The 207,250-nt window shown below is 51.9% G+C and carries 199 protein-coding genes and 2 tRNA genes; 61 read left to right on the top strand and 140 right to left on the bottom strand.

What is annotated here, in order from left to right; genetic code table 11:
* The first annotated feature begins 268 nt into the window (after nt 1-268).
* Entirely contained in the window at nt 269-403 is a 135-nt protein-coding gene (locus tag B4N58_RS01005; protein ID WP_291745019.1) for a hypothetical protein, read from the top strand.
* Nucleotides 404-506: 103 nt separating this feature from the next.
* The gene (locus tag B4N58_RS01000) at nt 507-2,132 is read left to right on the top strand and encodes a methyl-accepting chemotaxis protein (RefSeq protein WP_008249186.1); all 1,626 of its coding nucleotides are present in this window, start codon (nt 507-509) and stop codon (nt 2,130-2,132) included.
* 45 nt (nt 2,133-2,177) lie between these two features.
* Here B4N58_RS01000 and B4N58_RS00995 read toward each other — a convergent pair whose 3' ends face one another.
* From B4N58_RS00995 to mltG, 6 genes are read right to left on the bottom strand one after another with little or no spacing between them, the layout of a single operon-like run.
* Complete coding sequence (locus tag B4N58_RS00995) at nt 2,178-2,852, bottom strand: ankyrin repeat domain-containing protein (protein ID WP_291745017.1); 675 nt, start codon at nt 2,850-2,852, stop codon at nt 2,178-2,180.
* Entirely contained in the window at nt 2,849-3,634 is a 786-nt protein-coding gene (locus tag B4N58_RS00990) for a TatD family hydrolase (protein WP_291745015.1), read from the bottom strand. Before B4N58_RS00990 ends, B4N58_RS00995 begins: the two co-directional genes overlap by 4 nt.
* On the bottom strand, nt 3,634-4,017 hold the full coding sequence (locus B4N58_RS00985; protein ID WP_008249165.1) for a PilZ domain-containing protein: 384 nt from the start codon (nt 4,015-4,017) through the stop codon (nt 3,634-3,636). The genes B4N58_RS00990 and B4N58_RS00985 overlap by 1 nt, the downstream gene beginning before the upstream one ends.
* Nucleotides 4,018-4,053: 36 nt before the next feature.
* Nucleotides 4,054-5,049, bottom strand: a complete 996-nt coding sequence (locus tag B4N58_RS00980) for a hypothetical protein (protein WP_291745011.1) — start codon at nt 5,047-5,049, stop codon at nt 4,054-4,056.
* Complete coding sequence (gene tmk, locus B4N58_RS00975; protein ID WP_291745009.1) at nt 5,046-5,696, bottom strand: dTMP kinase; 651 nt, start codon at nt 5,694-5,696, stop codon at nt 5,046-5,048. Before tmk ends, B4N58_RS00980 begins: the two co-directional genes overlap by 4 nt.
* Before the next feature lie 7 nt (nt 5,697-5,703).
* The gene (gene mltG / locus B4N58_RS00970; protein WP_291745007.1) at nt 5,704-6,717 is read right to left on the bottom strand and encodes an endolytic transglycosylase MltG; all 1,014 of its coding nucleotides are present in this window, start codon (nt 6,715-6,717) and stop codon (nt 5,704-5,706) included.
* 172 nt (nt 6,718-6,889) lie between these two features.
* Between mltG and B4N58_RS00965 the strand changes: the two genes are divergently transcribed.
* The 3 genes from B4N58_RS00965 to B4N58_RS00955 are packed head-to-tail and all read left to right on the top strand — an operon-like array spanning nt 6,890 to nt 8,927.
* Complete coding sequence (locus B4N58_RS00965) at nt 6,890-7,792, top strand: YgfZ/GcvT domain-containing protein (RefSeq protein ID WP_291745005.1); 903 nt, start codon at nt 6,890-6,892, stop codon at nt 7,790-7,792.
* Nucleotides 7,789-8,118, top strand: coding sequence for a DUF4936 family protein (locus tag B4N58_RS00960; protein ID WP_291745004.1), 330 nt, complete (start codon nt 7,789-7,791; stop codon nt 8,116-8,118). The genes B4N58_RS00965 and B4N58_RS00960 overlap by 4 nt, the downstream gene beginning before the upstream one ends.
* A complete protein-coding gene (locus B4N58_RS00955; RefSeq protein ID WP_291745003.1) occupies nt 8,118-8,927 on the top strand; it encodes an NRDE family protein in 810 nt (269 codons plus the stop codon). Before B4N58_RS00960 ends, B4N58_RS00955 begins: the two co-directional genes overlap by 1 nt.
* Nucleotides 8,928-8,939: 12 nt before the next feature.
* Here B4N58_RS00955 and B4N58_RS00950 read toward each other — a convergent pair whose 3' ends face one another.
* Entirely contained in the window at nt 8,940-9,242 is a 303-nt protein-coding gene (locus B4N58_RS00950; RefSeq protein ID WP_291745001.1) for a Dabb family protein, read from the bottom strand.
* A 27-nt stretch (nt 9,243-9,269) separates the two neighbouring features.
* A complete protein-coding gene (locus B4N58_RS00945; protein ID WP_291744999.1) occupies nt 9,270-10,907 on the bottom strand; it encodes a 3-(methylthio)propionyl-CoA ligase in 1,638 nt (545 codons plus the stop codon).
* Nucleotides 10,908-11,002: 95 nt separating this feature from the next.
* Here B4N58_RS00945 and B4N58_RS00940 point away from each other — a divergent pair, with 95 nt between their 5' ends.
* The 5 genes from B4N58_RS00940 to B4N58_RS00920 are packed head-to-tail and all read left to right on the top strand — an operon-like array spanning nt 11,003 to nt 14,728.
* Entirely contained in the window at nt 11,003-12,529 is a 1,527-nt protein-coding gene (locus B4N58_RS00940; RefSeq protein ID WP_291744997.1) for a protein adenylyltransferase SelO, read from the top strand.
* 18 nt (nt 12,530-12,547) lie between these two features.
* Nucleotides 12,548-12,961 carry a peptide-methionine (R)-S-oxide reductase MsrB gene (gene msrB, locus B4N58_RS00935; RefSeq protein WP_291744995.1) on the top strand — a complete coding sequence of 138 codons (414 nt, stop codon included), beginning with the start codon at nt 12,548-12,550 and terminating at the stop codon, nt 12,959-12,961.
* Nucleotides 12,962-12,979: 18 nt separating this feature from the next.
* Nucleotides 12,980-13,615 (top strand): septation protein A, encoded by a 636-nt coding sequence (locus B4N58_RS00930; RefSeq protein WP_291744993.1) that lies wholly within the window; start codon nt 12,980-12,982, stop codon nt 13,613-13,615.
* A 3-nt stretch (nt 13,616-13,618) separates the two neighbouring features.
* Nucleotides 13,619-13,888: a BolA family protein gene (locus B4N58_RS00925; RefSeq protein WP_008249152.1), complete on the top strand. Its 270-nt coding sequence runs from the start codon at nt 13,619-13,621 to the stop codon at nt 13,886-13,888.
* 57 nt (nt 13,889-13,945) lie between these two features.
* The gene (locus B4N58_RS00920) at nt 13,946-14,728 is read left to right on the top strand and encodes a peptidylprolyl isomerase (RefSeq protein ID WP_291744991.1); all 783 of its coding nucleotides are present in this window, start codon (nt 13,946-13,948) and stop codon (nt 14,726-14,728) included.
* A gap of 71 nt (nt 14,729-14,799) precedes the next feature.
* Here the strand turns inward: B4N58_RS00920 and nagZ are convergent, their stop codons facing one another.
* The 21 genes from nagZ to B4N58_RS00815 all read right to left on the bottom strand — a co-directional run bounded on the left by nagZ (nt 14,800) and on the right by B4N58_RS00815 (nt 32,629).
* A complete protein-coding gene (gene nagZ, locus B4N58_RS00915; protein WP_291744988.1) occupies nt 14,800-15,822 on the bottom strand; it encodes a beta-N-acetylhexosaminidase in 1,023 nt (340 codons plus the stop codon).
* Between the two features lie 24 nt (nt 15,823-15,846).
* Nucleotides 15,847-16,251, bottom strand: coding sequence for a holo-ACP synthase (gene acpS, locus B4N58_RS00910; RefSeq protein WP_291744986.1), 405 nt, complete (start codon nt 16,249-16,251; stop codon nt 15,847-15,849).
* 24 nt (nt 16,252-16,275) lie between these two features.
* Nucleotides 16,276-17,016, bottom strand: coding sequence for a pyridoxine 5'-phosphate synthase (locus tag B4N58_RS00905; protein WP_008249144.1), 741 nt, complete (start codon nt 17,014-17,016; stop codon nt 16,276-16,278).
* On the bottom strand, nt 17,013-17,747 hold the full coding sequence (gene recO, locus B4N58_RS00900) for a DNA repair protein RecO (RefSeq protein ID WP_291744983.1): 735 nt from the start codon (nt 17,745-17,747) through the stop codon (nt 17,013-17,015). The genes B4N58_RS00905 and recO overlap by 4 nt, the downstream gene beginning before the upstream one ends.
* Nucleotides 17,740-18,636 carry a GTPase Era gene (gene era / locus B4N58_RS00895; RefSeq protein ID WP_008249141.1) on the bottom strand — a complete coding sequence of 299 codons (897 nt, stop codon included), beginning with the start codon at nt 18,634-18,636 and terminating at the stop codon, nt 17,740-17,742. Before era ends, recO begins: the two co-directional genes overlap by 8 nt.
* A gap of 1 nt (nt 18,637) precedes the next feature.
* A complete protein-coding gene (rnc, locus tag B4N58_RS00890) occupies nt 18,638-19,354 on the bottom strand; it encodes a ribonuclease III (protein ID WP_291744980.1) in 717 nt (238 codons plus the stop codon).
* A 20-nt stretch (nt 19,355-19,374) separates the two neighbouring features.
* Nucleotides 19,375-20,241, bottom strand: coding sequence for a signal peptidase I (gene lepB / locus B4N58_RS00885; protein ID WP_291744979.1), 867 nt, complete (start codon nt 20,239-20,241; stop codon nt 19,375-19,377).
* Between the two features lie 2 nt (nt 20,242-20,243).
* A complete protein-coding gene (lepA, locus tag B4N58_RS00880) occupies nt 20,244-22,037 on the bottom strand; it encodes a translation elongation factor 4 (RefSeq protein WP_291745029.1) in 1,794 nt (597 codons plus the stop codon).
* A gap of 124 nt (nt 22,038-22,161) precedes the next feature.
* The gene (locus B4N58_RS00875; protein WP_291744977.1) at nt 22,162-23,637 is read right to left on the bottom strand and encodes a DegQ family serine endoprotease; all 1,476 of its coding nucleotides are present in this window, start codon (nt 23,635-23,637) and stop codon (nt 22,162-22,164) included.
* 15 nt (nt 23,638-23,652) lie between these two features.
* Entirely contained in the window at nt 23,653-24,633 is a 981-nt protein-coding gene (locus B4N58_RS00870) for a MucB/RseB C-terminal domain-containing protein (protein ID WP_008249135.1), read from the bottom strand.
* 14 nt (nt 24,634-24,647) lie between these two features.
* Complete coding sequence (locus tag B4N58_RS00865) at nt 24,648-25,298, bottom strand: sigma-E factor negative regulatory protein (protein ID WP_291744974.1); 651 nt, start codon at nt 25,296-25,298, stop codon at nt 24,648-24,650.
* A 16-nt stretch (nt 25,299-25,314) separates the two neighbouring features.
* Nucleotides 25,315-25,917 (bottom strand): RNA polymerase sigma factor RpoE, encoded by a 603-nt coding sequence (gene rpoE, locus B4N58_RS00860; RefSeq protein ID WP_008249133.1) that lies wholly within the window; start codon nt 25,915-25,917, stop codon nt 25,315-25,317.
* Nucleotides 25,904-26,278, bottom strand: coding sequence for a hypothetical protein (locus B4N58_RS00855; RefSeq protein ID WP_291744972.1), 375 nt, complete (start codon nt 26,276-26,278; stop codon nt 25,904-25,906). The genes rpoE and B4N58_RS00855 overlap by 14 nt, the downstream gene beginning before the upstream one ends.
* A gap of 35 nt (nt 26,279-26,313) precedes the next feature.
* A complete protein-coding gene (gene fabF / locus B4N58_RS00850) occupies nt 26,314-27,552 on the bottom strand; it encodes a beta-ketoacyl-ACP synthase II (protein WP_008249132.1) in 1,239 nt (412 codons plus the stop codon).
* A gap of 84 nt (nt 27,553-27,636) precedes the next feature.
* Nucleotides 27,637-27,876: an acyl carrier protein gene (gene acpP / locus B4N58_RS00845; RefSeq protein WP_008249131.1), complete on the bottom strand. Its 240-nt coding sequence runs from the start codon at nt 27,874-27,876 to the stop codon at nt 27,637-27,639.
* An 82-nt stretch (nt 27,877-27,958) separates the two neighbouring features.
* The gene (gene fabG / locus B4N58_RS00840; RefSeq protein WP_291744968.1) at nt 27,959-28,711 is read right to left on the bottom strand and encodes a 3-oxoacyl-ACP reductase FabG; all 753 of its coding nucleotides are present in this window, start codon (nt 28,709-28,711) and stop codon (nt 27,959-27,961) included.
* A gap of 13 nt (nt 28,712-28,724) precedes the next feature.
* Nucleotides 28,725-29,669, bottom strand: a complete 945-nt coding sequence (fabD, locus tag B4N58_RS00835) for an ACP S-malonyltransferase (RefSeq protein WP_008249127.1) — start codon at nt 29,667-29,669, stop codon at nt 28,725-28,727.
* Between the two features lie 37 nt (nt 29,670-29,706).
* On the bottom strand, nt 29,707-30,684 hold the full coding sequence (locus B4N58_RS00830; RefSeq protein ID WP_291744965.1) for a beta-ketoacyl-ACP synthase III: 978 nt from the start codon (nt 30,682-30,684) through the stop codon (nt 29,707-29,709).
* Nucleotides 30,684-31,766: a phosphate acyltransferase PlsX gene (gene plsX, locus B4N58_RS00825; protein WP_083797109.1), complete on the bottom strand. Its 1,083-nt coding sequence runs from the start codon at nt 31,764-31,766 to the stop codon at nt 30,684-30,686. The genes B4N58_RS00830 and plsX overlap by 1 nt, the downstream gene beginning before the upstream one ends.
* A 65-nt stretch (nt 31,767-31,831) precedes the next feature.
* Nucleotides 31,832-32,014, bottom strand: coding sequence for a 50S ribosomal protein L32 (gene rpmF, locus B4N58_RS00820; protein WP_008249122.1), 183 nt, complete (start codon nt 32,012-32,014; stop codon nt 31,832-31,834).
* A gap of 24 nt (nt 32,015-32,038) precedes the next feature.
* Entirely contained in the window at nt 32,039-32,629 is a 591-nt protein-coding gene (locus B4N58_RS00815) for a YceD family protein (RefSeq protein WP_291744960.1), read from the bottom strand.
* 74 nt (nt 32,630-32,703) lie between these two features.
* On the opposite strand from B4N58_RS00815, the gene B4N58_RS00810 reads away from it, so the two are divergent.
* Both B4N58_RS00810 and B4N58_RS00805 read left to right on the top strand, forming a co-directional pair.
* The gene (locus B4N58_RS00810; protein ID WP_291744959.1) at nt 32,704-33,285 is read left to right on the top strand and encodes a Maf family protein; all 582 of its coding nucleotides are present in this window, start codon (nt 32,704-32,706) and stop codon (nt 33,283-33,285) included.
* Nucleotide 33,286: 1 nt separating this feature from the next.
* Nucleotides 33,287-33,982, top strand: a complete 696-nt coding sequence (locus B4N58_RS00805) for an SAM-dependent methyltransferase (RefSeq protein WP_040512433.1) — start codon at nt 33,287-33,289, stop codon at nt 33,980-33,982.
* 16 nt (nt 33,983-33,998) lie between these two features.
* Here B4N58_RS00805 and B4N58_RS00800 read toward each other — a convergent pair whose 3' ends face one another.
* From B4N58_RS00800 to B4N58_RS00785, 4 genes are read right to left on the bottom strand one after another with little or no spacing between them, the layout of a single operon-like run.
* Nucleotides 33,999-34,955 carry a S49 family peptidase gene (locus tag B4N58_RS00800; RefSeq protein ID WP_008249111.1) on the bottom strand — a complete coding sequence of 319 codons (957 nt, stop codon included), beginning with the start codon at nt 34,953-34,955 and terminating at the stop codon, nt 33,999-34,001.
* Between the two features lie 2 nt (nt 34,956-34,957).
* Entirely contained in the window at nt 34,958-35,335 is a 378-nt protein-coding gene (locus B4N58_RS00795) for a Rieske (2Fe-2S) protein (protein WP_008249110.1), read from the bottom strand.
* 6 nt (nt 35,336-35,341) lie between these two features.
* Complete coding sequence (locus B4N58_RS00790; RefSeq protein ID WP_008249108.1) at nt 35,342-36,001, bottom strand: HAD-IIIA family hydrolase; 660 nt, start codon at nt 35,999-36,001, stop codon at nt 35,342-35,344.
* Nucleotides 35,998-37,005 carry an RluA family pseudouridine synthase gene (locus B4N58_RS00785; protein WP_291744953.1) on the bottom strand — a complete coding sequence of 336 codons (1,008 nt, stop codon included), beginning with the start codon at nt 37,003-37,005 and terminating at the stop codon, nt 35,998-36,000. The genes B4N58_RS00790 and B4N58_RS00785 overlap by 4 nt, the downstream gene beginning before the upstream one ends.
* Nucleotides 37,006-37,425: 420 nt before the next feature.
* Here B4N58_RS00785 and B4N58_RS00780 point away from each other — a divergent pair, with 420 nt between their 5' ends.
* Entirely contained in the window at nt 37,426-40,344 is a 2,919-nt protein-coding gene (locus tag B4N58_RS00780; protein WP_291744951.1) for an Rne/Rng family ribonuclease, read from the top strand.
* A gap of 235 nt (nt 40,345-40,579) precedes the next feature.
* On the opposite strand, the gene B4N58_RS00775 is transcribed toward B4N58_RS00780, so the two are convergent.
* The 9 genes from B4N58_RS00775 to B4N58_RS00735 all read right to left on the bottom strand — a co-directional run bounded on the left by B4N58_RS00775 (nt 40,580) and on the right by B4N58_RS00735 (nt 49,819).
* Entirely contained in the window at nt 40,580-41,656 is a 1,077-nt protein-coding gene (locus tag B4N58_RS00775; RefSeq protein ID WP_291744948.1) for a formate dehydrogenase subunit gamma, read from the bottom strand.
* 13 nt (nt 41,657-41,669) lie between these two features.
* The gene (locus B4N58_RS00770; RefSeq protein ID WP_008249082.1) at nt 41,670-41,933 is read right to left on the bottom strand and encodes a hypothetical protein; all 264 of its coding nucleotides are present in this window, start codon (nt 41,931-41,933) and stop codon (nt 41,670-41,672) included.
* A 1-nt stretch (nt 41,934) separates the two neighbouring features.
* A complete protein-coding gene (gene fdh3B, locus B4N58_RS00765; RefSeq protein WP_008249081.1) occupies nt 41,935-42,537 on the bottom strand; it encodes a formate dehydrogenase FDH3 subunit beta in 603 nt (200 codons plus the stop codon).
* A 25-nt stretch (nt 42,538-42,562) separates the two neighbouring features.
* Nucleotides 42,563-45,502 (bottom strand): molybdopterin-dependent oxidoreductase, encoded by a 2,940-nt coding sequence (locus B4N58_RS00760; protein ID WP_040512432.1) that lies wholly within the window; start codon nt 45,500-45,502, stop codon nt 42,563-42,565.
* A 15-nt stretch (nt 45,503-45,517) separates the two neighbouring features.
* Nucleotides 45,518-45,736, bottom strand: a complete 219-nt coding sequence (locus tag B4N58_RS00755; protein ID WP_008249079.1) for a twin-arginine translocation signal domain-containing protein — start codon at nt 45,734-45,736, stop codon at nt 45,518-45,520.
* Nucleotides 45,737-45,750: 14 nt separating this feature from the next.
* Complete coding sequence (locus B4N58_RS00750; RefSeq protein ID WP_008249078.1) at nt 45,751-46,377, bottom strand: TorD/DmsD family molecular chaperone; 627 nt, start codon at nt 46,375-46,377, stop codon at nt 45,751-45,753.
* Nucleotides 46,374-48,488: a 4Fe-4S binding protein gene (locus tag B4N58_RS00745; protein ID WP_291744943.1), complete on the bottom strand. Its 2,115-nt coding sequence runs from the start codon at nt 48,486-48,488 to the stop codon at nt 46,374-46,376. Before B4N58_RS00745 ends, B4N58_RS00750 begins: the two co-directional genes overlap by 4 nt.
* Nucleotides 48,489-48,717: 229 nt before the next feature.
* Nucleotides 48,718-49,347 (bottom strand): DUF3306 domain-containing protein, encoded by a 630-nt coding sequence (locus B4N58_RS00740; RefSeq protein ID WP_291744941.1) that lies wholly within the window; start codon nt 49,345-49,347, stop codon nt 48,718-48,720.
* A gap of 4 nt (nt 49,348-49,351) precedes the next feature.
* A complete protein-coding gene (locus B4N58_RS00735) occupies nt 49,352-49,819 on the bottom strand; it encodes a DUF3305 domain-containing protein (RefSeq protein ID WP_291744939.1) in 468 nt (155 codons plus the stop codon).
* Between the two features lie 120 nt (nt 49,820-49,939).
* Here B4N58_RS00735 and moaA point away from each other — a divergent pair, with 120 nt between their 5' ends.
* The 8 genes from moaA (at nt 49,940) to B4N58_RS00695 (ending at nt 60,678) form a co-directional block, all read left to right on the top strand.
* Nucleotides 49,940-51,058 (top strand): GTP 3',8-cyclase MoaA, encoded by a 1,119-nt coding sequence (moaA, locus tag B4N58_RS00730; RefSeq protein WP_291744937.1) that lies wholly within the window; start codon nt 49,940-49,942, stop codon nt 51,056-51,058.
* 9 nt (nt 51,059-51,067) lie between these two features.
* Nucleotides 51,068-51,937 carry a formate dehydrogenase accessory sulfurtransferase FdhD gene (locus tag B4N58_RS00725; protein ID WP_291744935.1) on the top strand — a complete coding sequence of 290 codons (870 nt, stop codon included), beginning with the start codon at nt 51,068-51,070 and terminating at the stop codon, nt 51,935-51,937.
* The gene (mobA, locus tag B4N58_RS00720; RefSeq protein WP_008249072.1) at nt 51,934-52,527 is read left to right on the top strand and encodes a molybdenum cofactor guanylyltransferase MobA; all 594 of its coding nucleotides are present in this window, start codon (nt 51,934-51,936) and stop codon (nt 52,525-52,527) included. The genes B4N58_RS00725 and mobA overlap by 4 nt, the downstream gene beginning before the upstream one ends.
* A gap of 15 nt (nt 52,528-52,542) precedes the next feature.
* Nucleotides 52,543-53,787 (top strand): gephyrin-like molybdotransferase Glp, encoded by a 1,245-nt coding sequence (gene glp, locus B4N58_RS00715; RefSeq protein ID WP_291744932.1) that lies wholly within the window; start codon nt 52,543-52,545, stop codon nt 53,785-53,787.
* Between the two features lie 100 nt (nt 53,788-53,887).
* Entirely contained in the window at nt 53,888-56,011 is a 2,124-nt protein-coding gene (locus B4N58_RS00710) for an ATP-binding cassette domain-containing protein (RefSeq protein WP_291744929.1), read from the top strand.
* 62 nt (nt 56,012-56,073) lie between these two features.
* The gene (locus B4N58_RS00705; RefSeq protein ID WP_291744927.1) at nt 56,074-57,366 is read left to right on the top strand and encodes an HlyD family type I secretion periplasmic adaptor subunit; all 1,293 of its coding nucleotides are present in this window, start codon (nt 56,074-56,076) and stop codon (nt 57,364-57,366) included.
* 139 nt (nt 57,367-57,505) lie between these two features.
* Nucleotides 57,506-58,660, top strand: coding sequence for an Ig-like domain-containing protein (locus B4N58_RS00700; protein WP_291744925.1), 1,155 nt, complete (start codon nt 57,506-57,508; stop codon nt 58,658-58,660).
* 23 nt (nt 58,661-58,683) lie between these two features.
* Nucleotides 58,684-60,678 (top strand): TolC family protein, encoded by a 1,995-nt coding sequence (locus B4N58_RS00695; protein ID WP_040512430.1) that lies wholly within the window; start codon nt 58,684-58,686, stop codon nt 60,676-60,678.
* An 8-nt stretch (nt 60,679-60,686) separates the two neighbouring features.
* On the opposite strand, the gene B4N58_RS00690 is transcribed toward B4N58_RS00695, so the two are convergent.
* From B4N58_RS00690 to B4N58_RS00675, 4 genes are all read right to left on the bottom strand, one after another.
* A complete protein-coding gene (locus B4N58_RS00690; RefSeq protein WP_291744923.1) occupies nt 60,687-61,769 on the bottom strand; it encodes an asparaginase in 1,083 nt (360 codons plus the stop codon).
* On the bottom strand, nt 61,741-63,159 hold the full coding sequence (locus B4N58_RS00685; RefSeq protein WP_291744921.1) for a DNA recombination protein RmuC: 1,419 nt from the start codon (nt 63,157-63,159) through the stop codon (nt 61,741-61,743). Before B4N58_RS00685 ends, B4N58_RS00690 begins: the two co-directional genes overlap by 29 nt.
* 4 nt (nt 63,160-63,163) lie before the next feature.
* Nucleotides 63,164-63,646: a group II truncated hemoglobin gene (locus B4N58_RS00680; RefSeq protein ID WP_008249056.1), complete on the bottom strand. Its 483-nt coding sequence runs from the start codon at nt 63,644-63,646 to the stop codon at nt 63,164-63,166.
* 63 nt (nt 63,647-63,709) lie between these two features.
* Entirely contained in the window at nt 63,710-66,211 is a 2,502-nt protein-coding gene (locus B4N58_RS00675; RefSeq protein ID WP_291744918.1) for an ABC transporter permease, read from the bottom strand.
* Between the two features lie 218 nt (nt 66,212-66,429).
* On the opposite strand from B4N58_RS00675, the gene B4N58_RS00670 reads away from it, so the two are divergent.
* From B4N58_RS00670 to B4N58_RS00655, 4 genes are read left to right on the top strand one after another with little or no spacing between them, the layout of a single operon-like run.
* Nucleotides 66,430-68,466, top strand: coding sequence for an NADPH-dependent 2,4-dienoyl-CoA reductase (locus B4N58_RS00670; RefSeq protein ID WP_291744916.1), 2,037 nt, complete (start codon nt 66,430-66,432; stop codon nt 68,464-68,466).
* A gap of 14 nt (nt 68,467-68,480) precedes the next feature.
* Entirely contained in the window at nt 68,481-68,975 is a 495-nt protein-coding gene (locus tag B4N58_RS00665; protein WP_008249053.1) for a DUF4442 domain-containing protein, read from the top strand.
* Nucleotides 68,976-69,005: 30 nt separating this feature from the next.
* A complete protein-coding gene (locus B4N58_RS00660) occupies nt 69,006-70,178 on the top strand; it encodes an iron-containing alcohol dehydrogenase (protein ID WP_291744913.1) in 1,173 nt (390 codons plus the stop codon).
* A gap of 18 nt (nt 70,179-70,196) precedes the next feature.
* Nucleotides 70,197-70,613, top strand: a complete 417-nt coding sequence (locus B4N58_RS00655; RefSeq protein ID WP_008249051.1) for an acyl-CoA thioesterase — start codon at nt 70,197-70,199, stop codon at nt 70,611-70,613.
* On the opposite strand, the gene mnmH is transcribed toward B4N58_RS00655, so the two are convergent.
* The 3 genes from mnmH to B4N58_RS00640 all read right to left on the bottom strand — a co-directional run bounded on the left by mnmH (nt 70,614) and on the right by B4N58_RS00640 (nt 74,405).
* Nucleotides 70,614-71,642 carry a tRNA 2-selenouridine(34) synthase MnmH gene (gene mnmH, locus B4N58_RS00650; protein WP_291744910.1) on the bottom strand — a complete coding sequence of 343 codons (1,029 nt, stop codon included), beginning with the start codon at nt 71,640-71,642 and terminating at the stop codon, nt 70,614-70,616.
* A gap of 70 nt (nt 71,643-71,712) precedes the next feature.
* Entirely contained in the window at nt 71,713-72,447 is a 735-nt protein-coding gene (locus tag B4N58_RS00645; protein ID WP_291744908.1) for a 3'-5' exonuclease, read from the bottom strand.
* Nucleotides 72,444-74,405 carry a DUF294 nucleotidyltransferase-like domain-containing protein gene (locus B4N58_RS00640; RefSeq protein ID WP_291744906.1) on the bottom strand — a complete coding sequence of 654 codons (1,962 nt, stop codon included), beginning with the start codon at nt 74,403-74,405 and terminating at the stop codon, nt 72,444-72,446. Before B4N58_RS00640 ends, B4N58_RS00645 begins: the two co-directional genes overlap by 4 nt.
* Before the next feature lie 180 nt (nt 74,406-74,585).
* On the opposite strand from B4N58_RS00640, the gene B4N58_RS00635 reads away from it, so the two are divergent.
* On the top strand, nt 74,586-75,029 hold the full coding sequence (locus tag B4N58_RS00635; RefSeq protein WP_291744903.1) for a YkgJ family cysteine cluster protein: 444 nt from the start codon (nt 74,586-74,588) through the stop codon (nt 75,027-75,029).
* Here the strand turns inward: B4N58_RS00635 and B4N58_RS00630 are convergent, their stop codons facing one another.
* From B4N58_RS00630 to B4N58_RS00610, 5 genes are all read right to left on the bottom strand, one after another.
* Nucleotides 75,030-75,815: a LamB/YcsF family protein gene (locus B4N58_RS00630; protein ID WP_291744901.1), complete on the bottom strand. Its 786-nt coding sequence runs from the start codon at nt 75,813-75,815 to the stop codon at nt 75,030-75,032. It abuts the gene before it with no gap.
* Nucleotides 75,754-76,728: a biotin-dependent carboxyltransferase family protein gene (locus tag B4N58_RS00625; protein ID WP_008249027.1), complete on the bottom strand. Its 975-nt coding sequence runs from the start codon at nt 76,726-76,728 to the stop codon at nt 75,754-75,756. The genes B4N58_RS00630 and B4N58_RS00625 overlap by 62 nt, the downstream gene beginning before the upstream one ends.
* Nucleotides 76,721-77,401: a 5-oxoprolinase subunit PxpB gene (gene pxpB, locus B4N58_RS00620; RefSeq protein ID WP_291744898.1), complete on the bottom strand. Its 681-nt coding sequence runs from the start codon at nt 77,399-77,401 to the stop codon at nt 76,721-76,723. The genes B4N58_RS00625 and pxpB overlap by 8 nt, the downstream gene beginning before the upstream one ends.
* A 98-nt stretch (nt 77,402-77,499) precedes the next feature.
* Nucleotides 77,500-77,991, bottom strand: coding sequence for an Hsp20 family protein (locus B4N58_RS00615; protein WP_291744896.1), 492 nt, complete (start codon nt 77,989-77,991; stop codon nt 77,500-77,502).
* Between the two features lie 126 nt (nt 77,992-78,117).
* Complete coding sequence (locus tag B4N58_RS00610) at nt 78,118-78,555, bottom strand: YchJ family protein (protein WP_291744894.1); 438 nt, start codon at nt 78,553-78,555, stop codon at nt 78,118-78,120.
* Nucleotides 78,556-78,610: 55 nt separating this feature from the next.
* On the opposite strand from B4N58_RS00610, the gene B4N58_RS00605 reads away from it, so the two are divergent.
* Nucleotides 78,611-80,038: an amidase gene (locus B4N58_RS00605; protein WP_291744892.1), complete on the top strand. Its 1,428-nt coding sequence runs from the start codon at nt 78,611-78,613 to the stop codon at nt 80,036-80,038.
* Here the strand turns inward: B4N58_RS00605 and B4N58_RS00600 are convergent.
* Nucleotides 80,022-80,900 carry an alpha/beta fold hydrolase gene (locus tag B4N58_RS00600; protein WP_291744891.1) on the bottom strand — a complete coding sequence of 293 codons (879 nt, stop codon included), beginning with the start codon at nt 80,898-80,900 and terminating at the stop codon, nt 80,022-80,024. The two genes, B4N58_RS00605 and B4N58_RS00600, sit on opposite strands and share 17 nt — an antisense overlap.
* 194 nt (nt 80,901-81,094) lie before the next feature.
* Here B4N58_RS00600 and flhD point away from each other — a divergent pair, with 194 nt between their 5' ends.
* The gene (gene flhD / locus B4N58_RS00595) at nt 81,095-81,412 is read left to right on the top strand and encodes a flagellar transcriptional regulator FlhD (RefSeq protein ID WP_040512480.1); all 318 of its coding nucleotides are present in this window, start codon (nt 81,095-81,097) and stop codon (nt 81,410-81,412) included.
* Nucleotides 81,413-81,467: 55 nt separating this feature from the next.
* Complete coding sequence (flhC, locus tag B4N58_RS00590) at nt 81,468-82,034, top strand: flagellar transcriptional regulator FlhC (protein ID WP_040512425.1); 567 nt, start codon at nt 81,468-81,470, stop codon at nt 82,032-82,034.
* Nucleotides 82,035-82,150: 116 nt separating this feature from the next.
* On the opposite strand, the gene B4N58_RS00585 is transcribed toward flhC, so the two are convergent.
* Both B4N58_RS00585 and B4N58_RS00580 read right to left on the bottom strand, forming a co-directional pair.
* A complete protein-coding gene (locus B4N58_RS00585) occupies nt 82,151-82,618 on the bottom strand; it encodes a DUF1854 domain-containing protein (protein ID WP_291744887.1) in 468 nt (155 codons plus the stop codon).
* Nucleotides 82,611-84,734 carry an ABC transporter ATP-binding protein gene (locus tag B4N58_RS00580; RefSeq protein WP_291745027.1) on the bottom strand — a complete coding sequence of 708 codons (2,124 nt, stop codon included), beginning with the start codon at nt 84,732-84,734 and terminating at the stop codon, nt 82,611-82,613. The genes B4N58_RS00585 and B4N58_RS00580 overlap by 8 nt, the downstream gene beginning before the upstream one ends.
* Nucleotides 84,735-84,902: 168 nt before the next feature.
* Between B4N58_RS00580 and B4N58_RS00575 the strand changes: the two genes are divergently transcribed.
* Both B4N58_RS00575 and cphA read left to right on the top strand, forming a co-directional pair.
* On the top strand, nt 84,903-87,095 hold the full coding sequence (locus B4N58_RS00575; protein ID WP_291744885.1) for a cyanophycin synthetase family protein: 2,193 nt from the start codon (nt 84,903-84,905) through the stop codon (nt 87,093-87,095).
* Nucleotides 87,096-87,130: 35 nt separating this feature from the next.
* Complete coding sequence (gene cphA / locus B4N58_RS00570; protein WP_291744883.1) at nt 87,131-89,743, top strand: cyanophycin synthetase; 2,613 nt, start codon at nt 87,131-87,133, stop codon at nt 89,741-89,743.
* Here cphA and norR read toward each other — a convergent pair.
* A complete protein-coding gene (gene norR, locus B4N58_RS00565; RefSeq protein WP_291745025.1) occupies nt 89,740-91,308 on the bottom strand; it encodes a nitric oxide reductase transcriptional regulator NorR in 1,569 nt (522 codons plus the stop codon). The genes cphA and norR overlap by 4 nt on opposite strands.
* 226 nt (nt 91,309-91,534) lie before the next feature.
* Here norR and hmpA point away from each other — a divergent pair, with 226 nt between their 5' ends.
* The gene (gene hmpA, locus B4N58_RS00560) at nt 91,535-92,677 is read left to right on the top strand and encodes an NO-inducible flavohemoprotein (RefSeq protein WP_291744881.1); all 1,143 of its coding nucleotides are present in this window, start codon (nt 91,535-91,537) and stop codon (nt 92,675-92,677) included.
* A gap of 13 nt (nt 92,678-92,690) precedes the next feature.
* Here hmpA and B4N58_RS00555 read toward each other — a convergent pair whose 3' ends face one another.
* Together B4N58_RS00555 and B4N58_RS00550 are read right to left on the bottom strand one after the other, a co-directional pair.
* The gene (locus tag B4N58_RS00555) at nt 92,691-93,122 is read right to left on the bottom strand and encodes a response regulator (protein WP_291744880.1); all 432 of its coding nucleotides are present in this window, start codon (nt 93,120-93,122) and stop codon (nt 92,691-92,693) included.
* 86 nt (nt 93,123-93,208) lie between these two features.
* Nucleotides 93,209-93,541 carry a BON domain-containing protein gene (locus B4N58_RS00550; RefSeq protein ID WP_008249002.1) on the bottom strand — a complete coding sequence of 111 codons (333 nt, stop codon included), beginning with the start codon at nt 93,539-93,541 and terminating at the stop codon, nt 93,209-93,211.
* A 185-nt stretch (nt 93,542-93,726) separates the two neighbouring features.
* Between B4N58_RS00550 and B4N58_RS00545 the strand changes: the two genes are divergently transcribed.
* The gene (locus B4N58_RS00545; RefSeq protein WP_291744877.1) at nt 93,727-94,362 is read left to right on the top strand and encodes a response regulator; all 636 of its coding nucleotides are present in this window, start codon (nt 93,727-93,729) and stop codon (nt 94,360-94,362) included.
* Between the two features lie 15 nt (nt 94,363-94,377).
* Here B4N58_RS00545 and B4N58_RS00540 read toward each other — a convergent pair whose 3' ends face one another.
* Nucleotides 94,378-95,703: a histidine kinase gene (locus B4N58_RS00540; protein WP_291744875.1), complete on the bottom strand. Its 1,326-nt coding sequence runs from the start codon at nt 95,701-95,703 to the stop codon at nt 94,378-94,380.
* Nucleotides 95,704-95,971: 268 nt separating this feature from the next.
* Here B4N58_RS00540 and B4N58_RS00535 point away from each other — a divergent pair, with 268 nt between their 5' ends.
* Nucleotides 95,972-97,387, top strand: coding sequence for an HD domain-containing phosphohydrolase (locus tag B4N58_RS00535; protein WP_291744873.1), 1,416 nt, complete (start codon nt 95,972-95,974; stop codon nt 97,385-97,387).
* Between the two features lie 20 nt (nt 97,388-97,407).
* A complete protein-coding gene (locus tag B4N58_RS00530; protein WP_008248994.1) occupies nt 97,408-98,796 on the top strand; it encodes an HD domain-containing phosphohydrolase in 1,389 nt (462 codons plus the stop codon).
* Nucleotides 98,797-98,809: 13 nt separating this feature from the next.
* Here the strand turns inward: B4N58_RS00530 and B4N58_RS00525 are convergent, their stop codons facing one another.
* Nucleotides 98,810-99,247, bottom strand: a complete 438-nt coding sequence (locus tag B4N58_RS00525; protein WP_291744872.1) for a response regulator — start codon at nt 99,245-99,247, stop codon at nt 98,810-98,812.
* Nucleotides 99,248-99,632: 385 nt separating this feature from the next.
* Here B4N58_RS00525 and B4N58_RS00520 point away from each other — a divergent pair, with 385 nt between their 5' ends.
* Both B4N58_RS00520 and B4N58_RS00515 read left to right on the top strand, forming a co-directional pair.
* Nucleotides 99,633-101,867 carry a PAS domain-containing protein gene (locus B4N58_RS00520; RefSeq protein ID WP_198006798.1) on the top strand — a complete coding sequence of 745 codons (2,235 nt, stop codon included), beginning with the start codon at nt 99,633-99,635 and terminating at the stop codon, nt 101,865-101,867.
* Nucleotides 101,868-101,950: 83 nt separating this feature from the next.
* Complete coding sequence (locus tag B4N58_RS00515; RefSeq protein ID WP_291744868.1) at nt 101,951-102,883, top strand: diacylglycerol/lipid kinase family protein; 933 nt, start codon at nt 101,951-101,953, stop codon at nt 102,881-102,883.
* Between the two features lie 35 nt (nt 102,884-102,918).
* Here the strand turns inward: B4N58_RS00515 and B4N58_RS00510 are convergent.
* The 22 genes from B4N58_RS00510 to B4N58_RS00405 form a co-directional block, all read right to left on the bottom strand.
* A tRNA-Ser gene (locus B4N58_RS00510) sits at nt 102,919-103,009 on the bottom strand.
* A 112-nt stretch (nt 103,010-103,121) separates the two neighbouring features.
* Nucleotides 103,122-104,378: an aspartate kinase gene (locus tag B4N58_RS00505; RefSeq protein WP_008248985.1), complete on the bottom strand. Its 1,257-nt coding sequence runs from the start codon at nt 104,376-104,378 to the stop codon at nt 103,122-103,124.
* 91 nt (nt 104,379-104,469) lie between these two features.
* On the bottom strand, nt 104,470-105,984 hold the full coding sequence (gene purF, locus B4N58_RS00500; RefSeq protein WP_008248982.1) for an amidophosphoribosyltransferase: 1,515 nt from the start codon (nt 105,982-105,984) through the stop codon (nt 104,470-104,472).
* A gap of 9 nt (nt 105,985-105,993) precedes the next feature.
* The gene (locus tag B4N58_RS00495; protein WP_008248980.1) at nt 105,994-106,485 is read right to left on the bottom strand and encodes a CvpA family protein; all 492 of its coding nucleotides are present in this window, start codon (nt 106,483-106,485) and stop codon (nt 105,994-105,996) included.
* Nucleotides 106,482-107,159, bottom strand: coding sequence for an SPOR domain-containing protein (locus B4N58_RS00490; RefSeq protein WP_291744864.1), 678 nt, complete (start codon nt 107,157-107,159; stop codon nt 106,482-106,484). The genes B4N58_RS00495 and B4N58_RS00490 overlap by 4 nt, the downstream gene beginning before the upstream one ends.
* 17 nt (nt 107,160-107,176) lie before the next feature.
* A complete protein-coding gene (gene folC, locus B4N58_RS00485) occupies nt 107,177-108,583 on the bottom strand; it encodes a bifunctional tetrahydrofolate synthase/dihydrofolate synthase (RefSeq protein ID WP_291744863.1) in 1,407 nt (468 codons plus the stop codon).
* A gap of 6 nt (nt 108,584-108,589) precedes the next feature.
* Nucleotides 108,590-109,468, bottom strand: a complete 879-nt coding sequence (gene accD / locus B4N58_RS00480) for an acetyl-CoA carboxylase, carboxyltransferase subunit beta (protein ID WP_008248976.1) — start codon at nt 109,466-109,468, stop codon at nt 108,590-108,592.
* A gap of 24 nt (nt 109,469-109,492) precedes the next feature.
* Entirely contained in the window at nt 109,493-110,305 is an 813-nt protein-coding gene (gene trpA / locus B4N58_RS00475; protein ID WP_008248975.1) for a tryptophan synthase subunit alpha, read from the bottom strand.
* 15 nt (nt 110,306-110,320) lie between these two features.
* Entirely contained in the window at nt 110,321-111,574 is a 1,254-nt protein-coding gene (gene trpB, locus B4N58_RS00470; RefSeq protein ID WP_008248974.1) for a tryptophan synthase subunit beta, read from the bottom strand.
* 23 nt (nt 111,575-111,597) lie between these two features.
* A complete protein-coding gene (locus tag B4N58_RS00465; protein ID WP_008248973.1) occupies nt 111,598-112,233 on the bottom strand; it encodes a phosphoribosylanthranilate isomerase in 636 nt (211 codons plus the stop codon).
* Nucleotides 112,230-112,994 (bottom strand): tRNA pseudouridine(38-40) synthase TruA, encoded by a 765-nt coding sequence (gene truA, locus B4N58_RS00460; RefSeq protein ID WP_291744856.1) that lies wholly within the window; start codon nt 112,992-112,994, stop codon nt 112,230-112,232. Before truA ends, B4N58_RS00465 begins: the two co-directional genes overlap by 4 nt.
* Complete coding sequence (locus B4N58_RS00455) at nt 112,995-115,160, bottom strand: FimV/HubP family polar landmark protein (protein ID WP_291744854.1); 2,166 nt, start codon at nt 115,158-115,160, stop codon at nt 112,995-112,997.
* A gap of 64 nt (nt 115,161-115,224) precedes the next feature.
* A complete protein-coding gene (gene asd, locus B4N58_RS00450) occupies nt 115,225-116,346 on the bottom strand; it encodes an aspartate-semialdehyde dehydrogenase (RefSeq protein WP_040512466.1) in 1,122 nt (373 codons plus the stop codon).
* A 47-nt stretch (nt 116,347-116,393) separates the two neighbouring features.
* On the bottom strand, nt 116,394-117,488 hold the full coding sequence (leuB, locus tag B4N58_RS00445; protein ID WP_008248969.1) for a 3-isopropylmalate dehydrogenase: 1,095 nt from the start codon (nt 117,486-117,488) through the stop codon (nt 116,394-116,396).
* A gap of 23 nt (nt 117,489-117,511) precedes the next feature.
* Complete coding sequence (gene leuD, locus B4N58_RS00440) at nt 117,512-118,153, bottom strand: 3-isopropylmalate dehydratase small subunit (protein WP_008248968.1); 642 nt, start codon at nt 118,151-118,153, stop codon at nt 117,512-117,514.
* An 82-nt stretch (nt 118,154-118,235) separates the two neighbouring features.
* Nucleotides 118,236-118,373 carry an entericidin A/B family lipoprotein gene (locus tag B4N58_RS00435; RefSeq protein ID WP_008248967.1) on the bottom strand — a complete coding sequence of 46 codons (138 nt, stop codon included), beginning with the start codon at nt 118,371-118,373 and terminating at the stop codon, nt 118,236-118,238.
* Nucleotides 118,374-118,391: 18 nt separating this feature from the next.
* Nucleotides 118,392-119,792 carry a 3-isopropylmalate dehydratase large subunit gene (leuC, locus tag B4N58_RS00430; protein WP_291744851.1) on the bottom strand — a complete coding sequence of 467 codons (1,401 nt, stop codon included), beginning with the start codon at nt 119,790-119,792 and terminating at the stop codon, nt 118,392-118,394.
* 160 nt (nt 119,793-119,952) lie between these two features.
* Entirely contained in the window at nt 119,953-120,786 is an 834-nt protein-coding gene (locus B4N58_RS00425) for a M48 family metallopeptidase (RefSeq protein WP_291744848.1), read from the bottom strand.
* A 90-nt stretch (nt 120,787-120,876) separates the two neighbouring features.
* On the bottom strand, nt 120,877-122,058 hold the full coding sequence (locus B4N58_RS00420) for an MFS transporter (protein WP_291744846.1): 1,182 nt from the start codon (nt 122,056-122,058) through the stop codon (nt 120,877-120,879).
* 27 nt (nt 122,059-122,085) lie between these two features.
* A complete protein-coding gene (gene aroC, locus B4N58_RS00415) occupies nt 122,086-123,192 on the bottom strand; it encodes a chorismate synthase (RefSeq protein WP_291744845.1) in 1,107 nt (368 codons plus the stop codon).
* Nucleotides 123,193-123,311: 119 nt separating this feature from the next.
* The gene (locus B4N58_RS00410) at nt 123,312-124,340 is read right to left on the bottom strand and encodes an NAD(P)/FAD-dependent oxidoreductase (protein WP_291744842.1); all 1,029 of its coding nucleotides are present in this window, start codon (nt 124,338-124,340) and stop codon (nt 123,312-123,314) included.
* Nucleotides 124,341-124,373: 33 nt separating this feature from the next.
* Nucleotides 124,374-124,847 (bottom strand): CBS domain-containing protein, encoded by a 474-nt coding sequence (locus tag B4N58_RS00405; protein ID WP_008248960.1) that lies wholly within the window; start codon nt 124,845-124,847, stop codon nt 124,374-124,376.
* A gap of 145 nt (nt 124,848-124,992) precedes the next feature.
* Between B4N58_RS00405 and B4N58_RS00400 the strand changes: the two genes are divergently transcribed.
* Nucleotides 124,993-125,313, top strand: a complete 321-nt coding sequence (locus B4N58_RS00400; protein WP_138518501.1) for an Mpo1-like protein — start codon at nt 124,993-124,995, stop codon at nt 125,311-125,313.
* Between the two features lie 21 nt (nt 125,314-125,334).
* On the opposite strand, the gene der is transcribed toward B4N58_RS00400, so the two are convergent.
* From der to ndk, 8 genes are all read right to left on the bottom strand, one after another.
* On the bottom strand, nt 125,335-126,660 hold the full coding sequence (gene der / locus B4N58_RS00395) for a ribosome biogenesis GTPase Der (protein ID WP_291744839.1): 1,326 nt from the start codon (nt 126,658-126,660) through the stop codon (nt 125,335-125,337).
* Nucleotides 126,661-126,668: 8 nt separating this feature from the next.
* On the bottom strand, nt 126,669-127,835 hold the full coding sequence (bamB, locus tag B4N58_RS00390; protein ID WP_291744837.1) for an outer membrane protein assembly factor BamB: 1,167 nt from the start codon (nt 127,833-127,835) through the stop codon (nt 126,669-126,671).
* Nucleotides 127,836-127,843: 8 nt separating this feature from the next.
* Nucleotides 127,844-128,488: a YfgM family protein gene (locus B4N58_RS00385; RefSeq protein WP_008248949.1), complete on the bottom strand. Its 645-nt coding sequence runs from the start codon at nt 128,486-128,488 to the stop codon at nt 127,844-127,846.
* Entirely contained in the window at nt 128,485-129,810 is a 1,326-nt protein-coding gene (gene hisS, locus B4N58_RS00380) for a histidine--tRNA ligase (protein ID WP_008248948.1), read from the bottom strand. The genes B4N58_RS00385 and hisS overlap by 4 nt, the downstream gene beginning before the upstream one ends.
* A gap of 50 nt (nt 129,811-129,860) precedes the next feature.
* Complete coding sequence (gene ispG, locus B4N58_RS00375) at nt 129,861-131,108, bottom strand: flavodoxin-dependent (E)-4-hydroxy-3-methylbut-2-enyl-diphosphate synthase (protein WP_291744835.1); 1,248 nt, start codon at nt 131,106-131,108, stop codon at nt 129,861-129,863.
* A gap of 67 nt (nt 131,109-131,175) precedes the next feature.
* Nucleotides 131,176-132,279: a helix-turn-helix domain-containing protein gene (locus tag B4N58_RS00370; protein ID WP_008248945.1), complete on the bottom strand. Its 1,104-nt coding sequence runs from the start codon at nt 132,277-132,279 to the stop codon at nt 131,176-131,178.
* Between the two features lie 265 nt (nt 132,280-132,544).
* On the bottom strand, nt 132,545-133,684 hold the full coding sequence (rlmN, locus tag B4N58_RS00365) for a 23S rRNA (adenine(2503)-C(2))-methyltransferase RlmN (RefSeq protein ID WP_291744832.1): 1,140 nt from the start codon (nt 133,682-133,684) through the stop codon (nt 132,545-132,547).
* Between the two features lie 66 nt (nt 133,685-133,750).
* On the bottom strand, nt 133,751-134,176 hold the full coding sequence (gene ndk, locus B4N58_RS00360; RefSeq protein WP_008248935.1) for a nucleoside-diphosphate kinase: 426 nt from the start codon (nt 134,174-134,176) through the stop codon (nt 133,751-133,753).
* Between the two features lie 172 nt (nt 134,177-134,348).
* Here ndk and B4N58_RS00355 point away from each other — a divergent pair, with 172 nt between their 5' ends.
* On the top strand, nt 134,349-135,053 hold the full coding sequence (locus B4N58_RS00355; protein WP_008248933.1) for a Bax inhibitor-1/YccA family protein: 705 nt from the start codon (nt 134,349-134,351) through the stop codon (nt 135,051-135,053).
* 233 nt (nt 135,054-135,286) lie between these two features.
* Here B4N58_RS00355 and rlmD read toward each other — a convergent pair whose 3' ends face one another.
* From rlmD to yaaA, 5 genes are read right to left on the bottom strand one after another with little or no spacing between them, the layout of a single operon-like run.
* Nucleotides 135,287-136,663, bottom strand: a complete 1,377-nt coding sequence (rlmD, locus tag B4N58_RS00350; RefSeq protein ID WP_291744828.1) for a 23S rRNA (uracil(1939)-C(5))-methyltransferase RlmD — start codon at nt 136,661-136,663, stop codon at nt 135,287-135,289.
* 18 nt (nt 136,664-136,681) lie between these two features.
* Entirely contained in the window at nt 136,682-137,503 is an 822-nt protein-coding gene (locus B4N58_RS00345; protein ID WP_291744826.1) for a peptidoglycan DD-metalloendopeptidase family protein, read from the bottom strand.
* On the bottom strand, nt 137,500-138,240 hold the full coding sequence (locus tag B4N58_RS00340; protein ID WP_008250109.1) for a protein-L-isoaspartate(D-aspartate) O-methyltransferase: 741 nt from the start codon (nt 138,238-138,240) through the stop codon (nt 137,500-137,502). The genes B4N58_RS00345 and B4N58_RS00340 overlap by 4 nt, the downstream gene beginning before the upstream one ends.
* A 9-nt stretch (nt 138,241-138,249) precedes the next feature.
* On the bottom strand, nt 138,250-139,011 hold the full coding sequence (surE, locus tag B4N58_RS00335; protein ID WP_008250108.1) for a 5'/3'-nucleotidase SurE: 762 nt from the start codon (nt 139,009-139,011) through the stop codon (nt 138,250-138,252).
* A 2-nt stretch (nt 139,012-139,013) separates the two neighbouring features.
* Nucleotides 139,014-139,784, bottom strand: coding sequence for a peroxide stress protein YaaA (gene yaaA / locus B4N58_RS00330; protein ID WP_291744823.1), 771 nt, complete (start codon nt 139,782-139,784; stop codon nt 139,014-139,016).
* A gap of 299 nt (nt 139,785-140,083) precedes the next feature.
* Between yaaA and lexA the strand changes: the two genes are divergently transcribed.
* The 4 genes from lexA to B4N58_RS00310 are packed head-to-tail and all read left to right on the top strand — an operon-like array spanning nt 140,084 to nt 145,977.
* Nucleotides 140,084-140,746 carry a transcriptional repressor LexA gene (gene lexA / locus B4N58_RS00325; RefSeq protein ID WP_008250105.1) on the top strand — a complete coding sequence of 221 codons (663 nt, stop codon included), beginning with the start codon at nt 140,084-140,086 and terminating at the stop codon, nt 140,744-140,746.
* Nucleotides 140,747-140,789: 43 nt separating this feature from the next.
* Complete coding sequence (imuA, locus tag B4N58_RS00320) at nt 140,790-141,527, top strand: translesion DNA synthesis-associated protein ImuA (RefSeq protein ID WP_008250104.1); 738 nt, start codon at nt 140,790-140,792, stop codon at nt 141,525-141,527.
* Complete coding sequence (locus B4N58_RS00315) at nt 141,463-142,824, top strand: hypothetical protein (RefSeq protein WP_291744821.1); 1,362 nt, start codon at nt 141,463-141,465, stop codon at nt 142,822-142,824. Before imuA ends, B4N58_RS00315 begins: the two co-directional genes overlap by 65 nt.
* A gap of 12 nt (nt 142,825-142,836) precedes the next feature.
* Nucleotides 142,837-145,977 carry an error-prone DNA polymerase gene (locus B4N58_RS00310; RefSeq protein ID WP_291744820.1) on the top strand — a complete coding sequence of 1,047 codons (3,141 nt, stop codon included), beginning with the start codon at nt 142,837-142,839 and terminating at the stop codon, nt 145,975-145,977.
* A gap of 12 nt (nt 145,978-145,989) precedes the next feature.
* Here the strand turns inward: B4N58_RS00310 and B4N58_RS00305 are convergent, their stop codons facing one another.
* A complete protein-coding gene (locus B4N58_RS00305; RefSeq protein WP_291744818.1) occupies nt 145,990-147,951 on the bottom strand; it encodes a DNA topoisomerase IV subunit B in 1,962 nt (653 codons plus the stop codon).
* Nucleotides 147,952-148,239: 288 nt separating this feature from the next.
* On the opposite strand from B4N58_RS00305, the gene B4N58_RS00300 reads away from it, so the two are divergent.
* Nucleotides 148,240-148,815 (top strand): RNA polymerase sigma factor, encoded by a 576-nt coding sequence (locus B4N58_RS00300; RefSeq protein WP_008250092.1) that lies wholly within the window; start codon nt 148,240-148,242, stop codon nt 148,813-148,815.
* Nucleotides 148,816-148,874: 59 nt separating this feature from the next.
* Nucleotides 148,875-149,246 carry a hypothetical protein gene (locus tag B4N58_RS00295; RefSeq protein WP_291744814.1) on the top strand — a complete coding sequence of 124 codons (372 nt, stop codon included), beginning with the start codon at nt 148,875-148,877 and terminating at the stop codon, nt 149,244-149,246.
* Nucleotides 149,247-149,605: 359 nt separating this feature from the next.
* Here the strand turns inward: B4N58_RS00295 and B4N58_RS00290 are convergent, their stop codons facing one another.
* From B4N58_RS00290 to B4N58_RS00280, 3 genes are all read right to left on the bottom strand, one after another.
* Nucleotides 149,606-149,824: a hypothetical protein gene (locus B4N58_RS00290; RefSeq protein ID WP_156799595.1), complete on the bottom strand. Its 219-nt coding sequence runs from the start codon at nt 149,822-149,824 to the stop codon at nt 149,606-149,608.
* Between the two features lie 38 nt (nt 149,825-149,862).
* Nucleotides 149,863-151,194: a sigma 54-interacting transcriptional regulator gene (locus B4N58_RS00285; RefSeq protein WP_291744812.1), complete on the bottom strand. Its 1,332-nt coding sequence runs from the start codon at nt 151,192-151,194 to the stop codon at nt 149,863-149,865.
* A gap of 79 nt (nt 151,195-151,273) precedes the next feature.
* The gene (locus B4N58_RS00280; protein WP_291744810.1) at nt 151,274-151,879 is read right to left on the bottom strand and encodes an RNA polymerase sigma factor; all 606 of its coding nucleotides are present in this window, start codon (nt 151,877-151,879) and stop codon (nt 151,274-151,276) included.
* A 220-nt stretch (nt 151,880-152,099) separates the two neighbouring features.
* Between B4N58_RS00280 and B4N58_RS00275 the strand changes: the two genes are divergently transcribed.
* Nucleotides 152,100-152,174: transfer RNA gene (locus tag B4N58_RS00275), tRNA-Arg, on the top strand.
* Between the two features lie 56 nt (nt 152,175-152,230).
* On the opposite strand, the gene B4N58_RS00270 is transcribed toward B4N58_RS00275, so the two are convergent.
* From B4N58_RS00270 to B4N58_RS00260, 3 genes are all read right to left on the bottom strand, one after another.
* Entirely contained in the window at nt 152,231-154,930 is a 2,700-nt protein-coding gene (locus tag B4N58_RS00270) for a TRAP transporter large permease subunit (protein WP_291744807.1), read from the bottom strand.
* A gap of 130 nt (nt 154,931-155,060) precedes the next feature.
* Nucleotides 155,061-156,101, bottom strand: coding sequence for a putative solute-binding protein (locus tag B4N58_RS00265; protein WP_198006820.1), 1,041 nt, complete (start codon nt 156,099-156,101; stop codon nt 155,061-155,063).
* Nucleotides 156,102-156,180: 79 nt separating this feature from the next.
* The gene (locus B4N58_RS00260; protein WP_291744804.1) at nt 156,181-157,209 is read right to left on the bottom strand and encodes a hypothetical protein; all 1,029 of its coding nucleotides are present in this window, start codon (nt 157,207-157,209) and stop codon (nt 156,181-156,183) included.
* 259 nt (nt 157,210-157,468) lie between these two features.
* Here B4N58_RS00260 and B4N58_RS00255 point away from each other — a divergent pair, with 259 nt between their 5' ends.
* The gene (locus tag B4N58_RS00255) at nt 157,469-158,866 is read left to right on the top strand and encodes a response regulator (protein ID WP_291744802.1); all 1,398 of its coding nucleotides are present in this window, start codon (nt 157,469-157,471) and stop codon (nt 158,864-158,866) included.
* A 12-nt stretch (nt 158,867-158,878) separates the two neighbouring features.
* Here B4N58_RS00255 and B4N58_RS00250 read toward each other — a convergent pair whose 3' ends face one another.
* The 9 genes from B4N58_RS00250 to B4N58_RS00210 form a co-directional block, all read right to left on the bottom strand.
* Nucleotides 158,879-159,322, bottom strand: coding sequence for a thioredoxin family protein (locus B4N58_RS00250; RefSeq protein WP_291744800.1), 444 nt, complete (start codon nt 159,320-159,322; stop codon nt 158,879-158,881).
* A 5-nt stretch (nt 159,323-159,327) separates the two neighbouring features.
* Nucleotides 159,328-161,055, bottom strand: coding sequence for a thiosulfohydrolase SoxB (gene soxB / locus B4N58_RS00245; protein WP_291744798.1), 1,728 nt, complete (start codon nt 161,053-161,055; stop codon nt 159,328-159,330).
* 69 nt (nt 161,056-161,124) lie between these two features.
* Nucleotides 161,125-161,766: a sulfur oxidation c-type cytochrome SoxX gene (gene soxX, locus B4N58_RS00240; protein WP_291744795.1), complete on the bottom strand. Its 642-nt coding sequence runs from the start codon at nt 161,764-161,766 to the stop codon at nt 161,125-161,127.
* A 17-nt stretch (nt 161,767-161,783) separates the two neighbouring features.
* A complete protein-coding gene (gene soxA / locus B4N58_RS00235; protein WP_008250054.1) occupies nt 161,784-162,620 on the bottom strand; it encodes a sulfur oxidation c-type cytochrome SoxA in 837 nt (278 codons plus the stop codon).
* A gap of 37 nt (nt 162,621-162,657) precedes the next feature.
* Nucleotides 162,658-162,969 carry a thiosulfate oxidation carrier complex protein SoxZ gene (gene soxZ / locus B4N58_RS00230; protein ID WP_008250053.1) on the bottom strand — a complete coding sequence of 104 codons (312 nt, stop codon included), beginning with the start codon at nt 162,967-162,969 and terminating at the stop codon, nt 162,658-162,660.
* Between the two features lie 21 nt (nt 162,970-162,990).
* On the bottom strand, nt 162,991-163,464 hold the full coding sequence (gene soxY, locus B4N58_RS00225; RefSeq protein WP_008250052.1) for a thiosulfate oxidation carrier protein SoxY: 474 nt from the start codon (nt 163,462-163,464) through the stop codon (nt 162,991-162,993).
* A 30-nt stretch (nt 163,465-163,494) separates the two neighbouring features.
* Nucleotides 163,495-164,553, bottom strand: a complete 1,059-nt coding sequence (locus B4N58_RS00220) for a c-type cytochrome (RefSeq protein WP_414673832.1) — start codon at nt 164,551-164,553, stop codon at nt 163,495-163,497.
* A gap of 2 nt (nt 164,554-164,555) precedes the next feature.
* Nucleotides 164,556-165,932 carry a sulfite dehydrogenase gene (soxC, locus tag B4N58_RS00215; RefSeq protein WP_291744791.1) on the bottom strand — a complete coding sequence of 459 codons (1,377 nt, stop codon included), beginning with the start codon at nt 165,930-165,932 and terminating at the stop codon, nt 164,556-164,558.
* Between the two features lie 107 nt (nt 165,933-166,039).
* Complete coding sequence (locus B4N58_RS00210) at nt 166,040-166,405, bottom strand: hypothetical protein (protein ID WP_156799594.1); 366 nt, start codon at nt 166,403-166,405, stop codon at nt 166,040-166,042.
* Nucleotides 166,406-166,527: 122 nt separating this feature from the next.
* On the opposite strand from B4N58_RS00210, the gene B4N58_RS00205 reads away from it, so the two are divergent.
* Entirely contained in the window at nt 166,528-167,004 is a 477-nt protein-coding gene (locus tag B4N58_RS00205) for a DUF1178 family protein (RefSeq protein ID WP_040512899.1), read from the top strand.
* 22 nt (nt 167,005-167,026) lie between these two features.
* Here the strand turns inward: B4N58_RS00205 and B4N58_RS00200 are convergent, their stop codons facing one another.
* Genes B4N58_RS00200 through cyoA form a run of 7 tightly spaced genes read right to left on the bottom strand, consistent with a single transcriptional unit; the run spans nt 167,027 to nt 173,792 of the window.
* Complete coding sequence (locus B4N58_RS00200) at nt 167,027-167,575, bottom strand: response regulator transcription factor (protein ID WP_008250047.1); 549 nt, start codon at nt 167,573-167,575, stop codon at nt 167,027-167,029.
* A gap of 2 nt (nt 167,576-167,577) precedes the next feature.
* Nucleotides 167,578-168,909, bottom strand: coding sequence for an ATP-binding protein (locus B4N58_RS00195; RefSeq protein ID WP_291744785.1), 1,332 nt, complete (start codon nt 168,907-168,909; stop codon nt 167,578-167,580).
* Nucleotides 168,910-168,948: 39 nt separating this feature from the next.
* On the bottom strand, nt 168,949-169,719 hold the full coding sequence (locus tag B4N58_RS00190) for an SURF1 family protein (protein WP_008250045.1): 771 nt from the start codon (nt 169,717-169,719) through the stop codon (nt 168,949-168,951).
* Nucleotides 169,720-169,735: 16 nt separating this feature from the next.
* Entirely contained in the window at nt 169,736-170,137 is a 402-nt protein-coding gene (gene cyoD, locus B4N58_RS00185; protein ID WP_291744783.1) for a cytochrome o ubiquinol oxidase subunit IV, read from the bottom strand.
* The gene (gene cyoC, locus B4N58_RS00180; RefSeq protein ID WP_291745021.1) at nt 170,134-170,754 is read right to left on the bottom strand and encodes a cytochrome o ubiquinol oxidase subunit III; all 621 of its coding nucleotides are present in this window, start codon (nt 170,752-170,754) and stop codon (nt 170,134-170,136) included. The genes cyoD and cyoC overlap by 4 nt, the downstream gene beginning before the upstream one ends.
* Before the next feature lie 19 nt (nt 170,755-170,773).
* The gene (gene cyoB / locus B4N58_RS00175) at nt 170,774-172,777 is read right to left on the bottom strand and encodes a cytochrome o ubiquinol oxidase subunit I (RefSeq protein ID WP_291744782.1); all 2,004 of its coding nucleotides are present in this window, start codon (nt 172,775-172,777) and stop codon (nt 170,774-170,776) included.
* Nucleotides 172,758-173,792 carry a ubiquinol oxidase subunit II gene (cyoA, locus tag B4N58_RS00170; RefSeq protein WP_291744779.1) on the bottom strand — a complete coding sequence of 345 codons (1,035 nt, stop codon included), beginning with the start codon at nt 173,790-173,792 and terminating at the stop codon, nt 172,758-172,760. The genes cyoB and cyoA overlap by 20 nt, the downstream gene beginning before the upstream one ends.
* 156 nt (nt 173,793-173,948) lie before the next feature.
* Here cyoA and B4N58_RS00165 point away from each other — a divergent pair, with 156 nt between their 5' ends.
* The 5 genes from B4N58_RS00165 (at nt 173,949) to B4N58_RS00145 (ending at nt 179,355) form a co-directional block, all read left to right on the top strand.
* Complete coding sequence (locus B4N58_RS00165; protein WP_040512897.1) at nt 173,949-175,268, top strand: MFS transporter; 1,320 nt, start codon at nt 173,949-173,951, stop codon at nt 175,266-175,268.
* 8 nt (nt 175,269-175,276) lie between these two features.
* Nucleotides 175,277-176,323 carry an NAD(P)H-dependent flavin oxidoreductase gene (locus B4N58_RS00160; protein ID WP_291744775.1) on the top strand — a complete coding sequence of 349 codons (1,047 nt, stop codon included), beginning with the start codon at nt 175,277-175,279 and terminating at the stop codon, nt 176,321-176,323.
* A 162-nt stretch (nt 176,324-176,485) separates the two neighbouring features.
* Nucleotides 176,486-177,070 (top strand): DUF305 domain-containing protein, encoded by a 585-nt coding sequence (locus tag B4N58_RS00155; protein WP_291744773.1) that lies wholly within the window; start codon nt 176,486-176,488, stop codon nt 177,068-177,070.
* 19 nt (nt 177,071-177,089) lie between these two features.
* Complete coding sequence (locus B4N58_RS00150) at nt 177,090-178,559, top strand: LVIVD repeat-containing protein (protein WP_291744771.1); 1,470 nt, start codon at nt 177,090-177,092, stop codon at nt 178,557-178,559.
* Between the two features lie 22 nt (nt 178,560-178,581).
* Complete coding sequence (locus B4N58_RS00145) at nt 178,582-179,355, top strand: enoyl-CoA hydratase/isomerase family protein (protein ID WP_040512895.1); 774 nt, start codon at nt 178,582-178,584, stop codon at nt 179,353-179,355.
* 7 nt (nt 179,356-179,362) lie between these two features.
* On the opposite strand, the gene B4N58_RS00140 is transcribed toward B4N58_RS00145, so the two are convergent.
* The 3 genes from B4N58_RS00140 to B4N58_RS00130 all read right to left on the bottom strand — a co-directional run bounded on the left by B4N58_RS00140 (nt 179,363) and on the right by B4N58_RS00130 (nt 182,469).
* On the bottom strand, nt 179,363-180,178 hold the full coding sequence (locus tag B4N58_RS00140) for an MBL fold metallo-hydrolase (protein WP_291744767.1): 816 nt from the start codon (nt 180,176-180,178) through the stop codon (nt 179,363-179,365).
* A 29-nt stretch (nt 180,179-180,207) separates the two neighbouring features.
* A complete protein-coding gene (locus B4N58_RS00135) occupies nt 180,208-181,530 on the bottom strand; it encodes a GDSL-type esterase/lipase family protein (protein ID WP_291744765.1) in 1,323 nt (440 codons plus the stop codon).
* 87 nt (nt 181,531-181,617) lie between these two features.
* The gene (locus tag B4N58_RS00130; RefSeq protein WP_291744763.1) at nt 181,618-182,469 is read right to left on the bottom strand and encodes a LysR substrate-binding domain-containing protein; all 852 of its coding nucleotides are present in this window, start codon (nt 182,467-182,469) and stop codon (nt 181,618-181,620) included.
* A gap of 104 nt (nt 182,470-182,573) precedes the next feature.
* Here B4N58_RS00130 and B4N58_RS00125 point away from each other — a divergent pair, with 104 nt between their 5' ends.
* From B4N58_RS00125 to B4N58_RS00115, 3 genes are all read left to right on the top strand, one after another.
* The gene (locus B4N58_RS00125; RefSeq protein ID WP_291744761.1) at nt 182,574-183,209 is read left to right on the top strand and encodes a LysE family translocator; all 636 of its coding nucleotides are present in this window, start codon (nt 182,574-182,576) and stop codon (nt 183,207-183,209) included.
* Between the two features lie 43 nt (nt 183,210-183,252).
* Entirely contained in the window at nt 183,253-183,876 is a 624-nt protein-coding gene (locus B4N58_RS00120) for an LON peptidase substrate-binding domain-containing protein (protein ID WP_008250031.1), read from the top strand.
* Nucleotides 183,877-184,095: 219 nt separating this feature from the next.
* On the top strand, nt 184,096-184,494 hold the full coding sequence (locus B4N58_RS00115; RefSeq protein ID WP_291744757.1) for a GreA/GreB family elongation factor: 399 nt from the start codon (nt 184,096-184,098) through the stop codon (nt 184,492-184,494).
* Between the two features lie 4 nt (nt 184,495-184,498).
* On the opposite strand, the gene B4N58_RS00110 is transcribed toward B4N58_RS00115, so the two are convergent.
* Nucleotides 184,499-185,479 carry an NADPH:quinone oxidoreductase family protein gene (locus tag B4N58_RS00110; RefSeq protein ID WP_291744755.1) on the bottom strand — a complete coding sequence of 327 codons (981 nt, stop codon included), beginning with the start codon at nt 185,477-185,479 and terminating at the stop codon, nt 184,499-184,501.
* A gap of 14 nt (nt 185,480-185,493) precedes the next feature.
* The gene (locus tag B4N58_RS00105) at nt 185,494-186,333 is read right to left on the bottom strand and encodes an SDR family NAD(P)-dependent oxidoreductase (protein ID WP_291744753.1); all 840 of its coding nucleotides are present in this window, start codon (nt 186,331-186,333) and stop codon (nt 185,494-185,496) included.
* A gap of 123 nt (nt 186,334-186,456) precedes the next feature.
* On the opposite strand from B4N58_RS00105, the gene B4N58_RS00100 reads away from it, so the two are divergent.
* Nucleotides 186,457-187,158 carry a class I SAM-dependent methyltransferase gene (locus B4N58_RS00100; RefSeq protein ID WP_291744751.1) on the top strand — a complete coding sequence of 234 codons (702 nt, stop codon included), beginning with the start codon at nt 186,457-186,459 and terminating at the stop codon, nt 187,156-187,158.
* Here B4N58_RS00100 and B4N58_RS00095 read toward each other — a convergent pair.
* From B4N58_RS00095 to B4N58_RS00065, 7 genes are all read right to left on the bottom strand, one after another.
* Entirely contained in the window at nt 187,148-188,398 is a 1,251-nt protein-coding gene (locus tag B4N58_RS00095) for a TIGR03862 family flavoprotein (RefSeq protein ID WP_291744749.1), read from the bottom strand. The genes B4N58_RS00100 and B4N58_RS00095 overlap by 11 nt on opposite strands.
* 12 nt (nt 188,399-188,410) lie before the next feature.
* Complete coding sequence (locus B4N58_RS00090; RefSeq protein WP_008250023.1) at nt 188,411-188,632, bottom strand: DUF3820 family protein; 222 nt, start codon at nt 188,630-188,632, stop codon at nt 188,411-188,413.
* 49 nt (nt 188,633-188,681) lie between these two features.
* Nucleotides 188,682-190,571: a potassium transporter Kup gene (locus B4N58_RS00085; RefSeq protein ID WP_291744746.1), complete on the bottom strand. Its 1,890-nt coding sequence runs from the start codon at nt 190,569-190,571 to the stop codon at nt 188,682-188,684.
* Between the two features lie 85 nt (nt 190,572-190,656).
* Nucleotides 190,657-191,358, bottom strand: coding sequence for a response regulator (locus B4N58_RS00080; protein ID WP_291744744.1), 702 nt, complete (start codon nt 191,356-191,358; stop codon nt 190,657-190,659).
* Nucleotides 191,355-192,806, bottom strand: coding sequence for a sensor histidine kinase (locus B4N58_RS00075; protein ID WP_291744742.1), 1,452 nt, complete (start codon nt 192,804-192,806; stop codon nt 191,355-191,357). Before B4N58_RS00075 ends, B4N58_RS00080 begins: the two co-directional genes overlap by 4 nt.
* Nucleotides 192,807-192,906: 100 nt before the next feature.
* On the bottom strand, nt 192,907-195,213 hold the full coding sequence (locus B4N58_RS00070; protein WP_291744740.1) for a TIM-barrel domain-containing protein: 2,307 nt from the start codon (nt 195,211-195,213) through the stop codon (nt 192,907-192,909).
* Nucleotides 195,210-196,568 (bottom strand): GDSL-type esterase/lipase family protein, encoded by a 1,359-nt coding sequence (locus tag B4N58_RS00065; protein ID WP_291744738.1) that lies wholly within the window; start codon nt 196,566-196,568, stop codon nt 195,210-195,212. The genes B4N58_RS00070 and B4N58_RS00065 overlap by 4 nt, the downstream gene beginning before the upstream one ends.
* Nucleotides 196,569-196,684: 116 nt before the next feature.
* Between B4N58_RS00065 and B4N58_RS00060 the strand changes: the two genes are divergently transcribed.
* From B4N58_RS00060 to B4N58_RS00050, 3 genes are all read left to right on the top strand, one after another.
* Nucleotides 196,685-197,353, top strand: a complete 669-nt coding sequence (locus B4N58_RS00060; RefSeq protein WP_291744736.1) for a TetR/AcrR family transcriptional regulator — start codon at nt 196,685-196,687, stop codon at nt 197,351-197,353.
* Between the two features lie 89 nt (nt 197,354-197,442).
* Entirely contained in the window at nt 197,443-198,216 is a 774-nt protein-coding gene (locus tag B4N58_RS00055; RefSeq protein WP_291744734.1) for an SDR family NAD(P)-dependent oxidoreductase, read from the top strand.
* 42 nt (nt 198,217-198,258) lie between these two features.
* Nucleotides 198,259-198,831 (top strand): exopolysaccharide biosynthesis protein, encoded by a 573-nt coding sequence (locus B4N58_RS00050; RefSeq protein ID WP_291744732.1) that lies wholly within the window; start codon nt 198,259-198,261, stop codon nt 198,829-198,831.
* A gap of 306 nt (nt 198,832-199,137) precedes the next feature.
* Here B4N58_RS00050 and B4N58_RS00045 read toward each other — a convergent pair whose 3' ends face one another.
* From B4N58_RS00045 to B4N58_RS00015, 7 genes are all read right to left on the bottom strand, one after another.
* The gene (locus B4N58_RS00045) at nt 199,138-199,560 is read right to left on the bottom strand and encodes a hypothetical protein (RefSeq protein ID WP_008249985.1); all 423 of its coding nucleotides are present in this window, start codon (nt 199,558-199,560) and stop codon (nt 199,138-199,140) included.
* Nucleotides 199,561-199,636: 76 nt separating this feature from the next.
* Nucleotides 199,637-200,086 carry a hypothetical protein gene (locus tag B4N58_RS00040; protein ID WP_008249983.1) on the bottom strand — a complete coding sequence of 150 codons (450 nt, stop codon included), beginning with the start codon at nt 200,084-200,086 and terminating at the stop codon, nt 199,637-199,639.
* 110 nt (nt 200,087-200,196) lie between these two features.
* On the bottom strand, nt 200,197-201,309 hold the full coding sequence (locus B4N58_RS00035; RefSeq protein ID WP_291744729.1) for a hypothetical protein: 1,113 nt from the start codon (nt 201,307-201,309) through the stop codon (nt 200,197-200,199).
* A gap of 116 nt (nt 201,310-201,425) precedes the next feature.
* On the bottom strand, nt 201,426-201,887 hold the full coding sequence (locus B4N58_RS00030; protein ID WP_291744727.1) for a formyltetrahydrofolate deformylase: 462 nt from the start codon (nt 201,885-201,887) through the stop codon (nt 201,426-201,428).
* Between the two features lie 311 nt (nt 201,888-202,198).
* Nucleotides 202,199-202,699 carry a hypothetical protein gene (locus B4N58_RS00025; protein WP_291744725.1) on the bottom strand — a complete coding sequence of 167 codons (501 nt, stop codon included), beginning with the start codon at nt 202,697-202,699 and terminating at the stop codon, nt 202,199-202,201.
* Complete coding sequence (locus B4N58_RS00020; RefSeq protein ID WP_291744723.1) at nt 202,696-203,202, bottom strand: hypothetical protein; 507 nt, start codon at nt 203,200-203,202, stop codon at nt 202,696-202,698. The genes B4N58_RS00025 and B4N58_RS00020 overlap by 4 nt, the downstream gene beginning before the upstream one ends.
* 85 nt (nt 203,203-203,287) lie before the next feature.
* On the bottom strand, nt 203,288-204,991 hold the full coding sequence (locus B4N58_RS00015) for a GMC family oxidoreductase (RefSeq protein WP_291744721.1): 1,704 nt from the start codon (nt 204,989-204,991) through the stop codon (nt 203,288-203,290).
* Nucleotides 204,992-205,077: 86 nt separating this feature from the next.
* Between B4N58_RS00015 and B4N58_RS00010 the strand changes: the two genes are divergently transcribed.
* Nucleotides 205,078-205,767, top strand: a complete 690-nt coding sequence (locus B4N58_RS00010; RefSeq protein ID WP_291744719.1) for a VIT1/CCC1 transporter family protein — start codon at nt 205,078-205,080, stop codon at nt 205,765-205,767.
* A gap of 179 nt (nt 205,768-205,946) precedes the next feature.
* Here B4N58_RS00010 and B4N58_RS00005 read toward each other — a convergent pair whose 3' ends face one another.
* Nucleotides 205,947-206,606 carry a hypothetical protein gene (locus B4N58_RS00005; protein WP_291744716.1) on the bottom strand — a complete coding sequence of 220 codons (660 nt, stop codon included), beginning with the start codon at nt 206,604-206,606 and terminating at the stop codon, nt 205,947-205,949.
* Between the last annotated feature and the right edge of the window lie 644 nt (nt 206,607-207,250).

Raw genomic sequence — 207,250 nt, 5'->3', positions numbered from 1 at the left:
TCCAATTTGGCCAGAATAGGCAAAAAAGCAACTTCACTTTACAAATTTATGCAAAAAATCATTACAACTGTGTGCAAATAGTCGGATTTGCTTCTGTGCGAAAATTTACCAATATCCATTAGTTAACATAATACAAATTATACGACAATTATATCCGATGTTAAAAAGGGTTACCCAGAGTGACCCCCACCAATACTGGCGATGCTCTCCGGTCGGGAATCACCGAAAAAGTACATAGGTTGGTTCACTTTTATCCGAGGCTATTCTTATGTACAAATTCATGCTCTTCGCTTTTGTGGTTTGCGCCGTGTATCCCGACTGGCCCATAGAGGCTGTTGCTGCTGGCCAAGACATTATTCAGGGCTTTCAATCCAAAGTAATTGTAGTGGGCCAAAACATGTAAAGCACAAAATTGAGGCCGATTTGGGCCTCTGTTGCGGGCCTTCATCAAGCCCGCATATTCGTATGATGTGAAGGTAAATCGACCCCTATGGTATGGAACCTTCATGTCTACAACTGCCCAAAATGAGCTCAAAGGCCGCAATGCCAGAATGGCCGCTTCTACAACCGCTGTAGAGCGCCTGCTGGACCCCCGAATTCCAATTGTCACCAAAACCGATCTGAAAGGTCGAATTACCTACGCCAATCCGGCCTTTGTCGAAATTTCCGGTTTTACACTTGAAGAACTGCTGGGCCAGCCCCACAACGTAGTTCGCCACCCGGACATGCCTCGCGACGCATTTAAAGACTTGTGGGACACAGCACGCCGGGACGAACCCTGGAAAGGCCTGGTCAAAAACCGTTGCAAGGACGGCGGCTACTATTGGGTCGATGCTTACGTTACACCGCTGACACAAAACGGCGAAAAAATTGGTTATATGTCGGTACGATCAAAGCCCAGCGACACGCAAAAAGCGGAAGCCGAGGCCTTGTACAAGGCAATCAATGCGGGCAGCGCCAGCTTTCCGTTCACAAAGCCTGCAAAAGGGCGCCCATTTGTTGTTGATTTGGCAATCGTCGGTTTTTTGCCGGTCATCATCGCCCTGCTTTCCATGTTTAACATCCCTGCCCTCAGCTATGGAAGCGCTGCAGCGTCATTTGTAGCTGCGGCCCTGGGGTTGATGTGGTTGAAAGGTCGTGTTGAACACACCAACAACTCGATGCTGCAGGCGATGCGTGCCTTGGCAGAAGGTAATTTCAAACATGAAATTCCAGAGTCCAGTACGCGTGAATTCAATAAGGTACACACTGCTTTCAAAAGCATGCAAGTCAACTTGAGGGCCATTATTGCTGACGTTATTTCCAGCTCATCGGAAGTGAAAAACAACGCTGAACACCTCAGCCAATTGGCAATCAACTTAATGACTCGATCACAGCAACAATCCGATGGCATCAACGGCGTCGCAGCGGCGCTGGAGGAACTGTCAGTGTCAGTCTCTGAAATTTCAGAAGCAACCGGCAAAAGTTCGGCACATGCCAAGAACGCCATGGATGTCGTGGACACGGGTGCGCAAAGCATGGACAAGTCCACCCAGGCGACTCAGAAGGTGGCGCAGGTTGTTCAGGATGCAAAACAGAATATTGAAGAATTGAACCGTGCCGTGGTGAAAATCAGCAACGTAACCCGAACCATTACCGAGATTGCCGAGAAAACCAACTTGCTGGCTTTGAATGCTGCCATTGAGGCAGCCAGAGCCGGTGAATCAGGTCGGGGTTTTGCGGTTGTGGCCGACGAAGTACGCAAACTTGCGGAAATGACACGACAGTCCACCACGGAAATTTCGGCCACGGTGCAGGAAGTTCAAAGCGGTACCAACAAAGGCCTTGAAACCATGGGCCGTGCAGTTGACGAAGTCAATATTGGCACCACCCTGATTCTGGAGGCGGGCGAAAGTCTGCAAGCAATCAAGGTGGCCAGTCGCGGTGTTGCGCAATCTGCGAAGGATATTTCAGCGATGCTGGAACAACAGTCCCAGGCTTCACTAGAGGTAGCCAACAGCATGGAGCGAATGAGTGCCCTGACCGAGAGCAACGTTGCTGCAATCAATGACCTGGACAGCGCAGCAAAACAACTGGCCTCAACTTCGGGCGATTTGCGCACCCTCGTTAAACATTTTGAGGCAAGCCTTTAGGCACTACCCAACCGTTCACTTTCACCCGTCAATCAGGCGAATGCATTAGTTCGTCTTGTTAGGCTTCAAGGGCGCTGTTCTCAGCGCCCTTTCTTTCTTCATGATCTCAAACGCCAATTCTTTCCGGTTCGCTTTTATCGCATACCCTGCAGCGTTGTATCCCGCCTGATTTTTCAAGCCCGGGTTGGCGCCTAACTTTAAAAGCATACGCGTGGCCGCTTCCCTGCCCTCGCGTGCAGCCATCATCAGGGGAGTGGTGTCGTTGGGGGACAGTACATCGATTCTCGCACCCGACTTCACCAACAGTTCGATGGATTCACTTGATCCAGAGGCTGCAGCATTGTGCAAGGCTGTCCATTGCCCGTCTTCGCCAACTTGGGCTCCTTTGGCCAACAAAGCGGCAACCCACTCGGGCTTGTTCAGTGTGCAAGCCACCATCAGTGGGGTTTCACCACGTCGATCGGCTTGGTCGGGGTTCAGCTTGCCGGAGGACAATAAAACCCGCACGGCACTGGGTGATTCTTGCATCATGCCAAAAGTGATGGCGGGAAAGCCCTGCTCATTCACCGTGTTAGGGTCCATCCCTCTCAGCAAAAGAGATTTCAGACGGTACTCGTCATCAAACTTGATTGCGACGAAAAAGTCTTCGAAGGCACCTGCAATGGCCACACCCGGCATGGCCAATAAAAACACGCTGCTTACAAAGGCACGGCGCCTCAAACTGCAGCCACTCCAGCGTTTGAAAACCCAAACAAACGATCAAAATTGGCAGATGTTTGAACACCAATTTCCTCTGCCGAAACGCCCTTCTCTTGCGCAATTACCTTGGCCACATGCGGAACAAAACTAGGCTCGTTGGTTTTGCCACGGTGCGGAACAGGCGCAAGATAGGGAGAATCGGTTTCAATGAGAATTCGATCCATGGGCGCAAACTTGGCCACCTCGCGAAGGTCGGCCGCGTTCTTGAAACTGACGATGCCCGAGAATGACAAATACATGCCCAAATCCAGAGCCTTTCGAGCAAAATCAAGGGACTCTGTGAAGCAGTGAATAATGCCACCACAGCCTTGCACATTTTCTTCGGCAAGAATTTTCAAGGTGTCGTCACCGGCTGCGCGGGTGTGAACGATCACTGGTTTTTTACACACATTGGCTGCGCGCAAGTGCACCCTGAAACGTTCACGTTGCCATTGCAGGTCGCCTTTCAAGCGAAAGTAATCCAAACCCGTTTCGCCGATACCAATCACCTTGGGGTGATCGGCGAGCTCAAGCAGTTTTTCAACTGTGGGTTCGGTAATGTCTTCGTAATCAGGATGCACGCCGGCAGTAGCCCACAATTGGTGGTGGTTTTCAGCCAGCGCCAGTACGTTGGGAAAATCTTCAAGCTGAACAGAAATGCACAAGGCGCGGTTAACCTGCGCTGCCTGCATTCGACTCAGAATATCTGGGAGCTGCTCGACCAGACCGGGGAAATCAAGATGGCAATGTGAATCAGTAAACACTACAAGGTTGCTGTTTTTTTCATGGAATTTTGCATTTTACCAATCATTTGCTCAATTGCCACCCGCACACCCTCCCCACTGTCGTCTTTCGGGAACTGCACGCCAATGCCCTGTGCCTTGTCTCCACGCGCATTCGCACCACAAATCCACACTACCTTGCCGTTGATGGGAAATTTTTTTGCTTCCTCGCCCACGGTCAGCAATACGAACACTGGATCGCCCAAATTGTATGTTTTGTCACTTTCCACGAATACACCACCGCCCTTGATAAAAGGCATATACAGGTTGGCCGCCGTGTTCTTGTCACCCAGGGTTAAGGAGAGCATCCACGGACGATTGGCCTCTTTGTTACTGCGTGGGTTATTCATCAAGTTACTGGTCATGGCGTGTGTTGTCCGGAAAGGGAATTTTTCAATGAATTACTTCGTCAAATTTTGCCACTGTTGCCCTACATACTCTAGCGCCAAACGGGGGTTAATAGGATGATTCGCCAGACGAAATTCCTTCTGCAAATTTTGATACAACTGGCTGAAGCGCTCCACACCAATCGATTTCGCCCACATTAGTTTGGGTGCAAGCCAGGGAAAGTTATTGCCTTTCAAGCCATGGGCCTGCGCAACACAATCGCTACACAAGCGCATGGCCAGTTCAAGCACTACCGGCAAACCTACTTTTTCGAGCCCTGCTGGCGGGTTGGCATGCTGGTCGGGATTGGCAAGCCACTCCAGAAACTTTTTGCGCAAATCAAGCTGGTCCGCTGATGTTTGTGCCAGGCCGAGCGCCTCAAAAGGATCATTCATGGCAACACCCAAGGCCACATCTGGCTGTTGTACACCTTGCGCCTCCAGCCAAGCCAAACATTCGGCAATTGCCGGCATAGGCATGGTCAATTCTTGACATCGTGAACGAATGGTCGGCAACAGCTTGTCGACACGGCTGCCCACCAACACAAACCGCAAACCATTGGCTGGCTCCTCAAGCGTTTTCAGAAGCGCATTCGCAGTGTTTGCATTCATGTTGTCAAAGGGATAAACCACCACATAACGGGAGGCTCCGCGGCTGGAGGCTGTATTGAAATAGTTTTGAAGATCCCGCACGTCATCGATCCGAATATCCTGACTCGGTTTGACACCGGTTTTTACTTCAACATTAAAACCGAGTTCAAGCCCGACAGCCTGTGGCATCAAGTAGCGTAAGTCAGGATGATTGCCGGCCAAACGCATGTGGCAACCAGGACATTGCAGGCAAGGTTTTTTGCCCGCAGGTGTCTCGCAAAGCAATTCGGCAAGGTGCTGCCCCACCAACTCATAAAGCCCTTTGGGTTGATGGCCATGCACCAGTATTGGTGCCGTAGTGGCTTGCATCAAATTGCCCAACTGCGTCTTGGCGCGCAACAACCAGCTTGCAGTGGTCATGCCAGGCCCAGGTTCAAATGTGTTCGCATGAACTTGTCGAGTTCAGCCAGCACGGTTTCTCCCACTTCTGATTCAGAAGGCTGAGCGTCGATCAAGCGGATGCGGCGAGGGTTCAACTGCGAGCGTTTGATAAAACCGGCGCGCACTGCCTCAAAATAACCTGTCGGCTTTTCCTCAAATTTGTCGCTAGCACCCGCCCTGCCCTGTATGCGACTTTGCGAAACAGCAATCGGCAAATCGAACAGAAATGTCAATGTGGGCTCGAATCCCTTCAAGGCCCACTTGCTCAATTGCTGACAGTCCTCCCAGCTGGCACCGCCTGCGCCAGCCTGATAGGCAAAGCTGCTGTCCTCAAAACGGTCCGTAATTACCCACACGCCGCGATCCAGTGCGGGCTGAATGGTTTCAACCATGTGTTGTCTGCGTGCCGCATACATGAGCAGTAACTCAGTATTCACATCCATGTCGTGGTGTAACACCAACTCCCGAATGGCTTCACCCACGGGTGTACCCCCGGGTTCACGGGTTTGCAGGCATTCAAAACCCAATTCTTCAAGGCGCGCTTTGACTCGCGCAATGTGCGATGATTTTCCTGCACCGTCTACGCCTTCAAAACTGATCAGATAACCCTGTTTTTGCTTTTTCATGAGGCAGTCACCGCCCGAGTTGATATTTGCGCACAGCATTGTTGTGCTCATTCAGATTCTTGCTGAAATAACTGCCCCCGTCACCCTTGGCTACAAAATAAAAGTAAGGAGTTTTGTCCGGATTCACCGCTGCGTACAAAGCAGCCTTGCCAGGGTTTGAAATAGGTGTTGGAGGCAAACCGGCCCGGGTATAACTGTTGTAGGGCGTATCAGTTTGAAGGTGTTTGCGGGTTAAATTGCCATCGAAAGCCTCGCCCAAACCGTAGATTACCGTCGGGTCGGTTTGCAGCAACATACCCACACGCAAGCGATTCACAAATACGCTTGCCACTTTGCCACGATCGCTGGCCAAACCAGTTTCTTTCTCGACAATCGAGGCCATTTTCAGGGCGTCATAAGGAGTTTTTAACGGTGTTTGGGGATCCCTTTGCGCCCAGGCCTTCTCAAGTTCTACCTGCTGCAGGCGCACTGCCCTGCCCAATAGCTCAGACAACTTCGAGCCTGGCGAATATTTGTAGGTATCCGGATAAATCCAGCCCTCAAGGCTGTTACCCTGCAAGCCTAACTTTGTAGCAATCGCCCGATGATCCATGCCAGGCAAATCATCGATCAAATCAGGCTGTGCACGCAATTTTGCCAACAAAGCCCGAGCGGTTTGCCCTTCCACCAAGGCTACACTGCTCAACACCCCCTGCCCTTTGCTCAAGTAATCCACCAGACCCAAAGTACTGATTCCCTCGGGAAGATCATATCGACCGGCTTTCAACTGGCCGGCGCTACCAGTTAACCGTGCTGCCAATACAAACAGATTTGGGCTCACACCCAACCCCTGCTGATTCAACTCATTGGCAATAGCCCGTGCACCCAGTCCCGAGCTAACATGCGCATCTACGCGGGGCTGACTGCGGTTTATCGGCACATTCAAAACAAGGTAAACAGCCACAATAATTGTGGACAGTGCGACAACACTGGCAATCAAAATTCGTTTGAACCATTGCCAGCCAGACGCAGTTTTTTTCATTGCTTTCTTTGTTTTTTTAGCTTTGCGCACGACTTTGCTTCACCTTGGGTTGTTGGAAGGCGAGACCTTACCAGAAGCCACTACAATGTGGAGATTGCCATTCATGATAGCGGGAAAGTTTTTCCATGGCTTATCGGCATTGTTTGTTTTGTTTGTTACTAAGGATTTGAGCATGTCTGCACAGTTTTTATCGCGTTGGGGTGTCATTGGCGTGGACGGAGACGACGCTGTGACCTTTCTTCAATCACAACTCAGCAACGACGTGGCCGGCATGGCTGAAAGTCAACTGCGCATGGCGGGCCTGTGTACTGCAAAAGGCCGCTTGCTGGGTAGCTTTTTCGTATTGCGCCACGGCAAGCAGGTGTTTTTGGTTTGCCGCCAAGAAACAGTTACAGCCTTGGTTAAACGCCTGAGCATGTTTGTGTTGCGCAGCAAATGCAAAGTACGCGACTGCACGGCAGATTATCAACTTGCTTTTGTGCCTGACTCGGGGCCAACCTCACCCATGCGGGTTCAGTGGGATGAACAGGGCACCGCCACCGCCAGCCTGCGCGCATTGAACGGCTCAACGCCTGGTTTTCAGCTTGTAGTGGGCAACGGACAAACTGAAAAATCCAGCGCCGCCGATGATCAATTCGAGTTTGCCCTGCAGCAACTTGGCATTGCTTATGTGTCACAACCCACTGTTGAAATGTTTATTCCACAAGCCATTAATTTCGACTTGGTGGGTGGTGTCAGTTTTAGCAAAGGCTGTTACCCCGGCCAGGAAATTGTGGCCAGAAGCCACTACCTGGGCAAGGTGAAGCGGCGCGTGTTTCAAGCCACGGCAACAGGCTCTTTAACCGTTACCGCAGGGCAGGATGTTTGGCTTGCCGGAAAAGAAAACGAACCAGCAGGTGCTGTAGCCACTGCGGTGAACTTCAATGGTCAGCAGTATTTGCTGGTTGAACTGCCAGTAGACGATGCCGAACAAAGCGGTGCTATTTTCACTGTCAAAAATGACGCTGGCGCCATTGCGTTGAACGTTCAGCCACCTCCCTACGATGTGCATCAAAAAGGCAGCGTATTTGAATGACGCGCAAGCTTTTCATTTACTACCGCATATCCAAAGCCGACATTGCTTTGGGTTTGCAGTGCGCCGAACGCATGGCCGCACGTTTGAAACAACAAGGCTTGGGCCACAGCCAGCTTTTTCAACGTGAAGAAGTAGACAAACCTTACTTCACCTTGATGGAAGTAATTCACCCCGCACATGAACATTCCGCTTGCGAGGCTGCATTCATCGAGACACTGGCGCAACTGGCCAACATTTGTTTTGCTGACTTTCCAGTCGTGCCCAGTCGGCACGTAGAGGTGTTCACCCAGGTGGATAATGAGGTGGGTAATGAGGTGAAACAGTAATGTGCCTGGCCGTGCTTGCCATTAACGCGCACCCCGGCTATCCCTTTATTTGCCTGGCCAACCGGGATGAATTTCACGATCGCCCCACCGCTCCATTACAGGTTTGGTCAACAGTTTATGGCTCGCTTTGGGCTGGTAAAGACCTGCAATCCGGCGGCACCTGGCTTGGTATTGGCAGCAATGCCGAGTTTGCCCTTTTGACCAATGTCAGAAACAGCACATTGAACATGCCTGGCACGGCCCCATCGCGCGGCCAGTTGGTACTCGATGCAATTCAAACCAGAGCAACACCCGAAGAGAAGGCCTCCCTTCAGTACGCGGGTTTTAATTTGATTCATGGCAACCTGCAATCGCTGAACCTACTCTGCACCAGCAACCAAAGCCTGAAACTTTGCAATGGGCTCGATTACTCAGTCGCCTTGCAAAATGGCCTACACAGCCTGTCCAATGGCTACCTGAATGCGCCCTGGCCAAAATCACGTCTGTTGAAAACAGGACTGCAACAAGAAATTGAGGCGAATTGCTCAAACCACACTTCACTGGCTGCCTTTGAGCAAACCCTGCTGGGCTTACTCACCAATACGAGGCTTGCTGAAGATGCAGAGTTGCCCAGCACCGGTGTGCCTTATGAATGGGAGAAAATGCTGTCTGCCGTAAAAATTGTGTCACCCTTGTACGGCACCCGCTCAAGCGCGGTAGTTCTACTAGACCGCAGCAACACCGTTCACTTCACCGAAATTACATTCAACCCAGCCGGAAATGAAATTGGGCGACAAAGGTTTGAAATACCCCTGTCGCCCAAGCTTTAGTCGAAGCTGTTTTTAGACTTCGTAATCCATGCACTGTCGAGCTGTGCGCACTTCACCAATAAAGCTTTTGATGGCTTCGTGAGTGGGGTGCACCGCGTAGGCATCCAGCGCGGCTTTGTTCTCGAAAGTCGAGTACAACACCACGTCATAAGTGCATTCAAGGCTGGTACCACCCAAGCCCACTTCAAAGTCCACAATGCCGGGCACGATGTTGGCGCAAGCCATCAACTTTTCCTTCACCAGTTCCATGTTGCGGGCCTTGTTGTTGCCAAGGGCTTCGTCTTTCAACTGCCAGAATACGATGTGCTTGATCATTGAACTTCTCTAAATTTAGTTGGGTACTTAGTTGGGTAGCTTGTAGTCTTTGAACTGCTCACGCAACTTCAATTTCTGTATTTTACCAGTCGCGGTGTGCGGCAATTCATCTACAAACGCCACATCGTTGGGCAAACAATACTTCGCTACCTTGCCTTCATAGAAGTTCAGCAGTTCTTCCCTGCTAACCTCCACACCTGGCTTGCGCACTACCACCAGCAGTGGGCGTTCATCCCATTTCGGATGGTAAACAGAAATCACGGCCGCCTCATGCACCGCAGGGTGCGCCATGGCCACGTTTTCAAGGTCGATTGAGCTAATCCATTCACCGCCTGACTTGATCACGTCTTTGCTGCGATCCGTAATCTGCATGAAGCCTTCGCGATTGATCTTCGAAACATCACCGGTGGCAAACCACTTCTTGCCATCCTTGTCGGTTGTGAATGCCTTTGCACCTTCTCCGCCGTAGTAGCTGTCAATTACCCAATGCCCGCGAACCAGCAAATCACCAAAGGCCTCGCCATCCCAAGGCAATTCCTCACCATCGTCGCTGACAATTTTCATGTCCACACCGAAAATTGCGGTGCCCTGCTTTTGCATGATGTTTTGCTTTTCTTCCAGCGACAACTCCATGTGCTGAGCCTTCAAGCGGCATACGGTGCCCAGGGGCGAAAGTTCAGTCATGCCCCAGGCATGAATAACCTCAACACCCAAACTGTTCAGCGTTTTAATCATCGCTGCTGGCGCGGCAGAGCCACCAATCACGGTGCGGTTAAAGTAGGTAAACTTCAACCCGTTTTGCTGTACATGGTTCAACAAACCCAACCACACGGTGGGTACGCCGGCCGAGAAATTCACCTTCTCGCTTTCCAGCAGTTCGTAAATGGAAGCACCATCCAAAGCCCCGCCAGGCATCACCATTTTTGCACCTGTCATCAAGGCAATGTAGGGGATACCCCAAGCGTTGACGTGGAACATGGGCACCACGGGCAAAATGGTGTCGCGGCTGCTCAAGCCCAATGCATCGGGTGTGCAGGCCGCCATTGCATGAAGTACGGTAGACCTGTGTGAATACAAAGCCCCCTTGGGGTTGCCAGTTGTACCGGATGTGTAACACAAACCTGAAGCTGCGTTTTCATCCAGTTGCGGCCACACATAGTGGTCGGAAGCGTCTTTAATCAAGGCTTCGTAGTTCAGGCAGCCCGCCACTGCCAGCTCAGCAGGCATGGCAGCTTCATCGCACATTTGCACCCAGCGCTTCACGGTTGGGCATGCTGGCGCAATTGCTTTGATCAATGGCGCAAAGGTGCTGTCGAAAAACACCATGGTGTCTTTCGCATGGTTGATGATGTAAACCAGTTGCTCGGGAAACAGGCGTGGATTCAAGGTGTGCACCACTGCACCCATGCCTGACACCGCATAGTAAATTTCCACATGGCGATAGCCGTTCCAGGCCAAAGTGGCAATGTTTTCACCTTGTTGAACACCCAGGCTGGTCAGGGTATTGGCCAGTTTCTTGGTGCGTTTGGCCACTTCGCCGTAGGTGGTCCGATGAATATCGCCTTCCGTGCGGCGTGACACAACTTCAACATGTGGGTGGTGCCGCTCTGCGTGTTCCATCACCGATGAAATCAACAGGGGCATGTTCATCATCAAACCTTGCATTTGCGCTCTCTCCTCCAGGTATTACGTTTGTTCTGCGGCCTTCCCCGACTACAATGGTGGGGTTGTTTAACGAAACTATACTTCAGGACCGCCCTTTGTTTCATAATCACGATTCTATTTTGGTTCAAGAATACGCAAGTTTAGGTGCGCCATATCTTGCCGAAGTGCCCGCCACGCCCCTTCGCACAGAAGTCAGCCTGGTTCACCTGAATACGGCCTTGGCCAATGAGGTGGGGTTAAATGCGGAAGAATTAAACCAGGCACAGGGTATTGATGTTCTTTCTGGCAACACGCCGTTTCCCGGTTATCAAAGCCGAGCCAGCGTGTATTGCGGCCACCAGTTCGGCCAGTTTGTGCCACAACTTGGCGACGGCCGTGCACTGCTGATTGCAGAAATTCGCAAGGGCAAACAATACCGCCAGCTACAGCTTAAAGGTGCCGGCCCCACGCCCTACTCCCGCCACGCCGATGGCCGGGCGGTTCTTCGTTCTTCTATTCGTGAATATTTGGCGTCTGAAGCCATGCATGCGCTTGGCATACCCACCACACGTGCGCTCAGCTTGACCGCCAGCGTTGACCCCGTGTTTCGGGAAACAACCGAAACTGCCGCGGTGGTTTGCCGCGTCAGCGAGAGTTTCATGCGGTTTGGTCATGTGGAATTCTTTTGCTACACCAATCAGCTGGATGCTTTGCGCAACCTGTTGATCTGGCACATTGAACAACATCACCCCGACATTGACCTGGGCGACACTGAAACCAGTTTCCACGCTGGCTTGCTACAGTGGCTGGGCATGGTGATAACGCGTACAGCACGCATGGCGGCCCAGTGGCAGGCAGTGGGGTTTTGTCATGGGGTCATGAACACCGACAACATGAGCTTGCTGGGTTTAACCATCGACTATGGTCCCTATGGCTTCATGGACGGTTTCGACATTGACCACATTTGCAACCATTCCGATCACCAAGGGCGATACAGCTACCACAACCAACCCAGAATTGCCCACTGGAACTTGTATGCCTTGGCCCAGGCCCTGAGCCCACTGATCCCTGACAGCAAAGAGACGCTTCAAAACCTGCTGGATGGCTTTGCAGATGTTTTCCATGCAGAGCACAGCACCCTGTTTGCACGCAAATTGGGCTTGGCCCATGAGCAAGGCGATGCCGTAGACACCCTGATTGAAAACACCCTGAAATTCATGCACGAACACACGCTGGATTTCACCCGGTTTTTTAGATCAATTTCTGCACTGAACCCGACAGCCACTTTGGAAGAAAACTTCGCCAGCTGGCAGCAAAGCCCCTTTTTCCCGCTGGCTTTGGGCGATGAAGCGCAGCTGAACAACTCAAAGCTGTGGCTGAACGAATGGCTAAAAGCAACAAGCCAGCCGACTTCCAGCGTGGAAGCCTGGCGAATAAATCTGGATCAGACCAACCCGGCGTTCGTGCTGCGCAACCACCTGCTACAGCACGTGATTGAGCAAGCGCAAAAAGGTGATTTTGCTGAGGTGAACCGATTGTTTGCGGCGTTGTCTGACCCTTACAATGCGGCGTCACTGCCAGGCGACTACACGGCACAGCCACCCGACTGGGCCAAATCGCTGGTGCTGAGCTGTTCGTCATGAATTACGGAGACCAAGACCATGACAGAAAAAATAGTGAAAACAGAGGCCCAATGGCGGGAAGAGCTCACGCCCACGAGCTTTGAAGTCACCCGAAAAAAAGGCACCGAGCGCGCCTTCACCGGACAATACTGGGATCATCACGAACCCGGCATATACCGCTGCATTTGCTGTTCCACACCTTTGTTTGCGTCCGACACAAAATTTGACTCTGGCTGTGGGTGGCCCAGCTACTTTGCACCGTTGAACCCTGACAACATTGAAGAACACACAGACCGCAGCTACGGCATGGTTCGCACCGAGGTGACCTGTAAGATATGCGATTCCCATTTGGGGCACGTGTTCGAAGATGGGCCCGCACCCACTGGCCTGCGGTACTGCATCAACTCGGTCAGCTTGGCGTTTGAACCCTTTGCATCAGACTCATCGGCTTAACTACACTACAACTACAACATGAAACTGTTACTCGATTTTCTACCGATTGTTCTGTTTTTCGTCAGCTTCAAATGGGCTGGCAGCAACCCCGAACAGGCTCAAGCCATGCTGGAGCCCATTCTGGGCAGTATTTCCAATGCAGAAGTACAAACAGCACAATTGCCAATTTTGCTCGCCACAGTGGTCGCCATTCTGGCCACAGTGCTGCAAATTATTTACCAGAAAGCCACCGGCAAAAAGGTAGAGAACATGCAGTGGATCGGCCTGATCCTGATCGCCGTGTTTGGCGGGGCCACATTGATTTTGCAGAATGAAACCTTCATCAAGTGGAAACCCACCGTTCTTTACCTGGCCATGGCAGCAGGTTTCCTGATTGCATATGCCTTCAAGCGAAATCCGATTGAATTGATGATGAAAGGCCAGGTTGAGCTGCCGCCCCATGCATGGGTGAATTTATTGTGGGCCTGGGTCAGCTTTTTTGTCGTGATGGCCGTTTTGAACATTGCGGTTGCCTACTCCTTCTCGACTGAGGTGTGGGTGGACTTCAAATTATTCGGCTCTTTGGGGGCCACCCTGATCTTCGTGTTTGGGCAAGGCTTTTACATGTCGAAACACATGAAACAACCCAATGAACAAAACAGCGAGGCCAAGTAATCCATGGTCACTAGTGAAGACATCAAACAGCGCCTTGAAACTGCACTCGATGCCGAAGTGGAAGTCATTGATGAATCTCACCTACATGCGGGGCATGAAGGTGCCAAGTCTGGCGGGCGGCATTACCGGGTCAAACTGAAGTCTGCACGCTTCAATGGGCTGAGAACATTAGCGCGCCATCGTCTCGTGTATGATGCTTTGGCAGAATGGATGAAAAAAGAAATCCACGCCTTGGCTATTGATTCCACTGAGGACTCCACCGAAGACGCATGAATGAATGGCAGCCAAAGTCATCCGTATTAACTCTCTGAGACACAAGGTTATTTTGTTATGTTGAAAACCACCCTGAAAGCAACTTGCCTGGCCGCCGTAATGGTTCTGGGCACCCCCGTGCATGCTCAAAACGCCGCTGTGGTGAATGGTCAGTCCATTCCAAGCGCGCTGGTTGACTTCATCATGGCCGAGCAGGAAAAGCGCGGCCAGGCTGCCTCACCGGAAATGCGCGCCACCATTCGTCAAGAACTGATCAATCAGGAAGTGATGAAGCAGGAAGCCGTGAAGAAAGGCTTGGGAAGCAGCCCTGAAGTGAAATATCAGGTGCAAATGATGAATCAGGCCATTTTGGCCAATGCATTGCGTGAAGACTTTTACAAGAACACCAAGCTGACCGACAAAGAAGTCGAAACCGCATATGCTGAAATTGCCAAAATGATGGGCGGCAGCGAGTTCCGCGCCAGCCACATTCTGGTTGAGCAAGAAGCCGAAGCCAAAGCAATTATCGACCAGTTGGGCAAAGGCGGAAAATTCGCAGACATCGCTAAGGCGAAGTCCAAAGATCCCGGTTCAGCACCCAATGGTGGTGACCTTGATTGGGCCAACCCCAACAGCTTTGTGCCCGAGTTTTCTCAAGCCATGGTCGGCCTGAAGAAAGGCGAATACACCAAGACCCCAGTGAAGAGCCAGTTTGGTTACCACGTCATTCTATTGGCCGATACCCGTCAGGCCACCCCACCCAAGCTTGAGGAAATTCGCCCGCAGCTTGAGCAGAAAATGATCAACGACAAGTGGGAAGAGTACCAGGGCAAACTGTTGTCAGGTGCCAAGGTCAAGTAAACACTTTCAGTGTCCTGAATTAAAAAAGCCGCCAGTCAAAACACTGGCGGCTTTTTTTAACGAATAGTGATTCAGGCATTGCTTATTCTGTCAATTGCGGCCTGGTACACATAACTCTGACGCAGATCGTCCCAATTCACCGATTGCCCGGATAGCAAACGACTCAGGCGACGGCTTCTTACTTCCCTGTTTTCATAAACTTCGGGCACTGGTTTATTAACCAAAGTGTCAATGTCATCGAAGTTGTTGCAAGCCAGTACGGCATCACAACCCGCCTGCAAAGCAGCGCTTGCTCGGGCACGAATATCCCCCACTCCATGCGCCCCCACCATGTCCAGGTCATCACTGATCACTGCACCGTCAAAGCTGAACTTCACCCTCAACACCTCCTGAATCCAGAAGCTGGAGAAACACGCTGGCATAGGGTCCACTTCGGAATACACCACGTGAGCCGGCATGATGCTGGCCATGTTCAGGGTCGAATTCAATTGGTAGGGCAGCGCGTCCACCTTCAAAATTTCATTCAAAGGGCGATTGTCGTGAGGCAAAGCCAAATGGCTGTCCAGACTCACCCAACCATGACCGGGAAAATGTTTTCCACAGGCCTGCATGCCAGCCAAAGCCATACCATTCATCAAAGCCGAGGATAGGCGGGAAACCATTCTGGCGTCTTTGCCAAACGAGCGATCACCAATAATTTCACTATTGCCCCAATCCAGGTCCAGTACGGGCGCAAAACTCATGTCAATGCCACAGGCGCGCAATTCGGCGGCCATGACAAAGCCTGCCTCACGGGCCAAAAGCACTGCATCATCAAAATCAGTTTCGGCACGCTGTCCAATTTGGCGCATCGACGGAATTGCAGTAAAACCGTTCCGAAAACGCTGTACTCTGCCGCCCTCGTGATCCACGAAAACAGGTTTGCTCAAACCGCCGTTTGAGCGAATAGATTCTACCAAATCAATGAGTTGCGCTTTGCTTTCAAAGTTCCGCGTGAAAAGAATAAGTCCGCCAACGGCCGGGTTTTGAATACGTGCAATGTCCTCTTTGGACAAAGTCAAACCCGTCAAACCAATGATGAATGGACCTAGCATATTGAATGAATTCCTTAATGTAATTTATTGTTTTGAATATAAAATTACCGTTGCCATCACGTAATTTTGTTCATCACTGATTGAAATTTTTGCCTGAGCCCTGCGGGACTGTAACCAATTCTCGAGACGTTCGGAATAGACCAAAACGGGTGCCCCGGAATCGCTATTCAACACTGACAAATCCTGGAACGAAAAATGGGCACCCACTCCTGTGTCCATGGCCTTGGAAAAAGCTTCTTTGGCGCAATAGCGTGTTGCAACAAACAAGGTTCCTCGAATGGCTGATTTGTCGGATCGGCGTTCGTATTCATCAATCTCTGCTGTAGTCAGCACGCGTTTGATAAACACATCCCTGCCCTTGCGCAACAAACCCTCAAGCCGATCCACCTCAAGAATGTCACAACCCAAACCAAGAATGTCATCTATCATCGAGGCAATTAAACCTATTTTCGTCTATCGGGGCCGAATTGCATCCAATTTTGCTGAAATCATAAGCTCTTTCATTTTCTTGATTGCGCCTTCCCAACCCATGAACACCGCATTGGCAACAATGCTATGACCAATGTTCAACTCTGAAATGGTTTCAATCGCGGCCACTGGTTGCACATTGTCGTAATTCAAGCCGTGCCCTGCATTCACTCGTAGGCCCTCGGCCACCCCAAAATTGGCCGACTTCCGAATTCTGGACAGCTCGAGCTCAACCGCAGATCCCAGCGCGTGGGCATATCGCCCAGTGTGCAACTCAATCGCGTCCGCGCCGCATTTCAAGGCTGCCTCGATTTGATCCAAGTCTGGGTCAATGAACAGCGAAATTCTCATTCCTTGGTCTTTCAAACGTGCCACAGCAGGCGCGATCAGGTGAAAACCACCAATCACATCCAGGCCGCCCTCGGTCGTCACTTCTTCCCGGCGTTCAGGCACAAAGCACACGTCCTGAGGCTTTACATCCTCGACCAGGCGAATCATTTCCTCAACCACCGCACACTCAAAATTCATACGCGTACTGATCAAAGGCCGAATTCTTCGCACATCGTCATCCTGCATGTGGCGCCTGTCTTCACGAACATGCACGGTGATGGCATCCGCGCCATATTCTTCAGCCAGCAGAGCAGCCCGCAATGGATCGGGCTCATGCCCCCTGCGGGCTTGGCGGATCGTGGCCACGTGATCAATGTTTACACCGAGTTCAATCATGCTCTTAACAAATGCTCCATCCAGACTCTAGACATCAAACCGTTGGGCGCGATGTGCGTCATCAACAGTTTGCGGGTAATCGGTTTTAAGGCACTCGCAGCAGACTTTGACCAAATGCCATTCTGAATTTCAGCAATCCACAATCCCTGGACCATCTGCTCAACGCTGCTACTCGTCGAATTGTTTACATTTCCCCCGTCTGAGGGAGACCAACCCTCCTGGTCTTGCCACACGTAGTGACGCTCAGGATCAATTGCTACGCCAGTCCTGTCCTGCTGCCAATCAAGGCCGTATCCCAAGGATTGAAGCAAGCCCACCTCAAACTGGCGAATACACACATTCATGTCATCGCCACCAGCCAAACCCAATAAGGTGTTTTGATACAACTCGAACAAATCTGGGTGCGTGTCCTCGCGGCTCAAACCGCGCATCAGTAATTCATTCAGATAATAAGCAGCAAACAAAGCTTTGCCATCTGGCGACATCAAACCACCCAGCCACTCGGCTTGCATCAGGGTTTTGACTTCTGACTTGCCGGTAAAACGAACTGAAAGTGGCTGAAAGCTAACCAACACCGCTCGCAAACCTGAATGCGGCCTTTTGGCGCCCTTCGCCACCACTGGCAAACGCCCGTGCTCCTTACAAAATAGCTCAACAATCAAACTGGTTTCCTTGTACGGCACACTGTGCAGTACATAGGCAAAATCAGTGGTAGATCGAGTGTTATTCATACCCCAGACTTTGAAGCAGGCTTGCATTGTCCGCCCAACCGCTGCGCACTTTCACCCAGGTTTCAAGATGCACGCTGCCACCAAACAAACGTTCCATGTCCTGCCGTGCTTCCGAACCAATTCGTTTCAGTTTCTCGCCACCTTTGCCAATAATCATGGCTTTGTGGGAAGAGCGATCTACCAGGATCGAGGCATAGATAACCCTTCGACCTTCCTCAATTTCGAATTTATCGATCACCACCGTGCAGGTGTACGGCAACTCATCACCCACCAAACGAAACAGCTTCTCCCGAATACGCTCTGCCGCAAGAAACTTTTCCGGACGATCGGTCAGCGTGTCTTCGTCGTAAAAGAAAGGTTGCTCGGGCAACAAGGCTGACACTGCTTCTTTTAGCGCATCCAGATTTTTAATGGCCTGCGCACTCAAAGGCACAATTGCATCAAAATTACGTTGCCCACTTACCTTTTGAAGAAAAGGCAGCATCTCGGCTTTCTTTTCCAGTAAATCGACCTTGTTCACAACGGCCACAAGCGGCACGCCCTTGGGGCAAAGCTCCAGTACCTTCATGTCGGCCGGGGTCAACTTGCCCTGCTCAATCACCCACAAAATTACATTCACGTCAGCCAATGCAGTCAGCACGGCTCGGTTCATGGTTTTGTTCAAGGCGTTGGAATGCTTGGTTTGAAATCCAGGCGTGTCCACAAAAATAAACTGGGTGGGCACATCTTTAATGGTCTCAGTCATTACACCGAGCACCCGGTGACGGGTGGTTTGCGGTTTGCTGGAGGTGATCGACAAATGCTCGCCGATCATTCCATTCATGAGGGTGGACTTGCCCACATTGGGGCGCCCCACCACGGCAATCACGCCGCATTTTGATTCGGCCATGTCATTGCCTCCTGCTGGCTTGATTGGGGTCAGAATACTCCCGTTCAAGCAATTCGATAAGCACCGCTTGCGCGGCGTGCTGCTCAGCCACCCGGCGAGAATGCCCTTGCCCAACCTTGGTAATTTCAAGGTCTTCAACTGCGCATTCCACACTGAACTCGGGACTGGCTGAGGTTCCACCCTCTACCAACACACGGTATATTGGCAGTTTCATGCGCTTGCCCTGCAGCAGTTCCTGCAGGCGGGTTTTGGGGTCTTTGCCCATGGACTCGATTGGAGTTTCTAGCATCACCGGCTTGAGCAAACGCACCACGCAATCGCGTGCGGCCTCAAAGCCTGAATCCAGAAGAATGGCACCAAAAAGGGCCTCAAGTGCATCGGCAACAATGCTGTCCTTGATGGTTTTCGCACTGCGAAGCTCGCCCGCCCCCAGAAACAAATACTGATCGAGCAACAGATTGCGACCCACCATGGCCAAGCAGTCTTGTTTAACCAGATGCGACCGCACACGCGACATTTTGCCCTCATCCATGTCGGGATGCGTTTCAAACAACAAAATGGAAGCGGCGCAGTTCAGTACACTGTCACCCAGAAATTCCAGACGCTCGTTGTGATGGCTGCTGTAGCTGCGATGTGTTAAGGCAAGGTGAAGCAAGGCCTGGTCTTTGAACGAGTACCCCAATGCAGCTTCAAGACTTGAATACTTTGAACTATCCACTCAATACCTCCAGGCTGGCTTTAATGAAACAAGCCAATTCGGGAAAAGTCATTGAAGTTCATCCACACCAAAAATGCCTTACCAACCACTTGCTCATCCGAGACGAAGCCCCAGATGCGACTGTCGCTTGAGTTGTCCCGGTTGTCGCCCATCATGAAATAATGCCCCTGCGGTACCACACAGCGAAAGCCTGTGACATCGTATTTGCAGTTGTCCCGATTCTTGAACGACTGCGCACCAATCACGTAGGGCGGCGCATCTTCATCGTTCAATACCAGGTGTTTTTTACCGCCCAGGGTTTCCTGAAATTGCAGTGAATAAGAAAAATTATTGGGGTCGTAGTACTTGTCCAGTTCTTTCACTGGTAGCACCTGACCATTAATAGACAGCTTCTTGTTTCGATATTCCACCACGTCACCACCCACGCCCACCACGCGCTTGATGTAATCAAGGGAGGGGTCAAGCGGGTAACGAAACACCATGACATCGCCACGCTGAGGATCGTTAATTGGAATGATTTTTTTATCGACGATTGGCAAGCGAATACCGTAGGTGAATTTGTTCACCAGAATAAGGTCGCCAATCAGCAAAGTTGGAATCATCGAGCCCGATGGAATTTTGAACGGCTCCACCACAAACGAACGCAACACAAACACAAACAAAATAACTGGAAAAAAGCTTGCGCTGTATTCCAGCCACAATGGCTGCTTCATGTACTGCTGACGAATTCGCCTTTCAGCATCACCGTTCAGGTTGGCATTGCCCCCCGCACCAGCCAAGGCTTGCTCTGCAGCTATTTTTCGTTTTGGCTTGAACACAAACACATCAAGCACATAGAAAAAGCCGGTGAACAACACCAGCAAAAACAAAATAAGGGAAAAATTCATTGTTATTTGTCTTCCACTTGGAGAATAGCCAAAAACGCTTCTTGCGGAATTTCCACGTTACCGACCTGCTTCATGCGTTTCTTGCCTGCCTTTTGCTTTTCCAACAGTTTTTTCTTGCGTGAAATATCACCCCCGTAGCACTTGGCCAATACGTTTTTACGCAGGGCTTTTACAGTTTCACGGGCAATAATGTTGGCGCCAATTGCCGCCTGAATGGCCACATCAAACATTTGACGGGAAATGATTTCCCGCATTTTGCCCGCCACTGCTCGGCCTCGGTAAACCGCATTGCTTCGGTGAACCATGATCGACAAGGCATCCACTTTCTCACCGTTAATCAGCATGTCTACTTTCACAATGTCTGCTGGCCTGTATTCCTTGAATGCATAGTCCATAGATGCATAACCACGCGAGGTCGACTTCAACTTGTCAAAAAAGTCGAGAACGATCTCGGCCATGGGCATCTCAAATGTAATGCGCACCTGCCGCCCGTGGTAAACCATATTGGTTTGCGTACCACGCCGCCCAGTACACAGCGTCATCACCGATCCCACATACTCTTGGGGCATCAACAAATTCACAATCACAATCGGTTCACGAATTTCATCGACGCGGCTCAGATCAGGCATTTTCGAAGGATTGTCTACGCGAAGTATGGTGCCATCGCGCTGCTTGATTTCATACACCACCGTGGGGGCAGTCGTAATCAAGTCCATGTCAAATTCGCGTTCCAGGCGCTCCTGCACAATGTCCATGTGCAACATGCCCAGAAACCCGCAACGGAAACCAAAGCCCAAAGCCTGAGACACTTCAGGCTCGTAATTCAGGGCGGCATCGTTCAAACGCAGTTTGTCCAAGGCCTCACGCAAGGCCTCGTATTGATTTGATTCCACAGGGAACAAACCAGCAAAAACCTGCGACTGCACTTCCTTGAAACCTGGCAGGGGTTTATCAGCAGGCTTGCCAGCCAAGGTCACTGTGTCGCCCACCTTGGCGCTTTCAAGTAATTTGATACCCGCGTTGATGTACCCCACTTCGCCAGCAGACAGCGATTCACGCGCAACCGACTTGGGCGTAAACACACCCACGTCGTCGGCAATGTAAGTGTCGCCTGTGGCCATCAGCTTGATCTTGTCTTTGCGGTTGAGTACACCATTGATCACGCGAACCAACATCACCACACCCACATAGTTATCAAACCAGCTGTCGATAATCAAGGCTTGCAAAGGTGCATCGCGACTGCCGCGAGCAGGTGGCACCTTGTTGACGATCAGCTCCAGCACATCGTCCACGCCGAGACCGGTTTTTGCGGAAATGGCAATGGCCTCCGAAGCATCAATACCAATCACATCTTCAATTTCTGATTTGGCATTTTCAGGGTCGGCTTGTGGCAAATCAATTTTATTCAAGACGGGCAATACTTCAACACCCAGGTCCAGGGCTGTGTAGCAATTGGCCACGGTTTGGGCCTCTACGCCCTGCGAGGCGTCAACAACCAGCAAAGCGCCCTCACAGGCTGACAATGACCGGCTTACCTCGTAAGAAAAATCAACGTGCCCCGGAGTGTCAATCAAATTGAGCAAATAGGTGTTGCCGTCTTTGGCTTTGTACGTGAGCGCTGCGGTCTGCGCTTTGATCGTGATGCCACGCTCTCGCTCAATGTCCATCGAATCAAGCACTTGAGAATCCATTTCCCGGTCGCTCAAACCACCACATTTTTGAATCAAGCGGTCGGCAAGCGTGGATTTCCCGTGATCAATGTGGGCGATGATCGAAAAATTGCGTATGTGCTGCATTTGCATCATTAAAAAGGGGGCTGCTTGGCCCCCTGAGAATTTCGGTAACGTCTCATTTTACCCGATCAGGCCTTGCTTTACAGCATATTTCGCTAGGCCTATCGAGTTGTTCAGAACTAAAGGCTCAGGGTGTCAGTACCACGAAGAAAGAGTTCTCTCCACGCCGCACCAACATTGGGGCTGCCTGTCCTTTTGGAATCGCCTTCACCAGATCGGCAAACTGCTTGGCCGAGGTGATGTCGGTTCGACCCACTCGCAGAATTACGTCACCCGCCGTAATGCCCGCCGCTGCGGCCATACCGACAGCATTGCGCACCACCACACCGCCAGCCAGGTTCAAAGTCGACTTTTCCTGAGCGGTTGGATCGGTCACGGTCAAGCCAAGTTTGTCAGCCTCAACTGGTTTTGGTTTTTCAGCAGGTGCCGCCGCTGGCTTTGCAGCCTCAGTTTCAAATTCTGCCACTGTAATTGACACAGTTTTCTCAGCACCTTTGCGCCACAAAACCATATTAACTTTGCTACCCGGCTTGGTTTCACCCACTATTCGTGGCAAATCCGAGGCCTTCTCCACTTTCTTGCCATCAAAGCGCAAAATAATGTCACCAGCGATTACACCCGCTTTGTCGGCTGGGCTGTCTTTGCCAACAGACCCCACCAAGGCACCCACAGCGGAATCTAGTCCCAAAGCCTTGGCCACGTCTTTGTCCACCTCTCCGATTCCAACGCCGATACGCCCGCGACTTACTTTGCCGTTCTCACGCAATTGCTTGGCCACACGCATGGCTTCATCAATTGGAATGGCAAAAGAAATACCCATGAAACCGCCAGTGCGGCTGTAAATCTGGGAGTTGATGCCAATCACTTCGCCATCAAGATTCAACAGTGGGCCACCAGAGTTGCCGGGATTGACAGCCACGTCAGTTTGAATAAACGGCAAATACTCACCCGTATCGCGGCCTTTGGCACTCACAATACCCGCGGTCACTGAATTCTCGAGACCAAAAGGTGAACCGATCGCAACCACCCATTGACCTACCTTGGTGTTGTTCACGTTGCCAATTTTCAGAAATGGAAGGTTCTTGCCTTCAATTTTCACCAAAGCAACATCAGTGCGCTGGTCTGAACCAATCACCTTGCCCTTGAATTCACGCTTATCAGGGAAAGTCACAATAATTGATTCAGCACCATCTACCACATGGTGATTGGTCAGCAAGTAGCCGTCTGAATCGATTACAAAACCTGAGCCTACACCACTCGGTACTTCACGTTCCGGGGCCTGCTGGCCTCCACGAGGTGCTTGGCCCGGCTGTCCTGGCATCGGCGTGCCTGGAGGCATGAAGCGGCGAAAAAACTCGAAAAACGGATCATTGGGATCCATACCCGGAAAACCGGGGAAGCCCTGAGGGTTCTGGCTTACTTTTTGGGTGGTGCGAATATTGACCACAGCGGGACCAACGCGATCCACCAAATCGGAAAAGTCGGGCAAGCCGCGTGAGTTGGCTTGGGCATGGGCTGGAATCGAGCCTGCAAAAAGCAATGTGGCCAGCAAAAAAAAGGCCATCCATACAAAATTTCGGGAATTCAACACTTCAGATCTCATTTAAAAATTTCCTTGTTATTGAGACTTCCAACGAACGGACTTTAAAAAAAGTCCCAAGGTCTTCTCGGGCACTTCACCCAGCACTGTTACTAGGTGCTGGCCCTGAGTTTCAGACTTCGACATCACTGCACCGTGGCTCATAGGCACTTGCGGCATTGAGTGACTGGCTTGTATTTTCTGAACAAACACTGACAATGTAGACAAACCATCCGAATAAACGGTTTGATGAATCTGATCGTCCTTGGATTTCACCCTGCAAACCGTGTCAGCCTTCTTGAATCCAAATGCGATGTCTGGAAGATCATAGGTCAGTTCGCTGGGGGTCAGTGTACGCACCTCTGTGCTACTGGTTCGCCACCCAGGCCCTGCCTTGGCCAACGAGGGATTTTCTATCAGTGCCGGTTCAAATGATATTTCCTTAAACCCCACGTTTTCAAGCACCTCACCCTGCGGAGAATACAGCTCCGAGCGCATTAAAAGCTTGTTTTCGCGATCGACGTAAAGCCTATATTCGTAACGCAAATCATCTTTCGGGGTCAACTTCAATACACGCACCGCACGGCCCGCAACACGGCGACCTGGCATTTCACTGATTGTGTATAGCTTTTCAAGGGAATTGGAACCGTCCGCCCCGGCCAGCACTCTGGGAAATGCAATCGAGGTATGGCGACGCTCAGTCAGGATCATTTTACGATCGGGGATCACACATTGAATTTGATCGTTGTGCCGAATCCACTTTGCAGGCTGACCGTCGAGTCGTTCAAGCACCTCGAACTCACCACCTGCAGTTGCCTGATGCAAAAGCTTGCTGGTTTGAGAGTGTTTGCCAGATTCGGTGATCAGCAACCCCGAATAGCTCAAGGATTTGGCTTGATCGTGGCTAGCCCACACCAAACTCCACAGGCTTTGATCCGCGTGCGCAGCGAAAGCGACCGAAGCCAACAAAACGCCGGTTGCAACATGTTTGGCAAAGTGAAACGGGCGGTACATCTTCATAGTTTCAATGTCACTTAGCGGCGGGATGAAACATAATTGAACTCAACACTGGGATCGGTGCTATAAGGGGAAGGTTCCCACACATTCATCCATTCACCAGCGCCAGAGTTGTTCACGATAATGGTTTCGGTGTTATCCAGCATCGGACGGTCTGCTTCTACCCTGGCTATTGGCGACACACCCGACAATCCGCCTCGAATGCTGTTCTGTTGATGAGCCATGAAATATTCTTGCCAAAGTGCCAACTCTTCATCGGTAAATGTATTTTCGACAGCCTGTGTCCGAACCATTTGTACCTGGCTATCCAAGGGTGGGATGGCTTGGTTCAATGCGAAACTGAAAAATCCCACGGCAGCCACCGAAGCCAGCAAACGACGCGAACGCCCAGCGGCAAATACGCGCTGCAGTGCAGTTTGACGGCCCATTTGAGCAGCCAGAACTGGCGCAACCACTGTGGGCTCGTTTTCCAGACTTGCCGAAATGCGCCCCACCAAATCTGGCGAGTGAAATGCGATCATCTCGCTTGAACGAATCAAGTCGCCCACCGCGCAATAACCCTGCCAGGTCTGGGCCTCTTCGGCACCCATGGCGCCAAGCAAGCGTTTAAGCTCAGCTTCATCAAGCTCGCCGTCCAACATCGCGGAAATTTGTTCGTTTCTGTTCATTTCTACACTCACCGGTTTACCAACGCTTACTGCCTTTGGGTTCCAACAAAGGTTTGATTTTTGCCGCAATGGATTCTCGCGCACGGAAGATTCGGGATCGAACCGTGCCGATTGGGCAATCCATTGCCGCGGCAATCTCTTCGTAACTCAGGCCATCAATCTCGCGCATGACAATTGCAGATCGCAACTCTTCGGGTAACGCCGCCATGGCCTCATTGACCGCTTCACCGATCTGCTTGGTTTGGTAGAGCGATTCCGGCGTATCAATGTTACTAAGAGCAGCATTGTCTTCAAAAGTTTCACTGTCCCCGTCATTTGATTCTTTCAGGGTAGAAGGACGCCGTCCCTGCGTCACCAACAAATTCTTGGCGGTATTAATGGCAATGCGGTAGATCCAGGTGTAAAAGGCGCTGTCACCCCGGAAATTACCGATGGCCCTGTAAGCCTTGATGAATGTTTCCTGAACCACATCCTCAATGTCTTCCTGATTGCGAACCATGCGCGTGAGCAAGCGGGCCACTCGCCTGTGGTATTTGTTCACCAACAAGTTGAATGCGAGTTTGTCACCCGCCTGAACGCGCTGAACGATCAACAGATCATCGTCTTTATCGGAGGACATTCATCCTCCAAAAATAACTGGAAAGTGAAGGGTTTTCGGCGTTTTCATGCGACTGTAGCCGACACGCCAAAACACGCAGCTTACGAAACGCCGGTGAAGAAGCAGGTACAAACAGCACCCTGGCTTTCAAAAATGCAGATTGTTGTGAAAACAGGAATATGCCGAACGGCAAAACCCAAGCCCGATAAAAAGAAACCAGATGGTGCTCCTGTCCGTTTGATATTGCGCGGATCAGAAAGAACCGGGGATCAAACTTAACGTATGTGTCTGAATCGCATTCCGAGGTGAAGTTGAACACAAGCTTTTCGGGTTTGCGCGAGGCAGATACAACACGGGCAGCGAATGTAAATTCATTCAACATGCTGCCCGACCGAATGTTTGACAAGGAGCGCCCCGTTACACCCGTGCAATGGCCAAGGTACCGTTGGTACCGCCAAAGCCAAAGGAATTAGACAAGGCCAGTTTGATGTTCATCTCGCGGGCCGTGTTGGCGCAGTAATCGAGATCGCAACCTTCGCCAGCCTCAATCAAGTTGATTGTGGGTGGCGAAACCTGGTGATGAACGGCCAGTGCAGTGAATACGGCTTCAATGCCACCCGCAGCACCCAGCAGATGACCTGTCATGCTTTTGGTTGAATTCACCACAGTTTTGTAAGCGTGATCACCCAGTGCACGCTTGACTGCCATGGTTTCGGCTACATCCCCCAAGGGAGTCGAAGTACCATGTGCATTCACGTAGTTCACATCATCGGCGTTCATACCGGCATTGCGCAAAGCGGCTTTCATGCAGCGCGCTGCACCATCACCATCCGCACACGGGGCTGTCATGTGGCTCGCGTCGGCACTCATGCCGTAACCCACCACTTCCCCATAAATTTTTGCGCCACGTTTTTTGGCATGCTCGTATTCTTCAAGCACCAGAACACCGGCGCCCTCGCCCAAAACAAAACCATCACGGTCTTTGTCCCAGGGGCGACTTGCAGCTGTTGGGTCATCATTGCGGGTAGACAAGGCACGCATGGCAGCAAAACCACCGATGCCCAGTGGTGAAACAGTGGATTCAGCGCCACCGGCAATCATGACATCGGCATCACCGTACTCAATAATTCGCGCAGCCTCACCAATTGAATGCGTTCCCGTTGTACACGCAGTCACCATGGCAATATTAGGACCTTTCAGGCCGTACATAATGGACATGTGGCCGGAGATCATGTTGATGATGCTACCTGGTACAAAAAATGGGGAAATACGGCGGTACCCTTTGTTGATCAAATCAGTGTGCGTGTCTTCAATCATCGGCAAACCACCGATACCGGAACCAATGCTTACGCCAATTCTTTCAGAATTTTGTTCGGTCACTTCAAGACCAGAGTCTTTGAATGCCTGAATGCCTGCAGCCAGCCCATAATGGATGAATGTATCCATTCGAGCAGCTTCTTTCCCGGGAATATATTCAGCCACGTCGAAGCCTTTGACTTCGCCGGCAATTTTTGCTGTCAGGGCTTCCGTTTCGAACCGGGTAATGGTCGAAATGCCAGATTTGCCTTGGGTCAGGCTTGTCCAAGCCTCGCTTACAGAATTACCCACAGGGCTAATGATGCCCAAACCGGTAATAACAACTCGTCTACGGCTCACAAGCCCTCCCTATATCCAATGTTTGCTTGAACAGGCAGGGGCCGAGGAAGGCAGGCTTCCTCCGCACCCCTTCAAATTCAGCCATTAAGACTTAGAGTTTGTCTTAACGTAATCAATCGCTTGTTGAACTGTGGTGATCTTTTCAGCTTCTTCGTCAGGAATTTCTGTTTCAAATTCTTCTTCCAAAGCCATGACCAATTCCACTGTGTCCAAGGAATCAGCGCCCAGATCATCTACGAAAGAAGATTCGTTCTTGATTTCCTCTTCTTTTACGCCGAGTTGCTCGGCCACAATCTTTTTAACGCGCTGTTCAATGTTTTCCATTACGGAGCCTCCGTGGGTTTTTAATAAAATCGAGTGAGAATAGCAAAGCGATATGACAGATCATATTCTAAATGCCTTGCTATTAGCCCATCCACATTCCACCATTCACGTGTAATGTGGTTCCAGTTACATACCCCGCCTGATCGCTGGCCAGGTATAGCACTGCCGCAGCAATGTCGCCTACCTGCCCCATACGACCCAACGGGATTTGTTGCTTCAACTGATCCACTTGCGTTTCGTTCAGTGCATCAGTCATGTCAGTTTGGATGAATCCGGGCGCCACACAGTTTACCGTGATATTGCGACTTCCCAGTTCACGCGCCAGCGCTTTTGTCATTCCCGCCACGCCAGCTTTGGCCGCAGCATAATTGGCCTGCCCGGCGTTGCCGCTTGTGCCCACCACTGAAGTGATGTTGATCATACGACCAGTACGTGCCTTCATCATCGGTTTCATGGCCAGCTTGGACAACTTGAACACGGCAGACAGGTTGGTGGCGATCACCGCATCCCAATCTTCGTCTTTCATGCGCATGGAGAGCTGGTCACGGGTAATTCCGGCATTATTGACCAAAATCGCCAAGGGCCCTAATTCTTCAGCAATTCTTGAAAACAAGGGTTCAAGATTTGCCGTATCGGTCACATTAAGTACCGCACCAAAACCTTTTACGCCTGCGGCCTTTAAACCTTCAGAAATGTCAGCTGCACCCGCCTCAGAGGTGGCTGTGCCTACCACGGTAGCCCCTGCTCGGCCCAAGGTTACGGCGATTTCACGGCCTATGCCACGACTGGCACCCGTTACCAAGGCTACTTTTCCGGTCAAATCAAACATGGTCATTCGGCTAATCCTTTTATTCGGCGCCAAGCGCCGCATGAATGCTGTCCGGATCAAAAATATTGACCACAGGTACATCGCTGATTCGCTTCACCAAACCCGCCAACACCTTGCCTGGACCACATTCCACAAACAGTGTTGTGCCGGCAGTGGTCATGGCTTGAATGGTTTCAACCCACCGAACCGGGCCATAGGCCTGACGCACCAGCGCATCACGAATTCTTGCGGGATCGGATTCTACAGCCACATCAATGTTGTTGTACACAGGCATTGATGGAGTACTGAAATTTGTGTTGCTCAAAGCAGCCGCCAATTTGACGGAAGCTGGCTTCATCAGGCTGGAATGGAAAGGCGCGGACACAGGCAACTCAAGGGCACGTTTGGCGCCCAATGCCTTGGCGGCCTCGCAAGCCGTTTTCACCCCTTGGGCGCTACCGGCAATCACCACCTGGCTAGGTGCGTTGAAGTTCACGGCTTCAGCCACTTCACCATTCACGCAAGCCTGCTGACAAGCCTGCTTAACCTGCTCATCGGTCAAGCCTAGAATGGCGGCCATGCCACCCTGCCCCACAGGAACAGCCTCTTGCATGGCTTGGGCACGAATACGAACCAGCCCCAAACCCTCGGAGAGACTGAAAACACCCGCTGCAACCAGCGCTGCGTATTCACCCAAAGAGTGCCCTGCGACCAAATTGGGCATGGCACCGCCAGCAGCAAGCCAGGCGCGCAGAACCAGCACATCGGCCATCAACATGGCTGGCTGTGTGTTGGTAGTCAAGTTGAGTGATTCAGCCGGCCCTTGTTCAATCAATGCTGCAAGGTCTTGCCCCAGTGCCTGCTCGGCCTCCAGTGCTGCTGTGGCGTAAACGCTGGCCGTGAATTGATTGCTTTTGAATGCATTCAGCATACCCACGGCTTGCGAACCCTGCCCAGGAAACAGAAAGGCGATTTTTTTTGTCATTTTCGAGGAATTCATCTAATTTGCAATTTGCGCTATTTTACATGCGAACGAGCACACTGCCCCACGTAAAACCGCCCCCGACACCTTGTAACAACACGTTATCGCCTTTTTTAATTTGTTTTTGCTCTACGGCGTGGTTCAAAGCCAAGGGAACAGACGCCGCCGACGTGTTGCCATGCATGCCAACTGTGATCACTACCCTTTCTTCAGGAAGCTTCAGTTTTTTGGCAACCGAATGCAAAATTCGAACATTGGCTTGATGTGGCACCAAGAAATCCAGGTCTTCAAGCTTGAAATTCAGGCTTTCAAACAACTCAAGCGCATTGCTGCCCAACACCGACACAGCCTGACGAAACACCGCTTGCCCATCCATGCGCAAAAAAGGATCACCCACAATTTTCCCGCCGTCGATGCGACCAGTGGTGTTCAAAATACAGCCCAGAGTGCCGTCGGAGTGCAACTTGCAGCCCAAAATACCCGGCTCGTCACTGGCTTGTAAAAATACAGCACCAGCACCATCTCCAAACAGCACACAAGTGGTGCGGTCACTCCAATCCATCAGGCGGCTAAATACCTCAGAACCAATAACCAACGCATTCCTGACCTGACCAGAACGAATCATGGAATCAGCGACAGTCAGCGCATAGACAAAGCCGCTGCAAACGGCTTGAATATCAAAAGCCATTGCTTTTTTAGCGCCAATTTCAGCTTGAACTGCACACGCGGTAGATGGGAAAACCTGGTCGGGAGTTGAGGTCGCCAAAACGATCAAGTCAACCTGATCGGGAAACACCCCTGCAGCATTCAAGGCTTGCAAAGCGGCCTTACTGGCCATTTGACAGTTGGTTTCATCGGCTTCGCAAAGGTATCTTTGCTTGATTCCGGTGCGCGTTTCAATCCATTCTGCACTGGTTTCCACGCCTTTGTTGGCAAGAAACTCGGTCAACTCTTGGTTTGAAACCGCACGCCTTGGCAGGCTTGCGCCGGTGCCAAGGATTGCACTGTATTGAGACATCAAATCACTTGGTCTGGTTTTGCCTCGGGTGGTAGCGCTGCAGCTTCTTGCGTGCTGTTAGACGCCGGAGCGGCCAATGGCACGTAGTGCGACATGGTGAGCCTGATACTGTCCAGCAAATTGCCGTTTGCTGCATCGTAAGCACGCTTGATCGCATAGAAGAAGGCATAGGCGTCTGCCGAGCCGTGGCTTTTGATCACAATCCCTTTAAGCCCAAGCAACGCTGCTCCGTTGTAGCGGCGGTGGTCCACCCTTTTTTTGAATCGAAGCAACACTGGTGCTGCAAAAACAGCAGCAACTTTGGGCCAAAGGCCTCTCTTGAACTCTGTCTTGATAATGTCACCCAGCATTTGAGCCAGGCCCTCAGAGGTTTTCAGGGCTACATTGCCCACAAAACCATCACACACCACTACGTCGGTGGTGCCTTTGTAAATATCATTTCCTTCCACGTTGCCATAGAAGTTTAGCTCGCTCGCGCGCAACAACTCAGAAGCTTTTTTGACTACATCATTGCCCTTGATGACTTCCTCACCAATGTTCAGCAAACCCACCGTGGGTTTTTCAATTCCCTCGGTGCCTTTTACGAACGCCGATCCCATGACCGCAAACTGGAACAGGTGGGCCGGCTCACAATCCACATTAGCACCAAGGTCGAGCATCAGGGTGCCTTTGCCTTTCATATTGGGCAAGGCCGATGCAATTGCCGGGCGATCGATACTGTCGAGGGTTTTGAGCACGAAACGGGAAATAGCCATCAGTGCTCCGGTATTGCCCGCACTGACGAACGCAGACGCCAACCCGTCTTTCACCAGGTTGGCACACACTCGAATGGATGAGTCTTTTTTATTGCGCAAGGCTTGCGCTGGCGGCTCGTCCATTTCAACCACTTCACTGGCGTGACGAATGGTGATTTGGGGATGCTCCAACGCTTTTTTCTTGGCCAAAGCTGCTTCAATTTCAGCCTGCTTTCCGACGAGCACTAGCTGAACATCGGGGTGCTGCTTGAGAAAGCGCAAACAGGCCGGGATGGTGACCGATAAACCGTGGTCTCCACCCATGCAATCAATCGCTATGCGAACCATCCGTTCTTAGACCTTTTGGTTTTCATGGCAACATGACTGCAGTTGCCTTTTTGATTTGTAAATAATTACTCGTCGGCTTTGGTTTTTACTACTTTCTTGCCACGGTACATGCCGTTGGGGCTGATGTGGTGACGCAGGTGTGTTTCACCGGAAGAAGAATCAGCGGACAAGGTTGGCGCTGTCAGGTTCTGGTGTGAGCGGTGCATGCCACGCTTCGAAGGTGATTTTTTGTTCTGTTGAACGGCCATTTTAAAGCTCCATGTATAAAAGTGTTACTTCTTGCTGCCCTTGAGCAAATCGCTCAGGTTGGCAAAAGGACGCTGTACTTCCTGTGTTGGGCCATCAGCAGTGTCATCCTGATGGTCGTCAGTATCTTCAAGGTCGGCACCCTCTTCTCGCCAGCTTCGCCCCGCTTCTTCAGCGCAGGCGTCATGCTTGGGGAACATGGGGCATGCCAACAAAATTTCGTCTTCCAGCCAATCTCGCAAGTTTATCGCACCCGGGCATGCAACAACGTCGGTGTCTTCATCTAGTGTGTCTTCATCGTAGCCATCAGCTTGAGCTTCGGAAGTCATTAAAATCAAATGACGATCAAAGTCGATGGCGTGCTGCACACCTGAATCACACACTACACAAGAAAGCTCTGCGGTAAACCGGCCTTTGAACCGGATAACGCTTTCAGACTTGGCGTTGATTCGCCCGGACACTTCCCAACTTTCGACATGACTGGTCAGAATGTTCTCATCGCTCGCCAATCTTGGGAAATCAAACTTTACATCTTCACTGCGGATGCTTTCACCCAAGCGAGAAAACGACCACGCGTCGAATTCATCAAACTGTTTTAATGGGCCTTTTTGGCGCATGCCGATAAGAAAAGCAGGAAACGCGCGATAATACTCTGCCTAACGTAATCTGTCAAAGCCAGCGCGCTATTCAAATGACCCGTTCACTGTATCTAGCTTCCAGTTCCAAGTACCGCCGCGAGTTGCTGACCCGCCTGCAAATCAACTTCAGGTGCGAATCGCCGCAAATTGACGAATCACCTGAACCCAATGAATCTCCGCTGGATACTTGCCAACGTCTGGCCAGGGAAAAAGCCATGGCAGTTGCCGCCGAACACCCCGCCGCCATTGTCATTGGATCAGACCAGGTGGCAGACGTGGATGGCGTGGCGATTAGCAAGCCAGGCACCCATGACAGGGCTCGGGCACAGTTACGCAGCATGAGTGGAAAAACAATTGTGTTCCACACCGCGGTTTGTATTTGCTGCAAGGAAACGTCTCAATCCATTGAATTTACGGTACCCACCTCTGTGGAGTTTCGGGCGTTGAACGCGGCTGAAATTGAACGTTATTTAATTGCGGAGGAGCCCTACGACTGCGCAGGTTCTGCAAAAAGCGAAGGATTGGGCATTTCGCTACTCAAAAGGATCGAATCGAGTGACCCGACGGCGCTGATAGGACTACCCCTGATCGAAGTGGCAAACGCGCTTCGACAATTCGAACTGACCCTACCCTGACATGCTTTATTTAGTCCCAAGCCCACTAAGCCAGAAAACACCAAAACAGCCTTTGCTAGAGGCAGATCTGGCATTGGTGCGGCAATGCAACACCTGGTTGGTGGAAAACGCAAAACCAGCCAGGGCTGCGCTGGGACTATTCAATATGCCAGTAGCCATTCGAGACCTTCAAATACTTGAAATTGCGCAATTGAATCCACAGCAACGCCATGATGTTATTCAGCGATGCAAGGCTGGAGACCCCATCGCGGTGATGAGTGACGCAGGCTGCCCTGGCGTGGCCGACCCCGGAGCAGAAATTGTTGCGTTGGCGCATCGACTGGAATGCCCAGTCCATCCTTTGGTTGGGCCAAGCTCTATTTTGTTGGCATTGATGGCAAGCGGCTTGAATGGTCAAAACTTCCGCTTTTACGGATATCCCCCCCTTGACCCCGGGCAGCGCGATGCGTGGATCAAGCAAAGCGAACGGGAGTCGAAGACCCAACAGTGCACTCAAATCGTCATTGAAACGCCTTTCAGAAACGAAAAACTGATAGACGCGCTGCTGAAACAACTTTCAGACTCGACATTGCTATGTATAGGCTGGGATTTGACTGGCGACGAGCAACAAATCCACACGAAGACGGTGGGACACTGGAAAAAGAGAGTGCCCAGCCCAGGCAAGTCACCTTGCCTGTTTTTGTGGCTGTCAGCCTGAGCTGTTTAAAACCGAATTATTGAAAACCCAGGGTTTGGCGTGCACCAAACTCTGGAAATACACTGCGAACACCTTGGCCAAACACCACGCCTACTCGCTCAGCAAAACGCTCTGCAAACGAATCCTGCTCGGTGTAGTCCAGAATATCCTCCGCCTTCAACACATCACGCGCGACAGTGTCGATTGAACCCAGCTCATCGGCCAAGCCCAGTTCGACACTCTTGGCGCCAGTCCAGACCAAACCACTGAATAACTCAGGGTTTTGGGCCAGTTTTTCACCCCGGCCTTCTTTCACGACCTGAATAAATTGCTGATGAATTTCCTCTGCCATTTGCTTTGCAAACTCAGTCTGGTAAGGGTCTGCTTCACTGAAGGGATCCAGGAAACCCTTGTTTTCACCTGCGGTAATCAAACGGCGTTCGACACCGAGTTTTTCCATGGTCCCTGTGAAGCCGAAACCGTTCATCACCACACCGATAGAACCAACCAAGCTGGCCTTGTCGACGTAAATTTTATCGGCTGCCGCGGCAACATAGTACCCACCGGATGCACACACCTCTTCCACCACCGCATAAAAAGGCTTTTCCGGATATTTAGCGCGCAGGCGCTTGATTTCATCGTTGATCAGGCCTGCCTGAACGGGACTCCCACCCGGGCTATTGATGCGAAGAATGACGCCAACTGAACCTTCACTTTCAAATGCTGTGCGAAGGCTGGAGTTGATTCGGTCGGCGCTGGCCAGGCTATCGCTGGCGATGACGCCATCGAGATCCACCAAAGCGGTATGGCGGCTGACCTCAAGACTGGGAGTGGCTGTAAGCCCCAATACAGAGGCAATCAAAATGCCCACGTACACCAAACCGATCAACTTGAAAAAAATACCCCAGCGACGCTTTCTTCGTTGCTCAACCAGCGCTTCAGAGGCCAGTTTTTCAAGGAGCTTGCGCTCCCATTGATTGTTTTCATCACTCATATTCAGTCCTCGATACCATCGGCTGGTACTGTAATCAAGTCGGTCGGGGTCCAGTACACTGCACCGTCTTTTTCTTCGACATTCAATCGCACCAACGGGTTACCGTCGCATGGACCGCCCAAGCAATTGCCATTGGTGGCATCGTAACTGGCCCCGTGCGTTGCACAGACTACAATTCGACCCGAATCATCGAGAAACTCGCCATAGTTCCAGTCAAGCTCAACAGGCACATGCGAACAGCGATTCAAAAAACACCTGACTTCGTCATCAACCCGCACGATGAATGCGGTGGTTTCCTCGCTGTTGTACAGCACCCTGAAGCGGTAACCCGTACCGCCCTCTTCAAGATCACTTGATTGACATACTTGAATTTGCTGCATAGTAAATTAGCGTGATGAGATGGTTTGAATTAGCCATGGGGCCAATTCATTGATAGAACGAAAAGACTGCAAATGAGGCACCTGGTTCAAAAGTTTGGGGGGATGTGCCCCGGTTTGAACGGAAAGCGCATGCACACCAGCCGCATTGGCCATATTCAAATCGTGTGTGGTATCGCCGATCATGACCACGTGAGCCGGGTCTGTGTCGAATTCTTCCATCAACTCCAGAATCATCTGGGGGTGAGGTTTACTGTGGCATTCGTCGGCACATCGCGAGCTCATAAAGTAACGGGCCGTATCGGAATTGGCCATGGCACGGTTCAGGCCCTGCCTGCTTTTGCCGGTGGCTACAGTGCAGATAACCCCCATTTCATTCAGTTCTTTCAGAAGGGGGACGGCGCCGGTAAACAGCTCCAGCTCGTGATCTTTACTGAGATAATGCTTGCGATAACTTTCAACCAGTAAGGCGATCTGGGCCTCGTTGGCCCCAGGGGCGGCATGACGCAAGGCGTCGCTCAAGCCTAGCCCGATCACATAAGAGGCAATTTCTTCGCCAGGGTCGGGCAACCCTGCATCAAGACAGGCTCGCTGAATGGAACGGGTAATTGCACCGGTTGAGTCGAGTATGGTGCCATCCCAGTCAAACACCACCATTTTGTAGGTCATCTGCTTTGTACTGCCTGTAACGATTTTAAAAAGCCATCTAATTCTGGAGCCAGAGGCGCCTCCAGTACTATAGTTTCATTTGTGGCGGGATGAACAAGTTGCAAGCGAGCTGCATGCAAAAACATGCGTTTCAAGCCCTGCCTGGCCAGCTGCTTGTTCATTTCAAAATTGCCATAGCGATCGTCGCCAGCAATTGGAAACTTGTTGGCACTGGTGTGCACTCTGATTTGGTGAGTTCGACCGGTCAAAATTTGAGCCTGAATTAAGGTAAAGCTTGAATAAGATGATTTATAACACTGAATTACCTTAAACTTTGTGCAGGCTTTATCACCAGATTCATCCACAAAAACCCTGGCCTCTTTCTCGCCCGACTGTGTTTTCAACAATGGAAGATCGACTTGCCGGAGAGCTTCTGGCCAATGACCCAACACCAAGGTTTTGTAGTATTTTTTCCAGGACCTGGCTCTAAGTTGTTCTTGTAACTTTCTGAGTGCACTGCGTTTTTTGGAAATAATCAATATTCCGGAAGTTTCGCGATCAATTCGGTGAACAAGCTCCAAATCTTGATGAGTTTCCGCCCTAAGTGCACGAATACATTCAATTAATCCAAAACTTGAACCCGAGCCGCCATGAACCGCCATGCCAGACGGCTTGTTCACCACCAACAGATGCTCGTCTTCAAACAGTATCGGTAGGTCAGCAGCAGCTTTTAAAAGCTGAGTTTTATTTAAACCAGCACTTAAAGAAAGTGAATCAAGATTTTGTTTTTCAACAACCTTAATTGGCGGTACGCGCACCACATCACCAACACACAGCTTGGTTTTTGCTTCAGCGCGCTTTCGGTTAATGCGAACTTCCCCGGACCGAATAATTCTAAACACATGGCTTTTGGGCACACCTTTGCACACGTTGCACAAAAAGTTGTCCAATCGCTGGTCTTGATGTTTTTCGTCAATTTCGAGCAAAACAGCCCTGTCGGGATTGGGTTTTTCCTGTGTTTTCAATTCTTTGTTTTACCAATTGGGCGGGTTCAGCATATAATCGGATTATCGCTTGGGAAGCGTCCGAAATCACTTCTGGATACGCCCCACCGCGATTTTATTTAGTGGGTGTGCCGCCTACCCTGGATGGTGGCAATGATGGCTGAAAAAGAGGCGCGCGGCTGAATGCCCGCCTTAAGCTGGAAACAAAGAATTTTACGCACCAGCGCGCACAAGAAGCGCTGGGTACTAACAAAAACGACGCAGGCCCACCTTACGCAGGTGAAATTTGAACCAATATTTATTATTAAATATCAATGCCTTAGTTTAATCGCCGCTCTTGGTTAAAGCCGAGCGGCGCTTTGTTGTATTCGTTTTTGCATCTCTTTGTTCCTTCCGCTTTTTCAGCATCTCTTTTCGCACTGCGGTGCCATTGGAGTGTGCATGAAGCGCATGTTATTTAACGCAACTCATTCAGAAGAGTTGCGGGTCGCAATTGTCGACGGCCAGAAACTCATCGACATTGACATTGAAACAGCGGGCCGTGAACAACGGAAAAGCAACATTTACAAGGGCATTATTACCCGCGTAGAACCTAGTCTTGAAGCTTGTTTCGTCAACTATGGTGAGGACCGACACGGTTTTCTGCCATTCAAGGAAATTTCCCGTCAGTATTTCAAGGAAGGCGTTGAAGCCGGCAAAGCCCGCATTCAAGACGTCGTCAAAGAAGGTCAGGAACTGTTTGTTCAAGTTGAAAAAGAAGAACGTGGCAACAAGGGCGCTGCCCTGACCACCTTCATTTCGCTGGCAGGCCGTTATTTGGTGCTGATGCCCAACAACCCTCGAGGCGGCGGTGTTTCGCGTCGTATTGAAGGCGAAGAGCGCCAGGAATTGCGAGAAGCACTCGACAAGCTTGAGTACCCAAAGGGCATGAGCATCATTGCCCGTACCGCGGGTATTGGGCGCTCAGTTGAAGAACTGCAGTGGGACCTGAACTATCTGTTGCAGCTGTGGACTGCGATTGATGGTGCGGGCAAATCAGCCAATGGCGCATTCCTGATTTACCAGGAAAGCAGCTTGGTGATTCGAGCCATCCGCGATTACTTCAGCCCGGATATCGGTGAAGTACTCATTGATACTGATGAAATTTACGATCAAGCCAAACAATTCATGCAGCATGTGATGCCTGACATGATGAATTTGGTGAAACGCTACCGCGACGACATTCCGTTGTTCAGCCGTTTCCAGATTGAACACCAAATTGAAACCGCCTACAGCCGTATGGTTCCCCTGCCCTCGGGTGGTGCGATTGTGATCGACCACACTGAAGCACTGGTGTCGATCGACGTAAACTCGGCTCGCTCAACACGCGGCACTGACATTGAAGACACCGCCTTGCGCACCAACCTGGAAGCTGCTGAAGAAGTGGCCCGACAGTTGCGCCTGCGTGACCTGGGCGGCTTGATCGTGATCGACTTTATCGACATGGAGAAAGCCAGCAACCAGAAGGAAGTGGAAAATCGGGTTAAAGACAGCCTTCACTTTGACCGTGCACGCGTACAAATGGGCAAAATCAGCCGATTTGGCCTGATGGAACTGAGCCGTCAGCGTATTCGTCCCGCGCTGAATGAAGGTTCACATACCACTTGTCCACGCTGCAATGGCACTGGTGTAATTCGCGACACGGAAAGCACTGCCTTGCATGTGCTGCGTATTCTGCAAGAAGAGGCCATGAAGGAAGGCACTGCAAGCGTGCATGTGCAGGTTCCGGTGGATGTGGCTACATTCCTGCTGAACGAGAAACGTTCAGAGATTTACAAACTGGAGGCACGCCTGAAGGTCAATGTGCTTCTGATTCCAAACAAAAATTTGGAAACGCCGCATTACGAAATTACTCGCCTGCGCCATGACGATGAACGCCTGGAAGACCCGCGCCAAAGTTTCGAACTAGCCACATCGAAAGACGAGCAAAGCTATTACGATAAAAAAACGGAAGGTGAAGCGGTAAAACGTCAGGAAGCGGTGATCAAAGGCGTTATTCCGACCCAGCCTGCGCCTCCCCATCAGGAGCGCAAGCCCAAAACCGAATTGGCTGTTGCGGCAGCTATACCTGCAGGCCCTTCATTGATTCAGCGAATCATCAGCTGGTTCAAGCGAGACACCACAGCGGAAGCACCAGCAGTGGTTATCGAACAAAAGCCCAATGACCGTGGTGGCCGTGGGCAGAACCGTTCGCAAGGTGATCGCAACGATCAACGCAATGGTCGCGGAGGTAGAAATCGCCGACGCGGTGGCCGTGGTCGCGAAGATGAGGCCACTGGCGCATCAACTGGCGACGAGACAAAAGCCGCCGACGCCCAACAAACACGTTCTGGTCAACAAAATCGTGGTGGCCGAGGCAAACCACGTGATGATCGTGCAGCGGGCGCCGAAGTACTGGAAGTGAAACCTTTGGCCGCAGTAGAAGCCGTTGCCGCCGATGCTGCCGAAACTTCCGCTGAACAAAGCGAACGTAATGGCGGTCGCCGCCGTCGCCGTCGTGGTCGCGGAGGCCGTGGTGCCGGTGAAGGTGAAGCTGGTGCAGCTGTTGACCAGGCTGCGATGCAATCGGAAGACACCTTCCAGGCCGCTGACGCAGCAGATGATGAAGACCTCGCCAACAAGATTGCTGAAACCATGTCGTATGGCAGTGACGAAGAAGCGGGTGGCGATGAGCCACGTCGCCGTCGCCGTCGCCGCGGTCGTGGTGGCAATCGTGATGGTGCTGCACGTGACAATGCTGAAACTGGACAACAGTATTCAGAAACTTCGGCAGACAAGCCAAATGAAGTTTCCGAGGAAAGTACTGAACAGCCGATTGCAGCCACTGGCATGAATGTCTCTGAAATGGGCTTGCCTGCAGAGCCTACTCAAATGGGCTCCACCGAAAACAATCCCGATGAATCCAACGTTGCTGTCGCGGAAGTGCAGGCAGTACAGTCGGTGATTGCGGCAGTAACCCAAGTTCAAGAGACGAGCTCAGCACCTGTGGCAGAAACCATAGAAGCGCCTGTTGAAGCGGCAGTAGAAACCACCGTGGAAGCAGCACCCCTTGTTGTTGACACAGTGGAGGCTGCTGAAGCTGAACAACCTGCCAAGCAGGCTGCAAAGCTGAATAAGGCTGAACTGGAACAAATGTTGAGTAGTGCAGGTATGTTGTGGGTAGAAACCGACCATGAAAAATGGTCTGTGGTTCAATCCAGTTTGGCGGCGGTACCTAAACCAGTGCGTGTTCCTCGTGAACGCAAACCAGTTGTTCAAATTGCGACAGAAAACCTTGTTTTGGTTGAAACCAAACCTGAATTCAGAAGCGGTTCAAACTAAGAAGGCAAATAAAGCAGCAGGAAACTATATCCCTCAGCCACTGAATTGACGCTACACCGGTTCAATAGAAGTGGTTGAATACAGGTAGTTAGCAGCCTGCAGCTCAACTAAGCATTAACAAAAGCCCAATGAAAGTTATTCTTTCATTGGGCTTTTTGTTGAGCCATAAAAAAACCCACTCATCGCTGAGTGGGTTATATTTTGCCTAAGTTTTCTTCAAGTGTGATGGCGCCTTTTATCGGGCCATTACTTGAGAACCCATGGCTGTTGCACCTTCTTTGGAGCGTACTGGCGAAATTTTGCCAGCTTTGATGTCATCGTACCAAGCATCGTGGTGAGCTTTGGCCCATGTTTCATCCACATAGCCGTCACGCATTGCCTCAAGTGCACCTTCCATACCAATCGAACCAATGTAAATATGGCCCATGGACATGATGATGAACAAAAGCGCAGCACTGGCATGAATTACATGTGACTGTTGCATGAGCAAGCGGTCTTGGTCAAAGTTCGGAAAATCGAGGATAAGCCCAGTTGCAGACACTACGATACCAAGCACCGTAACGCCACCCCAGAACCAGATTTTCTCGCCCATATTGAAGCGACCGGCTGGCGCATGTCCAAACAGACCACCACCCTTCTTGAGCCATTCAATGTCGTTTTTCTCTGGCAGATTGTCTTTCACGTACATGATGAAAAACACAATGATACTGACTGCAAACAACGGACCCACAAAGTTGTGAATCACGATGCTGATTGACGCAAGCCATGAGTTGAGCGTTAAACCCATCCATGGAGCCAGCACATACTTGCCAAACATCAACAACAAACCGGTAAGCGCCAACGCCACAAAACTAAATGCCATGGTCCAGTGGGCCACACGCTCTGCGGAAGTAAAACGCTCAATCAACTTGCCGGTGCGTGGCTCGGGCAACTTTACAGGGCCCTTCACCAAGTGAGCACCCACAATTACCAGAAATACCAACGCAACGGCCCAGCCGCCATAGTAGGAAATCCAGTCATTGCGCATTTGGCGCCAAGTTTCACCGCTTTTGTTGATCAACACACCAGTTTCACGGCCTTTGGTTACGGTGGTGAACGATTCACCAGACGCAACGCCTTCCCAAACTGGCGAATTGTTGAGGGGTTGCGTTTGTTGCTTTTGAACTTGCGCTTGTGAGCGTTCAGAAGCATCTTGCGCCATGGCCCCCATTGACCAAAGTGAGCACACCGCAAAAACCAGGGCGGTGAACAAGGCCAACAAAGCCTTGCCCAAGCCTGGCTGCGCGGCAGCCCGAATGGTTGAATGTGTCATGATCGACTTCTCCTTATTGGGCCTTTGCCGAATCGCCAGTACGAACATATTCGTTCTGGGCTTTGGCTCGGACGTTCAGGGTTTCTTCCCAGCTTTCCTTGTCACCTGCTTTGAAACCGCCAGCGGTGTACTGACCGCCGCCCGTTTCAAATGCAGGAGTGTCAGCCTTGCCTGCATACCCCTTGCCGTTGTTGGCGTCTTCCAGGGGTGAACAGCCAGTGGCCAAAATGAGGCCCGCGAAGGCCCCGGAAAGAATCAACTTGCCGCGAAGCGCCATATTACGCGCCCTCCTTGGCAGGTTGACCATAGGCTGAACTCCAGCCCCACACTTCGGCACCCTTGCCGCGAACAACCACGCGATTGCGGAAGATGTCGGACACTACGTCGCCGTCACCAGCCAACAATGCCTTGGTTGAACACATTTCGGCGCACAGAGGCAATTTGCCCTCGGCCAAACGGTTGCGACCATACTTCTCAAACTCGGCTTCAGAAGCGTCTTCTTCTGGACCACCGGCACAGAATGTGCACTTGTCCATCTTGCCACGCTGACCAAATGCACCTTCCTGCGGGAATTGTGGTGCGCCGAAAGGACAAGCGTAGAAGCAGTAACCGCAACCGATACACAAGTCCTTGTCGTGCAATACAACACCTTCATCGGTTTTGTAGAAGCAGTTCACGGGACAAACGGCCTGGCAAGGCGCGTCTGAACAGTGCATACAGGCCACGGAAATTGAACGCTCTCCGGGTTCGCCGTCGTTGATGGTTACCACGCGGCGGCGGTTAATACCCCACTCTACCTCGTGCTCGTTTTTACATGCGGTGACGCAGCCATTGCACTCAATGCAACGCTCGGCATCACATAGAAACTTCATACGTGCCATTTTCTTATCTCCTTTGCATTAGTGCTTAAACCAGCTTTTCAATCTGGCATACGGTGGTCTTCGTTTCCTGCATCATCGTCACGCTGTCATAGCCGTAAGTAGTTGCAGTGTTCACTGCTTCACCACGTACAACAGGTGCCGCACCTTCTGGGTAATACTGAAGAAGGTCTTTGCCTTCCCAATGCCCAGAGAAATGGAATGGCAAGAAGACTGTATCTTCACCAACACGACGAGTGACCAAGGCTTGTACCTGAATCTTCGCGCCGGTTGGCGTCATTACACGAACCTGATCACCGTGTTTGATGCCGCGGTCGTTCGCCGCCTTGGGGTTGATTTCAACAAACATGTTTTGCTGAAGTTCAGCCAACCATGGGTTGGACCGGGTCTCTTCACCACCACCTTCGTATTCCACCAGTCGGCCTGAAGTCATGATCAATGGGAAGGACTTGCCGATGTCGGCGTTCTTCTCTTGAATTGACTTGTACAACGTTGGCAAGCGCCAGAAGCCGGCCTTGTCATCGTGAGTTGGGTACTTGGCCACCAAATCTGGCTTGGTCGAGTACAGCGGTTCACGGTGCTTGGGCACTGGATCCGGGAAGTTCCACACCACAGCGCGCGCCTTGGCGTTACCGAATGGGTGGCAACCGTGCTTCATGGCTACGCGCTGGATGCCGCCGGAAAGGTCGGTTTTCCAGTTCTTGCCCTCGGCTTCGACTTTCTCAGCCTCAGTAAGGTCGTCCCACCAGCCCAACTGTTTGAGCATGTCTGCGGTGAATTCAGGGTGACCAGTAGTAATCTCGGCACCCACTGGGTGTGAGCCAGCTTCGGCCAACAAATTAACACCGTCTTTCTCAACACCGAAGTTGGCGCGGAAGTTACCACCACCGTCCATCACTGATTTCTCGGTTGAGTACAGATTGGGCGAGCCAGGGTGCTTTATATCGGCTGTGCCGTAGCAAGGCCATGGCAAACCGAAGTAGTCACCATCACAAGGACCGCCTTCAGCTTTCAATGTACGAACGTTGAAGGTGTGCATGTTCTTCATGTGCAGCTTCAAGCGCTCTGGGCTTTGACCGGTGTAACCGATGGTCCAGGTGCCTTTGTTGATTTCCTTCAAGACGGATTCCATTTCTGGTTCCATCATGCCGCCCTTGCCTTTAACCAAGGTATGTGAGCGGCTGAATTCGTCTGCAAAGCCCAGCTTCTCAGCCAGCTGATACATGATCATGTGGTCGGTGCGGCTATCGAACATGGGTTCGATCACTTTTTCACGCCACTGCAGCGAACGGTTGGAAGCAGTGCAAGAGCCGGAACACTCGAACTGAGTTGCCGCAGGCAACAGGTACACCTCGCGGTTTGGATTCAAACCTGCGGGGTCACCTGGCATTGCCGCCATTGAGGCAGTGGCTGAAGGATAGGGATCAATCACCACTAGCAGGTCAAGCTTGTCCATGGCTTTCTTCATGTCCAAACCACGGGTTTGAGAGTTGGGTGCATGGCCCCAGAAGAACAGGCCACGCAAGTTACCGGCTTTCTGGTCGATTAGTTCCGGGTTTTCAAGTACACCATCAACCCAACGTGACACTGTCATACCCGCTTTGGTTGACATGCCTTCGGCATAGCGACTCTTGATCCATTCGTAATCCACACCCCAAACTCGGCACCAGTGCTTCCAGGAGCCTTCTGCAACGCCGTAGTAACCGGGCAATGAATCCGGGTTTGGACCCACGTCGGTGGCACCCTGGACGTTGTCGTGTCCGCGGAAAATGTTTGCACCGCCGCCAGACACACCGATGTTACCCAATGCCAACTGCACGATACAGGAGGCACGAACCATGGCGTTACCGATGGAGTGTTGGGTTTGCCCCATACACCAAACCAATGTGCTGGGACGGTTCTTAGCCATCATTTCAGCCACTTTGTACATCTGCGCTTCGTTCACGCCACAAGCTTCTTCCACCTTGTCGGGAGTCCAGTTGGCCATTACGTCGGCCTTGATCTGGTCCATACCGTACACACGGTCGTTGATGTACTTTTTGTCTTCCCAGCCGTTCTTGAAAATGTGGTACAGCATACCGAACAGGAATGGAATGTCTGAACCAGAGCGAATGCGAACATACTCATCTGCACGGGCAGCCGTGCGAGTGAAACGTGGATCAACCACGATCATTTTCGCACCGGTTTCCTTGGCGTGCAGCATGTGCAATACAGACACAGGGTGAGCTTCAGCAGCGTTCGAACCAATGTACAACGCACACTTTGTATTTTGCATGTCGTTGTAGGAGTTGGTCATTGCACCGTAACCCCAGGTATTTGCAACGCCAGCCACTGTGGTGGAGTGGCAAATACGAGCTTGGTGATCGGTGTTGTTGGTGCCCCACATGGACACCCACTTGCGCAGCAAGTAAGACTGCTCGTTGTTATGCTTGGACGAACCGATAAAAAACACGGAGTCTGGTCCATTTTCTTCACGGAGAGCCAGCATTTTTTTGGTGATGGCGTCCAGTGCTTCGTCCCAGCTAATTTTCTGGTACTTGCCATCCACCAATTTCATGGGGTACTTCAGGCGATACTCGCCGTGGCCGTGTTCACGCAGTGCAGCACCCTTGGCGCAATGGGCGCCCAGGTTAATGGGGCTTTCGAACACGGGGTTCTGGCGAACCCACACGCCGTTTTGTACCACTGCGTCTGTGGCACAACCCACTGAACAGTGTGTACAAATCGTACGCTTGATCTCGATTGCGCCGCTTGCGGCACCGCCTTCGGCAGCCGCTTCTGCTTTACGCACCATGCCAAACGGCAGACTGCCTGCAACCGCACCCGCACCCACACCAATACCGGAGCGCTTCAGAAAAGCACGGCGGTCCATAGTGGCGCCCAAACGGGATCCGATTTTATTGAGCAGGCTGTGGTTGTGATTGGGAATCACTTTGGCCACTGTCTTTTCGTCTCTTCGCTTTAACATCCTAGTCTCCTTGAATTACACCAGCAAGGTTCTGTAATAGGTTTTCACATGCTCAGAGAGCTGATAACCCTTCGATTTTTTCTCGGTGCCTGCGGCAGCGGCTTGTTCGGCCACTTCAGGTTGTTTGCTAACCACCAGTGCAGCACCGGCAGCAGCGACACCCGCACCAGCACCCACCAGGAATTGGCGTCTTGCTAGCTTGGGTTTGTCTTGATTTATCATTTTCTTGGTCATCTCATCACCTCCAATCAAACGGCACTTTCAAAATCGAAAGACTGTGTTTCAACATCAAAAAATACGCGGGTCAATCGACCCACTGTTTTGTAAAAATCGGTATTGCTGGCAGCCTCTATGTCGTCAGCCATGCGACCGTACCAACTCGCCATGTGAGCCTGGAAAAAGGCACGTTGTTCGGCGAACGATACGGGTGGGTCATCCGCCAAAATCAGATAGCGCATCACCTCACACAAAAATGCGATGTGATCTTCTGTCTCCACCAGGCTTTCATCACGGGTCAATCCAAATTTGGCCAGGTCATCTCGCAAGGCAATCAAGGGCTTTTCATTCAAAAAACCTGCCATGTAATACGAGCCATAGAGCATGACTTCCGGGCGACCAACGCCGATGAAATTATCCACAAACTCTTGATTGATCTTTTTACTATCAAACTGTCCGACCACTCGGATCAGCTCCGAAAACTCGAAACCCAAAGGGGTTGTGATGTCGAGCAACTCGCGATCAATTTCGCGAAAACGCGCCAAGAACTCGTCTGTCACATTGCCTGAAAACAACTGGGACAACAGACCGTAAAAATCGGCACGGGCCCAGTCTTCACCAGCGATCAGGTTGTCATCCTGTTGAACCTGGATGCTCATTTCTTCACCTCAAAAATGGTCATTTCATCCTTGGCGCTATACATGTCGGTCACGCGGCAATCGGCACACATCTTCAAGCGATTCGCATTGCGCTCGAACATGCTGTGCTGGCTTAATTTGGCAAACATGTTGTCGATCATGTGCTTGGTGCCAAAAGCTTTACCACAGCTGATGCAATGGAAAGGCTGCGATTCATTCAACACGCGCTTTTCACGTGCAGCGGGTCCAAGCAGCAATTGTGGAACAAGCTGCATGGCATTTTCGGGACACGTCTCGACACACAAACCACACTGCACGCAGTTGCGTTCAATGAAGCGCAGTTGTGGCATTTCAGGATTGTCGATTAGCGCCGAAGCGGGGCAAGCGCTTGTGCAACTCATGCACAAGGTGCATTTGTCTTTGTTGACCAACACCGCGCCGAACGGCGCAGCTGCTGGCAGGGCGATCGGTTCCGCAAAGCTCACTTTTGCTTTCAGTTGGGCATATTCGACCAAGTGGTCGATTGCAAATTCCATGCGGGTACGCTTGTTCGAGGACAACTCGAAGCTGGCTGGCGCTACGCCACTTGCCTGCAGGTCGCTGGGGGCAAACAACTGGTCTGTTTGGCCGACATGCAGCACCCGAACACGGCGCTGCAAGCCAATGGCTTCCAGCAAGGCATTGACCCAACCCACCTGTGCGGCCAAGGGCTCGCCATAGTGACTTGCTTCAACAGCAGACTGCATGATGGTGACGCGGTCTGCACCAAAAGCCAGTGCAGACAACCAAAGATCCGGACCGACACTGGCACTGTGATTCAATTCAATTGGCAACAAGCTGAAGTCTGAAATTGCAGCTTTGCCCGATGCTGGCTTCGCGGCTTTTTTTGCCGACTCCAGCCAGTTGTGTTCAAGGTCTGGGCCGTGCAACACAACTTCGGCCTTCTTGCCAGCGTTGGCACGGAAGGCCTTGAGTGCGGACTTGATTGAACGGCCCTGAACAGTCGCGGGACTCAAAGCAAACTGAATGGCTCCGGTTGGGCACACCGTGGTGCAGGCACCGCAACCAAGGCACAGGTGAGGATTCACCTCAATTTTCTCGCCAGCTGACTTGATCGCTTTGGTGCTGCAAGCGTCGATGCAACTATTGCAGCCTTCCTTGTTCGAGCGGCTGTGCGCACAGATGCTTGACTTGTACTCAAAGAATTTGGGTTTCTCGAATTCGCCCACGGTTTGTACGGCGTCGAGCATTGCTTCGAGCAGCAATTGATCGCTGTCACCAACGTGCCAGTACCCCAAAGGCGCCTGGCGATCTGCAAACAGACCGGGCATGGTGCAGTCGATCACCATGTCGTACTGGCGCGCGGTCACGGTACTCATGTCGGCAAATGAAATCGCCTTGAAATCGCCACAAGCCTTGATACAGGCGCCGGATTGGTCGCAACTGTTCAAATCAATGGTCAGCGATTCTTTCGAAATTGATTGGGTGGGACATGCATCCACACAGGCGCCGCAGCGCGTGCACATTTCCATGTCGACCGGATTGGTCTTTCGTGTATTCAGGGAGAATGCGCCAAGGTAGCCTTCGGCAGAATCGACACTTAATGCGAGTACGTTTAGATCGCGCTTGGCTGGTAGCACGAGACCTGCGGGATCAGCCACCAACAAATCAACCGTCAGGTTGTTCGAAAGGGTTTGCGCATGGTGCAACTGCTTGTCACTGTTGGAAACAATGGCGACACGGCCTTGCGATTTAAACACCACAGCCGGCACGGGCTCAACCTGGAAATCAGTTTCGTAGGCGGCCAACGCTGCCACCGTGGCTGCGGCCTCGGGCGAGCTTTGACCCGTCGGCTGACCTCGCAACAGGCCGCGCAAATTGAAGAATTCAATAGTTTGGGATGTTGCGCCGTCGGCAACAGATTCAAATACTGCTTGTTCCTGCGTACAACCCACAAAACAGCGAGCGCCAGCAGTTTGGTTCTTGGCGTCCAGCACTGCGGTGATTCCGTCGCGGCAAGCGCGCTGGGCTGAAATGAAACGAATACCCTCGACTCTCACGTTTTGCAACGCTTTATCGACTGTCTCGCCGCTGCCCTGGCAACCACACACAAACACATCCGAGTTGGTCATTGTATTGATACTTCTATTTTGGTTATTTGGCAATTAATTGCAAAACTTGTGCCAGACCAGCGGGGAGAATTTTCTTATTTAGAATCAGTCGCCTAGAAATACCTCTTGTATACAAGCATGAGTGTTGGTGCATTTTGTCTGTATCGGGCTGGACACGCCACAGACAAAATGTACCAAGTATTCGTTATTTTTTATCTGGCGATTCAAACGAACGATTTTCTAATTCTTTTTAATAATCAGCATCTTGCAGTGTGTCAGGGATAACCCTAGTCTCATTCTGTAAATCTGATTTTTCAAGATCGGAATGTTCAGACACATCGATTTCGTCTAACACAGGAGACCCAGAGTCATCAGTTTCGGAAAGCACTGCTCCAACGCGCTCAAGCCCCTCATCAATCTCGGACTTTTTCAATATTTCAAGGTCAGGCCTGCTGAGCAATTGCTTGGACAGGGTCATTTTCCCGATGTCCTCCTGACTCAGCGGTGTAAATTTATTGTAATCATCAATGTAGATGTCCAGACCATCCATCACATTGAATTCTGGGCGGGAAAAAAGTGCCTTGAATGCCTTGTTTTTCAGCTCCGTGGACACTTTTTCGACCATGAAAGCCTTGATATCACCACCCTGCTCTACCGCCTGGAGATCTTCTTCCGTCGGCAAAGGCAACTCGGGCTGGGTCGCCGCCGTCTGCTCCAGTGGCTTTGTTGAGCTCAATTCACCCGCCGCGGCACTTTGTCCGGAATCAACACCAGATAGTGGTGCTTCGGTCTTCAATACCGTCACTTCTTCGGCCAGTTGCTCCTGGGCTCGAACCTCAAGCTTCCGCTTGGACCAACGACTTAAAAAATTTTCGCTCATCGAATTAACTGCGCTCTTCAGGTTTTATGAATGACTGCGGACGCCTGCGCTGTTTGGGCTCAGGCTGGTATTTCGCCTGAACCAGTTCCGCCAGCCAACTGGCCACTGGCGCGGGCAACGGCAAGGTTTGAACCTCTTCGTTGGAGTCCATCCAGCGCGCAGCTTCGTCGTAACTGAAAGTAGCATCAAAAATTGATGGCATCAGGGTTTTGTTGTCTTCGGGATACCTGACACCAAAGAAAATAAAGGGTGTGTCGGTGTCCAGATTCAGGAAATAGCCTTGCAACTGATCTTGATACACCTCGACATTGATAGCCTGAACCCGCTCATCCATGCCTTGTGGCATGGGTACATCGACTGGCCCCATTTCAAGTACCTGCCAGCGAAATGGCTGCCATGGAGAGCTTTGCACCACCCTACCAATTTTCACATTGAAAGCCAGTTCACCCAGCACCAAAAATTTTGCGCTCAAAAAACACCTCTGTGAGTTGCCGGTGCCCGTCACTAAGGGCACAATTCATGGTTATTAGATTAGAAGATACAGCACAAGTATCACAATAGGAGTTTGCCCCATGGGGCGAGGGATTGAACAATGACAGACCGAGTTATTCAACTGGTCCAAGACAATTCGCGCGTAATTCCCCTGAATTTCAGCGCACCGCAAAGCAGTGAAGTACCCGCAAAAGATCATTTCAATCGCAGGCTTCATGACTTGCGGATTTCCGTCACCGACCGCTGCAACTTCCGTTGCGTTTACTGCATGCCCAAGTCGATATTCGACAAGGACTACCAGTTTTTACCGCACAAAGACCTGCTCAGCTTTGAAGAGATCGAGCGGGTTGCCCGCGAATTCGTCGCGCTGGGTGTTGAGAAGATTCGTCTGACAGGCGGCGAGCCATTGCTTCGAAAAAATATCGAAACTCTGATTGAACAGCTTTCCCGCCTGAGAACACCTGGCGGAAAACCCGTTGAAATTACTTTGACCACCAATGGCACGCTGCTGCGAAAGAAATCGAAAATCCTGAAAGAAGCTGGGTTGAACCGTGTCACGGTCAGCTTGGACGCGATTGATGATGCGGTATTCAAAGCCATGAACGATGTCGATTTCTCAGTGGATGAAGTGCTGGATGGCATCGAAGCGGCACACGAGGCAGGCCTTGGGCCAATCAAAGTGAACATGGTTGTCAAAGGTGGGATGAACGACGATCAGGTGCTGCCTATGGCAAAGCATTTCAAAGGCACTCCCCACATTCTGCGATTCATCGAGTACATGGATGTCGGAAGCAGCAACGGCTGGAAGATGGATGAAGTGGTGCCGTCAGCGCGAATCATCAACATGATTTCGCAGGGGCTTTCACAACTCCAGGTTGTTGATGCCAATTACGTGGGTGAAGTGGCCGAGCGGTGGAAATACAGCGACGGCAGCGGCGAAGTTGGCGTAATTTCCTCAGTGACACAGGCTTTCTGCAAAGACTGCACGCGGATTCGTTTGTCCACCGAAGGAAAGCTTTACACCTGCCTGTTTGCGAGCAAAGGACACGATTTAAAACCACTGATTCGCTCAAACGCCCCATCAGAAGAAATTGGCAAGCAATTGAACCATGCAATCCGCAATCTCTGGGCTGTTCGTGCCGACCGCTACAGCGAAATCCGCACTGAAAACACTGCTCAACCGAAAGACCGGATTGAAATGTCTTACATCGGAGGCTGAGGGGTTTCAATGGCAGCACAAATTCAAACCACCAACGCCAGTATTCCAAGCACGGTTGAAATCACGGCCACCAACGAGCGCGGAGAACAGGTGCCGGTTCAAATTTCTGGTGAACACCCACTCACCCTGTACTTCGACAAAAAAGAACTGCTGACCATCATGACCTTGGGCGCACAACCTGAGGCCTTGGCGCTGGGCTGGCTGCGCAATCAGCGATTAGTGTCTGATCCCTCGGAGATCGCGGCAATTCATGTGGACTGGGAAACAGAGAGTGTTGCGGTCACTTCAGCTGTGTTGAAAAATACAGGCCAAACCATTTGGGAAACCACAGAAAAGGCCCAGAAGCTGGAGAAGAAAACTACAACTTCGGGCTGCGGACAAGGCACCGTTTTCGGGGACTTGATGGAAGATCTGGACAAGGTTCAACTCAGCAACGCCTATCACCTTTCGCAAGACGTGCTGTACGGCGTGATGGACAATGTTCGTAAACACGAGTCAATCTACAAACAGGCTGGCGCTGTGCATGGTTGCGCACTGTGTTCGAATAGCGGCGAGAACCGCGGAGAAATTTTGCTGTTTGTTGAAGACGTTGGGCGTCACAACGCCGTCGATGCCATCGCTGGCCAAATGTGGTTACACGGCATGACTGGTGAGGACAAAATTTTTTATACCACCGGCAGGTTAACCTCAGAGATGGTCATTAAATGCGCACAAATGGGCATACCCGTGTTGGTATCGCGCTCGGGCCTGACACAAATGGGCTATGAAATCGCCCAGAAATTGAATATCACAATGCTGGGGCGCTGCCAGGGCAAGCATTACTTGCTCTACACCGGCACCCATCGATTCAACACTTTAACTGACACACAATACGCATGAGTATCTCTCTGGATGACATCACCGGCGTTATCCTCGCCGGTGGCATGGGCCGCCGAATGGGTGGCATCGACAAAGGATTACGCAATTACAAAAACGCACCACTGGCACTTCATGCCATGATGCGACTCAATGGGCAGGTCGGCAGCATGACCATGAATGCCAACAGAAACATTGGTGTCTACGAAGGATTTGGCATACCTGTAATATGCGACCAGCAACCCGATTTTGCAGGCCCTCTGGCAGGAATGCAGACAGCCCTTAGTTACGCCACAGTGCCTTTCTTGGTGACCGTGCCTTGCGATGTGCCCATGTTCCCGGTGAATCTGGTTGAAAAACTGAGCGCCCCCTTCGAGAAAAATGTTGGGCTGATGTTGACAGTGGCTTCGACCAAAGGTCGCCACCACCCGGTGTTTTGCATGATGCGAACCGAACTGTTGCCCAGTATGGAAGAATTCCTGCGCAAGGGCGGCCGGAAAATTGACGCCTGGTACGCCAATATTCCTCATGAGGCAGTTGAGTTTGACGATGAAGCCGCCTTTCACAACGTCAACACGCTTGAAGAACTCAAAGAACTTGAGCAGAAATCCTGAGTAGCAAGGCAAAGCATGGAAACTGATTTTCAAACAGTGGAACAAGCGCGACTCAAAATACTGTCGCTTCTCAAGCCGATTACAGGCACACGCACGGTGGCCATTCGCGAGGCGCTGGACCAGGTACTTGCTGCGGATTTGTTGTCCCCCATCAATGTGCCGGCTCACGACAATTCTGCGATGGATGGTTATGCCTTCAACAGCAGCAACATACAGAATTCCGACATCACTCACCTGACAATGATCGGTACCGCCTATGCGGGAAAAGCCTTCACCGGCACTTGTGGCAATGGAGAATGCGTGCGCATTATGACCGGCGCAGTGATGCCCCTGAACTGCGACACCGTGCTGGTGCAAGAAAATGCCACCGTGAGCGGCGACCAAATCAGTTTTCCACCAGGGGCTGTCAAGGCTGGAGACAACCGCCGCCTTGCCGGTGAAGACCTAACAATTGGCAAACCTGCCCTGCCCGCAGGCAAGGTACTTCGGCCAGCTGACTTGGGCCTGCTGGCCTCACTGGGCGTTGCCGAAATCTCGGTACGCAGAAAATTGCGTGTTGCATTTTTCTCCACCGGCGACGAGTTACGCTCCTTGGGTCAGCCGCTGGATGAAGGCTGCGTGTACGACAGCAACCGTTACACTTTGTATGGCATGTTGACTCGTTTGAGGTTTATTGAACTGCTTGACATGGGGGTAGTTCATGACTCCCCGGAAGCCCTTGAACACGCGATGCTGCAGGCCATGGAACAAGCCGATGTGATAATTACATCGGGTGGCGTATCTGTGGGTGAGGCAGACTACACCAAGCAGGTCATGGAAAAACTGGGGAGCGTTAACTTCTGGAAAATTGCCATGCGCCCTGGCCGCCCAATGGCCTTTGGCCAGGTGCACAATGCAGCCAATGGTGACTCTGCGTACTTGTTCGGCCTGCCCGGCAACCCAGTCGCAGTCATGGTGACCTTTTATGCATTCGTGCGTGATGCTTTGTTCAAACTGGCCAATGCCAACGCACTGCCAATTCCAATGGTGTCTGCAAAATTGGCTCAAAATGTACGCAAACGCCCAGGACGTACCGAGTATCAACGAGCCCGCCTGACCATGGAAAAAGGTCTTTTGCTTGCCCACCTTAGCGGCGCCCAAGGATCAGGAATCTTGCGCAGTATGTCTGAATCCGATTGCTTGCTGGTGCTGGAACATGACCAAGGTGATTTGAAGGCTGGGGACACCGTTCTGGCGTTGCCCTTTGAAGGTTTGATATAGAAGTACGCACACACCCCGCCCGGGGGAGTGAACCAAGTGAGTGATTTTCAGGGCCAGATTCAAGCGATACCATGAGCGCTCTTGAATTTTGGCCTGTGACATGCTCCAAGACCCGCGCCCCATCAAACCATTGCAACGCGCTTTGTGCGGCCTGCTTGAGGAAATGGGACTGGAATTTCTGCCCAGCCAATGGGAATTACAAACCGATCTGGCTGACTCGGAACACGACACCGACTTAAATCAATTGTTGGCTTATCTATCCGCCTGCAATATTTCGTGGCAGCTTTTTCATCAGGTGTCCGTCAGTGAAATCAAACACCTAGGCCCGCACACATTGGCCACGCTGCACAACGGTGAGTGTGGTCGACTTCAAGAACTGACTTCATCGAATGCCACGCCGGTTTCATTGAAATGGGCCTTGCAAATTGAAGCGCCAAAAACAGTTCAAGGAAATGAACAAGCACCGGCAGGCCTGCTTGACTTTTGGCAACAGCTTCGCGACAGCAAGTGGTTACGAGAAGCATTTGATTTCGAAAATGGAAGCTTTAAGCCGGTGATTTATGCCTCCCTGCTGATCAATCTGTTGGCACTGGCGGGCCCACTCTTCTCGCTTCAGGTGTATGACCGCATCATTCCCAACCAAGCCTATGCCTCAATGATTGCATTGCTACTGGGTGTATTTCTTTGCCTGGGCTTTGAACATGCCTTGAAACATGCGCGCCATCGCCTGATGGAGGTTGCCGCAACTTCGATCGACACCCGATGCACGATGCATCTGTCGAAATCACTTTTGAATGTACCCGTCTACAAAACTGAACCAAGCCTGCTTCTACAGCATTTGCGTTCATTCGAGCAACTGCGTGAATTGGTCACTGGTGTATTTCTTCTTGCACTGATTGACCTTCCGTTTTTAGTACTTTTCTTAGCAGTAATAGCCCTGATTCACCCGCTGTTTCTGTTGATCGCAGGGGGGGTTATCGGACTAACTTTGCTGTTCATTGCAACATCGCACAGGAGAATTTCACGGCTTGGGCAAACGCAAATGCGACAAAGTCGGGAAACCCAAAGCCAATGGCTTGATTCACTGTCTGGCCTGGACTGCATTCAGGCACATGGCGTTGAGCAAGCCCATGGCAAATTATTGAACAAGCTTCAGCTTAAATCGCGATTAAGCGGCAACGCAGTTCGCGATCAAATGTTTGTGGTGAACCAACGAATACATCTGTTACAACAAAGTAGTTGGGTACTTACTATCACGCTAGGCGTTTATTTCATTGTTGAAAAGCAACTCACCGTGGGTGGATTGATCGCAGTGTCCATGCTCACCATGCGCTGTTTCTCACCAATTCAAAAACTACAGGCTCATCTAGTACAAACACATTCAGCCCAAGCCACTTTCGAAGAACTTGACCAGTTCTTGGGGCAACAAACCCCAACCACGGTTCAACGTTCAGCGCTTGAACGAATCAACAACATGTCGCTTGAATTCGCCAGCGTAATTAAACCGGGGCGCAACAAAGAAGCCAATCAACCATTTGATTTCTTGCTGCGCAATGTGAACCTTCAATTGCATGCCGGTGGCAGGCTAGCTGTTATCGGCACCACAGGGTCTGGAAAAACGTCCCTACTCAAACTGCTTGCCCAACAACTTAAATGCGATCAGGGTCAACTTGTGGTCAACAAATTGTCGATCGAACATTATCAAAACAGTGAATTTCAATCCAAAGTGGGTTACGCCAGTCAACCCCCTGTGTTACTCAAGGGTAGTTTGCTCGACAATATTCGCTTCATGCGCCCGCACATCAACTCAAGCGATTGCTGGGAAATTCTCCAACAACTTGGCTTGAAAGACTGGGTAGACCAGCACCCAGACGGTATTCACATGGCTATAGACAGCCAGGGTAACAACTTGTCGTCGGGGCAAAAACAGGCAGTTTCGCTTTGCAGAGCGCTGGCAGGCCAACCACAACTGATACTGCTGGATGAACCCACTGTTTGCCTGGACCAGCATATGGAAAACCGCTTGTTGCAGCACCTGCAACAACTACCCGAACGAAGCATGTTGGTGTTTACAACCCACAAGCTTGGGTTGTTGGCTTGTGCGAGTCGCCTTGCCCTGATGCACAACGGGCAAATTCACGCACAAGGCAACAAACCTGAAGTACTGCATGCGGCCAATGCTCTGGCCACACAACGAAAGCAAACAACGCAGGTTGAACCATGAAAACTCAGCGCCACACCATACGATTCATAAACTGGCTTCTTGGGAAAAATGGCGAACACCACATGCCGGCAACAGCGGGGCTTGAGCAGTCAAGGCTTTGGCATGAACAACAAGTGCTCACAAAACGCCTGGTACATGGCTGTGCCCTTACCTTGTTGGCCTTGTTGGCATGGTCTGCAATTGCAACAGTACCCCAAGCAGCTCACGGCGAGGCGCGTGTTGTACCCTCCCAGCGCTTGCAGGTGATTCAGGCTGTGGATGGCGGAGTTATCAACCAGGTGTTTGTGCGCGAGGGCCAATTGGTCAAGGCTGGCGACAAGCTGGTTCAAATCGACATCACCCGGTTTTCATCAAGCCTGAAGGAAAAGGAAGCGGTTGATGCGTCTTTTCAATTTCGTGAAGCCCGGCTGATGGCCCAACTTAACAACACCACGCCGAACATACCTGCCTCGCTAATTCAGCAATACCCCGATCTGTACCTGCAGGAATCCAAACTGCTACAAACCAAACTTCAAGAATGGGCTTCACAAACGCAAATTTATGAACAACAGCTTGACCAACGGCAACGCGAACTCGATGAGGCACAAAGCAACGCCACCGCTGCCAAACGAAACCTGGAAATATCCGAACAAGAGTTGAGCAGTATGCGGCCACTGCTAAAAAGCGGTGCAGTTTCCCCGGTTGAAGTACTGCGACTTGAACGCGACGTCGCCAAAGCAAAAGGCGATTATGAAGGAGCCAAGGCGCAAACCAGTCGCCTGTACTCTGCCATTCGCGAGGCTCGCGAAAAAATTGAGGAAACTCGCCTAAAGCAGATTAATGAAGCGCGTACCGAACTCTCGGAAGTCAAGGCGAGGTTGGCCAGTCTTGAGCAGAACCAGATCGAGCTCACGGACAGAGTGAATCAAGCCACATTGAGAACCCCGGTGGACGGTCTTGTGCAACGAGTTTTGTACAACACCCGAGGCGCCGTTGTCCCCGCAGGAAAAGAGGTGATCGAAATTGTGCCAATTGATGAGCAACTGGTTTTCGAGACCCGAATCAACCCAAAAGACATTGCATTTATTCGACCCAAACAAATCGCCAACATTCGTGTGACTGCCTATGACTATTCCATTTACGGCGCATTGGAAGGAACTGTGGAAAGTATCTCCGCAGACAGTTTGCTTGACGAGTTCGGTCGACCCTACTTTAGTGTGAAAGTGAAGGTACCTCGCCTGAATGTCAATGAGAAAATTCGACTGATGCCTGGCATGGTGGCCAATGTGAGCATTGAAACTGAAGATCGAACCGTGTTGTCCTACCTCACAAAACCAGTTATACGCGGTTCAATCCAGGCTTTTACCGAGCAGTAAACCCAACCGAATCATTCCAATAACTCGATAGAGTTAACTCCCGTTAATCCTGACCCAATCACCTGTTTGGCACGCGGGTGATTTGGAACCAAACTCGCGGCTCGATCACTTATCAATGACATCGAACCCGAGGACCCCCATGAGCGAAAAGCCAGTTGTGAATGCCCAAGAATGCGATCCCAGTACCCTTGGCTTGGCCAGAAAACCTCGCCCAGCCCTGAAGCGGAAACCGCAAACAGAGGTGGTTGTTCAACTAGGTCCTTATACAGACGGACAAATTACCGCGCCTGAAATGGTTCGCCCTCTGGAGGGACCTACTGAATGGCTGATCAAGCCAAAGACCGGTGAAATTGTTCCATTCGACGCTGCTACCCCTCCTGAAAAAGATGTGATCCGCAAATACATCACTGTCGGCGCACAAGACAACGATGTGCCCGAAGACCTTCCAAAACTAAGCGAGGGCTATGTGGTGGAGCGGGTTAACCAAGACCCACTGCCCAGCATGGATGGCAAGGTTGGCGAAAATGGTACCAACACAGTTCGAGTGGTTGAGAAAGAAGGCCCTGCGAGTGTGGAATGCAAAGACATGCCACCCCCAACGCCAGTGGATGAAAATGAAGAACCACCACCGGTTGATCCGCCGGTGGACGAAGAAGGAGACTGCGAGTGCCCCACGCCGCCCACCTGTCCGCCTGTGGACGAACCAGATTGCAAAACTGATCCTGACTGCCCAGAGGTTGACGCGGTCAATGACTGCGCCAGCACAAAGACAGATTGCCCAGTGATCGTCGACGTTCTAAAAAACGACCTAGGCTGCGGTGATTTAAAAATTAACGAAGCAAGCGCCGAAAACGGAACAGTGGAAATCAAGAATGGCAAGTTGCACTACACACCCAATGAAGGTTTTTGCGGAGAGGATGTTATTAGCTACACCGTCGGCGATGAAAGTTGCCTGACCGACACTGCCCATGTGTACATAAAGGTCGACGCCATTGACGTAGCCGTGAACGACAACGATTACCCTGCTGACAACACCGATTGCGCTGACAACACCGACAGCAGCGACTACACGGGCAATACGCAGATGGGCGACCACGAATATTCCTCTGAACAATACACGGTCGATTCTGTAATTGAAGCCGTTCAGGAAAATGTACAAACCTATCTGGATCAAGCCCGCGACCAGGCCAACGAATACATCCAAAGTAAAACAGCTTGGGCCTCAGGATTCAGCGCCAGTGCTTTTGACTCTGCGAACTGCGCACCTGCTGAAGAAGCTGCTGCTGTCTGTTGATGCAATTTAACGAACGAGCCAATATGAACACAAGCTACAACTTATCCACTTCATTGATCATCGCCCTTCTTACCCTGGCCCCGCCTTCGGCCTGGACACAGGAAAACCAGGCGATACTCGCAGAGCAGCCCACAGAAAACAATGCGCCGAACCCATTGCAACAAAGCGTGATCAAAGGCCTGCAAAACAGCCCTGCACTGGACGCAGATGTACATGCGCTCGAAGCGCAAATGGAAGAGGCCAACGTGGTATTTGGCACTTTGTTGCCCACGGTTGATGCACGGGGCTCTGCAGGTCGCGAACGAACCCGGATCGAAGACGCTGACACGCGTACCTACAACGCAAACTCCTATGGCATTGAGGCGCGCCAAAACCTGTACAACGGTTTTGCCTCTCAGGCCCGCTACCTTGCAGCCTACTCCGAGGCGATGCAAAGCTATTACCGATATCTGAACAAGGCCAATCAGGTCGCTTTTGATGCCTCCAGTGCACATGTTGATGTGTCACGTTTTCAGGCCCTGACTCGTTTGTCCGAGGACAATCTGAAGTATCACCAAGAACTGATGAACCGCATTGAGGAAAAGGTAAAAAGCGGTGTAACGCGTCAATCCGATCTGGAACAGGCGCGCAGCCGGTACACTTTGGCTTTGGGTAACCTGGCCACCGAGAAAGCCAACACTTTTTCCGCGATGGCCAACTATCAACGAATTACCGACACAGTTTGGCCAGTCAATCAGGCAGGTGAATACGTAGTCAATGCCAACTTTGAGGTTGAAAACCGCGAACGTTTGGTATTCGCCCTGAACAACCACCCGCTACTGAAGGCATCCAATGCATCCATTGCTACCGCCAAACAGGCAGTAACTGCGGCCAGCGAAGGCTTTCACCCCCGCCTTGATTTACGCGCAAAAACCGATGTGTACAGCAACTACCTGTCCACATTTGACGAGCGCCAAATTTCGTCGATCGACTTGCTGGCTACGATTAACCTGTACCGTGGTGGAGCCGACAATGCCTCCCGTAATGCGGCAATCAAACGTCGACTGCGCAGTCTGGACGACAAACTGGTGATTTGCAGGGCCATTCGACAGTCCACACAAACCTCGCTTTTTGATGTGGTCAGTTCTCAAAAAAAGCTGAATTACTTTCGTGAACAGGCGGCTGCAATTTCCAAGGCGCGCGCAGCCTATGAACAGCAATTTGCAGTGGGGCGACGCAGCCTGCTCGATTTGCTGAGTGCAGAGAATGAGTACTATCAGGCACAAAGGGCTTTGATTAATATTGAAGCCGATTTAAGTGTTTCAAAATTGAAATTGCTGGCGGCCACCGGCCAATTGATCACGCTATTTGCTGTCGATGAACTGGTGAATGTGGATGAACCCACCAAGCGCAATGTTCTGTTTTACAAAGAACAAACCCACAGTGGCGCTGAGGCCGAAGGGTGCCCCACTCGCCTTATCAATCTGGAAGACTTTGATTTGCCCAACATTGGATTCGATGAGGCATTGAAGTCAGTGAATTCGACCAACAGCCTGCCGCCCATTCAATTGGCCCAATTGGACAACGGTGACCTTGCAAGCCAACAGGTGGCTGCATTTGGAGACCCCGCAGAAGTGTCTAAAAGCCTGATCGACAAGACCAAAGCGTGGGCGAGGGCTTGGGAAAACAAAGACTTGAACAGTTACATCGCGTTTTACGCGCCAAACTTCAAACCCGAAGAAGGCAGCTATGAAGCATGGGTCAGTAACCGCCGAGATCGCATTACGAAAGCACAGGGAATCGATATCGAGATTTCCGACTTACTAGTGATACCGAGCTTCGACAAACCCAATGAATACGAAATCAGCTTTGTTCAGGACTACCGCGCAAAGTTGTATCAGGAACGCTCGAAAAAAGTTTTGACCTGGCAAGAAAACAAAGGTGTTTGGCAAATTATTCGGGAACAAAACATGCCTGTCAGTACGGCGCAAACCCAGACCAGAAAAAATCTGAATGTTGCTCAAGCGCAGGTTGAATAAAATAAAAATTACAGCCCTATCAGGCTGCGGGTTAGCACTCGCAGCCGTTCGTAGACTACACACTTGCTCAAGCTTAAACTGCCCGATTCTGAATAAACGCCAACTGTACCCGCAGGCAGCGTGCCTTCTCGAAAATCGTCGAGTGCATTGAATTCGCCACCCTGCTCCACGCCACCTGCAGCCACTCGGCTTGCACGCACCACGCTAACACCATTTAATAGAAGTCGACGTAACACGGGCACGCAGAATTCGGGAATGTTGCCGTGTCCCGGTGCAGCAACAACAACGGATGCAGGCTTGCGGTTCAGAAGGTCATTCAATTGACGCAGCGGCCCGTTACCCGGCACACAAAAAACAATGGGCACCTCCATGGCTTCAAACAAGGGATGCGCCAGCGTATCTGTACCAAACAGATTGGAAAACTGTCCAGGAACACCCAAATCAGCGGGTGGACTTAAGGTATTCAGACTACTGAACCAATTCGAATCTGACAGCATGGAATATGGACCATCAAATGCATCCAAACCGGCCGTGCTTTGTTTTTCCACACACTGCGCGGCTGTAAACAGTCCCTGCATGCACAAACCGAATGGTGCTTCATAAACAGGCTGGTCGCACGGTAAACACTGCACGGCGAAATCGAGAGCACCACTTAAATTGACAGGTCCGTCAGCATTGTCCGCATCGGAAGGCAACATGGCGCCGGTAAAAACCAATGGTTTGGTCAAAAGCGGCGCGGGCAAAGTGAGATAAAGGAAGTACAGCATGTCTTCCATGGTGTCGGTTCCGTGCGTCACCAATATTGCATCTACATTGGGGGACCGAAGCAAACGGATCAACGCGGCACGCAATTGCAGCATGTGGGTCAATTCAAGGTTTTGGCTACCGATGCTATAGGGCTGCTCAAAATGCCATTGTGCACGGCGCAGCAAACCCGGAATATTCATCACAAGGCTTTCACCACTGCGCTGTGCCGATTCATAAGCCCAGGTTTCAGAGCCTTCGATCAGGGTGCCTGCAATGGTGCCACCGGTGGCCACCAAGGCCACACGCGGCAGAGTATCAAGCGTTTGTGGGTGTGTCATCGTCATCAAGCGGGTCCGCCTTGCCGTCATTTAAACCGAGCAACTCAATCGCGTCTTTTTCAGGCAGCTCATCGACACCTTTCAGTTTTCTCTGCATGACGCGTGAACGTGTTTCGGCCTGCTCGATATTCTTTGCAGCGCGTTCAAGTGTGTCGCGTGTTTTGGCGAGTATGTCACCAAACTTGCCGAACTCGGTTTTAACCGCGCTGAGCACAGTCCATACCTCGCTGGAACGCTTTTCAAGCGCCAGTGTTTTAAAGCCCAATTGCAAGGCGTTCAACAAGGTGGTTAGAGTGATTGGACCCGCCACGGTGACGCGGTGCAAGCGCTGCAAATCATCAACCAAACCAGGACGCTTCACGACTTCTGCATACAAGCCTTCGGTGGGCAAAAACAGAATGCCGAAATCGGTGGTGTACGGCGGCGCCAAGTATTTCTCGGCAATGGTTTTTGCCTCGGCGCGTATGGCCATTTCAAGGGCTTTGGAGGCGACCGCAACGCCATCGGCATCTGCCCGGTCAAAGCATTCCTGAAGGCGCTCGTATTGTTCTTTGGGAAATTTTGAATCGATGGGCAACCACACGGGTTGATCGTCTTCCTTGCCGGGCAAGCGCACCGCAAATTCAACAATATTGTGACTGCCAGGCACGGGCTTGATGTTACGGCCAAACTGCGAGGGGGTCAGCATTTGTTCAAGCAGGGCCTGTAGCTGAACTTCGCCCCAGGTGCCCCGGCTTTTTACGTTAGTAAGCACGCGCTTCAAATCGCCAACACCGGTGGCCAGTGTTTGCATTTCACCCAACCCTTTGTACACCTGCTCCAGGCGCTCGCTGACTTGTTTGAACGACTCGCCCAAACGGGTCTCAAGCGTGGCGTGAAGTTTTTCATCCACGGTTTTACGCATCAACTCCAGCTTGCTGGCGTTGTCTTCCTGCATGTCCTTCAGCTTCTGTTCAACTGACAAACGAATTTGCGTGAGCTGATCTTGAATCAGCGTATTGGTGCGATGCAGGGTTTCAGAAAACTGGTTCAGCTTTTCAGATTGCAGCTGGTTGCCTTGGGTAAATTGCCCCACGATAACCTGCTGCAAACCATGGGCAGCCTGTTGGCTTTCTGTGCGGGCTTGCGCAAAAGTTTGCGTCAACAATTCAGATTGTTTGCTTTGGCGCGCTTCGATGTCCTGGTTGAGCAGGCGAAGTTGCTTGCCCAATTCTTCAGATGCAAAACGCTGCTGCGCCTGGGTATCCATGACCTCATCCAGATTTGCAAGAACCTGCTGCTGAAACTGCGCCAATTCTGCGGAGTTGTCGACCGTCATTTTCCGGTAGACCAGCACCAAACCAATCAACACCAGCACCAGCAAACCCACCACAGCCCACATCAATTGCACATCCATCAACTTATTCGCCCTTGATCGAAATGGTGTTCAAGCCCTTGGCACTGCCTTCGGGATCGGGTTTGTTGCGCATCCAGTCTGCAGTGCGGAAAAATGAAAGCATCAGCCCTTCGATCACTTTCTCGGGCAGTTGCATTGAGCGCAGGGCGTTCACCATGCATAGCAGCCATTGGTCGCGGTCTTCACTGGAGATGGGAAATGGCATGTGGCGCATGCGCAAACGCGGATGGCCAAATTGAGGTGAGTACAAGTCGGGGCCACCCAACCAACCCGACAAAAACAGGTAAAACTTTTCGCGTGAATGATCGAGGTGCACCGGGTGTAATTTGCGAATTCGCTCAAAACTGGGGTTTTGATCCATCTCGTCGTAGAACAGATCGACCAGCTTGCGCACGCCCACCTGTTGCTCCTCGGGCGTGCTGCCAAAGTAAACAATCGGTGGTTTGGGTTGGGCGCTATCGCTACTGATTGAATCGTTGTTGCTCATGAAAATGCCGGTGTGTGGATTACTGAAAATTCGTAATCCACATTGTACCGGCATGAAACAGATTTAAGCAGTGGCTTGCCTTAAGGTTTGCATTACAGGCGCACGGCACACCTTGTTGACCGACCAGGCACCAAACAGCACCGACACCACTGCACCGGCAACTACACCCGCGACAATGTGCAAAGGCGACAGGAAGTATTCAAACTCGAACACAAAATGTGCAACGCCCCAACCCAAGCCTTGCGCAGCAATGGCTGCCACCAGGCCCGCCAGGGCGCCCAACACGGAAAGCTCAAGCCATGCCGCGCGTTGCAACTGGGCTGTTGATGCACCCATGGCGCGGTAAATTGCAGCCTCGCGAGTGCGTACCCGTGCGCCTGTCATGACACAAGCCACCACCACCAAACCGCCGGCAGCTACAGTGAACAAAAATACGAACTGAACAGCCTGGCCCACCTGCCCCAAAATTTTACGCAGTTGGGTGATCACCAGTTCCGTGTCCAGCACGGTAAGGTTTGGATATTCGCGCACCAATTCTCGCGAAACAGGAATGGCTTTGTCCTTCTGCAAGCTCACAGAGGTGATCCAGGTTTGCGGAAAGCTTTGCAGCACCTCGGTTGGAAACACCATGAAGAAATTCACTTCCATGGAATCCCAACGCAGTTCACGAATGCTGGTGATTTCTGCGGTCAGCGGCGTACCTGCGATGTCGAAGGTGAGCTTGTCGCCCATGCCGATGCCCAAACGCTCGGCCACGCCATCTTCAACAGACACCTCGGCCTTCACCGGTGTTTCATCAAACCAGCTGCCGGCCGCAATGGAGTTGTGCGTGGGCAAAGTGTCAGCAAAGCTCAAGTTCAATTCACGTTCAACAGTGTTGCGCGCGCGCTCATCGGTGAATGTTTCGGCCGTGATGATTTCGTCGTTAATGGCGCTTAAACGCCCGCGCACCATGGGGTACAAATTCACAGGGCTTTGACTGGCCGTGTTCAAGGTTTGTTGAACACCTTCAACCTGATCAGGCTGAATGTTGAACACAAAGCGATTGGGCGCATCTTCGGGCACAGCTTCTTGCCAACGGTCAATCAAATCACCCTGCACCACTGCCAACATCAGCAGTGCAGCCAAGCCCAGGGCCAGGCTGACGCCCTGCAACACCAAAGTACTTGCACGTTTGGACATGCTTTGAAAAACCGCGATGTGGGTGCCTGCGCTTTTTCGGCCCTTGCCCAAATAAGCCAGCGCCTTTAAAAGCCCCCAGAACAACAGGGCGAACACCAGTGAGGTACCCACAAAACCTGCAAACAACAACAGGGCCAGCACCACATTGTTCACAATCAGCAAACACACCGCGATTGCAGTGAAAACGCCAAACAGCACGGACAACACCAGTTGCCCCCGACTGCTTTTCAAGGTTTGGTGCCGAATGACAGCCACGGCAGGCGCACGCAGTGCATACCAGGTGGGCACCGCCGCAAAACCCAGCAACAACAACGCCGACAACAACATGCCCATGGGCAGGTAATGCAAACCAGCCAAAGGCAAATCAACACCCACGAGTTCAGCCAGCAAGGCCAGCAGGCCCCAATGCGCGGCCCAACCCAAGGCAACACCCAACGCGCCTGCACCCAGGGTCAGCATGCCCATGCCAATTACCCACATGCGCAACAAACGTTTGGGTGTATAGCCCAGGCTTTTCAGCACGGCCAGTTCGCTGGCTTGCTCTTTGGCAAACAAATGCGCCACCAGTGCAATGCCCACGCAAGCCACCATGGTGCCGATCAAGGCGGCCATGGCCAAAAAGTCGTTGGCACGTTCCAAAGTATTGCTTACCTCGGGGCGCCCATTTTCCAGCGTTTCAATTTCTTCCACTGGCGAGAGCACGGGCGTGAGTTCACTGATCAATTGATCCACCACGGGCTGTGCGCCCGTGAAATAAATGCGCCAGGTTGCACGAGACCCCAAACCCAACAACCTGGATTCTTCCAGGTCGGCTGTGTTCATCATCACGCGGGGGGCGAAGTTCACAAAGCCACCGCCACGGTCGGGCTCGACCAAAATAACCCGGGTCACAGGGCGGGTTATTTCGCCCACCTGTATTGAATCGCCGAGCTGCACATCCAGCGAACCCAGTACGCCTTGGTCTACCCACAACTCGCCTTGAGGCGGGCCACTGGCCACTTTTTCATCCTGGCCCTGTGCATTGCGCACGGTGAGTTGGCCTCGAAGAGGATAGGTGTTGTTCACCGCCTTCAATGAAACCAGCAAATCAACGCGCTCGGAAGGCACGACACTGGGAAATACAACGCTTTCTGCTTTCTTGAGATTTGCGTAGTCCGGCTTGTCAAGAATTGAAAGCCAGGGCGCATTGTCGGTGTTCCGCTTGGATTCAATGACCAGATCGCCGCCCAGCATCTGGCTGGCATCGCGCACCAAGGCCGCCTCGATTCGCGCTGAGAACACACCCACAGACGAAATGGCAGCCACGGCCAGGACCAAAGCCACGAACAAAATACGGAACGATGCACGGCGAGACTGCCGCGCCCAATACTGAAAAGACTGCATGAAGGAAGCGCTTGCTGGATAAAACACCAGTTTAGGACAAAGCGTGGGGGTACAGGTTCCCCTGTTTATTGCGGCGCAGTAATTTCTTCACGAATAAAACACGCAAAAAATCGACCGATCGTGCTATTTTGAACGCAGACTCCAACAACAAAGATTACTTTTCAGTAACATAAGTAAATACATTACAAAAAACTACCGATTTTTAAGGAGACGGTAACGTGTCTGACGCATTCCCCCATTTGAATTCTCCGCTTGATCTCGGCTTCACTACCCTGCGCAACCGCATCATGATGGGTTCGATGCACACCGGCCTTGAGGACAAGTACAAGGAATTTGACAAATTCGCCGCCTATTTTGAGGCGCGTGCAAAAGGTGGCACAGCCCTGATTGTGACGGGTGGCTTTTCACCCAACCTGGAAGGCTGGCTATACCCGTTTGCATCCAAGTTGAGCAGCAGTGGTGCCATCAGACACCACAAGAAAGTAACCGAAGCCGTGCACAAACACGACGGCAAAATCGTGATGCAGTTGTTGCACGCAGGCCGCTATGCCTACCATCCGCTCAGCGTGTCCGCATCAAACGTGAAATCATCGATCAACCCGTTCAAGCCTCGGGAAATTGGTGATTTCGGCATTCGCCGCACTATTGCGGCATTTGCCCGATCCGCAAAAATTGCTCAGGAAGCCGGTTACGACGGTGTTGAAGTGATGGGCTCGGAAGGCTACTTCCTGAACCAGTTCATTTGCAAACGCACCAACCATCGCACGGATCGCTGGGGTGGTTCAGTTGAAAACCGTGCGCGTTTGTCGGTTGAAATTGTTCGCCGAATCCGCGAGACCGTGGGTGAAAAGTTCATCATCATTTACCGCCATTCCCTGCTGGATTTGGTCGAGGGTGGCAACACCTGGGATGAAGTCAGCTACATCGCCAAAGAGATCGAGAAAGCTGGCGCCACAATGATCAACACCGGCATTGGTTGGCATGAAGCGCGTGTACCTACCATTGTGACCTCCGTGCCCCGTGCAGCCTTTGCTGAACTGACTGCCCGCTTGCGCAAGGAAATCAAGATTCCTGTGATTGCATCGAACCGGATCAACAAACCCGATGTGGCCGAGCAATTGCTGGCCGATGGTGCTTGCGACATGGTGTCGATGGCTCGCCCCTTGTTGGCAGATCCGGAATTTGCAATCAAGGCCAAAGAAGGCCGCGCTGATGAAATCAATGTGTGCATTGCCTGTAACCAGGCTTGCCTGGACCACACGTTCAGCTTGAAGCGTGCTTCTTGCCTGGTGAACCCGCGCGCCTGCCATGAACTTGAAATTGTGGACAAACCCCTGGAGCGCAAAAAGAAAATTGCAGTGGTGGGCGCAGGCCCCGCAGGCCTGGCAGCCGCCACTGAACTGGCACGCCGTGGTCACCATGTAACGCTGTTCGACAAGGCCAGTGAAATTGGCGGCCAGTTCAATATGGCCAAACAGATTCCGGGCAAGGAAGAGTTTCATGAAACCATCAGCTACTTCAAACGCCAACTGGAATTGAAGAAAGTGGATGTGCGCCTGAACACCGTGGTGGATGCCGCGCTGGTGTCCAAAGAAAAATTTGAAGAAGTAATTCTCGCCACAGGCATCAAACCACGTACGCCTGGTATCGAAGGCATTGATCACCCCAAGGTGATGAGCTATATCGATGTACTGCTGCACAAGAAAGAAGTGGGGCGAAAAGTGGCTGTGATTGGCGCTGGCGGTATTGGTTTTGATGTGTCGGAATATTTGACACATGACTTTGCCCACCCTTCCCCCACGCTCGACCTGGAGAGCTGGAAAAAAGAATGGGGCATTACTTTTGACCCGAACAATGCAGGCGGCATTGATGGCGTACAAGCCGAGCCACCCAAGCCTGCGCGTGAGGTGTGGTTGTGCCAGCGCAAAGACGAACCCTTGGGCAAGCGCTTGGGTAAAACATCAGGCTGGGTGCACAAGGCCAGTTTGAAAAGCCGCCGTGTTCACTTCATGCAAGGCGTTGAATATTTGAAGATTGATGACCGTGGTTTGCATGTGATGAGCGCGCACGGCCCGCAAATTCTGGAAGTGGACAACATTATTGTGTGCGCTGGCCAAGATCCCTTGCGTGAACTGGTTGAACCGATTGAAGCACTGGGCGTGCCCGTGCATTTGGTGGGTGGTTCATCCGTGGCTGCGGAACTGGACGCCAAACGCGCAATTAACCAAGCCACTCGCCTGGCTGTAACCCTGTAAAGGCAGAACAAAAAATGACCGAAAAATCGATGCTGCAAAAGGTGTACGCGCAAGTAGACAAACTGCCCACACCTTTGAAAACCCGTGCCTTTACCCTGCTGTTTGGCCGTGCGGTGAAATACTTCAAAACCAGTGGTTTGAAATTCGAGTGGATTGAGCCCAATCATTCAATTGTGGTGATCAAAAACCGGCCCACTGTGCAAAACCACATTGGCACCGTGCATGCTGTGGCCATGATCATGATTGCTGAATCAGCCACTGGCGCATTGGTGGGTTTGAATGTACCCGCCAACGCCATACCGGTGATCAAGCGCATGGAAGTGGATTACCGCAAACGCGCAGCTGGCGACATGAAAGCCGAAGCCATGCTGACACAAGAACAAATCACCATGATGCAAACCGAAGAACGGGGTGAAGTGGATGTTGCTGTGACCATTACTGACGGCGAAAGCAAAGAACCTATCTTTGTTCGCGCCATTTGGGCCTGGACCCCAAAGCGCAAAGGCTAAACTAGAGAAAAACAGCAGGGAGACAAGCACATGGCGCCATTTGAATTCAGAACAGTGAACCGGATAGTTTGCGAATCGGGCAGTTCGCTTCGAATGGCTGACATGTTGGTCCCTTTGCTGACCCAACACGGGCTGCAAACGGCAAGAGTGTTCATGCTGGTTGACCCCTTTATTGCGGGCACTCAAACCTTCAAAACCATTTGTGAAAACCTGACTTCGGCTGGCCATGCCGTGCACATTTGCAACGATGTAGAACCAGACCCGCCCGAGGCCTTGGTGCACCGGGTAACCGCACTGGCCGTGGATTTCAAAGCCGATGTGGTAGTGGCCATCGGTGGCGGCTCAACACTCGATGTGGCCAAACTGATTGCCGTGTTGGCACGCGGTAAACAAGAACTGAAAACCATGTACGGCGTGGGCAATGTGAGCAGCGACAGGCTGCCATTGGTGCTGGTTCCCACCACCGCGGGCACAGGCAGTGAAGTAACCCCCATTTCCATTGTGACCACCGGTGTGGACACAAAAATGGGTGTGGTGTCGCCAGTGTTGTATGGCGACCTGGCCATTCTGGATGCCGACTGGACACTCAGCCTGCCCCAGCATGTAACAGCAGCCACTGGTATTGATGCCATGGTGCACGCCATAGAGGCCTACACCAGCAAACGGCTGAAAAATGCGTATGCGGATTTTTTGGCCTGCGAAGCACTAAGGCTACTGGCCGCCAACTTGCACACCGTGTGCAAAGAACCGGCAAACCGCGAAGCGCGCCAGGCGATGATGTTGGGCTCTTGCATGGCTGGCCAGGCTTTTGCCAACGCACCAGTGGGTGCTGTGCATGCCCTGGCCTATCCAATAGGTGGCATTTTTCACGTGCCGCATGGTTTGAGCAATTCACTGGTGTTGCCCCATGTATTGCGGTTTAACCTGCCTGCAGCAGAACAGCAATATGCAGAACTGGCCCAGGTATTGAAGCTGGGCCACCACGGTGACAATGCGTCTCAATTGGCACAGGCCTTCATTGATTACACTGCCACTTTGTCGCCTTCTACCGGTTTGCCGGTTGGCTTGCGTGAAGTGGGTATTGGCGAGAAAGATTTGCCCTTGATGGCCAGCGCTGCCATGCTTCAAACCCGCCTGCTGAGCAACAACCCACGCGATGTGAGCGAAGCTGAAGCATTGGCGATTTACCAAGCAGCGTACTAAAACAATCCATTTCAAATCATGACTACACTGGCCAACTACCCCCTGCATCAAACCGTTCAAACCCGTTGGCACGACAACGACATTTACGGTCATGTGAACAATGTGGTGTATTACAGTTACTTCGACAGCGTGGTGAACCGCTACCTGATCGAAGAAGGCGGACTCGATATTCACAACGGCGAGGTGGTGGGTTTTGTGGTGGAAAGCCAGTGCAAGTACCTGAAACCACTGGCCTACCCGGAACCGGTTACCGCGGGCCTGCGCGTGGGCAAACTGGGCAATAGTTCAGTGCGATATGAACTGGGCTTGTTCAATGCTGCGGGCGAATTGTGTGCAGAAGGCTATTTCATTCATGTGTTTGTGAACAAGGCCAGCAACACCCCCACACCGATACCCGAAGGCATTCGAAGCAAGCTGACCTTGCTGGTGGTTTAATCAGGGTTCGTATTGTTCCCGAATTTTTTTCGCCACTTGCAGTAAGCCTGCCGGAGATAAATCATTCAGTTCAATCAAAGGTGATTCATCAATATTCGGGTACTCGCGCAAAATGGAGCGTCGGTAAGCCGGGTCGTAATGGTGGGTCATCAAACGTTCAAACAGCTCGGGCATTCGGCGGGCTGCAGCCAACTGTTCCCATACTTCAAATTCAGCGCCACCGACAAGGCTGCGAATAAAACGCAGTCGTTCGAGCATGCCTTCCGGATCTTCTTCAAAGTGTTTGTAATCCTGCCGCCACAACTCAACCCGCTGCTGCATGTCGGCGTGCACGCGAATGGTTTTGCTTTTGCGCATGGAATCGAGCATGGACGTGGGTAGCTGAACATTGCCGATTTTCTTGCTTTCCGCTTCTACAAACAGGGGTCGAGCTGGATCGCATTGCGCGAGTTCCTGCAGCAACAAGGTGTCAAAATACTTCTGGGACGGCTGTGGGGTACCCGGCAGCGCACCAATGATTGAACCCCTGTGGCGGGCAATTGCTTCAAGATCAACCACCTGGCAACCCGCCTCACGCAGGGCATACAGCAGGCGGGTTTTGCCGCAACCTGTGGGGCCGCTAAGCACGTGGTAATTGAATTTCGTGGGCGCTACTTCAAGCTGGTCATTCACCCAGCGGCGGTAGGCTTTCCAGCCTCCCGGCAATTTCTGGACGTCGTAACCAATGGTTTCAAGCGCATCAACCCACAACTTGCTGCGCTTGCCACCCCGGAAGCAGTACACCAGCACCTTGGCGTTTTTGGGATATTTGGGTAAATCTTCGCGAAGGTGACGCGCAATGTTGGCCAGCGAGTAGCGCACACCGATGCTGTACGCACCCATTTTGTCGGTTCGGTGAAGTGTGCCCACCTCTGCATATTCATCGTTGTTGACCACCGGCATATTGACGGCACCGGGAATGTGGTCCTCCCCGTACTCGCGGGGCGAGCGTGCGTCAATAATCAGGTTGTAAGCGGAAAAATCATGCATGGAAAAAGCCGAAGTCAAAACGAAGGTTCAGCCCGGCAGAATAACGCAAAACAGGGCCTCGGTTTTACAACTAGGTTGGCAAATTCCGACCTGGCAGGGTTTTTAAGCCGCCCGCAATTGTTTTAACGCCTTTCCAGTCGGCGGCTTTTCGTTTTTGTAACATGGGCCACAACTTCATCAGCAATTGCGCAGTGGCCAACACATCAGCTGCGGCCTGGTGGCGTTGTTCACATTCAATGCCATAACGCTGCATCCACACATCCAGCGGAAGCTGGTGGTTTTCCTTGTGCAGTACAGCCGCCAAATGTTCCAAATCCAGCCAATGCCTGTGGGTTGTGCGGCCAAGCACCTTGCGCAGTGCTTTGTTGATCAGGATTTCATCAAACCAGCTGTGAAAGGCAATCAAGGGGGAATGGCCCACATAGCGCAGGAATTCAGACAAAGCCACTTCGGCTTTGACTCCTTTTTGCTGTGCACCGATACCAATCCCGTGAATCAAAATATTGTTCTTGTCGATGGCCTCAAACTCGATCATGTCGACAATTTCGGGGGGTTGTTTGATGACGACTTCAAACGTATCAGTGAGCGAAATTCGTGGACGCCGTTGTGCATCAAATACAATCGCGGTGGCAGCAATTGAAATAAGCCGGTCTTTCTTCGGATTAAGACCCGATGACTCCACATCAAGCACCACCCAGCGGTCAGGGTTTGGGCTTGAAAAATCGAGCGTTTTAACCAAGCGATTCTTGATATAACTAGCCCAGCCTTGAGTAGGCAGCAGCTGACCCTGCAAAGTGGTGCTCAACGCATGTGCTCCATTTCGATCCGCTGCTGCAAGCGGCGCCCTACCCGGAAACATTCTTTCAGAATGCGGCGATCAATGTTGTCGAGTACATCGTAGTTCACCACATTGGGCTGGTCGGGAAGATCGGGCACAGCCACGCCTTCGTCCAGTTGAATGCGCAAGCGCATCATTTGCAAAAACTCAAAGGCGCTCACCCAAGCATCGCGGCGTTGCTCTTCGACACTCAGCCGCTTAGCCACGGCCTCGAAGCGACGACGAGTATTCACTTCATCAATCCCAAATACCAGTGAGAAAAAACGTGCCGCATCGACAAATACGGCGGTACCCTGCTTTTTCAAATCCAGAGTGCGAATGTCATCGATCTCAGTGGTGTCTATGCTGCCGTGCCAATTTAGGGGTGGGCGAAACCGCATGATGTTTTCAGCCAGAAGGCGCAGGAATATGGTGGACTCTTTGGCACGGGTCACAATGTAATCCCGAAGCGGCTGCGCCAGCTCCTTGTTGCCCGCCAAGGCACGGAGATCAAAAAATATGTTCACACGCAGCAGGTTTTCAGGCGTGGCCACATCGATCCATCGCGCAAACTTGTTCAACCATTCACCCGCTGTCATGCAGCACTCAGGGTTACTGGCCATGATATTGCCTTTGCACAAGGGGTAGCCGCACTGATCCAGGGTTTGATTCACTTCTTTGCCGAAGGCCAGCCAGCGAGGTCTGTCCACTTCTGGCTGATCGCTGATGAACAACAGGCCGTTATCCTGATCGGTGGCAATGGTTTGTTCAGAACGACCTTCCGAGCCGAAACTAAGCCAGCAGTAGCTGTTGGCATCAATGCCCATCCGGTTGCCCACCACTTCCAGAATACGCTCGGTGAGCACGTCGTTCAGATGGCTGATCAATTCAGTGAGCTGCTTGGCTGCAATGCCCTGACCCAACAGGTTCTTGGCAAAACTGCGAATGTCGTTGGCGCAGGCACGCAACATATCTGCATCTTGCGCTGAACGAATGTTGCTGCTGATTTGTTTCAACGACAAACGCTGCATGGCAAAAATATCCCGCTCAGACACTATTCCGCTCAGTTTGCCGTTGCGCGTCACGGGCACATGGCGAATGCCAAACCTGGACATCAACAGGGCAGCATCTTGGGCGGTACAACTTTCGTCCAGCGTATGAACGGGTGTGTTCATCACCTCAGCAATTTGTGAGGTCAGCGGTTTTTGGGCCATGGCCACGCGGGACAGCACATCCTGGCGGGTCAAAATGCCTTCAACAACCATGGCCTCATTCACCACAATCATGGAGCCAATCCGGTGCTCGTGCATCACCTCCAATACCTGTTTCAAGGGGGTGCTGGGGGCACAGGAAAAAGGCTCGTGACGGCACACATCGCGCAAAGGCTTTTCCAGCGTTTGCTCAGCCAGTGTTTGCGAGGAGTAAGCCACCTGAATCGCCTTTCGGGACAGGTCGAGAAACTGCATGGTGCGCCGGGTTAAATAATCGGAGAACACCGGGCTTTTACGCGCCAGGGCTTGCACACCGTCAAAAGTAAACATCAAACAGAAGGTGTCTTCGCGGGCGCTGTACGTCGCGGTCACTGCCCTTTTGGCCAGAAAAGCATTGACCGGGAACATTTCACCAGCCTCGTATTGAAACCCTGTGGAGGACAAATCCGCCAAACCCTTGCGACCCACAGTAGAGCCTTTCTCGACATAGTAAAGAAACTGGGGCGGGCCGTCCTCGGGCCGCACAATCACTTCGTTGGGTGCAAAGTAGGTTTCAGCGCAGCCCTCAAGCAGACAGTCCAGATCGCGAAGGGGAATTTCACTGAACGGTGCGTGCTTGACCAGCCTTTGTTTGATGTAGTCCAGCATTTGCCCGCTGGGGCTGGTACTGGTTTGGGCTGAATCAGGGGCAGCAGCCCCCGAATCGGCCACAGAAGCGGCATTCGGTCGATTCACAGTCTCTCCATTTGCTGGGCTAAATGGTTTTTATAATGGTTTTCCCTATTGTAGCCTCAGCACCTTACAAAAAGCTTGTTTCTTCCAAGCCACGTCACTTGAAAATAGTGCTTGCTTTGCGCCTGGGGCAGGAATATATTCGCGCAACTCTCCCCATGGCTGTTTTTTCCCGAGGTTAAATTGCAGTCAAATCCCACCACAATCATTGTTGATGGCGCCGGCGTTGAAGCGCTTTGCCAAAGCTGCGGCGTGTGCTGCTCCACGTTCAGGATCAGTTTTTATTGGGGGGAAACCACCGCAGCCGAAGGCGGCGTGGTGCCGGTTGAATTGACCGAGCAGATGAATCTGTACCGAAGCTGCATGAAAGGCAGCTCACAAAGCAAACCCCGTTGCATTGCGCTGGCAGGCAATATTGGTGAGTCGGTCAGCTGTACCATTTACGAGAACCGGCCCTCACCATGCCGCGAATACGATGTATTTGATGCCAAAGGCGAATTAAACCCGCGTTGTAACCAGGCGCGCGCCAAACACGGCCTTGCTCCATTGAATGTGCGTTTTGTGCCCGTCGCCGGTGTGCCGGATCACATCACCCTGCCCACCCCTGAGATCAACACTGGCAGTTAATCAACTTGCACCGCTGAATGTGTCTTGATCATGTTCATTGAGAGCCGCACGAACGGCTTTTGCATTGTCCAAAGCCTGAGCATTGTCGCCGTGCACACACAGTGTTTGAGCAATAATCACGAGGCTTGAACCATCCAGGCACTGCAACGGCCCGCCTCGAACAATCAATTCAGCCTGTGTCTTGACCTGAATTGGGTCGTGAAGTACAGCACCGGGCTGGCTTCGTGGTGCCAAAGCGCCTGTGCTTAGGTAAACTCGATCCGGGAAAGCTTCCTCAACCACCTCGATGCCAGCTGAGCGAGCCCACGCCACCAACGGACTTCCAGCCAAAGCCAGTAGCTTGAGGTGTGGAAAAGCCTGGGCCAAATCGATTAGAAGCTCAGCTTCAGCGGTCTGGAAAGCAGCATCGTTGTACAACTGCCCATGGGGTTTGAAATGCCCAGAGGTACACCCCAGTTTCGCGGCGATGTTTTCAAAGAACTCCATTTGCTGTTTCAATTCACTCAGCAACTGCGTAGCTGAACCCTCGGGCTTTCGACGCCCGAACCCTGCCCGGTCCGGGTAACTGGGATGGGCGCCCACCTGTACGCCGTGGTCGAGCGCCAACTTGCAGGCCAGGCGAATACTGTGTTCATCACCAGCATGCCCGCCACAGGCAATATTGGCCCAGTCGATAATCTTGAACAAGGCTTCGTCGTGGGCACAACCTTCGCCCAAATCAGCATTAATCCACATCACCGCTTGCCTTGTTGCATTCAATGGCGTGTTGGTAGCGTTTGTATTCATGTTCATGCTTTGCGTGCAAGCGCCTTGCCTGCTGTTGATCCACCAGTACCCAGCTTACGCTTTCCCCGGCACCAAGTTGCGACAATTTCCAGAGGTCGCAAGACAACACACTGCCCAGACGGGGGTAGCCGCCGGTGACCTGAGCCTCGCACAGCAGCACCACCAGTTGCCCACTGGGGGGCAGCTGCACCAGCCCCGGGTGAACGGCATGAGAGCGCAAGGACAACGCTTGTTTCAGCGATAAAGGTGACTCTGAAGCCTCAAGCCGATAGCCCATTCTGCTGCTTTGAGTACCCAGGCTAAAATGTTGGCGTGTAAACAGGTGTTGCGAATTCTCGCTGAGTTCAAAAAATTCCGGACCAGGCAAAAAATGAAGCACCAGGGGAACAAAATGCCCGGAGCGAGCAAGCGGCATGGCCAAACGAACACCAGTTCGTATGCTGGGAGCAAACTGCTGGGTAAAATGAAGTTCATCCCCGACTTGCAAGGCCCTGCCTTGCAAACCGCCGAAGCCGGCGGCAAGACAAGTGCTGCGGGAATCCATAATTTCAGGCAGATCCACACCACCTTGCACGCACAACATATTCCAGAAGCCCAAATGAGGTGGTTTGGTGCGCAGTACATCACCCTCCTGCAATGTTAAAACTTGACCGCACAACACCGATTTGTTGTTCAATAAAGCCTGGGCGCCGCGGTTTGCAAACAATACCTGGCATGGCTTGGCGCATACAAAATCGAATTGGCCCATAAGCTCAAGACACGCTGAATTGACAGCGTTACCCAAAGCCAGGTTACCCAAACCGAACGAGAAGGGATCCAGCACTCCACCGATGGGCACACCCTCATGCTGGTATCCCCAACGCCCGAGGTCGCTGACAATACCCTGCCCTTGAGCTCTGACTACTTTAAGCATGATCAGCCCGAATGAATTGAACTGTGTCACCAGCCTTGAACAGTGAATGCCCTTCCTGATCTGTACGTTCAGGATCAAAAAGGACCTGCTCGACGTGCCCCATCAAATGCCATCCACCGGGACTTTCCCAGGGGTACACCGCGCAGTAATGAGCGGCAATCGCCAATGTACCAGCTGGTACACGCGGGCGCGGCGTTTCCCGGCGCGGGAACTGAAGCTGTTTGGGTAAACCTGTAAGGTAGGCGAAGCCGGGTAAAAAGCCCAAAAACTGAACGGTATAAATAATGCTGCTGTGCAAGTCAATTACTTCAGTCGGGCTTAGCCCAGTTTGCCCGGCCAACCAGTCGAGATCTTGCCCGGCCACGCCACCGTAATGCACAACAATGTGATGATGGCAGCCCGGTTTGTTGGCATCCATCCTAACCTTCCCGAGTTTGGTCAGTGTGCGGTCAAGTTGATCAAGCAAGGCCTCGCACCGCCCTGTTACAACTATTGAATTTTCAAACAAAACAGTAATTGACTGATCCGTCTGAACACACTGACAGACAGGCCAGTCCTGGGTTTCAAAAGACTGGATCAATTCCTCGCGAAACAGCGCCAGCTCGGTTGGGTAAACACTGGCGGCCCAGTCTATCTGGATAGCGCGATCGGAAAGAAGGTAAGCCTTGGGCATGGAAGCACCAAAAGTTGGAACAACAGACTTTGAGTTTAAACACAAAAAAAGCAGCCAGCGGCTGCTTTTTTTGCAATACGCGAATTAGCTTAGATGATTCACGCTGCGGCTTGCTTGTCCTGGTTGGCCAGGTTGGTCTGGTTTGCATCGCTTGCCTCAATGGTTCGAAGACCCGCCTCACCAATCGGAATTCGGCGTGCTTTCATTTGCTCGGGAATGACCTTGCGCAACTCAACCACCAACAAACCATTTTTCAGGTTGGCTCCTTCCACTTGCACATAGTCTGCAAGGTTGAATTTGCGCTCGAAACTGCGAAATGCAATGCCTTTGTGCAGGTACTGTTTACCCTCTTCGTCGGTTTTGCGGCCACGCACGGTGAGCACACCACGCTCTACTTCCAACTCGAGCTCTTTTTCATCAAAACCCGCCACTGCTAAGCTGATTTGGTAACGGTTTTCTTCAAGTGCCTCAATGTTGTAGGGGGGATAACCGGTTGAGGTGTCCGCACGCATTGCTGCATCCAGAATACTGGCCATGCGGTCAAATCCAATGGTGCTGCGGTACAAAGGGGTAAGGTCGATTGTTGCCATGATTCATTCTCCTGAGAAGCAAAAAATCAGTTGTTCAAAATGTGCGGAAACTCTCTTGGAGACATTTCCCACAAGTCTGATTTATGAGCCGCCCGGAAAATTTCAAGCGTTTTCATTAAAATTTTTTCAGGTCGAAAACAAATCGCCATCCACATAGAACCACTGCCCGTTTTCCTGTACAAAACGGCTGCGTTCATGAAGACGACTGGCAGGCCCATTGCTGGGCTTGTAACGCGCCACAAACTCCACTTCAGCCTTGTCACCCTGTGGCAAGTGCCCTTTCACACTCAAACCCAACCATTTGCCTTGTGCAAGCTCATCGCTTAAATCCAGCTGCTTGGGCCGTGTGCTGGCATGCCAGGTCAACAACACGTAATCACTTAAACCCAGGGCGTAAGCACTGTAGCGAGAACGCATGAGCGCCTCGGCTGTGGGTACCGACTCAGGATGAAAATGAAACGGTTGGCAGCAGACTTGATAATCGCCTTTGCCACAAGGACAAGGCTGTGATTTATTTTTTTGGACCATGTAAGGTAAAAGCGATGAATTCAGCAGATTTTTCATTTTAGACTGAAGCCAGAGACAGCCAACCTTATACCCACAACAATGACCAGCAACCATGACAATTAAGCCTACAAAAGTGCACGCGTTTAACCGTGCCGATGCCTTGGGTCATCACGACGCAGTGGCCCTGGCGGGGCAACTTCAACGCGGAGAAACCAGTGCCAGCGCGCTGGTACAAGCAGCCTACCAAAGGCTTGAATTGGTGAACCCTGCGCTACACGCCACGGTGTGCCTGCAAGAAGAAACCGCATTGGCTCAAGCCCGTTATTACGACGAATTGGGCAATTTCAGGGCGTTTCAGGGTATACCGGGATTTTTGAAAGACAACCTGGATTTGCAGGGTTTGCCCACTCGGCACGGCTCTGCTGCCATGCCCGATACCCCCAAAAAGCATACAAGCGCCGTGGCACAACAAATTATTGACACCGGTGTGGTGTTGCTGGGCAAGACCAAACTGCCCGAATTCGGGCTGACTGCCACCACGGAATACAGCAAGTCAGAAGCAGCCCACAACCCCTGGAACACTGGACACAGCACGGGTGGTTCATCGGGCGGTTCCGCGGCCCTGGTGGCCGCGGGTGTGGTTCCAATTGCCCATGCAAACGACGGTGGCGGCTCCATTCGTATTCCAGCCGCCTGCTGTGGGCTGGTGGGATTAAAACCAAGCCGAGGCCGGCTGGCCATGAATGAAATGGCAAAAAGTTTGCCTATCAATATTGTGAGCGACGGGATTGTGTCGCGTAGCGTACGGGACACTGCAGCGTTTTTCGCTTTGGCTGAAGAGCATTACAAGAACCCGACATTGCCACCACTGGGCCACATTACAGCCCCAGGGCGCAAACGCCTGAAAATCGGCATGTTCACGCAGAAAATTTCTGGTCATGAAACAGACTCCGCCTGCGTGGAGGCTGTGCACAAGGCCGCCGCCTTGTGCGAAGAGCTGGGCCATGAAGTGCAGGAAATACAAGTTCCGATCAGCGCCCAGTTTGCGGATGATTTTTTGCTGTACTGGGGCATGCTGGCCGCCTCCATTTCACACTTGGGCAAGCTGGCCGTTGACCGGCACATGGATACAGGAAAACTCGAGCCACTTACCCTCGGTTTGGCCAAACACTTCACCCGCAATCTGTTGAAGTTTCCATTCGCTTTGCGCAGGCTTCACCAGTTTGAAGCGCAATATGCTACAGCCTTTGCGGACCTGGATGTGCTGCTTAGCCCCACCCTGGGGCAGCCAGCGCCGCCTTTGGGTTACCTGGCACTCGACCTGCCTTTTGAGCAGGCGCGGGAAAGACTGGTTAACTTTGCATCATTCACCGCCGCTCAAAACGTGGCGGGCGCACCAGCCATCAGCCTGCCCATGCACCACACCGCTGAAGGTATTCCAGTGGGGGTTCACTTTGCCGCAGCCATGGGACATGAATTCAGGCTGATCGAGCTTGCCCTGGAAATTGAACAAGCTCAACCTTTCAAGATGCGGGCATGAATTCCAGATGCGCCTTGTAAACCAGTGAAGCCCTGTCCACCATGGGGCAGTGGCCTGTGTTTTCAAGCATTAAATCGACAATCGCGGGTTTGGCCTGTTTCAGCACGGCCAGCCCGCTGGGGTGCACCAACTGGTCTAAATCACCCCACACCACCATCAAAGGCACTGAGGTTTTTTCCACCATTTCATTCAAACTGACATTGGCATCCGGGTTCACGAATTCCATGAAAACCCGATCCAGCAAAGCCTTGTTCTTGATCGACATGCGGCCGAAATATTTGCGCATGAAACCAGGCATAGGCGGCGCTTTGCCGTTGAAACAAAGATTAACCACCCTTTCATATTCTTCGAAATTGGTGGGGGCAAGGATGATTTTTCCTTCATCGGCAAAGGCGCGCCCAACGGTGGTGTGCTCGGAGCCTTTCACTCCCGCGGGATTTAGCAAACAAGCGCTAAGAACCCGGTTCTCAAAATTCGCGGCCAAGGCACCTGCCAAATAGCCTCCCATGGAGTTACCCATCGCGTGGAAATTCTTGACACCCACAGCATCCAGCCAACGCACAACCCGATCGGCCTGCTCCGCAATATTAAAACGGGCATTGCTGGGTCGGTCTGATTCACCAAAACCGATCAGGTCGGGAATCCATACGGTGTAATGGCGCATCAGGCGCGGGGCCAGTGCCAGCCAATTCTCCTTGTTGGCACCAAAGCCGTGTATCAAAACCATGTCGGGCCCTTGCCCACCTTTGAAATACACGGTGCGCCCGTCTACGGTGTTGACGCTGCTTTTGATCAGACCCATTTGTTTGCATTTGGAATCGATCAGTTTGCGGCACAGCCAGTTCATAAACGCGTTGCTCATTGTTGTTTCACCTGTCTCGTTGTCTGGTTTCTTCTTACATACACAATGGCTGCTCGCTGATCTCGCTTACAGCAATTGGATGGCTTAGTTTTTTTCGCGGTTCATCAACAATACATTCACTGGGATCGATGTCTGTGGGAAGCGTCGAAACCTTCTGAAAAAGATTGCTTGATTTGAATAGGAGGATGTTCAAAATGAAAGCAAATGAACTACTGGAACAAATTCGCGAAGCCAATTTATCTTACCTGCTTCTGGCCAAACAACTCATCAATGAAGACAAAGCCGAGGCCATCATTCGCCTGGGTATTGATGAAAACACAGCAGACCTGCTGGATCAACTGACCACCGCACAGGTTTTGCGCATTGCAGCAAACGATGTGCCAATGTGCAGCATTCGATTCGAAGACCCTGCCGTGTGGAAACTCCTTTGTGACCACGGAAAAGAGCGCGCCATTTCAGGCATGCACGCCGCCATCTTGATGGCCGGCCGCAGCGCCCAAATTTCAGCTTAAGCGCACTTAAAAATAACCGTGGTTCATGCACCTGCGGGTGCGCTGGAGAGCAAACATGTCCAAGATTAAATCCTTGATGGCCGAGGCCGTTCAAATCAAACTTGCTTCTGACTTGATCAAGCTAGACGCTCGACTGCAAGTACTGGAGAGCGAAACCCAATTGTCACGTGAGCGCCTGATTCGCCTGTACAAGGAAATCAAGCAGAAATCGCCACCCAAGGGCATGTTGCCCTTCTCCACCGATTGGTTTATGACTTGGCAGCCCAATATTCATTGCTCGCTGTTCATGAACTTTTACTCCACTTGCATCAAGCACACCGACCTTGAAGACGGCGAATGCCTGGTCAAGGCCTACAAACTGTATCGCGAACAAATCAACGTCTTGGGCCTGCCTGAAGTGTTGTCACTGACCCGCGCATGGCGCTTGGTGAAATTTTTTGACGCCGGAATGTTGACCACCACAGCCTGCAAAACTTGCCATGGCAACTTTGTGGTGCACACCTACGACCTGGTGAATGACTATGAATGCGGCTTGTGCAATATGCCCTCCCGCGCCGGGAAAACCAAGCAGGACGCAGCAACCCGCTTCTTCAATGAAGAAAGCATGCTGGAAACCGCTTAAAGAATTGAATTGTAGTGCCGTTGTACCAAGCAGTAGCTTGTTTTTTGTCTCTCTCCCCTGTCCGTAGTACAAGGACACTTCAAACACCTGTCAGCGATTGCTCACAGGTGTTTTTTTTAAGCCATGAAGCGGGCAAGAATTTGGCGGCTTCGGGCGTCCAGCGCAAGCAGGTCTTCGATGATGAACTGCATGCCATTGGCATGGGTCAACACCAAACGGCTACCCCCCAGACGCCGAATGCTTTCATCCGTGGGCAACTCGAACTTGCAAGACCCTTTGTCCGTTTCCAGGGTCCAAATGCTTGGTGTGGAGTACGTGGACACCGAAGTAATTCGAAGCACAGTGGGCCTGAATTCGCGAACAGCCAGGTAATCTTTCACCACAGCCTGTGAGCCTGCGTCCAATTGATCGAGGCGATCCAGCCAAGCCAATTCTTTGCTGTATTCATCCACAATTGAAATGCTTTCATCTGGGGCTGAAAAAGGAAACGCCAACACTGGCATCACCCGGTCGGCCACCAATTCACTGCCTTTGTACAAGGCCAGCTTGCCCTGTGTTGATTCACGCAATCGCCAGTCAGTCATATTGGGCTTGCTCCTGCTTCAGTTTTTCCTGGGCCTGGTGCAAATGCCAGAAGTGCGATTTCGCCGCCAGCAATTCGTCGTGAGGCCCTTCTTCAACCACCCTGCCGCGGTCCATCACCACAATGCGATCGGCCTTGCGCAAGGTAGAGAGCCGGTGTGCAATCGCAATGGTGGTTCTTCCCTGCACCAAGTTGTCCAAGGCCTTTTGAATTTCCTTCTCGGTTTGCGAATCGACCGAGCTGGTGGCCTCGTCAAGAATGAGAATTTTAGGATCGATCAACAAGGCACGCGCAATCGAAATACGCTGGCGCTCGCCACCCGACAAACTTTGACCACGCTCACCCACCAGTGAATCGTAACCGTGCTGCAAGCGCAGAATGAATTCATGCGCATGTGCAAGCCGCGCTGCAGAAATAATTTCTTCACGGGTAGCGTCGGGACGCCCATAGGCAATATTCTCGGCGATGGTGCCAAAAAACAAATAAGGTTCTTGCAACACCAGGCCAATATTTCTGCGGTAGCTGGCCATTTCAATATGACGAATATCAATTCCGTCGGCCAGCACTTCACCATCACTCACATCGTAAAAACGGCACAGCAGATTCACCAAAGTTGACTTGCCGGAACCACTGTGGCCCACCAACCCAACCATTTCGCCCTGCTTCACTTTCAGGTTCACACCATCGAGCACCTGCCGGCTTCCATAGCGGAATGACACATTCCGCAATTCAAGCTCGCCCTTCAACTGATCAATTTTTACCGGGTTTTCAGCTTCGGGTACCGAAGACTTGTAATCCAGAATATCGAAAATACGCTTGGAACCAGCGGCTGCTTTTTGGGTGACAGACACGATCCGGCTCATCGAATCAAGCCGGGTGTAAAAACGGCCGATGTAAGCCAAAAAGGCGGTGAGTACACCCACCGTGATGTCATTGTTCATGATCATCCAGATGCCGGAAGCCCAAATCACCAAAATACCCAGTTCAGTCAGCAGACTGACCGTGGGTGCGAACAGCGACCAAGTTTTGTTGATTCGGTCGTTCACTTCGAGGTTGCGGGTGTTGGCCTTCAAAAAGCGGTCAGACTCTCTACGCTCTTGTGCAAAGGCTTTCACAACACGAATGCCCGGAATGGTGTCCGTAAGAATATTGGTAACTTCCCCCCACACACGGTCGACCTTCTCAAAACCCGTGCGCAGCTTTTCGCGGACCAGGTGAATCATCCAGGCAATGACGGGCAACGGCAGCAACGTCAGCAAAGCCAGCTCAAAGTCAATGTTCATCAAAATGATCGCCGTCATCACGATCATGATCACATCGGTAATGAAGTCGAGCGCATGCAGCGAGAGAAACAAATTGATTCGATCGGTTTCAGCGCTGACACGCGCGATCAAATCACCGGTGCGTTTCGCGCTGAAATAGTCCAGCGACAAGCTCATCAAATGGTTGAATGTGGTGGTTCTCAAATCAGAGCCGATTCGCTCGGAGACCAAGGCCAACAAGTAGGTTCTTGCCCAACTCAAACCGGCAGCCACCACCGCTGAAATCAAGAGACCACTGAGATAAAACGTTGCCAACTCGGTGTTCATGGGTTGGCCGTTCTGGAATGGAATCAGTACTTCGTCCATAAGTGGCATTGAAAGATAAGGCGCCACCAGCGTTGCAGCAGTTGACAGCAATGTCAGAATCAGCCCGGCAAACAAACGCCAGCGATACGGGTGTGCAAAGCGCCACAAGCGCAACAGTGCCCTTGAAGAAACAGGCTCTTCAAACCCGGCATCATCCAGCTCTTCATCGGCCAGCAAGCGCGGCACTGGGTGCTGAATTTGAGCCGCGTGAGATGTGCCCTGCTCAAACTCACGCACGGCTGTCTCCAGCAACTCCACAAATTCTTCAAGTGCGCGATGCAAACTGAAGCTGGCATAGAAGCGAAATACCTGCCCGGAATCAATCTGAATCAAAACCGTAGAAAGACCAGAATGATCGGACATGGAAATTTTCTCAATGCTTGAGAAATGTGCCTTGAAAACAGGCACCTGCAATTCCTTGTCTACCACAATTAATTCATGGGCGTTAAAGGCTACAAGGCTGCGAGAAAACTCACGCCGAGTGTTCATGTCAGCCACAAACACCGCTTGGGTTGGTGAATTGGCGGCCCAAACCTCTGAAAGGCGTTGTACTTCGTTTTCAGACGGTGAAAATCCAACGATTTTCAATGAGATTACCCCCTCAGTTCGCGAATTCGCTGATGTTACACCACTATTTCCAGCGACACGGAGTTAACATTGATCGAAAATCCAATCCTCGAAAACAAACCTGCCGACACCCAACTTATGACGCAAAAACGCCTTGTAATACTCCGAACCATGTGGCTTGATGGCCCAAATATCTGGACCTATCGAAGTTGCATTGAAGCGTTGGTGGATATTCAAGAACTGGAACAATTCCCTTCCAACCTGTTGCCAGGATTTTACGAGCGATTAACGGCTTTGCTACCCGGTTTGGTTGACCACCGCTGTGGAATTGGCGAGCCGGGCGGTTTCCTGCTGAGGGTGCGCGAGGGCACTTACGCTGCGCACATGCTTGAACACATTGTGATTGAACTGCACACGCAAGCAGGCCTTGAAGTGGGATTTGGCAAAGCCCGAATGACCAGCAAGGAAGGCGTGTACAAAATGGTTTTTCGCACCCCAGACCCGGTAGTGGGTATGGCTTGTCTGGAGGCAGGTGTGCGCTTGTTGCACGCAGCCATCGAGGGGACAGAGTACGATTTGCAGGCCGAGCTGAAAGTGATCAAGCACCACTGCGACATGCACGGCCTGGGCCCCAGCACACAACATATTCTTGATGCGGCTTACGAGCGTCGAATTCCGATTGTCCGCCTTAACGACGGCAATTTGGTACAGCTGGGCCATGGGAACAAGCAACAGCGCATCTGGACTGCAGAAACATCCAAAACCTCAGCCATTGCAGAAGGCATTGCCGCCGACAAAGACCTTTGCAAGGAACTACTGGCGCAATGCGGTGTACCCGTTCCCGAAGGTGAAATGGCCAAAAGCCCTGAACACGCCTGGGAAATTGCACAGGACATCGGCGTGCCTGTGGTTGTGAAACCCGTTGATGGTAATTGGGGGCGCGGTGTATCGCTTGAGCTGACCAAAGAAGAGGATGTAAAAAACGCCTGGCCACTTGCAGACAAGGAAAGCTACACCGGCGTTATTGTTGAAAAATTCATTCGCGGAACTGAGCATCGGGTTTTGGTGGTGAATTACCAGGTGGCGGCAGTATCACGTGGTGAATTGGTTCATGTGATGGGCGACGGAAAGTCAACCTTGCAAGAACTTTGCAATCAGCAAATCAATACAGATCCTCGTCGTGGTGAATCGGAAATTTTCCCCTTGCGCCCGGTCAACGTTGAAAAAAATCCGGCCGTATTCCTGGAAGTACAACGCCAGGGATACACAGCCACTTCAGTGATTGCAAATGGCGTAAAAGTGCTGATCGAACGCAACAGCAACGCCTCGGAAGATGTCACCGATTTGATTCACCCCGAAATTGCACGCCTGTGCTGCATGGCAGCGCGCGTTGTAGGCCTGGATGTGGCGGGTATCGACCTGGTCTGCGAGCATATTGATCAGTCCCCCAAGGGCCAATCACTGGCGGTGGTCGAAGTCAATGCAGGTCCTGGCTTGCTCATGCACATCAAACCTGCGAAAGGTCAGGCACGCAATGTGGGCAAACCGATTGTCGAATCACTTTTCCCGGGTGATGCCAACGGTCGAATTCCAACCATTTCCTATTCAGGCGGCCCCGAAATTGACGGCTTCGGCCCCGAACTCACTGAAATTCTTGAAGATCAGGGACACAAAGTGGGCTTGGCCTGCGACCAAGGTTTGGTGATGAACGGCCGCACCATCAACAAAGCCCCCTCAGCAAACTGGCAATCAGGCCGCAACTGCCTGATCAACAAGAATCTGGACACCTTGGTAATGCAGGTCAAGGCCAGCACCATTCTGTCTGAAGGCCTGCCCTACGACCGGTCAAGTCTGGCTGTGATTACCAGTCTGGGTGCCATGGAAGGGCTGGAAGAATGGGACATTCTCACCAAGGAACAACACTTCAATGTGATGCGCACCGTGGTAGACCTGGTACTGGGCAGTGGCCACGCTGTTGTCAACGCAGACGAAGTCAGCCTGCTGCCTTTGAAGGACCTGTGTGACGGTAAGGTGATCTGGATCAGCAGCAGCGCCGACAACCCGATTGTTGCGGAGCACGTGAAAAACGGCGGCATGGCCGTTGTTTATCAAGGCGAGAATATTCAGTTCATGGGCAATCGAGCCGAAGCCGAACAACGCAGCCCCATTCCGCTAAAACAGCCGCCGGTAAACCTGACAAAGGCGCTGGCTCTTGCAGCGGCAGGTTGGGCGATGGACGTACCGCACCACCTGCTGCGCGCCGATCTTCGGCAGCGCTATTAAACCCCAAGCTGACGCACACAACAGGTTGATAAATTATGAAAATTGAACGCATTCGCGCCTTGCGCGGCCCCAATTTGTGGAGCAAAAACACCAGCATGGAAGCCCTGGTGTTTTGCGAAGAAAACGAACGCCTTTATGATCGCTTTGCCAATATTGAAATGCGCGTTCGCAGCGCGTTGCCCGGCATTGGTTCGCTGCGAGCCACAGGGTTCGAGCAAAGCAATATAGCGCTGGCACATATTTTGAGCCGTACCGCCTTGCGCTTTCAGGTTGAAGCTGGTTCGCAGGTGACTTTCGCCCATGTGGCTGACAACATTACCACCGGGTACTTTCGGGTGGTGGTGCAGTACGAGGAAGAAGATTTGGCGCGTGCGGCTTTTGAAGAAGCGCACCAACTTATTCTGGCGGCGCTGGCAGGCCATGATTTTGATGCAAATGCAGCCATAGAGCGCCTCAAAGAAATTTATGAAGACTGCAAACTTGGGCCCAGCACAGGCTCGATTGTCAATGCAGCACTGCGCCGGGGTATTCCAATTCGCCGCCTGACCCAGGGTAGCCTTGTGCAGTTGGGTTGGGGCTCCAAAGCGCGCAGAATTCAAGCAGCAGAGACCGATACAACCTGTGCCATTTCTGAGGAAATCGCCCAGGACAAAGACCTGACCAAAACCATTTTGTCTGCAGCCGGAATTCCCACACCCCGCGGCAAACTGGTTAAAACGTTTGAAGAAGCGCTGGAAGCCTTTCGCGAATTGACCAAGGCCACCAACAAAGGCGTGGTGATCAAGCCAAGCGATGGCAACCAAGGCAAAGGCGTGACAGTGAACATTGTGGACGAGGAACACTTGCGTGTAGCCTTTGATGCCGCCAAAAAGTACGGCAGCGGTGTACCCATCGTGGAGGAATTCATACCGGGTCACGATTATCGCTTTCTGGTGGTGGGTGACAAGCTGGTGGCTGCCGCACGTCGCGAACCTCCTTCCGTGGTTGGCGATGGTGCGCACACCATTGCCGAGTTGGTCGAAATTGAAAACCGCAACCCCCTGCGTGGTGAAGGCCATGGCAGCGCCTTGAGCAAACTTCGCCTCGATGAAATTGCAATTGCCCGAATCAAGAAACAGGGTTTCACCGCTGAATCTGTACCCGAGCAAGGTGTTCGGGTTGTCCTTCGGAACAATGCAAACCTGAGTACTGGTGGCAGCGCCACGGATGTTACCGACAACGTTCACCCCGCCATGGCCGAAATGGTGATTCAGGCCGCACAGCAAATTGGAATCGAGGTGTGCGGCGTGGATGTGGTGTGCGAGCGTGTGGACGAATCGCTTGAGGCCCAAGGTGGTGGCATTGTTGAATTAAACGCTGCACCGGGCTTGCGCATGCACCTGGAGCCATCAATCGGCAAGGGGCGCGACGTGGGTGCAGCCGTGATTGATCTGATGTTCAAGAAAGATGAAAACGGCCGTATTCCAGTAGTGGCGGTCACTGGCACCAACGGCAAAACCACCACGGTTCGCCTGATTGAACAAATCCTTCGCTACCACAATCTGCGTGTTGGTTTTACTGGCACGGAAGGTGTGGTTGTGAACGGACACTTGATCGACACCGGTGATTGCAGTGGACCTAAAAGCGCACACAAAGTGCTGGTTCACCCCGAAGCAGATGCCGCCGTGCTGGAATGTGCACGGGGCGGTATGCTGCGCGAAGGTTTGGGTTTTGACATGTGCGATGTGGGCATTGTGACCAACATTGGCGAGGGTGACCACCTGGGTCTGAACTTCATCGACAGCGTTGAAGACCTGGCCTTGCTAAAAAGCGTGCTGGTTCAAAACGTGGCCCCCAATGGTCTTGCTGTACTGAACGCGGATGACCGCCACGCTGCAAACATGGCCAAACTCACCCCCGGACGTGTGCTGTTCTTCACCAGCAACCCGGACAACCCGATTGTGGCTGCACACAAAGCCAAAGGTCGCCCAGTCATTATTCACGACGGTCGCGTGATCAACATCAATTATGACAACATGGAAAAAACCATTGACCTGATGGATGTACCACTGACCAACAACGGCTTGTTCACCTTCCAGGTACAAAATGTGATGTGTGCTGTGGCTGCCGCCTTGGGTCTGAACGTACCATTCAACACCATTCGGGCAGCGCTGGGCAGTTTTCAATCTACCCCCGACACGGTGCCCGGCCGCTTCAATTTTTTCAAGCACAAAGGGGGTTCAGTGATTGCCGATTACGGCCACAACCCGGATGCAGTGTCAACGCTGGTTAATACGCTGAAGAACATACCGGCCGTTAGACGCACCGTAGTAATTAGTGCAGCGGGCGATCGTCGCGATCAGGACATCACTGAGCAAGGTCGCTTGGTGGGTGGGTTTTTTGATCACATTATTTTGTATGAAGACGCCTGCCAGCGCGGTCGCCCAGATGGTGAAACTCTGGCCTTGCTGCAACAGGGCATTGCACTCGCCTCTGGCGACAAGAAACCCTCGGTTGTCGAGGTGCGGGGTGAGTTCAAGGCAATTCAAATGGCCCTGGATGAAACAGGCCCAGACCACCTGGTGTTGGTATTGATCGATCAGGTCAATGAAGCCTTGCAATACCTGCAGGAAAACACCACAGGCGAGCCAGCGCGGGCATCTGCCTAAAAACCAAGCCGCTTGAGCATGCGGTGAAAGTTGCCGGAATCGAGACCCAGCTGCCTAGCGGCTGCGGCTCGATTGCCATCCGTGTAATCCAGCACCTGCTGTATCAGATTTCTAGAAAAAGCATCTACAGCATCCCGATAAGGCATGCCTTCGATAGGGCTGGCCATTCCCATCTCCACAATAGTTGCCGGGCCTCGGGCAGTCACAGCGCGTTCTTGCTCAAGCTCGCTCAGCAGGTCAAGGTGCTCAAGTTCTACAGTCACCATGGGGCCAGTTTCATCCCGACGCGCTTTCAATGCTGCACGCCCCAATGTATGTTCCAGTTCCCGCACATTGCCCGGCCAAGGGTAGCGTTTTAATGCAGCCTCACAGCCGCGCCCCAGGCGCAAATTGCGCAAGCCCAAACGGCTACGGTTCTGCTCCAGAAAATAGCCTGCCAGCAATACCACATCATCCCCACGCTCGCGAAGCGGTGGAATGTGTAAAGGATAAGCGCACAGGCGGTGATACAGATCAGCCCTGAAACGCCCTGCCTTTACTTCAGCCGACAGGTCCCGATTGCTGGCAGCCACGATGCGCACATCGACCCGGTGCTCTCTGTCGCTACCCACACGCTGCACCTGCCCGCTTTGCAGTACCCGCAACAACTTGGCTTGGGCAGAGGCACTCAGCTCGCCCACTTCATCCAGAAACAAAGTGCCACCGTTGGCCAATTCGAACTTGCCTTGACGATCGCGCTCTGCACCGGAAAACGCGCCTTTAACATGGCCAAACAGCTCGCTTTCAATCAACTGGTCGGGCAAGGCTGCGCAATTGATCACCACCAAGGGTAAATTCGCCCTGCCGGACATGGCATGCAAGGCCTGGGCGACCAATTCTTTGCCCACACCTGTTTCACCATGAATGAGCACAGCCAACTGACTGTTGGCAACAGTCAAAATTTCATGTTTTAGTTCGCGAATGGGCGTGCTGTCCCCAATCATTTCCCGACGAGACAATTGAACACCTTCCAACGCGCTCAGACCATTGCCGTCAGCCTGACTCAACTTCAGGGAAGTCGCGGTTCGATCGGTTTTCTCAGTCAGTTCGGCGACATGCACAACCGCTTCACCCAAGCGTGCAAACATGGCCATGGCGCGTTCAACTTTCACATCAAACACGCCCGCTTTCAGGGAGTCCAGCGTAATTGCTCCCCACAACTTGCCATTTACATGCAGGGCACAACCCATGCAATCATGGACATTCAAATCGCCCGCATGCACGCCTTCGAGCAAACCGTCGTAGGGGTCGGGTAAGGTGGACTTGTTCGGAAAATGGGTCACGCCACGGTAAGTCACAATCGCATTCAGGCGAGGATGCTCGTTTAATTCGAAGCGGCGCCCCAGGCTATCGGGAGTCAAACCGCGTACGGCCAGCGGCTTTAAGGTCGAGCCCTCCTTTTTCAGCAAGGCGCACGCGTTGCCGGGCAATGCGGCGGCCAATGAATTGACATAGCGCAAGTAGCGAGTTGACGGATCCAGGTCGGCTCCAAGGTCTTCAATCACTGCCAACACAAAACTGGACATTTCCACGACTAGCCATCCTTATTGTACTTATAACAATTACTGTTTTAATAACAATATCAAATCGCTGTTAATTAAACAATGATTTGAAATTTTTAACAAAACACATTTCTTCATATATTCAATATTTTCATATACTTAATAACAATGTTAAGGCTGGCATGTATCTTGATAGTGTTTGTCACTGTGAAGCATGTACAAATTTACAATCGATCAGGAAGGAAAAAGCATGTCAGTCAGCACCGAGCAAAAACATTGGATCAAGGCAACCATTCCCGCACTCGAACAGGGTGGCGAAGCATTGACGACACACTTCTACAAACTGATGTTCAGCAAATACCCGGTTACGGCTACCTTTTTTAATCCGGCTCATCAGGAAAAAGGCACTCAACCTCGCGCCCTGGCCAATGCCGTGCTGGCCTACGCCAAACACATTGACAACCCGGCAGTACTCATGGGTGCGGTCACACTGATCGTCAACAAGCATGTAGCCCTGGGGGTCAAAGCCGAACACTACCCTATTGTGGGCGAATGCCTGCTACAGGCCATGAAAGAGGTGCTGGGCGCCGCAGCCACACCTGAAATTATCGACGCCTGGGCAGCCGCCTATGGCCAGCTCGCCGATATTTTGATCAACGCCGAAGCAAACCTGTATGCCAAACAAGCCATGTCCACCGGAGGGTGGGAGGGGCAACGTGCTTTCACAATTGCCGCGAAAGAGCAAGAAAGCGAACTGGTCACATCTTTTTATCTGAAACCTTTGGATGGTAAACAGATTATGACTTTCAAACCGGGGCAATACATTACCCTGCACCTGAATGTAAATGGCGCAACTGTGATGCGCAACTACTCACTCTCAGACGCACCCAACGGGCAACATTATCGAATTTCGGTCAAGCGCGAAGAAGGCGGCGTGGTATCCAACCACCTGCACAAGCAACTGGCTGTGGGGGACACAGCACAGCTAAGCCCACCCTGCGGTGAGTTTGTTCTCGATGACAGCAAAGACCCCTTGGTGCTGATCACCGCCGGCGTTGGGTTGACCCCGGCCATTGCAATGCTGAAAGCAGCAGCAGGCCAACGCGAGGTGCGGTTCATCCACGCCTGCAAAAATGCCGCGCAACACTCTTTCAAAAACCTGACCGAGCAATTAAGTACCCAGCACAGCAACATCACAGCCGAGTACATTTATGAGAATCAGGATGGTTTGATTAAACACCAAACCATTGAGAAAAACCTGCCCAACAATGCACAAGTTTACTTTTTGGGTCCAGTTGGTTTTATGAGTGCAGTAAAGAACATGCTGGGCAAGCTGGGTGTGCCTGCCGAGCGTCAGCATTTCGAGTTTTTTGGTCCTGCACAGGCGATTTAAAACGGTTGGATGTTCAGAGTAACGAGTCTTTGGCGTTGCCCGAGGCTTGTTTCTGAACAAACTCAAGCAATTCATCAATTTGAAACGACTTGTCGAAAAAGGCCCTCGCCCCAAGACTCAAACAGCGGTGTCGAATCACCAAATTTGAATAGTTGGAAAAAACGACAACACCAATCTGTCTGTCGGTCAAATCCAGATCATCCTGCAGTTTTTTCAGCACGCCCAAGCCCGTGCCAGACCGCAATTCCAAGTCAACGATCGCCAAATCTGTAGGGTCCACTCTCATGAAAGCCACTGCATCTTCCTCAGACTCCACACTGGCGACCACTTCAACACTGGGAATTTCGCTCAACATGGATTGAAGCATCGCCTGCAATTCAATCGAGTCCTCTACCAGCAACACACGCAATGGCACTTGCAATTGGTTTGTACAATTCTTTTTCATGGCGGGCACCTACAACGCCCCACTGGCGCAAAGCCAGCAGGGCATTGAGTTAAGGTCGGCTCAATCCGTTGGCTCTATCGCCAAGCTTACGACTTGGGCTTCAACTCGATCATATTGGAAACAGCTTTCACACCTTCCACCTGTTTGGCCAACGCCTCGGCGCGCTCAAGTTCAGCCTCGGTTCTGGCTTCACCCGACAACACCACCACACCTTGCTTGGTTTCTACATTCACACGCAAGGCACTTACGGTTTTGTCTTCCGCATGCTTGGCCTTTACCTTGGTGGTAATGGTGGCATCGTCCACATATTGCCCCACGGCCTTCAATGGCTCTTTACCCTGCTCTGCTGCATACACAGGGCTCAACGCAGACAACGCAACACCAGAGGCGATCAAGGTTTGAGTGATCAATTTTTTCATGGTTGTACTCCTTCAGGGTTATTGAACTGACTACTGACAAGAAATCAAGATCAAAGGTATGTATTGATCAGGCTTCATGCGTTCAATATTACGGCGGGGCAAACCATTGATCTGTCCGACAAGGACGATTCGTTTGTAGGACCAGTCTGGCTTCCCCAACGGACCACAACACGAGGACTATTCAAATGATTCGATTGGCGATTGTTGATGATCATGCAATTGTGCGTGCTGGCTTTCGTGAAATGCTCAATGAAGAACTGGGCATGTGTATTCAGTTCGAAGCGGGTACCGCGCAAGAGGCCAGAAGCCTGCTGCGAGAGCACAACTGCGATGTTTTGATGCTTGACCTGTCATTGCCTGACGAAAACGGTATTGACTTGTTGCGCGCCGTTAAACAACGACATGAGAAGACGCAGGTCTTGGTCATCAGCAGTTTTTCAGAAGAACGCTATGCTTTGTCAATGATCCGAAGTGGTGCCAGCGGCTACCTTTGCAAAGACTGCGACCGCAGCGACCTTGTCAACGCTATCCATACGGTGGCGCAGGGTCGACGTTATATCTCGGCCAACACAGCAGAACTGTTGGCCCGCGAAATGACCGGCGAAAGCGACAAACCAGCGCATCAGGAACTGTCTGAACGTGAAAGGCAAGTGTTCATGCGCTTGGTGAGGGGCGAAAGTGTGTCAGCTATAGCGCAGGTGCTTCACTTGAGCGTAAAAACAGTGAGCACCTATCGATCAAGGTTACTGGATAAGCTTGGCGTGAACAGCAACGCAGAACTGGCCACCTACGCACACCAGCACGGCTTGCTGCTCGACTAAACCAGCGGTTCAAAATCAAACAGGCATTCGCACTTCAATGCGTGTGCCGCGTCCAGCGTGTGAATCAAGCAACAAATTGGCGTTAAACATCTGAGCACGGTGTTTCATGCCGGCAATGCCATGGCCATGCAGCTCAATGTTTTCTGTGTTAAAGCCACTGCCGTTATCAGCCACGCTCAGAATTACCATGCCCTGCTTCTCCTTCAGGCTCAACTCCACCTTGCTGGCCTTGGCGTATTTCCGAACATTCGTCAACGACTCCTGGGCCACCCGAAACAAGGCCAACGATTGTTCAGGCGACAAACTCAACTCATGCTCTGGAAAGTCCATCACCACAGACATCTCCATTTCAAACTGCTGCCCCAGTGAACGAAGCGCCTCAACCAGCCCCAAACCCTTGAGCAAAGGGGGTTGCAGGTCATCAACCAAACGACGCGTCATTGAAATAGTGCTTCCAATGTTTTCAATCAAACGAAGCATTCGCTCCTGAACAAGTTCATCGACCTGCGTACCCAACGATCGGCGCAACCAGCCCGCATCCATTTTCGCAGCAGTCAATGCCGAACCCATTTCGTCGTGCAACTCCCGGGCTATATGCTGGCGCTCCGCCTCTTGGGCGGTGGTCAGGTTGGTGGCCAAATTGCTCAACTCAAGCGTGCGCGCTTGCACCTTGGCTTCAAGCCGGCTGTTTTCTGTTTTCAACAACTCCTGAATTCTTGCACGCAAGGCCACCTGCCTCTGTTGCACCACAAACAGGCCAAGTATCAACAATAGCGACGCGACACCCAAGGCATATCCCACGTACTGAATTTTCTTGGCACGCGCCAAATACATATTCTCAAAATCCTGATGAACCTTCTCCCTTCTGGCTTTCAGTATCGCCAAGCGAACCCGGATTTCATCCATCAACTGTTTCCCAAGTTCACCATGCTCTACCGACAAAACCAAGGGAGCACCACCCCGGCTCAACATCTCACCGAGGTACTGAAACTTTGCATCCACCAAACGCTTCAAGTCTTGCAAGTCGGCATAATCATCCGAATCAGGCGGAATATCAAAGTTCATGGATGCCATGAGCGGCTCCAGTCGCGTCGCTGTACTTCGGTAAGGCTCGAGGTACGCGTCGTTGCGCATCAGCAAAAAAGACAGGGCACTGGCTTGCGCATCAACCAACAACACCCACAATTGGTCGAGGCGATCGATGCGTTTTTGATTGAGCTCAGACATCGCCACCACCTCAGCATTCATTCGGGAATGGGTGTAAGTGATGCCCAACAAGGCAAGCACCATCGCGCAACCAAAGGCCAGTAGCCAATACGGACGGCTTTGACGGATTTGCACTTGCGCGGAACTAAAAACTCGTAATTTTGAATAAACCAAGCTTACCTTTGGACTGAGCAATAACAGAGACAGGTACCCTTTCAACTCCCTAACCTACAAAACGGTTGACCCCCCTACATCAGGCTACTACCCATCCTTGGTATTGATATTCACCTCATCAGCCGAAATTGACCATTTTTGACATTCTTTTCAAGCATTAAAAAAAGCAACATTCAACTACCATTTCCGGAAGTACCAATTTCTTCACCAGTGAAAGGCCACAACGCCAATGATCTCCGCCAGCCTCGCCGAAAACACATCCGGGCCGGAACCTGACACTGCAAACCAGACAGCCTCGCCAGCCAATCTGCTGTCGGAGTCGAGCTATGCAAGCAAAGATTTGAGTCCTGACGTAGTTTTGCTAATCGACGACGACCCCGATGTACTCATGGCCCTGCGCAAAGAACTGCGCAAGTTAAACCTCACTGTACTCACCTCGCTGGACGCCCGGGAAGGCGTATCACTGGCCAAACACCACAAACCGGGCGTGGTTATTTGCGATATACGAATGCCTGAATTGTCGGGCGTTGAGGTATTTGAAGCCATTCATCAAATTTCACCTGACTCCGCCCGGGTCATGTTGACCGGATTCAGCGAACTGGACACCGTGGTTTCCTCCATCAACCGCGGCCACGTGAATCGCTACCTGTGCAAACCCCTTGACGCTGAAATGCTTCAACTTACCCTGTCCGAGCTGGTGGGACTGGCCCGTGTCAAGCTGGAGCGAATCAAGGCTGCACGCGAGTTGAATAACAGAGCGGCCGAACTTGAATTGCTCAACAGCTCGCTTGAACATTGCATCAGTGAACGCATTCGAGAGTTTGAACAAGCCAAGCTGTTCCTGGACATGTCCCGCAGGGAACAAAAAGCCCAGTACTTCAGTGCGATCAAAGTATTTTCTGGTCTCACTGAGCTGCGCTCTCCTCAACTGGGCGCACACAGCAAACGGGTGGCTGAACTGGCCCGCCTTATCGCAATTGAACTTGGCTGCGATCCAAACTATGTGAACGAAGTGTATATCGCTGGTTTGCTGCATGATGTTGGAAAAATCGGTCTGTCCGATGAAGCTCTTTTCATGCCTGTTGGTAGCCTGGGCAAGGAACTGCGCACTGAACTGATGACCCACTGCACCAAAGGTCAGGCCGTATTTGCAGGCTTGGCCGACATGGAAACAATCGCCACCATGATTCGGCACCATCATGAGCGTTTCGATGGCGAGGGTTACCCGGACGGGATTTTGAATCAGGTGATTCCAATTGGGTCGCGCATTCTGGCCGTTGCAGAAGACTACGATGAATTGCAACAAGGCTGGCTCGCGCCCAAAAAGCTTTCTGAAGACGAGGCGCTGTCATTTGTCATGAAATCTGGCGAAAGCCGCTACGACCCACAAGTGCTGCAAGCGTTACCACCTGCACTGGAAAAACTCCGGGCCGCCCCACGACTTGAAGAGCGCCTTCTGTCGGGCAGCGAATTGATGGTGGGTCAAACACTGTCACGCGACTTCATTGGCCCTGACGGATACTTGTGGCTATCCAAAGAAAAACTGGTGAGCAAACACTTTATTGATCAGGTCAAAGAATACGAAGCCACACATGGCAAATCGCAAAAAGTCTATGTATATCGCCTCAAGCGATCTGGCCGGTAAGGCACCCCGCGGAACACACCATGCACACTGAAGACACCCTCGACAAAGAGAGCAGCCCATTAATCCACGGATTCACGGGAAGCCTTAACCGGAACAAACCCTCCAAGCACAAAATCCTGTTTGTGGATGACGACTCCAACGTCATCAATTCACTACGAAAAGTATTCAGCCTTGAGCCTTACGACATTCTTTTCACGACCAACCCACGAGAGGCGATTGCACTCACTCGCAGGGAAAAACCGTCCGTGGTGATCTGTGATATGCGCATGCCCGATTTAAGCGGCGTAGACGTGCTGCAAGCTATTTCCGAATTTGCACCCCACGTCGGGAAAATCATACTCACAGGCCATGCAGACCTTAACTCCTCAATTGACGCCATCAACCTGGGACAAGTCGACCGGTTTTTAAGCAAACCCTGCAAGGACGACACCTTGCGTCATGCCGTAGCGGAACTGATCGAAGTGTTTCAAATTCGGCTTGAAACCGAGCAAATGAACCAAAGCCTGGCCGAGAAGGTTTATGAACTTGAAAACTTTCAACAAGAGCTCAACACCAGAGTTGACGAACGCATGGATGAAATCAAGCAGGTTAATTCACTGCTGGACCAGTCCCGTAAAGACATCAAGCTGCAATACCTCAGCGCGATTCGCGTGTTCTGCAACTTTCTGGATTTACGCTCCCCTGCCTTGGCTGCACATTCACGGCGTGTTGCCGACCTTTCACGAATTCTTGCGCAACAACTTGGTCTTGATGAAAGCGAGGTTCAGGAAATTTACATTGCGGCCTTGCTACACGACATCGGCAAAATAGGTTTGCCAGACCGAACCCTGTTCACCCCCTTTGCAAGCCTTGACGGCGAAGCGCAAGCCAGCTTGCTCAAACACCCAGTGCGCGCCCAAACCGTGTTTTTAAGCCTGCCCGACATGGGGGAAGTCAGCACGATCATTCGCCACCATCACGAACGCTATGATGGTCAAGGATTCCCGGACGGCCTCATCGGCGCAAGCATACACATTGGAGCACGCATACTCGCTGTGGCTGAAGATTACGATGAACTGCAACAGGGCTGGCTGGCAGATCAAAAATTATCCGCCAAGGATGCCGCTCGATTCGTCAGCAATGCCTCGGGCCGACGGTACGACCCCGAGGTCATCCGGGCATTGCCGTCCGCACTGGAAGAATACGGCAGCACACCGCTTGAGCATGAACAAATGGTAAGCGCCAAGACACTGAAAATCGGCGCAGTACTTACACGTGATTTCACGGGCCCGGATGGATACCTGTGGGGCGCCAAAGACCAGGTGGTCAACGGCAGAATGATCACCAAATTCCGTGATGGCGAAAAGGTAATTGGTCATCCCATGAAAATTTACATCATGAAGCCAAAAGCACTGGCCGAGCGGCACTAAACAAGCACCATGATTATCCCAGCATGGCCTGCAATGCACGGCACAAGTCAGTACGGCGATAAGGTTTTCGAAGCAAAGCAAGGCGAGCATCGGTGGAATCAAGGCCACTGATCACATCCTCGGCATAGCCCGAGGTCAAAAGAATGGGCAAACCCGGGTACATTTGACGGATTTCACGGGCCAACTGGGTACCAGACATGCCACCGGGCATGACTATGTCGGAGAACAGCAAATCGACGCGATCAAGGTCAGAAATTACACGCAAACACTCTCGAGCATTGGGCGCCGAGGTCACCTTGTAACCCAGGTCTTCCAGCAAGCACTCCACATGCTCGCGAACCATGGCATCGTCCTCCACCAACAAAATGTGTTTGGCACTACAAACGGCAGCACCTTGATTGGTCGAATTATTGTCCATGGCTGCACCGCCCTCTGTCCTTGTTTGGCTCATTCAAAATCAGACTCTGACCTACAAGAAATCAGACTACGAATTCGCTGGATTATTTCCAGTTGTGCCCTGCACTCCGTGTCAAACCGCTGTAGCTTGAGTTGATCCAATCGTGAGTGCTCATTCATTTTTCCAAGCAAATCGTCCAGCTCAAGCACAAACGGCAGCATGGCGTTGTTTAGTTTGTGTACGTACTGAGAAAGCAACTGATTCACTTGCTCACCTTGATCCCCGCTGCCCGTTCCATCCGTCACCATGCCAATTACCCCTTGACTGCCTGTTAGGCGCTGACCATTATTTTATTGAAAGAGCCGCACCTGAACCAGCGTTTAAGCCCCCCCTACTCAATTGAGTGCACCCTGAACCATTCAAAATCGGCGATATGAAAATGGACAACAATCCCCTTTTACTGGAAGAGAATGCACTGCAAGCCTTGTCAGCACTGCCACAACCCATCTGGATATTTGATCCGGAAACCTTGCGCATCATATGGAACAACCCTGCCTGCGAAGAGTGGCTGGAAATAAGTGCTGCCGAATTGCAGAGCAAAACAATTCTCGATCTTCGCCCCCCTTCAGACCACCAGGCCCTGCGCGCTGCTTTGATTGCGTTTCAAAACGAAACCACATTTACATCGCAATGGACCCTTCAAAGCAAAACAAGCAAATCATTCAAAGCCCGTTTCCACTGGCAACGCTGCGCCCTGAATCAAAAAATACAAGTGTTGGCGACCATCAATGATGTCACCGATACCCACGAAACCCTGGCCAACCTGGACCGTGCAAAAAAATTGATTGATATCGCTGGTACCAAAGCAAAACTGGGCGGCTGGAGGATGAGCCTTGGCAGTGACCATGTGTCATGGACTCCCCAAACTGCCGCCATTCACGACGCCCCTTACGAGCCTGCGCCCAGCGCAGAGGAAGCCTTTTCGTACTACCTGCCCGCCTACCGCCAGAAAATTGAAAAGTGCTACACGGAATGCATCACGGAAGGAAAACCTTACGACGAAATACTCCAAATCAAAACACGATCCAATCGCATCGCCTGGGTCCGAGCCATTGGTGAACCCGAGCTTGATTCTCTGGGAAACATCATCGGCGCTCAGGGTGCATTCCAGGACATCACCGAACTGATACATGAAAAGAATCGCAACTCTGATTTGGAACAGCGACTGTTCTCAACCCTCGAGAACATGAGCGACTCTTTTTTCATGATCTCGACCCGATTCGACTTTGTGTACTTGAACCCTAGGGCTGAAAACCTGCTCAAAAGACGACGCGAAGACCTGATCGGCAAAAACATTTGGCAAGAGTTCCCGGAAGCGCGCAACACACCGGTGTATTCCCTGTATCAACAAGCCATCGATACAGGCAATGCCATCAAGGTCAAATTTTTCTACCCGCCTCTGGACACCTGGTTCGAAGTCAATGGATACCCGACAAGCGAAGGACTTGGCGTCTATTTTCGTGACGTCACCAACGAGGAGAACCAGCAACAAGCCGCGAAACTGCTGCATGAGCGATTCGTGCTGGTGTCCAAGGCCACCAACGATGTGATCTGGGATTGGGACTTGATCAAAAATGGGCTTTGGTGGAACGAGTCCATGAGCCGCGTGTTTGGCTATGAACTGCTGCAACTTGAACCTGGCCCTGAATCATGGACGACGCGTATCCACCCCGATGACAGTCAGCGGGTTCTTGAGAGCATTCATCAGGTTATCGATGGCACGGGAACACACTGGAGCAATGAATACCGATTCGCAAAATCAAGCGGAAAGTATGCTTTGGTTCACGACCGGGGGTTTGTCATTCGAGACGAACAGGGCAAAGCCATTCGCATGTTGGGCAGCATGCTGGACCTGACCGAAACCCGGGAACTGGAGGAGAAATTGCGTGAATCCCAAAAGCTGGAGGCCATGGGGCAACTGACTGGCGGAGTAGCCCACGACTTCAACAACCTGCTCACTGTAATCATGGGCAATGCTGAAACCCTGGCCTACAGGCTTAAAGACAATCCACAACTTCAATCACTGGCAGAAATGACCAGCAAAGCCGCAGAACGCGGGGCTGAACTCACCAGTCGACTGTTGTCGTTTGCTCGCAGGCAACCCCTGCAGCCCAAAACGGTTGATGCAGGGCAACTAATTCAAGATTCTCTGGCCCTGTTTCGACGGATTCTGCCGGAAACCATCGAAATCGAAGCGCCTGACACTGACGGTTTGTGGAAAATTGCAGTGGACCCCGGGCAACTGGAGGTAGCACTGCTGAACTTGGTCATCAATGGTAGAGACGCAATTCCACAAGCCGGCAAGCTTCACATCAGCGCATTGAATACTGAACTTGATTCGATACAAACAGATGCCAAAGAAACCCTGCCTGCTGGCCCATATGTCTTGATTTCAGTTCGTGACACCGGGCACGGCATGACGCAGGAAACCCTGAATCGTGCATTCGAACCGTTTTTCACGACCAAAGAAGTTGGCAAGGGTAGTGGATTGGGACTTAGCATGGTGTTTGGATTTGTGAAGCAATCCAAGGGCTACATCAAAATTCACTCAGCACCCAATTCAGGAACTTGCGTGGAACTGTACTTTCCCAAATTTGCCCCGGAGACGCCGTGATACGCAAAGGTACTTCAATTTGTTGATTTGGGATTTACAAAATCAGTTAAATTGAACTCACATCATTACGTAACAAAATCATTGTGATTCTTGTCATTGCCAATCCGAAATCGGGTTACCTGAAAACACACAACGCCGGGGCCAGCTTGGCCGGGATTCATTCAATTCTTGGCAACTCCGGCCATGTGGCGCTCACTCAAAATACGCAAGAACTTGAAAATGCCTTGCGCCTTTATGAGTACAAACCACCCACAGTGATCGTGCCTTTCGGTGGCGATGGCACCGTTTCAGCAGTGTTGGGCGCCGCTGCCAAAGTTTGGGGGGAGCATGCGATACCAGCTATATTCCCTGTGCATGCTGGCACCATGAACATGATTGCCTGGGACGCCTACCCCAAAACTGCGCCACTGAAAGCACTGCAATGGTTGGTTGAGAATCAGGCCAGCACTCACCTGCACAGCACGCCCCGATACCCCATTAAAACATCTGGCCAGCAATATGGTTTTGTGTTTGGCTTCGGCGTCACTGTCAATTTCATGCACGCGTATTACAGCCTGGGTAGTGGCCCAATAGCAGCCACAAAATTGTTGGCCAAAATAGCGTGGGGAATTATTCGGCGCAGTCAGTTCGTGGAAAATCTTTTCTCCACAGTCAAGGGGCAGCAATCTCGCGACAATGCCACACCACAAGGGTTCGCATGGCAGGCCTGCCTTGCGCTCAGTATTCAGTGTTTACCGCTGAGGTTTCGTGTGTCCACCAGCGGCGGCCCGCTCGCCAATCAAGACATGTGCCTGATCGCAGGTGTACCCAATAAACTGGCGCTGGTAGTTAATTTGCTGAGAATTTGGTTGGGTAGGATGCCGCACAGTGTGGGCGTAGAACGCAGCACTATTCACCGCATTGATTTTCAATTCGATTCACCCACAGCCTGGCAACTCGATGGCGATGTGCATGCACCCCTGTCGTCAATACAAATCAGCAGCGCCCCGGCAGTGCAGTTTGTAGCCATGGAATAAAAAAAGGGATCCCGATTGGGATCCCTTTTTCATTCTGGCGGAGACGAGAGGATTTGAACCTCCGATACCCTTTTGGGGTATGCTCCCTTAGCAGGGGAGTGCCTTCGACCACTCGGCCACGTCTCCAGAAGGCCGAATTATACACGGTTTCGGCCAAAATGTTGAATGCTGGCGCAAATCGCTTTCAAGCAAATTGCACCACATTCCCATCAGTTAAAACTCAACTCAAACTCCCAGTTCAAGCTGCCTCTTTTTCCAAACCGAAGGCCTTGTGCAGCGCACGAACTGCCAATTCCATGTACTTGTCGTCGATCAGCACCGACACCTTGATTTCCGAAGTAGAGATCATCTGGATGTTAATGCCCTCTTCCGACAAGGTTTTGAACATCAGGCTGGCCACACCCACATGTGAGCGCATGCCGATACCCACAATCGACACCTTGCACACATTGGTATCGCCCGCCACTTCACGTGCACCCACGCTGCCCTGAATCTTGTTTTTCAACAGATCCATGGTTTTGTTGAATTCATTGCGGTGTACGGTGAACGTGAAATCGGTGGTGCCATCCGAACCCTGGTTCTGGATGATCATGTCCACGTCGATGTTGGCCTCAGCAACCTGACCCAAAATTTGGTAAGCCACACCGGGCTTGTCAGGCACGCCACGGATGGTCACTTTTGCTTCATCACGGTTGAAAGCGATACCGGAAACAACGGCCTGTTCCATATGTTCATCTTCCTCAAAAGTAATCAGCGTGCCAGACACTTTTTCTTCGTCCAGCGACATCATCGGATCGGTCAAGCTGGAAAGCACACGGGTGGGCACGCGGTACTTGCCCGCAAATTCAACAGAGCGAATTTGCAGAACCTTCGAACCCAAAGAGGCCATTTCCAGCATTTCTTCGAAACTTACAACACGCATGCGGCGAGCCTCGGGCACCACGCGAGGGTCGGTGGTGTAAACACCATCCACATCGGTATAAATCAGGCACTCAGCTGCACCCATGGCTGCAGCAATCGCCACAGCTGAGGTGTCAGAACCACCACGACCCAGCGTGGTTTGGTTGCCAGCTTCATCAATGCCCTGGAAACCGGTGATGATCACCACCTTGCCAGCGTTCAGCTCGGCTTTTACGCGCGTGTCGTCAATCGATTCAATGCGAGCCTTGGTGTGGCTGCTGTCGGTTTTAATGGGAACTTGCCAACCCGAGAAACTGATTGCGTCCAGCCCCTCAGCCTTCAACGCCATGGCCAGCAAAGCCACTGAAGCCTGCTCACCGGTGCAACACAACATGTCGAGTTCACGGGGATCAGGCTCAGCCTGAATTTCCTTGGCCAGGCCAATCAAGCGGTTGGTTTCACCAGACATGGCCGATGGAACCACCACCATCTGGAAGCCCGCGCGATGCCACTTGGCGACACGCTTGGCTACATTCTTGATACGTTCTGTGGACCCCATGGAGGTGCCACCGTATTTATGTACTATCAGTGACATAGTCAGATCGCCCTGCACAAATAAAAAGCGCGAACCATTTCGCGCTTTTAAATCAATCAGTTGAACATTTTACCTGAAATTTTCGCTGCACTTATTGATTCGCGGAATAACCCAGATTCATTTGCAATCCGCCCGACTCCAATACCTCGGGATGTTTGCGCATGTATTCCAGACGATCGAGGTATTCAGTGGTGACATCGCCAGTGATGTACGACCCATCAAAACAGCTGGCATCGAAGGTTTGAATCTTTGGATTCAAATCACGAACGGCGCGCTTCATGTCTGCGATGTCCTGGTAAAACAAGGCATCTGCACCGATCTCGGCACAAATTTCATCATCTGTACGACCAGAGGCAATCAGCTCATCACGCGTGGGCATGTCAATGCCGTAAACGTTTGGAAAACGCACGGGTGGCGCTGCCGATGCAAAAATCACTTTCTTTGCACCTGCTTCGCGGGCCATTTGTACAATTTCCCGGCTGGTTGTACCGCGCACAATGGAGTCATCCACCAACAACACGGTTTTACCCTTGAATTCAACAGAAATCGCATTCAACTTCTGGCGAACGCTTTTCTTTCGTACCGCCTGCCCAGGCATGATGAACGTACGGCCAATGTAACGGTTCTTGATAAAACCCTCACGGTAGGGCACGCCCAACTGATTGGCCAATTCCAGTGCAGCTGGACGGCTTGAATCAGGAATGGGCATCACCACATCGATTTCGCCGGCAGGCATGCTTTTACGAATTTTGTCAGCCAGGTATTCACCCATTTTCACGCGGGCTTCGTACACGCTGATGCCGTCCATCACGGAATCGGGACGAGCCAAGTACACATATTCGAAAATACAGGGGTTCAGCGAAGACTTCTCTGCGCACTGCTGCGCATACAACTTGCCGTCAAGGTCGACAAAGACAGCCTCACCCGGCTCAATGTCACGCACAAACTCAAAGCCCATGCCCACAAGGGCCACGGATTCGGATGCGAACATGTACTCGGTACCCTGCTCGGTTTCAGCTTTGCCCAAAGCCAAGGGGCGAATACCGAACGGATCACGGAAAGCCAGCAAGCCATAACCTGCAATTTGAGCCACGCAGGCATAAGCACCACGAGCACGCGCATGCACGCCGGCCACTGCGCGGAAAATCGTGACTGGATCAAGGGAGTAGCCCGAAGCATTGGACTGCAATTCATGCGCCAGTACGTTCAGCAACACCTCGGAATCAGAATTGGTATTGATGTGGCGGCGATCGTTTTTGAACAATTCAGCTTTCAAACGCTCGCTGTTGGTCAGGTTGCCGTTGTGAGCCAATACCAGGCCGTAAGGCGCGTTCACGTAGAAAGGCTGTGCTTCATCTGAGCTGGCAGCCGAGCCAGCTGTGGGGTAACGCACATGACCAATGCCCATATTGCCGGGCAATGAACGCATATTGCGGGTGCGGAACACGTCTCGCACCAAGCCATTGCCTTTGGACATTGAAAAAGAATTGCTGTGTGCCGTGGCAATACCCGCAGCATCTTGGCCACGGTGTTGCAACAACAGCAAACTGTCGTAAAGAATTTGATTAACAGGAGAAAAACCGGCAATACCGACAATCCCGCACATTGAAAGCTCCTAGTAGCGCACCCACTTGGCCACACTTTCGGGCAAATGCGGTTTGATTTCTCTCATCGCATCCACTGCCAAAGGGGACAACATGGCATTTCGCCAAAATGGCTGTTCCGGAAGCGAGGTGAAACCTGCCCCAGTAACCAGCACCAAAACAATAAATAAACCACGCGCGAAGCCGAACGTAGCACCCAGGCCACGGTCCGCAAAACCCAAACCAGCTGCCGCAACAATTTTGCCCAGCAAAGAAATCAGAATTGCCCCCACCAACATGGTTGCAAAAAAAGCAGCAGCGCACCCTATCAGCGCTTTCATGGGCGGGCTCAGCGACTCAGCCCAGTCCATGTAAACAGCGAGGTCTGCGCCATAGCGGTTTGCCACCCAGAAGGCCAGCACCCAGTTGGCCAGGGACAGCACTTCTTTGACCATGCCACGAAACAAACCCAAAATAACCGACAGCACCACCACGGCGATGACGATGTAATCAAAAATTGTCACTGCACCACTCTCCCTGCGGAGTAACCTGCAGCAGCCAACTTGGCTTTGGTTTCATCGGCTTTGGCTTGGCCTGCAATTGGCCCAACCCTGACCCGGTATACGGTGCCATTGCCAGTGCTGGTTGATTCAACCTTGGCCGGAAAACCCTTGCCACTCAATTCCTTACTCAGCGCATCTGCGCGTAGCTTGTCGCTGACAGCAGCGACCTGAACCCAGTACACCTCAGCTTTTGCAAACGCAGCAATCGGATCTTCAACCTTAGGCTCAACCTTAGGCTCAACCTTAGTTTCTGCTTTGGGTTCTGGCTTGGGTTCGGGCTTAGGTGCAGGTTTAGGTGCAGGTTCAGAAACTACAGGTGGCGGTTCTACGGCAGGTGCAACTGGTGCAGTCGCCAAGGCCTGTTCTTGGGTAGACTGGGGCGCTTCAATCTTTGGCTGTTCGGGAACCTGTGCCGCCTGCGCAGGAATTTCAGCAGAAGGACGATCGGGCACCACCAACTCGACATCGCTGCTGGTTTGGGATGGTTCGTTTTCAACCAAAGCGGGCACAATGATGATGGCTGCCAGAAAAAGCGCAATGGAGCCTACCAACCGCCTTCTGGACCTGCGTTTCAACTCATCAACCGGATCGTTGTTGACTTTGTTCCTGGCAGTAGAACGCGAATTTGAACTCACCTGCACTCCTGAAAAAATTAACCGGGACGTTTTCGAAGCGCTTCTTTGGCTTGCATGGCCTGCGCCACAACCAGGAAGGATCCAAAAACCAGAATTCTATCATTGGGTGGCACCGCAGAAGTGACCACCGCATACGCTTGACCCACACTCTCGTAGCTCTGCACGCTTTTTTCCGGTGGCTGCTTCGCAATACCACCTTTGGCCAGTGCCTGGGAATTAGCAACCCAGTCAAATGCCCCTGCATCCACGCCAGCCAGTTCAAGTTGCTGCTTCAACTGTTCCGTGCTGCGCCCTCGGTCGCCTTCCAGTGGCACCAAGTGCCAGTGGTCAACACGGTCTTTCAATGCCTTTACAACTTCCACTGCATCTTTATCGGCCAGCATGCCGAAAATACAATGGGTGTAAGGAAAAAATCCCATGTTGTCGAGACTCTCGCGCAAATGCGCAGCAGCGTGGGGATTGTGTCCAACGTCCAAAACCACCGTGGGTTGACCCGGCAACACCTGAAAGCGCCCAGGCCATTCCACCAACAAAAAACCTTGTCGAATTGATTGTGCCGGAACCGGCAAACGATCCCGAACTGACTCCAGTGCAGCCAAGGCCGCCGAGGCATTCAACAACTGGTTGGTTCCGCGCAATGCCGGGTAGGCCAGCGCTGCACGACGCATGCTGCGCCCGCCGTAAGCCCATTGCTGCTTGTCACCGCTGTAGTTGTAATCGCGCGCAAACAGCCAAAGGTCGGCACCTATTGAATTTGCATGGTCAATCACGCTTTGTGGCGGCTTTGGGTCGCCAACAATTGCAGGTTTACCCGGCCGAAATATGCCGGCCTTCTCACGACCAATGCTTTCGCGATCAGGCCCAAGAAAAGCCTGGTGATCAATATCTACGCTGGTGCAAATTGCGCAGTCCGCATCGAAAATATTGACCGCGTCCAGTCGGCCACCCAAACCCACTTCCAAAATGACCGCCTCCAGATCGAGGCGAGAAAACACGAGTGCCACCGCCAGCGTGGTGAACTCAAAGTAAGTCAGGGAAATGCCGGTTGCAACGCGGGTCTGCTCTACCTTTTCAAACGCAGAAATCAGCTCAGACTCAGACACCTCCTCGCCATTGATACGGGCCCGCTCAGTGAAGCGAATCAAGTGCGGCGAGGTGTACATGCCCACCTTGTAGCCCGCCTGAATCAGAATACTTTCCAGCATGGCGCAGGTGGAACCTTTGCCGTTCGTGCCTGCCACGGTAAACACCACGCCCTTCAGGGTGAAGTTCATGTGTTGCTGAACCACCTTCAAGCGATCCAGCCCCATGTCGATCGGCTTGCTGTGGATTGATTCCAGGTAGGCCAGCCAGTCATTCAAACTGGCATCGGCGTTGGGTTTACCTGGCTTGGAAGATTTCGGTTCGGGTACTGCTTGAGTCATGAGTATTCAGGCCGCTTGGTCAATCTGTTTTTTCATCAACAGCGCCAAGAGGCTGGCCAGGGTTTTTTTCATTTCACGGCGATCCACGATGCAATCCACTGCACCCTTTTCCATCAAAAACTCGGCACGCTGAAAACCTTCAGGCAAGGTTTGGCGCACAGTTTGTTCAATCACGCGTGGACCGGCAAAACCGATCAAGGCTTTGGGCTCTGCCACCACCACATCGCCCAAAAACGCGAAGCTGGCGGAAACACCGCCCATGGTTGGGTCGGTCAACACGGAAATATACGGAAGCCTGGCCTGGCTTAACTTGGCCAGCATAGCCGAGGTCTTTGCCATTTGCATCAGCGATCCCAAACCTTCCTGCATACGCGCACCGCCAGAGGCGGCAATACTGATGAACGGAACGTTGGCATCCAGAGCTGCCTGCACACCACGACAAAAACGCTCGCCCACCACAGAACCCATGGAACCACCCATGAATTCAAATTCAAAACAGGCAATCACCACTTCAACGCCATTCATCGTGCCTTTCTGAACCACCAAAGCGTCGGTTTCGCCTGTGGCTTCTTTGGCTTCATTCAAACGGGCGGTATAGCTTTTGCTGTCCTTGAATTTCAGGGTGTCCATGGGCAGAATTTCCTGCCCGATTTCCACACGTTCATCGTTGTCGAACAATAAATTCAAACGCTCCCGCGAGCCGATGCGCATGTGATAAGTACAGGATGGACACACCATGGCATTGCTGACCAAATCGTTTTGGTAAAGCACGGCATCACAACTTTTACATTTCGCCCAAATACCTTCAGGAACGCTTTTCTTGGCTGCATCACCCGGAGTTTTTGATGAAATGCGTGGTGGAATTATTTTGTCAAACCAGCTCATTCACTTTCCCTTGCTGAGGTGTTTTTATCGTGCGCCGAACTTGGAATCAAGCGCGGCGCGAATTGGGGCAATGAACTTGCCCGCCAAAGCGGCTGCCTCTTGTGGGCTGCCTGCTTCCAGAGTTTGAATCAGGGCGGAACCGATGACAACTGCGTCCGCAGACTCAGCGACTCGGCATGCAGACTCGGCATCGCGAATACCAAAGCCCACACCCACCGGCACGTCAGTGAATTTGCGAATGGTAGGCAACTTGGAGCTCACTTCGGCTGCATTCAGGTTTTGTGCACCGGTCACACCTTTCAATGAGACGTAATACACATAACCACTGGCTGCCTTCGCAACTTTTTCAATTCGCTCGTCAGACGACGTAGGAGCCAACAAGAAAATGGGGTCCAGTTCAGCAGCGCGCAAGTACTTGGAAAACTCCAGTGATTCCTCGGGCGGATAATCCACCACCAGCACACCATCTACCCCGGCCTTTTTCGCCTCTGCAACATACTTTTCCACACCCATGCGCTCAATCGGGTTTGCATAACCCATGAGTACGATCGGTGTATGCTGGTTGGTCAGGCGAAACTCAGCCACGTAATCGAGAATTTTGCGGGAAGTCACCCCTTTCTCGAGCGCGCGTTCGCTTGAACGCTGAATGACCGGGCCATCGGCCATGGGGTCGGAAAACGGCACACCCAACTCGATGACATCGGAACCCGCATTCGCCAAGGCGTGCAACATGGCCACAGTCTGGCCTGGGTCTGGATCACCGCCGGTGACGAAAGGAATCAGGCCTTTGCGGCCCTCTTCTTTTAATTTTGCAAATACTGCTTTGATTCTTGACATGGTTGAGATTGAAATTTATTTCTTGTTGCAGGCCATTTCTGCGCCTGTTTTGCAATCGGGGTGGCAATAAAACTCGGCACCACTCAAGCGCGCCACGGTGTGCATGTCCTTGTCGCCACGGCCAGACAAATTCACCAAAATCACCTTGTCTTTCGGCAATGTTTTGGCAAGCTTTGCGGCATGTGCCAAGGCGTGGCTGCTTTCAAGCGCGGGAATAATACCCTCAATGCGGCAACATTGGTGGAAAGCCTCCAGCGCCTCATTGTCAGTAACACCCACGTATTCAGCCCGGCCAGAATCTTTCAGCCATGCATGCTCTGGCCCAACACCGGGATAATCCAAACCTGCAGAAACCGAATGGGTTTCAATAATTTGCCCATCCTCACTTTGCAAAAGGTACGTGCGGTTGCCATGCAACACACCAGGTGTGCCCGCGCTCAGAGATGCGGCATGCTTACCGGTTTCAATGCCCTCACCCGCTGCTTCCACGCCCACCAACTTCACACCATCCACGTTCAGGTAAGGGTGAAAAATACCCATAGCGTTTGAGCCGCCACCCACACACGCCAGCACGTAATCTGGTTGCTTACCAACCATAGTGGGCATTTGCTGAATGCATTCGCGGCCAATTACACTTTGGAAGTCGCGAACCAACATGGGATAAGGGTGTGGACCAGCCACAGTACCAATAATGTAAAAAGTGTCTTCTACGTTGGTGACCCAGTCGCGCATGGCTTCGTTCAAGGCGTCCTTCAGGGTTTTTGAACCTGAAGTCACAGGAATTACCTCAGCACCCAACAGCTTCATGCGAAACACGTTTTGAGCCTGGCGTGCCACGTCTTCCTGGCCCATATACACCACACATTTCATGCCATAGCGTGCAGCCACGGTGGCTGTAGCCACACCGTGCTGGCCTGCGCCGGTCTCAGCAATAACGCGGGGCTTGCCCATCCGCTTGGCCAACATAGCCTGCCCAATACAGTTGTTCACCTTGTGGGCGCCGGTGTGGTTCAAATCTTCGCGCTTGAAGTAAATTTGCGCGCCACCGACCAAATCGGACCAACGCTTGGCGTGGTAAATGGGGCTGGGGCGACCCACAAAATGCTTCAGTTCACTTTCAAATTCAGCCAAAAACTCAGGGTCGTTTTGGTAGTGTGCATAGACACTTTTCAGTTCTTCCAGGGCGTGAACCAGGGTTTCAGATACAAAAGTGCCGCCATAGGGACCAAAATGGCCGGTGGCGTCTGGGAATTCATAGGGTTTGTTCATGATGCTGCTCTATCTGGGTTCACTTACAACAGCCCTGCATCGGTCTTTTGGACCGCTTTGCAGAACATTTCAATTTTTTCAATGCTCTTTACGCCTCGCGCCGACTCAATACCGCTGGACACATCGACGCCATAGGGTTGCAAGCCAAGAATGGCCTGTTCAACATTGCCGGCATCCAACCCTCCGGATAATACCAAAGCCTGCTTGAGTTCACTCGCTTTGGGCAGCAAAGACCAATCAAAAGTATGCCCTGTCCCACCATACGCCTCGCTCCATGAATCGACAAGGAGGGCCTGCGCCGCGTGGAATTTTTTACTTTCATCCAGCAAGTTCACATCTGCTTTCATGCGAATTGCCTTGATGAAAGGCCGTCCGAAGCTTTCGCAGTATTCAGGGCTTTCATCGCCATGAAATTGCAACAGCACGTTGGGAATTTCCTTGATCACGGAATTGACAAAGTCAGCCTGAGGGTTCACAAACAAGGCAACAGGGGTTTGCCAGGCACCTAGACAACGCGCAAGCTGACCCGCCTGCTGCACCTCAATGTGGCGTGGCGAAGGCGGATAAAATACAAACCCCACCGCATCAGCCCCTGCCCGAGTGGCCGCACGCACAGTGTCTTCGGTCTTAAAACCGCACAACTTGATTCGGGTTCTCATGCAAACAGTTCCTGTATTCCATATTGCTCGGGGTACTCAATATTCCACAAGCTCAAGCCTTGCGCAGGGTAGGTTTTTGCCGCCAGACTTCTGTTTTTGGATACCAGAACGTCTTGAAGCCAGGCCTCGGCTTGCCTGTGCTGGCCCACTTCCATTAGGCTGCCCATCAAATTTCTCACCATGTGGTGCAAAAACGCATTGCCATGAATCTCAAAATAGCAATGATCATCAGCTTCAATAAGATTCAAAGCATACAAAGTGCGCACAGGGCTTGCTGCCTGGCATTGCGACGCGCGAAATGCACTGAAATCGTGGGTACCCAGCAAGCAAACTGCCGCACGGCGCATGGCAGCCAAATCAAGCGGGTAATGCACCCAGGTCATGAAACGCTTGAAAGGATCCCTGACAGGGGCACTGTAAAAATAGTAACGATAAGTTCGTGATACCGCACTGAAACGTGCATGAAAACCGGAATCGATCTGTTTGGCACCCTGTACGGAAATGCTCGATGGCAGACTGTTGTTGACCCCTTTTACCCAAGCCGTCAGTGGCCTTTCTGCCGCTGTATCAAAATGCACCACCTGCTGGCGCGCGTGCACTCCGGTGTCGGTTCTACCCGCGCAAGTCAGGGCGATCGGCTCTTGGGCAATGGCTTCAATAGCCTTGGTCAAATAGTCTTGAACAGTTCGACCATGCGGTTGTGTTTGCCAACCCTCGAATTCATGACCGTCGTAGCACAGGCCCAAGACCACTCTGTTCATTTAGTTCAACGTGGCCAAAAGCGCCTTGGCCTTGCGAACCTGGTCAACATCGCCTTTTTTCACGATTTCGTTCAGCAACTCTTTGGCACCATCTGCATCGCCAATTTCCACGTAAGCGCCCGCCAAGTCCAGCTTGGTGGCCACTTCCTGCCAGGTCGCATCGTCAACTTTGGGGTTTGGAACGTCGACATCCAGATCAACAAGCGCCTTGTCAAAAGCCTCTTCAGGAATGACGTCGGACGCAGCAGCATCGGCCTTGTCGGCTTCATCCAACTCAACAGGTTTTTCGTCAACAGGCTCTTCGCCAATCAAGTCGCCAAATGCAGCGTCTATCTCACGCGAATTCACATCGTGCTGGGGCAGAGGTTGTTTGCGCAATTCATCCAGTTCTTCCTGAGCTGCCAAGGTGCCCTTTTCGATTTCGTCCAGATCATCAAGAATTGAACCGGACTTCGCTTCGCTGGACTCCTCCTCAGGGAAATCCAGCGTTACCTCGCTGTCCAAAGATTCCTTGTGTTGCTGTGCCTCATCTGAAGCTTCATTCAATTCCGGAATGTCTTCGGCCACACCTGGCTCGGCTTTCACTTCCGCGGGGGTTGCACGAAGTTGTGTCGCCTCATCCACGTCAGCCTGCTTTAAGCGATCATTCAGTACTTCATCCAGATCAAAATCAGAATTTTCAGCTTGATTCAATCCCGTGGCCCGCTCTGCCGCAATTCCCGCACTGGCAGCTGCAATGGCCTCATCAAATTCATTCACTTCGCTGAAAGAAGACTCGTCCTCAGCTTCAAATTCACCTTCATCGCTTTTGGCGTTGTTCTTGCGTGCGCGCGCAATCAGCAGCAGCACCAGTAACACCACCAAACCGCCTACACCTGCCAAAATCCAGGGCAACCAGTTAAAAGGCTGCTCTTCAGCGGGGGCCTGCACGCCATCGGTGCTTGCAGGGGGCTCACTGGCCACAGGTGGTTCGGCAAGTGTCTCAGAGGGTACTTCAACAGTCGTCGATTCCGTCGCATCAGTTTCAACTGCCGGGCCATCTGCTGAAGGTGCGATCGGCTCGTTACTCAAGTCTTTTTGCATGTCGAGCAAACGCTGTAAATCGCTTACGTTCTTCTCAAGCAATGCAATTCGTTCATTCGCCTCGGCCAGTGCCTTGTTTTTGGCCACCAACTCTTCTGCATTGGCATCGGCATTACCTGAACCTTGAGCTGCACCGGGAGCAATTTGCAATCGATCCGCTGGCGCACCAGCATTCGCCTTGGGCGCTTGCTCTTGGGGAGTAATACTGCCTTGGGTACTGGTCGTGTCGGCTGCCGCAACTTGATTGTCAACAGTCAGCAAACCAATTTGGCGTGCATAAGCTGAATACACATTTCGATCGTCATTTTGGGCAAGAATCAGCAAGGCCTCATTGGCAGTGCGGGCTCGCAACGCGGCTCGATTGGGAACCTGAATTTGCGCTCCCTCGCGAATCAAGTGCACGCTGTCATTAATAAATGAGGCTTTGTTGGCTTCATAAATTGCAGCCATGGCCTGGTTCAACGTCACGCCATCGCCCACCAATTGCAAAGCCAACTCCGACAGGGTGTCGCCACGCTGAACATTGAAAGTGCCCTCAGCCACGCTGGGTGCAGAAGCTGCAGGTGGTTCAGAAGCAGCTGGCAACTTGGGAGCCGCTGCTTTAGGCGCCGTCGCCGTGGGCGGTGTCATTGGAGGGCGAATTTCAGGCAGGCTTGTCGCGGGCTCAGCAGCCTGGGCCACACCAACAGGCACGGTCAAGGTGTATTCACGGGCTACTCGACCACCCGCCCAGGTTAATTCAACCAATGTGTCGATAAAACCAGCTGGCAATGGCTGTGCTGAAGTAATTTTCACCAGTGCCGTACCAGGCTGAGGGCCATCTTGCACCGCAAACTGAAGATTCTTCAGGTTCGGATCCATGCTCAGGCGAGCAGCTTTGAAAGCATCAGCAGACGCCAGCTTGGCCTGTAGGGAAGCACGTTCCTCTGGCAGAACCAGATCAACCTGAATTTGCGCCAAAAAGGGTTCGCCAGCACCCGACAGCACCTCAAGCTTACCCAGCTGTGCTGCCTGCGCGAAGGAACTTGCCAACAAACCTGATGCAAAAACAAAGGGCAGAATCTTCTTTTTGGTATGCCTCACCCGTTTACTCCATGAATGTTCAAGCCACCTTCGGCAGCTTTTTTGGGATCAAAATTGATGCAGCTTAGCGTTCAATCAAAATACGCAGCATGCGGCGCAGTGGCTCGGCCGCACCCCACAACAGCTGATCACCCACGGTGAATGCGCTAAGGTACTCGCCACCCATTGCCATTTTTCGCAAGCGGCCAACTGGCACATGCATGCGGCCTGTGACAGCGGCAGGAGTCAAATCGCGCATGGATGCATCACGCTCATTGGGAATTACTTTAACCCAATCATTGGCCTTGGCGAGCATGTCATTGATCTCATTCAATGGAATGTCCTGCTTCAGCTTGATGGTCAAGGCCTGCGAGTGACAACGCATGGCACCCACACGCACGCACAGCCCGTCTACAGGTACGCAACCGGGTGTACCCATGGCCGGCTTGCCCAGAATCTTGTTGGTTTCTGCACCGCCTTTCCATTCTTCTTTCGACTGCCCATTGCCCAGGTCTTTGTCGATCCAGGGAATGAGACTTCCGCCCAGTGGTACGCCAAAGTTATCCGTTGGATATGCGTCGGAATTGATATGCTGGGCGACCTTACGGTCAATCTCAAGAATCGCGGAAGCGGGATCGGCCAACAACTCTTTGACTGAACCGTGAATACTACCCATCTGCGAAATCAGTTCGCGCATGTTCTGCGCACCAGCGCCAGAAGCGGCCTGGTAGGTCATGGACGTGATCCATTCAATTTTGTTCTGCTGGAAAAGACCGCCCAGAGCCATCAACATCAGTGAGACTGTGCAGTTGCCACCCACGTAATTCTTGATGCCCTTGGTCAAGCCATCCTTGATCACGTTCATATTGACCGGATCGAGAATAATAATGGCATCGTCTTTCATGCGCAGACTTGAGGCCGCGTCAATCCAGTAACCGTTCCAGCCAGCCTCGCGCAACTTGGGAAACACCTCATTGGTGTAATCACCGCCCTGGCAAGTCAACACCACGTCCATTTGTTTCAGGGCATCGATGTTGTTTGCGTCTTGCAAGGGACCTGCATTTCCGGCGAAAGCCGGGGCCTTGCCACCAGCATTGGAAGTGGAGAAGAAAATCGGCTCGAAATGCGCGAAATCATTCTCTTCTTGCATACGTTGCATGAGCACGGAACCCACCATGCCACGCCACCCAATCAAACCAACTTTCAACATAAAAAAACTCCAGTACTTTTAAATTCTTGAATCGCGATTTCGCTTTATTGTTGCTTGGCCAGCGCAGCAACAATTGCATCGCCCATACCTGCTGTGCCGGTGCGCGTTTTGCCGTCACGCCAAATATCACCTGTACGCGGGCCAGTGGCCAACACGGTTTTCACCGCACTCTCAATGCGGTTGGCATAATCTTCGAGACCAAATGTGTAGCGCAGCATCATGGCTGCAGAAAGCACAGTGGCCATGGGGTTGGCCAGGTCCTTGCCAGCAATATCGGGCGCCGAACCGTGAATCGGTTCGTACAAACCAAAGTTTGATTCATTCAGCGACGCCGAAGGCAACATGCCAATAGAGCCAGTCAACATCGACGCTTCATCTGACAAAATATCACCGAACAGGTTACCGGTCACGATGACGTCAAACTGCTTTGGGTTTTTCAACAGCTGCATGGCGCAGTTGTCAACATACATGTGGCTTAATTCGACATCGCTGTATTCCTTGCCAACCTCAGTCACGATGTCGCGCCAAAACTGGGTAGTTTCCAGCACATTGGCTTTGTCAACCGAGCACAACTTGCCACCACGCTTTTGTGCCGCCTGAAATGCAACATGGGCAATGCGGCGAATTTCGGTTTCAGCGTAGCGCATGGTATCGAATGCTTCGCGCTCGCCCTTGAACGGGCCGTCCTCTGCAATGCGATTTCCTCTCGGCGTGCCAAAGTAAATGTCGCCCGTCAATTCGCGAACAATCAGAATATCAAGACCCGCCACCACTTCGGGACGCAAGGTAGACGCATCAGCCAGTTCCTCGTAAACCATGGCAGGACGAAAATTGGCAAACAAGTTCAAAGCCTTACGAATACCCAGAATGGCTTGCTCGGGGCGCAAATGGCGCGGCAAAGTGTCAAGCGAGAAATCACCTACTGCACCAAACAGTACAGCATCCGAAGCCTTGGCCAGGTTCACGGTTTCTTCAGGCAGGGGCATACCTTTTTCACGGTAAGCCACACCACCGATCAGGGCATGCTCAAATTCGATGTTCAAACCATCGGTTTTCAGTGCTTCAAGCACCTTCACGGCCTGCGCTGTAATCTCTGGGCCAATCCCGTCACCGGGCATTACGGCAATTTTCAAAGTCATTCTGGTTCTCTGCCTGTTTTTATTTAGATGGTATTTGCAAGCCAAGGCTGGTTGGCCAAGCGGTTTTTCTCGAAAGCGACAATTTCATCGCGATGCTGCAAAGTCAGACCAATGTCGTCGAAACCGTTCATAAGGCAATGCTTGCGGAATGCATCTACGTTAAAGCCGTAGCTTTTGTCCGCAATGCTCACGGTTTGCTGCTCAAGATTGACTGTGATTTCAATACCAGGCTTGGCCTCAATCAAAGCAAACACTTCCTTCAACTCTTCTTCTTTTAAAACAATGGGTAAGAATCCATTTTTAAAGCAGTTGTTGAAGAAAATATCAGCAAAACTACTGGAGATCACAGCCTTAAAACCGTACTGTTGCAACGCCCAGGGGGCGTGTTCACGAGATGACCCGCACCCAAAGTTGGGGCCTGCGACCAACACTGTGCCCCCCTTGAATTCGGGCTTATTCAGCTCGAAATCAGGATTCAAGGGCCGCTTGGTGCAATCCATGCCGGGCTCGCCTTCGTCCAGGTAACGCCAGCCATCGAACAGGTGCTCACCAAACCCGGTGCGCTTGATGCTTTTCAAAAACTGTTTTGGGATGATGGCGTCGGTGTCCACATTGGCGCGGTTCAAAGCAACGGCGATGCCAGTGTGGGTTACAAATTTGTCCATAATTAATCCGTGAATATTCCGGTTAAGCCGGATTTCAAACCCTGCTGCGAATGCATGCAGGGCTTGTGAATGTCAGTAAAAATTACTTTTTGTTCTCGTCAGCGGTACGCTCAATGGCGGCGCCGCCCGCCTTGATGTCTTTACCCATGCCTTCAATGGTGTTGCAGGCGGACAATGACAGAGCTGACAAAGCAAGCATCAGTACGGAAACGATTTTCATATCAAGTACTCCCTTGTTTTAAAAAGTTCTGGAATCAGTGAAATGGCCTGCAATCGCTGCCGCAGCCGCCATGGCCGGGCTAACAAGGTGTGTACGGCCGCCCGCACCTTGACGTCCTTCAAAATTCCGGTTGCTGGTGGAGGCACATCGCTCTCCACTGCCCAAACGATCGGCATTCATGGCCAAGCACATTGAGCAACCTGGCTCACGCCACTCAAACCCGGCTTCCAGGAAAATTTTGTCCAAACCTTCCTGTTCGGCCTGGGCCTTTACCAGTCCCGAGCCAGGGACCACCATGGCCAATTTGACCGATTCAGCCTTTTTCTTGCCTTTCACCACCGCAGCGGCATCGCGCAAATCTTCAATGCGAGAATTGGTACAAGAACCAATGAATACGGTATCCACGTTGATGTCTTCAATTTTCTGCAACGGCTTCAAGCCCATGTACTGCAAGGCACGCTCGTAGCCTTGGCGTTTCACCGGATCAGCCACCGAGGCTGGATCGGGCACCACACCATGCACATCAGTTACCATTTCCGGTGAAGTACCCCAGCTCACCTGCGGCTGGATATCTTCCGCAAGCAAATCAACCACATGGTCAAAATGTGCACCTTCATCTGAATGCAAGGTCTTCCAATAAGCCACAGCGGCATCCCACATTTCGCCTTTCGGGCTGAAGGGCCGGCCTTTCACGTATTCAATCGTCTTTTCATCGACCGCCACCATGCCGGAACGTGCCCCGCCCTCAATGGCCATGTTGCACATGGTCATACGGCCTTCAACGGACAAGCCACGAATGGCTGAACCGGCAAATTCAATCGCATAGCCAGTGCCGCCGGCCGTGCCGATTTTGCCGATGATGGCCAGAATCACGTCTTTCGCAGAAACACCCTTGCCCAAGGTGCCCTCTACGCGCACCAACATGTTTTTGGCTTTCTTCATCAGCAAACACTGAGTGGCCATGACATGCTCAACTTCCGAGGTACCAATACCAAATGCCAACGCACCAATTGCACCGTGGGTGCTGGTGTGCGAGTCGCCGCACACTACAGTCATACCAGGCAAGGTTGCACCCTGCTCTGGCCCGATCACGTGCACGATGCCTTGGCGCAGGTCTTTAATGTCGAAATAGGTCAAACCGTGGGCTTTGGCATTTTTGTCCAAGGTTTCCACCTGCAGTCGCGAGGTGGGGTCTGCAATTCCCTTGGAACGATCGGTGGTAGGCACGTTGTGATCCACCACAGCCAGGTTGGCACTGTTGCGCCACAAGTCGCGACCAGCAAGCTCCAAACCTTCAAAGGCTTGGGGGCTGGTGACTTCATGCAGCAAATGGCGGTCGATGTAAATCAGTGAGGTGCCATCCTCTTCGGTGCGCACCACATGACTTTCCCAGAGTTTGTCGTAAAGAGTTTTTGCCATTTTCAAGGACCTGCTTCGGGCTGACTCATTCAGCGGGTTTGTTCCGCTGAACGGACCAGCAAATTGCGTGGAGAATAACCCCTGATTATGCCACAGCCAGCACAGGCCTAGCAGCACAGCGGACGTGGCTGTGCCCCAAAATCAAGCCACCCGCCAGTGCTCAACGCCTTTTGGCTTGCTCGTACAAAGGCTGAACCCTGGCTGAATAAACTTCCAAATCCTGGATTCGGTTCTCGGGTGAAGGGTGCGTCGACAACAGCTCGGGAGGTGATCCACCACCGGCCCGGCTCATCTTCTGCCAAACACTGATTGCAGCGCGGGGGTTGTAGCCCGCGCGCGCTGCCAGCTCCACGCCAATTCGATCAGACTCGACCTCGTGGGAACGCCCATAAGGTAGTGAAATTGCAACATTGGCGGCCATGCCAGCCAGATCGGACGCACCGCGCGACAAACCAAAAACAGCCGAAGCCAGGTCAAGCCCAACATTGGTGGCGAGTTGCTGTGAAATTCGTTCCCGGCTGTGTTCCCGCAAAGCATGGGCGATTTCATGTCCCATAATGGCGGCAATTTCATCATCAGTCAGGGCCAACTTTTCAATCAAGGCCGAGTAAAAAGCGATTTTTCCGCCCGCCATGCACCATGCATTCAGTTGGTCTGATTCAATCACATTAACTTCCCACTTCCATTGCGGTGCATCCGGCCGGAAAGCCACAGTTTGAGGAATGAGCCGATTGGCAATGGCGCGCACACGAGCCACCTGCTTGGCGTCCTTGTTCAGTTTGCCCTCCTTTTGAGCCTTGGCGATCACATCGGCATAGCCCTTGGCAGCGGCGGCATCTACTTCCGCCGAGGAAACCAGCACAAATTGGGAACGATCAACCCCAACCGCCCCACCCGAGGTGGTTTGAGTGGTTAAACATGCGGCCAACACACCAGTTGAAAACGCAAGCGTCAGCGTTAAGGTGGTGCGTCGCTTCAATCCAGAAAATACCATTGTTTTTCACCTGTAATTTTCAGTAAAACCGTTCTGTAGAAACGGCAGACAATGCTGCAAAGTTGACATCAACTACCCATCTAAGACTGCTTATCCCGACAAAAGTGCCGAAGGGGCTTGCTTGCTGGCGATTGTAAAACGCCAGCCAAGAAGCAAGGCAATCAAACCACTGACTGAGGCCATGGCAAATGCGCTGGCTGGCCCGCCCCACTCCCATGCAAAACGACCCAAAAATGTACCCGCTGAACCCCCTAAGCCATACGCAATGGTGGCATACATGGCCTGGCCACGAACCACCAGCTTGCCCGGCAGGTTTTCTCGCAACCAACTAATGGTAGCGGTATGGTGTGCCGCAAAGGTTAAAGCATGCAAGCCCTGAGCAAAAAGCATCACCCAGCCGAATTCAGGGAACGCCGCAGTCAGGGCGAAGCGAAACGCACAAGCCGCGAAACTGACGCAAAGCCAAGTGTTCAGGGAAAAGCGTTTGAAGAAGCGGGTTTGAAGTGCAAAAAAGACCACCTCGCACATCACACCGAATGCCCACAAACCACCAATGCTCAGTTCCGAATAATTGAATTCGAGCAAATAGAGTGAGAAAAAGGCGTAAAAAACTCCATGGGCAAAAATCATGAAAAAAGAAGCCAACCAGAAAAGCGGCATGGGCCCCGGTAACAGCAGCCGTTTAAAGCCGCTGCCTGTCAACATGATCGAACTCTCCGTGTTGGCAACCCGGGGTGAATCGGGTGTGAATTTCAAGGCTGCAACATAGCCAAGCAGCAACATGGCACAGGCCCAAAACGGATAGGAGGCAAAACCAAAGCGATCCGCCACTGCCCCAAAAACCAGCACCGCCAACACAAAGCCCAACGAGCCGTACAAACGCACTTGGCCATACTGACCAGTGCAACCAGCACAACGCTCCATGGCGTAGGAATCGGACATGGGCACCAAACCAGAAATACTCAGATTCAAGAGCAAGACGAGAACAATAAGGTGCGAAGGCGTTTGCTGATACCAAAATGCGAGCGCTGCGAAACAGAAACCAGCAAAGGTTCCCAATCGAATCCAGCGAACCCGGTTGCCGGTGTGGTCAGCCAGCCAGCCCCAGGCAAATGGACCAACAATTCGCATCAACTGCATCATGCCCAAAGCCAGAGCGATCACATCCAGACTGTGACCAATCGATTTCAGGTAAGGCCCCAAAAACGGCGAATACAAGCCTACAAATGCGAAATACGCCGCGTAAAAAAGCGCTAACCAGCCCAGTTGCAAATGCCTGCCCGTGTAGAGATTAACAACTTAATAATTTGAAATGCCGGGGGGAATTTGTGGTGTGCCCACCTGAACATCCGCACACTGTGCGCGATGCACCAGCATGTGATCCATAATGACCAAAGCAAGCATGGCCTCAGCAATAGGCGTTGCGCGTATTCCAACACAAGGGTCGTGTCGGCCATAGGTTTCAACGTCGATCGGATTGCCCGCTTTATCTATCGACTTTCTGGGCAAACGAATGCTGGACGTTGGCTTGATCGCCATGCGAACTTCAATATCCTGGCCAGTTGAAATACCGCCCAGAATACCGCCTGCGTGGTTGGAACCAAATCCCTCCGGGGTCATTTCATCACCGTGCTCAGAGCCCTTTTGGGCAATACAAGCGAAACCAGCGCCAATTTCAACGCCTTTTACAGCGTTAATGCTCATCATGGCGTGGGCAATGTCGGCATCCAGCTTGTCGTACAAAGGCGAACCCAAACCGACAGGCACGCCAGTGGCCTGCACACGCAAGCCAGCACCACATGAGTCGCCCGACTTTCTCAAGGCATCCATATAGGCCTCTAGCTCGGCAACCTTTTCGTTGTTTGGCGCGAAAAAAGGATTGGTATGTACATCGTTCCAAGTAGAAAACGGAATATCCACCTCGCCTATTTGGGTCATGCAACCACGAATCTCAATACCCAGCTTGCTGGCCAGCCATTTCTTCGCGATTGCGCCTGCCGCTACCATGGGCGCAGTCATGCGGGCCGAGGAACGCCCGCCCCCGCGATAATCACGAATGCCATATTTGTGCCAGTAGGTGTAATCGGCATGGCCCGGGCGAAACGTGTCCATGATGTTGCCGTAATCTTTGCTGCGCTGGTCTTGATTCCGAATCAACAAGCCAATGGGGGCTCCCGTTGTCACGCCTTCAAACACACCGGAAAGAATTTCAACCTGATCGGCTTCCTGTCTCTGAGTCACATGGCGGGAGGTACCCGGTTTGCGTCGGTCCAGGTCTGCTTGCAAGTCGGCTTCGGTGAGTGGTAAACCCGGTGGGCAACCATCCACCACGCAACCAATGGCAGGCCCATGGCTTTCACCAAAATTACTGACCACAAAAAGGCGACCCAGGCTACTTCCGGACATGCGCGTTCACTCGAATAAGCAAAAGGTTATTTTATCGGAATATCCTGCACCTGAACGGCGCGGGTGTTGAGCTTGCTCACTTGCAACTTCTCAATTGCAATTTATTTGCAGCCGAGTTGCTACTGAATCAAAGTACTGTTGAATGCATTGGACAGTTGATGCCCCAGAGTGTATCCACTCAAAAATGCATCTTCAACACGTGCGCCGTTGAGCCAGTCGCCACATGCACCCAGCATATTCTCTTCGCTGAAATAACAAGGCACGCCTACAGGGTTGCTCGGCAAAGAATACAACCATCGATGTGCAGTCATGGTCAGAGGCTCCTCAATCAGCTGACCAGTTACATTGCAGAACACATCAAGCAGCATTTTTCCCACTTCCTCAGCGGCGTAGTCCTGGTGCAGCCGAGACCAATCAGCAGTGGCCTGCAAGATCCAGCGATCGCCCACGGCCCTGCCAGGCTTGGACGAATCCCGGCAAATCCAGCCCAGTGGACTGTCCACCACGAAGGCTCCGTCAAAATCTACTTTGACAAGCTCCCGCGGCGTGAGCATGACTGACCAAGTGGCGTTGGATTCAACAGCAGCGGCCAATTGGGCCAAAGGTTTGTGAACTTCCTCGAAGAGCGGCACCACCTGCTCTGCGGGAATGGCGCTGACAACAGCATCAAAACCAGACTCTACGCGCACAGTGCCATCGGCGAGGTGCACCGTTAGCTGGAACAGACCATCGGTGTGAACCACACCAGCCACCCGGCATTGCAATCGAATATCAAGCCCATGAGCCATAAAACGCCCCAAGCTGGCCATTCCAGGCGTGCCCACCCATCGAGTGGTGGTGCTGGCATGCGGGGAGGAAAGCCCATAACCCAGGTTCACAACAGAACCAGCCCAGGGCGCAACCGCGCCCGCTTTGTGGGCAAGATCAATCAATTCAACAAACGCGGGTGACGAGGCCTGGAAATATTGGGTACCGTGATCAAAACCCAAGGGGGGGTCGGTATCGCGATTCAGCCAGCGCGTGGGCATACGCCCACCCGGGCCGCGACTTTTCTCATACAAGGTGACATCGTGGCCTTGCTGGATCAATTCGCGTGCGCAAGCCAAACCCGACATACCAGCGCCAATAATCGCAACTCTTTTCTTCAATTTGGTACCACCTGCACTGCTTCTGTGTTCAACTCAACTGCTGCTTTCTTCCATCGGCCAATCGCGAATATAGCCTTTCAGCATTTTGTTCTCAAACCCTTGTTCTTCAAGCACTGCTTTGGCCACGTCGTGAAACGAAATCACGCCGCACAGGGTGTTTCCATCCATCACAGGCAAATAGCGCTGGTGATTCTCAAGCATTAATTTACGAAGGCTGTCCACTTCCATATCCAGGGTTGCCACTGTGGGCTCTGTGTTCATCACTTCGCGAACCACAATTTCCGCCACTGGGGGGGTGGGGCCTGTGCGGTGCTCTTTCTGTCGCTTGGCCAGTACACGAATCACTTCGCGGAAGGTTACGATGCCAGCTAGCACCCCTTTGTCCATCACGACCAGAGAACCTACATCATGATCGGCCATGGTTACCACACAATCAGAAAGATTGGTTTCGGGGGTGACAGTAAAAAGCGTGTTGCCCTTTACGCGCAGGACTTCTTTAACTTGCATCACAAACCTCCTAAAATATTCTTATGGTCGTTTTATTCATCCTACCCGAAATGCCACAGCTTTCAAGTCCAAATTTCTGGGCAAATGCAAGCCTGAAGCGGCAAGGGATGTAAACTACAACGATCAAAAATAAATAAATGGAGACATGGGCATGCCAAAAACCGGAAACAGATTTCAGACTTTTGCAGATTTTTACCCTTTTTACTTGGCTGAACACAACAACCTGACTTGTCGAAGACTGCACTTTGTGGGCTCAACGCTGGCACTGGTGTGTTTGTTCAAATTGATCACCACAGGCCAACCCATGTGGCTACTGTATGGCTTGCTGACAGGCTATGCATTTGCGTGGGTGGGACACTTCTTTTTCGAGAAGAACCGCCCAGCCACGTTCAAGTATCCGCTCTACAGCTTCATGGGTGACTGGGTGATGTACAAAGACATTCTGACCCGCAAAATTCCGTTCTAATTCTCGCGTTAATTTTTTGCGTTAATCTTTCTTGTCAAACGGATTCACGTTGCTTCGGAACTCCACCCGAAGCGGCGTGCCATCAAGCTTGAAACGTTCGCGAATTCGAGTTTCCAGATAACGTTTGTAGTTGTCTGGAATCGCATCCAGCGCAGTGCCGTGCACAATCACGATTGGCGGATTCTGACCACCCTGGTGGGCATAACGCAGCTTGGGGCGGAAAATGCCTTTGCGAGGGGGTTGTTGGTGTTCAACGCATTCCTGAATCAGGCGAGTCAGCTTAGGCGTAGACAACTTGGCGAAAGCCGCTGCGTGCGCTTCATCGACTGACTTCATCATGGCTGCAATACCAAACGGCTTGGTGGCAGACACATAATGAAACTTCGCATAATTCAGAAAGGTGAGCTTGCGCCCTACTTCAGCCTTGATTCGTTCCTTGCGATAATCATCCAGACTGTCCCACTTGTTCACAGCCAAGACCAGCGAACGCCCAGCTTCTACAATGAAACCAGCGATGGAAGCATCTTGATCGGAAATATCCTGCTGGGCATCCAGCATTAGAATCACCACATTGGCGTCTTCAATCGCCTGAAGAGTTTTAATCACCGAAAACTTTTCGACTGACTCAAACACCTTGCCACGCTTGCGCAAACCAGCAGTGTCAATCAAGGTATACGGCTTGTCATTGCGCTCGAAATCGATGTAAATACTGTCCCGGGTGGTGCCAGGCAAGTCGAAGGCAATTACGCGTTCTTCACCCAGCAAGGTGTTCACCATCGTGGATTTGCCCACGTTCGGGCGGCCTGCAATGGCTACCTTGATTCGCCTACCACCGGCTTCGTCTTCAGGCAATACCGGCAGCTTTTCACAGGCGGTGTCCATCAATTGGCGCACGCCATCGCCGTGGCTTGCAGAAATGGTTTCCGGCTCGCCCAAACCCAACTCGAAGAAGTCAGCAGCTGCCATCGAGTGCGTATAGCCCTCGGTTTTGTTGACCACCAGAATAACGTCACGTTTGGCCTTGCGCAGTTCTGCTGCAATCACGTGATCATGAGGGGTTACGCCTTGGCGACCATCCACCAGAAACAATACCAGGTCAGACTCAACAATCGCCTGTCGGCTTTGTTTGGCCATTTCCGCGTAAATACCGTCTTTCGCCACAGGCTCTAGCCCGCCGGTGTCTACCACCAAGTATTCTCGTGGGCCTATGCGGCCAACACCGTAATGGCGATCACGGGTTAAGCCGGGCTGGTTGGCCACCAGGGCGTCTCTTGTTCGGGTCAAACGATTGAACAATGTGGACTTGCCCACATTTGGGCGCCCAACCAGGGCAATGACAGGTTTCATGTTTTACTTTACTGGACAGATATCAGGGCCACACTGCCGCCACGCGATTGCACGATCAGCGCATCGGTTTCAGCAGGCACAGGCTGGCTGGCAAAAGTGGTTGAACCCACTCTTGTTCGCGCAATGGTTTTGCCGGTGTCTCGATCAATGAAATGAACATAGCCTTCGTAGTCACCCACGGCCACAGCGCGACCAATTACGGTCGGTGTGGTTGGTTGACGACGCTGGAAGTTCTCAATTTTCCAAACCTGCTTGCCGCCGCTGCGGGAAAACGCGAACAGATCACCCAGTTCATTGGGAGCAATCATGTAGCGGTCGTCGACCGAGGCGCCACTGGGTGCAGAAAAATCGGTGGTCCAGATTGGACGTGCACTGACTGAGTCCAGACAACCAACCTTGCCTTGAAAAGCAGCTGCACACACTTCACGGAAGTTGTATATCGGTGTGCCGGTTACGTCGGTAATGCGCTCAATTTCAGTAGTTCCGCTGGGCGTTGCCAAGGTACCTTCCCAAACAACGGTGCCCGCGCTCAGGTCAAGTGCCACCAAGCGACCACCTGGGAAACCGGCGTAAACCCGCGCATTGTTGATATCTACCGGCGTATTGACACGCAAAGTCAGCGGAGGTAACTGTCGCGTGTACTTCCAGCGCTGTGCTCCATTCGATGCCGAATAAGCGATCACCGAGAAATCGATGCCGCGGACCAGAATGGTGCCCGCAGCACCCACCGGCACGCTACTTACATCGGCGCCCACACCGGTTTGCCATTTTTGTTTGCCATTGGCATCAAACGCAAGCAGATTGTTGTTCACGTCGATCACGGCAATGGTGTCAAGCGTTGCGGCCACACCGACTTTCAGCTCGGTGCCCACTTTTACTTTCCATTTTGTTTTACCTGTGGCCCGGTCAATAGCCACCAACTGACCCTCTTGCGAAGCGGCATACACGGTGGAGTCCAGTAAAACAGGCGTGAAGCTGCCTTGCTCAGAGTCGCCCACGTCCACAGACCAGGTATTGGCAACTTTCAGCTGGGGCGTAAAAGGCTGCAATTCCGCGGGCTTTACAGCACTGCTGCCAAAAGGATTCAGGCTGCTCATGGTTGAGCTGATGGCAGCGCAACCACCCAGCAAGGCCAAAGTAGCAACAAGAGATGAAATTTTAAGAATGTGCTTCATTGGATCTCTCATTGTTTGGCCTCCAGTTTGGGCAAGGCGCTGATTTTGCGCTCAATGACCTGCTTCCACGGACTGTCGGATTGAATGGTACCAAGCGCCAGCTCATACTCTTTGCGCGCAGTGGCTACATCCTTCTGAGCCAAAGCCAAATCACCCAAACGGTCGTGAAACAAGCCTTCAAATCCCGGATAGTCTTCACTCAAGGCAGCTTTGGCCGCATCGAACTCGGATTGCTCGATCAGAATGCCTGCCAACATCAAACGAGCAGTCGCAACATATTCATCCAGCTTTGCTTCTTCAGAAGCCCACTTTAAAGATGCCTTCGCCTCGTCCAGCTTGCCTTCATCGAAAAAGGCTTTGGCCGCAATCAACGCCCCACGCTGCGCATAAGGTGAACCAGCATGCTCCTCGAACAAGGTCTTCTGGATTTCACCTACCAGTTCGATATTTCCCTCGCGACTAGCCGCCTCCAAGCGTTCATAGACCACTACCGCTTCTGTGGACTGGCGTGCCTGCCACCATTTCCAACCGTTGTTCAAGGCAAAGGCACCGAACACAAGAATCAACACGGTCAAAATAAAACTGCCGTATTTGGACCAGAATGCCTTCAAACTGGCCAGTTGTTCTTGTTCTTCAAGGCTGTATCGACTCAAGACTCCTCTCCTTCTCCGTAAAGCAGACCGAAAATGGCTTCGGCCAATCCCTCTTGTTTGAATTCTTCCTGCTTGCTTTCACCGCGCAACAATTTGACTGCCGCAGTGCCCGCATTCAATTCGTTTTCACCCAGAATAACCGCCACTGCCGCACCGCTGACATCTGCGCGCTTCATTTGGCTTTTAAAACCACCACCACCAGCGTGAAGTACAACAGCAAACCCTGCATCCCGAAGCTCTTCAGCCAGTGTAAATGCGCGCCGTGCTGTTCCTTCGCCTTGGTGGACCACATAGACATCCAGATCAGCAGTGTCATCAGGTTGATTCACTTCGAGGTACAACTCGAGCAAACGTTCCAGGCCAATTGCAAATCCGATGGCCGGTGTCGGCTTTCCACCCAGAACCTCGATCAAACCATCGTAACGGCCACCGCCACAAATGGTTCCCTGCGTGCCCAGGGCATCAGTAATCCACTCAAACACAGTGAGGTTGTAGTAATCAAGGCCGCGAACCAGGCGCGGGTTTTCAATGTAACGCACACCTGCATCGTCGAGCAGGCGCTTTACACCTTGATAATGGGCCAGTGATTGCTCACCCAAAAATTCTGACAAACGTGGTGCGCCATTGACCATGTCTTGCATGGTGGGGTTCTTCGTATCCAGAATCCGCAAGGGGTTGCTGTGCAAGCGGCGCTTGGCGTCTTCGTCCAGCAGCTCAGCATTCGCTTCAAAATACGTAATCAAGGCTTGTCGGTGCGCCAGGCGTTCTGGCGCTTCGCCCAAGCAGTTAATTTCAAGGCGTACATCTTCAAGGCCCATTTCACGCCAAAGACGCGACAGCATCACGATCAATTCAGCGTCGATGTCGGGCCCCGCAAAACCCAATGCTTCAACATCAAGCTGATGAAACTGCCTGTAACGCCCGCGCTGGGGGCGCTCATGGCGGAACACAGGCCCCATGGAATAAACACGCTGAGGTGCTGCATAGGTCAAGTTGTGCTGGATGGTTGCGCGTGCAATACCCGCTGTGAATTCCGGCCGCAGGGTGAGTTCGTCGCCATTCAAACGATCCACAAAGCTGAACATCTCTTTCTCGACGATGTCGGTGACTTCACCAATGCCTCGACGAAACAGCGATGTGGGTTCCAGTACAGGGGTTTTGATCAGGCGGTAACCATAGGAAGTCAACCACTCGCGCAACATCACCTCGAGGTTTTCCCAATGGATGCCCTCTACAGGCAACACATCGTTCATTCCCTTGACGGATTGAAGTCGGGTTTGCTTCTTGGCTTTGGATTGTTCCGGCGACTCAGGATGACTCATTGACGCATTCAACTTAATTTCTCAACCCGGTATTGTCGCCTATTCTTGGGCTACTTGTTGCCGCCAGCGTACCTTTGCTCAACATAACGCTGCACAATCGCCTGAAATTCCTGGGCGATGTTCTCGCCTTTCAGTGTCACTGTGCGCTTGCCGTCCAAAAACACAGGGGCCGACGGTGCCTCACCAGTGCCTGGCAATGAAATACCAATGTCGGCATGTTTGCTTTCACCCGGGCCATTGACCACGCAACCCATCACGGCTACTTTCATTTCCTCAACACCCACGTACTGGTTTTTCCAGATCGGCATCTGATCACGCAGGTAGGTTTGAATTTGATCCGCCAATTCCTGGAACACGGTGCTGGTGGTGCGACCACAACCCGGGCAGGCAATCACCTGCGGCGTGAAGGCACGCAGGCCGAGAGACTGCAATATTTCCTGACCAACCAGCACTTCCTTACAGCGGTCGCCGTTGGGCTCGGGTGTCAAGGACACTCGAATGGTGTCACCAATGCCTTCCTGCAGTAGCACAGACAACGCAGCGGTGGAGGCCACAATGCCTTTGGTACCCATGCCGGCTTCGGTCAAGCCAAGATGAAGAGGAAACTCGCTTCGGCCGGCCAGTTCGCGGTACACCGCGATCAAATCCTGAACCTGGCTTACCTTGCAAGACAACACAATTTTATTGGCTGGCAAACCAAGCTCGACCGCCTTGTGCGCGCTGCTGACAGCAGACTCGATTAGCGCCTGATACATCAGTTGCTGCGCGGGCAGTGGGTCGGCTTTTTTGCCGTTTTCATCCATCATGCGCGCGAGCAGGTTTTGATCCAGGCTGCCCCAGTTCACGCCAATACGCACAGGCTTGTCGTGTTCAGCGGCAATTGAAATCATGGCGGCGAAGTTGTCATCACGCGAGCGGGACGAGCCCACATTGCCAGGGTTGATTCGGTACTTGGACAAGGCCTTCGCGCAGTCCGGGTATTTTTGAAGCAACAAATGTCCGTTGTAATGAAAATCACCGACCAGTGGTACGGGGATCCTCATTTTGTCCAGTTGGTCACGAATGTAAGGCACAGCCTCTGCAGACGCGTCGTTGTTCACTGTGATTCGAACCATTTCGCTGCCAGCGAGGTACAAGGCCTTGATTTGAAGGGCTGTATTCAGGGCATCGGCCGTGTCGGTGTTGGTCATGGATTGCACCAGCACAGGCGCACCTCCACCGATGGATACGACATGCTCTTTCCAGCGGACATCCACTTGATGGGTTTTGTGTCGCTTCAAGGGGGTATTTGGAATCACGATGAACTTCTGGCGAGATAGACGGGTTGCTTAAAAGCGGGGGCTATATAAAGCCCCCTGACAGATTTTACTGAACAGTGATTCGGGCCACTTCCCCGCGAATGGATGAAGTCAGGTCAACAGGTTTTCCATTGCTGGATACACTCACTGCCTTGGCGTTGCCAACAATCAGCTTGAACGGCGCTTGGCCCTTTACTTCAAGATTGCTGCCGCCGTCGTTAAGCTGGGAAATCAATACCTTGTCATTTGCATCGCGAACGGTCACCCAGGATTGCTCCTGAAAGTTAAATCGCAACAAGCCTTCACCGCCACTGGCCGCGGAAGCTGCCGCCGCAGCAGGCGCTGTTGTTTCGGCAAGAGGCGGGGTTGCAGTGCTTCCGACCACTGCTGAGGAGCTTGGTGCAATAGCGGCTGATGGCGCAGATTCACCTTCAGGCGTGACAGGTTGCTGAAGCGCTGGAAAAACAGAAGTATCGCCGGCAGCAGCTGGCGGATCGAGGCTTAGAGGCAAAGAACCATCCGCTGGCACTGCACTCTCTGCACCTGGTGCCGTGGATACGGGCGCCTCGTTGGGCTCGATCACTTCCGCATCAACAACTTCGGCCTCTTGACCTGACATAAACACTGGAATGTAAAACACAGCCATGACCACCACGGCTGCCAGCACAATGCCATAGCTCAATGATTTTTTGCCGGTTTTACGATCAAAATTCAGGGTGGACAAGCGCTTGGAGCTGTTGGGCATTTTTGGCTCGAGCGGCTCAGGGCGACCACTGTCTGCCTGCCCAGACCGTGCGGCTTTGACTTGCGCGCTGGCCTCGGAAAACCCGAAGGACATGATGACTGGTGCCGGATCCATCTTCAGGGCTTTGCAATAACTTTTAATGAAAGCCTTGGCAAATGTCTCAGGCGGCAGGCGCCCAACATCGCCACTTTCAATGGCTTCAAGCTGGCGTTCGTTGATTTTGGTTTGAGCGCTGATGTCGCTGAGGGAATAACCTGCTTTTTCACGGGCGACACGCAAAATTTCGCCTGGGTTTTGACCCGACTCGAGCAGCGTCAAATTGGGGTGCTTTTCTGCAACAGAGCTGTTGTTTTGCTCCAGTTTTACATCCTGACCTGCACTGGCATCTGATGATTCAGTTTTGCTCATGGCACGATTTTCATTCATTTGGTCTTTCCAAGCGTCGGCAGGCACAAATGGCCCCGATTAGTAATTGTAGTTCTTTACCGCCACCACCTGTGCAGCATAATCGAAGCAAGCCGGTAGATTCAAGCGATTTCTATGAAAATTCAATGTGTTGAGGAGTTTTTTGAGAAAGCGCCACAAGTTTGGCGATCAAAATATAGTTTTTATAGTTCAATTAATACACTCAGACTTCTACAACACACCACATCATGCGTTCATTGTATGACAAAGCATGCGGGGTGTTTCCCTAGTCCCTGCGTTTGGAGGAACCCCTCAGTTCTTCCAGAGACACGGTGCTCACCAGCCGCTCCTTGACTTTCGTTCGGTCCCGAACCTCACCGGCCAGTTGCCCACAGGCCGCATCGATGTCGTCGCCCCGAGTTTTGCGAACGGTCGTCACAACCCCTGCTCCGCCCAGTATGTCTACAAACGTTTTGATCGCAGGGCTGGTTGACTTGAGCAAACCCGATTCCGGGAAGGGGTTGAAGGGGATCAGATTGAATTTACAAGGCACAATTTTTGCGATTTCAAGCAATTGCTGAGCATGCTCGGGCTTGTCGTTCACACCATCGAGCATCACATACTCAAAGGTGATGAAGTCCCGAGGTGCAAATTTCAGGTAACGCAAACAAGCGTCCAGCAATTCCCGCAGGGGATACTTTTTGTTCAATGGCACCAGATGGTCACGAAGCGCGTCATTGGGGGCGTGCAGTGACACAGCCAAAGCCACGGGGCAGTCTTGTGAGAGCCTGTCCATAAACGGCACAACACCTGAAGTGGACACAGTAACCCTTCGGCGAGAGAGACCATAAGCCGTGTCATCCAGCATCAATTGCAAGGCAGGCACCAGGGCATCGTAGTTCAACAGTGGTTCGCCCATGCCCATCATGACAACGTTCGTAACCGGGCGCTCTTGAGCGTAAACCCGTTCACCCGCTTCACGCAGTAAGACATTGGCCTTCCACAACTGGGCCACAATCTCGGCGGTGCTTAAATTGCGGGAAAAACCTTGCTTGCCTGTGGAGCAGAAACGGCAATTCACGGCGCAGCCTGCCTGCGAACTGACACAGAGGGTTCCACGGCGCTCTTCGGGAATAAATACCGTTTCGACAGCATCGCCGTTACCCACATCAAAGAGCCACTTGCGTGTGCCGTCTTTGGAGACATTGTCGGAAATGATGCTGGGGGCCTTGATGCAGGCACGGCTGTTCAAATTCTGGCGAAATGACTTCGCAAGGTCGGTCATGGAGTCAAAATTGTCCATGCCTGACTGGTGTATCCATTTGGCCAGCTGCTTGGCCCTGAACGGCTTTTCACCCAAATTGCCACACCACTGAATCAACTCGGGCACCGAGTAGTCCAGCAAATTGTCGAGTTGTGCACTCATGGTGTGTCCTTTCAAAACAAACGGGGACGCACGTGCGCCCCCGGAATTCAACGCAATCGAACTAGATTAGCGTGAAAATACTTGTGACGCTGGGAAGAAATAAGCGATTTCGTTCGCAGCGGTTTCTGGTGCATCGGAGCCGTGAACAGCGTTGGCGTCAATGCTGTCTGCGAAGTCGGCGCGAATTGTACCGGCAGCGGCTTCCTTGGGGTTTGTTGCGCCCATCAGTTCGCGGTTCTTGGCAATTGCATTCTCGCCTTCCAGGGCTTGAATCATTACTGGACCGGAGATCATGAATTCAACCAGGTCCTTGAAGAATGGACGTGCCTTGTGCACAGCGTAGAAACCTTCAGCTTCAGCGCGTGACAGGTGTGCCATGCGTGCAGCAACAACCTTCAGGCCAGCGGCTTCAAAGCGGCTGTAAATTTGACCAATAACGTTTTTTGCAACAGCATCAGGCTTGATGATGGACAGGGTGCGCTCGATTGCCATGGTGTAACCACTCCGAAAAGATTAGAAAAGCATGAAAATTAACCCGCGATTATAGCTGGTTTATGTAAAAAACCCAATCACGGGGCTGACCCACGTCTTGAATTGAAACTTTTCGCCATTACCATTACTCTAAATCCATACGAATTCGCGTTTTACAAAGGAGCGAGTACACATGTCTGACTTCAGAACTGCACAATTTGGCCGAACAGCCGGTGGTGTATCTACCGTAGAAACCAACCGCGTTCTGCGAAACACCTATTTCTTGCTGGCCCTTTCCATGGTGCCAACAGCCTTGGGCGCGTTTGCGGGCATTCAATTCGGCTTCTTCCGTCTATTCGCTGGCAGCCCGATCCTGTCGTTCGTCGTGATGCTTGCGGCCATGTTCGGCTTCATCTGGGGTATTCAACGTAACCGCAACAACTCATTTGGTGTGGTCTTGATGCTCGGCTTCACATTCTTCATGGGTTTGATGCTCTCCGGCATATTGTCGGTTGCACTTAGCCTGTCCAACGGTGGCTCCATCATCATGATGGCTGCGTTGGGTACAGCGGGTATTTTCTTTGGTCTGGCCAGCTACGCAGCGGTGACCAAGCGCGACTTCACCAATATGGGCAAAGGCCTACTGATTGGTTTGGTCATGGTGATTGTGGCTTCTGTAGCCAACATCTTCCTGCAAATGCCAGCCTTGTCGCTGACCATTTCTACCATTTGTGTAGGCTTGTTCTCGCTGTTTATTTTGTACGACCTGCAGCGCGTGATGCGCGGTGGTGAAACAAACTATATTTCTGCCGCCCTGAGCATTTACCTGAGTTTGTACAATTTGTTCGTGAATTTGCTGCAACTGCTCATGGTGTTTGCTGGTGGCAGCCGCGAGTAAAAACGGGCCAACAGACTTCAAGTTACCTGAAAGTAACTGATTTAAAAGTACTTTTTTGACACTTTGCAACATCGAAAGTTGTTGCAAAGTCGGTTTCAGAAGCGCATTATGAAGTCTCAGTTGGTCGGTATCTATACTGACCGCCGAGTTGGTGAGGCAAACGCACCAACGAAAACGGGGCCGCAACGGCCCCGTTTGTTATTTGTGCTTCCAGCCAGTGATCGCTTGGCTTTTTATCCGCAATATTCGCTGTATTCAACCCGCTCAAACACCGCAATCGATTCCACATGCGCAGTGTGCGGGAACATGTTCACCACTCCGGCTTTCATCAATTTGTACGAACCTACATTGCACAACACGGCGGTGTCACGGGCCAAAGTGCCTGGATTACAACTCACATACACAATGCGTTTTGGCTGAAACTCTGCACGCGCACCCACAATTGCCTTGCAAATTTCCAACGCCCCATCGCGCGGAGGATCAACCAATACTTTGTCGTATTGCCCCCAGCTTTCCCATTCAGGTGTTTCCACTTCAAACAGGTTGCGCACGTGAAATTCTGTTTTGTCGGCCAAACCGTTGAATTCAGCATTCTCACCGGCCCGGCTTACAAGGTCTTGTGAACCTTCAAAACCCTTCACATAGCTGCTTTTTGTGGCCAAAGGCAAAGAGAAATTACCAAGACCACAAAACAGGTCAAGCACACGGTCTTCAGGTTTCAGATCGAGCAGCGACACGGCGCGGCTGATCATGGCGTCGTTGATCATGTGGTTCACTTGCGTGAAATCAGTGGGCCTGAATCGCATGCGAATGCCAAAGCTTGGAATGCGATAAGTGAGGTCTACCGGCTTGTCTGCTTCAAGGCGGTGCGCTGTGGCCGGGCCACCAGGCTGCAACCACCAGTCCACACCCCATTCATTGCCAAATGCCCGAAGCGTATCAAGATCTGATTCACTCAAAGGCTCCAAATGGCGAAGGACCATGGCAGTTACGCCATCGCCAACAGCGAGTTCAATCTGCGGAACGCGCATGAAAATACTCAATGTAACCAGCATATTGCCCAAGGGCACGATCATATTGGACACATGTTTAGGCAGTACATGGCATACCTGCATGTCAGCCACATACGAAGAAGACTTCTCGTGAAAACCCACGAAGAAGCGGTCTTTCTTGATCACAAACCGGGTGCTTAAGCGCGCACGGTGCCGGTAACCCCAAAAAGAGCCGTAAATAGGCGGCATCATTTGTTCAGGGGTTTGGCGACCAATTCGCTGCAGCAGGTCTTCAAGTGCACGATTTTTAATGGCCACCTGTGCATTGGGCTCGATGTGTTGCATGGCACACCCACCACACACCCCATAATGCGGGCACTTGGGAGTAGTACGAGTGGAAACCGAATTCAGCACCTGCAGTGTTCTGCCTTTTGAATAGCTTGGCTTTACTCGCGTAATTTCAGCAACCACGGTTTCACCGGTGATTGCACCATCGATAAAGTGCACTTTGCCATCCACATGGCCAATGCCATTGGCATCCAGGTCGATTGATTCAATGGCAACTTGCACCTGTGGAAACACCACAGGTGTTCGGTCTTTTTTCTTTTTGCGGCCCATGGCTACATTCAATAAAAATTAACGGGCCGGGAGGTAATCCATCGGGTCAACAGGCTTACCTTGCTTACGCACCTCAAAGTGCAGCTTGGGGCGGTCAGAATCGGACTGCCCTGCTTCAGCAATTTTCTGGCCTTTGGTGACGGGTTCGCCTTCTTTCACCAACAAGGTTTTGTTGTGCGCATAGGCAGTCAACAAATTGTTGTCGTGTTTCAGAATAATCAAGTTGCCGTAACCGCGTAGCGCGTTGCCTGAATAAACTACACGCCCAGCCTGGGAGGCCACCACAGGATCACCAACCTTGGCGGCAAGATCAATACCCTTGTTTACACCCGCCTTGTACCCTTGAATGATTTCACCTGGGTGCGGCCAGATAAAACCCAAGGTAACAGCAACAGGTGCCGGTGGTTTGATTTCAGGTGCTGGTGTGGCCTCAACGGGCTTTGCACCACCAGCAGGTGTGATTGGGGTTACTTCAACGCCACTGTCTTCAATGGTTGATCCCGAAGCACCGCCGGCTACAGCAGTAGGCGCACCTGTCACGCGCAACTTTTGACCAATGCTTAGTTTGCTGGGATCGCTCAAATTGTTGGCACGCGCCAGTTCACGCCAATCCAGGCCAAAATCCAGAGCAATACTGTACAGGGTGTCGCCAGCCTTGACGGTGTAAACACCGTCGGTAGCCACGGCAGTGTCAGTAGAACGGGAGGGCAAACGATCGACCACAGGAGCCTGGTTACCCGTTGTTGTACAGGCTGCCAAGAAGGTCAGTGTTGCGAATCCAACTGCCAATGCACGTGTGTGACCCAGCAATTGGGTTCTAGTTAATGCGCCACGTTTCATACGATGCGGGTTCCTTGTAACAGGGGTACGAATTTTACCAAGTCTTTTTTCTCTCGGTGCCATTTGTCGACCGCCAATCGATCAACAATGACCAGATTTTGCTGATTCTGGTCAGCCACGGGCACAATAAGGCGCCCGCCAATTTTCAACTGCTTCAGCAAGGCTTGTGGTATTTCCAAACCCGCAGCGGCCACAATGATGACATCAAACGGCGCTTGTGAGGGCAAACCCACCAAACCATCGCCATGTATTACTTTGACTTTCTGAAAGCCTGCAAGTTTTAAGTTGCGTTGGGCTTTGTCGTACAACGCCTCAATGCGTTCTATGCTGACCACACGCTTTGCAATTTGAGCGAACACGGCGGCCTGGTAACCACAACCCGCGCCCACTTCCAGCACATTGTCGAGATCCTTTCGGCCATCCAGTGCATATTCTGCAAACCGGGCTACTGTGAATGGTCGGGAAATCGTTTGCTGGTGCCCGATTGGCAAGGCTGCATCTTCGTAGGCGCGCGAGGCAAACGCTTCGTCCACAAACAAATGCCGTGGCACAGCACCAATTACATCGAGCACACGCTGGTTCACGATGCCCAGGGTTTTCAATTTTTGAACCAAGTGCCCACGCGCACGCTCGGAGGTCAAGCTTGAACCGCCGATGCGTTCCGGAATGCGATCCAGTTTGCGCGCAGACTGGGTAATCAGCGCAGGTGCTGGCTTGAAACGGGGCTTTTGATCCATGTTGTTGTTTTACAGCCAATCGGCCAGGGTCTTCATTTGTTCGGTGTGCGTCAAATCAGCCTTCAAGGGACTGATCGAAATTTTACCCTGCTTGACCGCATAAAAATCGGTACCAGGGCCCGCATCTTTGGCGCCGCCGGGTGGGCCAATCCAGTAAACAGTTTCATCTTTCGGGTTCTGGGTTGGAATCACGGGCTCGGCATGGTGGCGCTTGCCCAAACGGGTGCATTCGTAACCTTGCATGTCATCGTAAGGAATCGGGGGGATGTTCACATTTAGCAAACAATGCTCCAAACCCAGCTTGTTGTTCAAGAAGCGGTCCACGATTTCAGCGGCCACACGAGCTGCGCTGTCCAAGTGCGCATAACCTTTGCCAGCCAGCGAAAAAGCAATTGCGGGCAAACCACACTGAAAGCCTTCCATGGCGGCCGCCACAGTGCCTGAGTAAATCGTATCGTCGCCCATGTTGGCGCCGTTGTTGATGCCAGACACCACAAGATCGGGTCGCCTTTCCAGCAAACCAGTCACCGCCACATGCACGCAATCGGTGGGAGTTCCATTGACATAACGAAAGCCATTGGCTGCTGTGCGAACGGTGAGTGGCCGGTCAAGCGTCAGCGCATTTGAGACACCAGAACGGTCTTGCTCGGGCGCCATTACCTCCAGGTGAACCGTGTTGCCAAAGCGTTCAAGCAAAGCACCGTGCAAAGCCAGAATGCCGGGGGCGCTGTAGCCGTCGTCGTTGCTGATCAGAATGTGCGGAATGGTCAAGATCAGGCTTCCTTGCGGCGAAATACCCAGGTGTTCTCGGTGGATTCTTTGGCGGCAAAAGCATAGCCTGCCACCTTGAACTTTTTCAGCTGCTCTACATCGGTAATGCGTTGATCAACAATGTAGCGGGCCATTAAACCACGCGCTTTTTTAGCGAAAAAACTGATGATTTTGTACTGGCCGTTTTTATAGTCCTGGAACACGGGCTGAACCACGCGCGCATTCAAAGCCTTGGTATCAACCGATTTAAAGTATTCATCAGAGGCCAGGTTCACCAAGACCGGGTCTTTCTTGGCAAGCTCCTTGTTCAGGGCAGGCGCCACGGTTTGCTTCCAGTAGGCATACAAGTCTTTGCCTGCAGGGTTGGGCAGCTTGGTACCCATTTCAAGGCGATAAGGTTGCATCAAATCGAGTGGGCGCAAAATGCCATACAGGCCCGACAGAATACGCACATGCTTTTGTGCAAAAGCCAGCCCTTCTTCATCCAGGGTTTTGGCATCAAAACCATCGTACACATCGCCATTGAATGCTAACAGCGCAGGGCGTGAATTCTTTTTGGTGAACTTCGGGGACCACTCGCTGTAACGCGTTGCGTTAAGCACACCCAGCTTGTCTGACACCGACATCAGTTCGGAAATATCAGCAGGGCTCATGGGACGCAAAATATCGACCAGACCGGCCGCTTGCTCAACAAATTGTGGCTGCGTACTGGTTTGGACAGACAAGGGTGTTTCGTAATCGAGCGACTTTGCGGGAGAAAGAACTACAAGCATGAACGTGAATCACCTGGTTGTTACTACGGGTTTATTATCGCAGGATCTGGCAGGTGATTCAGGGACAGAGTGGTGTGAAGCCGGGAAAAATACCCAATACAAGGTATGCGAGTGGCCGGTTTTGTGAGGTTGGCCGCGGATGCGACTTTGTCGCTCCGCTTCTGGCCGTGTCTCCCAGACTGTCTCTCCCGAAGATAAATGTATTACCTGTCACATGCGCCAATTGGATTCAGGCAATTGTGTTTGCAAGTTTTGATTTACTGTATATAATCACAGCACGTCAATTCGAGATTGGTGCCATGAAAGGTTTAACTGCTCGTCAACAAGAAATTCTTGATTTAATCCGGGACCAAATTACCCAGTTTGGTCGGCCCCCTACCCGCGCTGAAATTGCACGGCAACTGGGCTTTCGCTCAGCCAATGCAGCAGAAGATCACTTGCAGGCTTTGGCCAAGAAAAATGTCATTGCCCTGGATGCCAGTACATCACGCGGTATTCGCTTGCTGGGCGAATACGCTGAAGGTCTGGAAGAAACAGCCAGCAAGGCAGCCGAACGTGCAGTCGAGCAGTTCATGCAACTGCCACTGATAGGTCGCGTTGCTGCCGGCAGCCCGATTCTCGCCCAAGAACATGTGGAAAAACAAATTCCTGTTGATCCTTCGCTGTTCCCAGACAAACCCGATTACTTGTTGAAAGTACGCGGTATGTCCATGAAAGACATCGGCATTATGGATGGTGATTTACTGGCTGTAAAAAAAGCCAGCACCGCTCGAGCGGGTCAGGTTGTGGTTGCACGCGTGAACGACGATGTCACCGTGAAACGTTTTTTCCAGAAAGGCCATGTGGTTGAATTGCAAGCCGAGAACAGCGATTTCGCTCCAATCGAAGTCGACCTGCGAACCGAAACCTTCGCAATTGAAGGTTTGGCTGTTGGTTTGATTCGCCAAGGTCAGTTGCATTAAAAACCAGTAATTGCACTACAAAGCAATGTCGGGGAGTTGTGTTGTGTCGTCTGATCTTTCCAACATTCACCCGGGCGTGTGGCGCGCCCATCAGCTTGCCATCGACAGCAGTGCACGCATACCCAGCGGTTTTTCCGCCCTTGATCAACAACTGCCCGGGGGTGGCTGGCCCACCCGCAACTTGATTGAACTGCTGCTGAAACACCATGGCATTGGCGAACTTCGCTTTCTAATGCCTGTGTTACGCAAGCTGACGCTGGAGAAAAAAAAACTGGTGCTGATTGGCGCACCGCTGCTTCCACTCACGCCTGTATTTGAGCAGTTTGGAGTGGCTTTGAACCAAGTGCATTTGATTCAAACCGACAAACCCCAGGATCGGCTTTGGGCCATTGAACAAGTGCTGCAAAGTGACTCCTTCGGCGCGCTTTTCATGTGGCTTCCCGAAGAAAAAACACTGTGTAGCCCAACCGTGTTGCGCCGCTTGCAGTACCAGGCCACACGTTCACAGGGGCTAAGTTTTGTGTTTCGACCCATTCGGGCACAAATGCAGCCCTCCCCGGCTTCACTGCGCTTGTGCCTTACGGCCCAAAATCCAAACACCCTGCGAGTGCATTTGATCAAACGCAGGGGCCCGGTACTGGAGCAACCGGTACTAATCGATTTACCCAAACCGCAAGGTGCTTTACACGACACCCCGCACTCACAGGAGCTTGTTCGTGCGTTGGATCGCCCTGAGTTACAGACAATCCCGCAACCCACGCGAAGTCAAATCGCAATTTGATGCCAATTCGTTGTTTGAATTGGCATCGCATTACAGCCCGGTGGTGTGCTGGCGACAAGACCAGCATCATGAATACGTAGGTTGGCTGGTCGAGGTACACAGCAGCTTCAGGTTGTTTGGTGGTGCACAGGCTTTACTTTCGCAATTGTGGCAAAGCGCAGACGAATTTCCTGGTGAATTACAACTGGCCAACCACCACACAGCAACTGGCGCGTGGTGGCTTGGCAAGAGCGCCCCTGCAGGCAATCAAGATGATTTTCTGGCCATGCTGAATTTCAATGAAAACAGTTTGCTGGCCTTGCCAATCTCTGTACTTGATTGCGATGCGAAGCTTCAAATCACCTGGCGACAATGCGGCTTTGGCCGCCTTGGTGATTTGTGGCGCTTGCCACGCGACGGATTCTTAAAACGCTTTGGCGCGCAGGCATTGGCTGAACTGGATTCAGGTTTTGGTGTTCAAAACAAACTCGCCACAAGCACGGTGCCACACAAACCTGCGGATACATTCGAGCAAGAAAAGGAACTTCCCTTTCACAGCGACAGGCTTGATCTGATTGAGCACCATGCACAAGCACTGCTTGATGCGGTGTGCAACTGGTTAAAGCAGCAAAAACATGGCACACGTGAATTGCACTGGGCCTTTATTCACACGCACGGTGAGGAGGTTTTGCACCTGAGAAGTGCGCAAGCCACCGATTGCCTCGACACATGGAGGCGCCTGCTGCACCACCAACTGGGGCGCATGCAATTCGAGGACGATATACGTAACCTGCGAGTGCAATGCACGCATAGTGAATTGCTGCCCAACGTGAATCACAGTTTTTTACCCGACCCCGCGGAAGGCGCGCGCAACTGGAACAACACCTGCGATATTCTTCGCGCGCGCTTGGGCGAACAAACCGTGTTGTTTGCAGCAACAGACAGTGACCCCAGGCCTGAGTGTAGCCTTGTGTTGCAGCACACCCCGGTGCAAAAACCTGCAAACACCGCCTATAAAAAAATTGAAAACCAGCACACACCCGAATTAGATAACTCGGCATTGGCAGCCAGCACTCCGCGCCCATTGTGGCTATTGCCAACACCCAAACCATTGCAAGGCAAAGCCCCGAATTGGCAAACGGGTGGCCCCTGGCAATTGCTCAGCGGCCCTGAGCGTGTTGAGTTTGGCTGGTGGGATGCACAACCCTGCAAACGCGATTACTACTGCGCGCGGGACAGCAATTCCAGTTTGGTATGGCTTTATCAAGACCTGCTTGAAGAAGACGCACGCTGGTTTTTGCACGGTTACTTTGCATAGGGCTTGGTTAGCATGAACACATCACTGCAAGCCTTGCCGCCTTTCGCTGAAACACTGGCCTTGAGCAACTTCAGTTTTTTGAAAAGCGCATCGCACGCGGAAGAACTGGTGCAACAAGCCAAACTGTTAGGTTACAGCGCCATTGGTATCACTGATGAATGTTCGCTTGCGGGCATTGTTCGTGCACACCAGGCCGCCAAAGAATGTGGCATTCAGCTGCTGGTGGGTGCACAGTTTGTGTTTGCACGCAGCAGCGCATTTGCTGGCCAACGCATTGCCTTGATTGTAAAAAATAAAACTGGCTACACCCACTTGTGCCGCCTGATTACGCAGGCCCGTAGCCGTGCCACCAAAGGCGACTACTTGTTCACCCGCGACGATCTTGCTGATATTCCACCTGGACTGCAATTGTTATTGGTGCCCGACGAACGCAGCAAGGAAAATTTTACTGCCTTGTTAAGTTGGTGTGCCAAACGTTTCACTGGCCGCTTGCATGTGGTGTGCAATTTGCAGCACCGTGGATTCGACAGGCCATGGCTACTATACCTGCAGGCATTGGCCCACTTGCACGGTGTTGAACTCATGGCCAGTAACTTACCAGTTATGCATTCAAGTGAACGAAAAAATCTGCATGACGTGCTAACTGCCATTCGCTTGAACTGCAAGCTGAACGACGCAAAGCCATTTCTGGAAACGAATGCGCAACGGTGTCTGCAACCTTTGCAGCAACTTGCCCAAACTTACCCGCACCGTTTGCTGCAACAAACTGTAACGCTGGCCGCACAGTGTGTATTTTCACTGGATGAGTTGCGCTACCAATACCCCCGTGAAATAAGCCCAGAAGGCCTGGAACCTACACAATACTTGCGTCAACTTGTAGAAGAAGGCGCTGCCCAACGCTACAGCAGCAATGTACCTGCCAAAGTTAAAAAACAAATTGAACATGAATTACAACTGATTGAAGAGCTGCAATTTGAGGCTTACTTTTTAACGGTTTACGACATTGTCCGTTTTGCCCGGTCGCGAAATATTTTGTGCCAGGGCCGAGGTTCTGCCGCCAATTCAGTGGTGTGTTACTGCCTTCATATTACCGAAGTCAACCCCGACAAAATGGCCGTACTGTTCGAGCGTTTTATCAGCCGGGAGCGCAACGAGCCACCCGACATTGACGTGGACTTTGAACACACACGCCGCGAAGAAGTAATTCAATACATTTACCAAAAATATGGTCGTGACCGGGCCGCATTGGCCGCCAGTGTGGTGGTGTACAGACCCCGATCAGCATTGCGTGATGCGGGAAAAGCCTTGGGACTGGACACGGATTTGGTTGAACAGTTGGCCAAGTCGCAAGACGGTGGTTACAGCCGCAGCATGAGCGTAGACCACATGATTCAGGCAGGGATTGATGTGCACCAAAGTGGCGTGCAGCATTGTGTACATTTGGCCGATGAACTGCTTGGTTTTCCGAGGCACTTGTCGCAACACACAGGCGGTTTTGTGATTGCACGCGACAGCCTGACTGAACTGGTGCCCGTAGAAAATGCCTCTATGCCAGAGCGCAGTGTGATTCAGTGGGACAAGGACGACCTGGATGCCATGGGTTTGATGAAGGTAGACGTACTGGCGCTTGGTATGTTGAGCGCCATTCGAATGACACTGGACCAACTGCACAAAAAACCTGATGCGCCCCGAACACTGCAAGCGATACCGCCTGAAGACAATGCAACATACGACATGATGTGCAAGGCTGACACTGTGGGTGTATTTCAAATTGAAAGCCGCGCGCAAATGGGCATGCTTCCCCGCCTTAGGCCTCAACAATATTACGACTTGGTGATACAGGTGGCCATTGTGCGGCCCGGCCCCATTCAAGGCGGTATGGTGCACCCGTTTTTAAAACGCAGGCAGGGCCTGGAAGCCGTGAACTATCCTTCTGATGCCTTGAAAGAGGCTCTGGGCCGAACCGAAGGTGTTCCTATTTTTCAGGAACAAGTGATGCAGGTTGCTATTCTGGCGGCCGGCTTTTCACCAGGCGAGGCCGATGCATTGCGCCGTGGCATGGCCGCCTGGAAGCGCAAAGGTGGTCTGCACCATTTTTACGAACGGGTGGTGAATGGCATGTTGGAACGTGGGTATACCCGGGAGTTTGCTGAAAGTATTTTCAAACAAATGGAGGGCTTTGGTGAATACGGCTTTCCGGAAAGCCATGCCGCCAGTTTCGCCATGCTGGTGTATGCATCGGCCTGGTTGAAATGCCACCACCCTGATGCATTTTTGTGCGGTTTGCTCAATGCACAACCCATGGGTTTCTATGCACCTTCGCAGCTGATTCAAGACGCGCAACGGCATGGTGTCACGGTACTGCCTGTGGATGTGCAGTGCAGCCCCCTTGAAACCCAACTTGAAAATTGCACAGGTGATTTTCTGCCAGTTCGTTTGGGTTTAAACCGGGTGAACGGGCTGAAACACGACGCTGCTTTGCGCATTGTTCAAACCCGCGAGAAAGGGTTGTTTGAAAGTGTGGAAGACTTGACCAAACGTGCCCGGCTTGACCGTGGTGACTTACTTGCACTGGCCGATGCGAATGCACTGGAAAAACTCGCCGGGCACCGCCGCCAAGCCGTGTGGCAAACCGCAGCAACGGAAACAAGTGGCATTCGTCACAACGCAAACAATACAAACCTGCTGAGCAATACCCGCAGCAATGAAACACCGCTTGAATTGCCCAAAGCCAGTGAACTGGAGGACATGTTGGCCGATTACCGCGCCACAGGTTCAAGCCTTCAGCACCACCCTATTTCATTTTTACGCCAACAACTGGCACCCTACAAAATAAAACAGGTTGAAGAATTGCGTACTTACCCAAACGGCAGGCTGGCACGGGCCTGTGGCATTGTGACGCACCGGCAACGCCCAGCCACTGCACACGGCACGGTGTTTTTAAATCTTGAAGATGAAACAGGCAATGTGAATGTGATTGTCTGGAACAGCCTGGCCGAAGAACAACGCCAGGTTCTGCGCAATGCGCAAATTATGGGTGTGTTTGGTATTTGGCAACGCGAAGGTGAAGTATGCAACTTGGTAGCGCGAAGGCTCGTGGACTACACCCACCTGATTGCACAACTGCAAACACCCTCGCGCGATTTTAAGTAAACAGGGAAAGGATTAGATATCCACTTCCACCAAATTGCCTTTGTCCTCGAGCCAGGTGCGGCGTGCGCCACTTTCTGTGCGCCCCATCAGCATGTGCATCATGGCGTTGGTTTCGTTCACATCCATGCTGCCCAAGGTGACAGGCAACAAACGGCGTGTATCCGGGTTCAATGTGGTTTCCCAAAGTTGCTCAGCATTCATTTCGCCCAAACCCTTGAAGCGGGAAATCTTGATGTTCGCCTCTTTCACGCCTTCCTTGCCCAGCTTGTCTTGCACGGCGTACAGCTCAGCTTCGTCCAGGCAATACAGTTTTCGTGCCGGCTTTTTGCCCTGAGCAGGCACGTCCACACGGAATAGCGGTGGTCTGGCCACATACAAATTCTGGCTTCGAATCAGCGCTGGGAAATGTTTGTAGAACAAGGTGAGCAACAACACTTGAATGTGGGAACCATCCACGTCAGCGTCTGAGAGAATACAAATTTTGCCGTAACGCAAACCGCTTAAGTCGGGGTTGTCGTTCACGCCGTGGGGGTCTACGCCAATGGCCACTGCAATGTCGTGAATTTCCTGATTGGCAAACAGGCGGTCTTTGTCAGTTTCCCAGGCATTCAGCACCTTACCGCGCAAAGGCAACACGGCCTGAAACTCTTTGTCACGGCCCATCTTGGCCGATCCCCCCGCAGAATCACCCTCAACCAGAAACACCTCATTCAGCGTAATATCGGTGCTTTCACAGTCGGTCAACTTGCCTGGCAAAATGGCCACCGACGAGCTTTTTCGCTTCTCGACTTTCTGCGCAGCACGTGAACGGGCCTGCGCCTGTTTAATCGCCAGTTCAGCAATTTTTTTACCGTCTTCCACGTGCTGGTTTAGCCACAATTCAAATGCAGGCTTGACCAAAGACGACACCAGTCGCACCGCGTCGCGACTGTTCAAGCGTTCCTTGATTTGCCCCTGAAACTGCGGATCGAGCACCTTGGCCGACAACACAAAATTGGCTTTTGAAAAAATGTCATCTGGCATTAACTTGATCCCCTTGGGCATCAGTGAATGCATTTCGCAAAACGCCTTGATGGCCTGAAACACGGCCTCGCGCAAACCCGATTCATGCGTGCCACCTGCAGAAGTCGGAATCAGGTTCACATAACTTTCCCGCACGGGTGTGCCCTCCGCCACAAAAGCCAAGGCCCAAGCTGCGCCCTCGCCCTCTGCGAATCCTTCATCGCGTAGAACATCGACACTCAGGTCACCACTGAACATGGGGGCCACCAACTCGCGGTCCAGCAACTCCTCTTTTAGAAATCCGCGCAACCCATCGTCAAATTTCCAGCGTTTGGCTTCACCGGTTTTCTCGGTCACCAACACCACTTCAACGCCCTTGAGCAACACGGCTTTGCTGCGCAACAGGCGATCCATTTCATTCAGCGGCAACACTGGCGAATCAAAATACTGGGGGTCGGGCCACACGCGCACGGTGGTGCCTTTTTTGGGGTCACTGCCGGTTTGGGGGCGAACTTTCAAAGGCTCGATCACATCGCCGCCACTGAACACCAGGGTGCCCACCTGTTTGTCACGCACCGCGCTCACTTCAAGCCGGGTCGACAAAGCATTGGTCACCGACACGCCCACGCCGTGAAGGCCACCGGAGAAACGGTAGGCGCCGCCATCGGCCTTGTTGAATTTGCCCCCTGCATGCAGGCGGGTGAATACCAGTTCGATCACCGGCACCTTTTCTTCGGGGTGAAGGCCGATTGGAATACCCCGCCCTTCATCCTGCACCGACACGCTGCCATCCGTGTGAATGGTCACCGTAATTCGTGAACCAAAACCGCCCAAGGCCTCATCGGCCGCGTTGTCGATGACCTCTTGAATAATATGCAAGGGGCAGTCGGTGCGGGTGTACATGCCGGGGCGTTGCTTGACTGGTTCCAGCCCTTTAAGGACGCGGATGGACGATTCTTGGTACTGGCTCATAACAACCTGAAAGTTCAATGACCGCTTGATGATACCAATAATTTGGACACATTTCGGGCAGTGCTGGAACCATCTGTAGCCGTGCCAACACTCATGACCATGATAGGAAATTTGTACAGCGTGGTTAGCACACATTTCAAGGCAAATAAAGCAGCATGTCACCCCACCCCCTATCCATGGTGACACCTCATTCGGACTTTTTGCAGCCTTGATACGCTGTGGCGTTATTTAAACAATTCGCCAAGGCCGACCATGATTCCACTTCCGTTTCAAGTAGAGAGGCTCGACATGAAACCGATTGCCCCCAAGTTAAAGATCACCTCTATTCAAAGGTGCTCAAGGGCGAATCTGGAAACAACACGCTCGGAGTTTGAATTGTTGGTTGCCAAGCAGGAAAAGCGGTTGCGTAACTTTATCATCAAACATTTTCGTGATGAAAATGCAGTTGAAGACATTTTCCAGCAAACCCTGATTGAAGCTTACTGCTGCTGGGACAGTTTTCGAGGTGATGCAAAAAGAGCCACCTGGCTGTTCGGCATCGCATTAAACATTATTCGAAACACAGCACGCCGTTCCCCACAGTACAAGTTTCATTTCACCTCGGATGAGGACCTTGAACTGGAACAAGCCGAGGGGTCAGACCCCATGCAACACTGTATGAAAAACGAGTTCAGTATCAAACTGGAGTCGGCCATCGGCAACTTGCCCAATGATCTGCGTGAAACCCTGATTCTGGTGGTTCAGCATGGTAATTCTTACCAGGAGGCCGCGGATATTTTAGGCATCCCGATTGGCACTGTTCGCTCACGCATTTCTAGATCGCGTGCCCAATTGAAATCAATCTACGACCTTTACATGGACTGATGAACGCAAATTTGGCGATCCGATATGGTGCACTCAACAAAATTCTGGAATCTTTGGGAATGAGCGCTGGCGATACCGAGCAATGTGCTGCAACCGACGGATATCGAATTGATTTCGAAAAAAACTTCACTGTTGAGTTGCAGCACCTTGGCGGCACCGATTGCCGGGTAAGCGCAAGAATTTTCAGCTTGGGCAAGTCGTTACAGGTTCAGGAGAATCAAATCAAGTTGGCTTTGAGCCTATTCGGTGAATTGAAAAACGACATGCCCGATGGTGTATCAACTGCCATTTCAAACCACGACAACTGCCTACGCCTATGTGTCGAAATTGTGAGCGAGAACAACGATATCATCATGACCCAGTTTCAGGGATTTGTTCATGTTGCCTTTGCCTACAAGCAAACCTACTTTCAGCACAAGGGCGCAACATAGAGCAATCAGCCTCGGCTTTGTGTAGCCTTGGCCCGATCGACTGAAACTGACTTCAACCAGAATTCGAATCTTTCTTTTGCATCTAGCAAGTTGGCGGCCGACATGGCCTTGGAAACAAGCAGACCAGACTGATCAGCTTCAAAAATACGGTTTTGTTCCAGAGACTTTGCAAGCCAACGCTGTGAAAGCCAGTCTCGCAGACAATTACTTTCATAGTTATTCAGTACAAGCGTGGCTTGAAAATCAGATGGACATAAAGAGGACTGAAATAGCTCTCCATGCCCCAGGCCCTCAACGGGTTGCTCATCGATTAGAAACCAGTTCGAAGGATGACTTGGCGACATGGATTGTGGGTGCACCTAAACAACACCAGCAGTGTCGCTGTGAATTTGCTGCGCAAGACCACGGGGCGCAGCCAGGCCTGCGAAACGTTGCAAGGCAAGTGGTTTCATGGGACGAGCATTGAGTTCAGAAAGAATGGACTTAAAGGTATTGCGTACAGCAGAGCCAGTTGGCTTGGCATTGCCACTCGCATGTAAAGAAGCAGTCTGTATTGACGGAGTGTTTGGATTAATCATTTTTAGTAGTTACAGGCAGCGGGCCAATAAACGTCGTTTCATGACAATTGAGTGGTTTTGTAGTCTGAATGGTTCCCGGTTTTCTCCAGCAAATCGAAACGTTTCATGCGGTAGTACAGGGAATGCAAGGGAATGCCAAGACTTTCACTGGCCATGCGCGCGCACCCATCGTGTGCCTGAAGTGTCTGTATCAAAACTGCCTTCTCGAAAGCCAGCAAACGCTGTTTCAGGCCAGCATGTGGCCCGCTCAATGGCACTGCACCAGGTGTACCCAAACCCATTACATGGCGCTGCGCGAATGCGTGCAACTCACGTACATTGCCAGGCCATGGTCGACTCAACAACTCGTCCATATCCTCGAGCTCCAGGTTTGGAACCTCAAGCTTGAACTGTGCAGCGACATCATTCAGAAAAAATCGGTACAAGGGAATGATGTCCTCGAGCCGTTCTGCCAGGGCAGGAATTCGAACTTGAGAAACACTCAGCCTGAAATGAAGGTCTTCCCGAAATTTGCGCTGTTCAACCAACGTTTCCAGTTTGGCTTTTGTCGACGCGATGACGCGAAAAACCGAGTTGTAGAATACATGCCCGCCCAGTCGAACCGCTCCGCGGTACTGCAGCGCATTCAACAACTTGGCTTGGCACGACAGCGGCAGGCTGTCTATTTCATCAAGATACAGCGTGCCATTGTGTGCAAGCTCGAGCTTTCCTGACCTGTCTTTTTGTGCGCCCGTAAAAGCACCGGCCATAACCCCAAACACCTCCGCTTCAAAAAGTTGTTCTGGCAAAGCGGCACAATTGACGTGTACAAACTCGCCTTTAAGCCCGGAATGTGCATGCAGCCAACGTGCAGCAGTGTCTTTGCCAGCGCCAGTCGGCCCGAGCAACACCGTGTCGACAGGTAGTTGCTTTAAGCGCTGAAGTTGGGCCACAGCGTGGCGCATGGGTTGCGAACGAACAAATTCATCGCTGTATGGCCCCAAGTTGTCGTTGGGCAAGGGTTTTTTACCACACTGGAATGGTTTGGTGCGTATCAGTTTCTCAAGTACCTGAACTGCAGCCAATGGGTTGGCCGGGTGCACAATTGAGGCAAAAATGGGAATGTCGTGATACACGTACTCTTGCCAGGGCTTCTCGATAAAACGAATAATTTGTGTTTCTGGCGTTCTGCCGTGCGCTTTGAAGTGCTCAATTAAATCGCCAAGCTGCTCCAAACCCTGATCCACCAGTAACCAGTGCGCCGGTAAGCTTCGTTTACCCAACAGGTCGGCCAACGAAAGTTCGTGAACACTAGCCTGCATCAACAATGCTGCAGCGCGCAGTCTGCTTTTCAGTTCGGGGGATTCGATGCAAAGCGTTAACTCGGTCATTGGTGGCGATTGCACAATGAAATGGACAAGACTCATTGTGAGGGCTGTGCAATCGCTTGAAATCACCCCTTGGGATTAGTCAATGCTGTGATTCTGACTGCCCCATCACCTCCACCCTAAGCATGTCCCGCGCGCGCGAGAGGCGAGAGCGAACTGTACCAATTGGCAAATCCAGTTCAAGTGCGGCATCCTGATAAGTCAAACCTTCGAGCAAAACCAGCTGAACCACTGTTTGCATTTTGCCTGGGAGTTGATCGATTGCAGATTTCAAGGATTCCATGCGTTCCTGGCGCATCAGGGATTCTTCTGGCTCACAAATGGAGTCGGCAGGAATCAGGCTGATTTGCTCGTCGAAATCATCGCCTTGAAAACGAAAACTGGTGTCGCGGTAACGAAAGTTCTTAACCAGGTTCAATGCAATGCCAAATAACCAGGTTTCAGGCTTGGAATCGCCACGAAAACCGGCCCAGTTGCGAAATGCAGCCATGTGGGTTTGCTGAATGAGATCATCCACGTAATCTTCACGGCGAAGATGCTTGCGTACAAAGTGCTTTAAGCGGGATTGCTGTGATTTCAACAAGGCTTCCAGTTCGCCCAATTGTGCTGGACTCAATGGAGTAAGCGTATTTTCCTCTGTGGCCGAAACGGTGATTTCGAACTGCTGTAAGTTTGCGTTGTGTTCCATGGCCTGCCTCTGTTTACTTGTGTGTGGTAACAAGCGTTGTGCAGTGTGCATGCCAGGATCAGGCAAACTTTAACCAATTGATTTCATGGCGTATTTATTGATTAACTCTCGGTATGCATTGGATTTTTTCTAAATTTACAGCGCTGGGCCAAGCAAAATCTATAAATCATCACAAGCCCCGGTGCAGGCCGACTCCAGTTGCAGTGTAAAATGCGCTGATCTCGCGGTAGTACAATGGATAGTACGAGGCCCTCCTAAGGCTTAGATACAGGTTCGATTCCTGTCCGCGAGACCAGGCATAAAAAAAGCCCCTGATTGGTCAGGGGCTTTTTCATTCGCACGCCGGCTTGTTCAGCTGGCCTGCTCGGTCACGATTTTCCAGCGACCGTCTTCTTTCTTCAGGCGCAATGTCTTGCGAACATTGTCAGAGTACTTATCAGCTTTGTAAGCCTGATCAAACTCGGCAGTGGCTTCTTCACCATTGACCTGAACATTCAGGTTGCTGATGTCCACCTCAATACTCGACTTGTTGGCGATTCGGGCACGACGCTGGCTTTCCCATTGCGCCCTGCTCTGCGCACCAGGCAACTCGAAATTGGCGGAGTAGAAGCTGAGATAACCCTCAACATCCCGTGCGCTCCAGGCTGCCGCCCAGTTGCTAACCACTTCAGTCACCTCGACCTGAAGCTGAGCCGGGCTTGGACCAGCCGGCGCTGCCGAAGGTGTTGCAGCAGCCGCCGCTGCGGGCGGCTCTCCGCCCAGTAAATCGTCTGCTGGCGGTAGAGTCGGATCAAGCATGGTATCTGTCACCGGATCTACAACAGGATCGACCATGGGTTCAGCGGCAGGCGCAGGTTCAGGAGCCGGTGGGGGCGATTGGTCAAGCACTGCAGGGCGAAGTTGGTCCAGCCCAAGGAAGTGACTGACTGGCTTTAAACCGTCTGCATTGTTGATCAAGGCCTGACCACCGTACGTCACAATCAGCAAGCCGATAAACAAGGTGTACACGGGCAGCAACCAGCGCTCGTAGCGATAGTAGAAAGGCTTGTGCTTTGTTTCCTCGGCGGCTTTGTCCATTTCTTCTTCGCCAACCACCTGCCTTGCAAGCAGCTGGTTCAACGCGACAGGCGGAGACAGATAACCCAACTCAAACGCGGTAATCACAATCATCCAGAAGTGAACAGGGTGAATGCCGTTGCTGTAGGCAATTGGTGCGACCGTGGCCGACACGAGGATAACCGCACCAAAGGGATCCATCACCATGCCGATGAATACCATCATGAACATGAAGATAGTCAACGCCATCCAGATACTGCCCATTTCAGCAGGCACAATACTCATCAAGCCAGAGCGTTCGATCATGCCACCTACGCTAATGGACAGGGCCATCAACATGATAAGGGCGCCAATGTGACCAATCGTTTCTGTTGTAGCGCTGCGCACCGCCATTTCCAGACCCTGATTCTTTTTCTTCTCCGCGGGTGTGTCTCCACCCACTTTGGTGGGACCACCACGCAGCTTGTCGAAAATAATCACGAACAACATGATCACTGGCAACATCACTGGTGCAGTGAACTCGTCGAGCTTGGTGTCCAGCAGATATTCGTAACCGAAAATCACCAACATCACGATCACGATGTAGGGTGAAACTGGCACCAAGGCACGCAGCGACTGTGGCAAAGCCTCTTTGGCTTTTGCACGTTCAGTCACGCGCCCTTCTGCTTTCAGCAGCGCGATAATCATGAAAATGGTCGAGGTCAGGATGAACACGAACAGACCCCAGCCATACAATTCGCTGGTGGTGACTTCCTTGTTTAAAGCCGCAATCACCACAATCAGCAAACAGGGGCGCAATACAACACCCAGAGATCCCGACATGGCCGTTGCTGCCAAGGCAAAGTGACGACGTGCGCCGACTGCCAATACTTCACGGTACACAATCGCACCAGCAGCAATCACGAATACGCCAGAAGCGCCTGTGTAGGCCGTGGGTACCGCAGCGGCCAGCAACACAATGTAGGTGAACACTTCGGGTGGTAGTTTCCAGGGACGCAGAATATCCATGAACAAGGAAACCACGCGGGTTTGCTTGAGCAACATACCAGCCCACAAGTACAGGGCCAGATTCAGGAAAATACTCGACAGCTCGGTAATTTGGCCGAAGTAAATTGCCAAACCAGCGATGTAATCGTCCATGAAAAAGTTGATACCCGCATTCAGAGCCATAAAGGCGTACAACGGGATACTCAACAGACCCAGGCCGTAGCTGCCACCCTCCTCGGCTTGCGCGGGAATTTTCAGTACATCTTTCAAACTGATGAAAGAAAGCGCGGCAAAAAGGGCGATCGCAATGATACTAATCAGCGGATTTTCAACCGCCACACCCGAGTCGTATTGAAGCTTCAGGTAGTAGCTGGCTGAAATAGTCATCAGCAAGTTGGCACCCAGCATGGCCAGAGAATAGACCTGAAAGTCTTTCTTGGTGCGCGGCGGGCGCAGGCTGATGTGGTGGAAATGCTTGGTGGTTGAAATGGCTGCAATGGCAACCATGATCAACAAAATCAATGGGCGGTTTTCCGTGCCGAACTTGAAAATACCGAAGAAGCCGGTTTCAATTTCGCGGAACACTTCCACTTCAGGCGTAATGGCCTTGCTCACCCGCTCATACACAGCATAGCGCTCGCGACACTGATCACGGGCGGCTTCAAGCGATGCACGAATTTCATTGGGGTCAATGGCAACATCGCCAAACAACAAATCGAGATCCGATTTGGGTGCGCTTTCTGCGTCGGCAACCTGTTTAGCCACCAGTGCATCAATATCGGGGTTGGCTTCGCAAGTGGGTGCAGAGGGATCGGCACGAAGGAGAAAGTACTGAACCTGGTTTTCAGGATCACCGAACATGCGCTCGCCAAGCCGCAAGAGCTGGCCGTGCACCATTTCACCGGTACCAATGATCAGGGTAAGCAACAACAGTGAGAAAATCGGGAGGCTGGAGAGCCATTCAGATGGCGTGCGACCAAACCATTTTTTGCCGGCGGAACTCTGCATAACGGATCCTTATCAGCGTCAATCGACTGATTGACTGATCTAATTAGCTATTTAAGATAATAAAAAAGGGGCAACGGCAAGCCCCTTTACATCAAAGGCAACAGGTGGGCGAATAGGGCCCACCTTTTTTTTACAGCTCGGTCTTTGTTGCACACTCGGAGTCTGCACGGTTCACGCTGCAACGAATCTGCTTCATGATGTTCAAAGCCTTGGGATCATATGAACCACCCTTGGCCAAAGCAACACGTGACTCACGCAGCAAAATCGTGTACTTCACAGAGTCAGCCGCTGGAATGTCCATCCAGGCGCCGTTGGGAATACCCTTCTCGGCGTTGGTAATGATTTGCATGCCCGCCGGGAATTTCTTGAACCAGTAGTCGCGAGACTTCTGGGCAAAACCTTCAGGGAACTTGGATTTGTTGACAATTACTTGATAGGTCAACACAGCAACCGGGAAGCGAACGATGGCTCCAGCACTACCCAAGCCTTTGTACAGTTCCAGTGGTTTGTAGGCGGCTGCGGGCGCAGCAATAATGTCTACAGAACCGTTGTTGAACTTGGCACCAAAGTTGGAAATGTCAGCAGACACGGGCGAAGCACCCACTTTGGAAATCATTTCTTTCTGGGCTGAGTCGTAATCAAACGAGGCGATTTTCTTGCCAGCCAGCTTTTCAACGGAATTGATGTCGCGGCTTTTCACGTAAAGGTAGGCAGCACCGAAAGGAATGATACCAGCCACTTGGTAATTACCTTGTGTCATCAATGTGTCCGCTTTCTCGCTGGCGAACAGTTGAATGGTGCGCTTGACCACTTCATAGCTCAAAGCCATGTCCACTTTGCCGTCTTTCACGACAGAAGCAGCACCCAGGGCATCGATCGAACCAGCCACGGAATTGTAAGCACGTGTACGGAACGAGGTGGCCACCAGCATGTCGCACTGGCCGGTTTTGAAGTTTTCAGACGCGATTTTCTCGTCTGTAAAAGCCTCCAGGTGCAGGTCAGCGCCGAAACCCTTGGCGGCGAGAACGTAGTCTTTGCTCAAGTTGAACACATCACCACCCGCGCCCAGAATGTCAAACACACATACTTTTTGTTTGGCCAAAGCCGGTGATGCAGATGCCATCAAAGCCAAGCCAAAGCCGGCGGTGATTGCTTTCATTTTAAATGTCATTGTCTGGTCTCCCAAAATTGTGTTTCTGCGCCTTGTACCAATCGCTAGAGTGTGGCCAAGGCTTGCTGTGAGCAAAAACTTAGTTCAACAAGTCGTCCACATTCATGCCTGCAGGCATTGCGGCTTCTTCATCCCAATATTTTCCCATGCTGCCCACAGGGGTGCGAGTACCTACGTTTTCAGTCCAGTAACGGTCGGAAAGGTTGGTCATCACAGCAACGGAAATACCTTCAACCAAGGCATATTGCTCGCTTGGTTTGAAATCTTTGACATTAGCGAAACGCTTGGTGGCGTCACGGAAACGAGTGGTGTCACCCACGGCCAGTGCGGACAGGCCATACATCACATGAGAAAGACGCACGCCTTGACGCTCGCCAATCAACATGGACAAGCGGAATGTGCCCCACACATCTTTGCCCTCAGAGGCACCTGGCAAAATACTCCAGACCACAGCACGCGCTGCGTTGGGAGCACCCCACCACTTGGCATTGGATATGCATTTGAGCGCACGCTCGGATTTTGGTGCAATGTCAGTGGGCACGCCTACCATCTGCTGGGAAGCAATATCGTTCACCACAGCCTGTAGACCAGCCACTGTGCCCAGCAAGTAAGTCAGCTCATCAAAATCACGTTCAAACTCGGGGCAACCTTCACCGTACTCAAAGTTGTACTTGTCTTCAAGCTTGTTGCGCATGGCTTCAAACGCCCGCAACTGGCGGCGTGCTGTAATTTCAAGCAAGCGCTTCTGGCCGATTCGGGCATCTTGCGCTTCTTCAATGTTGTTCTGCTTGGAGGCGCGCAGGTAGCGCAACTCTTCTTCCACTGCGCGCTGTTCAGAACAGGCGGCTGAGGACACCAGCAAGAGGGATTCAAGAAGCTGTGGGTCACCACCGAATGCGCGGGTGCCCCCAGAAATGAGGGGGAAGTTGCCTGTGGCGAATCGACAGGCCATGTCGACATCATCGATTTCAAGCTGGGGGGGAATAATTCTGCGTTCAATCAAGTTAATCGCAAGGTTTGTAGCACCTCTTTCGACGCTTGCGCAACCTGCCGCAAATGCAACCACTCCCGAAATGGCCAATACACGCCATACGCCAGCTTTGATCATTGATGTCTCCGTTGATTTTTCTTTTATACCTTGCCTAGTCAATATTTGGATTTGACCTTTGAGTAACAAGGTTTGCGCACGTTATTAAACCATGAAATATTCACCCATCCAAGGGAAAGTAAACAGTTGTTAATAGAAGCGTCATTCTATTTAACCCACCAAACCCGAAGAAAGATGCCAAAACACCCCGCAATTGAAGGCAATAAATTGTTAAAAAGCGCGGAGAATAAAGTATCTCCATGTTGCCCTCTTGAAATTCATGATGCAGATTGACCTACCGGCAGACAACACTGACACAACTGCAAAGGACAGCCCAAGCAAACCTGATCGAATGAAGCAGGCCGTGAAAGACATGACGCCGCTGAAGGGGAAAACGGCACTGGTGGTGGATTCTGCGCTGGCGACTCGCCGTGCGCTTCAAGATCAACTCTCTCAATTGGGCGCCAAGTCAGTTATTTTCGCCAGCTCGGTTTCCGAGGTTGAACAGCACTTGAGCTCTCGCGAATTCGCGCTGATTGTGTGTGAATACCAACTGGAAGGTGACCGCAATGGCCAACAATTGCTAGAAGACCTTCGCGTGAATAAAAAACTGGCGTGGAATACCGCATTCATGATGGTGACCGGTGAGCGAAGTTACGGCAATGTGGTCGCGGTAGCCGAATTTGAGCCCGACGATTACCTGATCAAACCGTTCACCGCGTCGACGCTGTCCGATCGCGTGGTTCGAATATTCAACCGGAAGATTCGGCTCGCCGAGGCCTACCGCTCGATGTTTGAGGAGCGCTTTCAAGAAGTACCGGGTATTTGCGAGGACCTGGAATCCAAATTTCCCCAATACTTGAATGAACTGGAACGCATGCGTGTGGAGTCGTTTTACAGGTCTGCGCTGTACGAAAAAACCGAGCATGAATTACTCGCTAAACTTGAGAAAGCCCCCAAGCCCTGGATGCAGTTGTTACTGGCCAAAGTAAATCTTGAAAAGAAACAGTTTGAAGAGGCCAATGAACTGCTCAGCGAAGTCGTGAAATCAAACCCGGAATACCTCGCAGCAAGCGACCTGTTTGCAGACGTACTCTGGGAACAAAACCGCCCCGCAGATGCCCTGGACATTCTGGAGAAAATGGGAGCCAAGGCGCTTTCATCAACAACCCGCTTGCGCAAACTGGCCGACCTGGCCGTTCGGATTGGTGACAATACCCGCTCTAAAAACTATTTGACGAAAGTAATTGACCGTTCAAGAAACACCTCACTTTCCCAAATCCACGACTACCTCCAGCTTTCAAAAATTTATGTGAAAGAAGGTCGACATGAAGAGGCGGAGAAGCTGACTGCCAAAATGCGCAGCACAGTAAACTCGGCTGAACTTGACCTTGCGCGCGCCATGATGGCCATACAAAAAGACATCGCCGATGGCCGTGGAGTGAAGGCCAACGACAAACTGGTCGCCTTTTTCGAGAACAATTCAGATGTGCTTCCCACGCTGGAACCAGAAACCTTGACCAGCCTGTTGGAATTGTGTTTTGCGGTGAGCATGGACACCAAAGGTTATGAACTGGCCAGTCAAATTACCAAACACAAACCTTCCAAGGCGATGTTGGACAGAATTCGAAGCGCAATTTCAGATTTCAAAGGCAACCAGGGCACCGCCAGCGACTGAAAGCGGGTTGAATTACAAGGCCCACGCAGCCCTGATCAATTCATCCAGATAAGCGCCATAAAACTCGGGCAAACTTGCGCCCAAAAGCGGTTTCCCGGCCACCGCGCCCTGGGCATTGAACACCATGACCGTGGGCGAAAACTTCACATTCAACGGACCAGCCAAGGATTTACCGGTGTACCTGTTGCCATCAAACCAGGTAAAACTGCGTTTGCTGTCTGAAAAATCGATTTCGTAGACTGCCACCCTACCCCTGTAAGCGGGGTCGCTGTGAATATGGCGTAGCGATTGCTGCCTGACCTTCTCGCAATAGGCGCAATCGGGCAAAGAAAACAAAACCACCACGGCGGGTGCTTGTCGAACTTGAAGATTCGACGGAAACTCAAGGGCACTCTCACCCGCCCCAAGCGCGGGTGAGAGCCCTACAAACAGTAAGAACATCCAAATTGCTTTCATGCAATTTAGACCACGAACCCCGGGTTGTCGTTCATTCCGATCAGTTTGGGCGTGTAGGGCACTTTGGTGACCACTGTTTTCCTGTCTTTCAGGTAAGTTTCTACCACGTCCCAAATTGGCGGTTCGCCATTGTTGCGGGCTTCCTCGGCCACAGGCGCCCAACCAGCCACCTTGTAGGTTTTCGTGGCCTCAATGGGTTTGCCATTCAATCGCATGTCCGAAATACGCTGCCCCGCTTCGCCGTTGGGGTTGCAAGTGTAGGTCAAGCCGCCGACACGCACCATGTCACCGCCTTGCTGGTAGTAAGGGTCGGGGTTGAACAGGTTGTCACACACATCTTCGAGCACGGTTTTAATGAACTCGCCTTTCATGTTGGTCAATGTGGTGTTGGGGTAAGTGATCGCAGTTTGGTCCATCAGGTGTTCACGCGTGATGGTTTGGCCCGGCAGCAACGAAGTGCCCCACCGGAAACCCGGAGAGAATGCAATTTCAGCGCCCTTCACTTCCATCAAGGCATCGACGATCAACTGGTCCCAGCTGCCATTGAAGTTGCCACGGCGGTACAGCAAACCTTCACTCACGGCCAGCGGTTCGCTGAGCTTTTCGATGTAGGGCTTGCGCACATTGCGCACAAAGGTTTCCATGTCGGGATCTGCTGGCAACATGTTGGAGAAGACGGGCAACAAGCGATACTTGAAGTCTCGCAATTTGCCGCCTTGAATGTCCATGTCGAGCACACCCAAAAACTTGCTGTTGCTGCCCGCGTTGGTGACATACGTAGTGCCCGATGAATTTTTCACCGGAATGGCATTGGGTACACCATCGTGTGTATGGCCACCCAGAATGAAATCAATACCCGTTACACGACTGGCCATTTTCAGATCAACATCCATGCCGTTGTGTGACAGCAGAACCACCGCCTGAGCGCCTTTTGCACGCACCTCGTCGACCACTTCCTGCATGCTTTCTTCCTGAATGCCATAAGACCAGTCCTTGACGAAGTAACGTGGGTTGGCAATTGGACTGTAAGGAAAAGCCTGGCCAATGATTGCAACCTTGCAACCATTGATTGTTTTCATCACATGGCTTGGAAAAACAGGATCACCAAAATCAGCAGTTTTGATGTTCTGGGCAATGATGTCGATTTTGCCCTTGAAGTCTTTCTCGGCCACCTCAAGAATTCGCTCTGAACCGTAGGTGCATTCCCAGTGCAGGGTCATGACATCAACGCCCAACATTTTTGCAGCATCCACCATGTCTTGGGCATTGGTCCACAGGCTGGTCGCCGAACCTTGCCAGGTGTCGCCACCGTCGAGCAACAGCGATCCAGGCCGGTTGGCCTTCATCATTTTCACCAATGTGGACAGGTGTGCAAAGCCGCCCACTTTGCCATAGTGCCTGGCGGCTTCTTCAAAATTCAGATAAGTAAATGCGTGCGCCTGCGCTGAACCAGGTTTGATATTGAATGCCTTCAACAGCGATTCACCCACCAGGTGCGGCGCCTTGCCAAATGCAGCGGCCACGCCCAAGTTCACGTTGGGTTCGCGAAAATAAATGGGCACCAACTGTGCATGGCAATCGGTCATGTGCAGCAAGCTTGCATTGCCAAAAGGTTTCAGGTCGTACAGTTTTTCACCGTGACCACCCGCCAGTACCTGAGGTGAGTTGATCGCCATGCCCGCAGCCGAGGCGGCCGCAAGCATGCCCATGAATTCGCGTCGATTCATCTGCATTTGGATAGTTCGCTTTTCAGAGAGTTAACACCTGCGCCTTTTCGGGCACAGGTGGTGAGAACGTTTGTGTTACTTGTTGACCGGTGAATCTGCTGCCATCAACAGGGCCATGACGTCTTTCAACTGGGTTTCAGTCAGAATGCCCTCAGCGCCGAAACGTGGCATGTTGGAACATGCATTGTAAGCATGTGAATTCCAGATTTTCGCCCAGGTGTACTTCATGATTTCTTCAGAATTGCCACGCAACTTGCCGTACTGGTACAAGGAAGGACCGATATTGCCGTACGACAGTTCTTGTGGCGCAAGCTGATGACAGGCATAACAGTTGCCCCCTGCCGCTGTGCCTTCTTTGTCCGAAAACTGAAAGCCCACGCCGGTTTGGGCTATTTTCTCGCCCGCCTTCCAATCGCCAAGGTACTTGCCGTCCGCAGGATATTTCACAGCAGCCAAGGCAGCATTTTGCAACTCGGTGCGCTTGGCATCAGGCAAACCACCAGGTGCCGTTTCAGCCAGTGAACAGGCTTTCTGCAACTCGGTTTGGTTCACGCGTTCAAGCTTGGCAATGCCTTTGTCTTTGAACGAAGCCAGCAATAGCTGATTGATTTCTTCATTGGTAGGTTCAGCCACCACGGGTTTGCTGTCCGTGTTTGCACAGGCGGCCAACAAGGCGACCAACAACAGGCCAGTTGAGTATTTAATGGTGCGAAGCATGTTTGTTCTCCTTGTTGTTAGCGCTTAAGCGATGTGGCCTGCATGGTACCGCCCTCGGCTTTCACACCCAGGAAAGTGATCAGGTCGATCGACGCTTGCGAGCCATACTTCAACTCGGGGAAACGTTGCTGACGGAAGCAGTCGTACATGCGCCATTGCATGGAGCGAACAGCACCCTGTGAAACACGATAAGCAGGCCAGGCCGCGAATGCGGCTTGGGCAGGTTCAGGCTTGGTCAGGTTAGGCAAGCCTTGCAGACGAATCCGTTGATCGTCTGTGGCGTGGCAACTTGCACATGAAAAATCATAAGGGCCTGCGCGGTAGAAGAAGATTTTCTCGCCACGAGCACGCGATGCCTTTTCCTCGGGATGACCTTGCGGCACCTTGATGGTGGCGCCACGCGATTGCGCGTAAATGTAGGCCACCAGTGACTCCAATTCAGTGGGCTTTTCACCGGCACTTGAGTAAGGTTTCTTGGTGACTTCAGCAACGTCTCGCCCTTGCAGAGTCACCATGCAGTGAACCAGCCGGGTTTCTACATCCATCACTTTGCCCGTGTCGCTGAAAAAGCGTGGCATGGTGGCCACTGCGCCCTCAAGCTTGCCAGGGCCTGCGCCCAAGTCACATTGCTCAAGCGATGCATTTTTGGGACCTTGCGGCTTTTTCCAAATGTCTTCGCCACGCAACTCGACCAATTCGGCTGGGTTGCCATCGGCCAGCATGTCACGGTATTCCTGAATGCCCTGCTCGGTTGTTTTCTGAGCATGTGCATTCATGGTGATGGATGCCAATACACTGGCACCCGCGAGGGTCACAGCGGCTAGCTTGGCCGCTGTTTTTGCTGTTTGCCTCATCTCACACCCCTTCTTATGGTTATGAATTAATTGGAGATTACGCCACTTTCGTTTTGTCGGTGCGGGAATCACCCTTGTTGTCTGTCCATGTTACTTCGACTGTATCACCAGCCTTTCCACCCTTGAAAGAAAAGGAAAGGAAGGGATTCTTGGACACTGCCGGGCCCCAGTTGGCCTGCAACACCACCTTGTCATTGCACTTTGCGGTGACGTTCTGGATAAACCAGGCCGGCACCAAGCTGCCATCGGAAGCTTTGCGCTGACCAGTTTCCATTTCATGCGCCATCAATACTTTCACTTCAACTTCGTCGCCATTGGCTTTGGCGCGAATTTTCATTGGATCACCCATGTTTTTCTCCTGAATTTTTAATTAACCGCCGCAACCACCGAGGGTCACCTTGACCTCTTTCTTGGCAAAGTAGTACTTGCCATCGGCTTTCACGAGCGCGTAAACATCACTTGATTTACCCATTTTCACGCGGGTGTTCACCTTCGCATCTGTGCCGGCCGGGATCATGAATTGGGCAGACAACATGGATGGGTTGTTGGCAACCAGCAAAGCCACTTCTGTGGTGTTTTTCAACTTGCTGTCAGCACCAACCGGAACCACTGCGCCGTTTTCAGCGATGTCAGGAGCGATCACTGTGATGTCTTTGCTCTCTGTGGGCATGCCCGCGCCAAGTGCTTTCATCAGCTCGTCCATTGACTTCGCGTTGAACGCTTTGTCGGGGTAACCGGCTGCTGCAAATACTTCATTGGGTTTGATCAATCCGGCGGCAACTGCCAAGCCCAATACTGTCAGGCCAGAAGAGGCCTTCAGCATGGTGCGTCTGTTTTGGTTCATTGAGTAACTCCTCCTTAAAATTCAATCAAATCACTTCTGCTTGGACAAAAACCAGTCAGAAAGTGCATTTATGTCTTCATCGGCCAAATGCGCTTGAGCGGGCATGGGCATGTCACCCCAAACACCACTGCTGCCTGCCTTGATTTTACCGGCAAGATACGCTTTTGCATCCGCTTTGCCAGCGTACTTGTTCGCCACCGCCACCACCGATGGGCCCAACTTTTTGTTGTCAATGCCGTGGCAGGCGACACATCCGTTTGCACTGAACAACGTTTCCCCACTGTTCATGCTGAGCTTTGGCACTGCCGGTTTGTCACCCGCCGAAGCCACGGTAACCACGCCACGCACGGGACCTACCAGGCGGTTCTGATCGATCAAATTGCCATGCGCATCGCGTGCGTAATCAGGCAAAAAAGAAATGACTTTTGCGTCAGGTTTGCAGTTTGACATGCAACGCGCCTCTTTCACATCGGGTTTACCCGATGGCAACCACATGCCGTGCTTGGTTTGCATGCCGTTGCGGTTGGGCAGCTTGGCTTGAGTTTCAGCCATGTTCTTGTCGCTCAGAACAAAGTCGTCGCCCACAACGCCACCCATGTTCAGAATGTAAGCGGTCACTGCATAAACTTCCTCTGTGCTCAGGCTTTTCGGTGCGGTCCATGGCATGGCACGGTTGATGTAGTCCCACAAAGTCGACAATGTGGGTACTTTCATCAAGGTGGTGCGCTGAGGAGAAGAACCGTCCTTCAACGATTGCACGCGCCCTTTTTTGATGTCTTCAGCCGTGGTACCGCCCACTATCGGCGTGAACACTTCATTGCTTTCACCAAACACGCCATGGCAAGAAGCGCACTGGGCTTCCCACACCTCCATACCCTTGGCCACGCTGCCGCTGCCTTTGGGCAAACCCACAAAATCTGGGCGAACATCAATGTCCCATGCTTTGACTTCATCGGGAGTGGCCAAGCGCCCCAAACCTTCGAAAGCCTGGGCTGCACCTGCTGTCCAAAGCAGCGAACACAGAAGTACCGCCATTGCGGTATTGCTAAGCAAACCGGTTAATTTAATCCTGTTTTCCATCTTGCTCATGTTTACCCCACGTGCACGTTGTGCACTTCACCAGCGGCATCCAGGCGCCAGCTTTGAATTGCGTTGTTGTGGTAAATGCTCTTGTCATCGCGCTTTTCACGAAGTGTTCGGTAGCTGGGCTGCACATAGCCTGTGCTGTCCACCGCCCTGCTTTGCAGCAAGGCCTCGCCTTTGCCGTCCCAAACCCAAGGCAGGTTGAAACGGGTCAGCGATTTGTCATGAACGGGGCCTTGCAGTTTGGCTGTTTTCCAGCTCTTTCCGCCGTCGGTCGATACGTCGACGGCTGTAATTTTCCCTCTGCCACTCCAGGCCAGCCCTGTAATGTTGTAAAAACCAGGGCTGAGTAATTTTTGACCGCCCGATGGTGTGGTGATCACTGATTTGCATTCTTGAATGGAGGTGTACTGACGGTGTGTGCCGTCGGGCATCAAGTCGACGTAATGAATGGCTTCGTCTTTGGTGCCGTAGGGTTTGTCACCCACCTCAATTCGGCGAAGGTACTTTACCCAGCTTACGCCTTGCACACCCGGCACCACCAAACGCAAGGGGTAGCCATTTTCGGGTCGCAGCATTTCACCATTTTGACCGTAGGCCAACAGCACTTCGCCGCTTTCTACTAACTCCATGGGAATAGTGCGGGTCATGGATGAACCATCGGCACCTTCGGCCAGAATGAAGCGACCCTTCTTCAGGTCAACACCGCAATACTCCAGTACTTTGATCAATGGCACGCCAGTGAACTCGGAGCAACTCAACATGCCATGGGTGTACTGAACGGTTGGCACCGCTACATTGGCCCACTCCATGCCAGAATTGGCGCCGCACTCAATGAAATGAACGCGGGAAACAGATTCCATGCGCATGAGTTCATCCACGGTGAACACCATTTCCTTTTTCACCAGGCCGTTGATCATCAAGCGGTGCTGGGTGGGGTCAATGTCCCACCAACCCTGGTGGTGACGCTCGAAGTGCAGACCCGATGGTGTGATGACTCCGAACAATCCCTGCAAAGGGCAAAACGAGACCGATGAACCACCCACGCGGGTCAATCCTGGTGATTCCCTGCGCTGCAGGTTTTTTTCGTATTGTGAAGGCATGCCATAGGGCATGGTGGCAACGGGTTGACCCAGGCCCTTGCTGTGCGCTGGCAAATTCAGAATGGCGGGATCACCCTGCGCCGCCTGCGCCAAACGAGGTGAAGCCACTATGGCACTTGCCGCACTGCCGGCAACGGCCGCAGCAAATGCTTTCTTGAAGAAGCTGCGGCGATCGGTGTCGCTGGCACGGTTTACAAAAGCGATGTCGTTGCGGCTAACGAAATTTTCCGGGGCACGCCGAATTTGGCCCAAGGGGGTGTCTGAGGGAATGTCGAACGACACAAATGTCTCCTGGATATGACTATTATTGCTGCATTGCGTCACTATATGCGCATATGCTCATATCTAGAATTTACCCTCTAAATTCAACTTGCGCAAGCAATTTGCACCTAGGGTTTCTTCTTAGTCTTTTGTTCGGTCTTTTGTTTTCTAAGACTGTCGTGGTCTATTTTGTAGTCGGGTTTGGAGATACCCTGGCTGGTGGGATCTGTAGGCAACACATTGTGAACAGCCTGAGCACCTACCTTGGCCACAAGGCGCACAGTGTCGTAGGCTGAATGGGTTATTTTCTTCTCGACCATGTGCACGGCCGATGAAATTGGCGCGATCGGGCGAATTTTTTTCAGCACGGAGAACGGAATGTCTGCAATTCGGCGATGCACGCCTTCAACCTGACGCGTGCCTTCGTCGAGCGTGGCGGATACCAAGTCAACGATGCCGCGCAAATGCGGTTCAAGTGACTTTTTTCGGGACATACAAACCTCTTTGGGCCTTGATTGTTGTTGATCGAATTCTAGAAGAGATTCGAATTCAGCGGTAGGCAAACCATTCCACTGTAAAATACCCAAATTCAGAGACAGATTCAAACATTGTGGCAATCATTATTTACGATCTGGAGTGTGAATACTCCCACCGTTTCGAAGGTTGGTTTCGGTCCAACGAGGATTTCGATGACCAACGCGAACAAAAACTGCTGACCTGCCCTGAGTGTGGCACATCTGCCATTCGCAAAGTACCTTCCAAGATCAACATTGGCGGCAAAGCCCATACTGAGTCTAAGGTTAGCGAAGCACAGGGCGCAGGGGTACCTGCAGCACCCACAGTACAAAAGCCAAATTCAGTGGATGTAGCCACCGCCTTTGTCATGGCTCGTCAGGCCATTCAGGCCTTGATTAACCACTCGGAAGATGTGGGCGACCGCTTTGCCGAGGAGGCTCGAAAAATTCATTATGAAGAGGCCCCCATTCGTGCCATACGCGGACAGGCCAGCCCTGAGGAATTTGAAGAACTGCGCGACGAGGGTATTGAAGTGATTGCGCTGCCCGTGCTTCCGAGTGAAGAGGAATTGAACTGATTCAAGCGGCTCGAGGTGCCGCTTATTTCACGCGGCGCTTTTCGAGTTTGCGGGCCAGCGTGCGGCGATGCATACCCAGCCGGCGCGCTGTTTCTGAAATATTGAAATCTGTTTCCACCAGCACCTCGTGAATGCGTTCCCATTCCAGGTTTTTGATCGATGTTGTGCGGTTCGTAAGTTCGACCGGCTCACTGCCCGCCACATGGCCGAAAGCGGCCTCAATATCGTCGGTGTTGGAGGGCTTCGCCAAATACTGGCACGCCCCAAGTTTAATCGCTTCCACTGCAGTGTTAATACTCGCAAAACCAGTCAACACCACAATCAACATGGTCGGGTTGTGTTCGTGCAGCGCCTGAACGCAATTCAGGCCTGACGAATTACCGCTGAGCTTCAGGTCAACCACCGCGTGCGTTGGCGTTTGTTTCAAAAGCACATCCTGCATTTCTTCCTGGCTACTGGCATGAAGTACTTTGTAATCACGCCGCTCAAAAGAACGCTTCAAAACGCGGGCAAATGCCTCGTCGTCTTCAACCAGCAACAAAAGCCTTTCCATACTGCTACCTTGGCTCATGGCTATTTGTTCTCCTGCAAAATCATGGCGTTTAGCGGCAGTGCAATCACCACTTCGGCACCGCCCTCTTTACGATTGTTCACTGTCAGCGTGCCGCCCAATGTGCGCGCCACATTCAAGACCAGGAAAAGCCCGAGACCACCGCCCGGGCGCCCCTTGCTTGAATTGTAAGGAGTGCCCACCTGCTCAAGAATATCGGCTCTGAAACCTGGGCCTTGGTCAGTCACGGTCAAAAATAACTGATCCCTGATCTTGGACACCTCAAATCGCAACCAGTTCGGCGAGACTTCAAGTGCATTGTCCAACACGTTGAACAGCATTTGCTTCACGGTTGAATCAAAGGCAACGGTGAACTCCTCTTCGATGGTGTTGTTGTATTCAAAGTGTTGGGCTGGGCGGCTACTTTCCCACTCCTCCACCAAGCTTTCAAAGAATTCATTCAGACTGGTTTTTGAAGAAGACTCCCCACGCGTTTCGCCTGCCGACAACAAAATGCCGCTGACAATACTTTTACAGCGAAGCAACTGCCCTTCAATTTCCTCAATTTCCTCCAGCATGGCCGGGTCATTTGAGAATTGGGGCATCCGCTTCCAGTCGCCCAACACCACCGACATGGTGGCCAATGGTGTACCCAGTTCATGTGCAGCGCCACTGGCCAACAGGCCCATGCGCACAATGTGCTCTTCCTCGGCGGCGCGTTGCCGCAGGCTGGCCAATGCGGCATCACCAGCACGCAAGTTACGCCCAATTCGGGTAATGAAGATCACCAACAGGGCCGCATTCAGCACAAAGCAAATGACCAGGCCGGTCGCGTACAGGTCAGCAAGTTTGTACGGGCTATTCAGCGGCCACACCAGCGGCTTGTTGAAAATCGACAAGAAAGCCAGACACAATGTAGTAATGGCCACCACAAGCCAGGTAGACTCGGCCCGCAACAACACCGCACTTAGAATAACCTGCAACAAAAACAGGAATACGAAGGGATTGTTGATACCGCCAGTGAAATAAAGCTGGGCAGTCAGGCTGGCGATGTCCACCAGCATGGCCAAAAACAATTCGCGATTGCTGACCACACGTTCTTCGTGCCAGCGCAGGTGGCTGCCAATATTGAAAGCGATCAGGCATACCATCACGGCCAGCATGTTGAACATCGGCAGCTGTATGCCAAAGCCCCAGGTAGCGACCAATATGGTCGCAATTTGACCACCCACGGCCAGCCAGCGCAGGTGAATCAAATGCAACATGTTTTTGTGGCCGGTTTCGTTCAACACGTTTGTCTCATCAAACGCGCTACTACCTTGCCGAATGGAAACAATGTCGGAATTAATGGCCATTGGAACTCGAATCCTGCTGCTGAACCTGAACAAGCGGGTTTAGGCCAAGGCGACTGACTTGCGATTCAGCCAAACGGTGATACCCGCCACCATCAAGGCCAAAGCATACCAAGTGAAGGCATACACCAAGTGGCTGTTGTGAAACTTGATTACAGTTAATCCATCGACCGGGTAGGTTTTTGGGGTAAACCCCGTGATTTCTTCGCCCAGATTTCTAGGAGTGCCTGCATCGATGAAAAAAGGCGCAACGGTTTGCAGTTCGTGATGTTGCGACAGCGCTTCAATGTCGCGAGAATACCAGCGATTGCCAGCAGGGTCGTTCTCTCGCAAAAATGCGCCACCCGCTTCGCTGATTCGCAACAAGCCACGCACTTCAAACAGACCTTGGGTGTTATCAATCGTCATGGGATCCGCTTCGTTCACGGGAATGTACCCGCGATTAATCCACACAATTTCCCCGTTGGCCTGGCGCAGCGGCGTAAGAAGCCAATGACCAGCCCCCAACACTGTGGTGGCTTGAACGCGGGTGGTGTGCTGGGGTAGCAACTCACCCTGCACTTTCACATTCAGGTATTCATGGGTGTCACGGGCAACAGCAGGCCATTCGGCGGCGGCAGGCGCATTCACGGCTGGCGCATCCACACGGTTTTCAACGCGCTCAATCAAATCGAGTTTGTAATCAAGCCTGTACACCTGCCAGGTGCCAAGTGCCAAAAATACGCTGAAAAAAAAGGCCGCCAGGGCAAAGCCCAGCAGCCTTTTGATTGATCTGGGTGCACGGGCTGAATGGGGCTTTGACACATCATTCATGGTGCACCGAACTCCTTTATTTCAGTTGTTGAATCGACTCAATGGCCTCGTGATTCATGCCCGGCATCATGTTGGTGTTCAGGTGGTACATCACCCAAATTGAACCCACCAGCGTAATCACCACAATAATGAGTGTAAACATCATGGCCAACATGCTCCAGCCACCTTCCGATTTGCTGTTCATGTGCAAGAAGTAAATCATGTGCACCACCATTTGAACAGCACCCAAGCCTAAAATCACCAAGGCCGTGGTGGTTGAACTTTCAAACACACCGCCCATGACCAATGCAAACGGGATGACTGTCAGAATGACTGCCAACACGAAGCCAATGGTGTAATCGCGCATGCTGACATGCACTTCATCCCCATCATCGTGGTGGTCGTGATGGTCATTCACGTTGTTTGGATGCGCGCTCATGGCAATACTCCCATCAAATAGACAAAGGTAAACACGCCGATCCAGATCACATCGAGGAAGTGCCAGAACATGGACAGGCACATGACGCGGCGACGGTTTTCAACAATCAGGCCGTGCTTTTTCAGTTGGAACAACAACACCACCAGCCAGATGATGCCGAAAAATACGTGCAAACCGTGCGTGCCCACCAAAGCGAAGAAGGCGGTCAGGAAACCGCTGGTTTGCGGTGTGGCACCAATGCTGATGAAGTGCCAGAACTCGTAAATTTCAACAGCCAAAAACGCCAGACCAAGCACACCCGTTATGGCCAACCACTGAATGGTTTTCTTCACATTGCGGTTTTGCATGCCAACCATGGCCACGCCGTAAGTGATCGAACTCAGCAACAAAAACGCTGTGTTCAGGGCCACAAGGTTCAAGTCGAAAATTTCTGCGCCGGTGGGGCCACCCGCGTAGTTGCGACCAATGACTGCATAGGTTGCGAACAAACAAGCGAAGATCAAACAGTCGCTCATCAGGTAGATCCAAAAACCCAGCGAAGAGCCATTTTTGGGATGGTGGTCTTTTACGTAATAACGTGCGCTTGGATCAGTGGGTGCATTCATGGCTGTATTCATGGCCGGGTTCATCACTAAGTCAGACATGGGCTTGCTCCAGTTTCGTGCGCGCGGCTTCCGTACGGGCCACTTCATCGGCCTTGATGTAAAAGTCGCGCTTGTAATTGAATGTGTGTGCAATCACGGCAACCACCAAGGCCACGGAGCCGCCTGCCGCCAGCCACCAGATGTGCCACACCAGGGCAAAACCGATCACTGCGCTGATGCCGGCAATCACCACGCCTGCTGCAGTGTTCTTGGGCATGTGAATGTCCACGAAACCTTCCTGTGGGCGCTTGTAGCCGTTCTTTTTCATGTCAGCCCAGGCATCGGTGTCGTACACCACAGGGGTGAACGCAAAGTTGTAGTCTGCAGGTGGGCTTGAAGTGGCCCACTCCAATGTGCGGCCGCCCCAAGGGTCACCGGTGGTGTCGCGCAACTTGGCACGGTCACGGAAGGTGACATAGAACTGCATCAACATGGCAGCAATGCCCACAGCGATCATGGCTGCGCCCAGCGCTGCGATTTGGAACCAGATTTGCAGTGAAGGATCTTCAAACTGACTCATGCGGCGTGTTACACCCATCAGGCCCAATACGTACAGGGGCATGAAGGCGAAGTAGAAACCAATAACCCAGAACCAGAACGACACCTTGCCCCAGAACTCATCCAGTTTCACGCCAATGGCCTTGGGTGCCCAGAAGTTGATGGCGGCAAACAAACCGAACAGCACACCACCAATAATCACGTTGTGAAAGTGCGCAATCAGGAACAGGCTGTTGTGCAATACAAAGTCGGCTGGGGGTACGGCCAGCAACACGCCGGTCATGCCGCCGATCACGAAGGTGATCATGAAGGCGATGGTCCACATCATGGGCAGCTCAAAACTGATCTTGCCCTTGTACATGGTGAACAGCCAGTTGAATATTTTCGCACCCGTCGGGATGGAAATAATCATTGTGGTAATACCGAAGAAGGCATTCACGCTGGCCCCGCTACCCATGGTGAAGAAGTGGTGCAACCACACCAGGTAGGAAAGAATGGTAATAACCACGGTGGCGTACACCATGGAGCTGTAACCAAACAAACGCTTGCGGCTGAACGTAGACACCACTTCAGAGAACACACCGAACAGCGGCAAAATCAGGATGTAAACCTCGGGGTGACCCCAAATCCAGATCAGGTTCACGTACATCATGGAGTTGCCACCAAGGTCGTTCGTGAAGAAGTTGGTGCCCAAATAGCGGTCCATGGTCAACATGCCCAACACGGCGGTCAACACAGGGAAAGCGGCAACAATCAACACGTTGGCACACAGAGAAGTCCAGGTGAAAATCGGCATTTTCATCATGGTCATGCCGGGGGCGCGCATCTTGATCACGGTCACGATCAAGTTCACACCCGAAAGCAAAGTACCCACCCCTGCAATTTGTAGCGCCCAGATGTAGTAATCAACCCCCACATACGGACTTTGCAACACACCCGACAACGGTGGGTAAGCCAGCCAGCCGGTCATGGCAAATTCGCCCACGAACAGGGACGCCATGATCAGCGCTGCACCCATGGCTGTCATCCAGAAGCTGAAGTTGTTCAGGAACGGAAACGCCACATCGCGTGCGCCAATTTGCAAAGGAATCAGGTAGTTCATCAGGCCGGTGATCAAAGGCATGGCCACGAAGAAAATCATGATCACGCCGTGGGCCGTGAAAATTTGATCGTAGTGGTGCGGCGGCAAGAAACCTTCATTGCCGTTGAAGGCAATGGCCTGTTGGGCACGCATCATGATCGCATCGGCAAAGCCACGCATCATCATGACCAGGCCCAACACCATGTACATGATGCCGATCTTCTTGTGGTCAATGCTGGTGAACCAGTCGTTCCACAAAGTACCCCACAAGCGATATTTGTGAATCATGGCCAGTAGCCCGATACCCAGAATCATCGCCACGGCCAACGTACCCATGATGATTGGGTCGTAGTATGGGATTGCGTTCAGTGTTAGCCGCCCGAATATCGGGCTTGTTTCAATTGGATACTGAGTCATAGCCATTCTTCTTGGATGAAGTGATGAGTGGATTTGCGTCGTCGGTCGGAATGCGGCACATGGCTTCTTCGATCAAAATTGCCAGTTCGTCAGGCGACAAATCAGTTCGATTGCGCATGGAGTCCGCCATCATTTGAGTGTCCATACACACAGTGCCTTCAACCACGCATCGGTTGACAATGGCGTGGAACAGTTCGGGTTCCACTGTGGCGAAACGCTCGACAGGGTGCTTCGTACTGGGTTTTTCCAGTTCAAGGTAAGCAGCGCGGTCTAGTTCTTTTCCGTACGATTTGTTGCGTGCAACCCAGTTGTCAAACTCTTCCTGGCTTACACCGTTGTACTTAAAGCGCATGTGGGAAAACCCGGCGCCGCTGTAGTTCGCAGAGAAACCTTCCCAACTGCCTTTTTCATTAATCACAGCGTTCAAAGTGGTTTCCATACCTGCCATGGAGTAAATTTGGCCAGCCAGCGCAGGAATGTAGAAAGAATTCATCACGGTGCTGGAGGTGATCTTGAAGCGCACTGGCACGTTAACCGGTGTCACCAGTTCATTCACGGTCGCAATGCCTTGCTCGGGGTAAATGAACAGCCACTTCCAGTCCAGTGACACCACCTGAACCACCAATGGCTTGTGATCTGCAGGCAAAGGTGTGCTTGCGTTGATGCGGTCAAGCGGGCGGTATGGGTCAAGCTTGTGAGTGCTTACCCAGGTCACCAAGCCCAACACAATGATAATCAGCAGCGGCGCGCCCCAAATTACCAGTTCCAGCTTGGTGGAGTGGTCCCATTCAGGATCGTACTCAGCCTGCGTGTTGGCCTGGCGATACTTCCAAGCGAAGAAGCAGGTCAGGAAAATCACCGGCACAATGATGATCAACATCAACACGGTCGACAACACGATCAAATCGGCCTGTTGAGAAGCGATATCTCCCTTGGGATTCATCACAATGGTGTTACATCCTGCAAGCAGGAGAAGCGGCACCAACAAAAGACTTCGTTTCAGTGGCTTGAACATAATACCCAGCACGGTTAGGAATTGATTTCATGCTAATTTACTGACATGGGGTGTCGCTGGGCATTGGACATATTGTCCCAGCCAGCAGATTTCACTTTCAACCCATTGAAAATAAAAATAATATTCAAGCAAGCAAAGATTCGAGGAGAAGTTCAAATGTCCGGCACAAGTACAATTCACGCGGAACAAGGCGTCACACCGGGCCATCACGGCAGCAACAGCAATGTGTCCCCAGGCGAAATCGCCATCGGGGTGGTCATCGGACGCGCATCCGAATATTTCGACTTTTTTGTGTATGCGATTGCGTCAGTACTGGTGTTCCCAAAGGTGTTTTTTCCCTTTGAAGACCCCCTGACCGCAACCCTGTATTCATTTATTATTTTCTCGTTTGCGTTCATCGCTCGCCCGGTCGGTACCGTCGCGTTGATGATGGTGCAACAAAAGTTTGGACGTGAAACCAAACTGACCGTGGCCCTTTTCATGTTGGGTATTTCTACAGCCGGCATCGCCTTCCTGCCCACATACGCATCACTGGGTGTTGCTTCCATCGTGTTGTTGTCGGTACTGCGGATTGGTCAAGGGCTCGCTTTCGGCGGTTCATGGGATGGTTTGCCATCGCTTTTGGCCTTGAATGCGCCTGAAAACAAACGTGGTTGGTACGCCATGCTGGGCCAGTTGGGTGCTCCTTTGGGATTCGTGATCGCAGCAGGCTTGTTCGCTTACCTGTTGTCTGCATTGTCCAGCGCTGATTTCCTTGACTGGGGCTGGCGCTATCCCTTCTATGTGGCTTTTGCTATTAACGTGGTGGCTTTGTTTGCCCGCCTGCGCTTGGTGGCCACAACCGAATACGCTCGCCTGCTGGAGGAACGCGAACTTCAACCCGTGAAGGTCACTGAAATTGTAGGCTCGCAAGGTCACAACATTTTGGTGGGTGCTTTGGCTGCCTTGGCCAGCTATGCGCTATTTCACGTGGTGACTGTGTTTCCGCTGTCCTGGATTGTGCTGCATTCCGAGCGGTCCATACCAGAATTCCTGGTGATTCAAATTGCAGGCGCAGTGCTTGCAGCTGGCTCGGTGGTGTTGAGTGGCCTGATCGCTGACAAGCTGGGGCGCCGTAACACCTTGGGTTTCTTCGCGATCCTGATTGCTCTATTCAGCTTCTTTGTGCCTTCCATGATGGACGGTGGCGACACCGGCCAAACCGTTTTTATCCTGATCGGTTTCGTGCTGCTGGGGCTTTCCTACGGGCAAGCCGCTGGTGCGGTGACCGCCAACTTCAAAGCCAAGTACCGTTACATGGGTGCTGCGCTGACATCCGACCTGGCCTGGCTGGTTGGAGCGGGCTTCGCGCCCCTGGTTGCTTTGGGTCTGGCCGCACATTTCGGACTGGAGTATGTAAGCCTGTACCTGCTTTCAGGCGCGGTGGGTTCGCTGGCTGCGCTTAGCCTGAACCGTGCATTGGAACTGAAAGATTAAGGTTGAATATGTTGTTTAACACGCAATACCCGCTTGTGCAGGCGCCCATGGCGGGTGTGCAGACCAGTGCGCTGTGCATTGCAGTCAGCAATGCCGGCGGCCTGGGCTCCCTGCCCTGCGCCATGCTCACTACAAGTCAGCTTCGCACTGAACTTCAGGCCATTGCAGAAGGCACCACTCAGAAAGGCAATGCGAAGCCTTACAACGTGAATTTCTTCGCCCACACACCACCGGAAATCGACCCCACGCGCAACCAGAAATGGAAAAATGCACTGGCGCCGTATTACGCTGAGTTGGGTTTAAACATTGACGAATTTCCCAGCGGTCAGGGCCGAACTCCATTCAATGATGAATCGGCTGAACTGCTTGAGGAGTTCAAGCCTCCCTATGTCAGCTTTCATTTCGGTTTGCCAAAACCTGAATTGCTGAAGCGCGTGAAAGCCATGGGTGCGCAAATCATTTCATCGGCCACCACCGTGGAAGAGGCGCTATGGCTTCAGGCCAATGGCTGCGATTTCATCATTGCCCAAGGGCTGGAGGCTGGCGGGCACCGCGGACACTTTCTGAATCATGATTTAAATCTGCAAATGGGTACCTTTGCGCTGCTACCGCAAATTGTGAAAGCAGTGAATGTGCCGGTCATCGCGGCGGGCGGTATTTCCAATGCGAAGGGCGTGGCTGCGGCCATGGCCCTGGGTGCCAGCGCAGTGCAAGTGGGCACAGCTTATCTGTTGGCAACGGAATGCAGCACCAGTGCCATTCACCGCAAAGCATTGCAAAGTGAAGCTGCACGCCACACTGCACTGACCAACCTGTTCAGTGGCAGGCCAGCACGCGGCATTGTGAACCGGGTAATGCGAGAACTCGGTGCGCTTTCAGAATTTCCACCCGAATTTCCTTTGGCCACACCTGGCATTGCACCATTGCGGGCCAAGGCGGAAAGCATGGGCTCAGGCGACTTCTCGCCGCTGTGGGCCGGGCAGAATGCCAGCGACTGCGTACCGGCCAGCGCCAGGGACATTACTGACATGTTGATACCAGGTTTTCAGCACTGAATTTGAACAATAAGTACTGAATCCAACAGGGGTTTTTGTAAGTAGAAGGTGTATATACATTAGAAAAATACACCGCGAGACATGCAACACCCAAAGTCCCAACAATCACCCTATCCGGGCAAACGCGCCCTGATATTTGTCATACTGGCCCTATGCGCACTTGTGGCTGGTTTTTTTGTTTTCCAGCAGAGCACACAAGACAAGAAACCAGCCATCGACCCGATCGACTCGGGTTTTGCGCGCAGCATGTTATTGCACCATGCCCAAGCCATTCAAATGTCAATGATGATGCGCGACGCCGCATCGCCTGAAATTCAGGCATTGGCCCAATCCATCATCATGAAACAGACCCGTGAAATGGGTGTGATGGAAGGCTGGCTGACCGCCTGGAACGAACCCGTAATGCTGGCCGGCCCGCCCATGGCGTGGGTCGAAAACGCCACCAATGTTCGCCACCTGGACGATCAGCTTTACCAGGCCCAATGCAAAGCTGATGGCGGTGCCATGGCTGGCGTGGCCACACCCGAACAACTTGAAGAACTGAAGAACGCCACAGGTACCGAGAAAGAGATTATTTTTCTTGAGCTGATGCTGGCCCACCACCGTGCAGCCATTCCCATGGCCTGGTTTGCAAACCGAAACGGTGAGGCAAGCCTGGTAAAGGCTTTGGCCAGTGCCATGATTCGCGAACAGGGCATGGAAATTGGCTGGATCCAATTGAAACTACAACAACTCAAAAAATCCTGAACCGGAGACACTCTAGATCATGTTGAAACAATCCTCACCTCTGGTTCTCACCGCCCTGCTTCTGCCCACACTGATTGCGGGTTGCCTGGGTAGTTCCGACAGCAGCAATTCTTTCAGCGGCGCGCGAACAAATCCCTCTCAAGTGGTCGATGGTTTGAATATTACTGCAACACCTCAAGGACGCTGTGGCCCGGGCTCGCGCCCTGAAACAGGGATGCAAGGCCGTGTGTCACAAGCCGATCACGATGCTGGTTTGGCAGCTGCAGGTTTTGCCTGCAACACACAGATGGTGGGTTCATTCGCACCCGAACGCGTTATTGGCACCGTAGGTGGCTTCAAGGTAGAACGCTACCGCGACAAAGCGGGGCGCGACTGCGCGTTTGCTGACAGCACCTTGCTGTTTCCCACCAACATTCTTGACCTTGAACTGGGCGTGAATGTGTTCGACATGAGCGACCCCACCAAGCCAGTTCGCACTGCGCGGCTAATCACGCCTGCCATGCTGTCACCCCATGAATCACTGGTGGTTAGTCAGGAAGGTGGTGTGCTGGCCGCTGTATTGGGCAACCCGGCATTTGGCCCCGGCATTGTGGATATTTACGATGTGTCGGAAGACTGTCGCAACCCGGTGTTGAAATCATCAACACCGCTGGGTTTGTTTGGACATGAAAGCGGCATTTCTCCCGACGGTAAAACATTCTTCTCGGGCTCACCTTCTACTTCCACGTTGGTGGCGCTTGATATTTCCAACCCAAGCCTGCCGCGCCCCCTTTGGGCCGGCCAATATTCATCGCATGGCTTGTCCATCAGCCCTGATGGCAACCGCGCTTATGTGGCCAGCATTGGCGACCCTGCAGGTATGTTGATTCTGGACATTTCTGAAATTCAGGCCCGCAAAGCCAACCCGCAGGTGCGCGAAATTTCCCGAGTAAGCTGGGACACTGTGACCATTCCACAAAACGCCATTCCCTTCACACGCAATGGCAAACAGTATGTGATGGAAATTGATGAATACTCGGGCGGCAACAGTGGCCCCCTTCCTGTCGGTATTCATGGTCCCAACGTGGGTGCAGCACGCATTATCGACATTTCAGATGAAACGAAGCCCAAAGTAATTTCCAACCTGCGACTGGATGTGCACAACATTGCCAACCGTGAGGAAATTGCCAGCGACCCGGGGGCTCAAAACCCCACAGGTGGCTATGCGGGGCACTACTGCAATATCCCCACCCGCGTGGACCCCACCATTGTGGCTTGCAGCATGATTTTGTCAGGCCTTCGGATTTTTGACATTCGCGACCCGGCCAACCCGGTTGAAGTGGCCTACTTCAACGCACCAGTGAAGCCACGTGTGCTAACGTTGCCCGCACCGGCGAGCAACTGGGCCATGTCCAGCCCTGCATTTGTGCCGGAACGAAAAGAAATCTGGTACACCGATGGCTACCAGGGCTTTTATGTGGTCAAGGTAACGAACAATGCCTGGAAATAAAAAACAACTGGAAACAATGCAAATGAATTTTGAGTATTTGACCCTGAATGTGGCCGAACGCGTGGCCACTGTCACGATTAACCGCCCCGACAAAGGCAATGCGCTTGCGCCCGATGTACTGGAAGAAGTAACACACATGTTCAACACGCTGGGTGCGCGGCAAGACGTGAACGTGATTGTGTTCACTGGCGGCGAGCGCTACTTTTCAGCAGGGTTCGATTTGAATGAAATTCGCAAACTGGAGAAGGTGAGCAACGAGGCCTACACCGCCCTGTTCCACCGCGCTTACCGCGCGATTCTGTTTTGCGAACAACCTGTCATTTGTGCCGTGGGAGGTGCCGCCATTGCGGGTGGTTTTGATTTGACAATGATGTGTGACATTCGCTACGCCTCCACACGCGCCAAGTTTGGCCAGCGTGAAATTGTGCTGTCGCTGACCCCGATTATGGACCCGCTGTGGCGCATCATTGGCATGGGTCGCGCCAAGGAAGTGGCGTTGACTGGCCGCATTTACGATGCTGCAGAAGCGGAGCGCATGGGCTATGTCAGCAAGGTATTTCCTGAAGGTGAATTGCTGACTTCGGTTGCCCAAATTGCACGCGATATGGCGCAATACGACCGTGCCTGTTTGGCTGAAACCAAGCGACTGTCGAATGTGGTGTTGAACCAAGATCTGGACATGTCCATGCGCACTCAGGAATGGCTGTTCAGAAGTTACATTGGTTCCGAAGACAACCACCAGCGCATTGATGCGCTGCAAGCACAATTGGCTGCAGCTCGAAAAGCAAAAGGCTGAGTCTGATTCAGAGATAGCACGCAAACTCCACGGGGTCATGCGCGCAAAACAGCTCAACTTCATCGCCACTGCTTTTGACCAACTCACGCAAACGTGCCTGTGTGGCCACCCGCTCTGCCGGTAATGTTTGCACCAGTTTTTCAAAAAAGGCCACGCCTGCAGGCATGGGGTCTTCATGTTTCAAAGCCACTTCACTGCGATGAAAGTAAGCATCACCGCAATGCAAAATCCACTTGTTGCCGTTCTTCACCGCCACGCCCACATGCCCGCGCGTGTGCCCAATCAACGGCACCATCAGTAATTCAATACCCGCTATGGGTCGAATGGCCTGAAAACCAAACCAGGTTTCAGTGGGTTTGTCGTGAATGGTCCATTTGGGTTGGTGTTCAAACTGCGCTTTCCTGAAGCGCAAGGAATCACGCAGGCTTGGCTTGATTGCATGGCGATGCTCAGGCTCGAACACATGCACTTGCGCACCGGGAAAATCACTCAAGCCCCCAGCATGATCCAGATCAAGGTGAGTGGGCACAATGTGCTTCACATCACTGACTTTGAACCCAAGGTTCTTCACTTGCTCAATCGCAGTTTCTTCCATGCGCAGCTGAGGAGCCAGCATGGCTACAAAGCCAGCACCCAAACGCCGTTTAGGTTCCAGCACATCACCTGTACCTAAACCGGTATCAACCAAAATCACACCCTGCTCGCTCTCGACCAGCAAACAATGGCACACCATATTCGCCCGTTCAAAAAAACCACCACTGCCATTGATCAATCGCTTGCAGATTGGGCACATGGTGCCGCAATTCATGTGGTGAATTTTCATGAGTCAAGTTCCGTGTTGTTGTGGTGAGTTCAGTTTAAATTGCAACGGGTCAGCAATGCATCAATATTCACTTCATCGCCCATCGCAGCAAAACCTAGTGAATTCGGGTGCAGCAAGTCGGGGATGAACAAAGCCGCATTGGGCAACGGTATGCCAGGCAAAGCAAGTACTTCGTCAAAATCAACGACACCATCAATCAAAGGCGTACTACGAATCCAGGTATTGATTTTCTGCCGTTCGGGTTCTTTCACTGTAGGGCCATCGGGAAGCCACCCGAATGCCACGTCAGCGCGCGGCGGGATCGTACTCATGAACACGCACAAGCCATTGGACCGCGCCTGCTGTATTAGCTGTTGATAGGCTTGAATCACAGGTTCAGCTTTCACACCGGCACCCAAATCATTCGTGCCTTCAAAAATGATCACTCCCTTCACACCGGCACGGCCAATCACATCCCGCTGAAAACGCTCAAGCAATGGAGGGCCCGCAAAACCGCTTCTTGCTGCGGTCACCGTGTTGCTGTTGATCCCTTGATTCAACACTGCCACGTTGGCGTTTTGTGCATTCAAGCGCATGGCCAAGCGGTCCGTCCAGCGTTGGTTCAATACCTGTAAAAACCCGTCAGTGATCGAGTCACCAATGGCTACGATTGCGCCTTTGGTCTGGGGATTGAACGCATCGAGTCCAGACAGGAAAAACCACCCCACCGACACTTGCGAGAACGAGGTGCCGAGAGAATCACGGGTCACATCCCCACTGTTGTGAGGGCTAATGTACTGCGGACCAAAACTGACTGCATGCCAGGTCATGGGTCCACTTTCGCCTGCCACATGGAATGTGATGGCCAAATCTTCCTGCGAATTGAATGCGAACTCAGCCACATCGGTAATCAATTCCTGCCCTGGCATGGCCACGCCGAAATCTCGACCATTCACTGTCAGCGGCACACGCGTTGTTTCTTCGATATTGGGGAGTAGCGCATTGCCCTTGGCGATTGAAATATTCTCAAACCGGACTGGCTGGTTACCCACCAGATTGGATAGCCGCACACGAACCGCTTGACCACCCAAGGTCGGGTTGATGATCATTCGAAAGCTTCGGTTCACTGCTTGATCATCGGGGAAAAAGGCCACTTCGGGTGCACCGGGCAATGGCAAATTTTCTTGTGTCAACGGCCCGAGCGGATAAGGGCCATAAGGTGCAGTTGACCAAACCCCCACCATGTTGGCTTGTGCTTCGCGTAAATCAAGCCGTGGCGTGGAGGAGGAATCGGTGCTGTCAGCGCCACCAAGGCACGCACCCAATAATGCTGACGCTGCCAAAAGACCGAGCGCATTTAGCAGCAATTTCATGACTTTTAGTCTCCGTGGGCTGTTCCGTGCAGCTGGAATTACTGATGGATTTGATTCAACTTGTACTGCAATGTGTGGCTGACAGATTCAATTGCTGAGTTCTTGAACCAGCAACTCAGCAAAATAATCACAGGGAGGGCGTTTCGATTTCAAGCTTCTGGACAACACCACCTCGACGGGCTGCAACGGTGGCAAGCCCTCTGCAGAACCCAATCGGGTAAGGTGAGCAGGTACACCGCACTGGGCCAGGGGTGCAATTGCCAGGCCAGCGTCTACCATACTAACCAAGCCTTGCACGGCCGGGCTTTCGTACGACATACGGTAGGGAATTTTTGCCTGCTGCAAAGCCTTTAGAGCATGGATACGCGCGGTACTTCCCTCACCAAACAGTGCAAGTGGCAAGGGGCGTTCCTTCCAAATATTTTTGTTGCTCGGGGAACCCGCCCACACCAGTGGTTCCAGGCGTAGCAACACCCCTGGGCACCCCTTGGTGCGGGTAATTACAGCCAGGTCTACTTCATTGTCTTTGACCATTTGCGCGATGTGATTGCTGGGTCGCCCCACCACCTGTATTTCCACACGGGGATAAGTGGCAGAAAATTTACGCAAAACTTGTGGCAACAAAGACGACGCATAATCATCAGGAACACCGATGCTAACGCGCCCGGTCACAGCGGGTCGGGTTAATTCTGCAAAGGCTTCATCCCGCAAGGCGAGCATTTGTCGGGCATAGCCCAACAAGGTATGGCCCTCCGCCGTTAACTGTAGGTTGCGTGTGTCGCGCAAAAACAGGGGTTTGCCCAGAAGACTCTCAAGCCCTTTGATTTGCATGCTGACCGCTGACGGCGAGCGGTGCACCAAAGCTGCGCCAGCCGCAAAACTACCTGAATCAGCCACTGCAACCAATATGGTTAATGCATCCAGATCGAGTTTTTTCATTTCATCAACTTTTCTGATTAATCAGTTCAATTTAATTCGTTTTACGAAATTTTTCCAGTATTGAATAATCCACCTCGCGACTCACCCAACAAGGAATATTTAAAGTGCATGACCTGAGTTCTCTATATGCTTTTCTGGTGGTGGGCGGTTTGTTGTCTGTTACGCCCGGCCCCAACATGGTCTATGTCATCTCACGTTCAATCACGCAAGGACGACGGGCGGGACTGACTTCGCTGGGTGGCGTGGTAGTTGGTTATCTTTTTTACATGTTTGGCGCTGCGTATGGCATCACAGCTTTCTTCAAAACGCAGCCACATGCCACTCAAATTTTGAGTGCCCTTGGCGCTGTTTACATGGGATGGCTAGGTTGGAATGCCATTCGCCCGGGTGGTCGATCACCTCTTGAAATCCATGAACATTTGCCTCGCGAACATGCAGGTAAATTATTTGCCATGGGGGCGACCACCAGTCTGCTTAACCCCAAACTTGCACTAATCTTTTTGACCTTGCTGCCTCAGTTTATTGATGAAACAAAAGGCCAGGTATTGCAGCAATCGCTGTTTTACGGCGGCTTGCTAATCGCGATGTTCGCGGGTGTGAATGCCTGTATGGCAATATTTTCCGGCAGCATGGCTGAATTTCTTGCACGTAAACCGGCATGGCTTCTTGCTCAGCGTTTGCTGATGGGAATTACCTTGCTTGCTTTGAGCGCCGAGATGGCAATACAAGCCTTGGGTTGATATGCTTGGATTGTTGTAGAAGATTTATCCAAGGAATTTGACAATGTCTCAAGCGGCCATGCCCCTTTTCCCGCTCACCACGGTGCTGTATCCACAAGGTGTTTTAAACCTTCAAATTTTCGAAGTCCGCTATCTCGACTTAATGAAAAAATGTCTGCGCGACAAAGCACCGTTTGGAGTAATCAGCCTGCTGGACGGCAACGAGGTACGCCGTCCAGATGAGAAAATTCAACTGGCAAAAATCGGCACGCTGGTGAATATAGAAAAGCATGAATTTGTAACCCCAACACTGATAGAAATTTCGACAGTGGGCAGCCAGCGCTTCAAGCTGTTAAATGCTTCACAAGAGAAAAACGGCCTGTGGATAGGTGAAACTCAGCCCCTGCCAGTTGACCCTGTGGTTGAAATTCCAGACTACCTGCAAGGCAGCGCAAATGCCTTGGCACGACTGATTAACTCGATTGATGAGCAAGAAATCGCCGAAGAACAACTACCGTTTCGCAAACCCTACAAACTCATGGATTGTGGCTGGGTGGCCAACCGCTGGTGCGAATTATTGCCCTTGGACAAGCCCACCAAGCTGCAACTGCTTGCTTTGGACAATCCTTTGCTTCGGCTTGAGTTAATTGACGACACCTTGGCGGCACAAGGTTTGCTCAAGAGTTGACCTAATCAGGGAAGCGGCCTACCATTCGGCCATGCTGACCTTTAACAAACACTTCGCTGCCCAACTGCTCGCCTTGCTCAATAGCAAGGCCGCTGGTCGCATGCATGTTTGTCCGCCGGCCGCACATTCTTAAGCCCGGCGATCACCTACCCCCCAATTTTGCGCACAACACACGCATCGCCGGGCACACTCCAAGCGCAACTGCCTGAGAGTTAAACAATGAAAAAACTACTGACGTCCGAGCGATGGATGAACGAGCTTGATCTAGCTCGGATTTCCAAACTGAATGCGCCATTTCCACCCGAATTAAATGCGGCCTTGGATAATGCCGAATTCATCAAGCCACAAGATATTCCCGCAGACGTTGTCACCATGAACAGCCTGTTCACAATTGTTGAAACAGAAAGTGGATCAACCAACAAACTGATGCTGTGTTACCCAAGCGATGCAGAGCCTGCAAAGGGCTACATTTCAGTGCTTTCGCCAGTCGGCGCAAGCCTGCTTGGTCGAAAAGCGGGCACAGTGGCGCAGTGGGCAACCCCCAACGGGGAGCAGCATTTTGCGGTGATCAAAGAAATACTGTTTCAACCAGAGGCCAGTGGTGACTACACCACCTAGCCTCTCAAGTGTTGGCAGTAATCACCACTTTACCCACCACTTTTCTGTCCAGTAAATCCTGTAGGGCCTGTGCGCCCTGCGGGAGTGAATACACTTTAGACACCAGTGGTTTCAATTTGCCTTGTTCAATCAAGGCAAACATTTCACCCAGGTCTTTGATGAAGTCAAACAACTGACGGTTCACAAATTCACCCCAGAACACGCCAACAATTGAAGCACCTTTCAGCAAGGGCAAATTCAATGGAATGCTTGGAATTTCACCGTCTGCAAAACCGACAACCAGGTAGCGTCCATTCCAGCCAATGCTTCGAAATGCAGGCTCTGCAAACTTGCCGCCCACGGGGTCAAAAATCACATTGGGCCCTTTGCCACCTGTGAGTTCTTTCACGCGTTCACGCAAATCTTCATTCGTGTAATTAATCAGTTCATCTGCGCCATTCTCTTTACAAATCGCCAGCTTCTCGGTGCTGGAGGCTGCCGCAATCACCTTGGCCCCCAGGGCTTTCGCAATTTGAATGGCCGCAAGGCCTACCCCACCTGCAGCGCCCAACACCAACAGGGTTTCGCCTTCTTTCAATTGGGCACGGCCTTTCAGTGCGTGGTAAGAGGTGCCATAGGCCAAGGTGAACGATGCCGCAGTCTCGAAACTGATGGCGGGTGGCATCGGAATAATCTGTTTGGCCTGCACCAGCACTTTTTCGGCGAAAGCACCATGTGTACACATGGCAATCACGCGATCACCGACTTTCACATTCTTGACGCCCTCACCCAGTGCGGCCACCACACCGGCCAGTTCAGCGCCTGGCGCAAAAGGCAAAGCGGGTTTGAATTGGTATTTGCCTTGAATCATCAACGCATCCGGAAAATTGACACCGGCCGCTTTCATATCAACCACCACTTGGCCTGGTCCTGGCTGTGGATCGGCGGTTTCTTCGAATACCAAAGTGTCGGGAAGACCCAGGGTTTTACACATCAATGCTTTCATTTTTTGTCCTCTTTTTATTTGGGTAAGGTGGGATTTTGCTGCGAAAGAATTTCCTTCATCCGGGTTTCAATCACCGGGAACATGTAGCCGTGCGGAATCACGTAAAAGCGCTTTTCAGAAATTGCCTTAAACGTTTCCACCGCCATGTCATCGGCGGTCAATTGCCCGCTTGCAATGGCTTTGCCAATCCGCTTGTTCAACTGTGCAGAAAATCCTTCAATCGAATTGGTGTGCGCCACATCGCCAGGCCGGTTGCGTTCAGAATTGCCAATCCCGGTGGGCACCCAAGCCGGGCACAACAAAGAAACCCCAATGGGCGATTGAGTCATTTGTAACTCAAGGCTCAAGGTTTCGCTCAGAGTGACCACACCGTGCTTGCTGACGTTGTATGCCGCCATACCGGGGTTGGACACAAGACCCGCAACCGATGCCGTATTCACAATGTGCGCGGGGCCACCTTGCGCCTGCATGCGCGGCAGGAATTCGGAAATACCGTGTACCACACTCCACAAATTCACCTGCAAAATCCATTCCCAATCGGCCACAGTGTGTTCCCAAGTGGTGCGTGCCAAAGCCACACCCGCATTGTTGAACAACAGGTGCACACCATTGAACCGGGCATAGGCAGCATCAGCCAGCGCCTTGATTTCTGCTGCATGGCGCACATCGGTGCGCTGAGCCAAAACACGGTCTGCTGGCAGGTTCAGCTGTTCTGTTGCGGCCTGAAGTGCGGCTTCATCGATATCGGCCAGCACCAGGTTCATGCCCATGGCACCGGCATGTTTGGCCAAGGCCAAGCCAATACCACTGGCTGCCCCGGTGATCACGGCTGTTTTGCCGTTGAAGTTGTTCATTGATTGTTGTCTCCGAATTCTCTATTTTTTTATTTTTCAGCTTATGCTGGGTCAAAAACCAGATTAACAGAACCAAGTGGTCGTAGTAATGCGGGGAAGGAAGCAATGAACAATCGAGTCAATATGTTCTTGGCAATCTTAATGACTGCGTCATCGTTCTGGATTACTGGCGCGGCCCAAGCAGGCTGCACCTACGCCACCCTACCCAACCCCCACCCCGATGGCATTGGCAAATCCTATTGCGATCGCCAAATCTCGAAAGTAATGGGCTGGCAAGGTGCCCCCTGGCTTGAACGCCCGCAGCGCCTTCAAGAGGAGCGCACCGATTTACTGATCCAGAAACTGAACCTGAAACCGGGTATGGTGGTGGGCGACATTGGGGCGGGCACTGGGCACATTGCACAAATGATGGCTGAAAAAATTGCACCCAATGGTGTGGTGTGGGCGGTCGACATTCAACCGCAAATGATCAAGATGCTGCAAAAGAAGGCGGATGGTTTGCCCAAAGGCAGGCTGCAAATTCAACAGTCCACTGAAAAGAATTTGAATCTTCCGGATCGCATTCTGGATATGGCCATTATGGTGGATGTGTACCACGAGCTTGAATACCCGCGCGAAACACTTCAATCGCTAATGAAAGCCGTGAAAAAAGGCGGGAAGATTGTATTTGTGGAATACCGGGCTTTTGATCCCGACGTACCCATCAAAACGCTACACACCATGAGCGTGGCGCAGGTTCAAAAAGAAGCCGAAGACCTAGGCTTGAAATACGAGAAAGCGGAAAGCCTGAGTTGGCAAAACATGATTACCTTCATCAACCCGTAGTTGAATCACTCAGCCACTGCAACACACCATGCCCGGCAGCCATGCCAGTTGCAAAGCAAGCAGTGAGCAAATAACCACCGGTGGGTGCTTCCCAGTCCAGCATTTCGCCCGCTACAAATGTACCTGGCTTGTTGGTCAGCATGTAATTGCTGTTCACGCTTTCGAAGCGCACACCGCCTGCCGTGCTGATGGCTTCATCGATTGGCCGTACGGCCTGCACCGTGATCGGCAGCGCCTTGATGGTTGACACCAGTTTTTCTGAATTCTTGAAATCCTCTTTGCTCAACACTTCATGCAGCAGGGCCAGCTTCACGCCAGCAAGGCCAAGTTTACTTTTGAAGTAAGCGGGCAAAGAATGGCTGCTGCGTGCAAACCCTGCCACTTCAGATCGAACACGATCAACGCTGCGCCCGGGCAACAGGTCGAGCGTGAAAGTTGCGCTACCCTGCGCATTCAAGCGTTGGCGAATTTCGCGTGAATACGCATAAACAAGGCTGCCTTCTACCCCATGCTGGCCAATCACCATTTCACCCTGCCGCTCGCTTTCCTGGCCGTGCAGGTTGGTGAACTTCAAGGCAACCGACTTTAACGGTGCACCTGCATATTTTTCGCGCAGGTAATCACTCCACTTCACCTCGAAACCGCAATTGGCGCTTTCAAGTTCAGTCACTTCAACACCCTGGTTCCGTAACCAGGGCACCCAGGCCCCATCGGAACCCAGCTTGGGCCAACTGGCCCCACCCAGGGCAAGCACCGTGACAGTGGGTGCATATTCGATGACCCCATTCGGTGTCGAAAACTGCAATTGTCCCTTCGCACCCCAACCCTGCCACCTGTGGCGCACATGCATGCGCACACCCTTGCTGCGCAGGCGGTGTAACCAGGCCCGCAACAAGGGCGCTGCTTTCATTTCCTTCGGAAACACCCGGCCAGAAGTACCCACAAATGTTTCTATGCCCAAGCCATGCACCCATTCGCACAATTGTTCTGGCGGCAACAAGTTGAGTGTGGTTTGTAAATGAGACTGTCTGTCCGCATAGCGGGTGCAAAATTTGGTGTAATCCTCGCTGTGCGTGATGTTCAAACCACCAATGCCCGCCAGCAGAAACTTGCGCCCAAATGAAGGCATGGCATCGAACACATCCACCTGCACACCCACGTTGCTGAGCACCTCTGCAGCCATCAGACCAGCGGGGCCGCCGCCAATAATTGCCACGGTTTTATTCAAGGAGTCAGGCATGCAACGATTACTTTAATTTGAGGTGGGGTTGCGCAGTGGTTTGAGCAAATGGCTTAAACCGTTGTGATCAATTTCCTGCATCAGGGCAAGCAAACGGCCAATCTCGCCTTTCGGAAAGCCTTCGCGTGCGAACCAGTTCAGATAATTGCCGGGCAAGTCGGCAAGCAACTTACCCTGGTGTTTACCAAAAGGCATCTTCATGGTGACAAGCTTTTGTAGATCGTCTGGATTCATGTGCGAAATTATAAAGCAATGCAGTCAACACTCGATCAGCTTTCATTCATCAAATCTGTACCCGTGTACCCAACTCCACCACCGCGTTTGAGGGCAACCTGAAGAAGTCAACCACACCCCCTGCATTGCGGCTCATGGTGGCAAACAGTTGCTCGCGCCATTTGGCCATACCAGAACCTGCAGTGGGCACCACGGTTTCCCGGCTTAAAAAGTAAGTGGTTTCGAACAGAGAAATTTTAAGGCCCACCTCATCGGTCAACTCAAGCGCCTTGGGAATGTCTGGCGTATTCATGAAGCCATAGCGCACTGTTACCTGCCAGAATCCTCGGCTGAGCGACTTCACTTCAACCCGGCTCGCTTCGCTTACCCAAGGCACGCTTTCGAACACCACCGTCAATATCACATTCGATGCATGCAACACCTGGTTGTGCTTCAAGTTGTGCAGCAAAGCCATGGGCACTTTGTCAGGGTCGGCAACCGGGTACAAGGCTGTGCGGTAAGCGCGGTTGATTTGGTCTACATTCAACGTAGGCAAGAAATCGTTTAGATCAATGCCGTCTTTCTGGATACTTTTCATCAGCAATTTGCGACCGCGCCACCAGGTGGACATCACCACAAACAAAGCCAAACCCAACACAATCGGGAACCAACCACCATCGAACAACTTGAATGCACAACTGATGACCAACAACAAGTCAATCAGAACAAAGAAGATCGTGGCCCCCACCGACAACCACGCTGGCAAACCCCAGCTGTGGCGAATCACAAAATAAGTTAGCGTGGTGGTGATCAACATGGTCAAGGTGACTGCAATACCGTAAGCACCCGCCAGGTTGGATGAAGTCTGAAACATCAACACAGCCAACAAAACACCCGCCAACAACAACCAGTTCACGGCCGGCATGTAAATTTGACCCGACTCTTTGGCCGACGTGTATTGAATTTTCATGCGTGGCAAAAAGCCCAATTGAATGGCCTGTTTGCTCATGGAATAAGCGCCGGAAATCACTGCCTGTGAGGCAATAATTGCGGCCATGGTTGCCAGGCAAAGTACGGGGATTACCCAGGCATCAGGGAAAGAACGATAGAAAGGATTTTCAATGGCACCGGGATCGGCAATCAGCAAAGCACCCTGTCCCAGGTAATTCAAGGCCAAGCACGGAAACACCAAAAACGTCCAGGCCATGCGAATCGGTTTTTTGCCGAAGTGGCCCATGTCAGCGTACAGCGCCTCCGCACCGGTCAAAGCCAGCACAATTGCGCCAAATGCTGCAAACAAACCCCAACCCCGATCCAGAATGAATTGAATGCCGTGTACAGGATTCAGGGCATACAAAATTTCAGGCGCGCTCAAAATATTGGCCACACCCACTGCACCCAAAGTAGCAAACCACAACACAATAATCGGCCCAAAGAAGCGCCCCACCACTGAAGTTCCATAACGCTGCACAGCGAATAGGCCGATCAGAATCAATACGCTGAGCGGAATGATGTAAGGCGTTAATGTCGGGGTAATTAGCGTAAGCCCCTCCATGGCCCCCAATACTGAAATCGCAGGTGTAATCACGCTGTCGCCATAAAACAAAGTGGCACCAAATACACCAATCAACAGCAACAAGGTTTTCAGTTTCGGGTTTTTTCGTACCGCTTCCGACGCCAGTGCAGTCAGCGCCAGGCCACCCCCTTCGCCATGGTTGTCGGCCTTCAAAATCAGGATCACATACTTCAAGGTGACCACCAACATCAGTGCCCAAAAGATCACAGAAATGGCGCCGGTGAGATTCTCAGGGTTCAATGGTACGCCACTGTTCTCGCCAAACACTTCCTTGACCGTGTACAGCGGGCTGGTACCAATGTCACCATATACAACACCAATTGCACCCAAGGTAAGCGCGGCCAAGCCAGCCTTCGTTTTGTCTTTTGATTCTGGTTTGTTCATGGTTGTAACGCATCTGTAGTAGAAACACAGACTGCATCATGCGCTGCAACATATAAGGAAGTTATAAGGAAACATGAGCAGAAAACTAAGCGACTGCCAACATGCGGTAACCCACACCGGTTTCCGTCAAAATAAAGTGTGGGTCTGCGGGATTAATCTCGATTTTCGCGCGCAATTGGCCCACATACAAACGAGTGTATTGTGTGTGCTCCAGAAACTCGGGGCCCCATACATCGGCCAACAATTGCCGGTGGCTTACCGCCTGCCCAGCACTTCGGACCAAACGCGCCAACAGTTCATACTCAGTGGGCGTTAATTTAACGTCAGCACCATTCAGGGTAATTTCACGCTTCACCAAATCAATGTTCAAACCATCGCGCTGATAGACCAGAGTGGCCGCCTGCGCCAAATTTCCCCGGTGGCGCAAGGCCACACGAATGCGTGCCAACAATTCTCCCACGCTGAATGGTTTGACCAGGTAGTCGTCAGCACCCGCATCGAGCAATTCAATTTTGCTGTCGTCGTGCGGGCGTGCGGAAATCACAATCACGGGCGCAGTGCTCACCCTGCGGGCCATTTCCAGAAAAAGTTTCCCATCGCCATCGGGCAAACCCAAATCGAGTAAATACAAATCGAATGGCTGCCCGGTGGCCTGATTGTCCAACAAGGCTCTGGCTTCTGAAAGACTGGCCGCAGTAAGCACCGAATGCCCTTCGGTGCTGAGGCTGTTGCGCAATGCCTTGCCAAGTTCACGGTCGTCTTCAATTAATAAAATACGAATGCTCATGCGCCATGTTCCTGCGCGATGGTCGACGGCAACGCGAAGGTGGCCAGCACCCCAATGCCAGAACTTGCAGCTGAAGAAAACTCCAAGCGCCCAGAATGAACTTGTGCCACAGCCTTACACAGCTGCAAGCCGATACCCAAACCCCGTGATTCATCGCCCTTCGATTTAAGTTGGCTTTGCATACCTTGGCCGCTATCAGTCACCTGAAACACCACCTCACCTTGCTGTTGCAACACCTTAAGTTCAACTGAACCAGGGACACCCGAATGTTTGATTGCATTGTCGATCAAATTGTCCAGCACCTGTTCCACCAGCACCATATTGCAATTCACCAAAGGCAAACCTGCAGCAACTTTCACGGTGGGTATATACAAGGTCTTGCGTTTCCTCAAGCGTTGCAACACGGCAGCTACCATGTCTTCCACCGATTCAAGTTGCATGGGTACCTTAACCTTTTCACCACTTAACCGTGCCAAGGTCAGCGTGTTGTCGGTCAGGCGAGCAACCTGCTGGGTTTCCTCTTGAATCAATTCGGCGTAGTGTCGAATTTCATCGTGGCTCAAGCGGTCTGTTTGCTCCAGTATCGCCGAAGCGGAAGTCATGATACTGGCCAGCGGTGTTCGCTGATCGTGAGCAATTGATGTTAAAAACAGGCTACGGGTTTGCTGGGTTTGTGCCGATTCCCGGGCGCTTTGAGCACGCAGCAAATTGTCTCGCCGTTCACAGGCCAGGCCCATTTGGTCAAGCAATGCCTGTGCATCTCGAACCCACAAGGTTTCGCTAGAATCCAGGTCGTCACCCACGCAAACGCACACCCCATATGCTTTCGATTTTCCACGCATAGGCAAGTACAGATCTTCCAGATTGTCGTAGCGCCCTGTGCTTTTTCCAAGCGCCTTGTTTTCCTGCAGGCAGGCATCAAAGGCCTTAGTTTGGGTGGCGTTCAGCGATTCAAGTTCAATCGCAGTAAACCCCACCAATACTTTGACAGAACCCCCGGTCAAGCCAAACAACAACTGTTGTAAATCTGAAAGCAGTTGTTGCGGGTTGTCTACCTCGCGTAGTTTTTCGCTCCATTGCATCAACTGCAAAGTGCGCTGTGCCTGCTGCCGTTCAAGTGCTGCAATTTGCTTTTGCTGACGCAGCAAATAAGTAACCAGCCACGACACCCCCATCATCGTGATCAGCAAAATGCCATGCTCGTGCAGGTCCACGTGGAAGGTGTGCACGGGTGGCACCATTTGGTAGTTGAACATGAGTACGGCAAGCGCACTCAGTGCAAGCGAGAATGCCAAAGGCAACAACAGTGAATAAATCGATGACACCAAAATCAGGACAACAGGCGCATTGGCAAGCGTGATCCAGTCGTGCGGATAGACCAGCACCAACATCAGGGCAGCCCACAAGGCTAAGCCCAAAGCGCCTGTCAACAACGTGGTCGGTTTCATGAATTCAATTCATCCAATAGCAGCAATGCTTCAACACGATGCCAAAGTGCAATCATCGCCCGATTCTAATCGTTGCTGCAATTGAATAATCAAATGTCACTCAGAAAGGGTTTGTGCCACATTTAAAAAAATACGGCAATGAATCAATCGGCGCGGGCACGGTCACATCGCGCGGGCCTTCAAACTGCGCGCCGGTGTCCACGTGCTTCCAGCAACCTTGGGGCAAATACACATTGCGCGTGCTTGCGCCCTGCTCCACCACCGGGGCCACCAACACATTGGGCCCCAACAGCCATTGTTGGTCTTCCTGCCGGGCGCGCTCATCCTTGGGATATTCCACCCACAGCCCGCGCACAGGGGGTACGCCTGTTGTTTGCGCTTCTTGCCACAAACGCATGATCAAGGGTGCCGCTTTCAAGTGCAGTTCAGCCGCCTTGCGCCAATGCTCCAATGTTTCTTCACCGTAAAACCAGGGCATGCGCACCCCATTGCTTGACGAATTGTGAACCCTAAACACAGGCGACAATGCAGCCCAGAAAGACCAACGGGTATACAACTCGGCGCTGGCCGCACCCACATGAAAATCAAAGTAGCCACCAATGTCGGTGTTGTAACCGTAGGAACCAGTGGCACCTCGGCTCAGCATGTCAGTGGTCAGCGATGCAATGCCCGAGGCGCGCGACCAATCACTGGTTTCATCGCCTGGAAAATTGGATGACTCAAAACCCGAGCTGCCCTGCCGCCCGGAATAACCAGCACGCGTCCAGAAAAAAATGTGTCGCCCGGTTTTGGCCTCAATGTCGTCGATAATTTTTCGCGTGGTTTGGTGAAATACAGTGGGGTAATGGTTGTGCATGGTTTCACCGGTGCTGCCATCAAAAAAGTGCATGTCCAATGCAATGTGTTCACCAAAGTCTTGCATGAAACCGTCGGCCTTCAGGTCCACCAGCATTTCCCGAATGCGGCCTTCCCACCAGGCAATCGCTTCCGGGTTGGTGAAGTCAATCGCTGCGCCCAAACCACCAAATGGCGTACCGAACAGATAAGGCAAACCGGCTGCGTCGTTGACCACATACCCTTCTTGCAAGGCCTCTGTAAAAGTCTCGGGCCGCTCAGTATTGGCCACATCAACGCCCACGTAATTTCGAATATACAAATACGCTCGAATGTTGCGGTCGTGCAAAGCCTTGATCACAGTTTTGCTGGTTTCGCGCGGCAGTATTTCCCAGCCCTCGAATACATAGCCTTTCACGGGCAATTTGAATGCATCAATCTTCGCAATGTCGTCCCAAATTTTTGCTTCATAGCTGGTCGCATCATCCGCTTCGGCGGACAACACCCGCACTGCGCGCGACAAGGTTGGGCCAAGGTCAGCTTGCAAAGGCACACGGTGTCGCCCTTGCAGGCCCGACAAACTTTGCAGTGCTTTCTTCTCAGCACCAGGTGCAACCAGATAAGTCATCTCCGTGCCTGACACATTCACCTGCCAGGCATCGGCGTTGGAAGCACCAAGGTCGTACCGCGAAGGCCGAGTGCTATCGAGCATGAAGCCATACCCACCCGTTGAAGCAAACGCGGTTGAAATGTAATACGCTGCGTCTGGCCCGGAAGGAAACATGTACCCCTCGCCTTGCCCTGAAGCCAAATTGGCGACAGGTGCCAAAGGCCCGGCTCCAATGTTCTGCGCCTGAATAAAATTGGTCAGCAAATTGCCGCGCTGGTTGATTGCGTTGTGGCGACCACCAAAACCATGAAACGATTCTTCATCGCGCAACACAAAACTGTCTGCCACCATCACAACACCTTCAGCGGGGTTCACGGACATGCGCACTTCAAAGCTGTTGTTGTCCGCAGGATTGATCGCTACATCAATCACCCGCCCAGTAGGGTCGTTGGTAGCAATGGTCAGTTCAACGCCCCTGGCTGTTTCTTTGGCTTCCAAAACGTCCGTGCCGTGGTACTGCACACCCACCAAAGCCTGTGTAATGTAGTTCCCCACCCAGGGCGTAGCGCGCAACTGCGGTGCAATTTCAGCCCCCACCATGTAGCTGAAAGGTGCATTCAACAAACGCCGTGGCAGGTAGTCGCTGCCCAAAGGTTCATCCACTGCAAAGCCCGGCTCAAATAGTCCACCGCTGCTGCTGACCTGTTCAAGCACCAACTCATCGGCCGCATTAAAAAACCGTATCCGCAACGGATTCTTCAACACTTCTACCCGGCCATTGGCATTGCGCATGGCAATGGTTTGCTCGCCCATGTTGACTTGCGCGGGCTGCACTGCACTGCCAGAAACTGTTGCGGTGTTGGCTACAACCGGGCTTTCGCTGTTACTTAAACAGCCCGCCAAAAACACGACTGATAAAAAAATTGAGGCCGCACTAGTACTGCTTGAACACAGGAATTTCATGGTTGTCTCTCGAACAGATTCAAATTCACGCAGTCGGCCATGACGGCGTAGCCTGCAGGGTTGGGGTGCAGGTTGTCACCACTGTTGTATTCTTCAGCCAAAAAACCCTTGCGGTTTTTGTCTTCCAGGCATTGCTCAAAATCCACCATGCCGTCGCTCAAGGTTTGGCTGCGTATCCAGGCGTTGGTTTCATCACGCGCGCGCCGTGCTGCAGCGGTGCCGTGTAGTACGGGTACCAATTCAGTCACTGTGCCTTCTGCTGGCGGTATGGTGCCCAGAATAATTTTCAACCCTGCATTTTTTGCTTTGGCAATCAACTCTTTGTACCCGGCAATCAATGCATCAGATGTGGGCGCCTGCCCCGGCTTGGGGTTCCCGAAGTCGTTGGTGCCTATCATCACCAACACATGGCTTACACCTTGGGTTTGCAGTACATCCGCATCGAAACGGGTCAGCAGTGCCTTGCCAAACTGGGGCAGCCAACCGTCGCGTAGCAACTCGTTGCCACCAATGCCCGCATTGGCCACTGTGAAAGGCATACCTGCACTGTTGAACCTGCGCTGCAAATGGTTGGGGTAACGTTGGTCAGTGGCCACCAAGGGCGAGCCTTGGCCACTTAAAAAAGCCGTGGTTGAATCAGATCCATCGGTAATGGAATCGCCCACCGCCACAACCGTGCTTACATTCTTCGGGGCCAATACCTCCAACGCTTCAATCACGAGAAAATTGGCGGTGTACCCCTCGGGCGCAGCAATAAACATGCTGCCATCGGCACTGCTTGTGTAGTCGCCGGGCAAGCTGAGGTACAGCACCTCGTTCGCATTCAAATGGCGGGTAACCTGGGGCGTAAGTCCTGGCGCATAAAAACTAACCCCCACGCGCCGAAAGGCTTCTACCGGGTAAGCAATCCAGTCGCTCACCACGGTTTCACCCGCTTGCAGTGTCACGCTGGGCCGGCCGTTGAAGGTGAGCAGGCATTCTGTGTTGGGCACCATGTTGGCACTGCCCGGTGCGGCTTCCTCGGCCAAATGAATGTTGGTAAACGTGACCGGCAGGCTTGAATACCGATTGCTTAAACGCAGGCGTACCACATTGCCTGCCCAGTGGGGCGCAAACGATTGGCGAACTGTCAGCCCACTGATGGGGTGCGTAATCAGCGCGTCGCCAGGCGCAGTTTTCCAGGAAGTCACCACCCGCCCCTGCTGCGCAGTGCCCTGCATGGGTGTACAAAAGCCCGCCCCACTTGCTTGAATTGACCGAACTGCGGCACTTGAGTTGTTGGATGAGTCGCCTCCACAGGCTGTCAACAACAAGGCGCTGGCCAAGGCCAAGCCATACATAAACGAGCGTTTCATCGCAAACAGCCTAAGGTTAAATGGAATTTTGGATAATTTGACACGACTTAGTATCAGATATTCAATGCTAGAATAAATGTGATACGATTCAGTGTCAAATACTTTGAGATATTCCATTGACTGAACTCAAAACCACCCTGCCCGCGCAAGCAACCCCGCGCAGTTACGGCGGCAAGTCCGCCGAAGAACGCCAAGCCGCCCGCAAGCAGGCTCTGGTGGACGCCGCCGTGCATTTGTTCGGTGAACAAGGATTTGCAGCGGTGAGTATTGATGCCATTTGTTCGCAGGCCGGGCTGACCAAGCGCTATTTTTATGAAGCCTTCCCCAGCCGAGAAGCGCTATTAACCGCCGCTTACGAATCTGCAACCCGTGAATACATGCAGTCCATTCTGGCCGCGGTAGCACCTTATTTGATGGACGCCCGCAAACTGGTGCATGCTGGCTTGCAGGAAAGCTTCGGTTTTGTAAAGCGCAACCCCGCCAAGGCCCGATTAATTTTGATTGAAGCCATGAGCGTGCGCGGCCAATTGGGCGAAATGTACGGCGAGCGCTACGACGCCTTTGTCGACCTGCTTCTGCAATTCACCCGCCCATTTTTAGGCGGCCCCAAAGTACCCGACAAGGTATTGCGCGTGATGGCCAAAAGCGCAGTGGGCGTGATCATTCACCTGTGCCAAAGCTGGATAGCCACCGACTTCAAACAGCCCGTGGCCGAACTGGTCGACGGCACAGAACGCGTATTCGGCGGCATGGGCCGCGAACTGGGCGTAAAGGGTTATGCGTAGAACAAAGCCCAAACCACACCCCAATTAGACTTCAACAAAACTTTACCGCTGTGCCAAACTGAATACCCAACAACAAAAAGGGGTAAGGCATGGCTACAGCGCATTTTGATTTTTCCAACACCTGGACAGTGATCACCGGCGGCGCCAGCGGCATTGGCCTTACCTGCGCCCTGGCAGTGGCCAAAGCGGGCGGCAACGTGGTGGTGTCGGCCAGCCGCAAACCTGAAAAAACACAAGCGGCCTTGCTGCAAATCCAGCAAGCCAACCCAAAGGTACAAGCCAAGGCATTTCCATGCGAAGTGGGTCAGGAAGTATCGGTTGCCGCATTCTTTGAGGCCATTGGGCGCGAAGGCATCAACATTGACCATGTGATCCACAGCGCAGGCATATCACCCAACACCGAATTTTTTGACCAAACCCAGGCCGAGTGGGACCAAGTTCAAAACACCAATGCCACAGGCAGCTTTTTGGTCACCAAATACGCAGCCCTGCAAATGAAAAACAACCCGCTACACGGCGACTTTCGCGGCCGCATTGTGTTGGTTACTTCAACCAACGGTATTAACAGTTGGGACCCGGTTTCTGCCCACTACGATGCATCCAAGGCCGCCAACAACTTGTTTGTGCGCGTGGCCGCAGAAAAATTATCAGAAGACCAAATTTGCATTAACGGATTGGCACCCGGATGGATCAAGACAGACCTGAATGCCACCCTACCCCCCGACGTGCGCGAAAAAGAATCGTCAAAAATCTGGATGAAACGCTGGGCAGAGCCTGATGAAATGGCTCAATGTGCATTGCACTTACTCACCATGCCCTATTTAATGGGGCAAGTTGTCATGGCCGATGGAGGCTATCGCTAAACGGTGTAAAGGGTGTAACGCTGCAACGGTATACTCATCAGCATGAATGATTTACTGCTGCGCCTTAAACTGGCTGTTGAACACCCTCACGAAGACCAGGTTTCCGTGCGCTTTCTCGCCGACATGCACGGCGAATCAGCCCACGGCGCGCTGCTGCTTTTTCTGGCAGTGCTTACGCTGCTGCCCATTCCCTTTTCAGGCTTTTTGTTCTCGTTTGGCATATGGGCCATAGCCCGCATGATGTGGATCAACGACAGCGGCCACGGCCTGCCTGAAAGGGTATGCCGGGTAACGTTGTCCAAAGCTACGGCCACCCGGCTAATCAAAATTTTAAGCTGGATATACACCAAAGCCGACCGCATTTGCAAACCGCGATTGCTGTCGCTAAGCAGCCCCACCCACCGCGGCTGGCTGGTACCCTTCATCGCCTTGATGGGCTTCATTATTTTTCTGCCCATACCCGGCGGCAACGGTACCCCCGCTGTGGCACTCATCTTGATTGGGCTTGGCCTAATGGCGCGAGACGGCCTGGCGCTTATTGCTGGCATTGTGACTGGCTTGGTGGGGGTTGGCGTGGTGGTTTTTTTGGTGTGGCTGATTGAGAGGGTGGTTTAGGGAAGAAGGTTTTTGGGGGTTGGCAAAGGCTAATTATTTACGCACCTCACCCCGATATTGGCAAGATTACTAAAGTAAACGTGTTACTCGGTATGGATATTTTTTTTATCGTTGGATTAGTGGGTTTTAAATTCATCACGACGTTTTACGAAAACGTCGGTAGATGTGAACAAGCACGTGCAAGTTCGTATTTTTTGTTGAAATATTGATGGTTGAGAGGCTGGTTTTCGGCCAGAGCGGCCTTTGGGACTGTTTACTTAGAACGTCTACAAAGTGGTCATAAACCGACTTTGGATAACGATGAGCTCAGCCGCCGCTTTGGCGGTCGGCTGGAGCGCCTTGTTCTATGTGTGTGCGAGTTGGGGACTCGTTGAACATGCTTGCAAAAAACTCTATCTGTTCCCGAAGGTTTTTAACCCTGTCCCTGAAGGTTTCAATTTCTTTACTTTCAACCTCATACCCATGCATGAGCTGGGCAATTTTATGTACGAAATAGTTTCTTTGACTTAATAGAAAGTTCAGGTGATAGCTCACTGTGTCACTGAGATTCCCTCTAGATTCCAATTGCTTTATAAGCCCGCCCAATGGTGTCTTTTTTCCGATAGCAACCCCTTGCTCAGCCAAAAAATCCAAAAGCACTCCCTCAAGGCGACCAACCGCCAACACCATTTCGCCAAGGCTCTGAGTAAACATCGCATCAGACATCAGCTTTTCGAATGCATGAACCATGTTCACCTACACAGAACGTTGAAAATCACTGGACGTAGGCAAGCTTAGCTTGCCGAAGTTCCGGTGGATTGTGATGTTAGGTTTCATGAATGGCCCCGATCAACGCGTTTATATGCTTAATTGCCAACGTCTGCATTTCCTCATCGTTCTTACCGTTGAGTACATAAGCAAACCTGTAAATTTCCTTTTCCTCTTGCAGCTCGTACTCATCATCTTGGGTGTACTTAGCCCAAGCCGCCTCTATGGCATTATGGTAGGTGGAAGGAACAGCTACACGCAAACGGAGATATGCAGCCAGATGTTTTGAATAATGCTCCTGAAGCACTGAATTTGCTTCGCCGATTCCTTGCTCTTCGACAGGCCGGCTTAATCGAAGAAGTGTATCGCTGAAACTCGACAAGAATCTGCCTTTCTCTTGTTGCACCACGAGTTCGATTGCCGCTTTTTTTGTCAGCTTTGCGCCATACCAAACCCCAATCAATGCGCCGCCAACACCAACAAGTGCCGCCCAGATTTCATTTGGCATACAAATTCCTAATAAGTTGAGACAGTCCGTCTTTTTAAACCTAATGCCTGGGCTCAGCGGCCGATTTGGAGGCGCAGCGCGCCGGAAAAGCGGTCCGCTGCAGCCCTTGGTTAGCTTGATACATACTTGAATTCTGACTTCATATCTGAACCAGATTTTACGAATTCCTGGACCATCGGTTTGTAAGGGGAAAGTGACGCACAAGATAGAGCAAGATTAGAAAGAAAATTGGTGACTTTGTGTGCATACTGCAGACAATCATACTTGCCGTAATCTTCAAGCGCAGCCTTTGCTATCAGTTCGAATTGGCGTATGTACCTATCAAAATCGTCCCTTCTACTTCTCTCTTTGTAGAGGGTCTCTGGGTCTTTGGGGATTGGGAATCGAACAACTTGTATCATTTTGTCAGAGGGCAGGGTCACAACTTCCTTAATACAATAAAGCTTGTGATTTACCATGCTGATAGGTGCAGAGTGCATTACTAAGTCGCGGTAGTCACCAAGCTCTTTAAGCCAGCCATCGCTACTCATCATATTTAAGAAGACGGCCTCTAAATCGGTCAAATCCGTTTTTTTCTTCAATAACTTCAGTAAACCACCGGCAGTCGTGATTTCTCTCTCCTCTCTCAAATCTCCGGATCGGGAAAAGTTGTATACAAGTTCAGAAAGGTAATCACGTAAAATGCAGGACTCGAACAAAAAAGACTGGAATTTTTGATAGGTTAACTCAGTGAAGCCGTCTTGAAACCGCCCGCTAAGCTCAGGATTACCTTTGATGCGAAGAGCATTAAGCTGTGCCCTGTACGCAAGCGACAACTCTTTCAGCCGTTCACTTAGCGATGAAAGTTGGTAAGAAATTCTCTTCGAAAGGTCATAGAAAAGCCCATTTTTATGGCTGTATGCCGAATTCCCAAGCTGTCCCCAAAGTTGAAATGCATCCCAGTTAACCCAATTTTTTTCCTGTTGTGCGTACGGGCGCCACTGCGGAGGTGAAGAACCGATCGCTTCCCCCTCATGAGTGGTAAATTCAACGCCAACAATCTCTAATTTCAGCGCCTTCAGCTTTGAATAAAGACTGCCGTATGTTGGTAGCTTCAGTTCCAGCTTTTTATTGTCCGTGGTGGTCGGCCAAAGCGAAACCCTCTCCGATTGAGGAGGATTAATCGCCAGTAACCCACCTTGAAGATGGACATGACGTTCACTAATTGGCCAATTATCGGTCACATCACTTCCTTAAGCTAACGTTTGACGTGAGGGGCCGCCGTAGCGGTAAAGCCGCGAAGGAAACCCACAAGCGCAGCTTGTAGGCGGCCCCTCTCGACAGAATAGTTAGAGCGCATTCACTTCGCTCCCGACAACAAACGCTGCCTAAGTGTGGAGAACTCTTCAAGAGCGCCGCGGAGAATCTGATACACCTCTTCGTGTTCTCCCTTACCCAGGTCAATGTAGTACATGCGACGCGAGGCCCCGCAGCCAAGCGTGACTTTGCCAAAGTAATTAGTCTGCCTCATCTCAGAGCGCAGATACTTTGAGATGTTTCGGTGTTTCACTGTGTTGGCTAGATCTCCAATCACACGCATGTATTTTGAGATGTTAATTTGGTTTTCTATGAACTTGGATTGCTCTGGGTACTGACCCTTTAGCCAATCTTTCTCATTCCAAAGATAGACCGCCATTGTTTTGAACTGTTGCCGCAACTGACGCTCGGATGTTTTGTAGGAAATCCAGTTGGCAATTTGATTCCACAAGGCAAGCGCCTCAAACCAATTTTCATGTTGATTAGACTGGTTGATTATGTTCATAGCCAAACACTCTAACTTGATTTATCTAAAAATAACGGCGATATCCTTTTATCCGAACGTCGCAAGTTATTTCATGAACTTGACTATTTCAAATACTTGGCAAGCATTGCATGAACCGAATGAAAAATAAACCCTAGTTATTTATCAACAAATGGTGAGCTTAGAATTGCGTCCTTAAGAGTGGAACAATCTTCAGATGCCATCTAGCTTTCGAAGTCTGTTTTCGCCAACAACTCAGACGTTTTAGCCACCAGCCGCTAACGACCTCTCCGGCCAAAAAGCTGTCTTTGGACCAACAGTCCTCGAAACACCTAACCCCCATAAAACTGAAGCACCAACACGCCCATGCCTTCCACCTCAGTCACCTGAACACTCACGTCGGTCAGTCCAAGCTCTTTCGCCAAATCAGCCAAATGCAATGGTGTTGTAAATCCATCCGCTTGAATATCAAGCAGCGCTTTTTTTACCTTTAGGCTGTCCGCTTCAGCAAACAACAAGTCAGGCACCACACGTAAAACTCTACGCAAAACTGTAGTGTCGTCATCTGGCCCAAGTAAAACTGTCAGCCTTGCGCCGTAATGGTTGCAGCCAAACAATTCCAGATAAAAGCCCCCCACCCCTTTCAGGTTTCCGGTGTAGCGAACTTTCTTTTCTATCTCTTCAAAACCGAGCACATGCTTCGAACTTTTGATTTTTTGTAAATCCACCCCACTGCTTTCAAAAACACATGCAGTTGAAGATGCAGCCCACACTGGGCTGAATATCGATGCGGAAATGGTCAACATCAATACAGCTAAAGTTGCTTTGATCATGATTTACCCGGCTGAGGAATTTCCAAATGATAGGCCGGATCGGATGGAGGCCCCAAATACTTCGACACCCTACCCTCGCCCTTAACCGCCTCAACAAATCGCTGGCGCAAACTTGGCTGAATACTGGACGGTGCAATATCAATCACATTGAGTTTCGTTGGATCAGCAACATGGTTCGACACTTTAGATGGGTCTAGCGCGATGATTTTTGCTTTCATCATCGACACAATGAACTCCTTGCGATGATTTTTTGCTTTGTGTTTGCTGTATTCATCAATCACTCGATCACCGTACTTGCCATAAAGAAGCTTCTGGTGTGCCACACCGTACCTCTCAATGTTGTCGTACATAATGCGCGCTTGATCGGCTGGGGTACGTGCAGTGCTCGTAATCAATATTGATGCGACACCAGCCCTATGCATGATGTCGATCAACACTGATTTTGAATACTCGGATACAAACTGCACGCTGGTCGAAGCATTTAGAAACTGAATGTGAGCCAAGTCTAGACCTTGCCTGAAATGATTAAACATTCAGGCTAGCAACTATCGCTGTAGGGTGAGAACAAGTGAATCGGGTCAGCTCAAGTCAATCGCCTCGCGCCATGGCAGGTATGGCGCCCAACACCGGCTGCGCAGCCTCCACACCTTCTCCAAGCGCTTGCCGAGCAAACTCCTGCAACACCATGTCAGCAGCCTTCTCCGCAATCATGGTAGCAGCAGCGTTGGTGTTGCCACCCACCAAGGTCGGCATGATTGAACAGTCCACAATTCGCAAACCAGTGAGCCCCCGCACACACAAGCGCGAATCCACCACGGCCATATCGTCTACGCCCATTTTGCAAGTGCCCACTGGGTGATAGGCAGTTTCCGCGGTTTGGCGAACCCAGCGCTCCAGTTCCGAATCCGTTTGCACACCAGCACCAGGTGCAATTTCCGATCGACTGTACGCTTGCAATGTGGGCTGCTTGACCACATTTCGCAGAATTTTAATGGCCTTGACCAAGCGATCTATGTCGCGCTGATGCGCACCATAATTTGGATCAATCTCTGGGTCTTGCATCGGGTCTGCACTTTTCAAACGAACTTCTCCGCGGGAAAGCGGGCGAAGATCGTACGCCATCACCGAGTAAGCGTAATGCCCAAACATGGGCCACAAATTCAAGCCATGCCTGGTGGCTGGCAAAGGCACCACGTGAAACTGCAGGTCTTCAATCGGCTCACTTTCAGCAGATTTCACAAAACCACCTGCCTCAGCCAGGTGGCTGCTGAATTCGCCTTTCTTGAAAAACAGGTACTTGAACAATTCCAGAAACCGGCGGCCCAAGGCCAAAGGGTTCAGTGAAATGGTTACACCGGGCTTTGCTTTCATCACCAAAAATACGTCCAGGTGATCCTGCAAATTTTTTCCCACGCCGGGCAAGTCGTGCTGAACTTCAATGTTGTGGCGGTCCAGTTCAGCCTTCGGCCCCACACCCGACAACATCAAAACTTGGGGGGTATTAAAGGTACCCGCACTCAACACCACCTCACACCTGGCTTTGGCTACCTTTCTCAAACCTTGAGCCAAGTATTCAACCCCAACAGCCTGTTTGCCCTCGAACACCACCCGGCTTACCCGAATATCGGTGATCACTGTCAAATTTGGGCGATCCATCACTGGCCACAAGTAAGCCCTCGCATTGCTGAATCGCTGACCATCTTTGTGATACGACTTGTAAATTCCAAACCCGGTTTGGCTTGCCCCGTTGAAATCATTATTCTCTGGCCAACCCGCCTGAATACCCGCCTGCACAAACGCGGCAGAAACCGGATTCAAATGCGCCGAACTTGAAATATGCAATGGGCCGTTAGCACCATGAAACTTTGATAGCTCGCTGTTGTGGCCTTGCTGCAAAGGGGCATAGCTTTCAGACTTTTTAAAGTAAGGCAGCACGTCGTCGTAAGACCAACCATCGCACCCCAAATCAGCCCACAAATTGAAATCTGCCGCATTGCCGCGAATATTCACGCACGCATTGATTGAGCTTGATCCACCCAGCGTTCTACCCCGGGGCTGAAACATTTCACGATTGCCCAAATGCGCTTGCGGCGTGCTCCAGTATCGCCATGTGTACTTTTGGCTGTACACCAGTGCGGCAATACCAGCCGGCATTTTAATTAATGGATTTTTTTGGTCCGTAGGGCCGGCTTCAAGCAACAACACCTTGAACCGCCCGCATGCAGTAAGCCTGTTGGCCATCACACAACCGGAAGACCCAGCGCCCACGATGACGAAATCGAATTCATCCATCTGTCCCCACCCTTGTTATTATTGATTACAGATCCATACTACTGCGCCACAATACCCCTAACAAAAACTCACCTGTAAAACTGCGCATGAGACACCTTGAAAAACACAAAGGCCACCGCACCGGCTGGCTGCGCGCCGCAGTGCTTGGCGCAAATGACGGCATTGTGTCCACCGCCAGCCTGGTGTTGGGTGTGGCTGCAACAGGTGCTGGCTCAAAGGCAATACTGGTCGCAGGTGTAGCCAGTTTGGTAGCTGGTGCCATGTCCATGGCAGCGGGCGAGTATGTGTCTGTCAGCTCGCAAGCCGATACGGAAAACGCCGACCTTGCGCGCGAACGCGCCGAACTGGCCAATCAGCCCGACCATGAACATGCTGAGTTGACTTCGATTTATGTCGATCGGGGGCTTGATGAGAACCTGGCACAACAGGTGGCCACTCAATTGATGGCACATGATGCACTGGGCGCACACGCACGGGACGAACTCGGTTTGTCTGACACACTCGCTGCCAAACCTGTGCAAGCCGCTTTGGCCTCAGCGGCCACATTTGCTGCAGGTGCCTTTTTGCCTTTGCTGGTGGCTTTGCTGTTACCAGCAAATTTACTGATGTGGGGCGTTGCTGGAAGCGCACTGTTTTTCCTGGCAGCTTTGGGTGCATTGGCTGCAAAGGCGGGCGGTTCTTCCATGCGTGTGGCGGCGGTGCGCGTCACTTTCTGGGGCGCCTTGGCCATGGGCCTGACCGCAGGTGTGGGGGCCTTGTTCGGGGTGGCGGCTTAACGACGATTGCTACGCAATAAACAATACGGAAAACAAAAAAGACCAGGGTTAAAAAACCGACCCTCTGTTCTCCTGTTCTATACCTATGCTATATCGAGAGCAACAACTTATCTGAGGAATCCGGAGCTTGATCTGAAATCCATTGCCAAGCGGTAACGGCGGCCGACTGATACCTAAACTCATTTGGTCTCCTCCCCTTTAGTGAAAAACAGCTTCAATCCGAGCCTATCGCCAGCAATCTGCGATACAAACTGCTCCACAGCTTTCGCGGTTGAGTAAGAAAGTCTGGAATGAATCTTGGTTAATGCGAAAGTTAACTCCTGTTCGTAGGCGGTCTCTTTACTTTCGCGGAGCGCCACAAGAATGGCGTGCAAAGCAAGCCAACTTGAAAATATTCGACCTGAGACACCCGAAGAAACATTTGTTTGCTGAAACACCTTTCCACTGGTTTGATCAAAGAAATTCAGGAAGTCATTTAAGCGGTGCTCGGGATCGATATTTAGGGCATTACGCGCAATTTTTGGTAGCTCCAACTTTATGTCCTCATAAAGCCTATCCAAGTAATACTCAACATCGCTGCGTGCTCGTACCAGATAATTTTGGTCATATTGAAACTTCTCCAAGCGCTGCTGCATGGTGGCTTGATTCACTAAAATTGTGAGGGTCAACCCGCCGATAACGACTGAATAAATACCACCAAAAAAATCTCCCGCCTTCGCCCAATCATCGGGGTCACTACTTAGAGGACCATGGAACTGACGAAAATACATCAGTAACGGCGCTATCAACAAAAACACAATTGACCAAAAAAATAATGCGTTGCGTACTTTAGGAATCACGACTCGACCTCCATTTAATTTCAGGTGAACCTACCTTTATTCAAGTGGAAATACAATCCCTAGCTAAACAAGACGCATCAGGCCAATACTGCGAAGAGATTTTCTTGAAACTAACGCGACACGTTACTGAATAAGCACATCGAAGAAAAACTACTTCAACACGATCAAACAAAATTATTTAATGCGTAGCCATAGCTACAGAAGCAGCGCTGAACACCAGTTAGCTCTCTGGCTCGATTTTGACCTAGTTCAGGTCAAGCGATCACGGTTAGCCCAATTTCTTGATAATTGGGAGGGGCGGCGATCAGCTCAGGCCTACAAAGGCCATCTCAGCAAATTCTTCGCCTGGTGCTGTCGGCGCGGTTTGCTCAATTCAAACCCAGCTAGAGACGTAACGGTTGAAAAACCCCAGGCCCGCGATGTATACATGACAGATGAACAGTACTTGGCCATTCATAGGAACTTGGCCATCGGTAAAGACAAGCGCCCTACCAGCTCAGGGCCCATGGTGCAGTGCTAAATAGATTTGCTGTACCTGCTTTACCAACGCGGAACCGAGGTGCGCCTATTGCGTTGGGATCAGGTGACAGACGAAGGTATCAAATTCAAGCCAACCAAAACTGCGTATTCTGGTGAATTCGTCC

The organism is Limnobacter sp. UBA3528 (assembly GCF_002377005.1).
Lineage (GTDB): Bacteria > Pseudomonadota > Gammaproteobacteria > Burkholderiales > Burkholderiaceae_B > Limnobacter.
The sequence above is the reverse complement of the archived record's forward strand: the minus strand, read 5'-3'. Positions and strand labels throughout refer to the sequence as shown.

What these genes read in the sequence shown, in the direction of transcription:
- B4N58_RS00145 (WP_040512895.1), top strand. Translation starts at nt 178,582, where the DNA reads ATGAATTTTGAGTATTTGACCCTGAATGTGGCCGAACGCGTGGCCACT.
- B4N58_RS00945 (WP_291744999.1), bottom strand. Translation starts at nt 10,907, where the DNA reads ATGCAAGGTTTGATGATGAACATGCCCCTGTTGATTTCATCGGTGATG.
- B4N58_RS00530 (WP_008248994.1), top strand. Translation starts at nt 97,408, where the DNA reads ATGCACACTGAAGACACCCTCGACAAAGAGAGCAGCCCATTAATCCAC.
- B4N58_RS00705 (WP_291744927.1), top strand. Translation starts at nt 56,074, where the DNA reads ATGCCGGCAACAGCGGGGCTTGAGCAGTCAAGGCTTTGGCATGAACAA.
- B4N58_RS00045 (WP_008249985.1), bottom strand. Translation starts at nt 199,560, where the DNA reads ATGGTTCATGCATTCGAAAAGCTGATGTCTGATGCGATGTTTACTCAG.
- B4N58_RS00010 (WP_291744719.1), top strand. Translation starts at nt 205,078, where the DNA reads ATGAGACACCTTGAAAAACACAAAGGCCACCGCACCGGCTGGCTGCGC.
- B4N58_RS00075 (WP_291744742.1), bottom strand. Translation starts at nt 192,806, where the DNA reads ATGAAACCGACCACGTTGTTGACAGGCGCTTTGGGCTTAGCCTTGTGG.
- leuD (WP_008248968.1), bottom strand. Translation starts at nt 118,153, where the DNA reads ATGGACAAATTTGTAACCCACACTGGCATCGCCGTTGCTTTGAACCGC.
- B4N58_RS00305 (WP_291744818.1), bottom strand. Translation starts at nt 147,951, where the DNA reads ATGAGCCAGTACCAAGAATCGTCCATCCGCGTCCTTAAAGGGCTGGAA.
- nagZ (WP_291744988.1), bottom strand. Translation starts at nt 15,822, where the DNA reads ATGCTAGGTCCATTCATCATTGGTTTGACGGGTTTGACTTTGTCCAAA.
- B4N58_RS00210 (WP_156799594.1), bottom strand. Translation starts at nt 166,405, where the DNA reads ATGTCCCGAAAAAAGTCACTTGAACCGCATTTGCGCGGCATCGTTGAC.
- lepB (WP_291744979.1), bottom strand. Translation starts at nt 20,241, where the DNA reads ATGAATTTTTCCCTTATTTTGTTTTTGCTGGTGTTGTTCACCGGCTTT.
- B4N58_RS00865 (WP_291744974.1), bottom strand. Translation starts at nt 25,298, where the DNA reads ATGAACAGAAACGAACAAATTTCCGCGATGTTGGACGGCGAGCTTGAT.
- B4N58_RS00250 (WP_291744800.1), bottom strand. Translation starts at nt 159,322, where the DNA reads ATGAAAGCAATTTGGATGTTCTTACTGTTTGTAGGGCTCTCACCCGCG.
- B4N58_RS00725 (WP_291744935.1), top strand. Translation starts at nt 51,068, where the DNA reads ATGGCAGCACAAATTCAAACCACCAACGCCAGTATTCCAAGCACGGTT.
- lexA (WP_008250105.1), top strand. Translation starts at nt 140,084, where the DNA reads ATGAAAGGTTTAACTGCTCGTCAACAAGAAATTCTTGATTTAATCCGG.
- B4N58_RS00120 (WP_008250031.1), top strand. Translation starts at nt 183,253, where the DNA reads ATGTCTCAAGCGGCCATGCCCCTTTTCCCGCTCACCACGGTGCTGTAT.
- lepA (WP_291745029.1), bottom strand. Translation starts at nt 22,037, where the DNA reads ATGCAGCACATACGCAATTTTTCGATCATCGCCCACATTGATCACGGG.
- msrB (WP_291744995.1), top strand. Translation starts at nt 12,548, where the DNA reads ATGACAGAAAAAATAGTGAAAACAGAGGCCCAATGGCGGGAAGAGCTC.
- B4N58_RS00050 (WP_291744732.1), top strand. Translation starts at nt 198,259, where the DNA reads ATGAATGATTTACTGCTGCGCCTTAAACTGGCTGTTGAACACCCTCAC.
- B4N58_RS00100 (WP_291744751.1), top strand. Translation starts at nt 186,457, where the DNA reads ATGTTCTTGGCAATCTTAATGACTGCGTCATCGTTCTGGATTACTGGC.
- B4N58_RS00790 (WP_008249108.1), bottom strand. Translation starts at nt 36,001, where the DNA reads ATGACCTACAAAATGGTGGTGTTTGACTGGGATGGCACCATACTCGAC.
- B4N58_RS00310 (WP_291744820.1), top strand. Translation starts at nt 142,837, where the DNA reads ATGAACACATCACTGCAAGCCTTGCCGCCTTTCGCTGAAACACTGGCC.
- soxX (WP_291744795.1), bottom strand. Translation starts at nt 161,766, where the DNA reads ATGCTTCGCACCATTAAATACTCAACTGGCCTGTTGTTGGTCGCCTTG.
- B4N58_RS00095 (WP_291744749.1), bottom strand. Translation starts at nt 188,398, where the DNA reads ATGCCTGACTCCTTGAATAAAACCGTGGCAATTATTGGCGGCGGCCCC.
- B4N58_RS00630 (WP_291744901.1), bottom strand. Translation starts at nt 75,815, where the DNA reads ATGAATACAAACGCTACCAACACGCCATTGAATGCAACAAGGCAAGCG.
- B4N58_RS00090 (WP_008250023.1), bottom strand. Translation starts at nt 188,632, where the DNA reads ATGAATCCAGACGATCTACAAAAGCTTGTCACCATGAAGATGCCTTTT.
- hmpA (WP_291744881.1), top strand. Translation starts at nt 91,535, where the DNA reads ATGTCAGTCAGCACCGAGCAAAAACATTGGATCAAGGCAACCATTCCC.
- B4N58_RS00680 (WP_008249056.1), bottom strand. Translation starts at nt 63,646, where the DNA reads ATGAGCAACAACGATTCAATCAGTAGCGATAGCGCCCAACCCAAACCA.
- hisS (WP_008248948.1), bottom strand. Translation starts at nt 129,810, where the DNA reads ATGAGTCATCCTGAGTCGCCGGAACAATCCAAAGCCAAGAAGCAAACC.
- trpA (WP_008248975.1), bottom strand. Translation starts at nt 110,305, where the DNA reads ATGTCAAGAATCAAAGCAGTATTTGCAAAATTAAAAGAAGAGGGCCGC.
- B4N58_RS00800 (WP_008249111.1), bottom strand. Translation starts at nt 34,955, where the DNA reads ATGAGTGATGAAAACAATCAATGGGAGCGCAAGCTCCTTGAAAAACTG.
- B4N58_RS00190 (WP_008250045.1), bottom strand. Translation starts at nt 169,719, where the DNA reads ATGAATGATGTGTCAAAGCCCCATTCAGCCCGTGCACCCAGATCAATC.
- B4N58_RS00135 (WP_291744765.1), bottom strand. Translation starts at nt 181,530, where the DNA reads ATGAAATTGCTGCTAAATGCGCTCGGTCTTTTGGCAGCGTCAGCATTA.
- B4N58_RS00265 (WP_198006820.1), bottom strand. Translation starts at nt 156,101, where the DNA reads ATGACATTTAAAATGAAAGCAATCACCGCCGGCTTTGGCTTGGCTTTG.
- fdh3B (WP_008249081.1), bottom strand. Translation starts at nt 42,537, where the DNA reads ATGGCACGTATGAAGTTTCTATGTGATGCCGAGCGTTGCATTGAGTGC.
- cyoA (WP_291744779.1), bottom strand. Translation starts at nt 173,792, where the DNA reads ATGTTCAAGCCACTGAAACGAAGTCTTTTGTTGGTGCCGCTTCTCCTG.
- B4N58_RS00405 (WP_008248960.1), bottom strand. Translation starts at nt 124,847, where the DNA reads ATGCAAGTTAAAGAAGTCCTGCGCGTAAAGGGCAACACGCTTTTTACT.
- soxY (WP_008250052.1), bottom strand. Translation starts at nt 163,464, where the DNA reads ATGAACCAAAACAGACGCACCATGCTGAAGGCCTCTTCTGGCCTGACA.
- B4N58_RS00400 (WP_138518501.1), top strand. Translation starts at nt 124,993, where the DNA reads ATGGGCATGCCAAAAACCGGAAACAGATTTCAGACTTTTGCAGATTTT.
- B4N58_RS00950 (WP_291745001.1), bottom strand. Translation starts at nt 9,242, where the DNA reads ATGATCAAGCACATCGTATTCTGGCAGTTGAAAGACGAAGCCCTTGGC.
- rpmF (WP_008249122.1), bottom strand. Translation starts at nt 32,014, where the DNA reads ATGGCCGTTCAACAGAACAAAAAATCACCTTCGAAGCGTGGCATGCAC.
- acpS (WP_291744986.1), bottom strand. Translation starts at nt 16,251, where the DNA reads ATGATAGATGACATTCTTGGTTTGGGTTGTGACATTCTTGAGGTGGAT.
- B4N58_RS00270 (WP_291744807.1), bottom strand. Translation starts at nt 154,930, where the DNA reads ATGCAGAGTTCCGCCGGCAAAAAATGGTTTGGTCGCACGCCATCTGAA.
- B4N58_RS00810 (WP_291744959.1), top strand. Translation starts at nt 32,704, where the DNA reads ATGACCCGTTCACTGTATCTAGCTTCCAGTTCCAAGTACCGCCGCGAG.
- mltG (WP_291745007.1), bottom strand. Translation starts at nt 6,717, where the DNA reads ATGAAAAAAACTGCGTCTGGCTGGCAATGGTTCAAACGAATTTTGATT.
- B4N58_RS00815 (WP_291744960.1), bottom strand. Translation starts at nt 32,629, where the DNA reads ATGCGCCAAAAAGGCCCATTAAAACAGTTTGATGAATTCGACGCGTGG.
- B4N58_RS00580 (WP_291745027.1), bottom strand. Translation starts at nt 84,734, where the DNA reads ATGAACACTCGGCGTGAGTTTTCTCGCAGCCTTGTAGCCTTTAACGCC.
- tmk (WP_291745009.1), bottom strand. Translation starts at nt 5,696, where the DNA reads ATGAAAAAGCAAAAACAGGGTTATCTGATCAGTTTTGAAGGCGTAGAC.
- B4N58_RS00675 (WP_291744918.1), bottom strand. Translation starts at nt 66,211, where the DNA reads ATGCAGTCTTTTCAGTATTGGGCGCGGCAGTCTCGCCGTGCATCGTTC.
- B4N58_RS00370 (WP_008248945.1), bottom strand. Translation starts at nt 132,279, where the DNA reads ATGAATGAAAATCGTGCCATGAGCAAAACTGAATCATCAGATGCCAGT.
- bamB (WP_291744837.1), bottom strand. Translation starts at nt 127,835, where the DNA reads ATGAAGCACATTCTTAAAATTTCATCTCTTGTTGCTACTTTGGCCTTG.
- B4N58_RS00805 (WP_040512433.1), top strand. Translation starts at nt 33,287, where the DNA reads ATGCTTTATTTAGTCCCAAGCCCACTAAGCCAGAAAACACCAAAACAG.
- ndk (WP_008248935.1), bottom strand. Translation starts at nt 134,176, where the DNA reads ATGGCAATCGAGCGCACCCTGTCCATCATCAAGCCTGATGCTGTTGCA.
- B4N58_RS00550 (WP_008249002.1), bottom strand. Translation starts at nt 93,541, where the DNA reads ATGAAAAAATTGATCACTCAAACCTTGATCGCCTCTGGTGTTGCGTTG.
- B4N58_RS00905 (WP_008249144.1), bottom strand. Translation starts at nt 17,016, where the DNA reads ATGATTGAACTCGGTGTAAACATTGATCACGTGGCCACGATCCGCCAA.
- B4N58_RS00295 (WP_291744814.1), top strand. Translation starts at nt 148,875, where the DNA reads ATGAGCGCTGGCGATACCGAGCAATGTGCTGCAACCGACGGATATCGA.
- yaaA (WP_291744823.1), bottom strand. Translation starts at nt 139,784, where the DNA reads ATGCTTGTAGTTCTTTCTCCCGCAAAGTCGCTCGATTACGAAACACCC.
- cyoB (WP_291744782.1), bottom strand. Translation starts at nt 172,777, where the DNA reads ATGACTCAGTATCCAATTGAAACAAGCCCGATATTCGGGCGGCTAACA.
- B4N58_RS00610 (WP_291744894.1), bottom strand. Translation starts at nt 78,555, where the DNA reads ATGAAAAATCTGCTGAATTCATCGCTTTTACCTTACATGGTCCAAAAA.
- moaA (WP_291744937.1), top strand. Translation starts at nt 49,940, where the DNA reads ATGACAGACCGAGTTATTCAACTGGTCCAAGACAATTCGCGCGTAATT.
- plsX (WP_083797109.1), bottom strand. Translation starts at nt 31,766, where the DNA reads ATGGTTCGCATAGCGATTGATTGCATGGGTGGAGACCACGGTTTATCG.
- B4N58_RS00605 (WP_291744892.1), top strand. Translation starts at nt 78,611, where the DNA reads ATGACAATTAAGCCTACAAAAGTGCACGCGTTTAACCGTGCCGATGCC.
- B4N58_RS00770 (WP_008249082.1), bottom strand. Translation starts at nt 41,933, where the DNA reads ATGGCGCTTCGCGGCAAGTTGATTCTTTCCGGGGCCTTCGCGGGCCTC.
- B4N58_RS00105 (WP_291744753.1), bottom strand. Translation starts at nt 186,333, where the DNA reads ATGAACAACTTCAACGGCAAAACAGCCGTGATCACCGGGGCAGCCAGT.
- B4N58_RS00665 (WP_008249053.1), top strand. Translation starts at nt 68,481, where the DNA reads ATGACCGAAAAATCGATGCTGCAAAAGGTGTACGCGCAAGTAGACAAA.
- glp (WP_291744932.1), top strand. Translation starts at nt 52,543, where the DNA reads ATGGAAACTGATTTTCAAACAGTGGAACAAGCGCGACTCAAAATACTG.
- soxA (WP_008250054.1), bottom strand. Translation starts at nt 162,620, where the DNA reads ATGAGGCAAACAGCAAAAACAGCGGCCAAGCTAGCCGCTGTGACCCTC.
- B4N58_RS00160 (WP_291744775.1), top strand. Translation starts at nt 175,277, where the DNA reads ATGTTGTTTAACACGCAATACCCGCTTGTGCAGGCGCCCATGGCGGGT.
- acpP (WP_008249131.1), bottom strand. Translation starts at nt 27,876, where the DNA reads ATGGAAAACATTGAACAGCGCGTTAAAAAGATTGTGGCCGAGCAACTC.
- truA (WP_291744856.1), bottom strand. Translation starts at nt 112,994, where the DNA reads ATGAACAGAGTGGTCTTGGGCCTGTGCTACGACGGTCATGAATTCGAG.
- recO (WP_291744983.1), bottom strand. Translation starts at nt 17,747, where the DNA reads ATGAATAACACTCGATCTACCACTGATTTTGCCTATGTACTGCACAGT.
- B4N58_RS00535 (WP_291744873.1), top strand. Translation starts at nt 95,972, where the DNA reads ATGATCTCCGCCAGCCTCGCCGAAAACACATCCGGGCCGGAACCTGAC.
- B4N58_RS00165 (WP_040512897.1), top strand. Translation starts at nt 173,949, where the DNA reads ATGTCCGGCACAAGTACAATTCACGCGGAACAAGGCGTCACACCGGGC.
- B4N58_RS00200 (WP_008250047.1), bottom strand. Translation starts at nt 167,575, where the DNA reads ATGAGCCAAGGTAGCAGTATGGAAAGGCTTTTGTTGCTGGTTGAAGAC.
- mobA (WP_008249072.1), top strand. Translation starts at nt 51,934, where the DNA reads ATGAGTATCTCTCTGGATGACATCACCGGCGTTATCCTCGCCGGTGGC.
- B4N58_RS00150 (WP_291744771.1), top strand. Translation starts at nt 177,090, where the DNA reads ATGTTGAAACAATCCTCACCTCTGGTTCTCACCGCCCTGCTTCTGCCC.
- B4N58_RS00525 (WP_291744872.1), bottom strand. Translation starts at nt 99,247, where the DNA reads ATGAGCCAAACAAGGACAGAGGGCGGTGCAGCCATGGACAATAATTCG.
- B4N58_RS00055 (WP_291744734.1), top strand. Translation starts at nt 197,443, where the DNA reads ATGGCTACAGCGCATTTTGATTTTTCCAACACCTGGACAGTGATCACC.
- B4N58_RS00435 (WP_008248967.1), bottom strand. Translation starts at nt 118,373, where the DNA reads ATGAAAATCGTTTCCGTACTGATGCTTGCTTTGTCAGCTCTGTCATTG.
- B4N58_RS00755 (WP_008249079.1), bottom strand. Translation starts at nt 45,736, where the DNA reads ATGACCAAGAAAATGATAAATCAAGACAAACCCAAGCTAGCAAGACGC.
- mnmH (WP_291744910.1), bottom strand. Translation starts at nt 71,642, where the DNA reads ATGCATGATTTTTCCGCTTACAACCTGATTATTGACGCACGCTCGCCC.
- B4N58_RS00465 (WP_008248973.1), bottom strand. Translation starts at nt 112,233, where the DNA reads ATGAGAACCCGAATCAAGTTGTGCGGTTTTAAGACCGAAGACACTGTG.
- B4N58_RS00280 (WP_291744810.1), bottom strand. Translation starts at nt 151,879, where the DNA reads ATGGAACACAACGCAAACTTACAGCAGTTCGAAATCACCGTTTCGGCC.
- B4N58_RS00740 (WP_291744941.1), bottom strand. Translation starts at nt 49,347, where the DNA reads ATGAGCGAAAATTTTTTAAGTCGTTGGTCCAAGCGGAAGCTTGAGGTT.
- B4N58_RS00965 (WP_291745005.1), top strand. Translation starts at nt 6,890, where the DNA reads ATGTCTGCACAGTTTTTATCGCGTTGGGGTGTCATTGGCGTGGACGGA.
- cyoD (WP_291744783.1), bottom strand. Translation starts at nt 170,137, where the DNA reads ATGAGCGCGCATCCAAACAACGTGAATGACCATCACGACCACCACGAT.
- flhD (WP_040512480.1), top strand. Translation starts at nt 81,095, where the DNA reads ATGAAAGCAAATGAACTACTGGAACAAATTCGCGAAGCCAATTTATCT.
- B4N58_RS00110 (WP_291744755.1), bottom strand. Translation starts at nt 185,479, where the DNA reads ATGAAAGCATTGATGTGTAAAACCCTGGGTCTTCCCGACACTTTGGTA.
- B4N58_RS00070 (WP_291744740.1), bottom strand. Translation starts at nt 195,213, where the DNA reads ATGAAATTCCTGTGTTCAAGCAGTACTAGTGCGGCCTCAATTTTTTTA.
- B4N58_RS00750 (WP_008249078.1), bottom strand. Translation starts at nt 46,377, where the DNA reads ATGAGCATCCAGGTTCAACAGGATGACAACCTGATCGCTGGTGAAGAC.
- B4N58_RS00660 (WP_291744913.1), top strand. Translation starts at nt 69,006, where the DNA reads ATGGCGCCATTTGAATTCAGAACAGTGAACCGGATAGTTTGCGAATCG.
- B4N58_RS00030 (WP_291744727.1), bottom strand. Translation starts at nt 201,887, where the DNA reads ATGAACATAATCAACCAGTCTAATCAACATGAAAATTGGTTTGAGGCG.
- B4N58_RS00290 (WP_156799595.1), bottom strand. Translation starts at nt 149,824, where the DNA reads ATGATTAATCCAAACACTCCGTCAATACAGACTGCTTCTTTACATGCG.
- B4N58_RS00285 (WP_291744812.1), bottom strand. Translation starts at nt 151,194, where the DNA reads ATGACCGAGTTAACGCTTTGCATCGAATCCCCCGAACTGAAAAGCAGA.
- B4N58_RS00760 (WP_040512432.1), bottom strand. Translation starts at nt 45,502, where the DNA reads ATGTTAAAGCGAAGAGACGAAAAGACAGTGGCCAAAGTGATTCCCAAT.
- B4N58_RS00710 (WP_291744929.1), top strand. Translation starts at nt 53,888, where the DNA reads ATGCTCCAAGACCCGCGCCCCATCAAACCATTGCAACGCGCTTTGTGC.
- soxB (WP_291744798.1), bottom strand. Translation starts at nt 161,055, where the DNA reads ATGCAGATGAATCGACGCGAATTCATGGGCATGCTTGCGGCCGCCTCG.
- pxpB (WP_291744898.1), bottom strand. Translation starts at nt 77,401, where the DNA reads ATGCCCAAGGCTTACCTTCTTTCCGATCGCGCTATCCAGATAGACTGG.
- accD (WP_008248976.1), bottom strand. Translation starts at nt 109,468, where the DNA reads ATGAGCTGGTTTGACAAAATAATTCCACCACGCATTTCATCAAAAACT.
- B4N58_RS00520 (WP_198006798.1), top strand. Translation starts at nt 99,633, where the DNA reads ATGGACAACAATCCCCTTTTACTGGAAGAGAATGCACTGCAAGCCTTG.
- B4N58_RS00795 (WP_008249110.1), bottom strand. Translation starts at nt 35,335, where the DNA reads ATGCAGCAAATTCAAGTATGTCAATCAAGTGATCTTGAAGAGGGCGGT.
- B4N58_RS00585 (WP_291744887.1), bottom strand. Translation starts at nt 82,618, where the DNA reads ATGACTGACTGGCGATTGCGTGAATCAACACAGGGCAAGCTGGCCTTG.
- B4N58_RS00855 (WP_291744972.1), bottom strand. Translation starts at nt 26,278, where the DNA reads ATGTTGAATGAATTTACATTCGCTGCCCGTGTTGTATCTGCCTCGCGC.
- B4N58_RS00425 (WP_291744848.1), bottom strand. Translation starts at nt 120,786, where the DNA reads ATGGTATTTTCTGGATTGAAGCGACGCACCACCTTAACGCTGACGCTT.
- B4N58_RS00615 (WP_291744896.1), bottom strand. Translation starts at nt 77,991, where the DNA reads ATGGCAACAATCGACCTTACCCCTTTGTACCGCAGCACCATTGGATTT.
- B4N58_RS00600 (WP_291744891.1), bottom strand. Translation starts at nt 80,900, where the DNA reads ATGAGCAACGCGTTTATGAACTGGCTGTGCCGCAAACTGATCGATTCC.
- soxZ (WP_008250053.1), bottom strand. Translation starts at nt 162,969, where the DNA reads ATGGGTGATCCAATGAAAATTCGCGCCAAAGCCAATGGCGACGAAGTT.
- B4N58_RS00830 (WP_291744965.1), bottom strand. Translation starts at nt 30,684, where the DNA reads ATGTCTCAATACAGTGCAATCCTTGGCACCGGCGCAAGCCTGCCAAGG.
- aroC (WP_291744845.1), bottom strand. Translation starts at nt 123,192, where the DNA reads ATGTCCGGAAGTAGCCTGGGTCGCCTTTTTGTGGTCAGTAATTTTGGT.
- B4N58_RS00960 (WP_291745004.1), top strand. Translation starts at nt 7,789, where the DNA reads ATGACGCGCAAGCTTTTCATTTACTACCGCATATCCAAAGCCGACATT.
- B4N58_RS00040 (WP_008249983.1), bottom strand. Translation starts at nt 200,086, where the DNA reads ATGCCAAATGAAATCTGGGCGGCACTTGTTGGTGTTGGCGGCGCATTG.
- B4N58_RS00340 (WP_008250109.1), bottom strand. Translation starts at nt 138,240, where the DNA reads ATGGATCAAAAGCCCCGTTTCAAGCCAGCACCTGCGCTGATTACCCAG.
- fabD (WP_008249127.1), bottom strand. Translation starts at nt 29,669, where the DNA reads ATGACAAAAAAAATCGCCTTTCTGTTTCCTGGGCAGGGTTCGCAAGCC.
- B4N58_RS00355 (WP_008248933.1), top strand. Translation starts at nt 134,349, where the DNA reads ATGTCTGACTTCAGAACTGCACAATTTGGCCGAACAGCCGGTGGTGTA.
- B4N58_RS00875 (WP_291744977.1), bottom strand. Translation starts at nt 23,637, where the DNA reads ATGAGATCTGAAGTGTTGAATTCCCGAAATTTTGTATGGATGGCCTTT.
- B4N58_RS00345 (WP_291744826.1), bottom strand. Translation starts at nt 137,503, where the DNA reads ATGAAACGTGGCGCATTAACTAGAACCCAATTGCTGGGTCACACACGT.
- fabG (WP_291744968.1), bottom strand. Translation starts at nt 28,711, where the DNA reads ATGACCATGTTTGATTTGACCGGAAAAGTAGCCTTGGTAACGGGTGCC.
- B4N58_RS00745 (WP_291744943.1), bottom strand. Translation starts at nt 48,488, where the DNA reads ATGACCAACTCGGATGTGTTTGTGTGTGGTTGCCAGGGCAGCGGCGAG.
- B4N58_RS00015 (WP_291744721.1), bottom strand. Translation starts at nt 204,991, where the DNA reads ATGGATGAATTCGATTTCGTCATCGTGGGCGCTGGGTCTTCCGGTTGT.
- B4N58_RS00690 (WP_291744923.1), bottom strand. Translation starts at nt 61,769, where the DNA reads ATGACGATGACACACCCACAAACGCTTGATACTCTGCCGCGTGTGGCC.
- B4N58_RS00985 (WP_008249165.1), bottom strand. Translation starts at nt 4,017, where the DNA reads ATGACCAGTAACTTGATGAATAACCCACGCAGTAACAAAGAGGCCAAT.
- B4N58_RS00065 (WP_291744738.1), bottom strand. Translation starts at nt 196,568, where the DNA reads ATGAAACGCTCGTTTATGTATGGCTTGGCCTTGGCCAGCGCCTTGTTG.
- B4N58_RS00085 (WP_291744746.1), bottom strand. Translation starts at nt 190,571, where the DNA reads ATGAACAAACCAGAATCAAAAGACAAAACGAAGGCTGGCTTGGCCGCG.
- B4N58_RS00920 (WP_291744991.1), top strand. Translation starts at nt 13,946, where the DNA reads ATGTTGAAAACCACCCTGAAAGCAACTTGCCTGGCCGCCGTAATGGTT.
- B4N58_RS00980 (WP_291745011.1), bottom strand. Translation starts at nt 5,049, where the DNA reads ATGACCACTGCAAGCTGGTTGTTGCGCGCCAAGACGCAGTTGGGCAAT.
- B4N58_RS00255 (WP_291744802.1), top strand. Translation starts at nt 157,469, where the DNA reads ATGATGCAGATTGACCTACCGGCAGACAACACTGACACAACTGCAAAG.
- B4N58_RS00140 (WP_291744767.1), bottom strand. Translation starts at nt 180,178, where the DNA reads ATGAAAATTCACCACATGAATTGCGGCACCATGTGCCCAATCTGCAAG.
- B4N58_RS00955 (WP_291745003.1), top strand. Translation starts at nt 8,118, where the DNA reads ATGTGCCTGGCCGTGCTTGCCATTAACGCGCACCCCGGCTATCCCTTT.
- B4N58_RS00555 (WP_291744880.1), bottom strand. Translation starts at nt 93,122, where the DNA reads ATGAAAAAGAATTGTACAAACCAATTGCAAGTGCCATTGCGTGTGTTG.
- B4N58_RS00870 (WP_008249135.1), bottom strand. Translation starts at nt 24,633, where the DNA reads ATGAAGATGTACCGCCCGTTTCACTTTGCCAAACATGTTGCAACCGGC.
- trpB (WP_008248974.1), bottom strand. Translation starts at nt 111,574, where the DNA reads ATGAACAAACCCTATGAATTCCCAGACGCCACCGGCCATTTTGGTCCC.
- folC (WP_291744863.1), bottom strand. Translation starts at nt 108,583, where the DNA reads ATGACTCAAGCAGTACCCGAACCGAAATCTTCCAAGCCAGGTAAACCC.
- leuB (WP_008248969.1), bottom strand. Translation starts at nt 117,488, where the DNA reads ATGACTTTGAAAATTGCCGTAATGCCCGGTGACGGGATTGGCCCAGAG.
- B4N58_RS00655 (WP_008249051.1), top strand. Translation starts at nt 70,197, where the DNA reads ATGACTACACTGGCCAACTACCCCCTGCATCAAACCGTTCAAACCCGT.
- B4N58_RS00130 (WP_291744763.1), bottom strand. Translation starts at nt 182,469, where the DNA reads ATGAAAAAACTCGATCTGGATGCATTAACCATATTGGTTGCAGTGGCT.
- B4N58_RS00930 (WP_291744993.1), top strand. Translation starts at nt 12,980, where the DNA reads ATGAAACTGTTACTCGATTTTCTACCGATTGTTCTGTTTTTCGTCAGC.
- B4N58_RS00685 (WP_291744921.1), bottom strand. Translation starts at nt 63,159, where the DNA reads ATGGATGTGCAATTGATGTGGGCTGTGGTGGGTTTGCTGGTGCTGGTG.
- cphA (WP_291744883.1), top strand. Translation starts at nt 87,131, where the DNA reads ATGAAAATTGAACGCATTCGCGCCTTGCGCGGCCCCAATTTGTGGAGC.
- rlmN (WP_291744832.1), bottom strand. Translation starts at nt 133,684, where the DNA reads ATGAGTGCACAACTCGACAATTTGCTGGACTACTCGGTGCCCGAGTTG.
- leuC (WP_291744851.1), bottom strand. Translation starts at nt 119,792, where the DNA reads ATGGCAAAAACTCTTTACGACAAACTCTGGGAAAGTCATGTGGTGCGC.
- B4N58_RS00220 (WP_414673832.1), bottom strand. Translation starts at nt 164,553, where the DNA reads ATGAGCAAGATGGAAAACAGGATTAAATTAACCGGTTTGCTTAGCAAT.
- cyoC (WP_291745021.1), bottom strand. Translation starts at nt 170,754, where the DNA reads ATGAATACAGCCATGAATGCACCCACTGATCCAAGCGCACGTTATTAC.
- rlmD (WP_291744828.1), bottom strand. Translation starts at nt 136,663, where the DNA reads ATGGGCCGCAAAAAGAAAAAAGACCGAACACCTGTGGTGTTTCCACAG.
- B4N58_RS00300 (WP_008250092.1), top strand. Translation starts at nt 148,240, where the DNA reads ATGAAACCGATTGCCCCCAAGTTAAAGATCACCTCTATTCAAAGGTGC.
- B4N58_RS00025 (WP_291744725.1), bottom strand. Translation starts at nt 202,699, where the DNA reads ATGATCAAAGCAACTTTAGCTGTATTGATGTTGACCATTTCCGCATCG.
- B4N58_RS00775 (WP_291744948.1), bottom strand. Translation starts at nt 41,656, where the DNA reads ATGACACATTCAACCATTCGGGCTGCCGCGCAGCCAGGCTTGGGCAAG.
- purF (WP_008248982.1), bottom strand. Translation starts at nt 105,984, where the DNA reads ATGTGCGGGATTGTCGGTATTGCCGGTTTTTCTCCTGTTAATCAAATT.
- B4N58_RS01000 (WP_008249186.1), top strand. Translation starts at nt 507, where the DNA reads ATGTCTACAACTGCCCAAAATGAGCTCAAAGGCCGCAATGCCAGAATG.
- B4N58_RS01005 (WP_291745019.1), top strand. Translation starts at nt 269, where the DNA reads ATGTACAAATTCATGCTCTTCGCTTTTGTGGTTTGCGCCGTGTATCCC.
- B4N58_RS00545 (WP_291744877.1), top strand. Translation starts at nt 93,727, where the DNA reads ATGATTCGATTGGCGATTGTTGATGATCATGCAATTGTGCGTGCTGGC.
- B4N58_RS00700 (WP_291744925.1), top strand. Translation starts at nt 57,506, where the DNA reads ATGAGCGAAAAGCCAGTTGTGAATGCCCAAGAATGCGATCCCAGTACC.
- B4N58_RS00780 (WP_291744951.1), top strand. Translation starts at nt 37,426, where the DNA reads ATGAAGCGCATGTTATTTAACGCAACTCATTCAGAAGAGTTGCGGGTC.
- B4N58_RS00260 (WP_291744804.1), bottom strand. Translation starts at nt 157,209, where the DNA reads ATGATCAAAGCTGGCGTATGGCGTGTATTGGCCATTTCGGGAGTGGTT.
- der (WP_291744839.1), bottom strand. Translation starts at nt 126,660, where the DNA reads ATGAAACCTGTCATTGCCCTGGTTGGGCGCCCAAATGTGGGCAAGTCC.
- norR (WP_291745025.1), bottom strand. Translation starts at nt 91,308, where the DNA reads ATGTCCAGTTTTGTGTTGGCAGTGATTGAAGACCTTGGAGCCGACCTG.
- B4N58_RS00925 (WP_008249152.1), top strand. Translation starts at nt 13,619, where the DNA reads ATGGTCACTAGTGAAGACATCAAACAGCGCCTTGAAACTGCACTCGAT.
- B4N58_RS00695 (WP_040512430.1), top strand. Translation starts at nt 58,684, where the DNA reads ATGAACACAAGCTACAACTTATCCACTTCATTGATCATCGCCCTTCTT.
- B4N58_RS00625 (WP_008249027.1), bottom strand. Translation starts at nt 76,728, where the DNA reads ATGCTTAAAGTAGTCAGAGCTCAAGGGCAGGGTATTGTCAGCGACCTC.
- rpoE (WP_008249133.1), bottom strand. Translation starts at nt 25,917, where the DNA reads ATGTCCTCCGATAAAGACGATGATCTGTTGATCGTTCAGCGCGTTCAG.
- B4N58_RS00195 (WP_291744785.1), bottom strand. Translation starts at nt 168,909, where the DNA reads ATGGCCATTAATTCCGACATTGTTTCCATTCGGCAAGGTAGTAGCGCG.
- B4N58_RS00080 (WP_291744744.1), bottom strand. Translation starts at nt 191,358, where the DNA reads ATGAGCATTCGTATTTTATTAATTGAAGACGACCGTGAACTTGGCAAG.
- B4N58_RS00505 (WP_008248985.1), bottom strand. Translation starts at nt 104,378, where the DNA reads ATGTCACTGATAGTACATAAATACGGTGGCACCTCCATGGGGTCCACA.
- B4N58_RS00115 (WP_291744757.1), top strand. Translation starts at nt 184,096, where the DNA reads ATGAAAAAACTACTGACGTCCGAGCGATGGATGAACGAGCTTGATCTA.
- flhC (WP_040512425.1), top strand. Translation starts at nt 81,468, where the DNA reads ATGTCCAAGATTAAATCCTTGATGGCCGAGGCCGTTCAAATCAAACTT.
- era (WP_008249141.1), bottom strand. Translation starts at nt 18,636, where the DNA reads ATGGCCGAATCAAAATGCGGCGTGATTGCCGTGGTGGGGCGCCCCAAT.